This window comes from Sphingomonas sp. F9_3S_D5_B_2 (assembly GCF_054263715.1).
This window is the reverse complement of sequence record NZ_JBSZFB010000001.1, coordinates 1-229393: the sequence shown is the minus strand read 5'-3', so window position 1 is coordinate 229393 and position 229393 is coordinate 1. Positions and strand designations below refer to the sequence as shown.

Annotated in this window: 218 protein-coding genes and 4 tRNA genes (1 of these 222 cut by a window edge); 145 read left to right on the top strand and 77 right to left on the bottom strand. The window is 64.5% G+C overall.

Features of this window, described 5'->3' with window-relative positions; genetic code table 11:
- From ACUXST_RS01110 to ACUXST_RS01100, 3 genes are all read left to right on the top strand, one after another.
- Window positions 1-544: the 3' end of a GNAT family N-acetyltransferase gene (locus tag ACUXST_RS01110; protein ID WP_458388112.1), read on the top strand. The gene continues 605 nt to the left of window position 1, outside the view; the window shows 544 of its 1149 coding nt (coding positions 606-1149); its start codon lies beyond the left edge, outside the window; it ends in the stop codon at window positions 542-544.
- 70 nt (window positions 545-614) lie between these two features.
- The gene (locus ACUXST_RS01105; protein WP_458388111.1) at window positions 615-845 is read left to right on the top strand and encodes a hypothetical protein; all 231 of its coding nucleotides are present in this window, start codon (window positions 615-617) and stop codon (window positions 843-845) included.
- Window positions 846-881: 36 nt separating this feature from the next.
- On the top strand, window positions 882-1775 hold the full coding sequence (locus ACUXST_RS01100; RefSeq protein ID WP_458388110.1) for a PhzF family phenazine biosynthesis protein: 894 nt from the start codon (window positions 882-884) through the stop codon (window positions 1773-1775).
- 23 nt (window positions 1776-1798) lie between these two features.
- Here ACUXST_RS01100 and ACUXST_RS01095 read toward each other — a convergent pair.
- Window positions 1799-1872 (bottom strand) — tRNA-Cys (locus ACUXST_RS01095).
- A gap of 167 nt (window positions 1873-2039) precedes the next feature.
- Here ACUXST_RS01095 and ACUXST_RS01090 point away from each other — a divergent pair.
- The 3 genes from ACUXST_RS01090 to ACUXST_RS01080 are packed head-to-tail and all read left to right on the top strand — an operon-like array spanning window position 2040 to window position 4653.
- The gene (locus ACUXST_RS01090) at window positions 2040-2690 is read left to right on the top strand and encodes a protein-L-isoaspartate O-methyltransferase family protein (protein ID WP_458388109.1); all 651 of its coding nucleotides are present in this window, start codon (window positions 2040-2042) and stop codon (window positions 2688-2690) included.
- Window positions 2687-4210 carry a TolC family outer membrane protein gene (locus ACUXST_RS01085; RefSeq protein ID WP_458388108.1) on the top strand — a complete coding sequence of 508 codons (1524 nt, stop codon included), beginning with the start codon at window positions 2687-2689 and terminating at the stop codon, window positions 4208-4210. The genes ACUXST_RS01090 and ACUXST_RS01085 overlap by 4 nt, the downstream gene beginning before the upstream one ends.
- Before the next feature lie 14 nt (window positions 4211-4224).
- Entirely contained in the window at window positions 4225-4653 is a 429-nt protein-coding gene (locus tag ACUXST_RS01080; RefSeq protein ID WP_458388107.1) for a DUF2497 domain-containing protein, read from the top strand.
- A 119-nt stretch (window positions 4654-4772) separates the two neighbouring features.
- Here the strand turns inward: ACUXST_RS01080 and ACUXST_RS01075 are convergent, their stop codons facing one another.
- Entirely contained in the window at window positions 4773-6299 is a 1527-nt protein-coding gene (locus ACUXST_RS01075; RefSeq protein ID WP_458388106.1) for a replicative DNA helicase, read from the bottom strand.
- A gap of 184 nt (window positions 6300-6483) precedes the next feature.
- Between ACUXST_RS01075 and dcd the strand changes: the two genes are divergently transcribed.
- Window positions 6484-7038: a dCTP deaminase gene (gene dcd / locus ACUXST_RS01070; RefSeq protein WP_458388105.1), complete on the top strand. Its 555-nt coding sequence runs from the start codon at window positions 6484-6486 to the stop codon at window positions 7036-7038.
- Window positions 7035-8258, top strand: a complete 1224-nt coding sequence (gene kynU / locus ACUXST_RS01065; RefSeq protein ID WP_458388104.1) for a kynureninase — start codon at window positions 7035-7037, stop codon at window positions 8256-8258. Before dcd ends, kynU begins: the two co-directional genes overlap by 4 nt.
- On the opposite strand, the gene ACUXST_RS01060 is transcribed toward kynU, so the two are convergent.
- The 5 genes from ACUXST_RS01060 to ACUXST_RS01040 all read right to left on the bottom strand — a co-directional run bounded on the left by ACUXST_RS01060 (window position 8251) and on the right by ACUXST_RS01040 (window position 13588).
- Entirely contained in the window at window positions 8251-8655 is a 405-nt protein-coding gene (locus ACUXST_RS01060; protein ID WP_458388103.1) for a DoxX family protein, read from the bottom strand. The two genes, kynU and ACUXST_RS01060, sit on opposite strands and share 8 nt — an antisense overlap.
- A 57-nt stretch (window positions 8656-8712) precedes the next feature.
- Window positions 8713-9324, bottom strand: coding sequence for an NADPH-dependent FMN reductase (locus ACUXST_RS01055; RefSeq protein ID WP_458388102.1), 612 nt, complete (start codon window positions 9322-9324; stop codon window positions 8713-8715).
- 64 nt (window positions 9325-9388) lie between these two features.
- The gene (rnr, locus tag ACUXST_RS01050) at window positions 9389-11659 is read right to left on the bottom strand and encodes a ribonuclease R (RefSeq protein ID WP_458388101.1); all 2271 of its coding nucleotides are present in this window, start codon (window positions 11657-11659) and stop codon (window positions 9389-9391) included.
- Between the two features lie 174 nt (window positions 11660-11833).
- Window positions 11834-12097 (bottom strand): DksA/TraR family C4-type zinc finger protein, encoded by a 264-nt coding sequence (locus ACUXST_RS01045; protein ID WP_458388100.1) that lies wholly within the window; start codon window positions 12095-12097, stop codon window positions 11834-11836.
- Between the two features lie 36 nt (window positions 12098-12133).
- Complete coding sequence (locus ACUXST_RS01040; protein ID WP_458388099.1) at window positions 12134-13588, bottom strand: M20/M25/M40 family metallo-hydrolase; 1455 nt, start codon at window positions 13586-13588, stop codon at window positions 12134-12136.
- A gap of 114 nt (window positions 13589-13702) precedes the next feature.
- Here ACUXST_RS01040 and ACUXST_RS01035 point away from each other — a divergent pair, with 114 nt between their 5' ends.
- The 21 genes from ACUXST_RS01035 (at window position 13703) to ACUXST_RS00935 (ending at window position 31084) form a co-directional block, all read left to right on the top strand.
- On the top strand, window positions 13703-15700 hold the full coding sequence (locus ACUXST_RS01035) for a M3 family metallopeptidase (RefSeq protein WP_458388098.1): 1998 nt from the start codon (window positions 13703-13705) through the stop codon (window positions 15698-15700).
- A gap of 101 nt (window positions 15701-15801) precedes the next feature.
- On the top strand, window positions 15802-17301 hold the full coding sequence (locus tag ACUXST_RS01030; protein WP_458388097.1) for a CoA-acylating methylmalonate-semialdehyde dehydrogenase: 1500 nt from the start codon (window positions 15802-15804) through the stop codon (window positions 17299-17301).
- 117 nt (window positions 17302-17418) lie between these two features.
- Complete coding sequence (locus ACUXST_RS01025; protein WP_458388096.1) at window positions 17419-17856, top strand: hypothetical protein; 438 nt, start codon at window positions 17419-17421, stop codon at window positions 17854-17856.
- Complete coding sequence (locus tag ACUXST_RS01020; RefSeq protein WP_458388095.1) at window positions 17840-18082, top strand: hypothetical protein; 243 nt, start codon at window positions 17840-17842, stop codon at window positions 18080-18082. Before ACUXST_RS01025 ends, ACUXST_RS01020 begins: the two co-directional genes overlap by 17 nt.
- A 12-nt stretch (window positions 18083-18094) precedes the next feature.
- The gene (gstA, locus tag ACUXST_RS01015) at window positions 18095-18718 is read left to right on the top strand and encodes a glutathione transferase GstA (protein WP_458388094.1); all 624 of its coding nucleotides are present in this window, start codon (window positions 18095-18097) and stop codon (window positions 18716-18718) included.
- Between the two features lie 12 nt (window positions 18719-18730).
- Window positions 18731-19873 carry an acyl-CoA dehydrogenase family protein gene (locus ACUXST_RS01010; RefSeq protein ID WP_458388093.1) on the top strand — a complete coding sequence of 381 codons (1143 nt, stop codon included), beginning with the start codon at window positions 18731-18733 and terminating at the stop codon, window positions 19871-19873.
- Window positions 19870-20928, top strand: a complete 1059-nt coding sequence (locus tag ACUXST_RS01005) for an enoyl-CoA hydratase/isomerase family protein (RefSeq protein WP_458388092.1) — start codon at window positions 19870-19872, stop codon at window positions 20926-20928. The genes ACUXST_RS01010 and ACUXST_RS01005 overlap by 4 nt, the downstream gene beginning before the upstream one ends.
- The gene (locus tag ACUXST_RS01000; RefSeq protein WP_458388091.1) at window positions 20925-21701 is read left to right on the top strand and encodes an enoyl-CoA hydratase; all 777 of its coding nucleotides are present in this window, start codon (window positions 20925-20927) and stop codon (window positions 21699-21701) included. The genes ACUXST_RS01005 and ACUXST_RS01000 overlap by 4 nt, the downstream gene beginning before the upstream one ends.
- Window positions 21702-22601, top strand: a complete 900-nt coding sequence (gene mmsB, locus ACUXST_RS00995; protein ID WP_458388090.1) for a 3-hydroxyisobutyrate dehydrogenase — start codon at window positions 21702-21704, stop codon at window positions 22599-22601.
- Between the two features lie 9 nt (window positions 22602-22610).
- Entirely contained in the window at window positions 22611-23177 is a 567-nt protein-coding gene (locus ACUXST_RS00990) for a c-type cytochrome (RefSeq protein WP_458388089.1), read from the top strand.
- On the top strand, window positions 23141-23839 hold the full coding sequence (locus tag ACUXST_RS00985; protein WP_458388088.1) for a cytochrome b/b6 domain-containing protein: 699 nt from the start codon (window positions 23141-23143) through the stop codon (window positions 23837-23839). The genes ACUXST_RS00990 and ACUXST_RS00985 overlap by 37 nt, the downstream gene beginning before the upstream one ends.
- A gap of 32 nt (window positions 23840-23871) precedes the next feature.
- Window positions 23872-24444: a NifU family protein gene (locus tag ACUXST_RS00980; protein WP_458388087.1), complete on the top strand. Its 573-nt coding sequence runs from the start codon at window positions 23872-23874 to the stop codon at window positions 24442-24444.
- Window positions 24445-24490: 46 nt separating this feature from the next.
- Entirely contained in the window at window positions 24491-25099 is a 609-nt protein-coding gene (tsaB, locus tag ACUXST_RS00975) for a tRNA (adenosine(37)-N6)-threonylcarbamoyltransferase complex dimerization subunit type 1 TsaB (protein ID WP_458388086.1), read from the top strand.
- Window positions 25099-25581, top strand: coding sequence for a GNAT family N-acetyltransferase (locus ACUXST_RS00970; RefSeq protein ID WP_458388085.1), 483 nt, complete (start codon window positions 25099-25101; stop codon window positions 25579-25581). The genes tsaB and ACUXST_RS00970 overlap by 1 nt, the downstream gene beginning before the upstream one ends.
- A gap of 114 nt (window positions 25582-25695) precedes the next feature.
- Complete coding sequence (locus ACUXST_RS00965; protein WP_458388084.1) at window positions 25696-26124, top strand: MucR family transcriptional regulator; 429 nt, start codon at window positions 25696-25698, stop codon at window positions 26122-26124.
- A gap of 73 nt (window positions 26125-26197) precedes the next feature.
- Complete coding sequence (locus ACUXST_RS00960) at window positions 26198-26620, top strand: Fur family transcriptional regulator (RefSeq protein ID WP_458388083.1); 423 nt, start codon at window positions 26198-26200, stop codon at window positions 26618-26620.
- 10 nt (window positions 26621-26630) lie between these two features.
- Entirely contained in the window at window positions 26631-27377 is a 747-nt protein-coding gene (locus ACUXST_RS00955) for a lysophospholipid acyltransferase family protein (protein WP_458388082.1), read from the top strand.
- Window positions 27374-28705: a tRNA (N6-isopentenyl adenosine(37)-C2)-methylthiotransferase MiaB gene (gene miaB, locus ACUXST_RS00950; protein ID WP_458388081.1), complete on the top strand. Its 1332-nt coding sequence runs from the start codon at window positions 27374-27376 to the stop codon at window positions 28703-28705. Before ACUXST_RS00955 ends, miaB begins: the two co-directional genes overlap by 4 nt.
- On the top strand, window positions 28705-29700 hold the full coding sequence (locus ACUXST_RS00945) for a PhoH family protein (RefSeq protein WP_458388080.1): 996 nt from the start codon (window positions 28705-28707) through the stop codon (window positions 29698-29700). The genes miaB and ACUXST_RS00945 overlap by 1 nt, the downstream gene beginning before the upstream one ends.
- Window positions 29700-30203: an rRNA maturation RNase YbeY gene (ybeY, locus tag ACUXST_RS00940; protein WP_458388982.1), complete on the top strand. Its 504-nt coding sequence runs from the start codon at window positions 29700-29702 to the stop codon at window positions 30201-30203. The genes ACUXST_RS00945 and ybeY overlap by 1 nt, the downstream gene beginning before the upstream one ends.
- Complete coding sequence (locus ACUXST_RS00935) at window positions 30203-31084, top strand: hemolysin family protein (protein WP_458388079.1); 882 nt, start codon at window positions 30203-30205, stop codon at window positions 31082-31084. The genes ybeY and ACUXST_RS00935 overlap by 1 nt, the downstream gene beginning before the upstream one ends.
- Here the strand turns inward: ACUXST_RS00935 and ACUXST_RS00930 are convergent.
- Entirely contained in the window at window positions 31081-31503 is a 423-nt protein-coding gene (locus tag ACUXST_RS00930; protein ID WP_458388078.1) for a VOC family protein, read from the bottom strand. The two genes, ACUXST_RS00935 and ACUXST_RS00930, sit on opposite strands and share 4 nt — an antisense overlap.
- 175 nt (window positions 31504-31678) lie before the next feature.
- Here ACUXST_RS00930 and lnt point away from each other — a divergent pair, with 175 nt between their 5' ends.
- From lnt to ACUXST_RS00915, 3 genes are read left to right on the top strand one after another with little or no spacing between them, the layout of a single operon-like run.
- The gene (gene lnt / locus ACUXST_RS00925) at window positions 31679-33190 is read left to right on the top strand and encodes an apolipoprotein N-acyltransferase (protein ID WP_458388077.1); all 1512 of its coding nucleotides are present in this window, start codon (window positions 31679-31681) and stop codon (window positions 33188-33190) included.
- 55 nt (window positions 33191-33245) lie between these two features.
- On the top strand, window positions 33246-34460 hold the full coding sequence (gene metK, locus ACUXST_RS00920) for a methionine adenosyltransferase (protein WP_458388076.1): 1215 nt from the start codon (window positions 33246-33248) through the stop codon (window positions 34458-34460).
- Window positions 34461-34514: 54 nt separating this feature from the next.
- Window positions 34515-34943, top strand: a complete 429-nt coding sequence (locus ACUXST_RS00915) for a hypothetical protein (RefSeq protein WP_458388075.1) — start codon at window positions 34515-34517, stop codon at window positions 34941-34943.
- On the opposite strand, the gene ACUXST_RS00910 is transcribed toward ACUXST_RS00915, so the two are convergent.
- The 3 genes from ACUXST_RS00910 to ACUXST_RS00900 are packed head-to-tail and all read right to left on the bottom strand — an operon-like array spanning window position 34940 to window position 37199.
- Window positions 34940-35416 carry a DUF2231 domain-containing protein gene (locus ACUXST_RS00910; RefSeq protein WP_458388074.1) on the bottom strand — a complete coding sequence of 159 codons (477 nt, stop codon included), beginning with the start codon at window positions 35414-35416 and terminating at the stop codon, window positions 34940-34942. The genes ACUXST_RS00915 and ACUXST_RS00910 overlap by 4 nt on opposite strands.
- Entirely contained in the window at window positions 35416-36774 is a 1359-nt protein-coding gene (locus ACUXST_RS00905) for a PQQ-dependent sugar dehydrogenase (RefSeq protein ID WP_458388073.1), read from the bottom strand. The genes ACUXST_RS00910 and ACUXST_RS00905 overlap by 1 nt, the downstream gene beginning before the upstream one ends.
- Window positions 36771-37199 carry a DUF2231 domain-containing protein gene (locus tag ACUXST_RS00900; protein WP_458388072.1) on the bottom strand — a complete coding sequence of 143 codons (429 nt, stop codon included), beginning with the start codon at window positions 37197-37199 and terminating at the stop codon, window positions 36771-36773. The genes ACUXST_RS00905 and ACUXST_RS00900 overlap by 4 nt, the downstream gene beginning before the upstream one ends.
- Window positions 37200-37308: 109 nt before the next feature.
- Here ACUXST_RS00900 and trmB point away from each other — a divergent pair, with 109 nt between their 5' ends.
- Window positions 37309-38007, top strand: coding sequence for a tRNA (guanosine(46)-N7)-methyltransferase TrmB (gene trmB, locus ACUXST_RS00895; RefSeq protein WP_458388071.1), 699 nt, complete (start codon window positions 37309-37311; stop codon window positions 38005-38007).
- Here trmB and ACUXST_RS00890 read toward each other — a convergent pair.
- A complete protein-coding gene (locus tag ACUXST_RS00890; RefSeq protein WP_458388070.1) occupies window positions 37992-39113 on the bottom strand; it encodes a PQQ-dependent sugar dehydrogenase in 1122 nt (373 codons plus the stop codon). The genes trmB and ACUXST_RS00890 overlap by 16 nt on opposite strands.
- Window positions 39114-39284: 171 nt before the next feature.
- On the opposite strand from ACUXST_RS00890, the gene ACUXST_RS00885 reads away from it, so the two are divergent.
- From ACUXST_RS00885 to argH, 15 genes are all read left to right on the top strand, one after another.
- Window positions 39285-40331 carry a type III polyketide synthase gene (locus ACUXST_RS00885; protein ID WP_458388069.1) on the top strand — a complete coding sequence of 349 codons (1047 nt, stop codon included), beginning with the start codon at window positions 39285-39287 and terminating at the stop codon, window positions 40329-40331.
- Complete coding sequence (locus ACUXST_RS00880) at window positions 40328-40813, top strand: isoprenylcysteine carboxyl methyltransferase family protein (protein ID WP_458388068.1); 486 nt, start codon at window positions 40328-40330, stop codon at window positions 40811-40813. The genes ACUXST_RS00885 and ACUXST_RS00880 overlap by 4 nt, the downstream gene beginning before the upstream one ends.
- Before the next feature lie 127 nt (window positions 40814-40940).
- Window positions 40941-41468 (top strand): ribosome maturation protein RimP, encoded by a 528-nt coding sequence (gene rimP / locus ACUXST_RS00875; protein ID WP_458388067.1) that lies wholly within the window; start codon window positions 40941-40943, stop codon window positions 41466-41468.
- 5 nt (window positions 41469-41473) lie between these two features.
- Entirely contained in the window at window positions 41474-43114 is a 1641-nt protein-coding gene (gene nusA / locus ACUXST_RS00870; protein WP_458388066.1) for a transcription termination factor NusA, read from the top strand.
- Entirely contained in the window at window positions 43095-43850 is a 756-nt protein-coding gene (locus ACUXST_RS00865) for a DUF448 domain-containing protein (RefSeq protein WP_458388065.1), read from the top strand. Before nusA ends, ACUXST_RS00865 begins: the two co-directional genes overlap by 20 nt.
- Window position 43851: 1 nt before the next feature.
- Window positions 43852-46362: a translation initiation factor IF-2 gene (gene infB / locus ACUXST_RS00860; protein ID WP_458388064.1), complete on the top strand. Its 2511-nt coding sequence runs from the start codon at window positions 43852-43854 to the stop codon at window positions 46360-46362.
- 23 nt (window positions 46363-46385) lie between these two features.
- On the top strand, window positions 46386-46778 hold the full coding sequence (gene rbfA / locus ACUXST_RS00855) for a 30S ribosome-binding factor RbfA (RefSeq protein WP_458388063.1): 393 nt from the start codon (window positions 46386-46388) through the stop codon (window positions 46776-46778).
- Window positions 46775-47317 carry a GNAT family N-acetyltransferase gene (locus tag ACUXST_RS00850; RefSeq protein WP_458388062.1) on the top strand — a complete coding sequence of 181 codons (543 nt, stop codon included), beginning with the start codon at window positions 46775-46777 and terminating at the stop codon, window positions 47315-47317. Before rbfA ends, ACUXST_RS00850 begins: the two co-directional genes overlap by 4 nt.
- A gap of 23 nt (window positions 47318-47340) precedes the next feature.
- Entirely contained in the window at window positions 47341-48225 is an 885-nt protein-coding gene (locus tag ACUXST_RS00845; RefSeq protein WP_458388061.1) for an alpha/beta hydrolase family protein, read from the top strand.
- A gap of 1 nt (window position 48226) precedes the next feature.
- On the top strand, window positions 48227-49126 hold the full coding sequence (gene truB / locus ACUXST_RS00840) for a tRNA pseudouridine(55) synthase TruB (protein ID WP_458388060.1): 900 nt from the start codon (window positions 48227-48229) through the stop codon (window positions 49124-49126).
- A 7-nt stretch (window positions 49127-49133) separates the two neighbouring features.
- The gene (gene rpsO, locus ACUXST_RS00835) at window positions 49134-49403 is read left to right on the top strand and encodes a 30S ribosomal protein S15 (protein ID WP_458388059.1); all 270 of its coding nucleotides are present in this window, start codon (window positions 49134-49136) and stop codon (window positions 49401-49403) included.
- Window positions 49404-49561: 158 nt separating this feature from the next.
- Window positions 49562-51973, top strand: a complete 2412-nt coding sequence (pnp, locus tag ACUXST_RS00830) for a polyribonucleotide nucleotidyltransferase (protein WP_458388058.1) — start codon at window positions 49562-49564, stop codon at window positions 51971-51973.
- Window positions 51974-52082: 109 nt separating this feature from the next.
- Window positions 52083-53771: a DEAD/DEAH box helicase gene (locus ACUXST_RS00825; RefSeq protein ID WP_458388057.1), complete on the top strand. Its 1689-nt coding sequence runs from the start codon at window positions 52083-52085 to the stop codon at window positions 53769-53771.
- A 113-nt stretch (window positions 53772-53884) separates the two neighbouring features.
- Window positions 53885-54196 (top strand): hypothetical protein, encoded by a 312-nt coding sequence (locus ACUXST_RS00820; RefSeq protein ID WP_458388056.1) that lies wholly within the window; start codon window positions 53885-53887, stop codon window positions 54194-54196.
- A gap of 63 nt (window positions 54197-54259) precedes the next feature.
- Window positions 54260-55657 (top strand): argininosuccinate lyase, encoded by a 1398-nt coding sequence (gene argH, locus ACUXST_RS00815; RefSeq protein WP_458388055.1) that lies wholly within the window; start codon window positions 54260-54262, stop codon window positions 55655-55657.
- Here the strand turns inward: argH and ACUXST_RS00810 are convergent.
- The 5 genes from ACUXST_RS00810 to argC are packed head-to-tail and all read right to left on the bottom strand — an operon-like array spanning window position 55646 to window position 60768.
- The gene (locus ACUXST_RS00810; RefSeq protein ID WP_458388054.1) at window positions 55646-56875 is read right to left on the bottom strand and encodes an argininosuccinate synthase; all 1230 of its coding nucleotides are present in this window, start codon (window positions 56873-56875) and stop codon (window positions 55646-55648) included. The genes argH and ACUXST_RS00810 overlap by 12 nt on opposite strands.
- On the bottom strand, window positions 56872-57732 hold the full coding sequence (locus ACUXST_RS00805) for an ornithine carbamoyltransferase (protein ID WP_458388053.1): 861 nt from the start codon (window positions 57730-57732) through the stop codon (window positions 56872-56874). Before ACUXST_RS00805 ends, ACUXST_RS00810 begins: the two co-directional genes overlap by 4 nt.
- The gene (gene argB, locus ACUXST_RS00800; protein WP_458388052.1) at window positions 57729-58607 is read right to left on the bottom strand and encodes an acetylglutamate kinase; all 879 of its coding nucleotides are present in this window, start codon (window positions 58605-58607) and stop codon (window positions 57729-57731) included. The genes ACUXST_RS00805 and argB overlap by 4 nt, the downstream gene beginning before the upstream one ends.
- The gene (argJ, locus tag ACUXST_RS00795; RefSeq protein WP_458388051.1) at window positions 58604-59764 is read right to left on the bottom strand and encodes a bifunctional glutamate N-acetyltransferase/amino-acid acetyltransferase ArgJ; all 1161 of its coding nucleotides are present in this window, start codon (window positions 59762-59764) and stop codon (window positions 58604-58606) included. The genes argB and argJ overlap by 4 nt, the downstream gene beginning before the upstream one ends.
- The gene (gene argC / locus ACUXST_RS00790) at window positions 59761-60768 is read right to left on the bottom strand and encodes an N-acetyl-gamma-glutamyl-phosphate reductase (protein ID WP_458388050.1); all 1008 of its coding nucleotides are present in this window, start codon (window positions 60766-60768) and stop codon (window positions 59761-59763) included. The genes argJ and argC overlap by 4 nt, the downstream gene beginning before the upstream one ends.
- Before the next feature lie 58 nt (window positions 60769-60826).
- Here argC and ACUXST_RS00785 point away from each other — a divergent pair, with 58 nt between their 5' ends.
- From ACUXST_RS00785 to ACUXST_RS00775, 3 genes are all read left to right on the top strand, one after another.
- On the top strand, window positions 60827-61288 hold the full coding sequence (locus tag ACUXST_RS00785; protein WP_458388049.1) for an arginine repressor: 462 nt from the start codon (window positions 60827-60829) through the stop codon (window positions 61286-61288).
- Window positions 61289-61358: 70 nt separating this feature from the next.
- Complete coding sequence (locus tag ACUXST_RS00780; RefSeq protein WP_458388048.1) at window positions 61359-62357, top strand: PQQ-dependent catabolism-associated beta-propeller protein; 999 nt, start codon at window positions 61359-61361, stop codon at window positions 62355-62357.
- Window positions 62354-63148 carry a quinoprotein dehydrogenase-associated putative ABC transporter substrate-binding protein gene (locus ACUXST_RS00775; RefSeq protein WP_458388047.1) on the top strand — a complete coding sequence of 265 codons (795 nt, stop codon included), beginning with the start codon at window positions 62354-62356 and terminating at the stop codon, window positions 63146-63148. Before ACUXST_RS00780 ends, ACUXST_RS00775 begins: the two co-directional genes overlap by 4 nt.
- 9 nt (window positions 63149-63157) lie before the next feature.
- Here the strand turns inward: ACUXST_RS00775 and ACUXST_RS00770 are convergent, their stop codons facing one another.
- Window positions 63158-64885, bottom strand: a complete 1728-nt coding sequence (locus ACUXST_RS00770; RefSeq protein ID WP_458388046.1) for a cytochrome c biogenesis protein DipZ — start codon at window positions 64883-64885, stop codon at window positions 63158-63160.
- 286 nt (window positions 64886-65171) lie between these two features.
- Here ACUXST_RS00770 and ACUXST_RS00765 point away from each other — a divergent pair, with 286 nt between their 5' ends.
- From ACUXST_RS00765 to ACUXST_RS00740, 6 genes are all read left to right on the top strand, one after another.
- The gene (locus ACUXST_RS00765; RefSeq protein ID WP_458388045.1) at window positions 65172-66329 is read left to right on the top strand and encodes a tyrosine-type recombinase/integrase; all 1158 of its coding nucleotides are present in this window, start codon (window positions 65172-65174) and stop codon (window positions 66327-66329) included.
- An 814-nt stretch (window positions 66330-67143) separates the two neighbouring features.
- The gene (locus tag ACUXST_RS00760; protein ID WP_458388044.1) at window positions 67144-67347 is read left to right on the top strand and encodes a helix-turn-helix transcriptional regulator; all 204 of its coding nucleotides are present in this window, start codon (window positions 67144-67146) and stop codon (window positions 67345-67347) included.
- 66 nt (window positions 67348-67413) lie between these two features.
- Window positions 67414-67800 (top strand): hypothetical protein, encoded by a 387-nt coding sequence (locus tag ACUXST_RS00755; RefSeq protein WP_458388043.1) that lies wholly within the window; start codon window positions 67414-67416, stop codon window positions 67798-67800.
- Window positions 67800-68024 (top strand): hypothetical protein, encoded by a 225-nt coding sequence (locus ACUXST_RS00750; protein ID WP_458388042.1) that lies wholly within the window; start codon window positions 67800-67802, stop codon window positions 68022-68024. Before ACUXST_RS00755 ends, ACUXST_RS00750 begins: the two co-directional genes overlap by 1 nt.
- Complete coding sequence (locus ACUXST_RS00745; RefSeq protein WP_458388041.1) at window positions 68021-68239, top strand: hypothetical protein; 219 nt, start codon at window positions 68021-68023, stop codon at window positions 68237-68239. Before ACUXST_RS00750 ends, ACUXST_RS00745 begins: the two co-directional genes overlap by 4 nt.
- Window positions 68229-68906: a hypothetical protein gene (locus ACUXST_RS00740; protein WP_458388040.1), complete on the top strand. Its 678-nt coding sequence runs from the start codon at window positions 68229-68231 to the stop codon at window positions 68904-68906. The genes ACUXST_RS00745 and ACUXST_RS00740 overlap by 11 nt, the downstream gene beginning before the upstream one ends.
- 11 nt (window positions 68907-68917) lie before the next feature.
- On the opposite strand, the gene ACUXST_RS00735 is transcribed toward ACUXST_RS00740, so the two are convergent.
- The gene (locus tag ACUXST_RS00735; protein WP_458388039.1) at window positions 68918-69181 is read right to left on the bottom strand and encodes a hypothetical protein; all 264 of its coding nucleotides are present in this window, start codon (window positions 69179-69181) and stop codon (window positions 68918-68920) included.
- A 182-nt stretch (window positions 69182-69363) separates the two neighbouring features.
- Between ACUXST_RS00735 and ACUXST_RS00730 the strand changes: the two genes are divergently transcribed.
- From ACUXST_RS00730 to ACUXST_RS00690, 9 genes are all read left to right on the top strand, one after another.
- The gene (locus tag ACUXST_RS00730; RefSeq protein ID WP_458388038.1) at window positions 69364-69792 is read left to right on the top strand and encodes a P27 family phage terminase small subunit; all 429 of its coding nucleotides are present in this window, start codon (window positions 69364-69366) and stop codon (window positions 69790-69792) included.
- Window positions 69782-70111: a hypothetical protein gene (locus ACUXST_RS00725; RefSeq protein ID WP_458388037.1), complete on the top strand. Its 330-nt coding sequence runs from the start codon at window positions 69782-69784 to the stop codon at window positions 70109-70111. The genes ACUXST_RS00730 and ACUXST_RS00725 overlap by 11 nt, the downstream gene beginning before the upstream one ends.
- Window positions 70102-70374, top strand: coding sequence for a hypothetical protein (locus ACUXST_RS00720; RefSeq protein WP_458388036.1), 273 nt, complete (start codon window positions 70102-70104; stop codon window positions 70372-70374). The genes ACUXST_RS00725 and ACUXST_RS00720 overlap by 10 nt, the downstream gene beginning before the upstream one ends.
- Window positions 70371-70616, top strand: a complete 246-nt coding sequence (locus ACUXST_RS00715) for a hypothetical protein (protein ID WP_458388035.1) — start codon at window positions 70371-70373, stop codon at window positions 70614-70616. The genes ACUXST_RS00720 and ACUXST_RS00715 overlap by 4 nt, the downstream gene beginning before the upstream one ends.
- A gap of 130 nt (window positions 70617-70746) precedes the next feature.
- Entirely contained in the window at window positions 70747-71379 is a 633-nt protein-coding gene (locus ACUXST_RS00710; protein WP_458388034.1) for an HK97 family phage prohead protease, read from the top strand.
- The gene (locus tag ACUXST_RS00705) at window positions 71376-72518 is read left to right on the top strand and encodes a phage major capsid protein (RefSeq protein ID WP_458388033.1); all 1143 of its coding nucleotides are present in this window, start codon (window positions 71376-71378) and stop codon (window positions 72516-72518) included. Before ACUXST_RS00710 ends, ACUXST_RS00705 begins: the two co-directional genes overlap by 4 nt.
- Window positions 72511-72678 carry a hypothetical protein gene (locus tag ACUXST_RS00700; protein ID WP_458388032.1) on the top strand — a complete coding sequence of 56 codons (168 nt, stop codon included), beginning with the start codon at window positions 72511-72513 and terminating at the stop codon, window positions 72676-72678. Before ACUXST_RS00705 ends, ACUXST_RS00700 begins: the two co-directional genes overlap by 8 nt.
- Window positions 72679-73854: 1176 nt before the next feature.
- Entirely contained in the window at window positions 73855-74025 is a 171-nt protein-coding gene (locus ACUXST_RS00695; protein WP_458388031.1) for a hypothetical protein, read from the top strand.
- A gap of 5 nt (window positions 74026-74030) precedes the next feature.
- Entirely contained in the window at window positions 74031-74753 is a 723-nt protein-coding gene (locus ACUXST_RS00690) for a hypothetical protein (protein ID WP_458388030.1), read from the top strand.
- A 352-nt stretch (window positions 74754-75105) separates the two neighbouring features.
- Here the strand turns inward: ACUXST_RS00690 and ACUXST_RS00685 are convergent, their stop codons facing one another.
- Together ACUXST_RS00685 and ACUXST_RS00680 are read right to left on the bottom strand one after the other, a co-directional pair.
- Window positions 75106-75894, bottom strand: coding sequence for a DUF4145 domain-containing protein (locus ACUXST_RS00685; RefSeq protein WP_458388029.1), 789 nt, complete (start codon window positions 75892-75894; stop codon window positions 75106-75108).
- A 58-nt stretch (window positions 75895-75952) separates the two neighbouring features.
- A tRNA-Ala gene (locus ACUXST_RS00680) sits at window positions 75953-76028 on the bottom strand.
- Window positions 76029-76252: 224 nt separating this feature from the next.
- On the opposite strand from ACUXST_RS00680, the gene ACUXST_RS00675 reads away from it, so the two are divergent.
- Window positions 76253-77353 carry a DUF2171 domain-containing protein gene (locus ACUXST_RS00675; RefSeq protein ID WP_458388028.1) on the top strand — a complete coding sequence of 367 codons (1101 nt, stop codon included), beginning with the start codon at window positions 76253-76255 and terminating at the stop codon, window positions 77351-77353.
- A gap of 279 nt (window positions 77354-77632) precedes the next feature.
- Here the strand turns inward: ACUXST_RS00675 and ypfJ are convergent, their stop codons facing one another.
- A complete protein-coding gene (gene ypfJ, locus ACUXST_RS00670; protein WP_458388027.1) occupies window positions 77633-78541 on the bottom strand; it encodes a KPN_02809 family neutral zinc metallopeptidase in 909 nt (302 codons plus the stop codon).
- A gap of 98 nt (window positions 78542-78639) precedes the next feature.
- Between ypfJ and ACUXST_RS00665 the strand changes: the two genes are divergently transcribed.
- Genes ACUXST_RS00665 through ACUXST_RS00655 form a run of 3 tightly spaced genes read left to right on the top strand, consistent with a single transcriptional unit; the run spans window position 78640 to window position 81363 of the window.
- Window positions 78640-79407 (top strand): 3-hydroxybutyrate dehydrogenase, encoded by a 768-nt coding sequence (locus ACUXST_RS00665; protein WP_458388026.1) that lies wholly within the window; start codon window positions 78640-78642, stop codon window positions 79405-79407.
- Window positions 79408-79417: 10 nt separating this feature from the next.
- Window positions 79418-80053, top strand: a complete 636-nt coding sequence (locus ACUXST_RS00660; protein WP_458388025.1) for a DUF4893 domain-containing protein — start codon at window positions 79418-79420, stop codon at window positions 80051-80053.
- The gene (locus ACUXST_RS00655) at window positions 80053-81363 is read left to right on the top strand and encodes an amidohydrolase (RefSeq protein ID WP_458388981.1); all 1311 of its coding nucleotides are present in this window, start codon (window positions 80053-80055) and stop codon (window positions 81361-81363) included. The genes ACUXST_RS00660 and ACUXST_RS00655 overlap by 1 nt, the downstream gene beginning before the upstream one ends.
- Here ACUXST_RS00655 and ACUXST_RS00650 read toward each other — a convergent pair.
- Entirely contained in the window at window positions 81360-82313 is a 954-nt protein-coding gene (locus tag ACUXST_RS00650) for an aldo/keto reductase (protein ID WP_458388024.1), read from the bottom strand. The genes ACUXST_RS00655 and ACUXST_RS00650 overlap by 4 nt on opposite strands.
- Window positions 82314-82437: 124 nt before the next feature.
- On the opposite strand from ACUXST_RS00650, the gene prsK reads away from it, so the two are divergent.
- The 8 genes from prsK to ACUXST_RS00610 all read left to right on the top strand — a co-directional run bounded on the left by prsK (window position 82438) and on the right by ACUXST_RS00610 (window position 94765).
- A complete protein-coding gene (gene prsK, locus ACUXST_RS00645) occupies window positions 82438-84528 on the top strand; it encodes an XrtA/PEP-CTERM system histidine kinase PrsK (RefSeq protein ID WP_458388023.1) in 2091 nt (696 codons plus the stop codon).
- Window positions 84525-85889 (top strand): PEP-CTERM-box response regulator transcription factor, encoded by a 1365-nt coding sequence (gene prsR / locus ACUXST_RS00640; protein ID WP_458388022.1) that lies wholly within the window; start codon window positions 84525-84527, stop codon window positions 85887-85889. The genes prsK and prsR overlap by 4 nt, the downstream gene beginning before the upstream one ends.
- Before the next feature lie 70 nt (window positions 85890-85959).
- Window positions 85960-87048 carry an ABC transporter ATP-binding protein gene (locus ACUXST_RS00635; RefSeq protein ID WP_458388021.1) on the top strand — a complete coding sequence of 363 codons (1089 nt, stop codon included), beginning with the start codon at window positions 85960-85962 and terminating at the stop codon, window positions 87046-87048.
- Complete coding sequence (locus ACUXST_RS00630) at window positions 87045-87920, top strand: carbohydrate ABC transporter permease (protein WP_458388020.1); 876 nt, start codon at window positions 87045-87047, stop codon at window positions 87918-87920. The genes ACUXST_RS00635 and ACUXST_RS00630 overlap by 4 nt, the downstream gene beginning before the upstream one ends.
- The gene (locus tag ACUXST_RS00625) at window positions 87920-88744 is read left to right on the top strand and encodes a carbohydrate ABC transporter permease (protein WP_458388019.1); all 825 of its coding nucleotides are present in this window, start codon (window positions 87920-87922) and stop codon (window positions 88742-88744) included. The genes ACUXST_RS00630 and ACUXST_RS00625 overlap by 1 nt, the downstream gene beginning before the upstream one ends.
- Entirely contained in the window at window positions 88741-90048 is a 1308-nt protein-coding gene (locus tag ACUXST_RS00620) for an ABC transporter substrate-binding protein (RefSeq protein WP_458388018.1), read from the top strand. Before ACUXST_RS00625 ends, ACUXST_RS00620 begins: the two co-directional genes overlap by 4 nt.
- 127 nt (window positions 90049-90175) lie before the next feature.
- Window positions 90176-93127, top strand: coding sequence for a TonB-dependent receptor (locus tag ACUXST_RS00615; protein WP_458388017.1), 2952 nt, complete (start codon window positions 90176-90178; stop codon window positions 93125-93127).
- A gap of 129 nt (window positions 93128-93256) precedes the next feature.
- Window positions 93257-94765: a tryptophan halogenase family protein gene (locus ACUXST_RS00610; protein WP_458388016.1), complete on the top strand. Its 1509-nt coding sequence runs from the start codon at window positions 93257-93259 to the stop codon at window positions 94763-94765.
- Between the two features lie 2 nt (window positions 94766-94767).
- On the opposite strand, the gene ACUXST_RS00605 is transcribed toward ACUXST_RS00610, so the two are convergent.
- Window positions 94768-95718: a glycoside hydrolase family 43 protein gene (locus tag ACUXST_RS00605; protein WP_458388015.1), complete on the bottom strand. Its 951-nt coding sequence runs from the start codon at window positions 95716-95718 to the stop codon at window positions 94768-94770.
- A gap of 181 nt (window positions 95719-95899) precedes the next feature.
- Between ACUXST_RS00605 and ACUXST_RS00600 the strand changes: the two genes are divergently transcribed.
- Window positions 95900-96955, top strand: coding sequence for a glycoside hydrolase family 43 protein (locus ACUXST_RS00600; RefSeq protein ID WP_458388014.1), 1056 nt, complete (start codon window positions 95900-95902; stop codon window positions 96953-96955).
- 2 nt (window positions 96956-96957) lie between these two features.
- Here the strand turns inward: ACUXST_RS00600 and ACUXST_RS00595 are convergent, their stop codons facing one another.
- On the bottom strand, window positions 96958-98763 hold the full coding sequence (locus tag ACUXST_RS00595; protein WP_458388013.1) for an ABC-F family ATP-binding cassette domain-containing protein: 1806 nt from the start codon (window positions 98761-98763) through the stop codon (window positions 96958-96960).
- 157 nt (window positions 98764-98920) lie between these two features.
- On the opposite strand from ACUXST_RS00595, the gene ACUXST_RS00590 reads away from it, so the two are divergent.
- From ACUXST_RS00590 to ACUXST_RS00570, 5 genes are all read left to right on the top strand, one after another.
- On the top strand, window positions 98921-99238 hold the full coding sequence (locus ACUXST_RS00590; protein ID WP_458388012.1) for a hypothetical protein: 318 nt from the start codon (window positions 98921-98923) through the stop codon (window positions 99236-99238).
- Window positions 99239-99351: 113 nt separating this feature from the next.
- On the top strand, window positions 99352-100017 hold the full coding sequence (locus ACUXST_RS00585; protein WP_458388011.1) for a response regulator transcription factor: 666 nt from the start codon (window positions 99352-99354) through the stop codon (window positions 100015-100017).
- Between the two features lie 95 nt (window positions 100018-100112).
- Window positions 100113-101432 (top strand): sensor histidine kinase, encoded by a 1320-nt coding sequence (locus tag ACUXST_RS00580; RefSeq protein ID WP_458388980.1) that lies wholly within the window; start codon window positions 100113-100115, stop codon window positions 101430-101432.
- 107 nt (window positions 101433-101539) lie between these two features.
- Window positions 101540-103561 (top strand): M13 family metallopeptidase, encoded by a 2022-nt coding sequence (locus ACUXST_RS00575; protein WP_458388010.1) that lies wholly within the window; start codon window positions 101540-101542, stop codon window positions 103559-103561.
- A gap of 52 nt (window positions 103562-103613) precedes the next feature.
- Complete coding sequence (locus ACUXST_RS00570; RefSeq protein ID WP_458388009.1) at window positions 103614-104627, top strand: polyprenyl synthetase family protein; 1014 nt, start codon at window positions 103614-103616, stop codon at window positions 104625-104627.
- Window positions 104628-104648: 21 nt separating this feature from the next.
- On the opposite strand, the gene ACUXST_RS00565 is transcribed toward ACUXST_RS00570, so the two are convergent.
- The gene (locus tag ACUXST_RS00565) at window positions 104649-105239 is read right to left on the bottom strand and encodes a hypothetical protein (RefSeq protein ID WP_458388008.1); all 591 of its coding nucleotides are present in this window, start codon (window positions 105237-105239) and stop codon (window positions 104649-104651) included.
- Between the two features lie 136 nt (window positions 105240-105375).
- On the opposite strand from ACUXST_RS00565, the gene ACUXST_RS00560 reads away from it, so the two are divergent.
- The 3 genes from ACUXST_RS00560 (at window position 105376) to wecB (ending at window position 108793) form a co-directional block, all read left to right on the top strand.
- Complete coding sequence (locus ACUXST_RS00560) at window positions 105376-107310, top strand: S9 family peptidase (RefSeq protein ID WP_458388007.1); 1935 nt, start codon at window positions 105376-105378, stop codon at window positions 107308-107310.
- A gap of 31 nt (window positions 107311-107341) precedes the next feature.
- Entirely contained in the window at window positions 107342-107623 is a 282-nt protein-coding gene (locus ACUXST_RS00555; protein ID WP_458388006.1) for an ETC complex I subunit, read from the top strand.
- Window positions 107624-107797: 174 nt separating this feature from the next.
- Window positions 107798-108793 carry a non-hydrolyzing UDP-N-acetylglucosamine 2-epimerase gene (gene wecB, locus ACUXST_RS00550; protein ID WP_458388005.1) on the top strand — a complete coding sequence of 332 codons (996 nt, stop codon included), beginning with the start codon at window positions 107798-107800 and terminating at the stop codon, window positions 108791-108793.
- A gap of 319 nt (window positions 108794-109112) precedes the next feature.
- Here the strand turns inward: wecB and ACUXST_RS00545 are convergent, their stop codons facing one another.
- Complete coding sequence (locus tag ACUXST_RS00545; RefSeq protein WP_458388004.1) at window positions 109113-110516, bottom strand: helix-turn-helix domain-containing protein; 1404 nt, start codon at window positions 110514-110516, stop codon at window positions 109113-109115.
- 133 nt (window positions 110517-110649) lie between these two features.
- Here ACUXST_RS00545 and aceA point away from each other — a divergent pair, with 133 nt between their 5' ends.
- The 4 genes from aceA to ACUXST_RS00525 all read left to right on the top strand — a co-directional run bounded on the left by aceA (window position 110650) and on the right by ACUXST_RS00525 (window position 115127).
- Window positions 110650-111942, top strand: a complete 1293-nt coding sequence (gene aceA / locus ACUXST_RS00540; protein WP_458388003.1) for an isocitrate lyase — start codon at window positions 110650-110652, stop codon at window positions 111940-111942.
- 9 nt (window positions 111943-111951) lie between these two features.
- Complete coding sequence (locus ACUXST_RS00535; RefSeq protein WP_458388002.1) at window positions 111952-112149, top strand: DUF4170 domain-containing protein; 198 nt, start codon at window positions 111952-111954, stop codon at window positions 112147-112149.
- Complete coding sequence (gene aceB, locus ACUXST_RS00530; RefSeq protein WP_458388001.1) at window positions 112150-113766, top strand: malate synthase A; 1617 nt, start codon at window positions 112150-112152, stop codon at window positions 113764-113766. It abuts the gene before it with no gap.
- A 122-nt stretch (window positions 113767-113888) separates the two neighbouring features.
- Window positions 113889-115127, top strand: coding sequence for a hypothetical protein (locus tag ACUXST_RS00525; RefSeq protein WP_458388000.1), 1239 nt, complete (start codon window positions 113889-113891; stop codon window positions 115125-115127).
- Window positions 115128-115228: 101 nt separating this feature from the next.
- Here the strand turns inward: ACUXST_RS00525 and ACUXST_RS00520 are convergent.
- The 3 genes from ACUXST_RS00520 to ACUXST_RS00510 form a co-directional block, all read right to left on the bottom strand.
- Window positions 115229-115304 (bottom strand) — tRNA-Glu (locus ACUXST_RS00520).
- Between the two features lie 62 nt (window positions 115305-115366).
- Entirely contained in the window at window positions 115367-115678 is a 312-nt protein-coding gene (locus ACUXST_RS00515) for a hypothetical protein (RefSeq protein WP_458387999.1), read from the bottom strand.
- Window positions 115679-115712: 34 nt separating this feature from the next.
- Entirely contained in the window at window positions 115713-116213 is a 501-nt protein-coding gene (locus tag ACUXST_RS00510; RefSeq protein ID WP_458387998.1) for a DNA-deoxyinosine glycosylase, read from the bottom strand.
- A gap of 56 nt (window positions 116214-116269) precedes the next feature.
- On the opposite strand from ACUXST_RS00510, the gene ACUXST_RS00505 reads away from it, so the two are divergent.
- Window positions 116270-117439, top strand: coding sequence for a glycosyltransferase family 4 protein (locus ACUXST_RS00505; RefSeq protein WP_458387997.1), 1170 nt, complete (start codon window positions 116270-116272; stop codon window positions 117437-117439).
- Between the two features lie 3 nt (window positions 117440-117442).
- Here the strand turns inward: ACUXST_RS00505 and ACUXST_RS00500 are convergent, their stop codons facing one another.
- Window positions 117443-118060: a PadR family transcriptional regulator gene (locus ACUXST_RS00500; RefSeq protein ID WP_458387996.1), complete on the bottom strand. Its 618-nt coding sequence runs from the start codon at window positions 118058-118060 to the stop codon at window positions 117443-117445.
- Window positions 118061-118158: 98 nt separating this feature from the next.
- Here ACUXST_RS00500 and ACUXST_RS00495 point away from each other — a divergent pair, with 98 nt between their 5' ends.
- The 5 genes from ACUXST_RS00495 (at window position 118159) to ACUXST_RS00475 (ending at window position 122163) form a co-directional block, all read left to right on the top strand.
- The gene (locus tag ACUXST_RS00495; RefSeq protein ID WP_458387995.1) at window positions 118159-119508 is read left to right on the top strand and encodes a replication-associated recombination protein A; all 1350 of its coding nucleotides are present in this window, start codon (window positions 118159-118161) and stop codon (window positions 119506-119508) included.
- A 29-nt stretch (window positions 119509-119537) separates the two neighbouring features.
- A complete protein-coding gene (locus tag ACUXST_RS00490) occupies window positions 119538-120869 on the top strand; it encodes a mechanosensitive ion channel (protein WP_458387994.1) in 1332 nt (443 codons plus the stop codon).
- Window positions 120869-121213 carry an MmcQ/YjbR family DNA-binding protein gene (locus ACUXST_RS00485; RefSeq protein WP_458387993.1) on the top strand — a complete coding sequence of 115 codons (345 nt, stop codon included), beginning with the start codon at window positions 120869-120871 and terminating at the stop codon, window positions 121211-121213. The genes ACUXST_RS00490 and ACUXST_RS00485 overlap by 1 nt, the downstream gene beginning before the upstream one ends.
- Window positions 121171-122061, top strand: a complete 891-nt coding sequence (locus ACUXST_RS00480) for a hypothetical protein (RefSeq protein WP_458387992.1) — start codon at window positions 121171-121173, stop codon at window positions 122059-122061. The genes ACUXST_RS00485 and ACUXST_RS00480 overlap by 43 nt, the downstream gene beginning before the upstream one ends.
- Window positions 122062-122088: 27 nt before the next feature.
- Window positions 122089-122163, top strand: a tRNA-Thr gene (locus tag ACUXST_RS00475).
- 4 nt (window positions 122164-122167) lie between these two features.
- On the opposite strand, the gene ACUXST_RS00470 is transcribed toward ACUXST_RS00475, so the two are convergent.
- The 9 genes from ACUXST_RS00470 to ACUXST_RS00430 all read right to left on the bottom strand — a co-directional run bounded on the left by ACUXST_RS00470 (window position 122168) and on the right by ACUXST_RS00430 (window position 128289).
- Window positions 122168-122416: a hypothetical protein gene (locus ACUXST_RS00470; protein WP_458387991.1), complete on the bottom strand. Its 249-nt coding sequence runs from the start codon at window positions 122414-122416 to the stop codon at window positions 122168-122170.
- 162 nt (window positions 122417-122578) lie between these two features.
- Complete coding sequence (locus ACUXST_RS00465) at window positions 122579-123445, bottom strand: dienelactone hydrolase family protein (RefSeq protein WP_458387990.1); 867 nt, start codon at window positions 123443-123445, stop codon at window positions 122579-122581.
- A gap of 57 nt (window positions 123446-123502) precedes the next feature.
- Complete coding sequence (gene xth / locus ACUXST_RS00460) at window positions 123503-124294, bottom strand: exodeoxyribonuclease III (RefSeq protein ID WP_458387989.1); 792 nt, start codon at window positions 124292-124294, stop codon at window positions 123503-123505.
- Between the two features lie 208 nt (window positions 124295-124502).
- Window positions 124503-125693 carry a threonine synthase gene (locus ACUXST_RS00455; protein ID WP_458387988.1) on the bottom strand — a complete coding sequence of 397 codons (1191 nt, stop codon included), beginning with the start codon at window positions 125691-125693 and terminating at the stop codon, window positions 124503-124505.
- Window positions 125694-125697: 4 nt separating this feature from the next.
- A complete protein-coding gene (locus tag ACUXST_RS00450) occupies window positions 125698-126594 on the bottom strand; it encodes a cation diffusion facilitator family transporter (protein WP_458387987.1) in 897 nt (298 codons plus the stop codon).
- A 151-nt stretch (window positions 126595-126745) separates the two neighbouring features.
- Entirely contained in the window at window positions 126746-126979 is a 234-nt protein-coding gene (locus tag ACUXST_RS00445) for a hypothetical protein (protein WP_458387986.1), read from the bottom strand.
- The gene (locus ACUXST_RS00440) at window positions 126976-127374 is read right to left on the bottom strand and encodes a PspC domain-containing protein (RefSeq protein WP_458387985.1); all 399 of its coding nucleotides are present in this window, start codon (window positions 127372-127374) and stop codon (window positions 126976-126978) included. The genes ACUXST_RS00445 and ACUXST_RS00440 overlap by 4 nt, the downstream gene beginning before the upstream one ends.
- Before the next feature lie 14 nt (window positions 127375-127388).
- Window positions 127389-128159, bottom strand: a complete 771-nt coding sequence (locus ACUXST_RS00435) for a PspA/IM30 family protein (protein ID WP_458387984.1) — start codon at window positions 128157-128159, stop codon at window positions 127389-127391.
- On the bottom strand, window positions 128152-128289 hold the full coding sequence (locus ACUXST_RS00430) for a hypothetical protein (RefSeq protein WP_458387983.1): 138 nt from the start codon (window positions 128287-128289) through the stop codon (window positions 128152-128154). The genes ACUXST_RS00435 and ACUXST_RS00430 overlap by 8 nt, the downstream gene beginning before the upstream one ends.
- A 220-nt stretch (window positions 128290-128509) precedes the next feature.
- On the opposite strand from ACUXST_RS00430, the gene ACUXST_RS00425 reads away from it, so the two are divergent.
- Complete coding sequence (locus tag ACUXST_RS00425; protein ID WP_458387982.1) at window positions 128510-128740, top strand: hypothetical protein; 231 nt, start codon at window positions 128510-128512, stop codon at window positions 128738-128740.
- Here ACUXST_RS00425 and ACUXST_RS00420 read toward each other — a convergent pair.
- Complete coding sequence (locus tag ACUXST_RS00420; RefSeq protein ID WP_458387981.1) at window positions 128701-128991, bottom strand: DUF3297 family protein; 291 nt, start codon at window positions 128989-128991, stop codon at window positions 128701-128703. The two genes, ACUXST_RS00425 and ACUXST_RS00420, sit on opposite strands and share 40 nt — an antisense overlap.
- An 87-nt stretch (window positions 128992-129078) precedes the next feature.
- On the opposite strand from ACUXST_RS00420, the gene ACUXST_RS00415 reads away from it, so the two are divergent.
- Genes ACUXST_RS00415 through ACUXST_RS00405 form a run of 3 tightly spaced genes read left to right on the top strand, consistent with a single transcriptional unit; the run spans window position 129079 to window position 132661 of the window.
- Window positions 129079-130347 carry a thiamine pyrophosphate-dependent enzyme gene (locus tag ACUXST_RS00415; protein WP_458387980.1) on the top strand — a complete coding sequence of 423 codons (1269 nt, stop codon included), beginning with the start codon at window positions 129079-129081 and terminating at the stop codon, window positions 130345-130347.
- An 8-nt stretch (window positions 130348-130355) separates the two neighbouring features.
- Window positions 130356-131360 carry an alpha-ketoacid dehydrogenase subunit beta gene (locus ACUXST_RS00410; RefSeq protein ID WP_458388979.1) on the top strand — a complete coding sequence of 335 codons (1005 nt, stop codon included), beginning with the start codon at window positions 130356-130358 and terminating at the stop codon, window positions 131358-131360.
- Entirely contained in the window at window positions 131360-132661 is a 1302-nt protein-coding gene (locus ACUXST_RS00405; RefSeq protein WP_458387979.1) for a dihydrolipoamide acetyltransferase family protein, read from the top strand. Before ACUXST_RS00410 ends, ACUXST_RS00405 begins: the two co-directional genes overlap by 1 nt.
- Before the next feature lie 9 nt (window positions 132662-132670).
- Here the strand turns inward: ACUXST_RS00405 and ACUXST_RS00400 are convergent, their stop codons facing one another.
- Both ACUXST_RS00400 and ACUXST_RS00395 read right to left on the bottom strand, forming a co-directional pair.
- On the bottom strand, window positions 132671-132913 hold the full coding sequence (locus ACUXST_RS00400) for a DUF6582 domain-containing protein (RefSeq protein ID WP_458387978.1): 243 nt from the start codon (window positions 132911-132913) through the stop codon (window positions 132671-132673).
- Window positions 132914-133055: 142 nt separating this feature from the next.
- Window positions 133056-133607, bottom strand: a complete 552-nt coding sequence (locus ACUXST_RS00395; RefSeq protein ID WP_458387977.1) for an FMN-dependent NADH-azoreductase — start codon at window positions 133605-133607, stop codon at window positions 133056-133058.
- Between the two features lie 143 nt (window positions 133608-133750).
- On the opposite strand from ACUXST_RS00395, the gene ACUXST_RS00390 reads away from it, so the two are divergent.
- From ACUXST_RS00390 to ACUXST_RS00355, 8 genes are all read left to right on the top strand, one after another.
- A complete protein-coding gene (locus tag ACUXST_RS00390; protein WP_458387976.1) occupies window positions 133751-134125 on the top strand; it encodes a winged helix-turn-helix transcriptional regulator in 375 nt (124 codons plus the stop codon).
- A 37-nt stretch (window positions 134126-134162) separates the two neighbouring features.
- Window positions 134163-136475, top strand: a complete 2313-nt coding sequence (locus ACUXST_RS00385) for a transketolase (protein WP_458387975.1) — start codon at window positions 134163-134165, stop codon at window positions 136473-136475.
- Between the two features lie 9 nt (window positions 136476-136484).
- Window positions 136485-136937 carry a MaoC family dehydratase gene (locus ACUXST_RS00380; RefSeq protein WP_458387974.1) on the top strand — a complete coding sequence of 151 codons (453 nt, stop codon included), beginning with the start codon at window positions 136485-136487 and terminating at the stop codon, window positions 136935-136937.
- On the top strand, window positions 136934-137767 hold the full coding sequence (locus tag ACUXST_RS00375; protein WP_458387973.1) for an HpcH/HpaI aldolase/citrate lyase family protein: 834 nt from the start codon (window positions 136934-136936) through the stop codon (window positions 137765-137767). Before ACUXST_RS00380 ends, ACUXST_RS00375 begins: the two co-directional genes overlap by 4 nt.
- 10 nt (window positions 137768-137777) lie before the next feature.
- Window positions 137778-138827: an NAD(P)-dependent alcohol dehydrogenase gene (locus tag ACUXST_RS00370; RefSeq protein WP_458387972.1), complete on the top strand. Its 1050-nt coding sequence runs from the start codon at window positions 137778-137780 to the stop codon at window positions 138825-138827.
- A 7-nt stretch (window positions 138828-138834) separates the two neighbouring features.
- Entirely contained in the window at window positions 138835-140757 is a 1923-nt protein-coding gene (acs, locus tag ACUXST_RS00365) for an acetate--CoA ligase (RefSeq protein ID WP_458387971.1), read from the top strand.
- Window positions 140757-141146, top strand: coding sequence for a VHL beta domain-containing protein (locus ACUXST_RS00360; RefSeq protein WP_458387970.1), 390 nt, complete (start codon window positions 140757-140759; stop codon window positions 141144-141146). The genes acs and ACUXST_RS00360 overlap by 1 nt, the downstream gene beginning before the upstream one ends.
- 65 nt (window positions 141147-141211) lie before the next feature.
- The gene (locus ACUXST_RS00355; RefSeq protein WP_458387969.1) at window positions 141212-141379 is read left to right on the top strand and encodes a hypothetical protein; all 168 of its coding nucleotides are present in this window, start codon (window positions 141212-141214) and stop codon (window positions 141377-141379) included.
- Between the two features lie 35 nt (window positions 141380-141414).
- Here ACUXST_RS00355 and ACUXST_RS00350 read toward each other — a convergent pair whose 3' ends face one another.
- Window positions 141415-141636 carry a hypothetical protein gene (locus ACUXST_RS00350; protein ID WP_458387968.1) on the bottom strand — a complete coding sequence of 74 codons (222 nt, stop codon included), beginning with the start codon at window positions 141634-141636 and terminating at the stop codon, window positions 141415-141417.
- Window positions 141637-141789: 153 nt separating this feature from the next.
- Here ACUXST_RS00350 and ACUXST_RS00345 point away from each other — a divergent pair, with 153 nt between their 5' ends.
- Window positions 141790-143451 carry an MFS transporter gene (locus ACUXST_RS00345; RefSeq protein ID WP_458387967.1) on the top strand — a complete coding sequence of 554 codons (1662 nt, stop codon included), beginning with the start codon at window positions 141790-141792 and terminating at the stop codon, window positions 143449-143451.
- Here ACUXST_RS00345 and pgl read toward each other — a convergent pair whose 3' ends face one another.
- From pgl to ACUXST_RS00325, 4 genes are all read right to left on the bottom strand, one after another.
- The gene (gene pgl, locus ACUXST_RS00340) at window positions 143452-144156 is read right to left on the bottom strand and encodes a 6-phosphogluconolactonase (protein WP_458387966.1); all 705 of its coding nucleotides are present in this window, start codon (window positions 144154-144156) and stop codon (window positions 143452-143454) included.
- Window position 144157: 1 nt separating this feature from the next.
- Window positions 144158-144907, bottom strand: a complete 750-nt coding sequence (locus tag ACUXST_RS00335) for an energy transducer TonB (RefSeq protein ID WP_458387965.1) — start codon at window positions 144905-144907, stop codon at window positions 144158-144160.
- Between the two features lie 104 nt (window positions 144908-145011).
- Window positions 145012-145140 carry a KGG domain-containing protein gene (locus ACUXST_RS00330; protein WP_458387964.1) on the bottom strand — a complete coding sequence of 43 codons (129 nt, stop codon included), beginning with the start codon at window positions 145138-145140 and terminating at the stop codon, window positions 145012-145014.
- A 211-nt stretch (window positions 145141-145351) separates the two neighbouring features.
- Window positions 145352-145507, bottom strand: a complete 156-nt coding sequence (locus ACUXST_RS00325; protein WP_458387963.1) for a hypothetical protein — start codon at window positions 145505-145507, stop codon at window positions 145352-145354.
- Between ACUXST_RS00325 and ACUXST_RS00320 the strand changes: the two genes are divergently transcribed.
- The 8 genes from ACUXST_RS00320 to ACUXST_RS00285 are packed head-to-tail and all read left to right on the top strand — an operon-like array spanning window position 145491 to window position 152978.
- Complete coding sequence (locus tag ACUXST_RS00320; protein ID WP_458387962.1) at window positions 145491-147242, top strand: PQQ-dependent dehydrogenase, methanol/ethanol family; 1752 nt, start codon at window positions 145491-145493, stop codon at window positions 147240-147242. The genes ACUXST_RS00325 and ACUXST_RS00320 overlap by 17 nt on opposite strands.
- Entirely contained in the window at window positions 147220-147777 is a 558-nt protein-coding gene (locus tag ACUXST_RS00315; protein WP_458387961.1) for a c-type cytochrome, read from the top strand. The genes ACUXST_RS00320 and ACUXST_RS00315 overlap by 23 nt, the downstream gene beginning before the upstream one ends.
- Window positions 147774-148799, top strand: coding sequence for a cytochrome c oxidase subunit II (coxB, locus tag ACUXST_RS00310; protein WP_458387960.1), 1026 nt, complete (start codon window positions 147774-147776; stop codon window positions 148797-148799). The genes ACUXST_RS00315 and coxB overlap by 4 nt, the downstream gene beginning before the upstream one ends.
- On the top strand, window positions 148796-150760 hold the full coding sequence (ctaD, locus tag ACUXST_RS00305; RefSeq protein WP_458387959.1) for a cytochrome c oxidase subunit I: 1965 nt from the start codon (window positions 148796-148798) through the stop codon (window positions 150758-150760). Before coxB ends, ctaD begins: the two co-directional genes overlap by 4 nt.
- Window positions 150757-151368, top strand: coding sequence for a cytochrome c oxidase subunit 3 (locus ACUXST_RS00300; protein ID WP_458387958.1), 612 nt, complete (start codon window positions 150757-150759; stop codon window positions 151366-151368). The genes ctaD and ACUXST_RS00300 overlap by 4 nt, the downstream gene beginning before the upstream one ends.
- Window positions 151365-151697, top strand: coding sequence for a hypothetical protein (locus ACUXST_RS00295; RefSeq protein ID WP_458387957.1), 333 nt, complete (start codon window positions 151365-151367; stop codon window positions 151695-151697). The genes ACUXST_RS00300 and ACUXST_RS00295 overlap by 4 nt, the downstream gene beginning before the upstream one ends.
- A gap of 29 nt (window positions 151698-151726) precedes the next feature.
- A complete protein-coding gene (locus ACUXST_RS00290; RefSeq protein WP_458387956.1) occupies window positions 151727-152581 on the top strand; it encodes a cytochrome c oxidase assembly protein in 855 nt (284 codons plus the stop codon).
- On the top strand, window positions 152559-152978 hold the full coding sequence (locus tag ACUXST_RS00285; RefSeq protein WP_458387955.1) for a c-type cytochrome: 420 nt from the start codon (window positions 152559-152561) through the stop codon (window positions 152976-152978). Before ACUXST_RS00290 ends, ACUXST_RS00285 begins: the two co-directional genes overlap by 23 nt.
- On the opposite strand, the gene ACUXST_RS00280 is transcribed toward ACUXST_RS00285, so the two are convergent.
- From ACUXST_RS00280 to ACUXST_RS00270, 3 genes are all read right to left on the bottom strand, one after another.
- A complete protein-coding gene (locus tag ACUXST_RS00280) occupies window positions 152979-154982 on the bottom strand; it encodes a TonB-dependent receptor (protein WP_458387954.1) in 2004 nt (667 codons plus the stop codon).
- Between the two features lie 219 nt (window positions 154983-155201).
- Complete coding sequence (locus ACUXST_RS00275) at window positions 155202-156215, bottom strand: SDR family oxidoreductase (protein ID WP_458387953.1); 1014 nt, start codon at window positions 156213-156215, stop codon at window positions 155202-155204.
- A 122-nt stretch (window positions 156216-156337) separates the two neighbouring features.
- On the bottom strand, window positions 156338-157144 hold the full coding sequence (locus tag ACUXST_RS00270; protein WP_458387952.1) for an outer membrane protein: 807 nt from the start codon (window positions 157142-157144) through the stop codon (window positions 156338-156340).
- Between the two features lie 444 nt (window positions 157145-157588).
- On the opposite strand from ACUXST_RS00270, the gene ACUXST_RS00265 reads away from it, so the two are divergent.
- Window positions 157589-159211, top strand: coding sequence for a hypothetical protein (locus ACUXST_RS00265; RefSeq protein WP_458387951.1), 1623 nt, complete (start codon window positions 157589-157591; stop codon window positions 159209-159211).
- A 22-nt stretch (window positions 159212-159233) separates the two neighbouring features.
- Here the strand turns inward: ACUXST_RS00265 and ACUXST_RS00260 are convergent, their stop codons facing one another.
- The 13 genes from ACUXST_RS00260 to ACUXST_RS00200 all read right to left on the bottom strand — a co-directional run bounded on the left by ACUXST_RS00260 (window position 159234) and on the right by ACUXST_RS00200 (window position 178714).
- The gene (locus ACUXST_RS00260) at window positions 159234-160019 is read right to left on the bottom strand and encodes a hypothetical protein (RefSeq protein ID WP_458387950.1); all 786 of its coding nucleotides are present in this window, start codon (window positions 160017-160019) and stop codon (window positions 159234-159236) included.
- Complete coding sequence (locus ACUXST_RS00255) at window positions 160012-161145, bottom strand: glycosyltransferase family 4 protein (protein ID WP_458387949.1); 1134 nt, start codon at window positions 161143-161145, stop codon at window positions 160012-160014. Before ACUXST_RS00255 ends, ACUXST_RS00260 begins: the two co-directional genes overlap by 8 nt.
- A gap of 31 nt (window positions 161146-161176) precedes the next feature.
- Entirely contained in the window at window positions 161177-163126 is a 1950-nt protein-coding gene (locus tag ACUXST_RS00250; protein WP_458387948.1) for a tetratricopeptide repeat protein, read from the bottom strand.
- A complete protein-coding gene (locus ACUXST_RS00245) occupies window positions 163111-164472 on the bottom strand; it encodes a hypothetical protein (RefSeq protein ID WP_458387947.1) in 1362 nt (453 codons plus the stop codon). The genes ACUXST_RS00250 and ACUXST_RS00245 overlap by 16 nt, the downstream gene beginning before the upstream one ends.
- 39 nt (window positions 164473-164511) lie before the next feature.
- The gene (locus ACUXST_RS00240) at window positions 164512-165213 is read right to left on the bottom strand and encodes a hypothetical protein (RefSeq protein WP_458387946.1); all 702 of its coding nucleotides are present in this window, start codon (window positions 165211-165213) and stop codon (window positions 164512-164514) included.
- A gap of 2 nt (window positions 165214-165215) precedes the next feature.
- Window positions 165216-166019, bottom strand: a complete 804-nt coding sequence (locus tag ACUXST_RS00235; RefSeq protein WP_458387945.1) for an ABC transporter permease — start codon at window positions 166017-166019, stop codon at window positions 165216-165218.
- Window positions 166016-167095 carry a polysaccharide biosynthesis/export family protein gene (locus ACUXST_RS00230; protein WP_458387944.1) on the bottom strand — a complete coding sequence of 360 codons (1080 nt, stop codon included), beginning with the start codon at window positions 167093-167095 and terminating at the stop codon, window positions 166016-166018. The genes ACUXST_RS00235 and ACUXST_RS00230 overlap by 4 nt, the downstream gene beginning before the upstream one ends.
- A 32-nt stretch (window positions 167096-167127) precedes the next feature.
- Window positions 167128-168858, bottom strand: coding sequence for a glycosyltransferase (locus ACUXST_RS00225; RefSeq protein ID WP_458387943.1), 1731 nt, complete (start codon window positions 168856-168858; stop codon window positions 167128-167130).
- Between the two features lie 297 nt (window positions 168859-169155).
- Window positions 169156-171681: a hypothetical protein gene (locus ACUXST_RS00220; protein WP_458387942.1), complete on the bottom strand. Its 2526-nt coding sequence runs from the start codon at window positions 171679-171681 to the stop codon at window positions 169156-169158.
- 33 nt (window positions 171682-171714) lie between these two features.
- Window positions 171715-172995, bottom strand: coding sequence for a nucleotide sugar dehydrogenase (locus ACUXST_RS00215; RefSeq protein ID WP_458387941.1), 1281 nt, complete (start codon window positions 172993-172995; stop codon window positions 171715-171717).
- A 192-nt stretch (window positions 172996-173187) separates the two neighbouring features.
- A complete protein-coding gene (locus ACUXST_RS00210) occupies window positions 173188-174498 on the bottom strand; it encodes a peptide MFS transporter (protein ID WP_458387940.1) in 1311 nt (436 codons plus the stop codon).
- Window positions 174499-174504: 6 nt separating this feature from the next.
- Window positions 174505-176490 carry a serine hydrolase domain-containing protein gene (locus tag ACUXST_RS00205; RefSeq protein ID WP_458387939.1) on the bottom strand — a complete coding sequence of 662 codons (1986 nt, stop codon included), beginning with the start codon at window positions 176488-176490 and terminating at the stop codon, window positions 174505-174507.
- 13 nt (window positions 176491-176503) lie between these two features.
- Complete coding sequence (locus tag ACUXST_RS00200; RefSeq protein WP_458387938.1) at window positions 176504-178714, bottom strand: TonB-dependent receptor; 2211 nt, start codon at window positions 178712-178714, stop codon at window positions 176504-176506.
- A gap of 95 nt (window positions 178715-178809) precedes the next feature.
- Between ACUXST_RS00200 and ACUXST_RS00195 the strand changes: the two genes are divergently transcribed.
- Together ACUXST_RS00195 and ACUXST_RS00190 are read left to right on the top strand one after the other, a co-directional pair.
- The gene (locus ACUXST_RS00195) at window positions 178810-179499 is read left to right on the top strand and encodes a helix-turn-helix domain-containing protein (protein WP_458387937.1); all 690 of its coding nucleotides are present in this window, start codon (window positions 178810-178812) and stop codon (window positions 179497-179499) included.
- 45 nt (window positions 179500-179544) lie between these two features.
- Window positions 179545-180561: a dipeptide epimerase gene (locus tag ACUXST_RS00190; RefSeq protein WP_458387936.1), complete on the top strand. Its 1017-nt coding sequence runs from the start codon at window positions 179545-179547 to the stop codon at window positions 180559-180561.
- A 24-nt stretch (window positions 180562-180585) separates the two neighbouring features.
- On the opposite strand, the gene ACUXST_RS00185 is transcribed toward ACUXST_RS00190, so the two are convergent.
- Together ACUXST_RS00185 and ACUXST_RS00180 are read right to left on the bottom strand one after the other, a co-directional pair.
- Entirely contained in the window at window positions 180586-182679 is a 2094-nt protein-coding gene (locus ACUXST_RS00185; protein ID WP_458387935.1) for a response regulator, read from the bottom strand.
- Between the two features lie 29 nt (window positions 182680-182708).
- Window positions 182709-188075 carry a HAMP domain-containing protein gene (locus ACUXST_RS00180; protein WP_458387934.1) on the bottom strand — a complete coding sequence of 1789 codons (5367 nt, stop codon included), beginning with the start codon at window positions 188073-188075 and terminating at the stop codon, window positions 182709-182711.
- Window positions 188076-188260: 185 nt separating this feature from the next.
- On the opposite strand from ACUXST_RS00180, the gene ACUXST_RS00175 reads away from it, so the two are divergent.
- From ACUXST_RS00175 to ACUXST_RS00160, 4 genes are read left to right on the top strand one after another with little or no spacing between them, the layout of a single operon-like run.
- A complete protein-coding gene (locus tag ACUXST_RS00175; RefSeq protein WP_458387933.1) occupies window positions 188261-188626 on the top strand; it encodes a hypothetical protein in 366 nt (121 codons plus the stop codon).
- A gap of 1 nt (window position 188627) precedes the next feature.
- A complete protein-coding gene (locus ACUXST_RS00170) occupies window positions 188628-188903 on the top strand; it encodes a DUF5985 family protein (RefSeq protein WP_458387932.1) in 276 nt (91 codons plus the stop codon).
- Between the two features lie 4 nt (window positions 188904-188907).
- Entirely contained in the window at window positions 188908-189171 is a 264-nt protein-coding gene (locus ACUXST_RS00165; protein ID WP_458387931.1) for a DUF5985 family protein, read from the top strand.
- 53 nt (window positions 189172-189224) lie between these two features.
- Entirely contained in the window at window positions 189225-189497 is a 273-nt protein-coding gene (locus ACUXST_RS00160; protein ID WP_458388978.1) for a chorismate mutase, read from the top strand.
- On the opposite strand, the gene ACUXST_RS00155 is transcribed toward ACUXST_RS00160, so the two are convergent.
- From ACUXST_RS00155 to aroA, 4 genes are read right to left on the bottom strand one after another with little or no spacing between them, the layout of a single operon-like run.
- The gene (locus ACUXST_RS00155) at window positions 189461-190318 is read right to left on the bottom strand and encodes a shikimate dehydrogenase family protein (protein ID WP_458387930.1); all 858 of its coding nucleotides are present in this window, start codon (window positions 190316-190318) and stop codon (window positions 189461-189463) included. The two genes, ACUXST_RS00160 and ACUXST_RS00155, sit on opposite strands and share 37 nt — an antisense overlap.
- The gene (gene aroB / locus ACUXST_RS00150; protein WP_458387929.1) at window positions 190319-191413 is read right to left on the bottom strand and encodes a 3-dehydroquinate synthase; all 1095 of its coding nucleotides are present in this window, start codon (window positions 191411-191413) and stop codon (window positions 190319-190321) included.
- A gap of 4 nt (window positions 191414-191417) precedes the next feature.
- Window positions 191418-192476 (bottom strand): chorismate synthase, encoded by a 1059-nt coding sequence (aroC, locus tag ACUXST_RS00145; protein ID WP_458387928.1) that lies wholly within the window; start codon window positions 192474-192476, stop codon window positions 191418-191420.
- Entirely contained in the window at window positions 192473-193780 is a 1308-nt protein-coding gene (gene aroA, locus ACUXST_RS00140; RefSeq protein WP_458387927.1) for a 3-phosphoshikimate 1-carboxyvinyltransferase, read from the bottom strand. The genes aroC and aroA overlap by 4 nt, the downstream gene beginning before the upstream one ends.
- Window positions 193781-194081: 301 nt before the next feature.
- Here aroA and aroF point away from each other — a divergent pair, with 301 nt between their 5' ends.
- Genes aroF through ACUXST_RS00125 form a run of 3 tightly spaced genes read left to right on the top strand, consistent with a single transcriptional unit; the run spans window position 194082 to window position 197214 of the window.
- Complete coding sequence (gene aroF / locus ACUXST_RS00135; RefSeq protein ID WP_458387926.1) at window positions 194082-195098, top strand: 3-deoxy-7-phosphoheptulonate synthase; 1017 nt, start codon at window positions 194082-194084, stop codon at window positions 195096-195098.
- A complete protein-coding gene (locus ACUXST_RS00130) occupies window positions 195095-196642 on the top strand; it encodes an anthranilate synthase component 1 (protein WP_458387925.1) in 1548 nt (515 codons plus the stop codon). Before aroF ends, ACUXST_RS00130 begins: the two co-directional genes overlap by 4 nt.
- Window positions 196639-197214, top strand: a complete 576-nt coding sequence (locus tag ACUXST_RS00125; protein WP_458387924.1) for an anthranilate synthase component II — start codon at window positions 196639-196641, stop codon at window positions 197212-197214. Before ACUXST_RS00130 ends, ACUXST_RS00125 begins: the two co-directional genes overlap by 4 nt.
- Here the strand turns inward: ACUXST_RS00125 and ACUXST_RS00120 are convergent.
- The 5 genes from ACUXST_RS00120 to ACUXST_RS00100 all read right to left on the bottom strand — a co-directional run bounded on the left by ACUXST_RS00120 (window position 197211) and on the right by ACUXST_RS00100 (window position 203620).
- Window positions 197211-197747: a shikimate kinase gene (locus ACUXST_RS00120; RefSeq protein ID WP_458387923.1), complete on the bottom strand. Its 537-nt coding sequence runs from the start codon at window positions 197745-197747 to the stop codon at window positions 197211-197213. The two genes, ACUXST_RS00125 and ACUXST_RS00120, sit on opposite strands and share 4 nt — an antisense overlap.
- Window positions 197728-198222, bottom strand: a complete 495-nt coding sequence (locus tag ACUXST_RS00115) for a type II 3-dehydroquinate dehydratase (RefSeq protein ID WP_458387922.1) — start codon at window positions 198220-198222, stop codon at window positions 197728-197730. The genes ACUXST_RS00120 and ACUXST_RS00115 overlap by 20 nt, the downstream gene beginning before the upstream one ends.
- A gap of 55 nt (window positions 198223-198277) precedes the next feature.
- Window positions 198278-198853: a GNAT family N-acetyltransferase gene (locus ACUXST_RS00110; RefSeq protein ID WP_458387921.1), complete on the bottom strand. Its 576-nt coding sequence runs from the start codon at window positions 198851-198853 to the stop codon at window positions 198278-198280.
- Entirely contained in the window at window positions 198828-200558 is a 1731-nt protein-coding gene (ggt, locus tag ACUXST_RS00105) for a gamma-glutamyltransferase (protein WP_458387920.1), read from the bottom strand. The genes ACUXST_RS00110 and ggt overlap by 26 nt, the downstream gene beginning before the upstream one ends.
- 143 nt (window positions 200559-200701) lie before the next feature.
- Window positions 200702-203620, bottom strand: coding sequence for a TonB-dependent receptor plug domain-containing protein (locus ACUXST_RS00100; RefSeq protein WP_458387919.1), 2919 nt, complete (start codon window positions 203618-203620; stop codon window positions 200702-200704).
- Between the two features lie 195 nt (window positions 203621-203815).
- Here ACUXST_RS00100 and ACUXST_RS00095 point away from each other — a divergent pair, with 195 nt between their 5' ends.
- Window positions 203816-205111: a hypothetical protein gene (locus tag ACUXST_RS00095; RefSeq protein WP_458387918.1), complete on the top strand. Its 1296-nt coding sequence runs from the start codon at window positions 203816-203818 to the stop codon at window positions 205109-205111.
- Here the strand turns inward: ACUXST_RS00095 and ACUXST_RS00090 are convergent.
- On the bottom strand, window positions 204997-205449 hold the full coding sequence (locus ACUXST_RS00090) for an SET domain-containing protein (RefSeq protein WP_458387917.1): 453 nt from the start codon (window positions 205447-205449) through the stop codon (window positions 204997-204999). The genes ACUXST_RS00095 and ACUXST_RS00090 overlap by 115 nt on opposite strands.
- A 194-nt stretch (window positions 205450-205643) precedes the next feature.
- On the opposite strand from ACUXST_RS00090, the gene ACUXST_RS00085 reads away from it, so the two are divergent.
- The 16 genes from ACUXST_RS00085 to ACUXST_RS00010 all read left to right on the top strand — a co-directional run bounded on the left by ACUXST_RS00085 (window position 205644) and on the right by ACUXST_RS00010 (window position 225157).
- Window positions 205644-206150 carry a PilZ domain-containing protein gene (locus ACUXST_RS00085; RefSeq protein WP_458387916.1) on the top strand — a complete coding sequence of 169 codons (507 nt, stop codon included), beginning with the start codon at window positions 205644-205646 and terminating at the stop codon, window positions 206148-206150.
- Between the two features lie 214 nt (window positions 206151-206364).
- On the top strand, window positions 206365-206628 hold the full coding sequence (locus ACUXST_RS00080) for an acyl carrier protein (protein ID WP_458387915.1): 264 nt from the start codon (window positions 206365-206367) through the stop codon (window positions 206626-206628).
- Entirely contained in the window at window positions 206625-207824 is a 1200-nt protein-coding gene (locus ACUXST_RS00075) for an acyl-CoA dehydrogenase family protein (RefSeq protein ID WP_458387914.1), read from the top strand. Before ACUXST_RS00080 ends, ACUXST_RS00075 begins: the two co-directional genes overlap by 4 nt.
- Window positions 207825-207828: 4 nt before the next feature.
- Window positions 207829-208755 (top strand): amino acid--[acyl-carrier-protein] ligase, encoded by a 927-nt coding sequence (locus tag ACUXST_RS00070; RefSeq protein WP_458387913.1) that lies wholly within the window; start codon window positions 207829-207831, stop codon window positions 208753-208755.
- The gene (locus ACUXST_RS00065) at window positions 208752-209681 is read left to right on the top strand and encodes a DUF1839 family protein (protein ID WP_458387912.1); all 930 of its coding nucleotides are present in this window, start codon (window positions 208752-208754) and stop codon (window positions 209679-209681) included. Before ACUXST_RS00070 ends, ACUXST_RS00065 begins: the two co-directional genes overlap by 4 nt.
- Window positions 209681-211648: a hypothetical protein gene (locus ACUXST_RS00060; protein ID WP_458387911.1), complete on the top strand. Its 1968-nt coding sequence runs from the start codon at window positions 209681-209683 to the stop codon at window positions 211646-211648. The genes ACUXST_RS00065 and ACUXST_RS00060 overlap by 1 nt, the downstream gene beginning before the upstream one ends.
- On the top strand, window positions 211645-213378 hold the full coding sequence (locus ACUXST_RS00055) for a hypothetical protein (protein ID WP_458387910.1): 1734 nt from the start codon (window positions 211645-211647) through the stop codon (window positions 213376-213378). The genes ACUXST_RS00060 and ACUXST_RS00055 overlap by 4 nt, the downstream gene beginning before the upstream one ends.
- 75 nt (window positions 213379-213453) lie before the next feature.
- The gene (locus ACUXST_RS00050; RefSeq protein ID WP_458387909.1) at window positions 213454-214233 is read left to right on the top strand and encodes a class I SAM-dependent methyltransferase; all 780 of its coding nucleotides are present in this window, start codon (window positions 213454-213456) and stop codon (window positions 214231-214233) included.
- A gap of 87 nt (window positions 214234-214320) precedes the next feature.
- Window positions 214321-214812, top strand: coding sequence for a hypothetical protein (locus ACUXST_RS00045; RefSeq protein ID WP_458387908.1), 492 nt, complete (start codon window positions 214321-214323; stop codon window positions 214810-214812).
- 135 nt (window positions 214813-214947) lie between these two features.
- Window positions 214948-217959: a TonB-dependent receptor gene (locus ACUXST_RS00040; protein WP_458387907.1), complete on the top strand. Its 3012-nt coding sequence runs from the start codon at window positions 214948-214950 to the stop codon at window positions 217957-217959.
- A 104-nt stretch (window positions 217960-218063) separates the two neighbouring features.
- A complete protein-coding gene (locus ACUXST_RS00035) occupies window positions 218064-219608 on the top strand; it encodes a tryptophan halogenase family protein (protein WP_458387906.1) in 1545 nt (514 codons plus the stop codon).
- Window positions 219605-220321 (top strand): SapC family protein, encoded by a 717-nt coding sequence (locus ACUXST_RS00030; protein ID WP_458387905.1) that lies wholly within the window; start codon window positions 219605-219607, stop codon window positions 220319-220321. Before ACUXST_RS00035 ends, ACUXST_RS00030 begins: the two co-directional genes overlap by 4 nt.
- Window positions 220314-221345 carry a cupin-like domain-containing protein gene (locus ACUXST_RS00025; protein ID WP_458387904.1) on the top strand — a complete coding sequence of 344 codons (1032 nt, stop codon included), beginning with the start codon at window positions 220314-220316 and terminating at the stop codon, window positions 221343-221345. Before ACUXST_RS00030 ends, ACUXST_RS00025 begins: the two co-directional genes overlap by 8 nt.
- Window positions 221342-222856: a tryptophan halogenase family protein gene (locus ACUXST_RS00020; RefSeq protein ID WP_458387903.1), complete on the top strand. Its 1515-nt coding sequence runs from the start codon at window positions 221342-221344 to the stop codon at window positions 222854-222856. Before ACUXST_RS00025 ends, ACUXST_RS00020 begins: the two co-directional genes overlap by 4 nt.
- A 65-nt stretch (window positions 222857-222921) precedes the next feature.
- Window positions 222922-223941, top strand: coding sequence for a LacI family DNA-binding transcriptional regulator (locus tag ACUXST_RS00015; RefSeq protein ID WP_458387902.1), 1020 nt, complete (start codon window positions 222922-222924; stop codon window positions 223939-223941).
- A 19-nt stretch (window positions 223942-223960) separates the two neighbouring features.
- Entirely contained in the window at window positions 223961-225157 is a 1197-nt protein-coding gene (locus ACUXST_RS00010; RefSeq protein WP_458387901.1) for an MFS transporter, read from the top strand.
- A gap of 131 nt (window positions 225158-225288) precedes the next feature.
- Here ACUXST_RS00010 and ACUXST_RS00005 read toward each other — a convergent pair.
- On the bottom strand, window positions 225289-229393 hold a 4105-nt coding region (locus tag ACUXST_RS00005; RefSeq protein WP_458387900.1), incomplete at its 5' end, for a beta strand repeat-containing protein.

Below are 229393 nucleotides of genomic sequence, written 5' to 3'. Positions count from 1 at the left end.
CACCGGCGCCGAAGCCATCGCGAACCTCGATGTGGTTGCAGGTATCGAGGCCCGTTCCTGGAAGGGCCGTCAGCAGACGACGCGCCTGCAACCGGGAGCCGGACGTGACCTGTTCGAGCGCGCATTCGAGAGCTTAGGCCAGCGCGGCGAGTTGCAGCTGTGTCTCGCCTACGTCGGGGACGAGCCCGTCGCGTTCCAGATCGACTTCGTGCTGCCCGACCGCCTCTGGCACTATCAATGCGCCTACGTCGAAGACTTCCGCCGCTCGCGCGCGGGTTCCGTACTTGCCTATGAATCACTGGAGAAAGCCTGGAATGAAGGTCTCCGTGAGTTCGACTATCTGGCCGGCGACGAGCCCTACAAGCGAGAGCGGACAACCGCCTCGCGCGCCATCTACCACCTGGCCGGACACCGCCGAACGCCGCGTGGCTGGACCGCCTACGGCGTCCTGCTCGCACCCCGCTGGCGGTTGAGGCACGTCGGTGTGCTCAAGAGCGCGTACCAGGCCGCCAAGTCGCTGAAGCGGCGCGTGAGTTCAAATTGACGCGCGGCGACCTGTCGAAGAAGTCTTCGTGATAGGAGGCCCGATGCTGGTGGTCGTCAGGGAAAAGAAGATGAGAACCGTGCTACTTCTCGCCGGAATCGGTGCACTGCTGATGGGCTTGCTTTGGGTTGGCCAGGGCGCGGGGCTGATCCACTGGCCTGCATCCAGCTTCATGCTCGATCAGCGCCCGTGGGTAACGCGCGGTGGAATCCTCGCCGTTATTGGCTGCATCATAATCGGCATCTCGCGGGTGCGCCGTCGTGCTCCGGATCACAGTTCGGACAGGAGCGCCAAGTCCTGAGATCAGGGGCCGCTTCGGACCGCAGGGAGCAGACGCATGGCTGAGCGGACGTTCGAGTTTGTGACAGTCGACGTCTTTGCCAGTGAGCGGTTTGGCGGCAACCCGCTTGCGGTCTTCCCGGACGCGCACGGCCTCCAAACGACCGAGATGCAGGCGCTCGCCGCCGAGATGAACCTGAGCGAGACAACGTTCGTGCTGCCGCCGGAGAACCCCCGCAACACGGCACATGTTCGTATCTTCAACCGGACCGCGGAGATGCCATTCGCCGGTCATCCGAATGTCGGCACTGCCTTCGTCCTCGCCAGCCGGTCAGAGGATCGTTCCGATGTGCTCCGGTTCGAGGAGTTGTCCGGACTAGTCTCGGTCCAGATCGAGCGAGACGAGCGCGGGGACGTGAGCGGGGCAAAGATCGATGCACCGCAACCTCTTCAGGTCATAGGCGAGGTGGACGCGGCTGCGGTCGCTCGGTGCATCGGATTACCAGAGGGTGACATCGATCTGGACCTTCATCGCCCTGTTCGAGCGACGGTCGGTGTCGAGTTCCTCCTCGTTGCGGTGAGGCCCGAAGCGGTCACGCACGCAACGCCGGATCTCAACGCGTTTCGGAGCCTTGCGGCACGCTCCCCGGATCACGGAGCCCGGCTGTCCATCTTCCTGTACGCGCGCGAGGGGACGTCGGTGCACGCGCGCATGTTCGCACCGCTGGCAGGTACCTGGGAGGACCCGGCAACGGGCAGTGCAAGCGCAACGCTCGGCGCACTAATTCTGTCGCTTGAAGGCGGGCCGGAGCGCTTATTCGACGTATCGCAGGGCACGGAAATCGGACGCCCGAGCCGCCTGCGCGTTCACGCCAGGCGGACCGATGACGGGACTCGCGCAAGCGTCGCGGGATCGTGCGTTCCGGTGCTGAAGGGTCAGGTAACCCTGTAGCTTGGGCGGAGAAACGTGGGGAATGGAGGCCCGAGCCGGAATCGAACCGGCGTGCAAGGATTTGCAGTCCTCTGCGTAACCACTCCGCCATCGGGCCCGGAGAACCCGCGCCTTTTCGCGACCTTTGCCGTCGGGTCAAGTGCCAAGCCCGAGGGCGGCACGGAACTCCGTCCGTTGAACTTTCGACCAATGACTGTTGGCGGAGCAGCCGCAGACCGGTAAGAACCGCTTGAACAGCGGGTGTGTTAGCAGCATATTACAGCGATGACGGTGCAATCTCCAATTCCCGATTACGCGCAGGCGCGCATGGCGATGGTCGAAAGCCAGTTGCGGCCGCAGGGCGTCACCGATCCTGCCGTGGTGGCTGCGATGGGCGAAGTGCCGCGCGAGCAGTTCGTGCCCGACCAGGCTCGTCCGATCGCGTACATCGACCGTGCAGTGGCTCTCGGCGGCGGCCGGTTCCTGCCCGCTCCGGCGGTCCTGGGCGAACTGTTGACGCAGATGATGCCAGGACGCGGACAGCGCGCGCTCCTCGTCGGCGCCGGCACCGGGTATTCGGCTGCGGTTCTAACCAAGATGGGCCTCGAGGTCGTCGGCATCGAGTCCGCGCCGGAACTCGCCGCACGCGCCCGCGAGCTTGGCGTCAGTGTCGTCGAGGGGCCACTCGAGGCTGGCTACCGCAAAGGCGCGCCCTACGACCAGATCCTGATCGATGGCGCCGTCGAACACATCCCCGAGGCAATCGTCGCGCAGCTCGCCGACGGCGGCAGGCTCGGCACGGCGCTTGTCGACCGCGGCATCAGCCGCCTCGTCGTCGGCCGCAAAGCCGGAGGCGCGTTCGGATATCTCACGCTCAGTGATGCCGGCAGTCCAGCGCTGCCCGGTTTCGCGCGCCCGAAGGCATTTACATTTTGAGGACGATTGTGGTTCGAAAACTGATCAGCGGCACGATTGTCGCAGCGCTGCTTGCCGGCACAGCATCGGCGGACACTTTGCGCGAGGCGCTTGTCTCCGCCTACCAGAGCAATCCGACGCTCGCGGCCCAGCGCGAGGCGCTTCGTGCGACCGATGCGACGGTTGCGATCGCCCGGGCCGCCGGCCGGCCGCAGGTCAGCGGCACCGCAGGACTTAATCGCGACCTCAGCCGCAGCGGTGTTCTCGATACCGGCAGCAAGGGGCCGACGCTCTCGGTCGGGGTGGACGTAAGCTACCCTTTATTCGACGGCGGCCGCGTCCGTAACCAGGTTCGCGGTGCCCAGACGCGTGTTCAGGCTGGCCGGGCAACACTTCGCGCAGTCGAGGGCGACGTCTTCGCGAACGCTGTCGCGGCCTACATGGACGTCATCCGCGATCGCTCGATCGTTGAGCTGAACCAGAACAACGTCAAGGTTCTCGAGACCAACCTCGAAGCAACGCGCGACCGCTTCCAGATCGGCGACGTGACACGGACGGACGTCGCGCAGTCGGAAGCCCGCCTGCAGCTCGGTCGGTCACAGCTTGCGACGTCCATTGGACAGGAGACCGCCAGCGAAGCAACGTATCGCCAGGTGATCGGCCATGCTCCGGGGCAGCTTGCGCCGCCGCCCCCGCTGCCGCCGCTCCCAGCGACCGCCGACGAGGCGACCCGTATCGCGCTGACCAACAATCCGGATCTCGTCGCAGTAGTGCGCGAGGCAACGGCAGCAGGTTATGACGTGCGCGTAGCCCAGTCCGGCCGGCTTCCGACGCTCGGCGTCGGCCTGAGTGGCACTTACGTGAATGCACTGGGCGGGGCCGGCACCAACCAACTCGGACAGCGTAATCCGGCCACGGGCACGCAGACCACCGCTGGACTGAGCGCGCGCATTCCGATCTTCCAGGGCGGCCTTCCCGCGGCCCAGACTCGTCAGGCACAGGCCATTCAGGGCCAGCTGCTTGAGCAGGTCGTCGGCACCGAGCGCGCTGTCGTCGCAACCACGCGATCGGCGTTCGCCGGTTACGACGCCGCGCAGCGCGCCATTCAGGCCAGCACGGTGGCAGTGCAGGCCAACGAGCTGGCGCTCGAAGGCAGCCGTGCGGAGCAGTCGGTCGGTACCCGCACCGTGCTTGACGTTCTGAATGCCGAGCAGGAACTGCTGAACTCGCAGGTGGCGCTCGTCACTGCCAAGCGGGATGCGTACGTTGCGGGCTTCCAGCTGCTCAACGCCATGGGCATTGCCGACGCCAAGGACCTCGGTCTCGACGGCGGGCCGCTCTATGATCCGCTCGGCAATTATCGTCGGGTCGCAGGTAACTGGAACGACTGGTCGTCCGACCGGGCGCCGGTGCCGATTGCTACCCGCACCGTCAGCCCGGCCGAGCTGCCTGCAACGCCGATCGTGACGCCGCAGATGGCGCCCGGACGCGTGCTGACGGAGCCGGTGGTCACCTCGGGCGTGACTCAGCCGCGGCAATAAGTAATATCCGGCCCATGCAGTCGCCCGGCCGTGAACCCTCGATGGAAGACATCCTCGCGTCGATCAAAAAGGTGATCGCCGAGGAGAAGGGTCAGCGTGCGGGACCGGCAGCGGCTGCGTCGGTCTCCCCCGCGACCAACTACCTGCCCGAGAACGATAAATCGGACGAGGTACTCGAGCTGAACGAGCCGCTCGCAGCGCCGGTGGACCTGGGGCCGCCGCTGGTCGACGAAAGCGTGGCCGGCCGGAGCCGGGAGGCGCTCGAGCAGCTCTCGACTGTGGCTGCCACTGTCCCTGCCCCGCCGCCCGTCAACCCACTGGAAGAAATGGTGCGGGAAATGCTTCGGCCGATGCTCAAGCAGTGGCTCGAGGAGCATCTGTCGACGATTGTCCAGGACCACGTCCGGCGCGAAATCACGCGCATCACCGGCCGACCGCTCTAGCCGCCCGCTCATTTACCGGAGCCTGACAGCAGGAGGGCGCCGGACCAAGCCGGCGCCCTCTCCCCCACCCATGATCACGCAACGGGCTCGGGGGTCCCGTGCGCGATCACCCCGGAAACTCAACCGCCGCGCATCTCGGGCAAATAGGCGTCGTCGACCGCGTCGCTGAACTTGGTCGTGCGCCCGTCAAAGCGAACGCGGACGATGCCGGTGGAGCCGTGACGCTGCTTGGCAACGATGACCTCGGCGCGCCCGGCGACCTGGTCGTACTTGCTCTTCCAGTCGTTGTACTTGCCGACCTTGTCGAGGTTCGTTGAAACCTCCTCCGGCGTTGGCATCTCCACCTCGACCGCCTTCAGGTAATAGTCTTCGCGGTAGATGAAGAGGACGATGTCCGCGTCCTGCTCGATGGAGCCGGATTCGCGAAGGTCCGAGAGTTGCGGCCGCTTGTCCTCGCGTTGCTCGACGGCGCGGCTGAGCTGGGAGAGGCCGATCACCGGCACGTCCAGTTCCTTGGCGAGCTGCTTGAGGCCGCGACTGATCTCGGAGATTTCCTGGACGCGGTTCTCGGTGCCGTTGCGACCCGATCCCTGGAGCAGCTGAAGATAGTCGACGACGATGACGCCGATGCCCTTCTGCCGCTTGAGCCGCCGGGCGCGGGTACGAAGGGCGGCGATGGTGAGGCCTGGCGTATCGTCGATGTAGAGTGGCAGGCTCTGTAGTTCCGCAGCGGCGCGGGCCAGGTCGCGGAATTCCTGCTGGCTGATGCGGCCGGTGCGGAGGTTCTCCGACGTAATGCCCGACTGCTCGGAAAGAATACGCGTTGCCAGCTGATCGGCGGACATTTCGAGGCTGAACAGGACCGCCGGCGCCCCAGCGGACTGGCCCGGCTCAATTCCCTCTTCGGTATCGCGGAGAAACCGGCGTGCGGCCGCGAAGGCCATGTTGGTGCCAAGCGCGCTCTTGCCCATGCCCGGACGCCCGGCGACGATGATCAGGTCGGACTTGTGCAGCCCGCCGATTTTGGCGTTCAGGCTGTCGAGCCCGGTGGTGAAGCCCGACAGATGGCCACCGCTGTTTAGCGCGCGCTCGGCCATTTCCAGCGCGTCCTTGGTCGCTTCGGCGAACGACTTGGCCTTGCCGGCCGAGCCGCCCTCTTCCGCAACCTTGTAGAGCTCGGTCTCCGCCTTTTCGATCTGCTGGAGGGGCGCGATCTCGTCGCTGGTATCGAGCGCGCCTTCAACGAGGTCGCGGCCAACGCCGATCAGCGCCCGAAGCAGCGCCAGCTCGTAGATCTGCGCCGCGAAGTCGCGGGCGCCGATGACGGCAGCTCCGGACCCCGTGAGCTGGGCGAGGTAGGCCGGGCCGCCGACCTGCTTCATCGCCTCGTCGCTGTCGAACAGCGGACGCAACGTGACTGGGTTGGCGACCCGGTTCGCGTCCGTCATCCGGAGGATCGCCTCGTAGATGCGGCCGTGCAGCGGCTCGAAGAAATGATGCGGCTTGAGCTTGAGCTGGACGTCCTCGACCAGCCGGTTGTCGATCATCAGCGCGCCGATCAGCGCGGCTTCAGCCTCGACGTTCTGTGGAAGCGACTGCGGCGCAGTCTCGGCGGGGGGTTCGGCGATACGGATTACTTCTGCCATGGCGGTCCTCTACGCTCGGGAACGCGCCGTGCCCAAGCGGAACATATGTAGCACAGCTGTGGATAGCTTGTGCACGAATCGCCCGACGGTCCGCAGGAAGTGCCGGTTTCTCGCGGCAGCGCCCATCCACAGAAATAATGCCCGCCAAATTGAAGGTGTCGGGACGTCCCGTTAGGCACTCCGCATGGCGATTTTGTCCGACCGCTGGATTCGTGAGCAAGCTTTGGCCAGCGGCATGATCGAGCCGTTCGTGGAGAGCCAGCGGCGCGAGGGCTGCATCAGCTACGGCCTCTCGTCCTACGGCTACGATGCGCGGGTTTCCGACGACTTCAAGATCTTCACCAACGTCGACAACGCAATCGTCGACCCCAAGGACTTCGCCCACAACAGCTTCGTCGACCGCAAGACCGACGTCTGCATCATCCCGCCGAACAGCTTCGCACTGGCGCGAACGGTCGAATATTTCCGCGTGCCGCGCGACGTACTGGTTATCTGCCTTGGCAAATCGACCTACGCGCGCTGCGGGATCATCGTGAACGTCACGCCGCTGGAGCCGGGCTGGGAGGGCCACGTGACGCTGGAGTTCAGCAACACGACGCCGCTCCCCGCCAAGGTTTATGCGAATGAAGGCGCCTGTCAGTTCCTGTTCCTCCAGGGGAACGAGCCGTGCGAGGTCAGCTACGCGGACCGGGCAGGCAAATATATGGGCCAGAAGGGCGTGACCCTGCCCAAGCTGTGACGGCCGCGCACGCTGGCAGGCTCGACGCTTCCGATCCGCTCGCCTTCGCGCGCGAGCGGTTCGAGCTTCCGGAGGGCGTCATCTACCTCGACGGCAATTCTCTCGGCGCTCTGCCGCGCGCTGCCCCCGACGCTCTCGCCCGCACCGCCCGTGAGCAATGGGGCAAGGACCTCATCTCGAGCTGGACGAAGCACGACTGGATCGACTGGCCGAGGCAGGTTGCAGCGAAGCTGGTGCCGATCGTTGGTGCGCAGGCCAACGAGCTGCTGATTGCGGACTCGACCTCGGTTTGCCTGTTCAAGCTGATGGCTGCCGCAGTGCGGGCGCGCCCCGGCCGCAAGACGATCCTCACGCAGGCCGGCAACTTCCCCACCGACCTTTACGTCGCACAGGGTCTCGCCGACCTTCTTGGGCTGACGGTGGAGGCTGTGGCAGGTGCGGACGTCCTCGGCGCGATCGACGACGACACAGCGGTCGTGACCCTAACCCACGTCGATTATCGCAGCGGCGCCGTCCACGACATGGCTACGACGAACGGCGCCGCACACGACGCCGGGGCGCTGACACTCTGGGACCTGTCCCACAGTGCCGGCGCTCTCAACATCGACCTCACTGGCACGGGCACCGACCTCGCGGTCGGGTGCGGCTACAAATATCTGAACGGCGGACCGGGAGCGCCGGCATTCCTATATGTCGCCGAACGGCTGCAGTCCGAACTGCGCAGCCCACTACAGGGCTGGATGGGACACGCAGAGCCGTTCGCCTTCGATGACGGTTATCGACCAGCAGAGGGCATGGGCCGCTTCCTGACGGGAACGCCTTCGATCCTCGGCATGGCGGCACTCTCGGCAGGCGTCGACACGTTCGAGGGCATCGGCATGGACGCCATCGAGCAGAAGTCGCGAGCGCTATCCGCCCTGTTCGTAGATGAGGTGGAAGCGCGCTGCGGCTCGGAACTTCGCCTCGCCTCGCCGCGTGATCCTATCCGACGCGGGAGCCACGTCGTCTTCGCTCACCCGCATGGCTATGCCGTGATGCAGGCGCTCATCAGCCGCGGCGTGATCGGCGACTTCCGCGCTCCAGACCTGATGCGGTTCGGCTTTACGCCGCTCTACACGCGCTTCGCCGAGGTCGTACTGGCAGCCGAAATCCTCGGCGAAATCATCGGGTCAGGCGAATGGAATCAGCCGCGCTTCCACCAGCGGGCGAAAGTTACCTGACGGGGGCGCGCCGGCTCCGCGTTCCATCGATCGCCCAGGCGCCCGGGCCCGCCGCCGCAAGGTAGAGGAAGATGAAGCAGTAGAGGATTGCTCCCTCGCCCCCGTTGACTGCCGGCCAGAAGCCCTTCGAGGCATGGCCCATGAAGTAAGCCACAGCCATCTCGCCCGATGCGATGAACGCTACCGGCCGCGTGAACAGCCCAACCGTGACGAGCACGCCCGCGATCATCTCGATGACACCGGCCGCCATCAGCATCGGCGGCAGCGGCTGAACCGGGAATGGAATGGGGAACGCGAAGAACTTCTGCGTTGCATGCTCGAGAAACAGCAGCCCGGTGATGATGCGCAGCAGCCCCAGGAACTGGCGCTGCCAACCCGATAGCCAGGGTAGGTCCATCTGATCCTCCGACGGTCAGGCCCTAGTCTACAGTGACTGCCGGCCTTGCGCCAAGTGTCAGGCGTGTTCCCGTTGCGCAGCTGCGTGCGCCGCATCTTCCGCGATCAGGCGCCGCGAGCGGTGGATCATGTCCACCCAGTCGGCGAATGCATGGGCCAGCTTTTCGACAAGGTCGGCAAGCGGACCGGGCTTCAGGACCCCGCTCTCGTCGAAGCTGTCGTCGGTGATGTGGCCGAGATAGGCCTCCGGCTGCTGCATCATCGGCATGTTCAGGAAGACGCATGCCTGGCGAAGCTGGTGGTTCGCGCCGAAGCCGCCGATTGCTCCGGGCGACGCGCTGACGATGGCGGCAGGCTTCTTGTCCCAGACGCTCTGCCCATAGGGCCGGGAGCCGATGTCGATGGCGTTCTTGAGCACGCCGGGGACGCCGCGGTTATATTCGGGCGTGCAGAACAGGACGCCGTCGACCGGGGCGACCTCCTGCCGGAAGCGCGTCCACTGCTCCGGCGGGCTCTCGTCCAGGTCCTGGTTGTAGAGCGGCAGGTCGCCGAGCTCGATCATCGAACAATCGAGATTGTCACCCCGGATCGCGCAGATGGATCGGGCAATCCGCCGGTTGATGCTGCCCGCGCGCAGGCTGCCGGTGATAATCGCGATCTTGTAGGCCATGGCGCTTCTCCTCAGGTGGCGACGGGTGAATGACGCGCTGCCGCAAAGGTTGCGACGGCCGCGATCAGCGGCGGCGGCCCTGGTGGCGGATGTTCGCCGGCCGGCCGCGGCGTCCCGTGCTGCGGACGCGGTCACCCCGCGGAGCAGCCGAGGCGCCCCCATAGCTGCCCTCGGGCAGCTCGAAACGGAGCGATCCAGACACCGGATTGGCTTCGGCGAGCCGCAGCGTCAGCCGCTGTCCCATCCGATAGGTGTCGCCGCTGTCCTCGCCCACCAGCGCCTTTGCTGCCTCGTCGTAGCGGAAATATTCTCGCCCGAGGTCTTTCGCCAGCACCAGGCCGTCGCCGCCCAGATCCTCGACCGTCGCGAAGAAGCCGAACGGCTGGACGCCGCTGATCCGGCATTTGACGAGCTGGCCGACCTGGTCGGCAAGGAAAGCCGCGACGTAGCGGTCGACGGTATCGCGCTCGGCCTCCATGGCGCGGCGCTCGAGCATCGAGATCTGCTCGCCGATCTTCTCAAACCGCTCGTCCTCTCCCGGCGGCAGGCCGCCTTCGCCCAGGCGATAAGCGCTGACTAGCGATCGATGCACGAGAAGGTCGGCGTAGCGGCGGATCGGCGAGGTGAAATGGGCGTAGGTGGCGAGCGCAAGCCCGAAGTGCCCCAGCCGCTCCGGCCCGTAGCGCGCCTGCATCTGCGTGCGCAGAAGCTGCTCCATGATTTCCTCGCGACCCTCGGCATCGCCGACCCGTTGGATGACGCGATTGAAGGTGCCGGGCTTGATCACCTGCCCCAGCGTGAACTCCACACCGAACGTCTTGAGGTAGTCCTTGAGCGCGACCAGCTTCTCGCGGCTCGGTGCCTCGTGGACGCGGTACATGACGGGCGCCTTCTTCGCTTCGAGCGCGCGCGCCGCCGCAACGTTGGCGGCGATCATAAAATCTTCGACCAGGCGATGCGCGTCGAGCCGGTCGCGCGGTGCAATCGACGTGATCCTCCCCTTTTCGTCGAGCACTACCCGCCGCTCCGGCAAGTCCAGCTCGAGCGGATCACGCTTTTGCCGCGCCGCGAACAGCGCCCGCCAGCAGCCCCACAGCGGCTTCAGCGATTTCTCGACCAGCGCGTGCGGCACGCGTCCTTCGACCGGCGGCATCGAGCAGGTGGGCGAGGACACCTCGATCCGCTCCTCACCCGCGGCGTCGATCGCTGCCTGCGCATCCTCGTAGGCGATATTGGCAGCGATCCGCACCCGCGCCCGACTGAAGCGCCAGCTCTTGATCTCGCCATGCTTGTCGATCTTGAGGTGGCAGGCCATCGCCGCGCGGTCCTCGCCTTCCTTCAGCGAGCAGATGTCGGCGGACAGTTCCTCGGGTAGCATCGGGACCACCCGATCAGGGAAATAAACGCTATTGCCCCGCGCCCGCGCTTCGCGGTCGAGCTCGGACCCGGGCCGCACGTAGAAGCTGACGTCGGCGATGGCGACGATCGCGTTCCAGCCCCCCTCCCCGTCCGGCTCTGCCCAGATCGCGTCATCGTGATCGCGCGCATCCACCGGGTCGATTGCGACGATCGGCAGGTGGGTCAGATCCTCGCGATCATCGCCCAACGGCTGCTTCGAAACGCGATGCGCTTCGTCGATCGCCTCCTGTGCGAATTCGTGGCGAAGGCCGTGCTTGTGGATCGCGATCAGACTGAAGCTGCGCGGGGCGAACGGATCGCCGAGCACCGCATCGACGCGGGCACTGACCCGCGGCGGCCGGCCGGTGACCTCGCACAGCACCAGGTCGCCGGGTTCGGCATCCTTGAGGTCGGCAATGAACAGCTCGCGCCGCTCGCGCTTGTCGACCGGCGACAGCCAGGAGCGCTCGCCATCTTTGCGGACCACGCCAAGCACCAGTTCGGCGGATCGAGCCAGCTTCTTGAGCGGGTGAGCGACCCAACTATCGCCTTTCTGCTCGGTTCGCGCGAGCACCCGGTCGCCGATTCCGAGCACCGACTTCCTGCCGCGCTCCTGCAGGCGGACGCGCGGCGGCGGGGTCTCGGCGTGCCACTCCTCCGGTACCGCGAAGACGCTGCCATTGTCGTCGACGTGGGCGACCCTTAGCACCGTGACCTTCGGCACACCGCCCGACTGGTGGAATGCGCGGCCGGGCGAGCTGTCGATCAGCCCTTCGTCGGCCATGTCCTTGAGCAGGCGCTTCAGCTCGATCTTGTCCTGACCAGAAAGCCCGAACGCCCGCGCGATCTCGCGCTTGCCGGCCGGCTGGTCCGACGAGGCGATGAAATCGAGGATCTGCTTGCGGCTGGGGAGGCGGGCTGCGCGGGTACGGGGCATCAGAAGGTCACAAAGTTCACGTTAGATGAGGTCAGGCTGGCGGCCAGCCGCGCCCAGGTGAGACCGCCCCGAAATCCAATCGGGTGCTCAGCTTGTGACCTTTGCATGACCGAGGTGTCCGCGATGCTCATCGGCCCGCCTGTATTAGGTGCGGCGCTTGTAGGACAGGTACCATCAACGCAGCTGGCTATTCTTGCTGCCGCGCCGATTTATGGTCGAGTGGACCACGGCCTTGTCGCGCTCGGACTGGCAGGCGACGCAGGTGCGGACGCCGGGCAACGCCTCGCGCCGCTTGTTCGGGATCGGCTCGCCGCAGTCGTCGCATTCGTCGGCACTGTCGCCCTGAGGCGTCAGGGCACGGGCGCGGAGGACCGCGTCCTTCACCGTGTCGTCGATCTGGTCCTGCACCGCGCCGTCGCGCGTCCATCCGCCAGCCATTACTGCTCCTCTCGGACGCCTAACGCCCGAGGCGCATTATGGCTTCTTGGCCGGTGCAACGTAGGGCTTGAACGCGCCGCCCGGCACCGCCGAGGCGACCGGGCTCTCGAATCCGTCCTTGCTCACCGAGGAGACGCCGAACACCCAATCGTCGACTCTCACGTGGGGTAGGACGACTGCGCAGTCGAATGGATCGGGTTCGGCGTCTCGATCCCAATCATTGTAGCAAAACACACCCGCGCGAGGACCGTCATTGATTAGCCGACCAGTCGCCGGAACGACCTTGCTGTATTGCCAATTCGCCGCATCGGTCCTTCGCCACCTAACCACATAGCTTCCAATGTAACGAGCATCCAATTTTGGTGTCGACCATTTAACTGCCGTGTCCGTGCTGACCGCTCCCTCGACCCTCGGCGCCGGCGGTGGCGGGGCGCTGGCGATAGCGGCCAATGCAGCGACGTTGAGCTTGGTCATCTTGGCGAGGTACGGGAAGTCGACGTGGTCGATGGTGTCGCCGTAGCGGACGCCATTCTCGGTGCGCAGGTCCTGGTGCTGCCAATTGTAGTTCTCGACCGCGACGCTGATGCGGGCGGCGGGGTAGCCGAGTTCGAGGAACGGAATGTGGTCGCCGCCGCGGCCGAAGCGGTCGGTGCGCCAGATCTGGCGGACGTCGAGGCCAATGTTGAGCCGGTCGGCGAGGCTGTCGAGGAAGCGCGAGATGTTGCGCGACGGCGCGTCATTCTCGCCGCCCAGGCTGTGGGTTGCCGCTGCAAGAGCCTCCTGCCCTTGCGAGCGCGGACCCTCGGACAGGACGCGGGCGTGCGTGGAGTCGCAGACGCCGTCCGACGAGCAGCTGTTGCCGACGATGTCGTTGTTGAGGACGGTGACGACGTTCCAGCCCTGGGCTTTCGCATAGTCGGCGAGGACCTTGCCGCCGTAGAGCCCCTGCTCCTCTCCCGAGAGCGCCGCATAGACGATGGTGCCGGGGAACCTGTGCTTCGAGAGCACCCGCGCCGCTTCCAGCACTGCGGCGACGCCGGATCCGTCGTCGTTGGCGCCCGGAGCGTCGGAGGTGACGTTCATGACGTCCGTCACGCGGCTGTCGATGTGACCCTGGATGATGACGACGTCATTCGGCCGCTCGGTCCCGCGCTGGATCGCGACCATGTCGCGGACTCGGGTGGGCGTGGGGATGCGGGATCCGGTGAAGGTCTGGGCCGGATCGACGATCGTCAGGCAATTGCCGCATATCACCGAGTCCCGCTGAAATTCGCCGCGAGTCCATTCGAGCGCCGCGCCGATGCCGCGCTTGGGATCGGTCTGCGATGACAGCGTGTGCCGCGTGCCGAAGCTGACCAGGGTCGCGATCGTGTGCCGAAGTTGTGCCTGGCTGACCGCGGCGACGATCGAACGCAACTTGGCATCCGGCGAAGGGGGCGCTCCGGCGCCGATGAGGGCGACGCTCGACAAGACGAGTGCAAATGTACGCATCAGGGACTCCTATGCCGCCGCCGCTTAGCGCGGCTCGGCACGAGTGCCGAGAGCCATTTGCGTGCCGTCCAACAACCGCTACTTTCGCGATCATATTCGGAGGGGACTCGTCACATGCGTTACACTCAGGCTCTGCTGCTGCTCGGATCGAGCGCGTTCGCGTCGGCGACCTTGGCGGCCCCCGCAGTGCCGCCAATCCTGACCGGTGCGCCAAGCGCGGCGGCCATCAACCAGCGCTGCAACATGTTCGTCCGCCAGAGCACGGCGATGCGCACGGCCCTTGAGAAGTCCGCAAAAACCGGAACGGTTGAAACCACGCTTGCTGCATACGATCGCCTGAGCGAGTTGATCGGCGACGGCGCCGGGGAAGCCGGCTTCTACCGCGAGGTCTCGCCGACCGCGGCGAGCCGCACGGCGGGACAGAATTGCGAAGAACGGATGTCCAGCGAGTCGACGAAGCTGTCGCTCTCCCGCCCGATCTACGAGCGGCTGAAGGCGATCAAGGTCGCGGACAGCGACGCCGCGACCCAGCTTTATCTCACGCGCACCCTCGGCAGCTTCGAGCGCGCCGGCATCGGGCTCGACGCGGCAGGCCGCGCGAAGGCGCAGGCGCTCTCCGACCAGGCCGCGAAGCTCAGCAGCGCCTTCGAAGCCAACATCCCCAAGGGCCAGCGGACGATCACGGTGACGCCTGCCGAACTGGAAGGCCTGCCTGAAGATTTCATCGCTTCCCACAAAGCCGGGGCCGACGGGAAGATCACGCTGCGCACCGACAGCACGGACTACGTGCCGGTGATGACTTATGCGAAGAGCGGCGATCTGCGGCGCCGCTTCCAGAAGGAATATTCCCTTCGCGCCTACCCGGACAACGATCCGGTGCTTCGGGACATGATCAACACGCGCGGCGAGCTCGCGAGGCTGGTTGGCCGCCCCGACTACGCGACGCTCAACTTCGAAGACCGGATGCTGAATACGCCCAACAAGGTGCAGTCGCTGATGAACGACATGGCGGCGGCAGCGAAGCCCGCGGCCGACCGCGACTACGCCAAGAAGCTCGCGCTCCTGCGGCAGACGGATCCGTCCGCGACGAAGCTTGAAGTATGGGACAACAACTATGTTGGCCGCCTCGTCCAGAAGCAGTCCTACGGGTACGACCGGCAGGAAGCCCGCAAGTATTTCGCTTACGACAACGTGCGGGACGGCATCCTCAAGCTCACCGAGGACATGTTCGGCGTCGACATTCGGCCCTGGAACACGCCCAAGTGGGACAAGCTCGTCGAAGCCTACGAAATGTACGATCATGGCAAACTTATCGGCCGCTTCTACTTCGACTCGCATCCTCGGCCAGGCAAATACGAGCACGCCAACGCCGTTCCTCTACGCGCTGGCGTGCGCGGCCAGGTACCCGTCGCGGCCTTGGTGATGAACCTTCCGGCAGGCGGCCACGCGACCGGCCTGATGGAGCACCAGGACGTCGTCACCTTCCTCCACGAATACGGGCACCTGCTGCACAACATCTTCGGCGGCCAGAACCAGCGCTGGGCCGGCCAGAGCGGCGTCGCCACCGAATGGGACTTCGTCGAAGCGCCGTCGCAAATGCTGGAGAACTGGGTCTACGATTACGACGTGCTGAAGGGCTTCGCAGTGGACGCGTCGGGCAAGACGATCCCGCGGGACCTCGTCGATAAGATGAACCGGGCGCGCTACTTCAGCATCGGCATGGACGACATGCGCCAGCTCGGCCTGTCGAACATATCGCTGCAATACTATCTGCGCGCGGCACCTGCCGATCTCGGCGCCGCGGCCCGCGCCTATGACGCAAAGTACGACACGCTTCCGCAGCCGCCCTACTCACAGTTCCAGGACAGCTTCCCGCACCTCGCGGGCTACGGTGCGGCTTATTACACCTACCGCTGGTCGATCGTGATCGCCGACGACCTGTTCACGCAGTTCCAGTCCAAGGGACTGCTCGATCGCGCGACGGCCGATCGCTATCGGCGGGTCGTGCTTGCACCAGGCGGCACGAAGCCGGCGGCCGAGCTCGTATCCGAGTTCCTCGGCCGGCCAATCAGCCTGGATGCGTACAGGGCGAAGATGGAAAAGGACCAGTAGGCGAGCTGGCGCGGCGGACGGGGCTGCGCCAACTTGTTCTTTGCCTCGCTGCGGGTTTAGGGGAGCCGCAACCCCTGACAGCAGATTTGAGGACGCGTACCATGCTTCGCAGCATCGACCATTTCATCGGCGGCTCCAGCTTCGCTTCGGGCGAGCGGCAGGGTGAGGTGTTCGACCCCAACCAAGGGCAGGTCCAGGCGCAGGTGCGCCTCGGCACCGCTGACGATTTGCAGAAGGCTGTCGACGCAGCAAAGGCCGCGCAGCCCGCCTGGGCCGCGACCAATCCGCAGCGCCGCGCCCGCGTCATGTTCAAGTTCAAGGAACTGGTCGAAGCACACATGGACGAGCTCGCCGAGCTGCTCTCCTCAGAGCACGGCAAGGTGCTCGCCGACTCCCGCGGGGACGTGCAGCGCGGCCTCGAGGTGATCGAATATGCCTGCGGCATCCCGCAAGCGCTGAAGGGCGAATATACGATGGGCGCGGGGCCCGGCATCGACGTCTATTCCGCCCGCCAGCCGCTCGGCATCGGCGCCGGCATCACGCCGTTCAACTTCCCGGCGATGATCCCGATGTGGATGTTCGGCATGGCGATCGCCTGCGGCAACGCCTTCGTGCTGAAGCCCTCCGAGCGCGATCCAAGCGTTCCCATTCGCCTTGCCGAAATGATGACCGAAGCCGGGCTGCCCGACGGCATCCTCAACGTCATCCACGGCGACAAGGAGATGGTCGACGCCATCCTCGACCATCCGGAGATCGCAGCCGTCAGCTTCGTCGGCTCGTCGGACATCGCCCAGTATATCTACTCGCGCGGCACCGCGAACGGGAAGCGGGTGCAGGCGTTCGGGGGCGCCAAGAACCACGGCATCGTCATGCCCGATGCCGACCTCGACCAGGTGGTCAACGATCTCACCGGCGCCGCGTTTGGCTCTGCCGGCGAGCGCTGCATGGCCCTGCCGGTCGTCGTGCCGGTCGGTGACAAGACCGCCGATGCGCTCCGGCAGAAACTAATCCCCGCGATCGAAGCGCTGCGCGTGGGCGTCTCGACGGACCCGGAGGCGCACTATGGCCCGGTGGTCAGTTCGGCCCACCGCCAGCGCATCGAGCAGTACATCCAGATGTGCATCGACGAAGGCGGCGAGCTCGTCGTCGACGGCCGCGGCTTCAAGCTGCAGGGCCACGAAGAAGGCTTTTTCATCGGCCCCACCTTCTTCGACCACGTGAAGCCCAGCATGAAGAGCTACCAGGACGAGATCTTCGGTCCGGTCCTGCAGATGGTCCGCGCTGCCGACTTCGAGGAAGCGGTCCGCCTTCCCTCCGAGCATGAGTATGGCAATGGCGTCGCGATCTTCACGCGCAATGGCCACGCCGCCCGCGAGTTCACTGCCCGCGTCAACGTCGGCATGGTCGGCGTGAATGTGCCGATCCCCGTCCCCGTCTCCTACCACAGCTTCGGCGGCTGGAAGCGTTCGGGCTTCGGCGACATCGGCCAGTACGGGCAGGAGGGACTGCGTTTCTGGACCAAGTCGAAGGTGGTCACGCAGCGGTGGCCGGACGGCAGCGTCACCGGCGAGAACGCCTTCGTGATTCCCACGATGGGATGATCCGGGGACGTACAAAGGGATACGGCTGTGCGTTCAGCGCGTTAGACAGCCGTGAACCGCCTTCCCTATGCCCTGCTCGCCTGCGCTGCCGTCTCTGCCTGCAGTGCTCCCGGACCCGTGGCCAAAGACGCCAGGAACACCGTCGCCCTGAGCACGACGAACGCGCCTGCACCCTCGGCAAACGCCAGCGGCGGACCGCCGACGAACCAGGCCGACGTCCAGGCTGCTCCAGCCGGCACCACAGCGCAGGCCTCGTCGGCCCTGCCGGCGGCGATGCGCGGTCGCTGGGGCCTCACTCCCATGGACTGCACGTCCACGAACGGGGATGCCAAGGGGCGGCTGGAAATCGGTCCCAACGAGCTCCGGTTCTATGAATCGCGGGCCGTTCCGACGAGCGACGTGCACTTCGAACCGACGTCTGCGGCAGGCACCTTCAACTTCACGGGCGAAGGGCAGACCTGGACAAAATATGAGGCCCTCAAGCTTCAGCGCGACCTTCTCATTCGAACCGAGTCCAACCCAACGGCGAGTTTCACCTATGCGAAATGCTCCTAAGGCCCTGATTGCACTGCTCGGCGTCTGCGCCCTTGCTGCCTGCAGCAAGAGCGACCCGCAGCAGAATGCGGGTGACAACATGGCGATCGGCGGCAATGAAACGGCCGCCCCTGCCCAGATCGAGGCCCTGCCGTCCGACGAAAGCAGCGCGACGCCGTCCAACCAGCTCGTCAACGGCGACGACAACCCGGACGTGAACGACCTCGGGACCGGCAATTCCGAATAGGAGCGCAGCGCGATGAAGCTCTATTACGCACCCGGCGCCTGCTCACAGGCGCCGCACATCCTGCTCCATGAGATCGGGTTGAATCATGATGCGGAACGGGTCGACCTTCGCGCGAAGCAGCTTGAGGACGGCAGCGACTATCTCAAGGTGAACTCGAAAGGCGCAGTTCCCGCGCTCGAGCTCGACAGTGGCGAGGTGCTGACCGAGAACGCCGTTATCCTGCAATATCTTGGCGACCGCACGAATTGGCCCGAAGTGCTCCCGCCGCTTGGCGACTTCCGCCGCTATCGCGTGCTTGAGATGGTAAACTTTATCACCACCGAGCTGCACAAGCGCTTCGGCATCCTGTTCAACCCGAACGCGGGGGAAGATACCCGCAACCTCGTCATCGGCGAGCTCGAAAAGAAGCTTGCCTACATCGACGGCCAACTCGGGGAGGGCCCCTTCCTGTTCGGCGAGCAACTGACGCTGCCGGACCCTTACCTGTTCGTGATCTCCCGCTGGGCGGAAAAGATGCTTGGCGGCCTCGATCGCTGGCCCAACCTCAAGGCGTTCAACCAGCGGATGACCGCGCGCGACTCAGTGCGCAACGTCCTCCGCTTCGAGGGATTGCTTGAGGACGAAACGGCGGGCTAGAGCGCCCGCTCAATGACCCAGTTCGATCTCACCGACGACCAGCTCCAGATCCAGGAGATGGCACGCAAGTTCACCGCCGACGCCATCACGCCATTCGCGGCTGAATGGGACGAGAAGCACACCTTCCCGCGCGACACGATCCGCGAGGCAGCGGAGCTGGGCTTCGGCGCCATTTACGTCTCCGAAGAGAGCGGCGGCATCGGCCTCGGGCGCCTGGAGGCGGCGCTGATTATGGAGGCGATGGCCTACGGCTGCCCCTCGACCAGCGCGTTCATCTCGATCCACAACATGGCGAGCTGGATGATCGACCGCTTCGGGTCGAATGAAGTGAAGCAGAAGTACCTGCCGTCCATGATCACGATGGAGCGTATGGGCAGCTACTGCCTCACCGAGCCCTCCTCCGGATCGGACGCGGCGGCGCTGAAGACCAAGGCTGTGGTCGATGGCGATCATTACGTGGTCTCCGGCTCCAAGGCCTTCATCTCCGGCGGCGGCGAGAACGAGGTCTACGTGACGATGGTCCGGACCGGCGAGGAAGGGCCGAAGGGCATCAGCTGCCTGGTCATCGAAAAGGACATGCCGGGCGTCAGCTTCGGAGCCCAGGAAAAGAAGCTCGGCTGGCACTCGCAACCGACGGCCCAGGTCAATTTCGACGAGGTCCGCGTTCCCGTTGCGAACCGCGTCGGCGCGGAGGGCGAAGGCTTTCGCATTGCCATGATGGGCCTCGACGGCGGCCGCATCAACATCGGCGCCTGCTCGCTCGGCGGCGCCCAGCGGTGCCTCGACGAGGCGGTGAACTACACCAAGGAGCGCAAGCAGTTCGGAACGCCGATCGCCGACTTCCAGGCGACCCAGTTCACGCTCGCCGACATGGAAACCGAGCTGCAAGCCGCCCGCTATCTACTCTACGTCGCCGCGGCCAAGGTCACGGCGAACGCGCCTGACAAGACGCGGTTCGCGGCGATGGCCAAGCGCCTTGCGACGGACACCGGCTCGTCGGTGGTCGACCGCGCGCTGCAGCTCCATGGCGGCTACGGCTATCTCCAGGATTACCCGATCGAGCGGTTCTGGCGTGACCTCCGCGTCCACTCGATCCTGGAAGGCACCAACCAGATCATGCGCGTCATCGTCAGCCGCGACCTCCTCCGCCAGTGAGCGACGATGTTCTGATCAGTGTCGAGCGGCGTGTCGGGCGAATTCGCCTCAACCGACCGAAGGCGATCCATGCCCTGACCACGCAGATGTGCGAGATGATCAGCGAAGCGCTTCTGCGCTGGCGCGATGATCCCGGCGTGCAGGTCGTCGTCATCGATCACGCGGAGGGCCGCGGCTTCTGCGCCGGCGGCGACGTCGTCATGCTGGCGCGCAGCGGCAACGAGGACGGCGAGGAAGCCAAGCGGTTCTTCTTCGCCGAATACCGCCTCAATCACCTGCTCTTTGCTTACCCGAAGCCGACCATCGCCATCATGGACGGGATCACGATGGGCGGTGGCGTCGGCATCTCGCAGCCGTGCGATTTCCGCATCGCGACCGAGAACACGCGCCTGGCGATGCCGGAGACCGGCATCGGCCTGTTCCCCGACGTCGGCGGCGGCTGGTATCTTTCGCGGCTGCCCGGCCGTGTCGGGCAGTTCATGGCGCTGACCGGCGCCCGCCTCGACGGCGCCGAGTGCCGCTACCTCAACTTGGCGACCCACTATCTCGAGCAGGCGAGCCTGGGCGATCTCCTCGAGCGCATCGTCAAGGCGCCGTCCCGCGCCAAGGGTGCCGTCGGGGCCGCGTCCAGCACGGCGCCGGAACCCAAGATCGAGCAGAACCTGCCGCAGATCACCAGGCTGTTCGCCTCCGACCGGCTGGAGGACGTGCTTGCTGCTCTCGAGGCGGAGGAAAGCGACTGGGCGCAGAGCGAGCTTGCGACCTTGCGGTCGAAGAGCCCGCTGTCCTGCAAGGTCTCGCTCCGGCTGCTCGCCGAAGGCGCGGATCGCGCCAGCTTCGCGGACGAGATGCGAGCGGAATACGCTCTCGCCGGTCGGGTGGTGCGCACGCATGACTTCCGCGAGGGTGTCCGCGCGCTTCTGATCGACAAGGACAACCAGCCGCAGTGGGAGCCCGCAACGCCCGAGGAGGTCACGGCCGAGATGCTCGACGTGCTCTTTGCGCCGCTCCCCGACAGTGAAGCCTGGACGCCATTCCCGGAGGCGCAAGCATGAGCGAGTACAACACGATCCTGGTCGAGCAGCGCGGCGCCGTGACGCTCGTTACCTTGAACCGCCCGCAGGCGCTCAACGCCCTGAACAGTGAGGTCCTGAAGGACCTTATCGCTGCATTCTCCGCCTATGACGCCGATCCCGCCCAGCGTTGCCTCGTTCTGACCGGCTCCGAAAAGGCGTTCGCTGCCGGAGCCGACATCAAGGAAATGCAGCAGCAGCTTTTCGCCGACATGTACTCCTCGGACTTTTTTGCCGGCTGGGAAAAGGTCACTGCCACCCGCAAGCCGTGGATTGCGGCCGTGTCCGGGTACGCGCTTGGTGGTGGCTGCGAAGTGGCGATGATGGCCGACTTCATCATTGCGGCCGACACCGCCAAGTTCGGCCAGCCGGAGATTAAGCTCGGCGTCACGCCCGGCATGGGCGGCTCGCAGCGGATCGCCCACGCACTCGGCAAGGCGAAGGCAATGGAGATGTGCCTCACCGGCCGAATGATGGACGCTGCGGAAGCGGAGCGGTCCGGATTGGTCGCCAAGGTCGTTCCCGCCGATCAGTTGCTCGCCGAAGCGCTGAAGACCGCCGAGCAGATCGCCGCGATGCCGCCGCTCGCTGCAGTCGCGGTCAAGGAGATGGTGAATGCCGCGTTTGAAATTCCGCTCGGCCAGGGCATCCGTTTCGAGCGCCGGCTGTTTCATGGACTGTTTGGCACCGAGGACCAGAAGGAAGGTATGAGCGCCTTCGTCGAGAAGCGCCCGGGCAACTGGAAGGGTCGGTAAATGGCGCGTATCGCATTCATCGGTTTGGGCCACATGGGCGGCGGCATGGCGCCGAACCTCGCCAAGGCCGGCCACGAGGTCCGCGCCTTCGATCTCAGCGAGCAGGCGCTCAGCCGCGCCGTCGAACGCGGCTGTACTGCCGCTGGTTCTGCCGATGACGCCTGCAAGGACGCCGAAGCGGTCATCACCATGCTCCCGGCCGCGCAACACGTGCTGGACGTCTACCGCAAGCAGGTCTTCACGAATGCGCCAAAGTCGGCGCTGCTGATCGACTGTTCGACCATCGACGTAGCGTCTGCAAAGACCGTCGAGGACGAGGCCGCTTTCGCCGGTTTCACCATGCTGGATGCGCCGGTCTCCGGAGGCATTGCGGCCGCCGAGGGCGGAAAGCTCACCTTCATGGTAGGCGGGTCAGCCGAAGCGTTCGAACGTGGACGACCGATCCTCGAACCGATGGCTCAGGCCGTGATCCACGCCGGTGCGTCCGGCTCCGGCCAGGCCGCCAAGATCTGCAACAACATGATCCTCGGCGCGACGATGGCCGCCACCTGCGAAGCCTTCGTGCTGGCGCAAAAGCTCGGCCTCGATCTCCAGACCTTCTTCGAGATATCGTCGAAGGCCTCTGGGCAGAGCTGGTCGATGACGAGCTATTGCCCCGTCCCGGGCGTCGGGCCGGAAACCCCCGCGGACCGCGGCTACGAAGGCGGCTTCGCTGCAGCGTTGATGCTCAAGGACCTCAAGCTGGCGATGGAGGCAGCAACCCAGGCCGGCGCCTACACGCCCATGGGCGCCGAGGCTGAAGAGCTGTACCAGCGCTTCGTCGACCAGGGCGGCGGCGGCAAGGACTTTTCAGGCCTCATCAAGTTGATCGACAACAGCTGGGTTCCGCCCGCAAAGTAAGGAGTGAGCATGCGTACTGCACTGTTTGCGATGACGATCTTACCCGCGCTGCTGAGCGCATGCGGAGGCCCGCAGACGAGCCAGGCCAACAACACGCAGGCCAACATGGGAGCTTCGGCGTCACCGCCGGCCACCGCCGCTGCAAGCTCGGTCCAGGTCTCGACCACTCCGGTCGACAAGGACGCTGCCAGCCAGCTGATGCACCAGCGTCACGAGGCGATGGAACAGCTCGGCAAGGCCTCCAAGTCGATCAAGCGCTCGCTTGCGGCGACTCCGATCAACCTGACGGAGATCCAGCAGGCCGCCCCGCCGATCTTCGACACAACGGCCGCAAAAATCGTCACCTGGTTCCCCGCCGGGACGGGTCCTGACGTGGGCAAGACTGGAGCCAAGCCGGACATCTGGAAGAACCCGCAGGACTTCGCGCAGAAGGCGCAGGATTATGAGGCCGCCGCGAAGAAGTTCGGCGACTCCCTGCGGACGTTCAAACCGGACGAGATGAAGGCCAGCTTCGCCAGTCTCCAGAACAGCTGCAAGGCTTGCCACGACAAGTATCGCGCCGAGATGAAGCACTGAGTTCCGAAGGCGGCGCCGAGCAGCCGGTCTGGGACCTGCCGATCCGGCTCGTGCACTGGCTGCTCGGCGCGCTGATCGCGTTCAGCTGGTGGTCGGTCGAATACAACCATACCGCCTGGCACATATGGTCCGGCTGCGCGATCCTGACCTTGCTGATCTTCCGGCTGCTGTGGGGAATGTTCGGCAGTTCGACGGCGCGATTCACGGGCTTCGTTCGTGGGCCCGCAGCCATTCGCGAATATTTGCAGGGCCGCTGGACCGGCATTGGGCACAACCCGCTCGGCGCGCTCAGCGTTCTCGCACTGCTGGGTGATACGGCGCTGCAGGTCGCGCTGGGTCTCGTCGCGCAGGATGAAGACGGCATCTACGCCGGCCCATTGAGCGGGCTCGTAAGTTCCGACACGTCGGACACGGCGCGGGCCATCCACGAGGTCAACTTCTACATCCTTCTCGCGCTGATTGCCCTGCACGTGGCGGCGATCCTGTTCTACCGGCTTCGGGGCCACCACCTCTTGAAAGGAATGTTGACCGGCAAGTCGGCACTCGTGCCCGGCAGCGCACCGATGAAGCCGGGGAAATGGTGGGTTGCCCTGCTCTGCCTGGCCGCTGCTTTCGCTGTCACCCGCTGGATCATCGCCGAGGGCCCTCCGCTCGGTTCTTGATCGCAACCGGCGGGAGGGCCACATGCCACACCATGCTGATCCGCACCGAACAGACGCCCAACCCGGCAACACGCAAGTTCCTCCCCGGCCAACCCGTGATGGACTCCGGCACCCGCGACTTCGCCGACGAGGAATCCGCCCAGGCATCGCCACTTGCGTCGGCCCTCTTCTCCAGCGGGCTCGTCGAGGGCGTGTTCTTCGGCCGCGACTTCGTTTCCGTGACTGCCGCACCCGGCGTTTCGTGGAGCGACCTTGAGCCGCTCGTCCTCGAGACCTTGCTGGACCATTTCGTCAGCGGCGCGCCGCTGTTCGCGCCGGGGAGCGCCGGTGGCATCCATGTGGCAGATGACAATGCCGTTGAGGAAAGCGTCGAGGACGCAGACGTCATCGACCAGATCAAGGAGCTGATCGAGACGCGCGTCCGGCCGGCGGTCGCTCAGGACGGCGGCGACATCGTCTACAAGGGGTACCGCGACGGGCGGCTCTACCTGTCGATGCACGGCGCCTGTGCGGGCTGCCCATCCTCGACGGTCACGCTCAAGCGCGGGATCGAGGGCCTGATCCGCCACTATGTGCCCGAAGTGGAATCCGTCGAGGCGGTCTGAGCTCTCGGGGGTTGCGACCTCGCGCCGGTTGTGCCCACTATCGCCTATGCTCCTGGCGTTCGACACCTCGACCGCAGCCTGCACCGCCGCTTTGTTCGACGGCTCCGGCGCATGCCTGGACCGCAGGGATGAGCTAATCGGTCGCGGCCATGCCGAGCGGCTGGTCCCGATGATCGCCGAAATGCTCGCCGGCCGCACCGCTGACCGCGTGCTCGTTGGTGTGGGACCCGGCAGTTTCACCGGCATCCGCGTCGCCATCGCCGCAGCGCATGGCCTCTCGATCGGCTGGGATGCCGAGCTTGCCGGCATGTCATCTCTGGCGCTGATCGCCGCGGGGACCCGAACGCCAGGCGAGGTTGGAATCGCGCTAGCCGGCGGTCACGGCGAACTGTTCGTCCAGCAGTTTACCGCCGGAACTCGCGACCCCAGAGGCCCTGTCGCAAACCTCCGGCCAGCCGACGCTGCGTCGACGATCACCGCCGAACTCGTCGTCGGATCGGGAGCGCGGTTGCTCGTAGAAGCCCGCGGCTGGGGTGAGGCGCTGGAGACGTTGCCGTCGGCCTCCGAGGCTGTCGGCATTCCCGAACATCTGCGCACACTGCCGGCCAAGCCCATCTATGCGCGCCTTCCCGACGCCCGGGCCAAGGCCGCCTGATGGCAACCGCGATGGAGAGACAGGTGTCGATCGAGCGCGGAACCGCGGACGATCTCGATTCCGTGATGGTCGTCATGGAGCATGCCTTCGGAACAGCCTACGGCGAAGCCTGGACTCGCTCGCAATGCGCGGGGATCCTGCCGATGACCGGCGTGTCCCTCCGCCTCGCGCGCGACGAGCACTCCGGGCGGCCGCTCGGTTTCTCTCTCGCGCGAAGTGTCGCCGACGAAACGGAGCTCCTGCTCATTGCAGTCGACCCAGATCACCAGCGCCGCGGCATCGGCCGATTGCTGCTCCACGACTTCGTGGACCAGGCTCGGCTTCAGGGGAGCTGTAAAGCGCATCTGGAGGTTCGGGACGGAAACGATGCAATGACGATGTATCGCGATGCAGGTTTCGAACCGGTAGGAAGAAGGCGCAAATATTACCACGCCCCCGACGGCACTGCCTTCGACGCACTTACGTTCATGAGAAACGTTTAACTTCAAGCCAGCGCCGTCTAGCAGCAGTCGCTATTGCCGCCTGTCTTTGCCTATCCTATGCGATGGGGAGTGCAGTAATTCCTGCGCTCATCTTGCTCGGAACAGGATAGAAAAATGGTCGACCAAAATGGTGCCGAAGACACGTTGTTGACGCTCACTGCCGACATCGTCGCTGCGCACGTCAGCAACAATAGCGTCTCCGTCAACGACATCCCCAACCTCATCCAGAACGTGCACGCCGCCCTGAGTGGCATATCGGGGACTGTATCCGCTCCAGAAGCGAAGCCGGAGCCGAAGGTTGCGGTGCGCTCGTCGGTGAAACCCGATTACATCGTCTGTCTGGAAGATGGGAAGCGCCTCAAGATGCTCAAGCGGCACTTGATGACTCACTACAATCTCACGCCCGACCAGTATCGGCAGCGCTGGGGTCTTGCCGCCGATTACCCGATGGTCGCGCCCAACTACGCGGAGCAGCGCCGGACGCTCGCCAAGTCGATCGGCCTCGGCACCAAGCGCAAGCGGACTCGCGCTTCGTCGAAGTAAAAATCGTCTCTCGGGGGCCGCAGGTTGAAGGTTCGCCTTTGACCCCGCCCCCGACGATGCTTACCTTCTCGTCATGAGCCGCACGATCGACATCGAAGCGCTGTGCGCTGACAAGGGTTTGCGGATCACCGAGCAGCGCAAGATCATCGCGCGGGTGCTCGGCGACAGCGAAGATCATCCTGACGTCGAGACCCTGCACACGCGGGCTGCTGCGATCGACCCCAACATCTCCATCGCGACAGTCTACCGCACGGTTCGGCTGTTCGAAGACGCCGGCATTCTCGAGCGGCACGAGTTCGGCGACGGCCGCGCCCGCTACGAAGCCGTTTCGGACAACCACCATGACCACTTGATCGATGTCGAGACCGGCAAGGTCATCGAGTTCATCGACGATGAGCTTGAGGCACTGCAGAAGCGGATCGCGGAAAAGCTGGGCTTCCGCCTCGTCGACCATCGCATGGAGCTGTACGGCGTCGCCCTCAATCGCGACCGCTAGCGGCGCTGATGTGCGGCTTACCCCGCGCGCAGCCCTGCGCGTCGCCGCGCTCCTGCTGCTGTTCGCCGTCCTTGCCCCCATCCACATTGGCACGAAGCTTCTGTTCCGGCGATCGGGCTGGCCGCCGCGCTTCCTGGCCGCCGCAGCATGGATTGTCGGCGCACGGGTCAGGGTCATCGGGAGGCCAGCGCGGCCGCACAGCCTCATCGTCGCCAATCACATCAGCTGGCTCGACATCCTCGTCCTCGGCGGCGCGACAGGCTGCGCTTTCGTCTCCAAGGACCAGCTCGGCCATTCACTCGTGCACTGGCTGGCCGACCAGAACCACACGATCTACGTCAACCGCAGCGCCCGGCGACAGGTCGGCGAGCAGACAGCGGCGCTGACCTCCGCGCTCGAACGAGGCGAGATCGTCGCCTTCTTCCCGGAAGGAACCGTGGGACCTGGCGACCGGCTGCTCCCATTCCGGTCGCCACTGTTTGCCGCTGCAGTCGACGGTGACAGGCGGTTCGAAGTGCGCCCTGTGGCAATCGACTATGGCGCTGCCAAGACCGGAATCAGCTGGTTCGAGGAGCCGGGCAAGAACAACATCCTGCGCGTGCTCGGCCGGCGCGGGACGTTGCCGGTCATCGTTCGCCTGCTCGACCCGCTCCGGCCCGGAGACCGCAAGCAGCTTGCGGCGGCGGCAAGCGAGCGGATCGCCGAAGCACTCGGCTTCAAGTCGCCGGCGCACTCGCCTATAGGCGTGCACCAATGACTCCCAAGACCTTCAAGATCAAAAGCTTCGGCTGCCAGATGAACGTCTATGACGGCGAACGGATGGCCGAGCTTCTGCGCGCCAACGGCATGAGCACGGCCGCCGCGGCGGACGACGCCGACCTGGTCGTCCTCAACACCTGTCACATCCGGGAGAAAGCCGCGGAGAAGGCCTATTCGGACGTTGGCCGCGTGCGCCGCGAGGACGGCACCAAGCCGATGGTGGCGCTCGCCGGTTGCGTCGCCCAGGCCGAAGGGAGCGAAGCAAAGCGCCGCTCCTCGCTGATCGACATCGTCGTCGGACCGCAGGCTTATCACCGACTGCCCGAGATGATCGCTCAAGCCTCAGGCGGCGCCCGTCCGGTGGATACCGACATGCCGGCCACGGCCAAGTTCGATGCACTCCCCGCGCGTCGCCGGGCAGCGCCTAGCGCCTTCCTCACCGTCCAGGAAGGCTGCGACAAGTTCTGCACCTATTGTGTCGTGCCCTACACGCGCGGCGCCGAGATTTCCCGCCACTGGGAGCCCATCGTCGCCGAAGCGCACGAGCTGATCGAGGGAGGCGCGCGCGAGATCGTCCTTCTCGGCCAGAACGTGAATGCGTGGAGCGACGGGGACCGCACCCTTGCAGACCTGATCCGCACGCTGGGGCGCATCGAGGGCGTCGAGCGGATCCGCTATACGACGAGCCATCCGATGAACATGGGCGACGATCTGATCGCCGCTCACGCCGACGTTCCCGAGCTGATGCCGTATCTCCACCTGCCGGTGCAGTCTGGAAGCAACCGCGTTCTGAAGTTGATGAACCGCAGCCACACTGCCGAGACGTATCTCGCGATCCTCGAGAAGATGCGCGCTGCCCGGCCGGACATTGCCTTGTCCGGTGACTTCATCGTCGGCTTCCCGGGCGAGACCGAAAAAGATTTCGAAGCAACGCTGCGCCTCGTCGATCAAGTCGGCTACGCTGCCGCCTATTCGTTCAAGTACAGCCCGCGGCCGGGAACCCCCGCCGCAGCGATGGAGGATCAAATCCCGCGCGAAATCATGGAGGAGCGGCTGCAGCGACTGCAGGACCGGATCAATGACCACCAACTCGCGTTCAACCGCTCGACCGTGGGCATCGACACAAAAGTCCTGATCGAGCGCAAAGGCAGGCACGAGGGGCAGATGATCGGCCGCTCGCCCTGGCTCCAGTCCGTTCACGTGGAAACAACGGCGCGGCCCGGCGAGATCATAGACGTCAAACTCCTCTCCGCCGGACCCAACAGCATGGCCGGCAGCGTCGTCGACCAACGCGTCATGAGCTTCATCGAAGGGGTTGCCGCCTGATGCCTCCGCGCCGCGACCTCGCCGCCGTTCCGGACCGCGCTCGCCTCGAGCTGGAGTTCGACCAGCCGTACCTGCTCGGCCCGCTGTTCGGCGACTACGACCGCCATCTCATCACCATCGAGCAGCGGCTGGGCGTCCACATCGCCGCCCGCGGCAACCGTGTGCAGATCGAGGGAGAAGCCGACTCCGCCGCGCGCGCGCGCGACGTCCTGATCGGGCTCTACAACCGCCTGGACCAGGGTCACGACGTCGATGCTGGTGCGGTTGAAGCCGTGCTCGGCATGGCCGCGCAACCGAACCTCGAAGGGATCGTCCAAGAGGAAGTCACCTCCGCGCCGCGCGTCATGATCCGCACGCGCAAGAAGACGATCGTCCCGCGCACGGCCGTCCAGACGAGCTACATGGAAGCCCTCGCCCGCGACGAAATGATCTTCGCCCTCGGACCCGCGGGCACGGGCAAGACATACCTCGCCGTCGCCCAGGCCGTGTCGCAGCTGATCAGCGGCAGCGTCGACCGCCTCATCCTCTCCCGCCCGGCGGTCGAAGCGGGCGAGCGCCTCGGCTTCCTTCCCGGCGACATGAAGGAGAAGGTCGATCCCTATCTCCGCCCGCTCTACGACGCGCTGTACGACATGCTTCCGACGGAGCAGGTCGAGCGCCGCATCGCGTCCGGCGAGATCGAGATTGCGCCGATTGCCTTCATGCGCGGCCGAACGCTCAACGACGCCTTCATTATCCTCGACGAGGCGCAGAACACCACGCCGCTGCAGATGAAGATGTTCCTGACCCGGTTCGGGATGCGCAGCCGGATGGTGATCTGCGGCGACCCGTATCAGGTCGATCTGCCCGATCCATCGAAGTCCGGCTTGGCGGACGCGGTCAATCGGCTCACCGGCATCAAGAGCATCGCGACGGTCCGCTTCACCGCCGCCGATGTCGTCCGCCATCCGCTCGTCGGCCGGATCGTCGATGCCTATGAAGGTCCCAACGCGTGATGCTCGAGATCGCCATCGAAGCCGATGAGGAGTGGGACAGTAGCAGCGACTGGGACGCGCTCGTGCGCCGTGCCGCTGAAGCGGCCGTGGCCGAAAGCGCGTTCCCCCAGCTTGCGACCGCAGCACGGGACGTGGAACTTTCCGTCCGGCTAACCAGCGATACAGAGGTTCGGACGCTCAACGAGTTATGGCGCGGAAAGGATCGTCCGACGAACGTGCTTTCCTTCCCGATGCTCGAACCAGCTGAGTTTCAGAATGCAAGTGTTGCCGGACCAGAACTGTTGCTTGGTGATATCGTCCTGGCGCGCGACGTCTGCGTGTCGGAAGCCGAGGACAAGGGCATCCAGGTCGAGGAACATGCGGCGCATCTGATCGTCCACGGGACGCTCCATCTGCTCGGCTATGATCATCACGACGATGGTGAGGCCGCCGATATGGAGGCGCGCGAAGTGCGGGCGCTTCAGCGGATCGGCATCGGCAACCCCTACGAAGTCGCCGCCTGATGGCCACCCGCCACGACGAGGAAGGCGGCTCCCGCCTTTGGCGCGGAATGCGCCACCTGATTTTCGGCGACGACGCCGAACCGACACTCCGCGACCAGATCGAGGAAGCGATCGAGGAAGCCGAAGACGCGCGCCCCGTCGCTGGCGACCTGACGCCGTCGGAGCGGCAGATGCTGCGCAACTTGCTGCATTTCGGCGACCAGACGGCGGGTGATATCTGCGTCACCCGCGGCGACATCATGGCCGTGCCGTCCACGATCAGCTTCGAAGCGCTGGTGAACGCATTCGTCGATGCCGGTCACAGCCGCCTGCCGGTGTTCGGCGACAGCCTCGACGAAGTGATCGGCATGATTCACGTCAAGGACGTCTTCATGGCCAGCGTCGACACGGCGCGCGACCGCTCGATTGCAGCCCTGATGCGCGAGCCGCTGTTCGTGCCCGAATCGATGGGCGTCATCGAGTTGCTCGCCCGCATGCGCACGCAGCGCACCCACCTCGCGATCGTCGTCGACGAGTTCGGCGGCACGGAAGGCCTTGTTACGATCGAGGACGTTGTCGAGGAGATCGTGGGCGAAATCGAGGATGAGCATGACGAGGCGGAAGCCGGCCTGCTCACCGCTCTGGAGGACGGTGTCTGGGAAGCGGACGCCCGGCTGGAACTGGAGGATCTCCAGCAGGCAGTGGACCCGCGCCTGACGGCGGAGGACGACGAGATCGACACGCTAGGCGGCCTCGCCTTCGTACTCGCCGGCCGGATCCTCAATCCTGGCGAGTCCGTCTCCCACCCGTCCGGGTGGCGCCTGGAATGCGTCGACGCCGACGCCCGCCGCATCAAGCGCGTCCGTCTTCACGCCCCTGAAAGCGCGCCGGAGGCCGACTAGTTCTTCGCGAACAGCTTGGCGGGGTCGGCCATCGCCTTGAATTCGAGCGCATTGCCGGCAGGGTCGAGCAGGAACATCGTCGCCTGCTCGCCAGGCCCGCCGGCGAACCGCACGGTCGGCGCAATCACGAATTCCACGCCCGCGCCCTGCAGTCGTTCCGCAAGCGTCCGCCACTGCTCCATCGCAAGCACCAGGCCGAAGTGCGGCACAGGGACATCATCGCCGTCGACCGGGTTCGTCGCCTGCGACCGTACCGCGTGCGGTGCGAGGTGAGCGACGATCTGGTGGCCATACAGGTCGAAGTCGACCCAGTGGTCGGCACTGCGTCCCTCGGCACAGCCCAGGACCTCGCCGTAGAAGCGCCGCGCCGCCGCCAGATCATCGACCGGAAACGCAAGGTGGAAGGGCGGCATGTTCATGGCCCATCACTGATGCGAGCGAAGGCGACTGTCCAGCACCGGCACAGCAACAAAATCGCTGTCGCATCTGACGGGATTTGGGGCATGGGCGCCGCGATGACGCTTGTTTCGCTTTTGCCGGTGCGCTCCGCCCCGCTGGACGTCGCGCGTGGCCGCGCGGGCTCGTAGGCGTAATATGAGGTATCCGGCGTTTCTGGCACTGTTTATTGGCGCCGCCTCCGCCTTCGCCTTCGCGCCAACGGGCTTGTGGCCGCTGATGCCGCTGGCGCTTGCGCTCCTGTGCGAGCTGACCTGGCGATCAAACAACCTTCGCCAGGCGCTTGCGGTTGGCTGGGCGTTCGGAGTGGGCCAGTTTGCCGTCGGGCTGAACTGGATCCAGTTTGCCTTCACCTTTCAGGACAAGATGCCGCACTGGCTCGGCTACGTCGCCGTCGTCCTGCTGTCGCTATACCTCGCGGTGTATCCCGCCATCGCCACCGGCGTGGCCTGGCGCTTCAAGGGCGAGCGTCCGCTTGCGCTCGTGCTGGCAGTAGGCGGCGCCTGGCCGATCACCGAATGGCTGCGGGCGACGATGTTCACCGGCTTCGCCTGGAATCCACTTGGCGTGGTCCTCGACGACACGCATCTGCTGCACACCGCAGCCTTCATCGGCACCTATGGCCTGTCAGCACTGGTGGCGTTCGCAGGCGGGATGCTGTGGCTGTTCGCCCGCCGACAATGGAAGCAGGGCGGAGGAATTCTTGCCGTCATCGTCCTCCTCCATTTCCTTCCGCAGGTCACGCTTGCTCGTCCGACGGGCAGGCAGGTGCGCGTGGTGCAGCCGAACATCGGCCAGCAGGACAAATGGACGCCGGGCTTCGGCGATATCGCCGCGAGGCGTCTTGCCGGGCTCTCCTCTGCTCCAGGCGGTGAACACCCCCGCCTGCTGTTCTGGCCGGAAGCGGCGGTCACCGAGCCACTCGAAGACGGACGGACCGATCAGCACCAGGCATTCGCGAACTTTGAACGCACCCGCGCCGCGACCCTGGTGGGTCCCGGCGAATATCTCCTCACGGGCGGAATCGCTGTGTTCTCCCGCGACGGCATGTTCGTCGACGGGGCAGCGAACAGCGTTTTCGTTCTCGCATCCGGCGGTCGAGCCGTTGCCCGCTACGACAAGGCCCACCTCGTCCCCTACGGCGAGTACCTGCCGATGCGGCCGCTGCTATCGGCGATCGGGCTGTCCCGCCTGGCCCCCGGCGACGTCGACTTCACCGCCGGTCCGGGACCCCGGACCGTGGCAATTCCGGGCTGGGGCAAGGTTGGCTTCCAGCTCTGTTACGAGATCATCTTCTCGGGCGAAGTCGTCGACCGACGCGACCGGCCGGATTTCATCTTCAACCCGTCCAACGATGCCTGGTTCGGGCGCTGGGGTCCCCCGCAGCACCTCGCGCAGGCCCGGCTCCGCGCTGCCGAGGAAGGCATTCCGGTCATCCGCTCGACGCCGACCGGGATCAGCGCCGTTGTCGATGCACGTGGCGAAGTCGTGAAGTCCGTGCCGTGGCGCCAGGCAGGGCTCATCGACGCAGCGCTCCCGCCGCCGGCGGACAGCGCCACGCTGTTCGGCCGCTTCGGCAACATCATCCCGCACTTGATCGGCTTTGCGCTCCTTATCGGCGGCATTGTGCTTGGACGGAGCCGACGCTAGAGCAACATATAAAGACTTCTTTATATCCTTATAATCCGAGGGCCCGCTTTCGATCATGCGCAACTCTTATCTGTTCACATCCGAGTCCGTTTCCGAAGGCCACCCCGACAAGGTCGCCGATCAGATTTCCGACGCGATCGTCGATCTGTTCCTGGCCAAGGACCCGGAGGCTCGCGTCGCATGCGAGACGATGACGACGACCAACACCGTTGTCCTCGCGGGTGAAATCCGAGGCCAGGGCATCATGGACACCGACGGCAACTGGGCGCCTGGCGTGCTCGATGAAGTTGAAAGCACCGTCCGCCAGACGGTGAAGCGCATCGGCTACGAGCAGTCCGGCTTCCACTGGAACACCTTCCGCTTCGAGAACAACCTGCACCCGCAGTCCGCCCACATCGCGCAGGGCGTCGACGCCGGCGAGAACAAGGACGAGGGCGCCGGCGACCAGGGCATTATGTTCGGCTTCGCATGTGACGAGACCCCGGACCTAATGCCGGCCACGCTCGACTACAGCCACAAGATCCTCGCCGAGATGGCGGCGGACCGCCACGCCGGCCGCGCCCCGTTCCTGGAGCCGGACGCCAAGAGCCAGGTCACTCTTCGCTTCGAAGAGGGTAAACCTGCAAAGGCCACCGCCATCGTCGTGTCGACCCAGCACAAGCCGGGCTACGACCGCGGGGAGAAGCAGGCCGAGCTCCACGCGTACGTGAAGTCGGTGGTCGCGCGCGTTCTTCCGACCGAACTGCTCGGCAACGAGACCGTCTATCACATCAACCCGACCGGCAGCTTCGAGATCGGCGGGCCGGACGGCGATGCGGGCTTGACCGGCCGCAAGATCATCGTCGACACCTACGGCGGCGCAGCACCGCACGGCGGCGGCGCCTTCTCGGGCAAGGACCCGACCAAGGTCGACCGGTCCGCCGCTTATGCAGCGCGGTACCTAGCCAAGAACATCGTCGCAGCCGGTCTCGCCAAGCGCTGCACGATCCAGCTCGCCTATGCGATCGGCGTGCCCGAGCCGCTGTCACTGTATGTCGACACGCACGGCACCGGCACGGTCGAGGACGCGAAGCTCGAGGACGCGATCCGGAGTATCGGCAAGCTCGGGCGCCTGACTCCGCGCGGCATCCGCACGCACCTTGGCCTCAACAAGCCGATTTACCAGGCGACGGCCGCCTACGGCCACTTCGGCCGCAGCGCGGAAGGCGACCACTTCCCGTGGGAGCGGCTCGATCTCGTCGAGGATCTCAGGGCCGGGACTGTCGCCTAGCCGACTATTTCATGCTAATGGGCGGCCGTGATTCTGCTTGCCGCCTTAATCGCAGTGTCGGCGCCAGCCTCGGAGCAGGCCGCCATTCTGACTGCCGCCGGGTTCAAGAAGAGCCATGGCGAGTGGCGTTCGGAGTGCTACCAGCCCGATCAGGGCAGCTACGAACCGGGTACGATCGAGCGGTACGGCGACTTGAACGGCGACGGGCGCCCCGAAGCGGTGGTCACCGAGGGCGGCTCATTCTGCTACGGCAACACGGGCGCCGGCTTCTGGCTGATGAGCAAGGGCGCAAACGGACGCTGGTCGAAGCTTCACCAGTCACCGGGCATGGCCGAGTTCCTGCAGACGCGCGGCGTCAACAAGATGCCGGATATCTCCGTGGGCGGACTGGGCTTCTGCTTCCCGGTTCTGCGCTGGAACGGGAAGGCCTACGTCCGCAACCGCTTCGCATATGAAGGGAAGCCCTGCCGCCCGGCCAACTAGGCGTTCGGTCCGTCGTTCACGCCGATGCGGTGCCGGTAGACGAGGTCCCCGCCCTTCCAGCCGCTGTACAGCAAGATCAGAACCACGACGGCGGAGAGATACACGCCGGTCGAGTCGATAAAGTCGTTGTTCCTCAGCCGGAGAAAGAAGTTCACCAGCTCCAGGACGACGGCAGTGACGTTCGCCAGCATGTGCTTGAGCGCATCGCCCAGCTTCCGCACCCGCTCGTCGCCGAGGTAGTCGGTAAAGCCCGCGAGCGCCGCCGCTGCCGCGGTGAGGAGCCCGATGCCGAGGAGCCAGTGCGAGGCCGTCGCCCACCCGGCATCGTGATTGCGGCTGTAGACGATGTCCGTCACCAGCGTGCCGACGAAGCAGACGATCGGGAAGGGGATCAGCATCGGATGCAGCGGGTGACCCGCGATTTTGGCCGTGCTTTGCGGATTTCCGCCGAACCTTGGGTCGCTGTCGTTCATCATCTTCCTCCGCTTGCTGACGAAAGTCTCGCTTGCGGCGCGCCGTAGCTGACGCGCCAAACAGTATTGCCGACGTCGTCGGCGACGAGCAGCGCGCCGGTGCGGTCGATTGCGACGCCGACCGGCCTACCCCGGGCGTTGCCTTGGCCGTCGAGGAAGCCGGTCACGAAGTTCATCGGCTTGCCGACCGGCTTGCCACCCGCGAACCGGATGAAGACCACGCGGTAGCCATTGAACTGCGTGCGATTCCAGCTGCCGTGTTCACCGACGAAAGCGCCGCCGCCGAACATCGCCGGGAAGCTGTTGCCCGTGTAGAAGGTCAAGCCGAGCGCCGCGACGTGCGAACTTAGCGCGTAGTCCGCGGGGATCGCCTTCGCCACCATGTCGGGACGACGCGGCCGCACCCGCGGGTCCACATGCTGACCGTAATAGCTGTAAGGCCAGCCGTAGAACGCGCCGGGGCGTACGGAGGTCAGATAATCCGGCACGAGGTTCGGCCCGAGCTCGTCGCGCTCGTTGATGACCGCCCACAGCGTGTTGGTGCCGGGATAGAAGGTCAGCCCATTCGGGTTGCGAAGACCGCTCGCGAAGATGCGAAAAGCCCCGGTTTTCGGGTCGACTTCCCAGATCGCGGCGCGATTGGTCTCCGCTTCGGGCCCGCGCTCCTGCGCGTTGCTGTTCGAGCCGACCCCGGCATAGAGCTTCGACCCGTCCGGGCTCGCCGTGAGGCTCTTCGTCCAATGGTGGTCGATCAAGCCCGCCGGAAGGTCGACGATCTTCTGGGGAGGCCCGCCGACGCGGGTGTCGCCAGGCGTGAACGGGAAGCGGAGGATGGCATCCGTGTCGGCGACGTAAAGCGAGCCGTTCACGTACACCACGCCGAACGGCGAATTCAGGTGATCGATGAGGATCGTGCGAAGCTCGGGCTTTCCGTCGCCATCCGCGTCGCGAAGCAACGTAATCCGCTGCGGCGGCGGTTCCGGCGGCGTTGCTCCACCGCCTCCGTGCGCCATCGACATGATAAAGTCGCGGATTGGATCCTTGGGCCGCTGCACCGGCTCAGGAACGTTGCGCTGCGTCTCGACGACCAGAATGTCCCCGTTGGGCAGCGTGTAGACCGTCCGGGGGCTGGTGAAGCCGGTCGCGAGTGCCTGGATCCGGAAGCCCGCCGGAACGATCGGTGTCTGCCCCTGCTTCCAGCCAATGATGTTGGGAACGCCGACTGCCGCGATCAACTCCTCATGCGGGGCCGGCAGCACCGGGTTGGGACCCATCTGCTGCGAGGGATCGACCTGCTGCTCGCTTTCGCAAGCGGCAAGCGGAAGCAGTGCAACGGCGGCAATCCAGCGCAGTCTCATGCCCGTTCTCCGGAGCGCCCGTAACGGATCGACTGCCACAGCCACCCACTACCGAGGATCAGGAGCACGCTGATGATCGACAGCATGAGGCCAGTCGGCACGACCGCGGTCCAGCCGTCGCGGGCATGGATGAAGGAGTTGATCAGCTCGATGATCAACGCAGCCGCCAGGAGGCCAAACTGAGTCCAGATGATTGCTCCCCGGCCGCCGAGCCCGCGGATCACATCGATCAGCAGGATCAGTGCCGCAACCGCGCCGAACAGGAGCCCGGCAGCGATCAGCCAGCTCGAGAAGTCGAGCCAGAGCATGTTCCCGTCGCTTCCGCGGAACGTCAGATCGGTGATCAGCCCCCCGATGAAGCAAATGACGGGGATGGGAAGCAGCATCGCGTACAGCGGACGATCGGCGATCGCGATGGGCCTCACGGCATATTCTCCGGCGCATTGTGTTGGCTTGCCGACAGACAGCGCCAGAGGGTTCAAGAGGTTCCCAACGCCGTTGCGAGCACGCGATTCGGGTCCTAGTCGGCGCCGGATGAGCGCATTCAAACCCGGCGACCCGACCACTCTCAACCGGCTCTACGGCCGCTCGACCGGACACAAGTTGCGCAGAAGCCAGCAGGACCTGCTCGACGCGCTGTTGCCGCAGATCGAAGTGCCGGCGGAAGGGGAAGTAACTTCGCGGCTGCTGTTCAGCGAGGAGCGACCGCTTCACTTCGAGATCGGCTTCGGCTCGGGCGAGCACCTGGCGGACCGGGCCGACATGCTGCCCGATCACGGTTTCATCGGTGCGGAGCCATTCCTCAACGGCGTTGCGACGGCGCTCGGCCACATCCGCGAGAGTAACCTCGCCAATGTGCGGCTGTGGCGCGGCGACGCGCTGGAGGTGTTGCGGCGGGTTCCGGACGGTGCCTTGAGCTTCCTCTATCTGCTCCACCCCGATCCCTGGCCCAAGGCGCGGCACGCCAAGCGGCGGATGGTCAACGATGGCCCGCTCGAACTGTTCGCGGCCAAGCTGAAGGCGGGCGGCGAATTCCGGCTGGCAACCGATGACCCCACCTATCTCACCTGGTCGCTGATGGTGATGCAGCGCCAGTCGGGCCGGTTCGAATGGCTGGCGCAGCGGCCCCGCGACTTCCTGGAACCGTCCGGCGGTTGGATCGAGACGCGCTACGGCGCCAAGGCACGGCGCGAGGGCCGCCGCCCCTACTACCTCCGCTACCGCCGCGTCTGATCTGACGGAGTAAGGCGCAGCATGCGGGCACCGTCGCCGTCCTCAAGCAGGTAGATGGCGCCGTCCGGCCCCTGCCCGACGAAGCGGATGCGGGCGCCCAAGTCCCACTGCTCGGCCTTCTGCGCCCGATCGCCGTTGATGGTGACGCGGATCAGCGCCTGCCCAGACAGCGCGCCGATGAAGCCGTTGCCCTTCCACTGCGGGAACAGGTCGCCAGAGTAGAACATCAGGCTGCTCGGCGAGATTGACGGCACCCAATGGAGCTTGGGCGGCATGAGGTCCGGCCGCGTCGCCGATTTTGGAATCGGCACGCCATCGTAATTCTCGCCTTCCGACACCAGCGGCCAGCCGTAGTTACGGCCAGCGAGGATGAGGTTGAGCTCGTCGCCCCCCTTCGGCCCCATCTCTGTTTCCCAGAGCCTGCCGTCGGGAGCGAAGGCCAGGCCATAGGGATTGCGGTGGCCGCTGCTCCAAGTCTCGGCAGGAGTGAGGTTCGCGCCGGGCCAGGAGACCTGTGTACCGCTGGCTGTCCGGGCAGCTTCGGTGTTGTCGGGCGGATTGGTGACGGTGACGGTCGGAGCACCCGTTCGCCCTGCGCCAGGATTGCCCGGCGCAGGTTTGCCGTCGAGCGTCAGGTGCAGGATCTTGCCGATCGGCTGGTTGGGGTCCTGGGCGGGCGTAAAGCGCTGCCGCTCGCCTGAGCTGAGGAACAGCGACTGACCATCGGGCGCGAAGGCAATGATCGCGCCGAACTGGCCGCCCTCGCCTCCGGCCGGATCGTGCCAGATCACCTGCAAGTTGTTGAGGTTTCCCCCGTTCGCACCCCGGGTGAGCTCAGCCCTTGCAAGCGCGAGTTGGCTCCCGCCGCGCGCCGAGGGCTCGGAGTAAGTGAGATACACCTGGTGATCGCGAGCGAAGCCGGGCGAGACGACGATGTCCAGCAGCCCGCCCTGGCTGCTCTCGACAACCTTCGGTGCTCCGGCGACGGGCTGCTTGCGGCCACTCGTCGTGTCGACCAGCCAGATGTGCCCGGGCTTCTCGGTGACCAACGCATCATGGCTGCCCGGAACGAAGGCGATTGCCCAAGGCGCATCGAAGGTCGCCACCGGTGAAACCTTGAAAGGCGGATCTCCCGAAGGCTGCCCAGCGTCTGCGGAGTTCGAGGCCCCGCAAGCCGCGAGTACGAGAAAAAGGGCAGGTTGCAATAAACGTGGCGACATCCAGATAAGTCCTTCATTCCATTCGAGAGCCGGCTCGCTCTCGCTTTTAGGCGCCCCATGCCAGCCTGCAGCTTACGTTCCGTAACAACCGCGGTTCCGCGGCACATCCTCCCTCAGGAGGAGGCGAAGGAAATCGGCCGCCGCGCCTTTCGGGGGCGGGCGTCGCTTTTCGAGCGCCTGTCCGGCGTGTTCGACAATGCCGAGATTGCCACCCGCCACCTCGTCGCACCGCTCGACTGGTACGAACAGCCGCATGGCTGGGCGGAACGCAACGCGATCTACCTCGCCGCCGCCGAGCAACTGTTCGAAGATGCCGCGACACAGGCCATAGCCGAAGCAGGCCTGGTGCCCGGCGACATCGACGGCGTGGTCACCGTGTCGACGACGGGCATCGCAACGCCGAGCCTGGAGGCGCGAGTAGGGCCGCGGCTCGGGCTCCGCGAGAATGTCCGCCGGGTTCCCGTGTTCGGCCTTGGCTGCGCAGGCGGCGTGAGTGGTCTCGCCCTGACCGCCCGGCTTGCTGCATCCGATCCGGGCAGCAACTGGCTGTTCGTGACGGTCGAGACCTGCTCCATTTCCATTCGCCTCGACAGCGACGACCCGGCGGCGATCGTCGCCACCGCCTTGTTCGGCGATGGTGCCGCGGCCGCGGTGGTCAGCACCGGCGACGGCGGCCTCGCTCGAATCAGCAACTCCGCCGAAAAGCTATGGCCGGATACGCTGGGAATCATGGGCTGGCGTGTCGAGGATCCGGGCCTGGGCGTGGTCTTCGACCGGGCCATCCCACCGTTCATCGAAGCGAATCTGCGGCCGGCGATCGATGAAATGGCCGCACAAATGGGAGTTGCTCGCGAGGAAGTCGCGCGCTTCTGCTGCCACCCGGGCGGCACCAAGGTCATCGCCGCGATCGAGACCTCGCTCGAGCTCAATCAAGGCGAGCTCAACGTCGAACGCGAAGTGCTCCGCGACTTCGGCAACATGAGCGCGCCGACGGTGCTGTTCGTGCTGAAGAAGCTCCTTCGCACCGAACTGCCCGACCCGACGATGATGACCGCGTTCGGTCCAGGCTTCACCTGCGCCGGGCTGCTGCTCGAAGCGGCGTGATCGTCGCCATCGTCATTCTCGCGCTGGTGACGCTGCAGCGTCTCGGCGAATTGTGCTTGTCGAACCGCAACACGCGCCGCCTCCTCGCCAGCGGCGCGCGTGAGGTCGCCCCCGGCCACTACCCGCTGATCGCAGCTGTTCACGTGCTTTGGCTGGCGGCGCTTTGGTGGCTTGCGCCGGGCCGCCAGATCGAGGGTTTCTGGCTGGCGCTGTTCGTCCTGCTTCAACTCGCGCGCATCTGGGTCATCGCGACCCTGGGCGAGCGCTGGACCACGCGCATCATCGTCCTGCCGCAAGCACCGCTCGTCCGCCGCGGTCCGTATCGCTGGGTCAATCATCCCAACTATCTAATCGTCGTCGGCGAGATTGCAGCGCTGCCGCTCGCCTTCGGCTCGTGGGAAGTGGCTGCGCTTTTCACACTGCTCAACGCGGCCGTGCTGGCCATCCGCATCCGCGAAGAGAACCGGGCGCTCGGGCGCTAAGCATCGCTTGCGCCAGTTGGGGCATCGGCCTATATCGCCGCTCTCTCCTCGACATCGCTAGATGCCTGAGGCTGGGGCCCACCGGCTCCGGTCCGAGAGCTGTTGAACTTCCTAATACGGAGCGCGCGTGGCGGAGATCGCCGGTCTGGAACGACTGATCGAGCCTGAGGTGAAGAGCCTCGGCTACGACCTCGTGCGCGTTGCGATGATCGGCGGCGGTTCCGACCCGACGCTTCAGATCATGGCCGAACGGCCCGACACCCGACAGCTCGACCTCAGCGACTGCGAGACGATCTCGCGCCACCTGTCCGACTGGCTCGACGCCAATGACCCCATCGAAGGGAGCTTCCGCCTGGAAGTCAGCTCGCCGGGCATCGACCGCCCACTGACCCGCCTGAAGGACTATGCCGATTGGGCCGGTCACGAAGCGCGGGTGTCGCTCGTCGAACCGCGTGACAACCGGAAGCAATACTCCGGCACGCTCGAGGGTTATGAGGGCAACGAGGTCCAACTGCTCGACAAGAGCGGCAAGCTTCACACGCTGCCGTTCTCCGAAATCGCGTCGGCCAAGCTGCTCTTGACCGACAAGCTCATCAACGCCACCGCGCCGCTCAGCACCGAGGGCGCCGACTCCATCCAGACGATAGAGGAATAAACACCATGGCCACCGCACCCGCTGCCGTCAGCGCAAATCGCGCGGAGCTGATCGCGATTGCCGACAGCGTCGCCCGCGAGAAGCTGATCGACAAGGGCATCGTCATCGAGGCGATGGAAGATGCCATCCAGCGTGCTGCCCGCGCCCGCTACGGCGCCGAGAACGACATTCGCGCCAAGCTCGACGCCGAGACCGGCGACCTTCGCCTGTGGCGCGTTCTCGAAGTTGTCGAGGAGCCTGAGGATCACTTCAAGCAGATCGACGAAAAGGGCGCACAGAAACTCCAGAAGGGCGCTGCCGTCGGCGACTTCATCGTCGACCCGTTGCCGCCGATCGAGTTCGGCCGCATTGCCGCCCAGGCCGCCAAGCAGGTCATCTTCCAGAAAGTCCGCGACGCCGAGCGCGAGCGTCAATTCGAGGAGTTCAAGGACCGCGTCGGCGAGATCATCACGGGCGTCGTCAAGCGCGTCGAGTTCGGCCACGTCGTCGTCGACCTTGGCCGTGCCGAAGGCGTCATTCGCCGCGACCAGCAGATCCCGCGCGAAATGGTGCGGGTCGGCGACCGCATCCGGTCGCTGATCATGTCGGTGCGCCGCGAAGCGCGCGGCCCGCAGATCTTCCTTTCCCGCGCTCACCCGGACTTCATGAAGAAGCTGTTCGCGCAGGAAGTACCGGAAATCTACGACGGCATCATTGAGATCAAGGCCGCAGCCCGCGACCCGGGCAGCCGCGCGAAGATCGGCGTCATCAGCCACGACAGCTCCATCGACCCGGTCGGCGCCTGCGTCGGCATGAAGGGCAGCCGCGTTCAGGCCGTCGTCCAGGAACTCCAGGGCGAGAAGATCGACATCATCCCCTGGTCGCAGGATCTCGCGACCTTCGTGGTCAACGGCCTGCAGCCTGCAACGGTCAGCCGCGTCGTGATCGACGAGGAAGAGAGCCGCATCGAAGTCGTCGTTCCCGATGACCAGCTCAGCCTTGCGATCGGTCGCCGCGGCCAGAACGTCCGTCTCGCCAGCCAGCTGACCGCGTCGCAGATCGACATCCTGACCGAAGCCGATGCCAGCGAGAAGCGCCAGCGCGAGTTCATGGAGCGGACCGAGATGTTCCAGTCCGAGCTCGACGTCGACGAAACGCTGTCGCAATTGCTGGTCGCCGAAGGCTTCACAAGCCTCGAGGAAGTCGCTTACGTGCCGCCCGAGGAAATCGCCTCGATCGAAGGGCTCGACGAAGACATCGCGACCGAGTTGCAGAGCCGCGCGACCGAGGCGCTCGATCGCCGCGAAGCCGCTTCGCGCGAAGAGCGCCGTGCGCTCGGCGTGTCGGATGAACTCGCTGCCTTGCCGCACCTGACGGAAGCGATGCTGGTAACTCTCGGCAAGGCCAACATCCGCACCCTCGACGACCTCGCCGACCTGGCGACGGACGAGCTGGTACAGAAGAAGCGGCCCGAGCAGCGCCGCCAGCGCGAGCCGAGCAACCGTCCGGAGGACAAGGGCGGCGTTCTTGCCGAATTTGGCTTGAGCGAAGAGCAGGGCAACGAGATCATCATGGCTGCCCGGGCCCACTGGTTCGAGGACGAGGACACCGGCGCCGCCACTGACACCTCCGGACAGGAGGACGCTGTTGCGGAAACCGAGCAATGAGACTCTTCGGCTAAAGACTCCCGTCAGGGCCACGGTGGAAGCACCTGGGGCCAACGAGAATCGTGGAAAGTCGCAGGAGCCCGAGCGCACCTGCATCCTGACTCGCCGGAAGGGCACCAAGAACGAGCTGATCAGGCTCGCGCTTGGGCCTGACGGAACCGTTGGACCGGACGTCCGCGCGCGGGCGCCGGGGCGCGGTGCCTGGATCGGCGCCGACCGTGGCGAGCTCGACGCGGCCAACGCTCTCGGCAAGCTTCGGAGCGCGCTGCAACGTGCCTTCAAGACCAAGGACGTGACCGTTCCGGCGGATCTTGGGGAACGCACCGAGCACGCTTTGCGGCAGGGCACTCTGGACCGGCTGGGCATGGAGGCACGCTCCAGCAACCTCCTTACCGGCGCCGAGCGGATCGAAGCCGCGGCACGGTCCGGGAAGGTCCACATGCTGATTCACGCGGCGGATGCCGGAGAGGACGGGTGCAGGCGAATGGACCAGGCCTGGAGGGTCGGCGGCGGCGAGAGCCAAGGGGTGATATTCCCCGAGGGCCGCACTATCTTGTCCATGGCACTTGGGCGCGAAAATGTGGTACATGTCGCCCTGACCGATCCTGCTGCCGCTGCGCGTGTCCGCCACGCGCTTGAGCGTTGGCGGGTTTTCACTGGCCCCGATCGAGGTCTGGAAGGCGGAGAACCCGCCTTGAGGACCGGCTCGGCTGACGAAGATTTGACGAAGGAATAGAATGGCAGACCAGACCGAAAAGCCGAAGCTTGGAACCCGGCCGCCGCTGGGCCTCAAGCGCACGGTCGAGACCGGTAAAGTGAAGCAGAGCTTCAGCCACGGCCGCTCGAACACGGTCGTGGTCGAGGTCAAGAAGCGGCGCGTCATTGGCCGTCCGGGCGAAGCTCCGCCGGTCGAAGCGCCCAAGCCCGAGCCGGTCGCGGAAGCGCCCAAGCCGGCGCCGAAGCCCGCCGCGCCCGCTCCGGAGCCGCGCCGTTCGAGCCCGACAAACGACATTACCGCCCGCAAGGAGTTGCAGACCCGCCTGCTCCGCGAAGCGGAGGAAGCGCGCATGTCCGCGCTCGAGGAGGCCCGCCGCCGCGAGGAGCAGGCCAAGACTTCCGCCAACGAGGAAGAGCGCCGCCGCGCCGAAGAGAACCGCCGCGCCGAAGAAGCTGCCGCCGAGGAAGCCGCTCGCTTGGCTCAGGAGCAGGCGCTTGCAGCAACTGCCGAGCCCGCCGCCGAGCAAGCCCCAGCCGCTGCCCCGCAGCGTGAGGAAGCCGAAGAACGCGGCTTCCGTCGTCCGACGCCGACTCCCAAGCGCCCCGAGCCGGCTCGCCCGAGCCGTGGCCGTGGGGACGAGCAGCGCCATCGCGGCAAGCTCACCGTCACGCGCGCCCTCTCCGACGAGGACGAAAACCGCGCCCGCTCGCTGGCAGCACTCCGCCGAGCCCGTGAAAAGGAAAAGCGCCACCATCAGGAGTCCGGCCCCGCTCAGAAGCAGGTCCGCGACGTGGTGGTTCCGGAAGCGATCACCGTGCAGGAACTCGCCAACCGCATGGCGGAGCGCGGCGCCGACCTCGTGAAGGCGCTCTTCAAGATGGGCAGCCCGGTTACGCTGACTCAGACGATCGACCAGGACACGGCCGAGCTACTGGTGACCGAGTTTGGCCATCGCGTGAAGCGCGTCAGCGAGAGCGATGTCGACATCGACAGCGCCGCCGACGTCGATGCTCCCGAGAGCCTGAAGGCACGCCCGCCGGTCGTCACGATCATGGGCCACGTCGACCACGGCAAGACGTCGCTGCTGGATGCGATTCGCGGCGCCAACGTCCAGTCGGGCGAGGCGGGCGGCATCACCCAGCACATCGGCGCCTATCAGGTCGCAGTGCCGGACGGCTCGAAGATCACGTTCCTCGACACGCCGGGCCACGAGGCCTTCTCGGAAATGCGTGCCCGCGGTGCGAACGTCACCGATATCGTCGTGCTGGTCGTTGCCGCCGATGACGGCCTTCGTCCGCAGACGATCGAGGCAATCAACCATACCAAGGCCGCCGGCGTGCCGATGATTGTTGCGATCAACAAGATCGACAAGCCTGACGCCAAGCCGCAGAAAGTCCGGGAGGAACTCCTTCAGCACGAGATCATCGTCGAGGAGATGGGCGGCGACGTCCAGAACGTCGAAGTCTCGGCGCTCAAGAAGACCAACCTCGACAAGCTTCTCGACGCGATCCAGCTGCAGGCCGAACTCCTCGAACTCAAGGCCAATCCGGAGCGCGCCGCCGAAGGCACGGTCGTCGAAGCCAAGCTCGACAAGGGCCGTGGGCCTCTGGCCACCGTGCTCGTCGAGCGCGGCACGCTGCGCGTCGGCGACGTGTTCGTTGCCGGTGCATCGAGCGGCAAGGTCCGTGCGATGATCGATGACAAGGGGCGCCAGGTGAAGGAAGCCGGACCGTCGGTTCCGGTCGAAGTCCTCGGTCTTTCCGCGGTCCCTGCGGCGGGCGATCCGTTCACGGTCGTCGAGAACGAAGCGCGGGCCCGCGAGGTCGCGACCTACCGCCAGGGGGTGCTCGACCGGAAGCGGACGACCTCCGCTCCGATGAGCCTCGAGAACATGTTCGCGACCCATGCGTCCACCGTCATCGAGTTCCCGCTGGTCGTGAAGGCCGACGTGCAGGGCTCGGTCGAGGCGATCGTGCATGCGCTCAACCGCCTCTCGACGGACGAGATCAAGGTGCGCATCCTGCACTCCGGGGTTGGCGCGATCACCGAGAGTGACGTCACGCTGGCAAGCGCCAGCGGAGCGCCGATCATCGGCTTCAACGTGCGTCCGAACGCGAAGGCGCGCGAGGTTGCCGAGCGCAACAAGGTCGAGTTCCGCTACTACGACGTGATCTATCACCTCACCGATTGGGCCAAGGGCGCAATGGCGGGTGAGCTTGGTCCGGAGATCATCGAAACGGTCGTCGGCCGCGCCGAAGTCCGCGAGGTCTTTCCCGCCGGCAAGCGAGACAAGGCAGCCGGCCTGCTGGTCACCGAAGGTGTCATCCGCAAGGGCCTCAACGCCCGCCTCACGCGCGAAGACGTCATCGTCTCCAAGACGACGATCAGCTCGCTCCGGCGCTTCAAGGACGACGTTGCCGAAGTGCGCGCCGGGCTCGAGTGCGGCGTGCTGCTGGCCGACACCAACGACATCAAGGCCGGCGACAGTCTCGAAGTCTTCGAGGTCGAGGAGCGCGCGCGGACGCTCTAGGCGTCGGCAGACGGACGGAACGGATGCGTCGCACTGAAAGTCCTGAAGGCCGCTCGGTCCGCCTGCTCCGCGTCGGCGAGCAGGTGCGGCACGTGCTGAGCGAATTGCTCCAGCGCGGCGACGTGCATGACGAGACGCTTCAGAAGCATCTCGTCAGCATTACCGAGGTGCGCATGTCGCCCGACCTTCGGCACGCGACGGTGTTCGTGAAGCCGCTGCTCGGCCAGGACGAGGAAGCGGTGCTGAAGGCGCTTCGCCAGAACACCGCCTTCCTCCAGCGCGAAGTCGCGCAACGAGTCCGCACAAAATATGCGGCCAAGCTCAAGTTCCTGGCCGACGAAAGCTTCGACGAAGGCACGCATATCGAAAAGCTGCTGCGCTCCGAGAAGGTGATCCAGGACCTCGGCGACGAATGATCGATCTCGCCGCGCTCGCCGAGCCGATGACCGGCGAGAATTGCAGCGCCGCGCTATTCTCTGACGCGCACCGGGACGACCTGCGCGCCGCCTGCGCCGAAGACCCGGACATCTGGGCCATCTACGCCAACAACTTCGGTCCGCACGGCTTTGACGACAGTATCGACCGCTACATCGCCAATCCAGCCGCGCGCACGTTCGTCCTCTTCGACGGTGGCGATCTTGCCGGAATGTCCAGTTACCTCGGCATCGACGAAGGACGGCAAGTGCTGGAAATCGGCGGCACCTACTATCGGCCGAAGTTCCGCGGCAGCGGCTTCAACCGGCGCGCCAAGGACATGATGCTGGCCCGGGCGTTCGGCTGCGGCATCCGCCGCGTCGAGTTCCGCGTCGACATTCGCAACCTGCGGTCGCAGGCGGCGATGAAAAAGCTCGGCGCAGTCCGCGAAGGCGTGCTCCGCGCGGACCGGATCACCTGGACCGGGCACGTCCGTGACACGGTGCTGTTTGCAATCCTTGCGGATGAGTGGCCTGTCTGACGCTTGTCGACTCGAGGGGGAGCATGGACATGATCAAGACGCTGCTGATGGCTGCTTCGGTGTTCGCGGCCGCCGCGCCTGCGAGTGGGCAATCCAATCCCGTTCTTGCCGATCCGGCAGTCGACGTAGCGCACCCCGCGGCGATGGAAGCGTTCGTGCTCCCGTCGCACGGCTCCGGGATGAATGCGGTGATGTACAGGGCTTCGGGAGCAGGGCCGCACCCGACCCTTCTCCTGCTCCACGGCTTTCCGGGCAACGAGCAGAATCTCGACCTTGCCCAGGCAGCGCGGCGCGCGGGCTGGAACGTCCTGACCTTCCACTACCGCGGCTCGTGGGGCAGCCATGGCGACTTCTCGTTCGCCAACGCCGCTGCGGATGCGCGCACGGCTCTTGCCTTCCTTGAGGATCCGGCAAACGCCACGAAGTATCGCATCGACACGCACCGGATCGCCCTTGCCGGCCACAGCATGGGCGGCTTCATGGCTGCGGACGCTGCGGCCGACGATCCGAAGGTTGCTGGACTGTTCCTGATCGACCCGTGGGATCTCGGCGGTGACGCGCGGACACTCGGCGACCCGGCTGCCGCGAGCGCCTGGCATCAGGAGGTCGTCGGCGACCTTCCCCCACTCGCGACGACCGAAGAAAAGCTGACGGCCGAGCTGAAGGCCATCCCGGCAGGCTACGATCTGGCAACGCGCACGCGCGCGTTTGGAAGACGTCCCGTCGACATCATCGGCGCGGAGCGTGGTGGCGGCGCTGCCGAGACGGCGTTGCTAAATGCCGTCCGCGCGGGCGGCAATCCCGCAGCAACGGGCGAGATCTGGCCCACCGATCACAGCTTCTCGGACCACCGCATCGCGCTGTCCGAGCGGCTGGTGCACTGGCTCGCCGCCCTGCCCCGACGCTGACTTGCTCCACGGCTGGATCATTCTCGACAAGCCGCTGGGGCTCGGCTCGACCAGCGCCGTGAGCGCAGTGAAGCGCATCCTGCGGGAGGCCGGCGAGCCCAAGACCAAGGTCGGTCACGGCGGCACCCTCGACCCGCTCGCGAGCGGCGTCCTTCCAATCGCCTTGGGGGAGGCGACCAAGCTTGCCGGCCGCATGCTGGAGGCGAGCAAGGCCTACGACTTCACGATCCGCTTCGGCGAGGAAACCGACACGCTAGACGCCGAGGGGCAGGTCGTCGCGAGCAGCCAAGTGCGGCCAACACGCGACGAGGTCGACGCCGTGCTCCACCGCTTCACCGGCGAGATCGAGCAAACTCCTCCGGCTTTTTCGGCACTCAAGATCGATGGCAAGGCGGCCTACGCCCGGGCCAGAGCCGGGGAAGAGGTCGAGATGAAGCCGCGCCGCGTGACGGTGCACCACCTCCAGATCGCAGCCGAGGCGCCGGACGAGATCACGCTGTCCGCCAGCGTTTCGAAGGGCACGTACATCCGCTCGCTTGCCCGCGACGTTGCAAGGGCGCTTGGAACGGTCGGTCACGTCTCCTATCTCAGGCGTACCCGAGCCGGCCCGTTCCGTCTTCAAGAGGCCATTTCGCTGGACTTTCTAAGCGAAGCCGCTAAGGCGCGGCGCATCGATGGGGCGGTTGTTCCGCTTGAAACGGCGCTGGACGACATCCCGGCCCTCCCCGTCACCCCCGACCAGGCTCAGCTGCTCCGTTACGGGCAGAAGCTTGCCGGGTTCCCCGCGAGGTCGGGGCTCTGTCTGGCGACGCTGGAGAATACTCCGGTCGCGCTGGTCGAAGCCACGGTCGACGGCCTGAAGGTCGTCCGGGGGTTCAACTTACTCGATGTCGCGGAGTGAATTCTCAATGTCGATTACCGCCGAGCGCAAGCAGGAACTGATCAAGGAACATCGTCGTGGCTCTGACGACACGGGCTCGCCCGAAGTCCAGGTCGCGATCCTGACCAGCCGAATCCAGACGCTGACCGATCATTTCAAGACCCACGCGAAGGACAACCACTCGCGCCGCGGCCTGCTGATGATGGTCAACAAGCGCCGGTCGCTTCTCGACTACCTCCGCCGCGAGGACGAGACCCGCTACACCGATCTCATCGCGAAGCTCGGCCTTCGCAAGTAATAGAGGAGCGGCCCCGATGCGGGCCGCTTCGCATATGTCCAGTCCCGCAATTCGGCGGGGCGTTCATAGGGGCTGAAGAACGCCCCGAACCGCTCGCAGGCCGGATTGCCTGCCACTGCTGTCCCGCCGGCATCTGGCCCGCGGGTGAAGGAAAACACATGTTCAACACGAAAACTGTCGAAATCGAGCTGGGCGGAAAGACCCTCAAGCTCGAAACGGGCCGCATTGCCCGTCAGGCCGACGGCGCGGTCCTCGCGACGCTTGGCGAAACCGTAGTGCTTTGCGCGGTCACCGCCGCAAAGTCGGTCAAGCCGGGCCAGGACTTTTTCCCGCTGACCGTCCACTACCAGGAAAAGTTCTCCGCTGCCGGCCGTATCCCCGGCGGCTTCTTCAAGCGCGAGCGTGGAGCGACCGAAAAGGAAACGCTGACCAGCCGCCTTATCGACCGTCCGATCCGCCCGCTGTTCCCGGAAGGCTTCTACAATGAAGTCCTCGTGATCGCGCAGGTCCTGTCCTACGACGGCGAGAACGAGCCCGACATCCTGGCGATGATCGCTGCGTCGGCCGCGCTAACCATCTCCGGTGTTCCCTTCATGGGCCCGATCGGCGGCGCCCGCGTCGCCTTCAAGGACGGCGAGTACATCCTCAATCCGAGCTCCACACAGATCGCCGAGAGCGACCTCGAGCTCGTCATGGCGGGTACGCCGAACGCCGTGATGATGGTCGAATCCGAAGCCAAGGAACTGTCGGAAGAGCAGATGCTCGGCGCCGTCATGTTTGGCCATGAAGCATCGAAGAAAGTCTGCCAGGCAATCATCAGCCTCGCCGAAAAGGCCGCCAAGGACCCGTGGGAGCTCACCCGGAGCGACGACAAGGCCGCGGTCAAGGCGAAGCTCAAGGACCTCATCGGCGCCGACGTCGATGCCGCCTACAAGCTGACCAACAAGTCCGAGCGATCCGCCGCCCTGAACGCGGCGCGCGACAAGGCGAAGCTCGCCTTCGCCGACGCCGAACCGCAGGAGCAGCTGGTCGCTTCCAAGCTCGTCAAGAGCCTCGAGGCGGACATCGTCCGTGGCGCGATCCTTCGCGAAGGCCGCCGCATCGACGGCCGCGACACCAAGACGGTTCGCCCGATCGAGAGCATGGTCGGCTTCCTCCCGCGCACCCACGGCTCCGCGCTGTTCACCCGCGGCGAGACCCAGGCGATCGTCACCACGACACTCGGCACCAAGGAGTCGGAGCAGATGATCGACGGCCTGGAGGGTCTCTCCTACCAGCGCTTCATGCTTCACTATAACTTCCCGCCCTACTCGGTCGGCGAAGTCGGGCGCTTCGGCGCTCCGGGTCGCCGCGAGGTCGGCCACGGCAAGCTCGCCTGGCGCGCGCTTCACCCGATGCTGCCGACGATGGAGGAATTCCCCTACACGATCCGCGTCCTGTCCGACATCACGGAGAGCAACGGCTCATCGTCGATGGCGACGGTCTGCGGCGGAAGCCTCGCGATGATGGACGCTGGCGTTCCCCTGAAGGCGCCGGTTGCCGGCATCGCCATGGGCCTGATCCTGGAAGGCAATGACTTCGCGGTGATCAGCGACATCCTCGGCGACGAGGATCACCTCGGCGACATGGACTTCAAGGTCGCGGGCACGTCGAACGGCGTCACCTCGCTGCAGATGGACATCAAGGTCGCCGGAATCACCGAGGAGATCATGCGCGTCGCTCTCGCCCAGGCGAAGGACGGCCGCGCCCACATCCTCGGCGAGATGGCCAAGGCCCTCGGCGAAGTCCGCGGTGAGCTCAGCGCCCACGCGCCGCGCATCGAGACGATGCAGATCCCCAAGGACAAGATCCGCGAAGTCATCGGCACGGGCGGCAAGGTCATCCGCGAGATCGTCGCGGAGACGGGCGCCAAGGTCGACATCGACGACGACGGCACGATCAAGATCGCCTCGTCCGACCCGAGCCAGATCGAGGCCGCCCGCAACTGGATCCGCGGCATCGTCGCCGAGCCTGAGCCGGGCACCATCTACACCGGCAAGGTGGCGAGCATCGTCGATTTCGGCGCGTTCGTGACTTTCATGCCCGGCAAGGATGGCCTGGTGCACGTGTCGGAGATCAAGAACGATCGTGTCGAGAACGTCCGCGACGTCCTGACCGAAGGCCAGGAAGTCAAGGTCAAGCTGGTCGAGGTCGATCAGCGCGGCAAGGTCCGCCTGTCGATGCGTCTCGTCGACCAGGAAACTGGCGAAGAGCTGCCGGACACCCGTCCTCCGCGCGAGCCGCGTGAGGGTGGCGACCGTGGCCCGCGTGGTGATCGCGGCGACCGTGGCGACCGCCATCGTGGCGGCGGCGGGCGCGGCGGCGATCGCGACCGTGGACCCCGTCGTGAGGGCGGTGGCGGCGGACGCGGCGGCGACCGTGATCGTGGGCCCCGCGGTGAAGGCCGTGGCGACCGTGGCGATCGCGGACCCCGTCCCGAGCGCGAAGGCGGCGACCGCCAGGGCGGCAACGACGACGGCCCGGCGCCCGAGTTCGCCCCGGCGTTCCTGACCGGCGGCAACGAAGACTAAGCTTCAAGCTTACAGCCAACGAAACGAAAAAGGCCCCGCAGCGATGCGGGGCCTTTTCTCGTTCGTGCAAACCTATCCCTCGCGACCAATCCCGAGTAGGCGCTCCACCATGCAACATCCCAGCATTCACCCGGCGCTCGCTGAAGCGCTGGCGGCGCGCGGCTATGACACGCTGACTTCGGTCCAGTCCGCCGTGATCGAGGAGCAGGCCAACGGCCGCGACCTCATCGTTTCCGCCAAGACCGGCTCAGGCAAGACCGTCGCATTCGGTCTCGCGATGGCCGACCAGCTCATCGACGGCGACCGCGCGCCGTGGACGCAGGCGCCGCTCGCCCTCGTGGTGGCTCCGACCCGCGAGCTTGCCCTGCAGGTCAGCAAGGAACTGCAGTGGCTCTACGCGTTGGCCGGCGCCCGGGTCGTCACCTGCGTAGGTGGCATGGACCCGATGAAGGAACGGCGCGCCCTTCAGGGCGGCGCGCACATCGTCGTCGGCACGCCGGGCCGACTCCGCGACCACCTCGAGCGGGGCGCACTCGACCTCTCCGCCTTGCGCGTCGTCGTTCTCGACGAAGCCGACGAGATGCTCGACATGGGCTTCCGCGAGGAGCTCGAGGAGATCCTGGACGCGACGCGCGACGAGCGCCGCACCCTGCTGTTCTCGGCGACCATGCCGCGCTCCATCGTCGCGATGGCGCGCCGCTACCAGAAGGACGCGCTGCGCATCGAGACCACCGGCGACCGCGAGGCGCATGCCGACATCGCTTACCAGGCCGTCGCTGTGTCCCCGACCGACATCGAGCATGTCGTCGTCAACCTGCTCCGCCTTCACGAGGCCGAGACCGCGATCCTGTTCTGCGCCACGCGCGACGCCGTCCGGCGCCTCCACGCGAGCCTCAGCGAGCGCGGCTTCCATGCCGTCGCCCTCTCCGGCGAGCACAGCCAGAACGAGCGCAACAACGCGCTCCAGAGCCTGCGCGACCGGCGCGCTCGAGTCCTCGTCGCTACCGATGTCGCCGCCCGCGGAATCGATCTCCCCTCCGTCTCCCTGGTCATTCACGTCGAGCTTCCCCGCGACGCCGAGGCCCTCCAGCACCGTTCCGGCCGCACCGGCCGCGCCGGTCGCAAGGGCGTCGCAATACTGATCGTGCCCTTCCGCCGCCGCCGGAACGTCGAGATCATGCTTCGCAACGCCCGTATCGACGCGCAGTGGGTCGATCCGCCGACGCCCGACCAGATCCGCGCCAAGGATCGCGAGCGCCTGCTGGAGATGCTGAGCGCGCCCGTCGAAGCGGAGGATGACGACCGCCAGCTTGCCGAGCAGATCATGGAGCGCCTCGCCCCAGAAGCCATCGCTGCCGCCCTCGTCCGCTCCCTGCGTACAGACCTGCCTTCACCGGAGGACGTGCTCGCCCCCGGCAGCACCCGCGAAGAGCGCGGGGAGCCCGGCCGGCGCGCCGGGTTCGAAGGCTCGGAATGGTTCAGGATCAACGCCGGGCGCCGCCACAATGCCGACCCGCGTTGGCTGCTGCCGCTGATCTGCCGCTACGGTCATGTTAGCCGCAACGAGATCGGCGCGATCCGCGTCGCCGCCAATGAAAGCTATTTCGAGGTCACGCCACGCGCTGCTCCGGGCTTCATCAAGGCGCTGCGCCGGGCGACGATCGCTCCCGAGGACGATGGGCTGGTCATCGAGAAAGCCGAGCCTCGCGCCGCCGACGCAGGTCCGCCGCGCCGGCAGCCGGCCAAAGGTCCACCGCATGGCAAGCGTGAGCGTCCACAGAAGTCGGCACGGCGGTAGCGCTCGTCCGCACGCAACGCTTCGCCGTTAACCACGAAACGCGTTCAGCCCCGCATTCGTTGATCCGACGTCACGTCGGCAAGTACGCTACGTGCGCGTAAAAGAGGTCTGTTATGTTCAAGGCAGCGTTGCTCCTCGCCGCCGCGTCGGTGGTCCTGACCGCTTCACCAGCTGAGGCCCGTCACCGGCACCACCATCGGCATCATCATCACCGCGTGTATGCCTATACATCCTACGGCTACTCGCCTTACCGCTACTCGCCGTACGGTTATGCGAGGTATTCGTACCCGGCATATTACGCGTATCCGGCCTACACCTACCCGGTTTACTACGGATATCCGTCATACGGCTATTCGACGGTCTCGATCCGTCTCGGCGGCGGCGGCGGCGGGCACCATCACCGGTACAGGCGCCACCACTGGTAACTGCGACGGCCGAGTAGCTCCGGCGGTTTGACCCTCCGTCGGTGCCGTGGCAACGCACCGTCGATGTCCGACAAGCTGCCATCGCAGCCGACCTGGGGCGGCCGCTTCGGGACCGCCCCGGCCGAGCTCATGAGCGAGATCAACGCGTCGATCCGCTTCGACAAGCGGCTGTGGCGCGAGGATGTTGCGGCATCGGAGGCGCATGCCGCCATGCTCCGCGACAGGGGCATCATCGGCGAAGACGACGCTAAGGCCATCCTCGGCGGGTTGGGGCGAATCCGCGCCGAGTTCGAGCGCGACGGGGTGCCGGAGAACATAGATTTCGAAGACATCCACATGACCGTCGAGCACCGGCTCGGCGAGCTCATCGGCCCCGCCGCGGGCCGCCTTCACACCGCCCGATCGCGCAACGACCAGGTCGCAACTGACTTCCGGCTGTGGGTCCGGGCGGCATGCGATGAGACTGCAGGAGCCATCCGCAACTTGCAGCGCGTGCTCGTTGCCCGGGCCGAGGAGCATGCCGACAGCGTCCTGCCCGGCTTCACTCACCTGCAGGTCGCGCAGCCGGTGACTCTCGGTCACCACCTGCTCGCTTATTACGAGATGCTGCGGCGAGACCTCTCCCGCTTCGTCGACGCGCAGCAGCGGATGAACCAGTCGCCGCTTGGCAGCGCCGCGCTGGCAGGAACCAGCTTCCCGATCGACCGCCATGCCACTGCCCACGCGCTCGGCTTCGGAGCGCCGACCGCCAACAGCCTGGACAGCGTTTCGGACCGCGATTTCGCACTCGATTACCTGAGTGCCGCAGCACAGTGCAGCCTGCACCTCTCGCGCCTCGCCGAGGAGCTGATCCTGTGGGCAAGCGCGCCGTTCGGTTTCGTTAAGCTGTCCGATGCCTATTCGACGGGATCGTCGATCATGCCGCAAAAGCGCAATCCCGACGCCGCCGAGCTGGTTCGCGGGCACAGCGGGCGCATCGTTGGCGCGCTAACTTCGCTGATGGTCACCATGAAGGGCCTGCCGCTCGCTTATTCGAAGGACATGCAGAACGACAAGGAGCCGGTTTTCGAGGCTCACGACCTGCTGTCGATCTCGCTTCGCGCGCTGACCGGTATGGTCGAGACCGTGGAGTTCGTTCCGGAGCGGATGCGGGAAGTCGCGGCGCAGGGTTATTCGACGGCGACCGATCTCGCCGACTGGCTGGTCCGCGAGGCCGACGTGCCGTTTCGGGAGGCACATCACATCACCGGCCGAGCGGTTAAGCTCGCCGAAGAACGCGGGTGCGATCTCGCCAACCTACCGCTCGACGAACTGCAATCGATCGATCGGCGGATCGACGAGCGCGTGTTCGGCGTGCTTGGCCTCGAGGCTTCGGTGCGAAGCCGCGACAGCTTCGGCGGCACGGCCCCCGAGCGTGTCCGCGAGCAGATCGTCGCTGCGAAACAGGCGCTAGGGTTGTAGCCGCCGCTTCCGTTGCCCAAGCGTCCGTAGTCTCAGCGCGTTGAGCCGGATGAAGCCGGCAGCGTCGCGGTGATCGTAGCTGCCGCTGCCTTCCTCAAAGGTGACGAGATCCTGGTCGTAGAGAGAGTGCTTGCTTTCGCGGCCGATAACGGTCGCATTGCCCTTGTATAGCTTCAGCGTAACCCGGCCTGTGACGTGCTCCTGGCTCTTGTCGATCGCTGCCTGCAGCATCTCGCGTTCGGGCGCGAACCAGAAGCCGTTGTAGATGAGGCTCGCATAGCGCGGCATCAGCTCGTCCTTCAGGTGCATCGCGCCGCCATCGAGCGTGATGCTCTCGATCCCGCGATGCGCCGCCAGCAGGATCGTTCCGCCGGGCGTCTCGTAAACGCCGCGCGACTTCATGCCGACGAAGCGGTTCTCCACCAGATCTAGCCTGCCGATGCCATTGTCGTGCCCAAGCTGGTTGAGCTTCCCGAGCAGGCTGGCCGGTGACAGTGCCTCGCCGTCGATGGCAACGGGATCGCCGCGCTCGAAATCCATAGTGACAGTGGTCGCCTCGTCCGGCGCGTCCTCGGCCGACATAGTGCGCTGGTGCACATACTCCGGAGCGTCTGCCGCGGGGTCTTCCAGCACCTTCCCCTCGGACGAGCTGTGCAGCAGATTGGCGTCGATTGAGAACGGCGCATCCCCGCGTTTGTCCTTGGCGATCGGGATCTGGTGCTTCTCGGCGAAGTCGAGCAGCGCCTCGCGGCTCTGAAACTCCCATTCCCGCCAGGGAGCAATCACCTTGATGTCCGGCTCCAGCGCATAATAACCGAGCTCGAAGCGGACCTGGTCGTTACCCTTCCCGGTGGCTCCATGACACACGGCATCAGCGCCGACGGCGCGCGCAATCTCGATCTGCCGCTTGGCAATCAGCGGCCGGGCAATCGACGTGCCGAGCAGGTACTGGCCCTCGTAGACGGTGTTGGCGCGGAACATCGGGAAGACGAAGTCGCGAACGAACTCCTCGCGGAGATCTTCCACGAAGATGTTTTCGGGGTTCACGCCGAGCATCTCCGCCTTGCGGCGCGCCTGTTGGACCTCCTCGCCCTGGCCGAGATCTGCGGTGAAGGTGACGACCTCGGCGTCATATTCCGTCTGAAGCCACTTGAGGATGATCGAGGTGTCCAGCCCGCCCGAGTAGGCGAGGACAACCTTCAGCTTCTTGTTGGTCATCGAGCCTGTTCCATCATCCACAGCATGGCGCCGCGCGCAGTGTGCATCCTGTTCGTCGCCTGGCGCCAGACCGCGGACCGTGGCCCGTCTATCACTGCCGCCGTCACTTCCTCGCCGCGTCGAGCGGGAAGGCAGTGCATGAACCATGCCTCGGGCGCGCCCTCCATCAGCGCTTCGTTGACCTGGTATGGCGCGAAGGCATCACGCCGGCCCGTGCTTTCCTCCTCGCCCATCGAGACCCATACGTCGGTGTAGACGATGTCGGCGCCCTCGACCGCTTCAGCGGGACTGGAGCAGGGATTCACGCGCGGCAGCGGTCCGCCGAAGCCGAAGCCGAGCGGACTGGCGACTTTGAGTTCCGCGCCGAGCAAGGCACAGCCCTCCGCCAGCGAGCGGGCCACGTTGTTCGCCTCGCCAATGAAGGCGATGCGGGTACCTTCCACACGGCCGAGCAGCTGCTTGATCGTCAGCAGATCGGCGAGCGCCTGAAGCGGGTGGTCCGTCGCCGAGAGCATGTTCAGCACCGGCAGGACATCGACGGCGGCCATCTGCTCGAGAACCGCATGGTCGAAGACCCTCGCGCCGAGGATTGCATGATAGCAGGCGAGCGTTCGGGTGACGTCCTCGACGCTTTCCCTGGTACCAATACCCAACTCGGCAGCCTGCAGGTAAACGGGGTGACCGCCAAGCTGTGCTGCCGCCATCTCCATCGAGTTGCGAGTTCGTGCGCTCGGCTTTTCGAAATAGAGGGCGACACCCTTGTCCTCGAGAGCACGCACGGGCGGCTGCTCCGATAACGCCAAGATTCTGCCGAGATCCTCGTGTGAGAGGTCGCGGATTGCGAGCAGGTGCCTCACCAGCTCTTCTCGCGCTTCACCATGGTGCCGACGCCATGGTCGGTCAGCAGCTCGATCAACAAGGAATGCTGCACGCGCCCGTCGATGATGTGTGCACAGCCGACGCCCTGGTCCACGGCGTCTGCGCAAGCCTTCAGCTTGGGGATCATGCCGGCGCTGACCGACGCCGATCCGAGGCGCTTGCGAAGCTCGGCCGAGGTGAGGCGTTCGATCAGGCTGTGCTCGTCGTCGACGTCTTCGAGCAGCCCGGGCGCAGCCGTCAGGTAGACGATCTTCTCGGCGTTCATCGCCACGGCTATCGCCCGCGCCGCTTCGTCGGCGTTGACGTTGTACGGGTGCCCTTCAGCGTTGGCGCCGATGGTGGCGATGACAGGCGTCAGTCCGTCGTCGAGCAGGCGGTGGATGAGCTCGGCGCGGACCTGGCTGACGTTCCCGACGTAGCCCAGCTCTGCGTCAGCGGGCGTTACCGTCAGGAGCCCGGCGTCCTCGCCCGAGATACCCACCGCAACGGGATCATCGCCGGCCTGGCCGTTGATGGTTGCAACGAGGTCGCGGTTGATCTTGCCGACGAGCACCATCCGTACGATCTCGAGCGTCTCAAGGTCCGTGACGCGCAGGCCGTCCTTGAACTCCGGCTTTTTGCCCACGCGGCGGAGCATCGTATCGACCTGCGGTCCACCGCCGTGGACGAGGACGCAGCGCACCCCGACGCTGCGCAAAAGCAGCACGTCCTGGGCGAGCGCCAGGTCGGACTTAGCGTCGATCGCGGCGCCGCCCAGCTTCACGACGACCGCCTTGCCCGCGAACGCGCGGATGTAGGGCAGCGCCTCGACGAGGACGGTGGCGATCTCGGAGGGGAGGAGGACGATCTTCATGACGTCTTGCTGTTCTCTTTGATGTAGCCGGGGCCCAGATCGATCCCAATCATCCGAGCCGAGCCCGATCCAGCACCGAGGTCGACCTCGATTGCAATCTCTTCGCTCATCATGTGCTCGGCAAGGGCCTGCCCGTCGTGCGGAACGGGAGCGCCGCCCTTCGCTACCTTGATGCTTCCATAGCTCACACTGGACTCGGCAACGTCCATGGCCACTCCGGCAGAACCGGCGGCAGCCATCAGGCGGCCCCAATAGGGATCGCCGCCATACCAGCTGCACTTCACAAGATTGTTCTCGACGATGACCTTGGCCGCAGCTTTGGCCTCCTCATGGGATGCGGCGCCGGTGACGGTCAGGCGCGCGATGCGCGTCATCCCTTCGGCGTCGCGCGCCATCTGCATGGTCAGGTCTTCGCATGCGGCGAGCACCGCCCGCGCGAACTCGTCTGGATCAGCAGCGCCGCGGCGGCCCGACGCCAGCAGCATGGCCGTGTCATTGGTGGACGTCGCGCCGTCGACATTCAGCGTGTTGAAGGTCGCATCGGACGCGGCCCGCAGGGAGCGCTGCATGATCTCGAGCGGCACATCCGCGTCCGTCGTCAGGAACGCCAGCATAGTCGCCATGTTCGGCGCGATCATTCCGCAGCCTTTGGCCATGCCGCCGACGGTGAAGGTCGAACCCGTGATGGCGACCTGCTTCGGCTTGTGATCCGTCGTCAGGATTCCCCGCGCCGCGTCATCCGCGCCGGCCGGCGAGAGCCTATTCGCCAGCTTCGGCGTCGCGTTCAGGATCGCCTCGATGGGGAGCGGAGTGCCGATGATCCCCGTCGAGCAAACCAGGACGTGCGAGTTCGCGACCTGGAGCGCGTCGCCAGTCGCTGCCGCCATCAGCTGCGCGTCCGTGTAGCCCCGGGACCCCGTACCCGCGTTGGCATTGCCGGAATTGACGACGACCGCCGCTGCCTGGCCCCCGTTCGCCTTCAGCGTCTCCCGATCGAGCTGCACCGGGGGCGCGGCGAACTTGTTCTGCGTGAAGACGGCGGCACAAGGGACTGGCTGGCCGTCGTCGGTCGCAAGTAGCGCCATGTCATATCGCCGCCGCTTGATGCCGGCATGGCAGCCTGCCGCTACGAAGCCCTGGGCGGCTGTGACGCTCATGGATACACTCCGATGGAAGTGAGGCCGGCGGTCTCTTCAAGGCCGAGCATGAGGTTGGCACACTGGATCATCTGCCCCGCGGCGCCCTTCCCGAGATTGTCGATAGCGCAGAGAGCAAGCACGCGGCCCGACCGCTCGTCGTAGCGGGCGGTGACCCGCGCTCCGTTCGATCCGCTGACCCACTTGGTCGCGGGCGGATCGGACGTGACGTGCACGAACGGCTCGGCATCGTACGCGGCGTGGAGCGCCTCGAGCGGGTCGCCCTTACCCGTCGCCGTGCCGTAGCAGGTGGCAAGAATGCCGCGGGTCATCGGCGCGAGGTGCGGAGTGAAGAGGATGGTGGCGTCGAGCGCCATTTCCATTTCAGCGGTGTGCCGGTGGTTGAGCAGACCATAGGCGCCGAAGCTGCCGTCGACAGTGTTGAATGCCGTTGCTTCCTTGAGCTCGCGTCCGGCGCCGCTGACGCCGGAGGAAGCATCGACGATCAGGCTCTGCCGCTCGACGAACCCCTCGTCGACGAGCGGCTTCAACGCAAGAATTGCCGCTGTCGCGTAGCATCCTGCGGCGGCGACGGCGTTGGCGCCGCGAATGGCCTCACGTTGGAGCTCGGGGACCCCGTAGACGAAGCGGTCGAGCAGCTGCGGCGCTTCGTGGGCGAGGCCGTACCACCGCTGATAGGTTTGTGCATCCGCAAGCCGGAAGTCGGCCCCGAGATCGACGAGCGGGATCTCGCGCTCCAGAATACCGGACGCGATGCGCTGACTATGTCCATGGGGAAGCGCGGCGAAGACGAGATCAACGTCGTCGAGCGCCGACACTTCGAAGCGCTCTAAAGCGTGGCCCGCACAGGCAGACGCCAGATGCGGGTGGACGGCACCGACGCCCTGCCCTGCCCGGCTGTCCCCAAACAACTTGACCGGAAGCAGCTGCGGATGCGCGGCGATAAGCCGTAGCAGCTCACCGCCGACATAGCCCGATGCTCCAAGGATGGCGGTTCGAATCATGGAGGCGGGCGTATCGGCGTGTTTGCATATTCATGCAAGATGTTGCATAACAATTAAGATGAAGGACGTGAGAGATCTCAGGCGGGGGGCGATCGCAGAGCTGATCCGCTCGCGGGCGCCAGGCAGCCAGGAAGAGCTGGCCGAGCAGCTTGCGGGCCTTGGATTCGCCGTGACGCAGGCGACGATCTCGCGCGACCTCGAACAGCTCGGCGCCGTGAAGGTCCGCCGCGAAGGGCGTCTAAGCTACACGCTCCCCGACTCGCCACGCTCCGGCGGGTCGCAGCTGTCGTCGGTACTCCGCGACTGGGTGCGCTCGATCGCTACGGCGGGCAATCTGGTCGTCATCAAGACTCCGCCGGGTTCGGCCCACCTCGTCGGAGTTGCCCTCGACGAGTCCGCGCTTCCGGAAGTCGTGGGGACAATCTGCGGGGACGACACGGTCTTCGTCGCAGTGACTGCCGCCGCCGAAGGAGTCGTCCTGAGGGAGCGGCTGGAGGCGATGCAGTCCGGCGCCAACTGAATTCTGAACTCCTCGACCGGGTCGGCGGCACTCGCTAAGGAGCCGCCTCCCGGGAGAGAGCGTCGGCTCAATGCCATTGCCGAAGTCAGTGCGAGCGACGTTCCTGGCCGCATTCGTGTCGCTGGCCGTAACCTCCTGCACGTTCCGATCAGCGCCTTCGAACGACCGGGTGTTCGTGTCGAACGAGGGAACGAACGTCGTTTCGGTCGTGGATGGCGCAACCGGCAAGATCGAAGGCCAGCTTGCGACCGGGCCGCGGCCGCGCGGCATGGAATTGTCCGCCGACGGCAAGACTCTCTACGTCGCCGCAAGCAATGCCAACCGCATCGAAGCGTGGGACGTGGGCTCCCGCAAGCTGCGCCGCTTCTATGCATCGGGGTCGGACCCCGAACGATTTGTATTAAGCCCGGACGGCAGAACCATCTACATCGCCAGCGAAGACCATAGCGCGGTCACGTTCCTCGACGTCCCGACTGGCCGCGTTACGCGCGAGGTGAAAGTCGGGCCGGAGCCGGAGGGCGTGGGCGTTAGCCCGGACGGCAAGCTCGTCGTCGCGACCTCCGAGACAGCCAATCTAGCCCACTTCCTCGACACGGCCTCCGGTAAGCTGCTCGACAGCGTGCCAGTTGGCAGCCGGCCGCGCTTCGTTCTGTTCCTCAACGGGGGGCGCAGCGTCTGGGTCTCGTCGGAGCAACGCGGCACCATCAGCGTCTTCGACGCCGCGACGCGCCGGATCGTGCGCACGATCGACCTCAACGAAAGCTTCGACATCGACGAGCCGGTACAGGCCGTAGAAATGCGCGCCACGCACGACGAGGAGCGAGTCTTCGTGGCGATGGGGCGTTCCAACCGCGTCGCCGAGCTCGACCCGAAGACTTACACCGTCGTCCGCTGGTTCCCGACGGGCGAGCGGACGTGGGGCATCGGCCTCTCACCCGACGAGAAGCGGCTCTACGCCGCCAGCGGTCTCGGCGGCACGCTCACCATCGTCGATCTCGACCGCAACAAGGTTGAGAACACGGTGAAGCTTGGCGGCAAGCCGTGGGGCGCGATCGCGGCTCCGCGATGAGGAAGGCCATCCTGCTCGCCGCTGCCCTGTTGCTGGGCTCGTGCAGCCTGGTTCAACCCAAAGTGCTGACGGTGTGCGCCGACCCGAACAACCTGCCCTTCTCGAACAAGGCAGGCCAGGGCTTCGAGAACAAGCTCGCCGAGATGATTGCCGCCGACCTCCACGCCAGGCTCGACTACATCTGGTGGGCGCAGCGGCGCGGCTACGTGCGCAACACATTGAACGAGCGCAAGTGCGACTTCTGGCCGGGCGTCGGCAGCAATGTCGAGATGCTCGCTACCAGCCAGCCCTACTACCGATCGACCTACATGTTCGTGACGCGGGCAACCGCGCCACTGACCGGACTGACGCTCGACGACCCGCGGCTCAAACACTTGAAGATCGGCGTGCAGATGGTCGGCAATGACGGCATCAACACGCCGCCTGCGCATGCCCTCGCCCGGCGCGGCATGGCCGACAACATCCGCGGGTACATGCTTTACGGCGATTACGCGAAGCCCAACCCGCCCGCCGAGATCGTCCAGGCCGTGGAGCGGGACGACGTGGACGTTGCGCTCGTCTGGGGACCGCTCGCCGGCTATTTCGCCGCCCAGTCCAGGGTGCCGCTACGTTTGGAGCCGGTCACCCCGTGGCTCGACGACATGCAGTGGCCGATGCAGTTCGATATCTCCGTCGGAGTGCAGAAGACCAATCAGCCGCTTCTAAAGGACGTCGATCGCGTGCTGAGGCGGCGGCGTGGCGACATCCAGCGACTGCTTGCCAGTTACCACGTGCCGTTGGTTCAGCAGTGACTGGAGCCCTTAGCCGAAGGTGAAGGAAAAGGCGTCGACGCCCGGGTCGAGAAACGCGATGGTGAACGTCCGGTCGGCAACAGAGCCCTTCTGCCGCACGAGCTGATAGAGCCTTTGGCCGGTCACCTGGCCGCTACCGTCAGCCCGCACGTCCATCCCTGCATCCGCGCCTGGAGCCTTCCCGTCGATCAGGATCCTGAAGCGGATCGGCTTGCCCGTTGAGGAGCCGAGCACGACGTGGAGGTCGCGAGAATGGAAGCGGAAATCGATCTTCGCTCCGGCTGCGAGCGAACGGGCGCTTTGCCGCTGATCGGTCCACCGTCCCTGCAGGTCCCACTGGTTCAGCGACAGCGGCGCCGGCCCGTAATCTTTTGGTTTGTCGTGGACGAGCCCGCCCGGAGATACGAACCGCTCCGCGCGATAATAGCCGATGTAGGTTTCAGGTGAGCGGATCTCTCCGGAAGCCGCCGCTTCCGTCCCGCCTGCTCTCACGGAGGTTGTGGAGCCGCCAGGCGCGTGGCCCGCTTCGGCAAGCAGTTGCCGGATCACCCGCTCAGAGAGCTCGTACTCGCCCTCGCCATGATGCTGGTAGCGGATGCGACCTTGAGCATCGACGAAGTAGTGCGCGGGCCAATAGTGGTTCTTGAGGGCGTTCCAAAGGATGTAGCGATTATCCAGCGCGACAGGGTAGCGGATGCCCAGATCGGCCACGGCCCTTTTCACATTCGCGGGGTCGCGCTCGAAGGCGAACTCCGGCGCGTGCACGCCGATGATGACCAGCCCGTCCTTGCGATACCGCTCGTCCCAGGCTTTCAGATAGGGCAGCGTACGCAGGCAGTTGATGCAGCTGTAGGTCCAGAAGTCGATCAACACGACCTTGCCGCGCAGCTGTTCTCGACTGAGCGGGGGGCTGTTGATCCAGGGGCCCAGCCCTTCAAGCGACGCCAGCTCTCCCCGCGCGGGAAGCACCAGGCGGCCGTTGCGGTCGGTGGTGGGCCCGGTCTCGGCCATGTCGTTGCCAAGGCCGAGCCTGCTGGCGAGTCCCCTCTCGAGCCCGGCAGTCTGAGCCGTCGAAAACTGGGCTAGCACCCGAGTGTCGAGACCGAGAGCGATGACGGCGACACCAATGAGCACCAGCAGCCCCAGCCCCTGGCGGATGCGCTCGCTGGTCCCGAGCGACCGCTTCATGCGCGCGAACAGCTTGCCGCCGACGAGAAGCGCCAAGGCGAGCGACGTTGCGGCCCCGAGGGCGTAGGCGAGCAGCAGCAGCGTCGTGTTGAAGCTGGCTCCCTTGATGGCGGCCGTCGTGAAGATGATACCGAGGATCGGGCCCGCGCACGGCGCCCACAGCAAACCGGTGGCAACGCCGAGAACTGCGGACGACCAGATGCTCTCCTGCTCGCTTTGGGAGCGTTCGGACAAGCGCGAGCCAAGGGCCACCAGCGGGCGGGTCAGCCGATCGGAAAGGGCCGGGAACAGCAAGGCCAACCCGAACAGCGCCAGTAGCACCAGCGCCGCAGTGCGGCCCACTCCGTTCACCCGCACCGCCCAGCCGCCACCAACGGCGGCAAGCGTCGCAACAATTGCGAACGTCAGCGCCATCCCGATCAGCATCGGCAGGGTGCTCCGCGCGAAGCTGCGTCCCGCGCGTGCAAACACAAAGGGCAGCACGGGCAGAATGCACGGACTGAGAATGGTAAGAACGCCGCCGAGATAGGCGAGAAGGATGATCAGCATAGGCGCGTGTACATCCGTTCCGCGAATGTAACCAATGCTGAACGGGCCGCGTGGCTCAGCGCAAGAGAACCCGGGTTACGACATCAATGAGGCTGGTGGAGCTGAGGGGAATCGAACCCCTGACCTCTGCAGTGCGATTGCCGAGGATTGACGTTCCGCGACGTGCCGTAACGGAGGAGATCGGCACTTTTCCGCGCCCAGAACATGCCCCAAAATCCCACTATGCTTTCCGTACAAATTACGTACAATGCGTTTCTGCAGTCGAACTGCAGAGGCGGAGGCGGGCATGACGGACCTGAGCAGAGTGAAGGATCGCGAGGCACTGAAACTTCAGCGCGAGCCTCACTGGCAGCGGCTGCGGCCCGGTGCGTTCCTGGGCTATCGCCCGTCCGCTAGAGGCGGCGCCGGAACCTGGATCGCCCGCGCCTATGACGAAGCGGAGCGCGCCTATCGCATGAAGGCGCTCGGCAGCTTCGGGGACACTCCAGCCAACGGCCGCTTCGCCCTTGCGAAGTCAGAGGCCGAAGCGTTCGCTCTTGAAGTTGAGCGCGGCAGCATCGCGGAAGAGAAGATCGAGACGGTGGGGGATGCTTGCCGGCGCTTCGCTGAGTCGAGCAAGGAAGCTGCAGCGCGCTTCAGGCGGTATGTTTATGCAGACCCTATCGCCAAGGTGAAGCTGGCGAAGCTCCGACGTACCCAAGTAAAAGCTTGGCGGGATCGGCTGGAGGCTACCCCTGCCCTCGTCACCCGCAGGAAGGAAGGCGAGCAAGTAACCCGCGCCCGCTCCCCTGCCACCCTCAATCGGGACATGGCGGTGTTCAGGACGGCGCTGGGCAAGGTTCTGGCACTTGGAGCACCGAACACCGAGGCGGCGTGGCAGGAGCCTCTCAGACCCGTTAAGAACGCCGTGAAGCGCCGCACCCTCTACCTCGACCGCGACCAGCGCCGCCTGCTGCTCCAGCACGTCTCTGAGGATGCCAGGCCGCTAGTTCGGGCGCTTTGCCTGCTCCCGCTTCGTCCTGGGGCTGTTGCCGCCCTGAACGCTGGTGACTTCGACAAACGGACGCGCGAGTTGACCATCGGCACGGACAAGGCGGGAAATGGCCGACGCATCCTGTTACCGGTGGACGCTGCGGAACTGTTCACGGTGCAGGCGAAAGACAAGTTGCCTGCCGCGCCATTGTTTGCGCGTGCGAACGGCAAGCGGTGGGACAAAGAAACTTGGAAGCACCCGATCGCAGCCGCTGCCAAGGATGCGGAACTGCCCCAAGGCACGACCGCGTACACGTTGCGGCACAGCACGATCACGGATCTTGTGACGGCAGGATTGCCGTTGCTCACAGTCGCTCAAATCAGCGGGACTAGCGCCGAGATGATCGAGCGACATTACGGGCACTTAGGACGTCATGCGGCGACTGACGCGCTTGCAGGGCTGGCGCTGTGACAGCTGAGGATTGGGGCCTACCAGACTGGACTGAGTCAAGCGCCTATCCACCATCCGTGAGCCTCACAAAGCGCCAATGGTGGTGGCAGTTTACTCGTCGCAATCCCGACTATCGCAAGCTCTGGCTTGAGGCGTGCGCCTTACGTGAACCACATCAGACGATGGGGACAGACGGGCGCTGGTATGGCCCTCGAATGCAGTACGCGGGCGACGCCAAGGCCATCGAAACGCTGCGAGTGCAATTCCGCCTACCGAAGCTCCTCGATCCAGCGTGTGATTTCTCCGACAGCATCTTGATGACCTTGATGGAGCCGACGGGCGGCATTCATCATCTACCTAGGTCCGGCGCTGTGGACCGCGCGAGACGCAGGATCGAGAGAGGCGAAGACATTAACCGACTGAGAGACGAATACGCGGATTGCGAGGAAATACGGATGTCTGCCGGACTCGTGAATTATGAATTTGATTTGAGAAAGCCGCTTCCCGCACAGATGAAGAAAGCCGAGGAGCATCTGCGGAACGTGCAAGCGGCCACGCGCGGTCGACAGAAATGGAAGCCTGAGCCGGGGAATTGGTCTTCCTATCTGCGCGTTTTAGACGCCCGTGATGCAAAGGCTTCGTGGTCCACGATCGGGCGGACCTTGTGGCCCAACGAGGTTGGGGATCTAGTGGGGCGGGCACGGATGCACCACGCGGGAGCATGCCGCGTGCGAGATCGCTTTCCCTTGTAGCGACAACCCACCGTCAATTGTTCAATCCCGTCCCGTAGAGCCCCCGCATATCCCTAGCCATTCCAGAATATGGAGTGGCCGAGATGAAGCTAATCCGACTTCCTGAAGCGCTAGCGAAGACCGGTCTCACCCGAACACGCGCTTACGTACTCATTGCCAAAAATGACTTTCCCCAACCGGTGAAAATCGGCGGCGTTGGAGGTCGCGCAATCGCCTTCCCGGAAGCCGAAGTGGACGCCTGGATCGAAGCTCGCATGTCCGAGCGCGAAACCGCGGCCGCAGCCTGAAAACGAAAACGGCCGAGCAGAGGAGTGGAAGTCCCCTGCCCGGCCTTGCACTTGATTGGAACCAAGATGCTCGACGAATTTACCGTGTTAGACGGTGATCTCGCAACTGTTCTCTCGCGCCTGAATCGCCGCAAGCTCGAAACCTTCGCGGCTGTCGCCGTCGACCTGTTGGATTTCTTTGACGGGCCGGCAGACCCCGATGTGCCGGACTTCTCGACAGCATGTGACGGGCTCGCTGGCTGCCCCGTAGACGCGGAGCCGGACGACGACGCGCTCGACGGCGCTTGGGTAGAACGCCTCGATCAATCGACAGCGCCGCTGCCGCGCGCGGTGAATGCAGGTTGGCTGACCGGCATTCCTGAGGATGTCGAGGACGACAACCCGGCTGAAGACGACGATCCAGACCATGGCATCGAAGACCTACCGCAAGACCCCGATGAGGACGGCTACTGATGGCCGACATTCTTGCCTTCACCGGCGGCAGACCGGAAGTCCGCCTGAACCGCGACGGCAATCATTGGGAGCTGACCGTCTGCCCGCCCCAGCGCAACGCACCAACGCTTGTTCGCTTCCTCGAGCAGCATGAGGCGGTCGCCCGGGGACTGACGCTAGCGACCGAGCACGGCTGGCGCTTCAGATGCTGGGAATGGCTTCGCGACGGCGGGAGTGCGGCATGATGCAGGCTCCCAAGTTCCTGATCGGCAAGCACCCGAACCGCGGGCTGCTCTGGGCCGCCGTTGACCCAAACGCACGGTTCACAGGCTCCGAACTCGGCGAGACACGCTTCGCAGGCTACCTCCGGCCATACTGCGACGAGCAGAGCGCCAGAGACGCCCTCACCGCCGCTGGAGCCACCAACATCGAAGCCGAGCAGCGGCGCCGTGGCCGGTAAGCGCAAGCAAGCCGACCATCGAGCGGACACTCGCGGACAGGCCTGGAGCGGCCTGCCACATGTCGTTGCGGACTCGCCGGCGTATCTGTCGCTCTCGCCGTTCGAGCGGGCCGTGCTCGGCGAAATCTTGCGGGAGTTCAAAGGCTACAACAACGGCGAGATCGTCATAAGCTACGAGCGCATCGGCGAGCGCTTGAAAGGCTCGAACAGCTGTCGGCCCAACAACTCACGCATCGCGCGCGCAGTCGCCGCACTGCACGAACGGGGACTGATTGACGAGCCGACGCCGCACTCGTGGCTGCAGCGTAAGGCGCGGGAATACCGACTGACGTTCATCAGTTCGGGGAAGGCACCGCCCTTCAAGTCCCCGACGAATGAGTATTTGAAATGGTCGCGCCGAGTAAAAAACAACGGTGACGCAGGATCACCAGAGAGCCCCCCATCTGGTGACGCACAATCACCAGAGGCAATCGACGCTGGTGACGCAGGATCACCAGCCAATCTGAAAAATGGCGGTTTTGCGTCGTCAGGTTCTCAGGTTCCTGGTGACGCAGGATCACTGCTTATATGTAAGCCATACCCCCACCCGTTTCAGGGAGGGTGCGAACCGCTCCAATCTACCCCTTATTCTGCGGGCGGCACACTCGCGGCGGACAGAGCCGCATGACGTTGGTGTCGTTACAAATCGCTCCCGCGGATCGTCACGGTGTCGGCTGCTCGATCGCTTGGATCGATCTTCCGATTGGCGGCAGCAATGACGAGCGCGAGATTGTCGCGCACGAATGCACAGCGCTGCTCGGCCGTGACTGCCGCGGACTGGTCCGGAGTGAGCGAAAGATACGTGTCGATCGCCTGTCTGGTGACTGCGATCTTGCGGCTTTCGCCGGCAATCCACGCTTCAAACTCGGTGTACTCGCCGTGGGTCCAGACTCCCTCACGCATCGCTCGGCTCCGTCAGTGGCGCGGCCCCCTAGCAGTCGCGGCGGCCTGACGCGACGGCAGATTGAGCGCCCTCGGGGGCGGCCCAGTGGAAGTCTACAACAATTTCAACGGACACCGGCACCATCCCACAATTCGCATACGCGCTGCCCCCGTTCATCCCGCGCGCACGAAGGAACATCAGAATGACCAAACCCGGACGCCCATCGGCGGCTTCGCTGGCTGTTGTCGCGCCTAAGCCGGTCGCACAGTTCGCGGAATCCCAACATTTGCGAGAGGCGCCGGCCCATCTGAGCGCCGATGCCGCCGCCTGGTGGCGATCGGTCGTGCAGGACTATGATTTGGAGCCGCACCACCTGCATCTGCTGCAAGCGGCAGCGGAAGCATGGGACCGGATGCAGCAGGCGCGGCGATCGCTAGCCGATCACGGTTCGCTCACCTTCACCGACAGCAGCGGCAACTTGAAGGCGCACCCTGCCGAAGCGATCGAGCGCAACGCGCGGACTGCATTCGCCCGCCTGGTCCGCGAGCTCGACTTGGACGCTGGCGCACCCGCCGAGCGCAGCCGCCCGCCAGCACTGCAGAGCAACAGGAGATCAAGTCATGCCGGTTAAGCGGAGGCTCGCGAAGGCGCGCCGGGAACTCGATAGTGCGTCCGACCTTCAGGACCTGTTCTACGGCCCTGGAACCTGCCTGTTCAATGGCGAGGGCTATCTAGGCCCCCACGGCGACGGGCGGTGGCGTGGCAAGCCGGACCACGTGAAGGCGCAAGTTCTCGCGGCGATGCGCTGCGATTGGGAGCGCCACAACGCGACGGTCATGCAGGCATGGCACGATCGCACGGAGCACGAGCTCTACATCGCTCGGCAGTATCACGGCGATCCAGCGCAGCCGTGGGCGCTCAGGCAGTTCGGAGATCCGTCATGCCAGTGAAGCGCCGCCTGCCGAAGACCAAGGTTCAGACCTTGCCGCTGCACCTCGTCTCAACCGCCGAGCGGCTGATTCAGCTTCTCGATGATCATTGCGCCGCGGCCGCTGGCGACGACCAGTCATTCTACTCGGACGGCCGCCACGAGGAGCTGTGCGGCCTCTTGCCCACCATCAACGCGGCACTGGGGATCAAGCCTTGGGACGATGATCCTGATGCAGTCATTCGCAATGCCGTCGACGCCGCAAAGGAAAGGAGCGCCCGATGACCGAGAAGTGGCACGAACACGAGCCGACCGACGAACAAGTTGCGCAGACCAAGCGGGTCGAAACCGCGCTCTGCAACGAGATCAACTTGCTCGCGCGCGAAGGCATTCCCGTCGCCTGCATCCTGAGTGGGCTAGGCGTCACCGTCGCCGACCTGTTGACGTGCCGTGCCGGCCCTGAGTCCGTGGCGCCCTGGTTCGCAGCTCAAGCCGAGATGCTGGCGCGCATAATCAAACCCTCTTGAGCCAATCGCGGTATTATGCTACCAACGTCCCGTTGACCGCGCATCTAATGCGCCAAGTCGCCCGATCTTCCCGCATCTAATGCGCCGATCGGCTGAATGGGACGAAGCTCCCGACAGTCGAGGTGTGTGCATGGAATACGCGGGCTCCGCATTCGAGATTAAGCAACTGGACGACGCCGGCCGCATCGAGGGCCTGGCGGCGGCTTTCGGCAACATCGATCACGGCGGCGACAAGATGCTGTTCGGTAGCGTCACGAAGACGCTTGCCGAGCGCGGCAACCGTCCCCTCCCGATGCTCCTCCACCACGACATTCGGCGCCCGATCGGTGCGTGGAAAGAGTGGAATGAGACCGCAGACGGGCTCTACGTCAAAGGCTCGATCACGCTTCAGTCGCGCGACGGGCAAGAGGCCCACGCGCTCGCCAAGGATGAGGCGCTTACCGGCATCAGCATCGGCTACGTTCCGCAGCGCAAGAGCTTCGCAGGGGGCGCACGAGTGCTCGAAGCCGTCGATTTGCACGAAGCTTCGCTAGTGGCGGTCCCGATGAACGAGCGGACGCGAATCAGCGCCGTGAAAAGCATTACCCGCGCTCAGGACATCCGCGAGCTTTTGCAGGAGGCCGGCGTCCCCCGTGACCGCGCCAACGAAGCGGCTGGCCTGGCCTGGAAAGCAATCAACGAGACTGACGAGCTCGACGCAGAAACCGTCGCCCTACTCAAATCATCTGCCGCGCGAATTGCGGCCATTGGAGAACGCAAATGAACGCAATCACGAAGGACTTCACCGACGCCGTAGAGCGACAGTTCGCAGAACTCAGCAAGGACGTTCAAGCGGCATTGCTTGAGGCGAAGACCGCTCAAGCCATCATTGGCGAGGTTGAGCAGAAAATGGCCAGCGCGCGCGTCTATGGCGGCGGCGGTGAGATGGAAGCGAAGAGCTGGGGCGAGCAGTTCGTTGAGTCCCCCGCACTCAAGGAGTTTGCCGAGCACACTTCCCGCCCGGCTCGCTTCCGCATGGACGTGAAGACGACCGTGACGACCGGCAGCACGTCTGGCGGCCCGATCGGCGGACAGGCGTACCGCGACGGCGTTGTCATCACGCCGCAGCGCCGTCTGCGCATCCGTGACCTGCTGCCCACGGTCGGCATCAGCACGGGCAGCATCGAATACCCTAAGCAGACGACCCGCACGAACAGCGCCAACACGGTCGCAGAAGGCGCCGCCAAGCCTGAGAGCGCTTACGGCTTCACCATGCAGACGGCCTCGCCCAAGGTCATCGCGCACTGGGTTCCTGCCTCGCGTCAGATCCTTGACGATGCTCCGCAGCTGAAAGGCATCATCGACAGCGAGCTTCTGTTCGGCATGGCGCTGAAGGAAGACGCGCAGTTGCTTGCTGGCGACGGCACTGGCGAGAACCTGTCAGGCCTCATCACCAACGCCACGGCATTCTCGGCACCGATCACGATCACCAGCCCCACGATGATCGACAACATCGGGCTGGCCATGCTGCAGACCACGCTGGCCGATTACACGCCGACCGGCATTGTCATGCACCCGAGCGACTGGATGCGGATCACGCTGCTGAAGGACAGCGCCGGGATGTATCTGGTTGGCGACCCGGTGAAGGGCGGCGTCGTGACCTATAACGGCGCCCCGAGCGCTCCCATGCTGTTCGGCGTCCCCGTTGTGACGACTACCAGCATCACGATCGACAAGTTCGTGGTTGGTGACTTCCAAGCAGCGGCCACGCTCTATGACCGCTGGGCGCCGCGCGTCGAAGTGTCGACCGAGCATGATGACTTCTTCACCCGCAACCTCGTCGCGATCCTCTGCGAAGAGCGGATTGCGCTCGCGGTGAAGCAAGCCGGCGCGCTCACCTATGGGGATTTTGGCAATGTCTAAGCTCGCCGTTCGCACCATCCGCCCGCACGACACGACTGATGGCATGAAGCACCCCGGCGACGTTTACGATCGCACGCAAGCGGACGCTGACAAGCTCTCAAGCGCCGGGATCGTCGAGATTGCCAGCGCTCCTGCCAAGCGAGTGGCCAAGCGCAAGTGAACGGGATTGGGGAGCAATCATCGCCCTGGGAGGGGCCGAATGACCCCATAGGGGCGGCGGAGGGTCCATCCTGCCTTTCGTCGCCCCGCACCGGCCGCAATGAGGCACAGGGAGCGGCGGCAAGGGACAGGACCTCACCGCCGCTTCACCCGACGCCACACACGCAGGTTCCCCCGCGTCACCAGCGCGGCCCTACAAACAACACTTCCACGCTTCCCGTCGAGACCGCGCTGGCGGCGTGTGCCGAGCTGACACAGGCGACGTCGTCCGGTTCCGGCCGCAACGGGCGCCCCATCCTTAAGCTCAAGCTGAAGGAATACCCTGGTCAGAACGCGGTGGACGACTGTGCAGCCTGAGCGCGTCGCGGACCTTAGGCACCCGCCTGTCGTAGGCAGAACGTACCTCGTCCCCGTGGTGAACTATCGACTGGTGCAAGCCCCATACTTTCACGATCGAGACTGGCCCGTTATCCGACCGCGGCACAACGACGCCGCGCTCGGCTTCGATGTCTATCACCTTCATATCGACGCCCGCTTTCTCTCGCCCGATCAAGACTTGCTCGCGCGCCAGTTGGGCTCAGCAGCATTACGCTGCCGTCCCGAGCTATATCTGGCGGATGCGGATTGGCTGGGAGGCTTCGCGGGCGACGTTCAGTTTGTGGAGGCACCCTGGTTTCCTCCTCTACCGAAGCCTGAAGTGCGCGAGCGAGTTTGCATCCGTAGCGACTTCGCACCCGCGGTCGATCTGACGCCCAGCAGGTTTGCACCCATCCAAAAACACGAGACGATTAGCCGCGTGAACGGCAAGCTCATTTGCCCGCACATGAAGGCGGACATTAGCTCTTACCCCGTGCGCGACGGCTCCGTTCGGTGTCCTCTCCATGGGCTTCGGTTAAGAGTTGCTGGTGAGGAGGGGCACGCTTGAACACCTTCAAGGCCTTTATGCGCCCTCGCACCAACCGCGGGCCTGCTGCGGCTGTTTCGGCTGAATTAGGCCGCGGATGGATCAAACGCCTGCTATTCGAGCGGCACGTGCTTCGATCCTGAACTTGGCAAATTTGCTAAGTGGCAGTTGGCGCAATCACCAACTTGGACGCTTGAAATCCCCATTGGCTCGGCGCAAATACCTTTTGTCAACGTTATCACTTGTAGCGTTGGCAATGCCACGGAGGGCAAGATGCGAGTAACCTCAGACGAGAAGCTAGCGAAAGCCTCCGAACTCCGCCGTGGAGGCAAGAGCTGGCTAGAACTCTCTAAGTCACAGAACGGAAAGAGCGCCGGTCTGGAGTTCTTCCGCAGCAGCAAGCAGCAGTCGAAGGACGGCACGAAGAAGGCGATGGTCGGCTGAGCTAGGTGCTCACGCCGGGGATATTTCTCTTCTTTCTTGTTCCGGGCTTACTGGCCTACTGCGCCCTTTACGGGCTGTTCCATAGCGGCAAGGCAATCGCGCCGGAGCCCCCCGCGGCCCATTCGGTGGAAGCGGTCACTGTCATCCTACTCGCAGCCGTGGCGGTGCACGTCGCCAGTGCTGTGTTGATCGCCATCAACAGCGCCATCTGCTACCGCATCGGTTCACTCGTATCGGTGCCCATGGAGCCAGACATCTATGTCACGGCGTCCAAAGCCATGTCGGCCAAACAGATCTCCGCGGACGAGCTTGTCGAGCTTCTCGGGGCTTCGCTCGCTCAAGGCATCTTGGCCGTCGCAGGTATCAGAGCTTGGCTCTCCAATCGTGCTCGGAAGGACAAGCTGCCAGCCTGGATATATGGCTGGGCCACATCGCTCGCAAATAGCGTCGATAACGATGACACCCTGGTGCTAGCGTATGTGCTCACAGCCCTCGAAGCGGATGGTAAGCCGGTCCTCTACGTTGGAACACTCTATGACATGGCTCTCAAGCCTGACGGAGCCGTGAGCCGGATTACATTGTATGACTGCGAGCGGTACGTCGCTGACCTCAGCGCGCCGTTATCATCTCCGACGTTGCCGGTCCCACTTTCAAGCTTTCCGTTCATGATCGTTGAGGCGGAGAACATACGGAACATCGCTTTCGATGTTGTCTCCCTCGCTCCTTAGGCTTCGCTGTTCACGAATCGTTCTCACCCGCCTAAGCGCCGGCGATGTCCACAAAGCACGTCCGCACGACTGGCGATCTGGTGCGCTTCGGCTGCAGCCTCAGGGTCGATTGTGGCAACTGCGCAGCGGCGAGGACTATCACCGGCCCTGAAGCCGTGGTGGCGTTCGGCTTAATCCCACTAAGGCAGTCTCAGGAGCGGCTGAGGTGCTCCCGTTGCGGTCACAAACAGGCGCGGGTTGTGGTGCTGGATCCTGTTTAGTTTCAGCACTCTGTCTTCTGACACATGGCTCGTTCTGCTGTTACGCTCTATCGAGCCAACCAAGAGAAGAAGGTTGAACGCCAACCCGTCCTTCAGCCTTGCGGTTGAGCGGCATCCGGTCGCGCAGCCCTAAGGGCCGCGCGCCTTTCGTCTCGACGACGCTCTGCCAATTGAAGCCGTTCCGGCTCAGTGTACTGCCGCTCGAACAACGCCGTAGCGAAATCCAGCAGGTCGGCGGCGTCAACCTCAGCCAGCGACCCATCGTGCGCTCCGTCGTTCCCATCCTGACGCACGTTATGCGCCAAGCTCGCAAGCGAGGATGCAATTGCGCCTTGCTCAATTAACCAATCGAGGCGGTCGGCCAGATTATATCGCTGTCGCTTATTCGGCTGGGCAATGTTGCTGACGGCGGGGTCAGGGAGGAGCGGCTTAGTTGCGAGATCTAGCGAGAGCCTGAACATCGCCGCTGCCGCGTTGTGGCACCCGATTGTCATGCACCTAGCGCCTTCGCGGAAAGCAGCTTCCACATCCGCGGGGAGGAACTCGGGAGGTTCCGCAGCGCCCATTAGGTCAGCTACAGCTAAGAACCTAATAACTGAGAACGTCGGCTGGATATCTCCGTCAATCTGAACGACCGTCTGATGTGACGTGAAGGCCCCCTTCCGGCCCACGTCCCGCAAGCTGACGAGAAGAACGGAGAGCCGTATGCATCGCCGGCATCTGACCGCCAGCTCATGATGCGACTGCCACTCGTAAGAAGTACCGGTGAAAACATCGGCGAGTACTTCGAAGGTCATCTGATTTGCCCCGCAGCGGGGACAATCCGCCACGACCGTGGGCGGCGCCTTGTCGTTCACATCTGTTAAGGCGTACCTAGTCACCTTTTCGTATCTTCTCCGTACGACCGCTGCCCAGCAACAGCTAAGTCTTTGATTTGGCTGGTGGAGCTGAGGGGAATCGAACCCCTGACCTCTGCAGTGCGATTGCAGCGCTCTCCCATCTGAGCTACAGCCCCGCGCCTCCAGCGTGTCCCTTGCGCCGATAGGAGCGGGCGCCGGGAGAGCGGCTCACTAGCCGCGAAATCGCACCCTTGCAATCGCCTGTCCTGCAAGCGTTTCGCCCTGTCGCTTTGACTCGCTCAAAGCGGCTGCCTGGCGGAACGGCCGTTAGCCGCCGTTCGTTTTTACTCCAGCATCGACCCCCTGCTGCGGGGGCAGCTTCAACACACTGGAGGACCATATGGCATACGACCGCTACGACACGCGCGACGAGCATCCGCGCTGGCGCGAAAGCCGGGACCGCCCGCATCAGTCTGGCCGCGGGGAAGACAAGGGCTTCTTCGAGCGCGCCGGTGAGGAAATTGCTTCCTGGTTCGGCGACGACCACTCTGACCGTGGCCGCGGGCGCCATCCCCGCATGGGCGGCGACGACCGTCATGACCATGACCGCGACCAGCGCGGCTGGGGCGAGCGCAGGCCGACCGAAGGCCGCGAGTACGACCGCGGCTACGGACGTGACGCCGGCCGCGACCGCGGACCGGGCTTCGGCGAGCGAACCGGCCGTTCGGATTACAACGAGCGCTACCAGGGGACGGGCTGGCCTTCGAGCGAGCGCGACTACAACTCCTCGTGGCGAGACGAGCTCAGCAGCTCGCGTGATGAGCAGCGCCATCGCAGCGGCGGCGGCCATCGCGACCACGGCTATCGTCCGATGACCGGCGACTACGGCCGTTCAGAGCGGATGTTCGGCGGAGGCAGCAGCCAGGGCCCTGGCAATCGGGACCGTGGCGATGACCGTCACGACGACCGCAGCAACTGGGGCCGCGACGACTATCGCAGCACCAGCCGGGCCGGCACTCGTGACCAGTCGGACCGTTCGCGCGACTTCGACCCGCATTACAATTCATGGCGCGACCAGCACATGAGCGAGCTCGACCGCGACTATCATGACTACCGGCGGGAGAATCAGTCACGGTTCGAGAACGACTTCTCGAACTGGCGTGAACGCCGGACCCAGAAGCGCGGCCTGCTCGGCCAGATCCGCGAGCACATGGAAGTGGTCGGCAGCGACGACGAGCATGTCGGGACAGTCGACAAGATCGCCGGTGACCGCATCATCCTGACCAAGTCGGATCCGGAGAGCGGCGGCGCTCACCACTCCATCAGCTGCTCGCACGTCGAGCGCATCGACGGTGATCGCGTTGTCCTGGAATGCTCGGCCGACAAGGCGCGCCATCACTGGCGCGACGAGACCCGCAGCCGCGCGCTGTTCGAGCGCGAGGACCAGGGCGAGATGGGCAACCATGTGCTGAATCGCAGCTTCGAGGGCACCTACCGATAAGCCCTCGGACGGATTGCCTCTCCTGGTGAGAGGCAGCCGGCCCGGTTGCTACCAGACCGGGCCAAGACCAGGCCCGGCCGTGTCCTCCCCTGCACGGCCGGGCCTTTCGCGTGGAGTTTGGACCTGCCCTGCCCTGCAGGCCTGTCTTGTCGTCCAGGGTCGCCGATCAGCGGGGCGCAATTCTATCCTTCACGATGCACGTGGGGCGCAGATCTTTGTTATCTGCTGTCTCCGGCTTGAGCGCATCGCGTAGTCACCGTCTCCGGTGCGACGCTGCGATCAGAAGGTGCAGACGTCCATGTTCCCGCTCTGGAACCCGCGCTGCAGCGCCGCCATGCGCTGAGCCGACGTGCCGTGCGTGAAGCTGTCGGGAACGACGCGGCCCTGCGCCTGCCGCTGAAGTGTGTCGTCGCCGATTGCTTCCGCAGCCCGCATACCTTCTTCGAAGTCGCCGGGCTCCATCACCGGCCGACCCTGCGGGTCGCGAGCGTTGGCCGCCCAGACGCCCGCGTAGCAATCGGCCTGAAGCTCAACCTTGACCTGCGTCGCGTTGCCGGCCGTCTCGCTTTCGCGCGCCTGAAGATCGTGGGCCTTGCCCAGCGTTCCGGTTAGATCCTGAACGTGGTGCCCGACCTCGTGGGCGACGACGTAAGCCATGGCGAAGTCGCCGGGCGCCTGAAAGCGCTGCGACAGCTCCGAGAAAAACTCCGAGTCCAGGTAGATGCCGTTGTCATTCGGACAGTAGAACGGACCCATGGCCGACTGGGCGGCGCCGCAGCCCGATTGATCCGCTTCCGAGAAGAAGTGAAGCTTGGGCGCGGTCTGCAGATAGCTGATGCCCTTGGGCTGAAGCAGCTTGGACCAGGTGTCCTCCGTCGACGCGAGAACCTGCAACGTGAAGTGACGAGTCGTCGGGTCGACGCTTCCCTGCCCTTGGCTTGAACTGACTTGCGACTGTGGCGTGAGGCTCCCTGTGCCAGTGCCGCCGCCCCCGAGGCCCCCAAGCGAGCTCAACAGGAAGTAGCCAATAACGAGGACAACGACGCCGCCAAGCCCGAACCGGCTGGCAATCAGCGGGAGCAGGCAGCCCAGGCCGCCGCCGCCGAAGCCGCCGCCACCGAAGCCGCCGCCGCTACCGCGGCCGTCATCGACCCAATTGCTGCTTTCCCGTCCATCACCGAACCGCATGGCGCCCTCCTGTCGTCAGGCCCAATGCTTGAACTTCTCCGACGGTTGCAAACGCGTCCCCGCCGGCGCTAGCGCCACGCAAGGATCAGGAGAGAAGAATGAAGCTTGAAGGCAAAGTCGCGCTGGTCACGGGATCAACGTCGGGGATCGGCCTGGCGATCGCCAGGGCGCTCGCGGCGCAAGGCGCCAAGCTGATGATCAACGGTTTCGGCGAGCCTGCCGAGATCGAACGCGAGTGCAGCGAACTTGGTGCGATCCACGACGGCGCCGACATGTCGGATGTTCAGGCCATCGAACGGATGATGGGCCGCTGCGCCAACGAACTCGGTGGACCCGACATCCTCGTCAACAATGCCGGCATCCAGCATGTCTCACCTATTGAAAACTTCCCGATCGACAAGTGGAACGCGATCATTGCAATCAATCTTTCGGCGGTGTTCCACACGACCCGGATCGCGCTTCCGGCGATGAAGCAGAAGGGCTGGGGCCGGATCATCAACACGGCTTCGGCGCACAGCTTGGTCGCGTCGCCGAACAAGTCCGCGTACGTTGCAGCCAAGCACGGCGTGGCTGGCTTCACCAAGACTGCGGCGCTCGAGGCGGCGCGCGACGGGGTTACGGTCAATTGCATCTCGCCCGGTTACGTCTGGACGCCGCTGGTCGAGAGGCAGATCCCGGACACGATGAAGACGCGCGGCCTCACCCGCGAGCAGGTCATGAACGATGTCCTGCTCGCAGCGCAGCCTACCAAGCGCTTCGTCACGCCGGAGGAGGTCGGGGAACTCGCAGTCTTCTTGTGCAGCGAGGGGGCTCGCTCAATCACGGGCGCGAACCTCAGCATGGACGGAGGATGGACCGCGGCTTAGGCTCGCCGCCATGCGCGTCGTCCCCCTCCTCCTTGGTCTTGTCGCACTCACCGGATGCAGTGCGATCCGGCAATCCACGAGCATGTTCCCGAACCGCAGCCGCGACTGGCACCGCGTCGCCACCGACGACGACCAGAAGCGCTTGCGTGACTGGCGGGCGACATTCGTTTCTGCCGTAACGGCAGCGCGAAAGGCCGGTGACGGTCCGCAGATCGATCGCGAAGGGCCGCTCCTGCAAGCCGACGCGGCGCTTGCCGACGGCACCCTGCCAGATGGGCTGTACAGGTGCCGGACCATCCGGGTCGGCGCAAAGGCGTCAGGCGCATCTGCCTACATCGGATCAGCGACCTCAACCTGCCGTGTGACGCATCAAAGCAGGCTCCAGGGACTTGTGACGGGCGGTGGGCCGCAGCGCGAGATGGGGCTGATCTTCCCCGGAGATCCCATTCGACAGGTCTTTCTCGGAACCCTCATGCTCCCGGGAGAGAACCGCGCCATGCAATATGGGGCTGACGAGAACCGTGATGTCGCCGGGTACGTCGAGCGGATCGGTCCCGCGCGATGGCGGCTCGTCATGCCGGCCCCGCATTTCGGATCGATGCTTGAGGTCGTGGAACTGGTACCGTTGTCCGGGGGGATACGTTGATCAAGAACCTGCTGCTTGCCGCCACTATCGTGAGCCTGCCCATGCCCGCAAATGCCGCCGCCCTGTCAGACGCGATCCGCAGCGACATGCCGGAGCTGATGGCGCTTTACCGCGATCTCCACGCCAACCCCGAGCTGTCGATGCAGGAGTCGCGCACGCCGGCCAAGCTCGCTCCGGAGATGCGGAAGCTCGGATTCGACGTGACCGAGCACGTCGGCCAGACGGGCCTCGTCGCCGTTCTCAAGAATGGGGCCGGGCCAGTGCTGCTCATCCGGGCCGACATGGACGCCCTGCCGGTCAGCGAACAGACCGGGCTTCCGTTCGCGTCGAAGGTGCGGACCAAGACGCAGACCGGCGTCCAGACCGGAGTCATGCACGCGTGCGGCCACGACACGCACATCACGACGTGGCTTGGGACGGCCCGGCGGCTCGTCGCGATGAAAGGTCAATGGTCAGGAACGCTCGTCATGGTCCTTCAACCGGGTGAGGAGACCGGCGCCGGGGCAAAGGCCATGCTGGACGACGGTCTGTTCAGCCGCTTCCCGAAGCCCGACACGATGATCGCCTTCCACGACTCCGCTTCGCTGCCGGCCGGCGTCATCGGTGTGACGCGCGGCTATGCGCTGGCGAACGTCGACAGCGTCGATGTCGATGTCCACGGCGTTGGCGGCCATGGAGCTTACCCGCAGTCGACCAAGGATCCGATCGTTCTTGGCGCCAAGATCGTCATGGCACTCCAGACGCTGGTCAGCCGCGAAAACGATCCGGCTCAACCGGCGGTCGTAACTGTCGGCAGTTTCCACGCCGGCACCAAGCACAACATCATCTCGGACGAGGCCAAGCTGCAACTGACCGTGCGCAGCTACACGCCAGAGGTTCGCAAGGTGCTGCTCGACGGCATCGCGCGCATCGCCAGGGGTGAGGCGATTGCCTCGGGGATCCCGGACGATCGGATGCCGAAGGTCATCGTCGAGGAGCCTTCGACTCCGGCAACGTTCAACACGCAGCAGCTCTCGACGCGGCTGCTCGACCTGTTCAACTCGCATTTTGGGGCAGACCGGGTGGTCGAGACTAAGCCGATCATGGGAGGCGAGGATTTCAGCCGCTTCTGGCTTGCCGACCAGTCGAAGCAGAGCACCATCTTCTGGGTCGGCGGCGTGCCGAAGGCCAAGTGGGATGCGGCCAAGGGCGACACGTCAAAGCTGCCCTCCCTCCATAGCCCCTTCTGGGCGCCTGATGCCGAAGCGGTGATTTCCACCGCGACTGAGGCAATGACCGTCGCCGCCCTCGACGTTCTGAAGAAAAGCTAGGCGGGCACCGCTTCCGCGCTGGCTGCATTCAGCCGCGCGATCTGGTCGACATTGAGCCGCAAGTGCATCGCCGCGGTGAGGTCCTTGAGCTGGTCGACGCTCGTCGCGCTTGCGATCGGCGCGGTGACCGCCGGCTGAGCCATCAGCCACGCGAGGGCGATGGTGCCCAGCGCAGCGCCGGTCTCGGAGACAATCTCGTCCAAAGCTTCCAGGACTCGCATGCCCTTGCCTTCGAGGTAGGCGACGTTGCGCATGCCGCGAGGGCTTTTGTCCAGGTCCTCGTTGCGCCGGTACTTGCCGGTCAGGAAGCCATTGGCGATGCTGTAGAAAGGAAAGACGCCCAGGCCATTTCGCAATGCCGCGCTCTGCAGGTCGGCCTCGAAGCGCTCGCGTTCGACGAGATTGTACCACGGTTGCAAGGCGACCGCCGGCATGAAGCCCAGCCGTCTGGAGGTCTCGACCGCCTCATCCACCCGGTCTGCAGTGAAGTTGGAGATGCCGACGGCCCGGATCTTGCCCTGCTCCCGCAGCCGCTCGAACGCACCCAGGCTCTCGGCCAGCGGCACTGCGGGGTCGTCCTGGTGCTGGTAGTAAAGGTCGATGGTTTCGATGCCGAGCCGCTGCAGCGACGCCTCGCACGCCTGCTCAACGACGTTTGGAGCGAGTCCGGCAACCATGCCGACCTTGGTCGCGATCACCACCTTGTCACGCTTGCCGGGGTCGCGCTTCAACCACCGGCCGATCACCGCCTCGCTCTCGCCACCGCTGTGACCCGGAACCCAGGCGGAATAGACGTCCGCGGTGTCGATCATCGTTCCGCCCGCTTCGACGAACGCGTCGAGGACGTCGAAGCTCGTCTGCTCGTCCGCTGTCCAGCCGAACACATTGCCGCCGAGGGCGAGGGGCGCAACCGCGATCCCGCTGTCGCCGATGACGCGCTGTTCGACCATTTCCCTGCTCCTGCTGGCTGTCTGTCCGCTGCGACCAATGTCTCAATTGCGCAAGCGTTCACCACTTCTTTGTAAAGTTTAGCGACACCTCCGGCCATGTCGGAAGAATTGACAGGCTAGAGGCGTGCAGGACCCTGTCGGCTTCTGGAGCTATGCGCTCGCAGCGTGCGCCTTCGCCTGCGTCACGCTGTGGCGCCTGCGCTCACGGCTGGACCGGTCCGATCAGTTGCTTCTCGCCGCCTGTCTCGCCACGGCGGTCTGGGCGGTGGTTGCCGGGGTGTGCGGCCGCGACGCAGCGATCACGATGATCTTCGGCAACCTGCGCTGCCTCGCCTGGATCATCCTTCTCTACGAGATGTCGGAGGGCGTGCGCAGTCAGTCCGTCAGTGGGCTTCGCCTGGTCTTCGGCGCGGTGACGCTGGTTATCGGGCTCGGCCTCATCCTCAGCCTCCTCGGCATCGCGCCCGGCCTGTCGACAAGCGAGCTCAGCAGGGTGCAGGTTACCGGCCGACTGTTGCACATTACCATGTCAGCGGGCGCACTCGTCCTAGTGCACAATATCTACGGTCAGGCTGCGCCGGAAAGCCGCCATCGCATTCGCGGCCCGATGCTCGGCCTTACCTTAATGTTCGGGTACGACCTCAACCTCGCGACGGTTGCGTACCTGGACAGCCACGGAGCTTCCGATCTCTACCGCCTGCGCGGCGTGTTCCTGGCACTCACGGCACCCTTCTTCGCTTCTACAGGCGGCGCGAAGGAGTCGCTGAAGATCAAGCTCTCGCGCGCAGCGACGTTCCAGTCGCTCTCACTGTTCGCGATCTGCTGCTATCTTGCGTCGATGGCCGTGCTGGCCGGCGCACTCCGCAACCCGAAATGGAATTGGGGAAGCGCCGCGACGGCCGTGCTGTTCCTGGTCCTGCTCGCCGCCGCATCGACGCTGGTCATGTCCGAGCGGACCCGTGGCTGGATGAAGGTCAAGCTCAACAAGCATCTGTTCGAACACCGCTATGATTATCGCAGCGAGTGGCTTCGCTTCACCGACACCTTGGGCCGCTCCGGCGCCCAGGCGCCGGCGCTCGGCGATCGGATCGTCAAGGCGTTCTCGGCCATCGTGGATTCACCGGGCGGACTCCTGCTGGTCAACGACGCAGGCGGGAGCATCGCGGCGGCGGCTTCCTGGAGCTGGCCGAGCGCAAATCCGCCCGCCGGTCATCCGGAAGCGGACGCGACCTTCTGGGGAGAGGTCGAGAGCCGCGGCCGGATCATTGAGTTCGAGGCGCTTCGGCAAGGCTGGGGTGATCCCGCTGACCGTACGCTGCCGGTCCCCATGTGGATGCTCGAGGACCGCTGCGTCTGGGCCGGGATCCCGCTCGTCCACCACGAACGCCTAGTCGGCATTGTCCTTCTCGCGGCGCCCGAATACCGGCGTGCACTCGACTGGGAAGACTTCGACCTATTGCGGACGGCGGGGCACCAGGCAGCTAGCTCGCTTGCCGAGGCGCACGGGCAAGAGGCGCTTTCGAACGCCCAGCGGTTCGAGGAATTCAACCGGCGCTTCGCGTTCATCCTCCACGACGTGAAAAACCTGGTCAGCCAGCTTTCGCTGCTCGCGCGCAACGCCGAGCGCCACGCCGACAATCCGGAATTCCGGGCCGACATGATTGCGACGCTGCAGTCCTCCGTCGGCAAGATGAACGACCTGCTGGCCAGGCTGTCGCCGCATACCGGCGCCCGCGTCGACACTACCGACACGCAGCCGTTGCGCCCGCTCCTGGAAGCAGCGATTGCGGCGAAGCGCCGGAGCCTCGACGTCCGCCTGGTCGGCGACACCAATCTTCACGCCGAGGTCGATGCGGCGGCATTCGAACAGGCAATTGGCCACCTGCTCCAGAATGCGCTCGAAGCGAGCGAGTCCGGCGAGCCGGTGACCGTCCGCGTCGGCGACCGCGGTGACGGCGTCGCAATCAGCATCATCGACAAGGGCTGCGGCATGGACGTCGACTTCGTCCGCAACCGGCTGTTCCAGCCATTCTCCTCGACCAAAACGGGCGGGTTCGGAATCGGCGCCTTCGAGGCGCGGTCACTGCTCGTTGCCATGGGTGCGCGCGTCACGGTCGACAGCCGGCCCGGCAAGGGCACAACGTTTACCATCCTGCTTCCCGCCTCCGAGCCTCGGATGGCGGTTGGGCAGGACAAACTACGGATCAGCGCATGACTGAATCGAGTGACCTCCCCGTCCTGCTCGTCGTCGAGGACGACGAGGGCCTGCAGCGGCAGCTGAAATGGGCTTACGACGGCTATCGCGTCGTCTGCGCCGGGGACCGGGCGAGCGCCATAGAGGCATTGCGGGCGCACGAGCCCGCCGTGGTGACTCTGGACCTCGGATTGCCGCCCGACCCGGATGGAACGGATGAAGGGTTCGCGACGCTGCAGGAGATCCTGCGCCTGAAGCCCGACACCAAGGTGATCGTCGCAACCGGTCACGGCGCTCGCGAGAGCGCGCTCAAGGCGATCGCTCTGGGCGCGTATGATTTCTACCGCAAACCGGTCGACATCGACGACCTCGGCCTGATCGTCGCGCGTGCATTTCACCTCGCCGACATCGAGGATGAAAACCGCAAGCTGGAGTCCGGTGCTGCCGGGACTGCAGTGCTCGGGTCGATCATTTCCGCCGCGCCCGAGATGCTCAAGGTTGCCAAGACGATCGAGCGAGTGGCTACTGCGGACGTGTCGGTCATGCTGCTCGGCGCCAGCGGCACTGGCAAGGAACTGCTGGCCCGCGCGGTGCACGAGAAGAGCGGACGCAAGGGCGGCTTCGTCGCCATCAACTGCGCGGCCATTCCGGAGAACCTGCTGGAGGCCGAACTCTTCGGTTACGAACGCGGCGCCTTCACTGGAGCGGTCAAGTCGAACGTCGGCAAGATCGAGCTTGCCGAAGGAGGTACCTTGTTCCTCGACGAGGTCGGAGACATCCCCCTGCCCTTGCAGGTCAAGCTGCTGCGCTTCCTTCAGGAACGCGTCATCGAGCGGATCGGCGGACGCCAGCCGATCGCGGTGAACACCCGTATCGTCTGTGCGACGCACCAGAACCTCGAGACGATGATTGCCGACGGGCGATTCCGCGAAGATCTCTATTATCGGCTTGCCGAGATCGTCGTGAAAATCCCCAGCCTTTCGGAGCGTTCCGGAGACGCGGTCCTGCTGGCACGGCACTTCGTCAATCGCTTTGCGCGCGAGTTGAACCCCAAGGTGCAGTCGCTTGCGCCCGATGCGGTTGCGGCGGTCGATGCTTACGCCTGGCCGGGGAACGTTCGGGAGCTCGAGAATCGCATCAAGCGCGCCGTGATCATGGCTGACGGCCGCGCGGTCGGTGCAGCCGATCTCGACCTGCCGGGGACTGCCGCTGCCGAGCCGGATGCGATCAATCTCCGCGCCGCGCGCGAGATCGCCGACCGCCGCGCGATCCGCCACGCGATGACCCGCACGGAGAATAACATCTCGGGTGCTGCGAAGCTGCTGGGGATCAGCCGGCCAACTCTGTACGACCTGCTAAAGCAGTACCAATTGAGCAGCTAACGCAAGTAATCACTCGCCCGTTGCCGAGTCCCGCGCATCCTGTAGATTGCTCCCGAAGGGGAGATTGCGTTTGACCTTGCAGCTGAACGGCGTCCGCAAGTCCTATGGCGGAACGCCGGTCCTCGACGATGTCTCGCTGACGCTTGCCGCGCGCGAGTTCATTGCGTTTCTGGGGCCGTCGGGCTCGGGAAAGTCCACGCTGCTGCGCATCATCGCCGGACTGGAGCGCGCGGACGCCGGCGAGGTTCTCCTCGATGGGGAGCGCATCGACCAATTGCCGCCCGGCGACCGCGGGGTGGCAATGGTCTTCCAGCACTACGCGCTCTATCCGCACATGACGGTCCGCGAGAACATGGCGTTCGGGCTGCGAAATGCGCGCGTGGCCAAGGACGAGATCGAGCGGCGGATCAACGACGCTGCCGCCGTTCTCCAGATCGACGAGCTTCTCGACCGCAAGCCCGCGCAAATGTCCGGCGGGCAGCGGCAGCGGGTCGCAATCGGCCGTGCGCTGGTCAAGGAACCGAAGCTGTTCCTGCTCGATGAGCCCCTGTCCAACCTGGATGCCGCGTTGCGCCTGCGGACGCGGGTGGAATTGGCCCAACTCAAGCAACGCGTCGATGCGGCGGTGATCATGGTCACACACGATCAGGCCGAGGCGATGACGCTTGCGGACCGGATCGTCGTCATGAGCGACCGCCGCATCCAGCAGGTCGGTGCGCCGATGGAGATCTACAATCGGCCGGCGAACACGTTCGTTGCGCAGTTTGTCGGCTCGCCGGCGATGACGCTGGCGCCTGCGCAGTTGCTCGACGGCGGCGAGAGCGCGACATTGCGGCTCGGCGACGGGTCCCAGGTGCAAACGCCGCTCACACGCGACGTCCTGCCCGCGACTGCCGAGCTGCGCCTCGGCCTGCGCCCGGAAGCGGTTCACGTAGGTGGTGGCGGAGCAGCCACGACCAAGGCCAAAGTCGAACTTGTCGAGCGCCTTGGCGAGCGCACACTCGTGTACGGCCGGCTCTCTGACGGGCAGGCGATCACCGCGGAGGCAGAGGGCGACAGCGCTGTGAAGATCGGCGACGAGGTTCCGCTGACCATCGACGGCGAGGCCGCGCACGTCTTCGGCCCTGACGGAACCGGCTATCACAGGGCGGCCGCGTGAGGGCTGAACGCGACTGGCGCGGACTGTTGTTCGTCGCGCCCTTCCTGCTGCTCTATGCGATCATCCTGATCTACCCGCTGTTCCGCGGTTTGTGGCTCAGCCTCAACCAGGTCGACCTGTTCGGCGACGGCCACTTTGTCGGCTTCGGCAACTACGCGCTGCTGGCGCAGGACGGGATTTTCGTCGCGTCGATGCTGAACACGTTCAAGGTCGCCGTGATGATCGTCCCGGTGTTGACGGTCATTGCCCTGCTGCTCGCCCTGGCGCTGAACAGTGCGGGCAAGGGAGCGGCGTTGCTTCGGGGGATATTCTTCTCGTCAGCGGTCCTGTCAGTGACCATCGTCACGCTGATCTGGCGTTTCGTTCTCGCCCCCGACGCTGGGCTCCTGGGCGATCTGTGGACGTGGCTCGGCTGGACGCCACTGCCGTTCCTCAGCAGCGAGCGTCTTGCCCTGCCGGCGATTGCCCTGACCACGATCTGGTGGTCGGTCGGTTTGCCGATGCTGCTGTTCCTCGCCGGACTGCAGCAGATTCCACAGGACATGTACGAGGCAGCCGCACTCGACAATGCGAACCGCTGGACGACGTTCTGGCGGATAACCTTGCCCTCACTTCGCCGAACACTGGTCCTCGTCATCATGTTGCAGACAGCGGCCCAGCTGCAGCTGTTCGGACAATCGCAATTGCTGACCGCCGGCGGCCCGAGCGGCGCATCCCGCACCGCCGTCCTGTTCCTGTTCGAGATGGCCTTCGCGCAATGGCGCCTCGGTTACGCGAGCGCCGCGGCCGAAGTCCTGTTCCTCATCATCCTGGCAGTGACGATCACCCAATATTGGGCGACCGGCCGCAGCACCGCGCAGGAAGGTCGCTGATGGAGCGCGGACGCCTCGGGCCGGTCGGCTGGTTCCTGTTGATCGTCGGCGCCCTGATCATGATCGCGCCGCTTGCCTGGACCCTGCTACTCTCACTCAAAAACAATGCCGAGCTAGTGGGCAACAGCGGCGCTGCGCTACACGGCCCGTACACGCTCGAGAATTACGGCGCCATTTTCGGCAATAGCGGCACGATGCGTTGGCTCCTCAACAGCGCCATCGTCGCGCTCGGCACCACAGCGGGCGTGCTCATCCTCGCGAGCCTCGCCGGTTATGGTTTCGCGAGACTCGATTTTCCCTTCCGCCGCACATTGTTCGTGATCGTGCTTCTCGGCCTCGCCGTACCCAGCCAGGCCATCATCCTTCCGCAGCATCAGCTGTTCGCCTGGGCACATCTGCACAACAGCTACCCGGGACTGATCCTCCCTGGCCTCATCGCGCCGTTCAGCGTCTTCTTCATGACGACCTACATGCGCGGCATCCCGCGCGAGCTGGACGAAGCGGCGATGCTCGACGGGGCTTCGCGCTGGACGACATTCTGGAAAGTGATCCTGCCGCTGACCGTGCCGGCGCAATCGACGCTCGCCGTTTTCACCTTCCTGGGCAGCTGGAACGATTATTGGTGGCCGCTGATCTCCGCGACGCACAGTGAGATGTACACGCTGACCGTCGGGCTCGCCGCCGCGCAGATGAATTATGCGCAGACCAGCGGTTTGGGTTACCTCATGGCCCAAGCGGTGTTCGCGTCGATCCCGATCTTCATTGTCTACATCGTCTTCCAGAAACAGATCGTTCGCGCGATGGCCGGCACGGCGGTCCGATGAAGCGCGCTATCTCCGCAGTGCTCGCCGCCCTGGTTCTCGGTAGCTGCTCCGCGGGGGACAACCGCACGCATCTCTATCTCCAGCGCTTCTTCGGCGAGTGCGGCGCCGAATACGGCAACAGCATCGATGTTTCCAAGGCCGAGGGAGAGTGCGGGATCATCACGACGATGATTGCCCGCTTCAATGCCGAGAACCCGGACGTCCACGTCGACGTGAACGTCATCGCTTGGCCCGGCTATCCCCAACTGACCGCGCAGATGGCCGCGCGCGATCCGCCCGACCTCGTGACGATGCATGAAGGCGTGATCACCGATTACGCGGCGAAGGGCTTGCTGGAGCCCGTCGACGGTTACCTGCGCCAAGCCGGAATTTCGCCGGCCGACTTCACCGACGCGAGCCGCGCGGGTGTGGCGATCGGCGGCCAGTTCTTCGGCCTGCCATGGGACACGCACGGCGGCCTATTCCACGTCAACACGGCGCTTTTTGCCAAGGCCGGACTGATGCGGAACGGCAAGCCCGTGCTTCCGAACTCCGCCGACGAATTGCTCGCGCAAGCGCGCCAGTTCGAACAGCGCACCGGCAAGCCCTACCTGATCCAGAGCCTTGTCGGAGACACCGCGTTCGCTGCGCGTAACCAGTATACCTACATGATAGCGCAGGGCGCGGTGCTGTTCCCGGACCCGCATCACATCAAACTGAACACGCCCGTCGGCCAACAGGTTGCGGCCTACTTCAAGCGCATCAACGAAGAGCGCCTTGGAACGCTCAACATGGACACGCCCGCCGCGATTGCTGCGTTCATCAGTGGCGCGGGCGGCATCTATCCGACCGGCACCTGGATGATCGGATCGTTCCAGAAGGAAGCGGAAACTCCCGGCCGGCCGCTGTACAAAAGCTACGCTGTCTTCCCCTATCCGCGCTTGTGGGGGGAACGGGTCGAGTTCGTCAGCGGGCATTCCTGGGTGGTCCCAGCCCGGAAGCGGTCACCAGCGCAACGCGACGCGATAGCGCGGTTCTTCCGGTTCATGGCCGCGCACAATTACGACTGGGCGCGGACGGGCCATATCCCCGCGTTCAAGTCAGTGCTTGCGGACCCGCGCTTCCGTGCGCTGCCGCACCGCGCCGACATCGCTCCGCTTGCGACCATCGGGCGGCCGCTCCCCAGCTACGTACAGCGGCAGAACGCAATCGAGGGTATCGTGGGCGAAGAAACCGACGCGGCAATCACAGGACAAAAGCCAATCACCCGCGCGCTGACCGACGCTCAGCGGCGCGTCGACACGCTTCTCGGCCAGCTGGATTAGCGGCAGAAATCTCCTTCTTAACGTGCATTAGTGTTGCGCGATTGCTGCTTGTAACTTCGCGTAAACGGGGCATACCAAGCACTCCAAATAACGGCATTTCGCCGGTTGTCGCTGGAGGGGGCTCATCATGCGGCGTGCTCGGAATATTCTGTTGTCGACGAGTGCACTTGCGGCATTCGGTTTCGTCGGTTCTCCTGCCGTTGCGCAGGACCAAACGGTCACTCCAACCAACCCTGCAGCAACTGCGCAGCAAAGCCCTGCGGATCCGCAGCCCAATGCGGACGCTCCGCAGAGTCCGGCCGCAGCGGCCGGCAATGGCACGGACCAAGGGTCGATCGTGGTCACAGGTCTGCGCCGGTCCTTGCAGTCGGCACGCAACATCAAGCGTAACAGCGATCAGATCGTCGATGCGATCGTCGCCGAGGACATCGGCAAACTCCCGGATATCACCGTATCCGACACTGCCGCCCGGATCCCCGGCATCCAGGTCGAGCGCGCCGGCGGCGAAGCCAACCGCGTCCTTCTGCGTGGTCTCGACAACGTGTACTATACGACCACGTACAACAGCCGCGAACTGTTCACAGCTGAAACGCGCTCTGTCGCACTTCAGGACTTCCCCGCTGGCGCAATCGCGTCAGTCGAAGCATTCAAGACATCGACTGCGAATCTTATCGAGCCCGGCATTGCTGGCCTCGTAAACGTTCGGTCCAGACGTCCGTTCGACTTCAAGGGGCTGGAAGTCGCAGGATCGGTCTGGGGTGTCTTCCCCAACCAGTCACGCGATAATTCCGTGAATGGGCAGCTGTTGCTGAGTGATCGGTGGCGCGCCGGCGAGGGCGAATTCGGTGCGCTGATCAATTTCTCTTACACGCGCATGCACTATCAGGATTCGGTCCGGCGGCACGGCTTCTTCATCGCAGATCTCGCCGGAGGCCGCTCACCCGACTACCCGGAAATTCACTACAACGAGGGCAACCGCTGGCGGCCTTCGATCAATGGCGCTCTCCAGTACCGCATCGGCGGCCTGCAACTCTATGCGGAAGGTCTCTGGCAGGGCTACCGCGAGCGGCAGCTCGACAGCATGTGGGCGCAGCCGCTGTGGGGCGGCGCAAGCTATGACAATCTCGCATTCCGCGACGGCACCAATGAAATAATCAGCGGCACCGTCCACACGCCCGGCGCGTGCTGCGGCACTGACAGCGATGCATGGGGCTTCAAGGGCTCCACGCACCGCGAAACCAACACCTACCAATTTGCCGCTGGCGGAAGCTACGATGCAGGACCGCTCCGCATCAGCGCCGACCTGGCGCACACATCCAGCCACTTCAAATTGCGCACTGAAAGCATCGATTATCAGATCGGTACGCACGATTACGACGTAAACTGGTATACGGGCGAGCCCGGCGGTTCCGGGCCGACGTTCGAAGTCGTCGGGCTCGATCCGACCGATCCCTCCAATTACCAGTATCGCGGCTTCTTCGAAGACTATTCGGACCCCAAGGGGAAGGACTGGCAGGGGCGTGTCGACTTTGAATACGACCCGCACCTGAACTTCATTCCCAAGATCCAGTGGGGCGTCCGATATGTGGACCGGAAGGCTTCCGATCGCGGCGGCTCGTTCTACTGGAACTTGCGGAACGCCAACATTCCCATTTCGGACGTTCCTCTCGACTACGAACTGCTGCACCCCGCATTCCGGGGCGACAATCATCGGCCATTCCCGTTTACCTGGCTGGCACCGACGTACAGCAGCCTCTGGGACGATCTTCAGGGTTTCCGGCAGTGGAACATCGATCAATCGGGGGTCGGCTCCGTTGACGGACCGCCGATCGATCCGGCGCGATCCTACAACATCAATGAAAGATCCTACGCCGCCTATGGGCAGGTGAACTTCAAGTTCGACGCGGGTCCTGCAGCCATTGACGGAATTATCGGTCTTCGCGCGGTCAAGACCAAGCAGAACATCCAGGGCACGCTGGTCCAGACGGCCGTAACGACGCCGCTCGATTACTCCAACACATTCACGGACTGGCTCCCCAACGCGAACTTGAACGTACGCTTCAGTCGGGCTTGGCAGGTTCGGCTCGCCGCCACCAAGACCCGCACGCGTCCAAGGTTCCAGGACCTCAACCCGGCTCTGGTCTTAGACCAGGCGAACACCGGTTGCGATCCGACCCAAACGAATTGCGTTCGGACCGGCAGGGGCGGCAACCCGTTCTTGAAGCCCTTCAAGTCGAGCAATTATGACGCGAGCCTGGAATATTACTTCTCGCCGACCGGCTTCGCTTCGGCCGGTGTTTTCCACCGCGACATCAAGGGCTTCATCGCCAACCAGACAATCCTTTATCCCGATCTAGATCCGGAAACCGGGTTTCCGCTGGAGATCCGCGGCCCCGTGAACACCGATAAGGGGAAGATTGACGGTTTCGAAGCGCAGGTCCGGACCTTCTTCGACTTCGGCTTCGTGCCGAGCTGGGCGCGGTCGTTCGGCGTCGAGGCAAACGTCACCCACATCAAGGCCAAGGCAGTGTTCAGGGTCCTCGGTAACCCCGAGACGTTCCTGAGTGAGCCGCTGCCCGACGTCTCGAAGTGGAGCTACAACCTCACCGGCATGTACGAGCGAGGGCCGCTGTCGATCCGGCTTTCGTACAACTGGCGCGGGCGTTATCCGGAGGGCGGGCTCGCCGACAACGGCCTCTACACCCTTCAGGGTCTTGCAAAGCCCTCGCCCAGGCTGGACCTGTCGACGAGCTACACGCTCAGCGACAGCCTGACGTTCTTTGCGGATTGGACGAACATCCTCAATCATCCGTTCAGGTCGGACATCGTCCGCACCAACTACGATCTCAGCGGGTCTGTCACGTCGACGGAGCGTTTCCCGATGGTCGTCCGCTATGAGGAGAGGGTGATCTCCGCCGGCGTACGCTTCCGCTTCGGTGGCAGCAGCCCAGCACCGGTTGCGTCGGCTCCTATGATGCTTCCGCCGCCGCCGGCGCGTGAGCCAGCACCGGCTGTGGAGCAGCCCGCTCCGCCGCCGCCGCCACCCCCGCCCGCCTCCTCGGGAGAACGCGGCCAGTAAGGACTTACCAATCGCAAAGATCGCGGCGGCCGGACTTCGAAAGTCCGGCCGCCGTTTCTTCGACTGCCGAGCACGGCATCCCACTTTAGCCTTCTTGCGTGCAGCGCCCGTCCATGCTCGACAACGGCCATGACTGAGTACGCCATCCGCAAAGTGGTAATCGTTGGCGGAGGCACGGCTGGATGGATGGCGGCAGCGGCATTCTCGGTGCTGCTCGACAAGGGTCAGATCGAAACAGTCCTAGTCGAGTCGGACGAGATTGGAACGATTGGCGTCGGCGAGGCCACCATCCCGCCGCTTCAGGCCTTCAATCATATGGTCGGGATCAATGAGGACGAGTTCCTTGCCGCCAGCCAGGGCACCTTCAAGCTCGGGATAGAATTCGTCGATTGGGGAACAGTCGGAGAGCGATATTTCCACCCGTTCGGACCGCACGGCCAGGACCGGCGCGGAGTCCAGTTCCACCAGATGTACCTGAGCCAGGCCCAACAACAGCAAATGCCGAGTATCGACGAATGGTCGATGAGCGGCGTTGCCGCCCAGCTCGGCCGCTTTACGCGGCCTGGAGCGGAAGCGCCGATGCCGCTGGCGCAGCTCGGCTACGCCTTCCACTTCGACGCAAGTCTGTACGCCCGCTTCCTGCGCACCCATGCCGAGCGCAACGGAGTTCGCCGCATGGAAGGCAAGATTGTCGAGGTTTCAATGGACGGGGAGACCGGGCACGTCCGGTCAGTGACGCTCGCTAGCGGCACGGTGCTCGAGGGCGACCTGTTCATCGACTGCTCTGGGTTTCGCGGCCTGCTCATCGAGGAGAACCTCAACACGGGCTACGAAGACTGGAGTCATTGGCTGATTTGCGACCGCGCCGTGGCCGTCCAGAGCAAACTGGTGGGCGCTCCCGACCCGTTTACTCGGTCAACCGCCCGGCCGAGCGGCTGGCAGTGGCGAATTCCACTGCAGGCGAGGATGGGCAACGGGCTTGTTTATTCAAGCGCACACCTGAGTTCCGCAGCTGCCGAGCAACTGCTTCTGACGAAGCTCGAGGATGAACCACTCGCACCGCCGCGCCACCTTTCGTTCAAAGCCGGTCGCCGGCGGCTGGCGTGGAACGCGAACGTCGTCTCTCTCGGTCTATCGAGCGGCTTCGTCGAACCGCTGGAATCTACAAGCATCCAACTCGTCCAGAGCGGCATTGCGAAGCTCATCTCCCTCTTCCCGGACCGCCGCTTCAATCCCGTCGAACGCGACGAATACAACCGTCAGATGCAGGAGCTGTTTGAAGATGTGCGCGACTTCGTCATCCTGCACTATAAGGCCACACGCCGGAACGATTCCGACTTCTGGAATTACTGCCGCACAATGGAGGTGCCCGACAGTCTCGGCTCCATGCTCGACTTGTGGCGCTCAAAGGGCCGCGTGTTCCGCCAGGGGCGTGAACTGTTCGGAACGGCAAGCTGGGTGGCTGTCCTGCTCGGCCAAGGCTTTATCCCTGAGGAACCGGAACCTGCGGTCGGCGCGATCGACCCTGCATTCCTGGCTGACGTGCTCGACAAGATGCGCCTGAGCTATCGCCGCATGGCGGAGCAGATGCCGACCCACGCCGACTTCATCCAGCAGGCATGCCGCGCGCCGATTTAACCTTAGTTTGCCGGTCGCTCGCGCAAGCTTTGGCCGAGCTGAGGCTTGCCGTCGTTCCAGATCAATGGGGCCACGTAGAGGTAGCGCCGGTCGTCCACCTTGCGGCAGCCGCTGCTCGCTTGCCAAGCGTGGAAGCTGATGAAGGTGCGTGCGCCCACGCTGAAGATGCTCTGGTGCCCGGGGCCACTAAGACAACCCGCCTCGCGTTCGTTGAAGCTGTGAAGAACGGGGTTCTCGGCGGCGGGCTTGCAGGGGCCGAGCGGCCCGGTGCAGCTCGCATAGCCCATCGCATATGGGGAAAGTCCACCCTCCTCCGGGTTCCAGCCGAAGAAGCCGCCCGAGAAGAACAGCTGGTAGCCCGCCGGTGACCGCACCATCGATGGCGCCTCCACCACGCGATCTTCCCAGCGCTGATCGTCCTTGACGAGCTCGGTTGCTTGCCCGGTCACCGACAGCCCGTCAGCAGCAAGCGGCTGTCCCCACAAGGACGTCCGGGCGTGCACGCGATTTCCGTCGTTCTTGAAGTAGAGGTAGAGCTTGCCGTCTGCGTCGCGGAACGCGTCGGCATCGATGCTTCCACCTAGCGCCGTCTGGCAGACGATCGGGTCCGCACGTGTATCCACGAATGGACCGAGTGGATCTGCAGCTTCGGCGACGCCGATGCATTGTGCGTTCTTCCGGCGGTCGCTCGCGGTATAATAGAGGAGGTAGCGGCTGCCGAGCCGAAGCACTTCGGGGGCCCAGGTGAAACCTTCCTTGGCCCAGCTGCCAAGCGTCGGCATCGCGTCACGCTTGTGACCTGGACGAGCCGCATCGGCGACAAAGCTCCAGTGGACGAGGTCGGTCGATGTCGCCATCGGAACATTCGCGCCGTCGTTCGTGGAGTAAGCAATGAACCCGCTGCCGTGCTGAAGCACGAATGGATCCGGGAAGTTCTCCTTCAGCACGGGCACGAAGGACGGCTCCGGCGCAGACGCAGCAGCGCCGCACAACAACCAAGCGGAGGCAGCGAGCGTCGCCTTGGACACGCCTGAAACCACCGGCCCCTCCTCTATTCCGCGACCCAGCCTACCACGTGACGCAGGGCGACCAAGCACGCTTTCGCCAGACCGCGAATAGACATAAGCTGAACCCATGCATCTCGCGAAGCTGATCTGCACTTTCGCACTTCTCGCAGTGGGCAGCTGCGCAGCGCCAGCCACGCGTGTTGCCGTCCAGCCCGAATTCACGAACCCGGTCATCGACGCGGACTTTCCCGATCCGGCGATCATTCGGGCGCCGGACGGCTATTACTATGCGTACGGGACGCAGACGCAGCGTGACGGCCGCTGGATCAACATTCAGACGGCGCGTTCAGCGGACCTCGTCCACTGGCAATATGTGGGTGACGCGCTCCCAACGAAGCCGAGCTGGGCGTCGACGACGCAGGATTTCTGGGCACCACACGTTCAGCGCAACGGCGGGCGGTACGTCATGTATCTGTCGGTCAAACCCGACAACGCCGACGAGACTCACGGCATGTGCATGGGCGTCGCGACGGCCTCGTCACCAGCAGGACCGTTCGTCAGCACCGGCCAGCCGCTCAAATGCGGCGCAAGCTTCATCAACATCGACCCGATGGCTTTCGACGATCCGGCCACTGGCAAGCGCCTGCTCTACTGGGGCTCAGGCTTCGAGCCGATCAAGGTTCAGGAGCTTAGCGCCGACGGACTTACCTTCGCGACCGGAAGCACACCGGCCCAACTGGTACGGCCCAATCCAGTGAAGGACACATTCCCGGTGCTGATCGAGGGGCCCTGGGTGATCCGTCACGGGGAATATTACTACCTGTTCTATTCGGGCGACAATTGCTGCGGGCCCAAGGCGAACTACGCCGTGATGGTAGCGCGGTCTCGATCCGCGACGGGTCCGTTCGAAACGTTGGAACAAGCGACCGGAGCGCCACACAGTATAATCTTGCAGAAGAGCAGCCGCTGGTTCGCTCCAGGCCACAACGCCGTTATCAGCGACGGCGCTGGGCACGACTGGATTGTCTACCACGCGGTGGACGTCGGGCGTCCGCGAGAGAAAGCGTCAGATGACGTGAACACGCGTCGCATCATGCTGATCGACCGGATTGATTGGAACAACGGATGGCCGGTGATCGCCGGACCCAGCGAGCAGCCGCAGGCTGCGCCAAGCGCTCGCTAGCTTCAGCCTCCCACGGCTTCAGCCATTTCCGCAACGTGCAGCCACCGCTCCTCGGCGGCGTCGATGTCCGCTCGATGCCGGGCAATGCGTTCCGTCAGCTGCGTGAATCGGTCAGGATCTTTGAGGAACAGGTCGGGATCGGCGAGCGCCGCTTCGTCGGCGGCAACTTCCGCCTGTAGTCTCTCGATCTCGCCAGGCAGTCGGTCATAGTCGCGCTGATCCTTGTAGCTCAGCTTCACCGCCACGGGAGAACGGGCGGTTTGCGATTTCGTCGTCGCTGCTTTGGCGTCACCCTGTGACGCGGTTTTCCCCGACGAGCGCTGGTCCTGGTAGCGCTTGCTGATCCAGTCCTCGTAGCCGCCGGCTACAACGTCCACCTTCCCGGATCCGTCGAGCCCAAGCGTGATGGTCACGGTGCGATCCAGGAAGTCACGGTCGTGGCTGACGATTAGAACCGTGCCTTCGTAGTCGGCGATGACCTCCTGCAGCAGGTCCAGCGTCTCCAGGTCCAGATCGTTGGTCGGCTCGTCGAGCACCAGCAGGTTCGCTTCCCGCGCGAACTCGCGCGCAAGCAGAAGTCGCGACCGCTCGCCTCCCGATAGCGAGCCGATCGGCGCATCCGTCAGCGAGGGATCGAACAGGAACTCCTTGAGATAGCCTTTGATGTGCTTCTTGGAGCCGCGGACCTCGATCCAGTCGCCGCCATTGGCGAGCACGTCCTTCACCCGCTTCTGCGGCTCCATGAGTTTTCGCTGCTGGTCGATGACGATGCCGCTTAGCGTCTTGGCTAGCGTGACCTTACCGCTGTCCGGCGGGAGCTCGCCCGTGAGTAGCTTGAGGAGTGTCGTTTTTCCGGCGCCGTTCGGGCCGACGACGCCGATCCGATCGCCGCGCTGCACGCGCAGCGAGAAATCACGGACGATGCTGCGCTCGCCGAAGCTCTTCGCAACTTGCTCGGCATCGATGACGGTTTTCGAGCGCACCTCGTCCTTGGCAAGGGCAAGCTTTGCCGACCCGGCCGGCCCCAGCATTGCCGCGCGCTGGGCGCGCATCTCGTGCAGCTTGGTGAGCCGCCCTTGATTCCGGCGCCGCCGGGCGGTGACGCCTCGCTGGAGCCAATGAAGCTCGAGCTTCAGCTTGGCGTCGAGCTTCTCCGCGACACGCGCCTCTTCATCATAGACCCGCTCGGTCCACGCCTCGAACCCGCCGAAGCCGATTTCCGCCCGCCGCAGCTGTCTTCGGTCCAGCCAGATGCACGATCGTGTAAGCCGCGTGAGGAAGGTTCGATCGTGGCTGATGACGATGAACGCGCCGGTGAAGCGCTTCAGCCAGTCCTCGAGCCATTCGATAGCGCCGAGATCGAGATGGTTGGTTGGCTCGTCGAGCAGCAGGAGATCCGGAGCCTGGGCAAGCGCCCGCGTGATTGCCGCCCGGCGCCGTTCGCCGCCGCTGGCCGTTGCTACTGTCCGTGCAAGGTCGATGCCGAGCTGATCGGCAATCGCGGCTGCCTCGTGCGCGGCAGGAGCATCGGCGCCATTGAGAACCCAGTCCTCCAGTGTCTCGAAGCCGCTCATGGCGGGGTCCTGCTCCAGCAGAACGACGTGAGTTCCCGGAACGATCGTGCGCTTGCCCCGATCGGGATCGATCAACCCGGCGAGGCACTTGAGCAGCGTCGTCTTGCCCGCGCCATTGCGTCCGATCAGGGCCAGTCGGTCACGTGCGCCGACATACAGGTCCAGCTCCTGGAACAGCCATCCTTCACCCTGAATGAGGCCAAGGTTCTCATACGACAGGATCGGGGCAGCCATGGCGGCGCCCATATCCCGAACCCGCTGTGAACTGGAAGCTGGCTCCAGCAACTTGTTGCAAATGCGCCACGCTGTGACCCTGAACGCGCTCGTTCAAGCATATTCATAACGCGTTCAACGCGCTGTGTTAGAAGGCACTCGCATCGAGAGTCGCGTTATGACCCTGTACCGAACCCTTCTTGCCGGCGTCCTGGCCGCCGTGCTGACCAACGCCCCCGCTGTTGCGGGGCCGCATGGTGGACCGCGCGGAGGGCCGCAGCGAGATGCCGAACGTGCGTTCCGCGATACGCAGCAGGGCCGCGCAATGCCTCTCCCGCAGCTGGAGCGGCGCGTGATGCCGTTCATGGGCGGCGCCGATTATCTGGGCCCTGAACTGAACGGTGGCACCTACCGCCTGAAGTTCATGCAGGACGGGCGCGTCATCTGGGTCGATATCGACAGCCAGACCGGCCGCATCATTCGCCGCTCCCGCTAACGCCCATCGCCATCGTTTAGCATTTGCGCCTGCCATTCAGGTTTCGTTCCGGCTAAGCAACCGATCGTCCGGAGACGGGTTGAGGCCAAGATGAACAGAATCAGGAAAAACCGATGCGGGTGCTGATCGTCGAAGACGAACCAAATCTCGGCCGCCAGCTGCGCTCGACGCTGGAAGGGGCAGGCTATGCCGTAGACCTCGCGACCGACGGAGAAGACGGCCACTATCTCGGAGCGACCGAGAGCTACGACGCGATCATCCTCGACCTCGGCTTGCCTGAAGTTGACGGCCTGACGGTCCTTGACCGCTGGCGCAAGGAAGGGCGCAAGATGCCCGTCCTTGTGCTCACCGCTCGCGACAGCTGGTCGGACAAGGTCGCCGGCCTGGACGCCGGTGCCGACGACTACCTAGCCAAGCCGTTCCAGACCGAAGAGCTGATCGCACGCTTGCGGGCACTGATCCGTCGCTCGTCGGGGAACGCATCTTCCGAGCTCGTCGCCGGTGACATTCGCCTCGACACCCGGTCGGGCAAGGTCACCAAGGGCGGCGAACCGGTCAAGCTGACGGCGCAGGAATACAAGCTGCTGTCCTACCTGATGCACCACAAGGGCAAGGTGGTCAGCCGGACCGAGCTGATCGAGCATATCTACGACCAGGACTTCGATCGCGACTCGAATACCATCGAGGTGTTCGTCACGCGCATTCGCAAGAAGCTGGGCCCCGATGTGATCACGACGATCCGCGGTCTCGGCTACAGCCTGGAGGAACCCGCCAGTTGAACGAGCTTGCCGCCCCGGTGACCGCGGCGGCCGAGGAGCAGCGGGCTCCCCGAACGAGAGCGCATCGCCGGCGTAGCGGGTCCCTGTCCCGCCGCATGATCGTCGTTGCCGCGCTGTGGATCGCTGCGCTTCTGCTGATCGGCGGGTTCGCTCTCGACCGGGTACTGACCCGCTCGATCGTCGACTCAGTCGACAATCAGCTTGTGTTCGTTCTCAACGCTATGATCGGGGCGTCGGAGATCGACCCGAACGGCGAGGTCCGGTTCAGCCGCCCTCCCGCCGACCAGCGCTTCGTCGAGGCCTACTCCGGCCTTTATTTCCAGATCAGCGGCGCCGGAGCCGACACGTTCCCGTCGCGATCATTGTGGGATCGGCGACTGCGAGTGGTTGACGGGCACAATGACGTCAGGCCCCATCTCTATAACAGCGACGAATTCTCGACGAAGGATCATGCCGAGCCGCTGCGTATTGCGGAGCGTGACGCAATCCTGCCTGGTTCGCCAATCCGATGGCGCTTTCAGGTCGCCGAATCGCGCGAGAGCATCGACAATCAGATCCGGCGCCTTCGTTCGATTCTCATCTGGAGCTTCACCGCACTTGGGGCGGGACTGCTCGTCCTCGCCGCGTTGCAGACCTTTTACGGCTTATGGCCGTTGCGGCGTGTTCGGCTCGAAGTCGCGGCAATTCGCAGCGGGACGAAAACCCGCATCGGCCAGGATTTTCCGGCCGAGATTCGGCCGCTGACGGAAGAGATCAATGAACTCTTCGCCCACAGCGAAGCGCAGGCGGAAGAGGCGCGGCGGCACGCCGGCAATCTCGCCCATGCGCTCAAGACGCCGCTGACGGTGATTACCAACTCGGCGACGGCGCGCAGCCCCGATCTCGCCGACGTCGTCTGTCGAGAAGCGCAGGTGATGCGGCGCCAGGTCGATCACCACCTCGCCCGCGCCCGCGCTATCGGCCGGCGCGCCTCGGCCCAGGCACGCGCGACCGTATGGGAAAGTCTGGAAGCAGTGCAGCGCGCCGTTGACCGCCTCTATGAGGACGTGACCGTCGATATCGCCGGCGACAACAAGGCGCAGGCGCGCGTCGAACGGCAGGATCTGGACGAGATGCTCGGCAACCTGGTCGAAAATGCCGCCAAATATGGCGGCGGGCGCGTGTTCGTCACTGTCGAGCGCAACCACTCGACCGTCGACATACTCGTGGAAGACGATGGCCCCGGCATCCCGGAAGCTGACCGCGATTCGCTTTTCGCGAGGGGAGCGCGGCTGGACACTACGGGCAAGCCTGGCACCGGCCTTGGCCTCGCGATCGTTCGCGATGTCGCCGAGATCTACGGCGGCACCATCAAGCTCGAGGAGAGCGAAGACCTGGGCGGGCTGCTCGCGCGGCTCAGTCTGCCAATAGGTTGATTGCTCGCCGCGGCGCCGCGGTTCGTCGAAAAGCATTGCCGAACTCGCCGGCCTTGCTGCAAACGTGACCCAATTCGCTCACGGGTGGGAAAATCATGAGAAACAAGATGTTTATGCTCGCATCCGCGTGCCTGCTGGCGCTCGCTCCCATGGCTGCCAATGGCGCCAAGCCGGCGTTCGGAAGCTGGGGCTACGACCCAAGCGCCATGGACACCTCGGTCAAGCCGGGTGACGACTTCTTCAGATACGTGAACGGAAGCTGGTTCAATCGCACCCAGATCGCGCCGGATCGCACGTTCGTGGGCATCGATTCCGTGCTCAACGACCAGATCGATCGCGACGTCCGCGCGGTGGTCGAAGACTCTGCGAAGAACCCGAGCGCATCCGGGCGCATCGGGCAGCAAATCGGCGATCTCTACGCCAGCTGGATGGACGAGCCGACGATCGAAGCGCGTGGCCTGACGCCGGCTCGGCCCTATCTCGACCGTATCGCCGCCCTGCAGAACCGGACGCAGCTTGCGGAGCTGTTCGGGACCGTCGGCTACGCGACCCCCGTGCCGCTGTTCATGGAGGCCGACCCGAAGGTCCCGTCGCGATACGCCGTTTTCCTGACGCAGGGCGGCCTCGGCATGCCGAACCGCGATTACTACCTGCTGCAGGGCGCCAAGTACGACGCGTTTCGGGCAGCATACCGGAACTATGTCACGAAGATGCTGACCTTGGGCGGCGAGAGCGACGCCAGCGCCAAAGCAGACCGCATCGTGGCTCTTGAGACCGCGATTGCGAAAGCGCACTGGACGCCGGAGCGGCGCCGAGACGTCAAGGCAACCTATAATCCCAAGTCGCTGACCCAGCTCAAGGCGCTTGTGCCGCAAGTTCCGTGGCAGCCGATGCTTGCGAAGCAGGGCCTCGGAAAAGTGCACACGGTCATCGTTCGCGAGCCGAGCGCCATCCAGGGCGAGGCAAAGCTGATTGCCGGGACTCCGCTAACCACCTGGAAGGACTATCTGACCTTCCACTTCCTCAGTGATCACGCGCAGGCGCTGCCGAAGGCTTTCGACGAGGCTCGTTTCCAGTTCTACGGCAAGACCCTTGCCGACGTCCCCGTGCAGCGCGACCGCTGGAAGCGAGGCGTGGCCCTCGTCAACGATGCGCTCGGAGAAGGTGTCGGGCAGATCTACGTCCAGCGCCACTATCCGCCTGAAAGTGATCGGCAGATGGGCGAGCTGATCGACGACATTCGCGCTGCCCTGAAGGAGAAGATCGAGGGCAACACTTGGATGGATGCGGCCACCCGCACCGCCGCGCTGGCGAAGCTTGCAAGCTTCGATCCCCGCATCGGCCATCCCAAGAAGTACATCGACTATTCGACCCTGCAGATCGACCGCGGCGACCTGTTCGGCAATGCCATGCGAGCCGAGGAGTTCGGGTGGAACCTGCAGCTCAGCCGCTTCCCGAAGCCGGTGGATCGCGCGCTCTGGGACATGCTGCCGCAGACCAACAACGCCTATTACGATCCGTCCAAGAACCAGATCACGTTCCCAGCGGCGATCCTGCAGCCGCCCTATTTCGACCCGAATGCCGACCCGGCGTCGAACTACGGCAGCATCGGCGCGACGATCGGGCACGAGATCGGCCATGGCTTCGACGATCAGGGCCGGCTTTACGATCCGGCAGGCAAGCTCCGCGACTGGTGGACCGCCGCCGCGGCGAAGGCATACACTGCCCGCACTGCCGAGCTCGTGAAGCAATATGACGCGTACGAGCCGATTCCCGGCGTTCACATCAAGGGCCAGCTGACACTTGGTGAGAACCTTGGCGATCTCGGCGGCCTCGAAGTCGCCTATGCAGCGTACCGCCGCTACGTCGCGAAGCATGGCGAGCCGCCGGTGATCGACGGCCTGACCGGAGACCAGCGCTTCTTCATCGCCTATGGCTACAGCTGGGAAACGAAGCAGCGCGAAGGCTCCATGCGCTCGCAGCTGCTGGCGGATCCGCACTCGCCGGCCGCGTTCCGGGTCAATGGCGTCGTGCGGAACGTGGACGCCTGGTACAAGGCGTTCAATGTCCAGCCGGGCGACAAGCTCTATCTGGCGCCCGAACAGCGCGTTCACATCTGGGGAAGCTGACGAGCAAGGCCTGCAGCTAGGAAAAGCGGAGGCAGGCCGCTACGGGGGCCGGGTGACTGCCTCCATTCACAGCCTCGATTCCAAGCACGAGCCCTCCCTCGACGCTTTGTTCACGCTCGTCGGGCCGGGAATGAACGGCGTCAACGCCGTCATCCTCAAGCGAATGCAGAGCAAGGTCGCTCTCATCCCGGAGCTCGCCGGGCACCTGATCGCCGGTGGCGGCAAGCGGATGCGGCCGATGCTGACGCTCGCCTGCGCCAGCCTGCTCGGCTACCCCGGCACCCGTCACCACAAGCTCGCCGCCTCGGTCGAGTTCATTCACACGGCGACGCTACTGCATGACGACGTCGTCGATGGCTCGGGAATGCGCCGGGGCCGCCGCACGGCGAACCTCATCTGGGGCAACCCGGCCAGCGTTCTCGTCGGGGACTTCCTCTTCAGCCGCGCTTTCGAGCTGATGGTCGAAGACGGCAGCCTGAAAGTGCTGCGAATCCTGAGCCACGCGTCCGCCGTGATTGCGGAGGGGGAGGTCGAGCAGCTTACCGCGCAGCGCCGGATCGAGACTGACGAAGAGCAGTATCTGACCATAATCACTGCCAAGACGGCAGCGCTGTTCGCCGCCGCTTGCCGCGTTGCTCCCGTTGTGGCGGAGGCCAGCGAAGAGGCAGAGCTCGCCCTGGAAAGCTACGGCAAGAACCTCGGGATCGCCTTCCAGCTGATCGACGACATAATCGACTATGCGTCCGATTCCGTGACGATGGGCAAGGGCGTTGGCGACGACTTCCGCGATGGCAAGATGACCCTCCCCGTCATCCTCGCTTACGGGCGCGGCGATGACGCTGACCGCGCCTTCTGGCGCTCGGCCATGAGCGGCGATCTCGTGTCCGATGAGGATCTCGGACGCGCAATCAGCCTGTTGAAGAGCACAGGCGCGCTAGACGACACCCTGGAACGGGCGCGGCAGTACGGACGCCGCGCCATCGACGCGATCGCCATGTTCCCGGCCAGCAAGGCAAAGGCCGCGCTCACCGAGGCCGTCGAGTTCGCAATCGCCCGCGCCTACTGAGGAGCGCTGCAGGGCACTCCCCTAGCCTTGCTTCACCGGCACCATCAGGTGCGCGTAGGGCGTGCCTGCCCACATAACGTATGGACCGCTGGTGTCGGGCTTGGCTCCTGCGGGATATCCCGACAGGATATCCTTCGAGCCGACGATCATGATGTGTGGACCGGTGTTCACCCAGTTGTTCTGGCCACTCGGCTTGTCTGCGAACGGATCGGTGTTGCTGGCGTCCGTACCCCCTTCGAGCATGTACATGACGCCCACCGCACCTGCGGGCGGCGGCCGATGATGGACCCAGGCAACGACCCACTTGCCGGCATTGCTGTCGAAGCACATCGGGTCCGGACCCGGCGTGTCCGGTGCATCCGGCATGCAGGTCCAGCCGTTGCTTCCTTCGCGCACGATGGCCATCCGGCCGCCGGGACCAACCGTGACGATCGACGCCTTGCGCGCAACAGAGGCGGGCGCCGCGGACTCCGCGCTATTGACCGGATCGGACGCAACGCCGTTCGATCGCGTGAAAGTCGCATCGTAAGTGATCTTGCGCTTGTCGCAGCCGGTGAGCGCGAGCGCTGCGAAGCCGGTAAACATCAGGACGCACGCCTTCTGATTCGTCATGGTGCCCCTCCATCTTCCCCCCGGAAGGATCGATGGTTTACCATAATTTAACGACAATGGCACGCGCCCGATGGAACTGGAAATTGGGCGTGAGGCTGCTACCCGATTGAAGACTGCCAGCCGCTCGAGGGCCCACATGCGCTTCCTGATTCCCGCCGCTTCGCTGATCGCCATCGCAATGCCCGCGCACGGCGCGACGCTGCGCCAGTATTCGGGTCTTGCGCTCTCACCAGCGGGGGACCGGCTTGCCTCGGTGGAGATGGACCAGGAGCCGGACTCGTCGAAAACGCCGCACGGCCGCATCGTCGTTCGGTCCGCGGCAAGCGGAGGCGTAGTTTCGACGATCGATCCGTGCGCGACCTGCAGCTATTCCGGGCTGACGTTCGCACCGGACGGCCGCCTGATCTTCCTGGCCCGCGAGCACGGGAAGACCCGCTTGATGGCCGTGACGAAGGGCAAGGCCGCTACGGTGGCGACCCTGGACGGGATTGCTCAGCAGCCGAGCGTTTCTCCGGATGGCTCGCAGGTCGCACTGCTTGCGACCTTCAACGCTCAGAAGGAATCGGGCGCCACACAGGCCGGCGTCCGGCAGATCGGTGAGATCGGCGAGCAGAACGACGAGCAGCGGCTCGCCATCGTGCCGCTCGCGGGAGGCTCCCTGCGGGCCGTCTCGCCGGCGGATCGCTACGTCTACGAATACGACTGGACACCGGACGGCCGCGGCTTCGTCGTTACCGACGCTCCGGGTAACGGCGACAACAATTGGTGGGTCGCGACGCTCGATCGCGTCGACATCGCAACCGGTGCCTTGACGCGAATTGCAGCGCCCAAGACCCAGCTCAACTTCCCGCGAGTCTCGCCTGACGGGCGGACCGTTGCATTCATCGGCGGACTGATGAGTGACTTCGGCTCGGTGGGCGGCGACCTCTACTCGGTGCCGATCAGCGGCGGCGTTCCGCGCAATGTGACGCCGGATTACCGCGGCACGCTCACGTCCCTCACCTGGGACGCCGCAGGACTGACCGGAGCGGCGCTGATTGGCGACCGCATGGCTATCGTTCCCCTTGACCCGCAGCGCGGCGCGGCGGCACCGCTGTGGACCGCACCGGCAAGCATTGCAGCAGGGTCGGGGCGGTTCGCGCGATCTGCCAACGGCGCGAGTTATGCCGCCGTCGTCCAGGATTTCGAGCACGGACCTGCGATCTACGCAGGCAGCATCACAGGACTGCGGCCGATCACGCACGAAAACGATTCCTGGTCGCCGCTGGTGCGGGCGCAAAGCGTGTCCTGGAAGAACGACGGCCTCAACGTGCAGGGCTGGCTCCTCGCGCCATTGAAGCCCTCCGTCAGCGGCAAGGCGCCGATGGTCGTGGAAGTGCATGGCGGGCCCGCAGCGGCGAATGTCCCCAACTTCGTCTGGCAAGGCGCTCGCGCGGACCTCGCCCGGGCCGGCTATTACCAGTTCCTCCCGAATCCGCGCGGCAGCTACGGCCAGGGCGAGCGCTTCACGAGGGCCAATATCCGCGACTTCGGTGGCGGCGACCTTCGCGACATCCTTGCCGGGGTCGACGCAGTGGAGAAGGTTGCGCCCGTGGACGACGCGCGGCTGGGCCTCATGGGCGGCAGCTACGGTGGCTTCATGGCGATGTGGTCGAACACCCAGACGAACCGCTTCAGGGCGATCGTCAGCGGGGCGGGCCTGTCCGACTGGATCAGCTATTACGGCACCAATGGGATCGACCAGTGGATGATCCCGTTCTTCGGCGCATCCCTCTATGACGATCCCGCCCCGTACTGGGCGGTATCGGCAATCCGCACGATCAAGAACGCCCGCACTCCAACCCTGCTTTACGTCGGCGAGCGCGACATCGAGGTGCCGCCCACCCAGTCAGTCGAATACTGGCACGCCTTGAGGGCGCAGAACGTGCCGTCGACCCTGGTGATCTATCCGGACGAGGGGCACCATGTTCAGGCGCCGGAGCATACGTTGGACATCCGGCGGCGCACGATCGACTGGTTCAACCGCTATCTTGGCGCGCCCAAGGCGGCCTCCAGGCCCGTCCGGCCTTGATTTGCCGCGGCGCTTTTGCCAACCGGTCGAGGTGACGATCGCCCGCATCTCAGAGCTCGAGCGCAAGACCACCCAGTCGGGAAAGGCAAATGCTGGCCTGTGGCTTTTGGAGTTCGAGCGCGACGAGCCGATGCGTCCTGATCCCCTGACCGGCTGGAACGGTTCGGGCGACACCAACACGCAGGTGCGGATGACCTTCGGGTCCAAAGAGGCCGCGATCGCCTATTGCGACAAGCATGGGCTGGAACATCACGTGCTCCCGGCGCCTCCGGTCCGCCTCAAGCTCCAGGCCTACGCCGACAACTTCCGCTAGGCGGCGTCCCCGCAGCGCTTGACTTCCACCGAACTGGAGGCAGTTTGCTCCCGCCGAGGTAGGGGGAAGGCTGCACCGCAAGAAAGTTTGCCTGGTCATTGGCACCAGGCCCGAAGCCATCAAGTTGGCGCCCCTCGCCCACGCACTTGCCACTCGCGGGTTCCGAACCTCATCGTGACCGGCCAGCACCCGTCAGTGGACGTCGGCCAGTTCGGTCTCGGACAGTACCCCAGGGTAGATCTGGGCTGCGCCGGTGAAACTAATCCGCACGCCCACGTACGGAAGGTCGCGCGTGCCATGGCGCCGCTGCTGGTCGGCGACAGCGGCCTCGTCGTCGTACAAGGCGACACCTCCACGGCGCTTGGGGGAGCCCTGGCGAGCGTCCGGGCTTCCGTCCCGCTCGCTCATGTCGAAGCCGGACTGAGGACCGGTGATCGGCTGCGGCCCTGGCCGGAGGAAGCCTATCGCGTCCGGATCGATCGCCATGCTCAACTGCTCTTCGCAGCAACTCCCCTGTCGGCGTCGAATTTGGCAAGGGAAGGCGTCGCCGGCGAGGTGCACATCACCGGCAACACTGGCGTGGACGCCCTGCTGTCCGTCGCGCCAAAACTGCCAGACTCTTCGGTGCGCGAACGAGCAGGCCACCGGCTGCTGGTAACCTGTCACCGGCGTGAGAGCTGGCGCGACGGTCTCCATCGCATCGGCGAGGCCTTGCTTCACCTGGCGCGCGACGGGTCTACGCACATTGACTTCGTCGTCCACCCGAACCCGCACGTCGCGACGCAGATGCGCTCGCTGCTCCAGGATCAGCCGGGCATCACGCTGCTCGAGCCGTGCAGCCATCCCGAACTGGTGCAGCGGATGAGCGGCGCGGACATCATCCTCAGCGATTCCGGAGGGATGCAGGAAGAAGCGCCGACCCTCGGAATCCCCCTCCTCGTCTTGCGCGACAAGTCGGAACGGCCCGAAGGAATCTCGAGCGGCAACATGCGCCTCGTGGGAACATCGGCCGAGCGCATCATCTCGGAAGTGCGCCGCCTTCTCGATGATCCGGTTGCCTACGCCACCATGTCGCGCAAAGCCTACCCGTACGGCGACGGCCGAGCCGCTCCGCGCATCGCCGCTATCATAGAGAACTGGCTGAAGGAGCGCGGGAAAGTCGCAGCGTGAATCAGCCTGCGCGCGGTGCCGGAGCAACCGCTGGTGACCCCTACGGGAGGGACTGGACAACCGGCTTACGCTCTTACGTCAGCCGTCGTCGCCTGCATGTGCACCGTCTGCGGTGCTCGGCTGCTCCATGGTTGGACCAGCGCCTGCCGCTGCCCTTGTGGTTTGTTGGTTCTTTCACTTGCCACCCCGCTGGTGTGGCTCGTGCTTCAGGCAGTGGTAGTGACGGTCTTCCTTTGTGATCCGGCGCTGCACACTGCTTTGGTCCGCAAGGCGCCGTCTACTTGCGAGACGACCCGGGCGCTTTTGAATCGACGGCCGTTCATGGCGAGATGAAGGGGTAGGGCGAAATCGACTTCTGGGTGCGATCGACTGCGAGCATCCGTCCCGCCGGTGGTGTCGCACGGTATGCGCAGTCTACTCGCGGGCAAATGGCGCATGCTGGACCGACCGGAGTGACAGGGGGTTTCGTCAGGTCATAAACTTCCGCGCAAGAGAGCTTGTGAGCGTGGCGGAGGTCGCAGCCTAGACCGATTGCCAGTAGTCCGCTCGACAGCTCAGTGCGGATCGGCCGCTCGATCGTCCGTGCCACTGTGAAATACCGATGGCCGTCGGGCGTTTCGATGATCTGCGTTACGACCTGCCCGGCCGCCTGAAAGGCCGCATGCAGGTTCCAACGCGGGCACGTCCCGCCGAAGCGCGAAAACGGAAAGTTCTCGCCAGCGTAGCGCTTCGATATGTTGCCGGCGGGGTCGACCCGCAACATGAAAAAGGGGACGCCAGTCTCTCCGCGGCGGCTGAGCGTGGTCAGCCGATGCGCCACCTGCTCGACATTAGCCCCGAATTCCCCAGACAGCCGGTCGATCGAGTAGCGGTAGCGCTCCGCGCTCGTCAGAAAACGCCGATAAGGCATCATGATCGCCCCGGCGGCGTAGTTGGCGAGGCTCATGTGAAGAAGCTGGCGCACGCCTTCATCAGGCGGCCTCGCATCCGCGACCATGCGATCGATAACATGTGCGAACTCGACTAAAGCGAGCTGGTAGGCCAACGCAAACAGGCGGTTCTCCGAACGAAGCTGAGAAGAGATCAGGAACAGCCTGCGGTCGGCATCGTAGAACTGGCTTACACTTCCGAGCTCTGACTGCGGAACTACCGACGCCGTGATGCCCCATGCATCCTTCAGTCGTTGCCGCATGGGCCCGGCCATCGAAAGAGGGTCGCTCAGAGCCGTGCCCAAGGTCTCCGCGGCCTCTTCCAGAGCGGGGTAATGATTGCGGTGCTGCTGGATATAGTCGCGGACCCAATTCTCCGGCGTGACGAGGACTCGGGCATCGCCGGCGCTCGCGATACTCGGGTTCCGCTCGGCCTCCTTCACCGTCGTATAAAGACGCGCGATCGCATCGGCGATGGTCGGCGCATTGTTCGCTAGCTCGGCGAGTTCGTACCGCGGCACGCCCAGGTCGCTGAGAATTGCGTCCGAGAAGATTTCAGCAAGTGCTTCGGGGCCCGTGTGCACTCCGGTTCCCGCGGCAAACGCGCGAACGTCGACATCGTAAAGGTCGGCAAGCTTGAGCAGGAGGCCCGCCGTTACCGGCCGCTGGTTCCGTTCGAGATGATTTAGATAGCTTGGACTTATTGCGAGGCTCTGCGCCATTTCGGTCTGTGACAGCTGGCGATCGCGTCGAAGCCGCCGCAGGCGGTGCCCCAGGAAAAGCTTGGCTGGCATTCAGAGAACCTGTCAATTCTTGCCAACGACTGCAAGTCACGTTGTGACAGTCAGACTCTTTTTGCCGTACCCCGTTGCCGGTCTCGTGTTTTCAATCCTTCCGAGCCGAAGTTCGAAAAGGTGGAGACTGAGTATGGCAAGTTTTGACGAGCTGGTTGGCGCTCCTCCCGGACGCTTCGACAACATCGAGCGGCCCTACACGCCTGACGATGTGATCAGACTGCGTGGATCGATGGCGATCGAGCATACGATTGCCCGTCGCGGCGCGTTCAAGCTCTGGGAGATCTTACAGCGGCAAGAGCCGGTGCGTGCCCTGGGAGCAGTCACGGGCAACCAGGCGATGCAGATGGTCCGTGCCGGGCTGCAAGCGATCTATCTTTCCGGCTGGCAGGTTGCCGCAGACTCGAACGTCGCGGGCGCCATGTATCCTGATCAGTCGCTCTATCCTGCGAACTCTGGCCCGGAGCTGGCGCGGAAGATCAACCGGACGCTGCAACGTGCAGATCAAATCGAGCACTTGGAAGGCGGCGCGCAGCGCGACTGGTTCGCACCAATCATCGCCGATGCGGAGGCGGGCTTCGGCGGGCCACTGAACTGTTTCGAGATCATGAAGGCGTATATCGAAGCGGGCGCTGCCGGCGTTCACTTCGAGGATCAGCTCGCATCCGAGAAGAAGTGCGGCCACCTTGGTGGCAAGGTCCTGATCCCCACGGAAGCAGCGATTCGCAACCTCGATGCCGCGCGGCTTGCCGCCGATGTCTGCGGCGTTCCAACAATCCTCGTGGCGCGTACTGACGCTGAGAGCGCAAAGCTGATCACCAGCGACGTTGACGAACGTGATAAGGCGTTCATCACCGGAGAACGTACCCGGGAAGGCTTCTTCCGTTTGAAGGACGGGAGCGGACTCGATCACTGCATCGCGCGGGGTCTGGCCTTCGCGCCCCATGCGGACCTGCTGTGGTTCGAAACCAGTCACCCGAACATCGATGAAGCGCGGAGCTTCGCTCAGGGAATCCACGACCGGTATCCAGGCAAGCTGCTGGCCTATAACTGCTCACCGAGCTTCAACTGGCAGGCCAAGCTCCACGAAGCGACCATTGCGACCTTCCAGCAAGAGTTGGGCCGCATGGGGTACAAGTTCCAGTTCGTCACGCTCGCGGGGTTCCACAGTCTGAATCACGCAATGTTCGAATTGGCGTCCGACTACCGCGATCGCGGCATGACAGCGTACTCGCAGCTGCAGCAAGCCGAGTTCGCGAGCGAGAGAGGGGGCTACACCGCCACGCGTCATCAACGTGAGGTCGGAACCGGCTACTTCGACGCAGTCGCGACTGCCGTTTCGGGCGGCCACGCATCCACGGTGGCCCTGACCGAATCGACCGAAGCCGCGCAATTTCAATCGAGCCACGCCATCGCGGCGGAATAGGAGGAAGCTATGGGACAGCGTTACTGGGTCATTGGCGGTGATTATTCCGACTGCGCCTTCAAGCAGCTGCAGCCTGGCACCGAGATCGTCCATGGGCCGTACAACGAACAATTCAGGGCGCAGACGGAATGGCAGCGCCTTACCTTTCGCGACCATTGCGGAGCGACGACCCGCTACAGCATCTGTGTTGAGCCAGAGAGCGCTTAAGTGAGTGAATTGATGCAGCGCGAGCGAATCGCCGCTCGACCGTCGTCAGTCTCGGGCGCGGGAGAGGTGCTAACGCCGTCCGCGCTGGACTTCCTCGCCGAGCTCCATGACCGGTTCAACGGCCGACGGCTCGAACTTCTCGAGAAGAGAGTTGACCGGCAGGTGCGCCTCGATGCCGGCGAACTCCCGGACTTCCGCGAAGACACGCGGGAAATCCGAGAATCCAAGTGGACAGTAGGCACCATCCCGCCGGACCTTCTGGATCGCCGGGTCGAAATCACCGGTCCCACGAATGCGAAGATGCTGATCAACGCGCTGAATTCGGGTGCGCAGGTCTTCATGGCCGACTTCGAGGACGCGACTTCCCCGACATGGGACGAGCTGGTCCAGGGTCAGGTGAACTTGCGCCAGCATTGGCTTGGCCGCCTGGAATTCACCGATCCCGCAACCGGCAAATACTATGCAGTCAGCGAGCGGCCGGCAGTGCTGATGGTGCGCCCCCGTGGGTGGCATCTCATGGAAGCGCACGTGACCGTCGCCGATGTGCCGATGGCTGGGGCCCTGTTCGATTTCGGACTGTACTTCTGGCACAATGCGTGCGCCGCAAATGCCAGAGGCTCGGGCGCGTATTTCTATCTGCCCAAGCTCGAGAGTCGCGAGGAAGCGGCGTTGTGGAGCGACGTCTTCGCTTTCGCTGAGGCCAAGCTGCGGCTGGAGCGCGGCACCACCAAGGCGACGGTGCTCATCGAAACATTGCCTGCCGCGTTCGAGATGGACGAGATCCTCCACGCTCTGCGCGAGAATATCGTCGGGCTGAACTGCGGACGCTGGGACTACATATTCAGCTACATCAAGCGGCTCGGGCGGACGCCTGAGCGCCTGACCCCCGATCGGGCGCTAATGACCATGGATAAGGCATTCCTCGCCGCCTATTCGCTGCGGCTGATCGGCACTTGTCATCGCCGCGGCGCCTTCGCGATGGGCGGAATGTCAGCCTTCATCCCGGTGAAGGACGACGAGGCCGCCAACCAGCGGGCGTTGGACAAGGTGCGCGCCGATAAGCTGCGCGAAGTGCGGAACGGCCACGACGGCACCTGGGTTGCGCACCCGGCGCTGATCCCGGTCGCGGGGGAGGTTTTTGATGCGATCGACGGGCCCAACCAGTTGTCCGTCATCCCGGATGAAGTGCCCGGTCGGGAGGACATGCTTCAGCTTCACGCCGGTGTGCGCACGGAAGCCGGCGCGCGTGAGAACATTCGCATCGGAGTTCAATATGTCGCGGCCTGGCTCGGCGGCCGCGGCGCCGTTCCGCTCTACAACCTCATGGAGGACGCGGCGACAGCGGAGATTTGCCGCACTCAGCTGTGGCAATGGCTCAAGTTCCAGGCGCCGCTCGCGGACAGAAGGCTGTTCACTACGGGCGTGTTTGAACAGTGGTTCCAGGAGGAGGTCGGGCTGCTCGCCGAAGTACCAAATATCCTTGAAGCCGCGCGCCTGATGCACAGCATGATCATCGCGCCAGAGCCTGTCGAATTCCTTACGCTATCTGCTTACGGCCATTTGCACCGCGACGCTCCGCGGTCGACTTCCGAAGAGTGGCAATCCACGCACCGCTAACGACAAGCTCTCTCGCAGCGCCGCGAGCAGTCTACCAACCTTGTTAACCCTTCTTTGCCAGAAGCTAGGCGGTCGAAGCAGCTGATTGCTGGCTTGCGACGTGTCTCGGGGGAGAGAAGGCAATGAAAGTCCCGTTCCGCGCTCTTTCTGCACCCCTGGCCTGTTTCTTCACGCTTGCCGCCCCGGCGGCCGCGCAGATCAAGGTCCTGAACCCTTTTGCCAACACGCTCACCGCGTCGGCGACTGGCGCTTTGCACGTCGCTGGACCGGCGGCGATCAGCATCGAATACAACGCCGATGGGACGCCGGTGAAGCCGCTCCCGGCTACCTACGACTACCAGTTCCTCAATAGCGCAGGAAACGAAGTCACTCAGGCCGTTTACTGGACGTTCGCCTACGCGAAGACTGGCACAGCCAACTACACGCTGCTTCACCCGGATGCGCATCGACCAGGGTACGTGCAGGTCAGGGTAGACGGCTTGTCTACGCCCGCTGCGACGTTCACGCTTGACGCGAAAGTGCACCTTGGCAGCTACATCCAGCTGCCGGTCACGCTCACTAAGGTTGCGAAGGGAACGCCGCCCACGCCCACGTCCACTCCCACTTCTGCCCCGGACCCTATAACGGCTTCGGCTTCGCCATCGACGGATGGCTATGCGTCAACGCTGGTAGGCGGCTTCACTCCGAAATACGCCACGTGGCTGCGCCAGACGTGGACTGTGGACATGGGTTCCACGTGGACGCCCAACATGGATTATTCATGGCGCAGTGCCCCGACCAAGAGCCGGTTCGAATTGCACGACACGGTCTACGACCGCGGCAGCGGAGAGGCGACAACCAAGCGCCGCGCCGAGCTCCACGACAAGCAGCACTTTCTCAAAAATGACGTGCCGTACTGGGGAGCGATAACCCTGAATGCTCTACCGTGGAGCGATCCGGCCGGCATGGCAGCGCGCGATCTTGGGGTCGTCTACTTCCAGATGCACATGCCGAAGAGCGGCTCACCGGTATTCGCATTCCGTCGCGGCCACACTGGCCTATTCACGGTCACAACCAACCCCGGCGGCAATGTGAAACGCTATAGTGGCACGCTTTCCTTCGGCCAACCTCACGACATAGTCTATCGGACGAAGTTCGACCTGATCAATGGCGAGCTGGACGTCTGGGTGGACGGCCGACAGGTGGTCTCGTACCGCGGAAATCTCGCCGCTGATGATGGGAACACCACCGGTTATTATCCCTGCTACGGCTTGTACGCAGCCGGCGGTGTGGCCGGTACAATCACCAGCGAAGTTGGCAACGTCGCGCATCCAACCACAACGAGCCTGCTGAACCGGGTGCGGTTTAAACCCTCATGGTAGACCACGACTCGCCCGTCCCTGGCCATTGTGTCACCTGCATGTGTTTACCGGACACATGTTTGTGACTGAATAGCTAAAGGAAACGGCGGTTTAGCCGGATCTGGTGACCCCTACGGGACTCGAACCCGTGTTTTCGCCGTGAGAGGGCGACGTCCTAGACCGCTAGACGAAGGGGCCTCGCTCGAAGCGAGGCGGCCATATGTGGGCAGACGGTCCGCTAGTCAATTAGCGGCGGCGGTTCACTCGTCGCGGCCCCGCTCGACGAGGTAGTGCATCAGCTCGGCAAGCGTCGATTCCATCTGGTCCTGCATCTGAGTGACGAGCTCGTTTTCCCGCATGCCGACGTGATCGAGCGGCTTGGAATAGCTGTCGGAAAAGGCCTGGAGGTCTTCGGCGTCGAACACGCCCTTGGCGACCAGCTTGGCGAGGATCACGAGCAGACCATTGGTGTTGGCGATCGTTCCGGCAACCAGCGCCTCGTCCACCATCGACAGCCGCTTGTCGCTGTCGGTTTCTGTCTCGTCGTCGTCGGGAATCACCACTCCGATCATGACGCGCTCTACGCGCGGCACAAGGGAAAGGCTCCTACGGCTCCACGAAAGGCGCGAGGCTGGCCCAGACGGCAGCCTTGGCCGCGAAGCCCCCCGTATTCGCGGCGCTCGACGACGGCAGATCGACGAGAGCCACGCCGACGGGAACGTCCCCGATCAGCTTGCGCCCTGCCTTGGCCGCCGTCGCCCCGTTGAACCCGATTGCCTGGAGATCCGGGAAATCGCGGAGCAGCTGCTCGATCCGGTTATGATCCGCGATTCGGATCGCCTGATCCAGGCTGCCGCGCCGCTCGGCCGATGCGATCACGTCCCACAATCCGACCCGCCGCTTAGCCAATCGCTCGAGCCTGTGTTCGTAGGAGAGTTCGGACAGCTGCTCACCTAGCACGCCGCCGAGCAGCCGCCAGAACTGGTTGGTGGGATGCGCATAATATTGCCGCGCGGCGAGCGAAGCGTCGCCTGGCAGGCTGCCGAGAATGAACAGCCGTGCGTCGGAGGCTGCGATCGGGGCTAGTCCGACCTTGATCGAGGCCATTTAGAACCCCCGTCTCCACTTTGCGTTTGTTGCCCAGAACACTACAGCCATCCGCCGTGCAGCCGAGCGACCTCAGGATCGCCCTCTTCTCGGGCAATTACAATTACGTGCGGGACGGCGCCAATCAGGCGCTGAATCGCCTCGTCGGCTATCTTCTGCGTCAGGGCGCGGACGTTCGGATCTACTCGCCGACCATTGCGGAGCCCGCCTTCGAGCCGACGGGTGATCTTGTCGGCTTGCCGTCAGTCGCAATCCCCGGACGCCCGGAATACCGGCTCGGCCTTGGCATTAGTGCCGCGGCTCGTCGTGACCTCGCGCAGTTCAATCCGAACGTGGTGCATATCGCCTCTCCCGACATCATTGGCCATCGCGCGGTGAGCTGGGCACGCGCGCGGCAGGTCCCCGCCGTCGCATCGGTGCACACGCGCTTCGAGACCTACCTGGCCTATTATCGGTTACAGTGGCTGGAGCCTGTCGTCCGCATGCTGCTGCGCCGTCTCTACAGCCGCTGCGAGGCGATCATGGTGCCCGCCGAGTCGACCGCGGCCGTTCTGCGGGCCCAGCGGATGAACCGCGAAATTGCCATCTGGACCCGCGGCATCGACCGCAACCAATTCAACCCGGACCGGCGGGACATGCAGTGGCGCCGCGCCTTGGGCATATCTGATGACGAGATGGTCATCTGCTTTCTGGGCCGGATCGTCATGGAGAAGGGGCTAGATGTCTTCTCCGACGCCATTCACACCTTTGCCGAACGCGGGATCAAGCATCGGGTCGTGATCATCGGGGAGGGACCTGCCCGTCCCTGGTTCGAACAGCAGCTGCCGGACGCCATCTTCCTTGGCCAGCTCACCGGCATCGACCTCGCCCGCGGCCTCGCAAGTGCAGATCTGTTCCTCAACCCGTCGGTCACCGAGGCCTTCGGCAATGTCACGCTCGAAGCGATGGCTTGCGCTCTTCCAGTCGTGGCTGCCGTCGCCACCGGCGCCACGAACCTTGTCCGGGACGGTCAAACCGGCACGCTCGTCGATCCGTCCGACGTCGAGAGCTTTGCCGTCGCGCTCGAAGCTTATGCACGCGATCCGGACCTTCGCCGCCGCCACGGCGAGGCCGGTCTTGCGATCGCCCGCACCATGGATTGGGACACCATCAATTCTGTCGCCTTGCGGGTATACGAGCGCGCCATCGTCAAGCGCGAGCGCCTATCGCGCATGACGGGGCGCTAAGCGCTACTTCAGCCGCTCGATCTTCTGCGCCAACTCGTCGATAAGCGCGGCAAGCTCGAACTTCGTCTCGTCGCTCACTTCACCGTGCTGAACGCGGTGACGGATTGCGACGCCGAGGTTCCGCATTGCCCTCCAGATTGGTGACGCGCCTTCTGCATGTCTGGAGGGCGCGAGGTCCTTTAGACGCGCAAGAAGTCCCTCCACTTCTTCGGCCCGCTCCTCAAGGTGCTGGCGGCCGTCGGCTGTCGCCTGGAAGTTCTTTCGCGGCCCTTCGCCGGCTGCTTCCTGGATCAAACCCATGTCCTGCAGCAACGTAAGCGTCGGATAGATCACGCCGGGGCTTGGCGCATATTCGCCGCCAGTCAGGTCCTCGATGGCGCGAATGAGGTCGTAGCCATGCCGCGGCTCCTCGGCGATCAACTTGAGCAGGACGAGCCGGAGTTCACCCCCTTCGAACATCCGCCGGCGGCCGCGGTGCCCCTGCCCTCGCTCGCCGAAGTCCCAGTCGAATCCGCCCCATCCGCCGCGTGCTCCACGGACCATGGCCAACAATCCTTCCGGCATGCCGTAGCCCTCGGTGCCACGGCGGCGCTGCCCGCACCCATGTTTCCCATCTCTCATCGCATTCTCCTCTCTATGCATCTTAGATATATCTTAGATAGGTCGCGTGCAAGGAGCTAATGCAATTGGCTGTGGGAAAATCTATAAGCTGCGGGGAGATGGCTGACCTGTTCACTGACGACGTAGATGCCGCGCCAATGACAATGGGCGCAGCGTCCGCAACCGCGGCAGCGCCACTCGCCGACCGCCTCCGGCCAAGCAATCTGGACGAAGTGGTCGGGCAGGAGCACCTGACCGGCGCGGACGGTGCAATCGGCAGGATGGTGAGCGCGGGGAAGCTCGCCTCGATGATCCTCTGGGGACCGCCCGGGACGGGGAAGACCAGCATCGCGCGGCTGCTTGCGGACGCGGTGGGCCTGCGCTTCGTCGCAATTTCGGCGGTCTTCTCTGGTGTCGCCGACCTCAAGAAGCTGTTCGCAGAAGCCCGCACCGCCGCTCGCACCGGTCAGCAGACGTTGTTGTTCGTTGACGAGATCCACCGCTTCAACCGCGCACAACAGGACGGCTTCCTGCCCTACGTGGAGGACGGCACCGTCACTCTGGTCGGCGCGACGACGGAAAACCCCAGCTTCGAGCTGAATGCCGCGCTCCTCTCCCGTTGCCAGGTACTGATCCTCCGCCGCCTGGATCATCAGGCGCTTGAGGAATTGATCCGCCGTGCCGAGGCAATCCTCGACCGGCCGTTGCCACTGACCAGCGAAGCGCGCGACGCACTGATAGCGAGCGCCGACGGTGACGGGCGCTTCCTGCTCAACCAGGTCGAAACCTTGTTTTCCGTTGGCATTGAACAAGCGCTTGGACCGGCTGAGTTGTCAGACCTGCTGCACCGCCGTGTCCCCGTCTATGACAAGGACCGCGAGGGTCACTACAACCTCATTTCCGCGCTTCATAAGAGCCTTCGCGGCTCGGACCCGCAGGCTGCGCTCTACTATCTCGCGCGGATGCTCGTGGCCGGAGAGGAGCCGCTGTACCTTTTGCGCCGCCTCACCAGGGCCGCGGTGGAGGATATCGGGCTCGCCGATCCCAACGCCCTTGTTCAATGCCTGGCCGCGAAGGACTGCTACGACTTCCTCGGCTCGCCCGAGGGCGAGTTGGCCATCGTTCAGGCGTGCCTCTACCTCGCAACCGCGCCGAAATCGAATGCCATGTACACCGCGCAGAAGAAGGCCTGGCGGAGCGCCAAGGAGACTGGCTCGCTGATGCCCCCGATGCGCATCCTGAACGCCCCGACGAAGTTCATGAAAAGTGTGGGGTACGGCAAGGGCTACGCCTACGACCATGACGCAGACGAGGCGTTCTCCGGGCAAGACTATTGGCCCGACGACATGGAGCGGCAGAACTTTTACGAGCCGTCCGACCGGGGCTTCGAAGCCCGGGTGAAAGACCGGCTCGCCTTTTGGGAGCAGCGGCGCAACGAACTGCAACAAACGCCGCCGAACGACAGTTAACGCGACGAGGGCAGACAGGGAGCCAGTTCATGTACCAGGTCGATCAAGGCGCCTATTGGCAGAGCCAGTTGATGTTCTGGGGACCCAAGGTCCTCATCGCGATCCTGATCCTGATCGCAACCTGGGCTGTCGCTCGAGCAGTCAAATGGGTGCTCGAGAAAGCGATCGACAAGACTCCCGCTCTCAAGAAGCACATCACCGGCACGCCCGATGAAACCATCGGCCACCAGCTCGGCACCATTGCCAAGCTGATCATCTGGTTGGTCGGCATCATGGCAGCGCTGCAGTTCCTCGGCATCGGTCAAATCCTCGCCCCGATAAACGAGCTGGTGACCGAGATCTTCGCATTCCTACCGCGGCTGATCGGCGCCGGGCTGCTGTTCTTCGTCGGGCTGGTTCTTGCCCGCATTGCGAAGAAGCTGGTCGAGACGCTCCTCGTCGCGGCAAACGTCGACGGGATGCTGGCCCGCATCGGCATCGGCGACACGGAAGGGACTGTCCGCACCGACCCCACAGCCGTTCCGCCGGGTGCCGCTGCCGGTGCAACCCGCGCCAGCCTCGCTCGCGCAGCCGGCGTGCTCGTATTCGCCCTGATCATCATCCCTGTCGCTATCGCCGCTCTCCAGATCCTCGGCATCGAGGCTATTTCCGGGCCGGCGATCGACATGCTGAACCAGATTCTGGCGGCAATCCCGCGGGTGCTGGCGGCCGGCCTGTGGATCGGCATCGCCTTCATCGCGGCGCGCTTCCTCAAGACGATCATCGAGGCGATCCTGCCGCCCACCGGCTTCGACCAGGCGATCCTCTCGACCGGAGTGGTCCCGGCCAGCACTCGGCCGTCCCGAATTGTCGCTAACATCGCGATGATAGCAATCATCCTCGCCGCCTCCATCGAAGCCGCCAAGCAGTTGGGCGGTGGCACGATCGCCATCTTCCTGGCCCAAGTTACCGAGCTTGGCGGCAAGGTGATCTTCGGCACGCTGATCATCGTCGCGGGCATCTTCCTGGCGCGAATCATTGCGAATCTGGTCGGCAGCGGAACGGGCGAAGGCGGCTACGCGCAGACGATTGTGCGCTACGCCATCATCGCGCTGTTCACCGCCATCGGCCTGACGTTCATGGGCCTCGCCGACCAGATCGTGATGCTTGCGTTCGGACTGATCCTCGGCTCTGCAGCAATCGCCACGGCGCTCGCCTTCGGGCTGGGCGGCCGCGACGCCGCGGCTCGAATCCTCGAGCGGTGGGCCGATCAAGCGCCGCCCCCTCGTGCGCCGCCGGCACCGCGTCGTATCCGCAGCGCGCCGAGCAGCACGCCGAGCAGCAGCAGCACCGACGAGGGCAGCCAGCCGCCGCTTGTGTGATGAACTGGGACCAGGCGGTCGCTTTCGCCCTCTCGCTGCCCAACACCGAGCTTTCGACGAGCTACGGCAACCCGGCAGTGAAGGTGGCGTCGAATGGCCGCGCCTTCCTCGTTACCAGCCATGAGTCGGAGACTTCGTTCGGTCTGTCTATCGATCTGGACACCGTCGATCTGCTGATGGCGACAGAGCCGGAGACCTATTGGCGAACGCCCCACTACGAAGGCTATCCGATGGTGCTGGTTCGCTACGCCGCTGCGGATGAGGAGCGGGTTGCCGAGACCATTCGGCGATCGCGGGATTATTGCGCGGCCCTGCCGAAGGCACGTTCACGCAAGCGCAAGTGACCGGCTTCACCCGCTTCGTCGCGATCGACTGGTCCGGAGCCAAGGGCCGTCGTCACAGGGGCATCGCCATCGCGGAAGCGGCTACGGACGGTCCTCCGCGCCTCGTGCAACCGGATCATGTCTGGTCGCGTGAAGAGGTGTTGCAATGGCTCGTTGAACAAGCCGCGGCCCGGCCGACACTGTTCGGCTTCGACTTCAGTTTCGCCCCGCCCCTGATCGAAAAGGGCGAGTATCTGCTCGGCGAGCCGGACGTACCGAAGACGGCTCGGGAGTTCTGGGCCTATGTGGACGCGCACTGCGATGACGAAGACCTCGGCGCGGCAAGCTTCCTCGAAATTGCGCATCGGCGGCACTTCTATTTCGGCATCGCTGACGGCGTGAAGGCCGACTTCGTCCGCTTCCGCCAGTGCGACGCTCGGTTGAATGCGCAGGGCGGACGCAAGACCGCGTCCGCCTATGATGCGATTGGCGCCGCGCAGGTTGCCAAGGCGAGCTTTGCCGGAATGCGCCTGCTCCACCAACTCGACGGCAAGGTGGCGATCTGGCCGATGGACCCGCTACCGGACAGCGGCAGTGCCGTTGTCGAGATCTACACCCGCATTTACCTCCGCCGGGCCGGAATGAGCGGCGTGAAACTGCGCAGCCGGTCCGACCTCAACCGAGCGCTCGAGGGACTAAGCAGCCCATTGGCGCGGCTTCGTTTCGAGCCGAACGACCATCAGACCGATGCGCTGGTCACGGCGGCGGGAATGCGCCTGCTCGCGACGATGGAGCCCCGCGCGTTCGAGCCGGAAGGCCTCACACCCCTGATTGCGAAAACCGAAGGCTGGACGTTCGGCGTGCTTTGACCCAAATGCGGCGGGACAGTGCCGAGGGCCGGATTAGCACAGGGGTAGTGCAGCGGTTTTGTAAACCGAAGGTCGCGGGTTCGAATCCTGCATCCGGCACCACTGATTACTCGGTCGAGGAGTGCTCCGGCTCCTCGTCCTGGTCGGATCCGCTGCTCTTCCGCCGACCGAATACAGCGTGGAGCCCGAACGCCACTGCTCCGAGCGTCACCACCTTGGTCGCAAGACCTTTCTTGTTGTGCTCCCACTCCGCTCGGATTCGCATCTCGCCCGGGATGTTGGCAAGCTTGCCCTTGGCGACGTCCTCCACCAGGCCTTCGATCATGTTGATGCTTCCAACCGGCGCCGACGCCATCTTCCTTGGATCAATCGCCGGCTCCTTGGCCGCAAGCCAGCAGTGCTACTGAAGCACCGCCTGCAAAGGCCTCGGCGATGGTTCAGCGCCGACCGCGCGTCATGGCGGGTGTGAAATGCGGCCGTCCGCCTTTGTGACGAGCGAACTCCTCGCCGGTAGTCTTCAGACGAGCTTCGCCCGGTAGAGCCGGAGAAGCTCTGCCCACGCATGCTCTGCCGCGGCATGGTCGTATGGCTCGCTCCCGGGCACGCACCAGCCGTGATCGGCCGAATAGACTTCCACAATTGCCGGTCGCCCGGCAGCTTTGAACGCTGCCTTGAGCGTGTCCTTCGCCTCCGGCTGCTTCCGATCATCGTTACGCGCAATCGCCACGAGGAAGCTGGCCTTGGTCTTCGGAATCAACAGATGTGGGCTGTCGGGTTCCTTGGTGACGAGGCCGCCGCCGTGGAATGTCGCAACAGCTTTCACGCGGTCGGGGCGCACGGCAGCTGTTCGGAAGGCCAAGGGGCCGGCGAAGCAATATCCCTGCACGCCGACCGCCTTGCGCTTGTCGGTGTGCTTCTGGCGATCGAGGAATGCAATGTACGCTTCGGCATCGCGGTCCACGCCAACGCTAGTGAGCGCCTCCCGCAACTTCATCAGCTTGGCGCGGTCGTCCGGCTTGTTGAAGTCGAATGCGCCTGTGACCACCGGCGCGCGCTTGCTCCGGTAGAACGGATTCGGGACCAGGACGGTGTAACCGGCGGACGCGAGGCGACGGCCCATCTCGCGGAATACTGGACGCAAGCCCAGGATGTCCGGCCACATCAGTACAGCGGGCCAAGGCCCCGGGCCTGCAGGGTGGAAGAGGACTGCATCGGCGGAGCCGTCAGGGGTGGACACCATCACGTCTGTCTCGACCACGGTGGCCGCAAATGCAGCCGTCGGCACGCCGGCGGCGGCCGCAACGGACGAGAGCGTGAGGACGACGGAGCGTCGCGTGACGTTGGTGTCGGCAATGAAGCCCTGATGATTGTCGCTATCGCACATGGGAAAGATCCCCTCGATCGATGGAAGTGGCTCGCGGCTGACTTCAGTCTGTCGCGATCAAACCTCCACTTCAATCCACATCGGCCCGTGGTCGCTGGTCTTTTCCCAGCCGCGAGGCGTGCGGTCGACACCGGCGGCCTTAAGCGATTTCGCGAGGGAAGGGCTGAGCAGCGCGTGGTCGATGCGGATGCCGGCGTCGCGTTGGAACGCGTTCCGCCAATAGTGCCAGAAGGTGTAGATGCGCTCATCGGGATGAAGCGTGCGCAGCGCATCCGTCCAGCCTTGCGCGACAAGCTCGCGGAACTTCTCCCGCGCTTCGGGTGAAAACAGCGCGTCCTTCGCCCAGCGCTCCGGCTTGTGGACGTCCTCGTCCGTCGGAATGACGTTGTAATCGCCGATCAGCACCACGGGCGCACCGCTGTCGAGCAGGTCGCGGGCGTGATCATTCAAGCGATCCATCCAGGCCAGCTTGTAGTCGAACTTCGGCCCGGGCCGGGGATTGCCGTTGGGTGCGTACATGTTGCCGACGAGGAGGCCGCAGACCGCCGCTTCGATGTAGCGGCTCTGGCCTTTGTCCGGGTCCCTGGGAAGGCTCCGGCGAGTTTCCACTGGTTCCCCGACACGGCTGAGCAGCGCAACTCCGTTCCAGCTCTTCTGACCATGCCAAATGGCGGAATAGCCGAGCGCTTCAAGCGCCTCTTCGGGGAACGCCTCGTCTGTGCACTTGAGCTCCTGAAGTCCGAGGATATCGGGCCGGAAATCCTCCAGCCAACGAGTCAGCACCTGCAGCCGCGAGTTGATGCCGTTGATGTTGTAGCTCGCAATCCGGAGCCGCTGCTTCTTCGCCATGGACGTTTAACCCGTGGACGGCCGTTCCGTTCGCAAGGATCGGAGTCGCTAACAGTTTTACCCACTGCTCGGCCCACAGTTTTGTTGGAGCAGTTGACGCTATTTGCTGGCGCGGTCGGCGAATCGGGTTATGGTTGTTTTGTGCTTCGGAGCTCGAAAGAGAAACGAAGTATGGAACCCCGGCAGCTTCGGTTGCCGGGGTTTACTTTTATGTGCGCAATGACGCCGGATCGGCGGTGGCGAGCTGCAGACGCTGCGAGCGATCGCGCAGCGGATATTTGTTGCCGCTCGCGCAATTGAACAGCAGCACGCGCTCATCCCTGCCGACCAGACCGCGTCCAAGCGCGATCCGCCATGCGGCCATCACGGCGCCTCCTTCAGGACAGAGCAGGAAGCCGTCCGACCGGGCCACCTCCTCGACCGCGTCGAGGATGGAGTCTTCCGGCACAGCCAGTGCGGCGCCACGGCTGTCCCGAATCGCCCGGAGGATCAGGAAGTCGCCGATGGCTTTCGGCACTCGGATGCCGGTCGCGGCAGTCGCTGCATGCTCCCAGCGCTCGGCGAACTCCTCCCCGTTCTCGAACGCACGCACGATCGGCGCGCAGCCCTCTGCCTGGACGGCGTACATGCGCGGTCGCCCGGAACCGATCAGGCCAACAGCCTCGAGCTCGTCGAACGCCTTCCACATGCCGATCAGGCCCGTGCCGCCGCCGGTCGGATAGAAGATCGCGTCCGGCAGCTCCCAGCCGAGCTGCTTGGCGAGCTCGAACCCCATGACCTTCTTGCCTTCGAGGCGGTACGGCTCCTTGAGCGTCGAGCAATCAAACCAGAGGCCCTGGGCCGCGCCTTTGCCGACCAGCGCACCGCATTCGTCGATCTGCCCGTCGGCGACGTAGACCCGCGCCCCGTAGGCGGCGGTTTCGGTGACGTTGATTTCCGGCGTTTCCGCCGGACAGATGACGATCGTCTCGATCCCTGCCCGTGCGCCGTAAGCGGCAAGCGCTGCTCCCGCGTTGCCGTTGGTCGGCATGGCGACCCGCCTTATCCCGAGCTGCTTCGCCATCGTGACGGCCATGGCGAGGCCACGCGCCTTGAAGGAACCGGTTGGCAGCCGGCCTTCGTCCTTCACGAGGAGGTTGGGCCCGCCGCTGTTGGTCAGAGCAATCAACGGCGTTTCGATCTCGCCGAGGGTCACCGGATCGACGCCGTTGGGCAGAAGCTCACGCCACTGCCACATGCCCGGCGGACGACTCGCGAGGCTTTCACGAGTCAGGGTCTGCTTCGCTGCTTCCATGTCGTACCGGACGAGCAACGGCTTGCCGGCGCGGGACAGGTTGTGCACTTGACCGGCCGGATAGCGCTCGCCGGTGAGCGAGCATTCGAGATGCGTTACGTTCACGCGCTCAGCAATCCTTGTGGTGAGCAGGATGGTGCCTCTCGACCTGCAGCGTGCAATGTTCAATGTGAAAGCGGTCGTGCAGCAGGCGCTGCGCGGTCGAGAGAAGATCGTCGACCGAGCCATCGGGAAGAACCAGATGGGCTGTCAGCGCGGTCTCCGTCGTGCTGAGCGGCCAGACGTGCAAGTCGTGGATCTCGGCAACGCCGTCGAGCGAGCCCAGTGCCGCCTCGACTTCATCCACCTCTATTCCAAGCGGCACGCCCGCGAGCGACATCCAGACCGACTCCTTCAGCAGCCCGAAGCTGCTCCACAGGATGACGACGGCGACCGCGAGGCTCATTGCCGGATCCACCCACTGCTGCCCGGTCCACAGGATCATCAGTCCCGCGAAGATGACGGCCAGCGACACCGCGGCGTCCGCAGCCATGTGAAGGAAGGCGCCGCGGACGTTAATGTCGCTCTTGGCACCGCGCGCGAACAGCCACGCAGTCGCGCCATTCACGAGTAGCCCGACTGCAGCGACGGTGGTGACGGTCACTCCGTCGGCCGCACCGGGATGGAAGAAGCGGCGGCTGGCTTCCGCCGCGATCGCCCCGACCGCAATCATGAGGAACAGGGAGTTGAACAGAGCGGCGAGGATCGGCGCCTTCTTGAGCCCGTAAGTGAAGCGAGGCGACGGCGCTCGCCTCGCCATCGACGCCGCACCCCAGGCGACGAGCAGCCCGAGCACGTCGGAGAGGTTGTGACCGGCGTCGGCAACCAGAGCCATTGAATTCGCCACGAATCCGAAGCCCGTCTCGATCACGACGAAACCCAGGTTCAGTGCGACGCCGAGCGCGAACGCTCGGGTCAGCGCCTCCTGTCCATGAGCATGCTGATGGGAATGGTCGTGACCGGACATCCGACTCTGCCTAGCCGACGGTTCCAGCGGCGACAAAGCACAGCTTCTCTCGTGACCAACAATCGGAGATACGAAGAGGCGCTCCGGTGAAGGGGGCCGGAGCGCCTCTGGTTGATGCGCACCCTGCAAGGATGCGCATCCGCGGGACTGATCAGATGTCGATTCCGGCAGCAATCGCTTCGAGCTTCCGGATGCGCTCCTTGAGGTCCGCCATTTCAATCCGCCCTGACGCCTGGGGAACCGTCCGGTCCGCGCAGTCATGGGTCAGTTCGAACCGCTTGAGTTCAAGCCAGCCGTTCCAGGCTTTCAGCCCCGCGACGCTCGCCGCTCCAAGACCGCCGAGAACGCTTGCTGCGAGTACGCCCATCGTCACCGGGTCCATCATTTTCCCTCCTGCCGGAGCGCCTCGATCTCGCGCGCCAGCTCATCATTTTGGCTGTTGAGGTGCTGGTCGATCGCCATCATGCGCCGGTCGTTGACGTCCAGTTCGGTCCGCATGGCGCGGACAGAAGGCTTCCGCTTCACGACCTCGTCCATGCGGTCGTAATCGCTCATGTGACTGCCGCTCTGGACCTCGCGCTTGCGCTCGATGGTGAGCCACACGCCAAGGGCGGCGTAGGCGACGAGCGTCCAGGTCGCGCTGGTGAAGATCGCGGCTGCAACGAAGCCGATGCGGATGAAAGTCGGGTCGATGCCGAAGCGCTTGCCAAGGCTCGAGCAGACGCCGGCAACCTTCGCGTCCTTGCGGTCGAGCGAATACGGATAAATCTTGCGGGTCATTGTCCTGCTTCCCCTTACTGGACGCGCGCTTTGAGCGCGGCCTTCATGGCTTCCAGCTCGCGGTCGACCGACTGGGACGCCCTGAGCTCTTCGATCTCGTCTTCCAGGCTGCCAATGCCGAGCGCCTCGGCCCGCCCTTCGGCGAAGTCGGCGTGCCGCTCGAGCACTTCGAACTTGGAGAAAGCCTCCGCCGTGCGGCTGCCGTTCATCAGTTCGCGTGCCCTGGCGCGGGTGACGGCGCTCTCGAGCCGCGCGGAAATCGCGTTCTGGCGAGCCCGGGCTTCCCGGAGCTTGCCCTGCAGCTTGGCGATGTCCGCTTCGTAGCCGCGCAGCACCTGCTCCAACTGGCCAAGCTCGCCGCGCAGCCCGGCTGCCATGTCGGCAGCGCTCTGGCGTTCGACCAGCGCAGCCTTGGCGAGATCCTCGCGGCCCTTCGAGAGCGCCAATTCGGCCTTCTCGGTCCAGGTCGCCTGGAGAGCATCGAGCCGGACGACGGCACCGCGGATCTCCTTGATATCGGCGATCGACCGGGCCGCCGTGGCGCGGACATCAACCAGAGTCTCCTCCATCTCGAGGATGATCATCCGGATCATCCGCGCCGGGTCTTCCGCCCGGTCGAGGAGGTCCGCCATGTTCGCCGCGAAGATGTCACGGGCGCGGCTGAACACCGGACCGCTGAGCCAGGCCCCGACCGGAGCGAGCCGCGAGGCCGGCGCTTCCGGGGTCTTCACCAGCCGCGGAGTGCGGACCGGGACTTTGGCTTCGAGGATTTCAAGATCAGGCATTGAGTGTCACCTGCGGGTTGAGGGCATTCGCTTCGAGCGGGGCGACGGCGGCACTGACGGCAACCGTGCTCATGACGAGCGCGCCGGCGATTGCCACCAGGGTGCGGGTCAGCTGCGACTTCGCGTACATTTCTCAAACTCCCTTTTTCGATCGCCGGTTGATCCCGTGCTGATCGATGCATTGGTATAATCAAGGAGCGTGCCATTCCTGCAAAACTGCGAAAAATTGTGCCAAGCGAGGTCGGCTGGGAGATTTTACCAACTAAGAGTTGGCGTCGATTGCCAAGCCATGGCCGGGAACAATCGCATTGGCCGGGGCGTCAAAGCTCAGGCACTTAAAAGGAGTTCGAGTGATGTTCGGTAAGCTTGCAGGCGCGTGGCTCGGCAACAGGATGGCGGGCCGGAACAGCGGCGCCAAGGGCGCACTCATCGGCTATGGGGCGGCAGCGCTTGCGCGGCGCAGTGTGCCGACGCTTGCCGCCGCGGCGGCCATCGGCTGGGGCTATCGTAAGTGGCGCGACCGGCGTCGCTCGCAGCCCGCCTATCCTTCGGAAGCGTCGCCCTCGTCGCCCTCGATCTGAGCGGAGCGTTCGAAATAGGGCTCGACCTGGCCCTGAAGCTTGAGCGTCATCGGCTGTCCGAAGCGGTCACGGCTGCGGCCTGCGGCAACGCGGATCCAGCCTTCCGACACGGAATATTCGATAACGTTCGTCTTCTCCCGGCCGTTGAACTTGATCCCGACGCCGCGGCTAAGCAGCGACTCATCGAAATATTCGCTGCGCGCATCGAGCGACAAACGGTCGGGCGGAGTATCTGCGTTGTTCCCTGACATGGGCGCGCCCTACCCTGCCCGGCCTTTTAGCGTCAACGCGCCGCAGTTGCCGCTCGGCGGACTCCCGATTAAGCGCTCGCTCCAGTCATGAGCGACAAAGACCCAGAACTGCGCCGGAACGCGCCGAAGCTCGCGCTCCACGTGCCCGAGCCGCCCTTCCGTCCTGGCGACACCCCGGACTTCTCGTCCTTGAACGTCCCGGAGGCCGGCACCGCCCCGCGCCCCGACGTCGCCGTGCCTGCGACGGAGACTCACTCACTCACCACTGCGCTCGTGCGGGTGCTCGGTGATGACAATCGCGCCGTCGGTCCCTGGGACCCAAAGCTGGATCCCGACACGCTGCGGAAAATCCTTCGCGACATGGTCACCGTCCGCATCTTCGATGACCGCATGTATCGCGCTCAGCGCCAGGGCAAGACCAGCTTCTACATGAAGTGCACGGGCGAGGAGGCCATCGCCACTGCCGCCGCCGCAGCGCTCGACCGCGACGACATGCACTTCCCGACCTATCGGCAGCAGGGGCTGCTCGTCGCCCGCGGCTACCCGCTGACGGAGATGATGAACCAGATCTACTCCAACCGCGGCGACAAGCTACGCGGGCGGCAGCTGCCAATCATGTATTCGGACAAGGCGCACGGCTTCTTCTCTATTTCCGGCAACTTGGGGACGCAGTTCCCGCAGGCGGTTGGCTGGGCAATGGCCTCGGCGATCAAGGGCGATAGTCGCATCGCCATCGGGTGGATTGGTGACGGCGCGACTGCCGAAGGCGACTTCCATTCGGCGATGACTTTCGCTGCGGTCTACAATGTCCCGGTCGTGCTCGCGACGGTGAACAACCAGTGGGCGATCTCGAGCTTCTCGGGCATCGCTGGCGGCGAGCGCGCGACGTTCGCCCAGCGCGCGGTCGGCTACGGCATAGCTGGCCTGCGGGTCGACGGTAATGACGCGCTGGCCGTCTACGCTGCAGTGAAGTGGGCCTCGGAGCGGGCGCGAACGAACGCCGGGCCGACGCTGGTCGAGTTCTTCACGTACCGAGCCGAGGGCCATTCCACGTCGGACGATCCTTCCGGCTACCGCCCAACGAACGAAGCAAAGTCCTGGCCGCTCGGCGATCCGATCGAGCGCCTTAGGACGCACCTGATCACGATCGGGGAGTGGGACGATGAGCGTCAGGCTGCCTTGACGGCGGAAGCCGATGCGGCTGTCCGCTCCGCGCAGAAGGAGTCGGAAAAGCTTGGCATCCTGCCGGAGCAGGGCAAAGACGACGTCGGGTCGATGTTCGAGGACGTCTATGCCGACGTGCCATGGCATCTCGCCGAGCAGCGCGAGCAGGCGTTGAGCGAAGGCACCGACTGATGGCGACGATGAACATGATCCAGGCGCTCAACGACGCGCACAAGATCGCGATGCGGAGTGACGAGGATGTCGTCGTCTTCGGCGAAGACGCCGGCTATTTTGGCGGCGTCTTCCGCGTCACCGAGGGTCTTCAGAACGAGTTCGGCAAGACCCGCGTGTTCGACGCGCCGATCAGCGAGGGCGGCATCGTCGCGGCGGCGGTCGGAATGGCTGCATACGGCCTCAAGCCCGTCATCGAGATCCAGTTCGCCGACTACATCTACCCGGGCTACGACCAGATCGTCAGCGAAGTGGCCAAGATGCGCTATCGCACGGCCGGGGAGTGGACCATGCCGATGGTCATCCGCACGCCGTACGGCGGCGGTATCTTCGGCGGCCAGACGCACAGCCAGTCGCCGGAAAGTCTCTTCACCCACATTGCCGGCTTGAAGGTGGTCGTCCCATCGACACCGCACGACGCCAAGGGCCTGCTGCTCGCCGCAATAGAGGACCCGGACCCCGTCATCTTCTTCGAGCCCAAGCGCATCTACAACGGCCCATTCGACGGTCACCACGACCGGCCGGTGAAGCCCTGGGCCAAACATTCCGCAAGCGAGGTGCCCGAGGGTCATTACACAGTCCCGCTCGGCAAGGCCGCCGTGGTTCGCGAAGGCGCGGAGCTGACCGTGCTTACCTACGGTACGATGGTCCACGTCTCGCTCGCCGCGGTCGAGGAACAGGGCTTGGACGCGGAGGTGATCGACCTGCGCACGCTCGTGCCGCTGGACATGGAGACCATCGCGCGCTCGGTCGAGAAGACCGGCCGGTGTTTGGTCGTCATGGAAGCGCCGCGCACCTCGGGCTTCGCGTCCGAACTGGTGACGCTGGTTCAGGAGCGGTGCTTCTATCACCTCGAAGCGCCGGTTGAGCGAGTCACCGGCTGGGACACGCCCTACCCGCACGCCTACGAATGGGCCTATTTCCCCGGCCCGAAGCGCATGAAGCGCGCCCTTGAAAAGGTCATGGCTGACTGATGGCGAGATACGAGTTCAAGCTGCCGGACATCGGCGAAGGCATTGCCGAGGCCGAAATTGTCGCCTGGCACGTCAAGATCGGCGACGTGATCGGTGAGGACCAGCAGATCGCCGACATGATGACCGACAAGGCGACTGTCGAGATGGAAAGCCCCGTCGCCGGCAAGGTGATCGAACTCGCCGGCGAAGTCGGGGATCAGGTGCCGATCGGGTCGGTGCTTGCGGTCATTGAGACGGAAGGCGCGGATCGCGCTGCCGAGCCGGTTGCGGATAGCCAGGACGAGCGGCCGCTTGCTGACGGTGCGGTTCAGGCGACGCCCGCGATGGCCGAGGAACTTCCGGTCACGAAGGCGGAAGAACCCCGCCCGACCGCCAGCAAGACGCCAACCGAAGCGGCTCCTGCTCCACCTCCTCCGGCGGAGGCTGTTCCGACTGCGAAGGAGGGCGGAAAGGCACTTGCGTCACCGGCGGTGCGGCAGCGCGCCCGTGACCTCGGAATCGACCTGTCGCAGGTCCGCACCTCGTCAGACCGCATCCGCCACTCGGACCTCGACGCCTACCTCCTTTACAACGGCGGCAGCGTCTCCGGCCGCGGCTCGGCGCGGCGTGCCGACGAGACCATCAAGGTCGTCGGCCTGCGCCGCAAGATCGCCGAGAACATGGCCGAGGCGAACCGCCGCATTCAGCACTTCACGCTGGTCGAGGAATATGACGTCACCGCGCTCGAAGAGACGCGGCAGATGATGAACCGGGACCGCGGCTCCAATCCGAAGCTGACGTTGCTGCCATTCCTGATCACAGCATTGTCGCGAGGCCTTGCCAAATGGCCGATGCTCAATGCGACGTTCGACGACGAGGCGATGATCGTGACTCGCCATGGCTCGGTTCAGATGGGTGTTGCCACGCAGACTCCGAACGGCCTGATGGTCGCGACGGTCCGCGATGCCCAATCGCGCTCTGTCTGGGAGCTCGCGTCCGAGATCCTTCGCCTCTCCGAAGCCGCCCGTTCCGGCAAGGCAACGCGCGACGAGCTGATGGGCGCGACTTTCACCGTCTCCAGCCTCGGGCCGATGGGCGGCATCACGTCGACGCCGGTGGTCAATCCGCCCCAGGTCGCGATCGTCGCCGTCAACAAGATCGAGGAAAAGCTGGTCCCGATCGATGACGAGATCGAGGTCCGCAAACGCATGAACCTGTCGCTGTCCTGCGACCATCGCGTGGTAGACGGCTGGGATGCGGCCAGCTTCATGCAGACGCTGAAAGGCTACATCGAAAACCCGATCCGGCTTCTCAGCGCCTAGGCGCCGCCGTCAATTTTTCCCGAGCTCGCGCCAGCTCTTCTCGTTGACCTCAACGCCGAACTTGTCGGCGGCTTTCTTGATGCGCTTCCAGGCTTCATCGCGCTCGTGATCGCTGACACCTTCGACCTGGTCGAAGCGGGCGATGGCATTGCGCACGTGCGCCGCGTCTTCGATCGGCTCCTTGCGCACCTTGGGAAACGCGAACTTGTCCTCGTCGAGGTTGTCGCGCTGCTTGTCGCTGAGTTCGGACATGCTTGGCTCCTTTGCATGCGCTAAACGCACGAACTGCCGTAGTGTGTCGCGCAAGGGTAGAGCCCCGGTGCGGGAGGGGAACACCGGGGCTCTGAATGGCGGCGCGCTGGCGGGGAGCGATATGGCGCCGCCTTGGTCGTGATCAGGCGGCCAGTCGAACGGTTTCGCCGAGCGCCTGGCTGATCGACTGCTGGCGCTGCACGGCACCGAGATTGAGCCCGTCGGCGGCGACAAACTCCGGCTTGATGCCGATGAAGCCGAACACGCCCGCCAGATAAGTCTCCAGATGCTCTAGCGCGAAAGCCGGCGAGCCTTGTCCGTAGATTCCGCCGCGAGCGAGCGCGACGATGACGCGCTTCCCGCCGGCGAGGCCCTCAGGCCCGTTTTCGGTGTAGCGGAACGTCTTCCCGGCAACGAGAATGCGGTCGAGCCAAGCCTTGAGCTGTGTTGGAAGCGTGAAATTGTACATGGGCGCACCGATCACGACGGTGTCGGCTGACAGGAATTCGTCGAGGATGCTGCTGTCAGCGAAAGCGTCGAGCGTCAGGTGCGGCAATGGCTCGCTGACGAGGTCGCGGGTGACCACCTGCGCATCGCTGTCAGCTGAACGGAGTTGGCCGACGATTGAACGGCTGATGGCGCGGCTGGCGCTCTGGTCGCCGGTGATGCTGCTGTCGATATGCAGGATGGTCACTATTGCCTCCTAAGTATTCATTCGTTACCGAGGCACCCTAAATAACCACAGGCCAATGGCCCGCAAGAACGCACTTTTTTGTGGTGGACGAACAAATTTGTGGCGCGGGAACATGGAAGTGACCGCCCCGACGGAGGAAGACGATGAAGGACCCGACGAGCCCCGTGTGCCGCACCATCAGCACCCTCCTCTCCCGCATCGGCGACAAGTGGACGGTACTGGTCGTGCAGACGCTCGGTGACGGATCGAAGCGCTTCAATGAATTGAGGCGCGAGATCCCGAGCGTTTCGCAGCGCATGCTGACCCTGACGCTCCGCAACCTGGAGCGGGACGGCCTTGTGAGCCGGACAGTGACTCCGACGATCCCGCCGCGCGTGGACTATGAGCTGACCGCACTTGGCAAGTCGCTCCAGAAGCCGATTTCGGGCCTCGCGAACTGGGCCCTCGAAAACGTCGGGACGATCCACGCAGCACAGGCGCAGTTCGACGCCCAGTACGACAAGGCACAGGCAGCCTAGCATTTCCGGTTCGCGCGCAAGACGCTAGGGCGCCCCAATGCTGAAGCCAGTCGCGACCGACATCGAGTCCCTCAAGATCCTGGACGAGCGGCTGCGCTGGCTGTCCGCCTGGACCATCCATCACGCCAATCACGTCCGGGCAAGCGACGACGGACTGAAGGTCGGCGGTCACCAGGCATCCAGCGCGTCGATGACGGCGATCATGGCCGCTCTCTATTTCCATGCGCTTGGGCCCAACGACCGCGTGGCGGTGAAGCCGCATGCCGGGCCGGTGCTGCATGCGATCCATTACCTGCTCGGCAGCCAGAGCCGCGAATCGCTGGAAAATTTCCGCGGCTTCGGGGGCGCGCAATCCTATCCGAGCCGCACAAAAGATCAGATCCCCGTCGATTTCTCGACGGGCTCGGTGGGCCTCGGGGTTGCAGTCACGCTCTTCGCTAGTCTGGTTCAGGACTATCTGACGGCTCACGGCCGGTTGGAAGAGGCTGACCGCGGGCGCTTCGTTGCGCTGATGGGGGATGCCGAACTCGACGAAGGCAACATCTACGAAGCCTTGATCGAGGGCCACAAGCACGACGTCCGCAACCTCTGGTGGATCGTCGACTACAACCGCCAGAGCCTGGACGCGGCGAGCGCGGACCGCATGTTCGAGCGCTTCGACGAGATTTTCCGGAGCTTCGGCTGGCGGGTGGTCGAGCTTCGCTACGGCGAGCGGTTGAAGGCCGCACTCGACAAGAACCGAAGCGTGAGAGGCTGGTTCGAGAAGCTGTCGAACGCCGAGCTGTCGGCCCTCCACTATCAGGGCGGAGCGGCGTGGCGGTCGAGGATCGAGAACGACCTCGGCAAAACCGCCTCGCCATTCCTCGCGGCGTATGATGACGCAGAGCTCGGAACACTTTTCACCGATCTCGGCGGGCACTGCATGCAGACGCTGGTCGACGCGTTCGACGGTGCTCAGGACGATGTCCCGACCCTGTTCATTGCCTGGACCATCAAGGGCTTCGGGCTGCCGTTTGCGGGGCACAAGGACAATCACTCCGGGCTGATGAACCCGACGCAGACTGCCGCCATGCGAGACTCGATGGGCGTTATCGAAGGACAGGAGTGGGAGCCGCTTGCGGGCGTCGGCGACGACGTCAGACCGGGCGTCGAAGCCCTCCTCGACCGCGCCCGCGTGGTCCGGGAGAAGCCCGAGCGCAGTTTCGGCTCGGTCAGCATCCCCGCCCTTCCAGCCCCGACCGGAGACGAGCAGTCAACGCAGGCAGCGTTCGGCCGTATCTTGCTGGAGCTCTCGAAACAGGGCGGCGCGCTTACCGAGCGGATCGTGACCACGTCGCCGGACGTCACCGTTTCCACCAACCTCGGCGCCTGGGTGAATCAGCGCGGGCTCTTCCGTCGCAGCGAAGTGGCCGATGTATTTGCACAGGCAAAGATTGCTTCTGCGCAAAAATGGTCAGCGCACAACAGCGGTCAGCACGTCGAACTCGGCATTGCCGAGAACAACCTCTTCCTCATGCTTGCCGCGGCCGGTCTCTCGGGCGACTTGTTTGGCGCGCGGCTGTTCCCGATCGGAACGCTCTACGATCCGTTCATTGCCCGTGGCCTCGATGCGCTGAACTACGCCTGTTACCAGGACGCGCGTTTCCTGCTGGTGGCGACGCCGAGCGGGATTACGCTGGGCCCGGAAGGCGGCGCGCACCAGTCGATCAATCCGCCGCTCATCGCCCTCGGTCAGCCCGGCCTGCGCCACTACGAACCGGCCTTCGCCGACGAGCTGGCCGCGATGATGGAGCACGCTTTTCGCCTGATTGACGACCCCGCGGGCGAGAGCACCTACCTGCGCCTCTCCACGCGCAACGTCCGGCAGGTGGAACGAACGGACGACATCTGGCGCGAGGGCGCGCTCAATGGCGGCTACTGGCTGCGTTCTCCCGGCCCGAACGCGGAAGCCGCAATCGTGTCGATGGGCGCAGTGATGCCTGAGGCGCTCGCTGCCTGGGAAGAACTGAGCGAGGACGTGCCTGGCCTCGGCCTTCTCGCCGTCACGTCGCCGGACCTGCTCCACCGCGGCTGGACTGCAGCGCAGGCGGGACGCTGGGCCAGACAGCGGCAGCCCAGCCATGTCGAACAACTGCTGTCCCAGCTGCCCCGCTCGGCGGGCCTCGTCACCATTGCCGATGCAGCCCCCGCCTCCCTGTCGTGGCTTGGCGGAGTCCTGGGGCAGCGCGTCGCCCCACTTGGCGTCGAGAAGTTCGGTCAGACCGGCAGCCTCGCCGACCTTTACGCGGCATACCGACTCGACGGCTCCGCAATCACCGAAGCCGTTGCCGAACTCCTGCTGCCTGCCTAGGGAACAGCCATGGCCGGGCGCTATTTCGATGAGTGGCAGGTTGGTGACCGCGTGGCGCATGAAATCACGCGCACCGTCACCGAGACGGACAACCTGCTGATCACCACGCTCACCCACAATCCGCAGCCGCTTCACCTCGACTACGAAGCCGCCGCCAAGACCGAGTTCGGCAAGCCGCTGGTCAACTCCTGCTTCACCTTCAGCCTGCTGGTCGGCGTCAGCGTGCATGACACGACGCTCGGCACGCTTGTTGCCAACCTCGGCTACGAAAAGATCACCTTCCCGAAACCCGTATTCGCCGGCGACACGCTGCGCTGCGAGAGCGAGTGCGTCGCACTCCGCGAAAGCAAGTCTCGGCCGAACGCGGGCATCGTCACCTGGGCCTCGCGCGCCTTCAATCAGCGTCAGGAACTGGTTTGCGAGCTCACCCGCACCGCTCTCATCTTAAGAAAGCCGCAGTGACCGAGCCCCGCTCCTGGCTGTTCGTCCCGGCCGACAGCGAGCGGAAGATTGCCAAGGCGCTCGACAGCCAAGCGGACGCGATCATCTTCGACCTCGAGGATAGCGTTGCGCCTGCACAGAAGGGGGCTGCACGCGAGATTGTGCAAGCCCTGCCGAAGCGTGACGGCGGGCCCGAGTGGTGGGTTCGCATCAATCCGATCGGCAGCGAATTCCACAAGGACGACCTGCACCTGATTGGCCTGGCCGATGTCCACGGCATTGTCCTCCCCAAGGCAGAGAGCGGCGCCGACGTCACCCGGCTCGCGCACCGCACCGGCAATATCCCCATCCACGCGATTGTCACCGAGACTGCGGCAAGCCTGTTCAACCTCTTGTCTTACCGCGACCCGAAGTCTCCGCTCGCCGCGATGAGTTGGGGCGCCGAAGACCTTTCGGCGGCGCTTGGGGCATCATCCAAGTATGATGCCGACGGCGGCCTCAGCTTCACGTACAAGCTCGCCCGCTCGCTGTGCCTGGCGGGAGCGGTTGCTTCCGGCGTCCAGCCGGTCGACGGCGTGTTCGCCGATTTCCGTGACGAGGACGGTCTGCGCGCAGAAACCGACGCGGCTCGGCGCGAAGGCTTCACGGGCAAACTGGCGATCCACCCGGCCCAGGTTCCTGTTATCAATGCGGCCTTCACCCCTTCGGACGACGACGTTCGCCACGCCACGGCGATCGTCGCCGCGTTCGAAGCACAGCCGGACGCCGGGGTTCTTTCGGTGGACGGCCGAATGGTCGATCGCCCCCATCTGCTGCAGGCTCGGCGCCTGCTCGAACGCGCCGGTAATTAGGAGACGGACAATGCCGACGCGCGCAACCGGATGGGGTACCGAAGCAGCGGACCAGCCGCTCAAGCAAATGACGTTCGAGCGCCGCGACCTGCGGCCCGACGACGTCGCCATCAAGATCAGCCATGCCGGTATTTGCCATTCGGACCTGCACACAGCGCGCAACGACTGGGGCGGCACGGTCTACCCGAACATCCCGGGGCACGAGATCGTGGGCACCGTCACCGCTGTTGGCAACGAAGTCACCCGCCACCGGGTCGGCGACACGGTCGCGGTCGGCTGCATGGTCGACAGCTGCATGTCCTGCGACCAGTGCCTCGCCGGCTGGGAAGTGTTCTGTCGCGAAGGCTCCGTGCAAACCTACAACAGCGAGGACCGGCACGACCATTCGATCACCAAGGGCGGCTACACCGACCACATCGTGGTGCGTGACCATTTCGTCCTGAAGGTGCCGGACGGCATGGACGTCACGCGCGTGGCGCCCCTGCTGTGCGCCGGCATCACGACCTACTCGCCGCTTCGCCAATACAACGTCGGCCCCGGTACGAAGATGGCCGTGATCGGGCTAGGCGGCCTCGGCCACATGGGCGTCAAGCTCGGCGCAGCACTGGGCGCGCACGTCACCATGATCACGACCACGCCGAGCAAGGGTCAGGATGCCCGGGAACTCGGCGCTCACGACGTGATCGTCTCGACCGATCCGGCGCAAATGGAAGCTGCGGCGACGCGCTTCGACTTCATCCTCAACACGATCCCCGTGAGCCACGAGATCGACGGCTATCTGAACCTGCTTGGCCGGTCGGGTAGAATGGTGATCGTCGGTGCGCTGCTGCAGATGCCGGGCTTCGTCGGCGCGAACCTCATCTGGTGGAACCGCGCCGTCGGCGGATCCGCGATCGGGGGCATTCCGGAGACTCAGGAAATGCTCGACCTGTGCGCGACGGAAGGCATTTATCCGGAGTGCGAGTTCATCGCCATGAATCAGGTCAACGAGGCCTATGAGCGGCTGCTTCGCAACGACGTCCGCTACCGGTTCGTTATCGACATGAGCCGCGGTATTTGAGGGTAGAATGAGCGAAGCGGTCCACGCCGTACCGGAAGGTTTCAACGCCCGCATCGGCAAGCGCGAGCTCGCCGATCTTCACGAACTGGCAATGGCGGACCCGGACCGCTTCTGGCTCGCCCAGGCACGCCGGCTGACCTGGAACAAGCTGCCCACGATAGCCGGCGACTGGTCGTTCCACGAAGACGACTTTCACATCGATTGGTACGCCGACGGCGAGCTCAACCTCTCGGTCAGTTGCCTGGACCGGCACCTGGCCACTCACGGCGATCGCACGGCGCTGATCTTCGAAGCCGACGAGCCGGGCGAAGGCCGGACGGTCACGTACCGCGAGCTCTACGAAGAGACCTGCCGCTTCGCCAACCTGCTGAAGGAGCGCGGCGTCGGGCGCGGCGACCGCGTGATGATCTACATGCCGATGATCCCTGAAGCGGCCGCAGCGATGCTCGCCTGCGCACGCATCGGCGCGATCCACTCCGTGGTATTCGGCGGCTTTTCGCCCGAGAGCCTCGCCGGCCGCATCGCCGATTGCGACGCCAAGGCCGTGATCACCGCCGACGAGGGTGTCCGCGGCGGCAAGCCGATCCCGCTAAAGCGAAACGTCGATGCAGCGCTGGAGCAGCGGGACGTTGCCACCGTCATCGTCGTCACTCGAACCGGGGCCCACGTCTCGATGAAGGACGGCCGCGACGTCCGCTATTCCGATCAGCGGGAGCGGCTCGCAACGGACTGCAATCCGGAGATCATGAACGCGGAAGACCCGCTGTTCATCCTCTACACGTCGGGCTCGACCGGTAAGCCAAAGGGGGTCGTCCATACGACCGGCGGCTATGGTGTGTGGGTAGCGACGACGTTCGACTGGATCTTCGACTATCGCGACAGCGACGTCTTCTGGTGCACGGCCGATGTCGGGTGGATCACGGGCCACAGCTACGTGGTCTACGGACCGCTGATGAACCGCGCGACGAGCATCATGTTCGACGGTGTGCCGAATTATCCGGACTTCGGTCGCTTCTGGGAGACGATCGACCGCCTGGGCGTCACGATCTTCTACACCGCGCCGACCGCCATCCGTGCTCTGATGCGCGAGGGCGACCGGCCGGTAAAGAGCCACTCCCGCAAGTCGCTGCGCCTGCTCGGGACGGTCGGCGAGCCGATCAATCCGGAAGCGTGGGAATGGTACTGGCGCGTGGTCGGGGACGGCCGCTGCCCGGTAGTCGACACCTGGTGGCAGACGGAGACGGGCGGCATCCTGATCTCACCCTTCCCCGGCGCGACGCCGATGAAACCGGGATCCGCCACGCGGCCACTGCCCGGCATCGCGCCGCTGCTGGTGGATGCCGAGCACAACCTGCTCCAGGGTCCAGCCAGCGGAAACCTGTGCCTTGGCAACTCGTGGCCCGGCCAGATGCGCACCGTCTGGAACGACCACGGCCGCTTTTTTGAAACCTATTTCAAAGCGTATCCAGGCCTCTACTTCACCGGGGACGGCTGCCGGCGGGACGAGGACGAATATTACTGGATCACGGGCCGCGTCGACGACGTCATCAACGTTTCCGGGCACCGCATCGGCACTGCTGAAGTCGAAAGCGCGCTGGTCGCCCACCCGAAGGTCGCGGAAGCGGCGGTGGTCGCCTATCCGCACGACATCAAGGGCCAGGCGATCTATGCGTTCGTAACCCTCGTGGCCGGTGAGGAGGGCGACGACGCCCTGCGCAAGGATCTGAACGGAGAAGTCCGCAAGGACATCGGCGCACTAGCCGCTCCGCACAAGATCCACTTCACCCCGGCGCTTCCCAAGACGCGCTCCGGCAAGATCATGCGGCGCATCCTGCGCAAGATTGCCGAAGGGGCAACAGACGGCTTCGGTGACACCTCAACTCTCGCCGATCCCAGTGTCGTGGATGCTCTGCTTGCCGGGAGGCAATGATGGTGACGAGATTACGCAAGATGGTGCCGCTGGTGCTGCTCGCAGTAGTGTGGCTGTGGTCAGCACCCGCGCTCGCCGGCTGTGAGGCAACCGACCCGCTACCGGCCCGCGCGGTCATCGGCCATCCATACATCGGCAGCGACACGCCTTCCGAGATGCGGTTCATCAACGTGCGTAGCCGGCCGATTACCGTCCTGTGGGTCTCCTTCGACGGCGGCGAGCGGCGGTACGCACAGCTCGGCGAAGGCGAGGAAATGATACAGCCTACCTACGTCGCTCACCGGTGGCTGATCAGGGATGCGCTCGACGGCCGGCCGCTGACTGCATTCATTTCCACCGAAGCGGCCGCGCGAAGCCCCGGCAATCCGCAGATCGCCCTGGTCCGCTGAGCAGTTCACCTTCTGGAACCACCACGCAGTTCCGTTGATTCATGAATGCGGAAGGAGAAATCCAGATGCCTCGTGAACTAATCGACACCGGTACCGACAAGCGCTTCGTGCGCCGCGACGAACAGGGCCGTTTCAAGGAATCTGTCGATGTCGGCCGCAGCCTCGCCGCGGATCGCCGGCAGCATGCGCAGGCCAAAGCCAAGAAGGGCGAAGGCGATCGCGGCGACCACTAGCCTCGACTCGCCGGCTAGCAGCTAGCAACTAAGCGTTACGAGCTGCTGCTGAGTGCCGTGAGGGCGTGCCACACCGCGCCTGTGCCAAGGATGATGAACGCGGCGGCCGTCAAACCGGCCGCTGCCTGGATCGCCCTGACCGAGAAGGTACTGCGCCCGTTGGCGCGATCGCGCCGCTTCGCTACGCGAAGCCAGCAGATCGCGGCGGCAATCAGCAGCAAGCCGCCGAGGCCGAAGAGTAGGTTCTGAATCGCCATGTGATTGTCGGCCTAACTAACACCGCCCCGCATAGCTCCGTTCCGAATGCCGAATGGATTCCAGTCAACCTGGTCTGTGGGTGGAAGGACACCCCGGCCGTAGCCGGTTGCACGAAGCGTCACTGGCGTTATCCCGTCCATCGGGAGGACGGCATGGCAGCGAACGCAATAGACGGAGGGCACGGCAAACCGTCGGGGTCCATGGCGCGCATCATCATTGCGTCGTCCGCCGGTACAGCGTTCGAATGGTACGACTTCTTCATCTTCGGCAGCCTGGCGCCGGTGATCTCGAAAGTCTTCTTTTCCGGGCTCGACCCGACCCCCGCCTTGATTGCGGCTCTAGCCCTGTTCGCCGCCGGGTTCGCCTTCCGGCCACTCGGCGCCGTCATCTTTGGCGTTGTCGGCGACCGGCTGGGCCGGAAAGGCGCGTTCCTGATCACAGTGAGCCTGATGGGCGGCGCCACCTTCCTCATCGGCCTGCTGCCGACCTACGCACAATGCGGTGCGCTCGGCCCGTCGTTGCTGATCCTGCTCCGAATCCTCCAGGGCGTCGCATTAGGCGGGGAGTACGGCGGCGCAGCGATCTATGTTGCCGAACATGCGCCCGCCGATCGGCGCGGCACGTCGACGGGGTGGATCCAGTCATCGGCTTCCTTCGGGTTGCTTGCTGCCCTTCTCGTCATTTTGGTGACGCGCCGTACAGTGGGCGAGGACGCGTTCGCTTCATGGGCGTGGCGCATTCCGTTCCTGCTCTCGGCGGTGCTGCTTGCCGTGTCCGTCTGGATGAGGGCCAAGCTCGCCGAAAGCCCGGCCTTCGCCCAGCTTCGCGACGCCGGCGAGATCACCAAGGCACCGCTGCGCGAAGCCTTCGGACGCGCCGACAACCTCAAGCGCGTCTTCATCGCCTTCTTCGGCATCATGTGCGCTCAAGGGGCCGTCTGGTACTTCACCTTCTTCTACCTCCAGGTGTTCCTCGAGAAGTCGCTGGGACTGCCCGGATCGACCAAGGACCTGCTCCTGACGATCATGACTGCTGCCAGCGCCCCACTCTACGTGTTCTTCGGCTGGCTGTCCGATCGCGTCGGCCGCAAGCCGGTGATGATTGGCGGCATGCTGTTGGCGCTCGTCCTCTATTTCCCTGCCTCGCACTGGATTGCCGAGGCGGCAAATCCCGCGCTGGTCGCAGCGCAGCGGTCGACTCCCGTCGTGGTAGAGACGGACCCCAGCACCTGCTCCGCACAGTTCGACCCGGTCGGCACCGCGAAGTTCACCAGCGCCTGTGATCTCGCCAAGGGAGCTCTCGTCACCAAAGGCATATCCTACGCGACCAGGTCTTCGCCCGACCACTCGACGCGCGTGACCGTCGGCCCACGGTCCCTGTCGATCGCGGGCGGCGAAGGCTTGCCCGGCGCCAAACTGAAAGCGCTCAAGACGAAGACGGCAGATGCGATTGGAGGAACGCTCGAATCCGCGGGCTATCCAACAAGCGCAGACCCAAGGCGGTCGAACATGCCGATGCTGATTGCGACTCTGCTGCTGTTCGTTATTGCCGCTACGGCGGTGTACGGCCCGCAGGCCGCTGCGCTGGTTGAGATGTTCCCGACCCGAGTGCGCTACACCGCCATGTCCGTGCCCTATCACGTCGGCACTGGCTGGGTCGGCGGCTTCCTGCCCGTGACCACGTTCGCGCTCGTCGCCGCGAGCGGCAACATCTACCAGGGGCTTTGGTACTCGGTCGTATTCACCGCAATCTCGGTGATCGTTTCCCTGCTGTTCGTGACGGAAACGCGGGGGCAGCCGCTGGCGCAGGTCTGATCAGGGGCACCAGTGAATGTCGATCGGCTGATCGAGCTCAGCAAGGACGCGGCCGATCGGCACCTGCGAGCTCTGGCCATCCGCAATGGCCTGCTCGAGGACCTCGCGCTTCTTCGCACCCGTGATCGTAATCAGCACCGTTCTCGCCGAGAGGATTGCGGCACGCGTAAGAGTCACACGAGCGACCGGCGCTTCCGGCGGCAGCGGGTCCGGCATGACGCCGATCGCCCGCCGCGCCTTCGGCGCATCGAGCGCCGCCTGCATGTCCGAGCCCGGGAAGATGGATGCAGTATGCCCGTCCTCGCCCATGCCCAGCCACACCAGGTCAGGGGGCCAGGGGAGGTCCTGCAGAAGCGCGTCGGCGGCGTTGCCGGCGAGGCGGTAATCCTCGACCGTGCCGCTGACGATCGGAATGACCCGCGCACCCGTCGGCAGGAACGCCCGCGCGATTTCGCGAACGTTCGAAAGCTCATTAGCTACCGGAACCAGACGATCGTCGCCTGGGATGATCGTCACCCGCTTCCACGGCAGGTTCTGAGCCGCGAGCTTCGGGAAAACGGCAGGGGCAGTCTTGCCGCCAGGGATCGCGATCAAGGAGGCGTTGCGCGCTTCTACGGCGCTCTCGACGATGAAGCCGACGTCGCCGGCGACTGCATCCGCCAGCTCATCCAGCGTGTCATATTCCCACCATTCCGCTTCGATCATGTTAGCGCGCCTGCCGATAAGCCATCTGAGAGGGCACGGGCTCGCCGCGCCGATTGAATGCCGGGCGATACACGAATTTGCTCGTCACCAAAGCGCAAGTTGCGTTGTCCAGCCCGAGATCGCCACTGGATTGGTAGATCCGGCAGTTGGTTACTCGGCCGTCGGGCAGAACGGTGAACATGATGAACGGAGCCGCGCCCCGGGAGAGTTGGCGGCGCATCTCGGGCGGGAAGTCGCGGGTGCGCAACGGTCCTGTCAGCAGATGGGCTCGTTCGGCGATGCCCCCGTCACCGCCACCACCCGGGCCGCTACCTCCAGCACCGCTGCCGTTGCCGTTTCCGGCCCCCCCTGCTCCGGTGCCCGGACCTTGTACGGTTGTCGCGCCCTGCGTCGCCTCCGTCCCTTCGCGCGGCGTTTCCGTGACGGCAATCTGCTGAATCGGCGGTGTTTCCACCCTGGGAATCAGGGCGACGACCGGCGTTGCTTGGCTTTTGACGTTCGCGGGCGCCGAGCCACCTTCGGCTTGCTTCCGGCGCGGCGTTGGCTGCTGCCTTGCCGGAGGCGGTGGCGGTGGCGGAGGGGGTGGCGGCTCCGCCTGCTTCAGGTCGAACACGCGAAGCACTGTCTGGGGGTTTACGACGTCGATCTTGCCGGCGAGATTCAGCAGCATCAACAGCAACGCCGCGTGGATCGCCACCACGGCCAATATCGCGCCGCTCTTGTCTTTGGTGTCGAGGCTCGACCTGTACATTCCGTCGGTGAACGCAGGTCCGGCGGGCTAGGTTGCGGCGGCTTATGAAACAGGAGCACCGCGCGGATATTGTCCGCGCGATGCCCGTATTCCGTAGGTTGCGGTTAGCGCGCGCTGCTGCTCTTGCGCCCGCCGCCGTGGCTGGCTTTTCCGCCCTTGCTCGCGATCTCACGCTGCTTGGCCGGGTCCATTGCTGCGAAGCCGCGCTTCGACGCGGTCTTGGTCATCGGCATTATGCTCTCCTCTTTGGCTACGAGTTGGTAGCAATCGGAAAACGCGATGTTCGGACGGCAGTTCACGACTCTGATTCAGGTTAACGACATTTATCTCCCCATGCCTTCAAAGGCCTCCAACAGCTTGGCTGCACATGAATTCTGGTACGCATGTGGAACTCTGCAGGACGACATGTATTCACTCCAAGGGTGAGCATTCCTGAACGGCTGTTCAGGTTCCCGCCTGCAGGACGGGGGTGTGAATGAGACGACGAGGACCGGCAATCATGATCGCTTTTGCAGCGATTTTGGTGGCGCTCGCCGTCATTTTTCTAGGTTCGCGCAAAACGCCCACATCGTCCGGACAGCTGGTGACCGCGTCGCCCATGCCGGGCGGTCCGTATGCAGCGGCACCCGGCGCCGCGTCCCCGGCCGACAACGGCAATTGGGAAATGCCCGGCAAGGACTTCGCGTCGACGCGCTTTTCGGCGCTCCGCGAGATCACGCCGGCGAACGTGTCGAAGCTGGGGCTGGCGTTCACCTTCTCGACGGCGACCACCCATGGCTACGAAGCGCCGCCGCTCGTCGTGGGCTCGACGATGTACCTGATCACGCCGTTCCCGAACTATCTCTACGCGCTCGACCTGACCAAGGGCGGCGCGCTCAAGTGGGTGTTCAAGCCCAAGCCGCTCGCCGCCTCGCAGGGCGTCGCCTGCTGCGACACGGTCAACCGCGGCGCGGTCTATGACAACGGCCGGATCTTCTTCAACACGCTCGACGGACAGACCATCGCCGTCGACGCGAACAGCGGCCAGCAGGTCTGGCGCACCCGCCTCGGCAACATCGAGAAGGGCGAGACCATCACGATGGCCCCGCTCGTCGCCAACGGCAAAGTGCTGGTCGGCAATTCCGGGGGCGAAATGGGCGTTCGCGGCTGGATCGCCGCGCTCGACGAAGGCAGCGGCAAGCTGGCCTGGAAGGCCTTCAACAACGGTCCGGACAAGGACGTCCTGATCGGCTCCCGCTTCAAGCCTTTCTATGCCTCGGACAAGGGCAAGGACCTCGGCGTGAAGAGCTGGCCGCCGGAGGCCTGGAAGATCGGCGGCGGCACCGTCTGGGGCTGGCTGAGCTACGACCCAGAAACGAAGATGATCTTCTACGGCACCGGCAATCCGGGACCCTGGAATCCCGATCAGCGGCCCGGCGACAACAAGTTCACGACCGGCATCTTCGCGCGTGACGTAAACACCGGCGAGGCGGTCTGGTACTACCAGAGCTCGCCGCACGACCTGTTCGACCACGACGACATCAACGAGATCATTCTCGCGGACATCCCGTGGGGGAACGGACGTCGCCCCGCGCTCCTTCACCCGGGCCGCAACGGCTTCTTCTACGTGATGGACCGCCGGACCGGGCAAGTGTTGAGCGCCACGCCGTACGGCTACATCAACACGGCCAAGGGCGTCGACCTCAAGAGCGGACGCATGATCCCCGTCGCCGAGAAAGAGCCGAAGCAGGGCCGCGTTACCCGCAACATCTGTCCGGCAGCGCCTGGCGCCAAGGACTGGAATCCCGCGGCGTTCAGCCCGGTGACGGGCCTCGTCTACATCCCGCACCTCAACATCTGCATGGATGAGGGGCCGATGCAGGCCAACTACATCTCCGGAACGCCGTACGTCGGCGCCGACGTGAAGATGTATGGCGGCCCCGGCGGCAACCGCGGCGTCTTCACCGCCTGGGACCCGGTCCACAACCGCAAGGTGTGGGAGATCAAGGAAGACCTGCCACTGTGGAGCCCGGCGCTCGCGACCGGCGGCAACGTCGTCTTCTACGGCACAATGGACGGCTTCTTCAAAGCGATCGATGGTCGCACCGGCAAGCTGCTGTGGCAGTTCAAGGCAGGCAGCGGGATCATCGGCCAACCGATCAGCTACCGAGGGCCCGACGGACACCAGTATATCGCGGTCGTCGCGGGTGTCGGCGGCTGGTCTGGGGCCGTCGTCTCCAACAACCTCGACCCGCGGGACCCATCCGGTGCGCTAGGCTGGGTTAACGCCGTCAAGGATCTTCCCCAGCGTACCACTGCAGGAGGCATGCTCTATGTCTTCCGGCTTCCGGGCTAGCGTCCTCGCAGCCGCCGTGCTGTCGCTGGCGCTCGTCGCCTGCGACCGCGAAGAGCGTCACGGCCGGTCGAAGCCGCTCGGCGAGAACGTTCCCGCCGGACCGAGCCCGGGCGTGCTCTATGCCGGCGGCGTGCCGACCAGCAACGCCAACGACCCCCGCGCGAAGCTGTACGAAAACAATTCTCCGGCGCTCGCCGAGGGGCAGCAGCTGTTCATGTGGATGAACTGCGTCGGCTGCCACGCCCATGGCGGCGGCGGCATGGGTCCGCCGCTGATGGACGACGAGTGGCGCTACGGCGGAAGCATGCAGCAGATCGCCGCGACAATCGTCGAAGGACGACCTAACGGCATGCCGTCGTTCCGCGGCAAGCTGACCGACGACCAGGTCTGGAAGCTTGCCGCTTACGTCCGTTCACTGTCTGGCCAGCAGTCCAAGGACGTGGTTTCAAGCCGCTCGGATGAAATGAGCACGAGCACGCCGCAGACGCTCGCTCCCCGCCAGCCGGTGCGCTCCGCGGACACCGCCCAGCAATGACCCTGAGCCCGGGCAAGCAGACGGCCGCGCTCGCGCTGCTTCTCGGCGGCTGTTCATACCAGAACTACCAGAGCACTTTTGCGAACGCGGGCGTCGAGACCCGCGAGTTCAACACGCTGTTCATCATCTTCCTGGTCGTTTGCGGCATCATGTACGCCGCCGTGATCGCCTTTCTGATCGCCGGGATCGTTCGGCGGCGCCGCGCCGGCGAAGCGAACATCGTCGAGCAGGGGCGGCACCATGAATCCCATCCGCTGATGCGGACCGGATTGCTGAGCTGGGGAGCGGTGATCGCGGTCGGGCTCGCCGGTCTGAGCATCGCCAGCTTCATCGGCGACCGGTCCATGGCCAAGGCGGCGGCCAACGAGAAGCTTTCGATCACCGTCACTGGCGAGCAGTGGTGGTGGGACATCACCTACAATTCCGCCGACGCATCGAAGACGCTGCGCACCGCGAACGAGCTTCACATTCCGGTCGGTGTCCCGGTCAGGCTGATCCTCCGTTCGAACGACGTGATCCACAGCTTCTGGGTGCCGAGCCTCACCGGCAAGCAGGACCTTATCCCAGGGCGCGAGAACGACATCACCATCGTTCCGACGAAGGTCGGCATCTATCGCGGCCAGTGCGCCGAGTTCTGCGGGACGCAGCACGCGCACATGGCCTTCGTCGTCAACGTCGACAGCTACGCCGACTTCCAGAAGTGGTGGACGCATCAACTGCAGCCAGCCGCCATGCCGACCACGCCGCTCGCACTTGCCGGCTATAATTACGTGACCACCCGCCAGTGCAGCGTCTGTCACAACATTTCGGGAACCAAGGCGTCCAGCATGGTCGCCCCCGACCTGACACACCTCGCCAGCCGGCGCACCATTGCCGCAGGCACGCTGCCGATGAGCAAGGGCAACCTATACGGCTGGGTCCAGGACCCGCAGTCGGTCAAGCCTGGCAACCACATGCCGACGATCGGGCTCGAGCCGAACGAGCTGCATGCCGTCGTTGCGTATCTCGAGACCCTGAAATGACCGAACAAGAGCGCGTCGAAGAAGAAGACAAGAGGCTCGCCGCAGAGCGCGAGAAGATCGTGCGCGACGGACCAGACCTGAAGGGCGCGAAGCTCGAGGCACGGCTGCACGCGACCTGGCACCGGCAGCCGGGCATCATCGGCTGGCTCGCCACCGTCGATCACAAGGAGATCGGCCGCCGCTACATCATCACGGCGCTCATATTCCTGGTCCTTGCCGGCGTGCTCGCGCTGCTGATGCGCATGCAGCTGGCCCAGCCCGACAGCAACCTGATCAGCGCGTCACGCTACAACGAGCTGTTCACGATGCACGGCTCGACGATGATGTTCCTCTTCGCGGTGCCGGTGATGGAGGGCGTCGCCGTCTACATCATCCCGCTGATGCTGGGGACGCGATCAACCGCCTTCCCCCGGCTGAATGCCTTCAGCTACTACATGTACCTGTTCGGCGGGCTGATGCTGTGGGGCGCGTTCGTCCTCAACATCGCGCCGGACATGGGGTGGTTCGCCTACACGCCATTGTCGGGGCCGCAATTCTCGCCGGGCAAGCGCGCAGATGTCTGGGCGCAGATGATCACCTTCACCGAGGTGTCGGCACTTGCCGCGGCAGTCGTCCTCATTGCCACCATCCTGAAGGCTCGCGCTCCGGGGATGACGCTTGCGCGGATGCCACTGTTCGCCTGGGCCATGCTCGTGCAGGCGATCATGATCGTCTTCGCGATGCCGTCAGTGGCTCTCGCGTCCAGCTTCCTGATCTCCGATCGCTTGGTCGGAACGCAATTCTACAATCATTTCGAGCATGGCGACGCGCTGCTGTGGCAGCACCTCTTCTGGTTCTTCGGCCACCCCGAAGTGTACATCATCTTCATCCCGGCGACCGGCTTCGTCAGCACGATCACCGAGACCTTCTGCCGCCGTCCCGTCTTCGCCTACCCGGTCATCATCCTGGCGCTGATTGCGACCGGCATCCTCGCCTTCGGCCTGTGGGTCCACCACATGTTCGCCACGGGCCTGCCGCGGGTCGGCTACAGCTTCTACACCGCGGCGAGCATGACCGTGTCCATACCGACCGGCCTGCAGATCTTCTGCTGGCTCGCGACGATGTGGGACGGGCGGCCGCGCTTCCAGGTGCCGATGCTCTATGTGGTGGGTTTCATCGTCACGTTCGTCATCGGCGGACTGACAGGCGTCATCATCGCTGCAGTGCCGCTCGATCTGCAGCTGCACGACACATACTTCATCGTCGCGCACTTCCATTACGTGCTGATCGGCGGCGCGGTGTTCCCGCTGCTTGGCATCCTGACCTACTGGTATCCGAAGATTACCGGGCGGATGATGTCGGAGAAGCTCGGCAAAATCAGCTTCTGGATGGTCTTCCTTGGCTTCCAGCTGGCGTTCTTCCCGATGCACTTCTCGGGCCTGCTGGGAATGCCGCGCCGGGTTTACACCTACCCGGCGGGCATGGGCCTGGAGCTCCCGAACCTGCTGTCTACAATCGGCGCCTTCGTGGTTGCCACTGCACTGGCGATCTACGTGATCAACGGCATCGTCTCGCTTTACCGGGGCGCCATCGCGTCGGATAATCCGTGGGACGCGGCAAATCTTGAATGGGCGACGAGCTCGCCGCCGCCGGTCTACAATTTCGAGCACATCCCGGTCGTCGAAAGCCGTACGCCGCTGTGGGACACGGAAGGCGAGCTGCCGGTCATCACCGGTCTTCGGGTCGATGAGAAGGAGATGCTGCTGACGACGGTGGTGGCCGCGGTACCGGACCTGCGCGAGCCAATCCCCCACGCCAGCCTGTGGCCGTTCGTGGCGTCCTGCGCGGTGGGCGTGTTCTTCGTCGCCTCGATCTTCTCGCCCTGGGCGATCGCCTTCGGCATCATCCCGTCCACCATCGCGCTGACAGCCTGGTTCTGGCCCAAGAGCCTCGAGCGAACGCCGGAGCCGGTGATCACATGATCCGTACGCCGCGCTTCACCCAGGACGTCGCCGACCTGCCGACCTCCAAGTTCGGGCCGAGCAGCCTCACCTGGTGGGGGATCATCGGATTCATGGTGGTCGAGGGCGCTGCGTTCGGGCTCGCCTTCGCCGCTTATTTCTTCCTGATGGGCCATGAACAGGGCTGGCCGCCGGAAGGCCGTGCCGCTCCGGACGTCCTGGCCGGCACATTGTTCACGATCCTGATCATCGCCAGCGAAGTCCCCAACACGATGATCAAGAAGGCCGCGGAGGCGCGCGACGTGCCCACCATTCGCAGGCTGTTGCCGGTCATGGTGGCGATCGGCGTCGTCCTGCTGATCATCCGCGGGTTCGAGTTCAACAGCCTCAACGTGCGCTGGAGCGACAACGCCTACGGCTCGATCGTCTGGGCGCTGCTGCTGCTGCACACGACCCACATCCTGACCGACTGGTTCGACACGCTGGTGCTGATGTTCCTGATGCGGACGCCGCTCGGGTACGAAGGCCGGCGGCTCGTCGATACCGACGAGAATTCGCTCTACTGGCGATACGTCTGGCTGCTCTGGATCCCAATCTACTTTATGATCTACTGGGTGCCGCGGCTGTGAAGACGCATGCCATCCGCGATCGCTTCATGCCCTGGGCCGGCCTCGCGCTCGGCACCACCGGCTATTTCATCTTCCACCAATTGGGGTCGGATGCGACGTTCCAGGATTGCCGCGTCGGCAGCCCGCTGGTCGTCATCATCGCCATGATCATCGGCCTGGCGATGGCCGGGCTGGGTGCATTCGGGTCGTTCGGGGTTTTTCGCAACGAGAACGAGGCGCCGTCGCGCCGGCTCATTTCCGTCGTCTCGTTGCTGGCCTGTGCGCTGTTCGCCATGGCGACCATTCTCCCCTTTCTCGCATCCATGATCATCCCGCGATGCTGGGCTTGAGGCGCCTCTTTCCATTGGCGCTGGCGTGCGTGGCTTCGCCGGCGTTCGCCCATAGCGGACATGAAGCGCATGAGCATGGACTCGGCTGGACGCTCGACCCTCTGCTGACGGTGCCTCTGGCCCTTGCGTTGATCGTCTATGCGGTGGGCTGGTGGCGGCTGAGCCGGCGAGCGTCGCAATCGCCACGGGGCTGGCCGTTGTTCGTCGGGGGGTGGCTGGTGCTGGCGCTGTCGCTGGTTTCGCCGGTGCATGAGGCCGGCGAGCGCAGCTTCACCATGCATATGATCGAGCACGAGATGATCATGCTGGTCGCGACTTTGTTGCTCGCGGCGTCCGGATCGGGCGGGGTGCTGGCCTGGGGCCTGCCGCGGCCGTTTCGGACGGCACTCGGGGGCAGCTGGAAGTCGCCAATTTCCGCATCGTGGAAGCGTCTCACAGAGCCCGTCACGGCAACGGCCGTGCAGGCGGTCGTGATGTGGGTGTGGCATGCGCCGCCCTTGTTCGACCGGGCCCTGGACAGCTTCGGCTGGCATATCGCGCAGCATGCCTGCTTCTTCGTGAGCTCGCTGCTGTTCTGGTGGGCGATGCTCCATCCGCGCGGCCGTGAGAGCGGCTATGGTGTGTCGGCAGCCTGCCTGTTCGCAACCTCACTGATCGGCGGAGCGCTGGGCGCGCTGATGGCCCTCTCCTCCAGCCCCTGGTACGCGGACTATGCCGCAATGGGCATGACGGGTGTCGGACTGGACCCGACCGATGACCAGCGGCTCGCCGGACTCATCATGTGGATCCCCGGGGGGCTGGTGCACGGCGCTGCGGCGGTCCTGCTCTTCTATCGGTGGCTCAAGTCTGCGGAGGATAGCCATGCGGCCTTCTCCGTCCACTAAGGCCAGCTTCGGAGCGCTCGCCGGCCTCGTGGTGGTGCTCGGGCTGATCGGTGTCACGCGCGAGTATGTTCACGAACGGACGCAGCTGCGCACGCATGCGGCGGCAATCACCCACGGCGATCCGTGGCGCGGCGAGGCGATGTTCATTCAATATGGCTGCGGGAGCTGCCATGCGCTGAAGAACGTCCGCAATGCGACCGGGACAGTCGGCCCGCCGCTCGACGGAGTTGCGCTGCGCGTGATCATCGGCGGGCACCTGACCAACACGCCGACCAACATGCAGAAGTGGATCAGGGATCCGCAGCAGGTGTCGCCAGGCACCGCGATGCCGGACCTCAACGTTGGCGAGCAGGACGCGCGCGACATCACTGCGTTTCTGTATACGCGCGCGAAGTAGCTAGCGCAGGCGGACGCCGACCCAGAGAGTGCGGGGCGTGGCGCGCTCGATCGAGCCGTCACCGTTGATGCCGGCTTCGACGAGCGCGTTGGTGAGGTTCTCGCCGCGGGCGACAAGCTGGAACCTGCGTCCGAGGGGCCAGGCCGCCGAGGCGTCCAGGGTAGTCGCGGCCTTGAGCAGGTGCGTGTTGAGGTCGTCGTCGAACTGGGCACCAACCCTCCGGACGACGATGTCGAGCGAGCGGCCGCGGTCCTGCCATCCGGCGGATAGCGTGGCGGCGAAGCGCGGCGTCTGGGCGGGACGGAGGCCATCGAGCTGGGCTGCGAGGCCTTGGTCGTGGACCCGCGCGTGCATGAGGCTCAGCCCCGCCCCGAGGGTCCAGGGGCCGCTCGACCAGTCGGCTGCCGCCTCGATGCCGCGGACGTTCACCGCGCCGATGTTGCGGCGCTGACCATATGTGCCCCCTGCTCCGACGAAACCGACGCCTGGGAACGTGCCCGGTCCCTCGCCGAGCGTGACGTTGGCGATCGCGTTGCGGAGCCGGTTCACGAAGCCGGTAGCGGACAGCCGAAGGTCGCCACGCACGAACTCGGCACCCGCCTCGACACCGGCGAGCCGCTCCGGCTTCAGATCCGGGTTGGCCGCGGTTGCATCGGCACCGGCGCGGAACGGCCGGAACAGCTCGTTCAGCGTCGGCAGACGCCAGCCAAGGTAAGCGGCCGATCGCAGGCTTAAGCCGCTGCCGAGCGCAAACACGGCTCCTCCGCGCGCGGTCGGAAGCCAACCGTCCCGGTCCGGATCCCGTTCATCTCGGACCACCGCGCCGGTTGCGAGCTGGCGCTCGAGCAGGTGACCCTTCGAGACCTGCCAATGATCCAGTCGGGCACCGCTCGTCAGAGTCAGCCGGCCAAGGTCGGCCGTGATTTCGCCGAACATGCCGGCAGTGAACGTCTCGCCTCCAGCCCTGCGACGGCGCGTCGGTTCGCCTGCAACGAAACTGTAGAGCTCGCGCGACTCCCCGTCGGTGCGCCTGGTGTCCGCGCCGAGCCGCAATTCGATGCCGTGCGGCATAGGCGGGCGGACCTCCAGACTGCCCCCGATCCCGTGGGAGGGCACCGAATCCTGGAGCGAGACCTGGGTGGCCGTGGCGCGGCCGGCACTCACGCTCGCGAAGCTGCTCATCACATTGCGCGCTTGCCAATAGCCGAGCGCAGTCCACTGCCAGGCGCCGCGTCCCACCAGCCGCACGGATGCGTCGGTGCCATTCGTGCGGTTCTGTGTGAAATCGGTCCCGCGCGTGCGCCAGTCATGGAAGGCATCGAGGCTCGCCAGAAGGTCGATCGAACTTGCGTGCGGCGTGGACCAGCGGCCGCGAACGCTCCAGTCGCGATACGGCGCCGGCTGGTCAGCGGGGCCCCGCGTTGCGGCGGTTACAGGAACGAATCCCCTGCCCCGCTCCGCCCGCGCGGAGAGCGAGACGATCCCATCGCCAGACTCAACGGCCAGGCGGCCCCGTGTCCTAAGTGCGTCAGGGCTGCCCGCGTCGACTTCCCCGCTTGCACCCGCGTCACTGCGGCTGAACATCTCGATGGTGCCCGCAAGCGAGCCGGGCCCATTGGCGACGCTGCCGCCGCCGCGGACGACGCGGATTTGCTGCAGCTCGAGCGGATCGTAGGCCGGCCAATTGACCCACCCGCCGAACGGGTCCGTCTGCGGAACGCCATCAAGCACCAGCAGCGCCCGGCTGGACGCATTGCCGCCGAGCGCACGCAACGTGACGCCCTGGCTCGTCGGATGGCCGCTCCGCGCGTCCGAGCGCCGGAAGAGTTGCACGCCGGGCACGCTTTTCAGAAGCTGCCCCAGCTCCTCGGTGGGGAATGTTTCGATCCGGCGGCGGTCGATGTGCTCGACGGCGTAAGCGCGGTCAGCCTTGGCCTCGGCAAGCGCCTGAGCGGTGACAATGATCGCCGGCTGCGCCAGCTCAGCAGGCGGCGCCAGCGGCACGTTCGATCAGCGAATGTCGTAGAGCGTCGCGGCGATCGTCAGAATGGAGGTCGCGACCACAGCCAGCAGCGCCCAGGGAGACCACCAGGGCCAGGAGAGCCGGTGCGCGTCATCCTTCTTTGCCATGGCGAGTCTCTGCCTGAGGGGGAAACCTTCGTCCAGTGAATCCGGCGCCGCGAACATCGACTTCGGCCAGAAAAACTGCAGCAGCCGCAAAGGCTAAGCTGCAGAACTCTTGAAGAAGCCGAGATACCACGGCAGCGCGGCCCGAAGCCCCCGTTCGACGGTATGCGTGGGTGCATAACCGATCATCCGCTGAGCCTTGCCGATATCGGCCTGCGAGTGCCGGACGTCGCCCGGCCGGAACGGCTCCATGGCCGGCTCACGGTCGTAATGGACCTGGTGATCGCGCAGGCCGTCGCGGATCATGCCGAACAATTCCAGCAGGGACGTGCGCTCGCCGACGGCCACGTTGAAAACTTCGCCCTGGATTTCGTCAGGGGCAAGGGCCGCACGGATATTCGCCTGGACGGCGTTGGCGACGAAACAGAAGTCGCGGCTGGTCTGGCCGTCGCCGTTGATGACGACCTCTTCCTTGCCGATCATTGCCGCGGTCCATTTCGGGATGACCGCGGCATAGGCGCCGTTCGGGTCCTGACGCGGTCCGAAGACATTGAAGTAGCGCAGGCCAGTGGCCTTAAAGCCATAAGCGCGCGCGTAGATGCTGGCGTAGATCTCATCGAACAGCTTGGTCGCCGCATAGGGAGAGAGCGGCGAACCGATCTTCTCTTCGCGCTTGGGTAGGTCCGGGCTGTCGCCGTAGGTTGAGCTGGAGGCCGCGTAGACAAAGCGACCGACGCCGGCCTGTCGGGCTGCGTCGAGCAGGTTCAGGAAACCGGTGACGTTGACGTCGTGCGACGTCAGCGGATCTACCATCGAGCGCGGAACCGATCCGAGCGCTGCCTGGTGCAAGACGACGTCGATACCCTGGACAGCCTCAGTGCAGGCGGTCCGATCGCGGATGTCGGCTTCGACGAAACGGAAATTGGAGCTGTATGCCTCGGGTACGAGGCGCTCGAGCTCTTCGAGATTACGCCGATGACCGGTCGCGAAATTATCGAAGCCGACGACTTGCTGGCCTGAGCGGAGCAGCGCCTCGACGAGATTGGAACCGATGAAACCGGCGGCGCCGGTTACGAGCCAGGTGCGGGGGCGTTCGGCGAGCGCCGCCACAACGTCTTCGCTGAGAATTGCTCTACTCCGTTCTTACGCGGCATCATGAAACGAAAGGGGACGGACCGAAGTCCGTCCCCCAGGTTTGCTGCCCGTCGCCAGGCAGCTTGTAGAGTGAAGCCTTACTGGCCGCGCTCTGGCGCCGGCGGCGGCGGAGGCGGCGGCGGCGGCGGTGCTGGGCACACGTCGGTCGCCAGGATCACCGAGCCGTCCGGGCACGTCTGCGTAGCAGGCGGAGGCGGAGGTGGCGGCGGCGGCGGCGGCGGCGGCGGCGGAGCCTCAACCACACCACCGAAGTTGTAGGTCAGGCTGGCGAGCAGCGAGTGCGACTTCCAGCGACCCATAACTTCTTCAGTCGGCGTCTCTTCAAGATCGTACTTCGTGTTGAAGTAACGATACTTCAGACCGGCTGACATGTTCGGGCTGACGGGGAAGTTCACGCCAGCGATGATCTGCCACGCGAGGTTCGAGTCAGTCGCACCGAACGAGATCGACCGGATCTTGTAGCTCGTACGAGCAACACCGACACCACCGCCGATATAGCCGCTGACGCCCACGTCCGAACCGAAGTCTGCGAGGAGGTTTCCCATCGCCGAAACGGTACGGGCCTTGCCGCCATCGCTGCCGAGCGTTCCGGAGTTCGGAATGTCGACGTTCGTGTGGTCGATGCCAGCACGCTTCCAGCCGAGTTCGGCTTCTGCACGCAGGAAGCCGAAATCATATCCGGCAATCGCGTCGACATCGATGCCGAGCTTGTGATGAGTGCGAAGGCGCCCATCGTTCGATCCGACATATCCTTGATAATCTTGATGCGCGGTGAGGACGTCGAGAACGCCCCCTTCGATCCCCACGTAGGGAGATCCGTCGCGTGCTACAGCGGGTGTAGCAATCGCGAACGCCGCAACTGCTGCCAGCAGAAGGTTACGCATTTAGTTGGCCCCTTTTCTATATCAGACGACAGCCGCAACTGACGTCTGCCCAGATTGTTTCAGGTCTCGCAGCTATTCGCAAGAATCTTTCTCGCAACTGTTGCTGTAAAGCGACACCCTTGGTGGATTCGAAGCAACGCAACTTCCGTTAACTTCGCACTTAATTCCCACACTAGTCAGAAATGACTGACCGGCAGGCTCTAACCATTAAATGATGGCCGTGCCCAGCCCTCATTCTACCCGAACCAATTTTTAATCGACTAACCGCCAGAAACGAGAGGCTAAGCTCACGCGCACCCATAGGCGTCTTGCCATCGGACCGGCACTGCGCCACGCCACGGCCGGGCGCGAGCCGGCGCGGCCGTGGCGGTCCTTTCCGCCATGCGAAGCCGGAGGCGTTCCCTCCGCATTAGAACAACGAGCCAGGCTCCAGGAGCTACAGTAATGCGCATTTGTTTGTACGTCGGCAAAGCCGCTCCGCCCGAGGCGCAGGAGGAGTGGCTCGCCAACGCCAAGTCCACATGCGACGTCTATGCCAGTAACCTGTACCGGGAGTTCACGAAGCGCGGGCACGAAGTCGTCTTCGCAAGCTCCCTCTCGGCGCGGCCAAGCAATTGTTCCGACGAGGAGACCGCGAAGCGGGTCGCTCGCTACGAGAAGATGACCTTCCCGGAAGCGGACCACGCCATCTGCCTTGAGCAGAACGGCTGGCGATACCGTGACCGGATCTTCTTCGAGAAAGCGCGGGCCGTCACGAAGGGGCTGATCTGCTCCATTTGCGACCATGATGCCGTCGTCGACGGGCCCCAGGATTTCGTCTTCACTGCTCGCAGGCCGCTGCACCCCTCCCGCGCGCGTTACGTCGGGTGGGCTGCCGACGCGGATATGTTCAGGCCGCAGAAGGACCCGGAGTGGCTGACCATCTTCGTCGATCACAAATATCACTCCGTCCCGAAGGCCGACGAGACCGAGGCCCTGCTGAAGAGTGCGACCGCCTATGCGGCCCGCCTTGCGGCCGAGGAGCGCCGGGTTGGCGACCCGCCGCGGCGCGTTCAGGTGGTATTCTTCTCTCCGAATGGTCTGGAGCGGATCGAACCTGGCGAGGTTCGCGATGTCGATCTCGGCACCGACCGGCGCTCGTTCTACAAGCGCGTCCCGGGACCGGAACTCGCCCAGTGGACGCGCAAGACGGACATCTTCGTCGTCACCCATGGTGAAAGCATGGGGCTGCCGATCCTCGAGAATGCCCTTGCTGGAGCGCTGATCCTCAACCGCGAGGGTTTCGTGAAACCCGATCTCCTCCGCTCGCTCGCTCATCAGGAATATACGGCGATCGAGCAGATCAATTGGGACGCCCTCGTGGCGAGGCTGAATCCCGAGCGGTTCCGGCGCCGCGCTTCGCACTTTACGTGGTCGCGCGTCGCCGAGCGGATGCTCGACACCTTCGCCGGGCGCAGCGAAGAGGTGAAGCCCGAGCCTCGCCAGCAAGGAACGCTCCTGATTGCGCCGCCAGCTAAGGTTTCAGCGCCTCGCTTCTCGGAGCTGGCGACCTGGCAGTGCAAGAACGTGGCGGTAACCCCGCGAGCGGAAGCGGAGGCCTTGGTGCCGCTGCAGGGTCAGAACCACTTCCTTCGCAGCGAACTCAACAAGAATCCTTGGCCGGAAACCTTCACCCTTACGTTCAACGTGCGCCCGAATGGCCGCGACAACCTGGGCGTGTGGCTTTGCGGCGAGTTCGAGGAAGAAAGGGCGGAGGCTCGCTTCGACCTGCAGTCACTGGATGTCAGCACGGGCCGCATTGCCAATGGCTGGGGGCTGCTGCAGGCCAATGCTATCCGCCGCGGCGATGAAGTCGTTTGCCAGATGGTCGTCCACAGCGACTGGGCGCCTGTCCTTCGCTGTTACATGCTGCTCGCTCGCGGGGAGAGCCTCGACTTTGAGCCGGATGCCAACGAGCCAGGCCTCGAGATCCGGCGCATCATGGTCGAAAAGGGCTTGGGATTGATGATTGACGTCGGCGAGCCGGAGACGAGCCAAACCGAACTGCGAACTGCTGCAGCCCACTGAACCGGTTAGGAAGCCTTGGGCCTCAGGCGTAGCCGAACACTGCCTGGTAGCCCGCACATCGGCGCCCGATTTCCGCCGCGCGCTCCATCAATCCGCTCTCGAGTCCGCGCTCTTGGGGCGCTCGACGGTCGGGCGAAATATCGCTGCCGTGCCTCTCGACCTCGAAGCCGCGATCGAAACGCTCCATGTGGGCATCGACCCGTGCGCCCGGCGTCCAGCCGACGAACTCGGTGACTTGCTGCTGGACCGTCACGGATGAAGTGAAATCTTCATAGCGTACGACCTCGAAGGGCAGGTCGAGCTCCCTCAACATGTCGCGCAAGGCGACCAGCCCCTGCGCTTCCCGCACGCAATATTGCGCCACCCAGTCGTCGTCGAACCGCTCCAGATTGCCCTGGAGCCGGTGCTTTTCGAAGAAGCTGAGCGCCACGTCTGCGATATTGCGGACGGTAATGAGGACCCGCTGCGGGCGGAATGCGTCAATGACGCGGAAATGTTCTTCGCAGAGCACCTCCTTGAATGCCCAGCGGCGGCCGCGGAGCCTCGGTGCCATCAGTTCCCGGAAGCGCTCTTTCGCGTTGCCCGCCGGGGCAAGCCACTCTTGTTCGCTGGCGCCCATGCCGAAGTCCTCGAGCTGGATTCGAAGCAGGCGCGGATTGGCGGTGCGCGTGAAGAACGGCTCCACGAACACCAGTTGTTCCGGCGGGCGGCTGAGCCAGTTACACAGCATTGTGCTGCCGGAACGACCCATCGCCGCGATGTAGAAGTCGGGGGGCGCTACACCCGGCGGAAGCAGACGGTCAGGCACACGCCGCGTCCCGCAGCAGCTGAAGTTCGGCGGGAATCACCCGCTCCTGTGCGGTCTGGCGCCGCACCCTTCCAGCGGCAGCGGCGGACCGGTCGAGAAACAGCTGCGGATCGTCGAGCATCGTGCGGAGCCCCACAACGAGCCCTTGCACGTCGTCCGGCGCCGCCAGCGCGGCACAACTCTCGTCCACGAACTCGTTGACGGCCGGAATTGCGTTGGTGACCGGGACGAGCCCGGACGACATCGCCTCGTCCCTCGAGACACCCTGGGTGTCGAGGCGGGTCGGGACCAGGAAGATGCCGTGCCGGCGATGTTCGGCGGCGATTTCCGATTGCGCGAGGAAACGTCGCTCGACGCGCACTCCCTCCAGGCTGTGAAGCGGAGCCGTGGTTTCGTCGAACAGCGGTCCGTCGCCAATCATCGTGAACCGCGCCCGTCCCTGCGTTTCGCGCGCGAGTTGCTCGATCACCGCGACGGTCATGTCGTTCCCGTAGGTCGGAGAGTCGAACGGCCGGATCGTCAGGACATCCCAGCGATCGTCCGCCGCCTTCGGAGCATAAGCGAAAAGCTCCGTGTCGATCGGGTTCGGGATGACGGCAAACGGAACATGGTCGATTCGGTCGCCCCAGTCCTCCCGCGCCATGTCGACGGCGCTGTCGGAGACAAAGACCAGACCGAAGTGCTTGGGCGCGCGCTCGAGGAACGCACTCCAGAAGCGGCAACGCTCTTGCACGGCGAGCAGGGCTCGCGACCGTTCGGCCGGTTCACGGATGCAGGTAGCCTTGGCACGGAAGAAGGCCGGAATCTCGGACCCGTGAAGCCAAGCCCGGACCGGCACGGTTCCGGCAAGGGGCTCAAGCACCGTCCACATCTGCTCGGCAAAGCCGTGAGCGGCGATGACGTCTGGTCGCCAGCTTAGTGCGAAGTCCTGGAGCACCGCGGCGTTGCCGCTGTGGCAGCGCACGTCTTCGAACTCGTGGGTGCTGAGGCCGGCCTGTTCCGTGGGCCGGAATACGGCGACCTCATGGCCTGCCCTGCGGTAGGCGAGAACGCGACGATGGACGAATGGATATTGGTAGAAATCGCCCGGCGCGGGGTATGATCGAACGACGACGAGAATTCGCATCAAAGGACCGGTCGAGGGCTACGGATGCGCCCTATCGGATGTGCCGCCAGAGCCCGCCGCTCAGACGCAGGTTCTCCGGGCTACCGCCAAGATAATCGCGCAGCGCGGACAGGAAAGCGTCCCGCCAGCGATCGGCGTGCGCATCGGGGCTCTCCTCGGGGAACGGGTCCGGCATCTGCGTCAGGACGAAACCGATCCGATCGCCTTCCCATTTGGGCGCGCAGAAGAATGACGGCGCACCGACCCGATGCGCAGTCCGCGACGCGAAGCTCGAATAGGTCATTTCCTGTCCCTCAAACGGGACGCGCGGAGCCGCGAGGTTGATGGCGCCGTCGACCGCAATCACTACGGAATAGCCAGCACGCAGGGACGTCATGAATGAACGGGCGACCTGCATGTCGTCCTGGTCGCTGGTCGATATGAGCGATTGCGCATAGGCGGTTCGCGCCACGCTGGGAGTGGATGCGAGCCAGCGGGAGCGCACGCCCATCAACTCCAGGGCAAGCGGTCCCGCATACATCGGGCCGATGTGTGCGGAGGCGAGAATGATTCCGTTGCTGCCGTCGACGCTTGCCAAGGCCCGCTCTGGCTCGCTCAGGTCGGCAAGCTGCGACATCGCCTCGTGGACGCGATCGTCCCGGCACTCGAGCCAGTCGAGCAGGTAATGGTCCGCCAGATGACCCCAACGGGCCTTGCGCTCCCACTCTTCGCGGTCGTTGGGGCGAGTGGTGCTGAGTTCCCAAGCCCAGTCCAGGCGCGCCTGCGGGATCTTGACGGTGTCGACCCGGTCCCAAAGCGCCTCCAGGCCTTGCTCGAAGCGCTTTGGCAAACCTCGACGGCGCTCGGTGACGAACGAGTGGAAGAGCTTCTCTGCTTCCTTGCGGTGCCCGGCCTGGCTGAGCGCACCGGCGGCATAGCGGCGCCAGCGCGATGAGGTCGGCTGCATTTCCAGCAGGTGCCGGAATTCAGCAGCGGCTTCATCGTAGCGGCCCGCTTGCTTCAGTGCCCTGGCGTAGAGCGCGCGCGCCTGCGGGACGTTCGGCTGCAGCCTGGAAGCCTTTTCCAGGTAGGGAATTGCCGCCTCGTAGCTGCGGATGCGGAGCAGGGCCTCGCCCATCGATGTGTTCATCCTCACATCGTCGGGAGTCTGCTCAAGCGCGATCCTGAACTGGCTGATCGCCTTGTCGTACCGGTCGGGGTCCTGGGATGCCATGTAGCCATAGCCGACGAACGATCGGACCATCGGCCCGTCCCAGCCCTCCGCAACAAAGCGCTCGCCGACTTCGATCACCTTCTCCGGCCGCTCGGCATCGAGGAGGGTGCGCAGCACTCCGATCGCAAGTTGCTCGTCTTCAATTTCCGCTTCCGCGAGTTCGGCGGCAGCGTCGGCGGCAATTGCGGCCCGCCCGCTCCGGTAGAGCGCAAGCAGTGCCATGTAGGCGAGGCGGGGCGATTCCTCGAAACGATCGATGAGTGTTTCCGCGTGTGCGCCCGCCCGCTCGACTTCGCCCGACTGCAGCAGGGACTGGACGTAGGAGGCCTGGGCCGAAAGGTCGTCCGGTCGAGCGCGGGCCAGCTTCTCCGTGTCCTTCAGCGCCTCGGGCCAACGCCTCAAGCGGCCAAGCAAACTCGCGCGAAGACGGAGGTCTTCGACGCCGTCGGGATCGATCGACAGCAAGATGTCGAGCAGCTTCGCGCCGAGTTCGAACTGGCGCTGTTCGACGAGCCACCCGGCCACAAAGCGACGCAGGTCCGCGCGGGCATTGGGTAGATCGAGCACGTCGCCGCGCAGGAGATCGAACCCGGCACGATCGCGGCCGCACCGGATCAGTGCAATGGCGTAGCCGAGGCGGAACGAAGCTTCGGTCCGTTCAGCCTTGGTGAGTTCCCGCTCGTAGAAGGCGCGGGCTTCCGACCATTGGCCGCTGCGCAGCAGCCCATCGAGCTGCTGGTGATGGCTGAGTTCTACCGTCTGTTCCATCGCCGCACTACTTGATCCCAACGGAAGTTGGGAACGCTGCCGAAGCGCCCGCCGGACCGGCGGGCAGCGAACACCAGGGCATAGATGAAGGCCAGGAACAGCAGGATCGGCACGATGATCGGGAACCCGTCCCGCACCTTGGGCAGACCGGCCACGGACATGCCGACGATCAGCACGAAATAGCGGCGCTCCTCTAGGACGCGGAGATACGCCTGCTGCAGCGTGTTCATCGTCGACTGCCACCGGGCCTGCGCGATTTCCTTTCGGGACGACGCGCTTTCAAACTCGTCAGCAGTCTTCTGCAGAGACGAGCCACCCGGATTGACGAGACGGCGATGCTGCTCGGCGATTTGACCGGTGAGATCCTGCACCTTGGCGGTGAGGCCTGGCAGAAGCGGGCTGTCCGTAAGACCCTGGCTCAGCAATGCGTTGCGCTCACGTTGCGCGTCGGCAAGCTGAGACTCAAGGCTGCTGATCAGAGTGTAGATCGCGGTTGCAGTCTGCTCCGGACTGAGGTCGCCACGACGCGCCTGCACGGCGGCCAGCGATCGCCGTGATTCCGCAACTTGCCGCTCGGCGCCCTGAACGTCGCGCGTCAAAGCCGCGATCTGGTCACGGCTTATCTTGTCCGAGAACTGGTTCACGTGCGTTTCGGCGGCGGCCAAGATGGCGTTGCCGTACCGCACGGACTCTTCCGGCGTGCGAGCCTGAACGAACAGCCGGAGGAGGCCCTCCTGCAAATCCACGGCAACCCGGACGCGCTTCTGGTAGTAGGTGTAAGGATCACCATTCAGGCCAAGCGGGCTCTTGAGCCGGGTCAGCGGGTCGATGTGAGCGGATTCGAAACTGCTCATCATCCCGTAATGCTGTTCCATGTAATCCATCATCGGTCGGGAGAGGATGAACTCACGCGCCTTGAAGGCGTCACCGATGCTGGCGCCCGCGCCGCCGAAGCCGAACAGTCCGGCCGCCGGCGACTGCGGCGTGTCGGCACTGGTTTGAACAGTGAAGATCGCCTGCCCCTCGTAGAGTGGCGTTGCGACCCACCAGATGTACGACATGATAGCCAGAGCGGGAACAAGCACGAAGAGCGCGATCCGCTGGGCGATCTTGCGCCACTGAGCGCGGCGCCGCTCGAGAATGGCAAGGCGGGCGTCCTCGACGCTAATCGCGTCAGGAAGCGGACGGCCTTGAATGCCGTCGCCCGGACCAGGACGGCCGACGCGAGCCGAGACATCGTCGACGTCCGGGAAAAGCTCGTCCATCGGGTCGTCAACCACGGCCGACCGCGCAGGCGGCTGACCCCGTTCCTGGCGCCATTTGCGAATTCGTTCGTCGTTATTCATCGCTCACCGCCTTCAGGGGTCGGGATGTGGATTGGATCATCATGCGAGGTCAAAGGACGCAAGCTCCTCGTCTGCCACGTTGGCTGCCACCTCTTCGGTGATCGACGAAAACAGCTCGTCCGCTTCCTCGTGGGTTCCGCACTCGATCAGCTTACCATGAACCAGCACCGCGTGTCGGTCACAAACTTCCTTGGTGAGCCGAGGCGCGCTCGTGATGAAGATCAGTCCCGCCGATTCAAGGCGCTGGTGCAGTGCGACCATGCACTTCTGCGCGAAGGCGCGATCACCACCGGCGAGGCGGCTGTCCGCGATGTAGGTCGAGGCGGGGAGCCCGTAGGTCATCGCAAAGGCAAGCTGCGCGCGCATCGCGCCCGTCCACATCTTGATCGGGTGGAAGTAAGGCTCTCCTAGCTCCGAGAACTCCGCGCAGAAAGCAGAGAAAACGTACGGGTCGAGACCGAACAGCAACGCCACGTTGCGGGCGTTCTGGTCGCCGCTCAACTGCGGCTGGATGGCGCCGCCGTAGCCCAGGGGGATCCCGCCCTTGTCGCGTACGACCCGGCCGCCGTTCGGCTGGTCGACCCCAGCGAGTAACCGCATGATCGTCGATTTGCCTCCGCCGGGCGCGACGAGGAGCCCAAGCTTCTCGCGTGTGCCGACGATCAGAGACGCTTCGTTGAGCACGACCTTCGGCATGTCGAACGACATGTAATAGCGCGTGCACTCGATGAAGCCCCACACGGTCAGATCCTCCGCAGGAACTTGATCGTGAACGCGACGGCGAAGATGCCGAAGATCCACAGGATCACGTAGAGCGGATCGGCTATGCGGGACTGATAGTGGAAGAGCATTCCGTCGCGGGCGAACTCCACGGCGTGGAGCACCGGATTGTACTGGAACGCACCGAGCATCTTCTGCGGAAGCTCGTTCGCAACGAAGAAAATGCCCGACAGGAAGATTGCGGGACGAAGCAAGGGGCCTGCGATGTACTGGAACGTCACGTTGATGACCGCCAGCGTCGAGAACAGATACCCATAGGCGGCACCGAGACCCCAGCAGAGCACCACTCCGGCGATGAACTGTAGCGGGTTCTCAAGCTCCCAATTGCCGAAGATCACGTAATTCAGCCCGGCGATGAAGCCGAAGATTACGAATGAATTCCCGAGTTCGACCAGACCCATCGCGATGGCGGCATGTTCGCGCGTGACGGTCGGGAAGATGACCAGACCACGCACCGACCCGTTCACACGGCCCATCGCGCCGATGACCAGCCGGAAGGCGAGGAATGGGATCAGACCGGAGATGATGAAGGTGATGACGTCGGTGTAAACCGGCGCGCGGCGCCCGAGGATGCTGAAGCCGAAATAGGCGCTGCCGATCCACACTAGGGGCGCAACGTAGGTCCACGTATATCCGAAGGCGCTCTCACCGAAGCGGGAGGCGACCTCCCGCCGCGCAAGCGACAGGATGATGTAGAGGTGATCGAGCAGGCGGTCGGCGAGCCTGCGTTCCGGAGGCAAGTATCCGGCAGTGCCGGCGGCGATCACGGCAGCGGGATCGTCGCGGCGGAGCGGAGGGAAGCCATACCCTGCGAGAATGCAGCGATGACCTGGCGGCTCTGTGCCCACGGCGCGCTCGAGATCAGCACGGCGTCGCCGTCACGGAGATCGAACCGGCCGGCAAGTGCGATCGCCTCGGGCTGGCGGAAGTTCACCTGGTAGACGAGCGGCGGGCCCGAACTGCCGGGCTGCTGCCGCATCACGAAGACGGCGCGCGGATCGGCCGCTTCCGGACTCAAGCCGCGAGCCTGACCGATGGCATCAAGAAGGGTGAAGTCGCGCTTGGGAATACGGACCTGCCCCTGAAGCCCTGCCGCGCCAAGCACTGTAACGTTCTCGACCAGCTCGTGCAGGAGGACCGAGTCACCCGGCCGAAGCGAGATGTCGAGCGCCGGGTACTGGTAAATGTCAGCGAGACGAACCGTCCCGGACGCGCCGTTTCGCCGGACCGTGACGGCGAGCATGTCGGGGTTGTCCGCTTTCGGAGCGATCTCGGCGAGCAGCTCAGTCAGGCTGGAGCGGCCACGATCGATCGGGAATGCGCCGGTCTTCGCCGCATCGCCCTGCACCGTGATCATCCGGCTCCGCGCGTCAACTTCGCGGATGTCGACCTGCGGCTTCAGGACGACCGTGCGCAAACGGTTGAGGATCGTCGACCGGAGCTGCGGCATGGTCATGCCCGCCGCGTGCACCGCGCCGACGAACGGCAGGTAGAGCTGGCCTGACTCATCGACGGTGAGCTGGCCGAAGTCCGACGAGCCCGCGGTCGTGAACACCGTCGGCGTTCCGCTTTCGAAGATTCGCACCTGGAGGCGATCGCCAACGCCGATTTTGTCGTAATCGTACTCGGGCGTCTTCCCGAAAGCGGCCGGCCACGATGGCTTCGCATTGCCATCCTGCGGAAGGTTGGTTGCCGTCAGCGGCACCAGATTGATGCTGCCCTGCTCGGACGACGCCTCGATCTCCTTCAAGGAAGAGACCGGACGCGGCAGGTTGCTGCACCCGCTCGCCAACAAGGCAACGACCAGCGTCGCCCACAACCGCATTTGAACCGGAGATTTCATAATTCGCCCACGCTGTACTCGAACGTCGAGGCTCACGCTACTCGGCGGCGCTCGCTCAACCCGAGCTCTTCATCCGCCAGGCGGAGCCCATTCACGGTACAGGTCACATATTCCTTGAGCATGTGACCAACCGAGAAGTTCCGGTCCAGGAATTTGCGGCCTACCCCGTCTTCGCTGAACAGTTGCTGATCTCCCGCGCGTCCGACGAGCTCGCGCACCTTGGCAACGAGACCTTCGAGGTCGGGCTTCTCGGCGCACTCCAGAACGTATCCCGTCGTGCCGTCGATCAGACATTCGGCGGCTCCGCCGGCCGGGGTCGTGACCACCCGCACGCCCATGTACTGGGCTTCGATGAGCACGTTCGGCAGACCCTCGAACCGCGAGAGCAGTACGAGCGTGTCCATCTTCGACATCCAGTAGCCGACGCGGGTCGACCGGCCGACGAACAGGATCCGGTGCGCAATGCCGAGTTCGGCCGCAAGCTCTTCGGCGTTCGGCTGCAGCCGGCCACCGCCAACCAGGACGAAGCGGGCGGTCGGATGACGCTTGAGGTAGCGCGCCGCGAAACGGATCCACAGCAACGGCTGCTTGTCGGTGTCGAAGCGGAAGACTCCGCCGATCGTCTGGTCGGCATCCGGGGTGGAAGCGACGAATTCGTCCCAGCGCCGCGCGCAGTCGTGCGACGGCTCCGGCTTCATCGGCTCGACGCCATTGTAGACGATGTCGAAACGGTCCAGCGGCAGGTGCAGCCATTCGGCATAGGCCCGGGCCGCCGAGATGCTGTTGCTGACGAAGCGGACGCCCGGGACTTGCGCCATGGCGCGGTAGAGGACCTCGTATTCCGGCCGGTACATGTGCCGCCGCATGCTTGGCGGAAGGCCGCGGATCGCGAGCTGCACGTGCGGCACTCCGGCCATCAGCGCAGCGAAGCCGGCAAAGAGGCAAGCTCCGTCCTGCCAGATCGAAGCGGTATCGGTACCGGACTCTTCGAAGTGCCTGGTAAGCCGGCGGACGCCGTAGTTCACCGGCGACGGCAGATAGTCGAGCAGCTCGACGAGGACCGGCTCGTCAATGCCGAGCGTACGGTTCGAGAGCGGCTTGAACTGATTGATTTGCCCAAGCTCGCAGCCTGCCGCCTGAACGTCGTCCAGGTAGAAGTCGTTCTGCTTCTCGGGGCCATGCGACCGGACCAGGATCTCGACCGGGCGGTTGAGACGCACTCCGGCGATCGAGCCGGTCGACTTGCGAGCGCGTTCCAGCTCGATCGCGAGCCGCGTCAGTTGGCGCTCGGCGCCGCCGGGGCCGAGGCTGCCGGTGATCAGTGTCAGACGGCCAAGCGCAGAGCCGCTGCTTGCAGGCAGCTTGCGATTACGGAAGTACAGAATGGCATGCTTCATCGCGATGATGCGCGCGTCGACACCCTCGGGGATCGGAGAACCCTCGAGCCGGCTGAGCAAGTCATATTTGCCGAGCGCCCGGCGGATGACGCCGTGGCGCCAATTCTCTTCGGGATATTTCCCGTCCATCGGCAGCAGCAAATTGCGGGCCCGCGTCAGTTCGCCAGTCGGCAGGAGCCGCTTGGCGTAGGCGAAGCGTACGGCGTCGGATTCGGGCTGGATGACCAGCAGCTTCTCGAACAACTCGCGGGCGCGGTCGTGGTCACGCGCGTCATACAGGAATTCGGCCTTCTCGAGCAGACGGGAGTCGTCGCCGGCTTCGCCGAAGTCATGGACTTCGATCAGCGCGAGCGCCTCGGTGAACAACTTCCGCCTGAGCAAACGCCGCACACGGGTCCGCCAAATGGCCGGATCGCCCGGATGAACATCTGCAAGCGCGAGTAGTTCTGTCTCGAACTCCGCATCGTCGTCGATAGACTCGAGACGCTGCAGGACTTCAGGATCAATCCGCTCAGCGTGATGATCTACAATGATGCGGGAAGAAGTTGTTAAATTCGGATTAAGTTCACTGGAAACTTCCGAGCCGCATTCATTTCGTAACGGCATCAATTCCATTGCGGTCCCCGCTCTGCATGGTTTGCATTGCGAGAAATAGCTTTAAGGTCAACCCGCTGACTCCATTACAAAGCCCGATGCGGATGCACGTCGCTGGGCAAGTGTGGCACATCGGTCACGGTTTCTTTCCGCATAATCGTTGGTCGGATCGACTTGCGCGAGCCGCTGCCACAGTTCCGCAGCCTCCGCGAACCGGTATTGCCGCATCAATTCAAGGGCAAGCCGCCGGATCGTCGAAGGGTCCCGCGGTTTGAGCGCCATCATCTGCCGGAGCAGCGGTTCGCGCTCGTCGACATCACCATCGCCCTCCTCAATCGCCTTGAGACGGACGCGGACGCCGCTGAACATCTTCGCCACCTGGCGGTCCGTACGCTCGCGAGGACCGAGATGCTTGTTAAGCGCGGCTGCGAGCCGCAGTCCTTCCTCGTAATCTTCCGCCGCTGCGAACAGGCTGAGCTTCTTCAGCGCCCTGGGCTCCACGCGCTGGAAGAAGCGGTCCATTTCGGCCTGAACTTTCGGAAGGTCCGGGTCTCCGGAAGCTCGCAGTGCTCCGTAGGTCTCCAACGCCGTTGCGTAATCCTCCGCGGCGACTGCCAGCCGCCCCATCCAGCGCCTGACGAGGAAAGTCTCGCCTGCACGCCCTCGAACGCGTTGGAGCAACTCCAGCGCTTCATGGATCTGGCCCGCAGATTGAAGCGCACGCGCAATGTACACAGCGCTTCTGGCGTCTTCCTCGAGGATGGCGCCAGCCTGCTCGCCAGCCTGGATGACCGCAGCCATGTCGCCGCTGTCGAATGCAATCCGGATATTCTCGCGCGCCTGCGACGTCATGTCGCGCAGGAGCTCGCGCGCCTCCCCGGCCAGGCGCCCTGTCGGCACCTGCTTGCTTTGCACGCCGTGGAGATCGGCAAGCGATCGGGCGAGCGCGTGAGCTTCTGCGATCAGCCCCTCGGCATAGAGCAGCCGAGCGGATTGCAGCGCCGCGTCGAGCAGCGTGTTCCTGCGCGTGGCAAACTCCGGCCCAACGCGACCCAAGCCGACAGCGATCGGGATCGACGCAGCCATCGCGCGCTGCATCCCCTCGTTGAAGGCGTCCTCCATCAGGTCGATGGTGCCCGCCTTGTCCGCCGCCGCAACGAGTTCCAGGCCCGCCGCGAACAATTCCTCGTCGCGATGGCGAAGTGCCCAGAAGCAAAGGCCCAATGCGCCGGTGGACGACGCCCGGATGTTTTCGAGTATCTCGGCGCGCCACTCCTGCACTTCGGACTCGTCGGCATGCGTGGAAATCATCTCGAGCGCATGCAGAGCGGACGAAAGGTCGCTTCGGTCGCGGCGGTACAGCTGCTTGGCGTAGTTGATCGCAAGGTCGATCTTGCCAGCCTTCTCGGCGGACTCTGCGGCACGCTGGTAGAGAGATGAACTCTCGACATCGTCGGCGACGAGATCCTGCGCGATCTTGAGGGCACGCTCGTGGTCGCCGACAGCCGTCGCGACTTCAAGCAGGGCGACCCGCACAGCCTCCGAAGGTGCGCGTCCTGGAACCGCATGCGACAAGTCCGCCATCGCGCCACGATAGTCACCAATGCGCGAGCGGATGACTCCGCGAATGCGCAACAGCTCGGCCGCATCGGGATATTCGTCGATCGCCGCGTGCAATTCACGCGAGCCCGCGAAGAAGTCGCCCAGCTCGATCGTATTTTCTACGCGAGCGGCGATTTCCAGGATTTTTCGTGACCGTGGGTCACCAGCAGTTTGCGATTGGGCTCCAAGCCGGGGCACGACATAGGTCTGGTGGATCGAGCTGTAGACGCGGTCGGAGAACGCCGGGCTGTAGTGCGTGAGATCAAGGCCGCCCTTCTCGAGCGCAGCCTCCTGTCCCACCTCCAGCATCAAACCCGTAGGATCGAAGACCTCCGCCTCGATCTGTTCCGAAGCGACCTTCACCCAGCGGATGAGCCGATCACGCGTCGGCAGCTGCTCTCCATCAGGCGTGACCGCGTTGATGTGCGTGACGAACAGCACCTTGTCGCGGCCAAGCCGCTCGACGATCTCCGCCATGTCCTTCTTCACGGCCTTGAACGTCTGCTGTTCGACGGAAAGACTTAGCAGCAGGTCGCGATCTTCTTGCGACATCAAATGATAGGAACGATGCTGCTCGAGGAAATTCACCAGGTCCTGGCGATGACCTTCGCGAAGCTTGTTCCAGAAATGGCGCGACCGCTCCGTGCTGGCGAAGAAGTCGGCGAAGTGGCGATAGACGAAGTTGATCTGGACCGTGTCTTCGCCGCTCGTGATGCGTTTCGCCGAGCTGATCTCCACGATGTAGAGGTCGGCCGGCTGCCAATCTTCGGTCAGTGCCGTGCGGTCTTCGCTGCGAAACACCAGCGGCAGGACCTCCGGGCGAAACTGCTTCTCCCCCTGCATGAAGCGAAGCTGCTGGAGCGCCTCGTCACTTGTGTGGACGAAGCCGTAATTGCGCCTGAGATCGACGTCGATCGGGTAGCGACCGACGGCACGGCTCAGTGGCGTGTGGATGCGGCACGTCCCGAGCGGCGCGATCCTGAAGTTGCTCAATTCAACACCTGAACTGGTTCGTCCCCGTGGAGATCACAGGCTCCAATATTTCACGTCCGAGCGCAACGTCGCTGGATTCGCACGGGATTTGATGTCGATCAAAATCCCGTTGTGGCCAAGCATGTTGCTGATCGCACCGCCGTCCAGGCCGTTGTAGGCGTCGTGGGGGACGGCGAACACAAGCGCGGTCAGGTCAGTGAACTCGCTCATGTCGCAAAGCTCGACACCGTACGCGCGGCGCACCGTCTCGGGGTCCGCCATCGGATCGTGGACGAGCGGCTCAACGCCGAACTCACGCAGCTCCCGGTAGATGTCGACCACCTTGGAGTTGCGGATGTCTGGGACGTTCTCCTTGAAGGTAAAACCGAGAATACCGACTCGCTGGCCAACGATCGGGTGCCCGCGCTCGGCAAGCATCTTCACGACGCGCTGGGCGACGTAGGCGCCCATGCTGTCGTTGACCCTGCGCCCGGACAGAATGACTTCCGGGTGATAGCCGAGCTGTTCCGCCTTCGCGGTGAGATAATAGGGGTCCACGCCGATACAGTGACCGCCGACCAGCCCCGGATAGAATTTCAGGAAGTTCCACTTGGTGCCGGCTGCCGCAAGGACATCGGCGGTGCGGATCCCGAGACGGTCGCAGATCATCGACAACTCGTTCATAAGCGCGATGTTGAGGTCGCGCTGCGTGTTCTCGATCACCTTGGCAGCTTCGGCGACCTTGATCGACGATGCCTCGTGAATTCCCGCTTCGATGACCGAGCCATAGACTTCGACCAGTCGTGCGGCCGTCGGCTCATCCTGGCCCGCGACGACCTTTGTGATCTTCTCGATCGGGTGCTCGCGATCGCCGGGATTGATGCGCTCGGGGCTATAGCCGAGCTTGAAATCCTCGCCGCACTTGAGGCCAGATGCGGCCTCCAGCGCGGGGGCGCAAATCTCTTCCGTGACCCCCGGGTAGACTGTGCTTTCGAAGACTACGATCGCACCCTGCGAAAGCACCGGCCCGATCAGCTCACAAGCCGTCAGAAGAGCAGTGAAGTCCGGGCGGTTGGCCTGGTCGATCGGCGTCGGAACCGTCACCACGAAGATGTTGCTGCCCTTCAGGTCCGCAGCCTGGTCGGTCAGCTCGAGCTTCCCGCCGAGCAGTTCTTCGGGTGGGATCTCGCCGGTCGCGTCGACGCCCTCGCGGAGTGCGTTCACCCGCTTGCTGCTGATATCGAACCCGATGACCGAGTACTTACGGGAAAATGCAACGAGCAGCGGAAGGCCCACGTACCCGAGCCCAACGACTGCAATTCGAACGTCATTCATAACGCGGGCAACTCACCGACTGGGAATCGAATCAAACCACGACGATCACCTGGAGGTGGGACGAACGAATTTGGATCGTGCCTGGAACGTCGAGGTCGGACGTGGCGCAAGCAGATCGCTGCGCTGGTCCGCGGCGGCGTCCTAAAGAATTCTTGCGGAATGACAAGCGCCGTAAGCGACGGAAAGGGGCGCTCAGAGGCTGGTGCCCTTCACTCGCGCCATGCCGAAGAATGCCGCCCCGGCGAGCAGCATGGACAGCGTGCCGAGGGCGAAGAAGGTGGTTGCCGGGATCTTGCCCCAATAGGCTCCCATCAACCCCGCAAGCAGGCTCCCGAGGAATTTCGCGATGTACCAGCCACCCATGGCCGTCGACGCGATACGGGTGGGCGCAAGAGTCTCGATCAGCGTCAATCCCACCGGAATGACCAGCAGCTCGCCGACAGTCAGCAGCAGGAAGTATCCAATCGTCCACCACGGACTTACCCGCGCGGCTTCGGCGCCGCTGGCGTAAGCCGCGGCGACCAAGACCACCATGCCGGCCGCGCCGATCACGCATCCAAGGCTCATCCGGCGAACCAACGATACGGTTGTTTCGCGCGCCTTGATCGCCCGCCAGAACCGGATCAGCACAGGCGTGAGCAGGATGATCAGCAGCGGGTTGATCGCCTGGAACCAGGTCGCGGGGATGGCCAGGCGCGATCCGAAGAGGAAGATGGTCCGGTCGGTCCGGTCCGAGATCCACAGTGCGATGACGTTCCCGCTCTGCTCGTAGCCGACGCGGAACAGCACCACGAGACCGACGATGACCAGCAGCGTGACAAGATTGCGCCGCTCCTGGGGGCTGATCCCCGCACGTTGCGCCGCCTGAGCAGTACGCTGTCCGCGCTCCGGCTCGGGCGGGAGGCGCTTCAGATTGGTGCAGTAGACCACGAGGCCGACGGCCATGCCTACGCCGGCTGCCGCGAAGCCCCAATGCCAGCCGTAAAGTTCGCCAAGGGTGCCGCAGACGAACGGCGCGAGCAGGCCGCCCAGGTTGATGCCCATATAATAGGCACTGTAGGCGTAAGCCTTTCGGGGATCGTTGTCGCGATAGAGGGCGCCAACCTGAATCGCGAGCGGTGGGATGAAGAGCCCGTTGCCGAGCGCGACGAGGGCAAGCGCGGGGAAGAGCAGCGACTCGAAAGCCATTCCGAAGTGGCCAAGCATCATCATGGCACCGCCGATGATCACGCTTGCCGTCCGGCCGAGCCAGCGGTCGGCGATAATCCCGCCGAAGAAGGGGCTGAAGAATGCCGCCGCCCCGTACGCGCCATAGATCAGCGACGAATTGGTCTGGTCGATGCCCAGGTGCTTCGTCATGTAGTAGACGAGGAGCGCCTGCAGGCCGAAGAACGAGAACTCTGCCCACATTTGCGTCGCGAAGAGGACCGTCAGCCCCGCGGGGTGACCGAACAAGGTCCGGGCCGGCCTTTCCTCGTTCGAGATCTGGCCGGCCCCGGTCACGTATCCTCAGTAGTTGAGCGAGGCCGTCAGCAGCCCGGCATTAACGCACATCCAAGCCATGATCGACGCCGCAAGCGCAATCACGATCGCCCAGATCGTCGCGAACCGGTGCCGTCCCGGCGCGGTTGCGACCACATAGGCGTTCCAGATCGCCACGATCGTCCCGATGATGGCGACGATCAGGACGAGTTGGAGGAGCCGCATCCACATGTCCATTCCGCCGTTGAGGGCGGTCAGGTCGTTGTTGACGGCGGTGAGGACCAGCACCCAGCCGATGACCACGATGAGGTAGAGCCAAGCGGTTGCACGGGTCGCGCGGTGCAGCTGCAATGAGCGCCCGCTGACGTCCGACTGATACTTGTAGCGGCGCCGGGTCAAGGCGACGATCGGCCAGCCAAGAGCGGCGATCAGGAGGACCAGCAGGGCCAGTCCCCCCAGCGGCAGTATCCAGCCGGCGTTGAGCGCCGTCGGCGCGGGAAGGAATTCAATGATCGGCGCGTAAGGCGTGATCGAGAACATCTTCACATGCCCATTGCCGTCCACGACCGCCTGCAGCTTGTCACTGCCGTTCACTTCCTGCCAGATCCACGGCCCGACTTCGCGCCACTGGCGCGGGGCACCGGACGCATCGGTGACGCTCGAGGCAGTGATGATGCCGTTCTGGTCGACGGACACGCTGGTCTGGCCGAGCAGCGAGAGCAGGCGCGTGAAGTTGAAGCCGCCTGCCCGACTGCTAACGTAATGGCCGGAGATCGCTTGGCCATGAGCCTTGGCGGTGCTTGCCGTGGGAAGGTTCCGCTCGGGCGCCGGAAAGTAGCGGTCCGTGAAGTCCTCGAAGAGCTGCTCGCGCAGCGGGTGCACGGCGGTGTTCTTCCCGGCACTGTTCATCGAGACGTAGAGACCGACGTTCTTGTCGAGGAACAGGTGCAGGTCGGAGTGCATGAAGATCGTGTCGCCGCCATGGCCTACGATGTTCAGACCGTTGCGGTCCTCATGGTAGAATCCGAGCGCCATCGACGGCAGCGCCGAGTAGAAGTGGTTCGCCGGCGCGTGCATCAGCTGCGCGGTCGCCGGGTTTAGCAGCGGCCCGCCATTCGCGAGGTGGGCGATCATGAACTTGCCCATGTCGTCGCCCGACGACGCGAGCGCGCCCGCCGGAGCCATCGGGATAACCTCGTAAGGCTGAGCCTTGTCGGACGGATACTGATAGCTTTTGGACATCAGCGGCGCGAGGTTGGCCGGAAGCGGTTGCTCGAACGTCGAATGGGTCATCCCGAGCGGATTGAAGATGTGCCGCTGGATATAGGCGTTGAACTCCTCGCCGGAGACGCGCTGAACGATGTAGCCGGCAAGCGAGGCGCCATAGTTGGAATAGGCCGGCATCGTCCCCGGCGCGTAGATCCGGTGGGGCACCCAACGCGACAGCACCTTGCCGAGCGGATCGGGCTTGGTGTCGTACTTGATCAGATACTTCGCCGTCTCCTCGAACCCACCCGTGTGGGTCATCAGGTTCCGTAAGGTGATCGGCTTGCCCTGGTAGGGCGGAATCTTGAAGTCGATGTAGGTGTTCACGTCCTTGTCGAGGTCGAGCTTTCCGGCCTGGACCTGCTGCATGACCGCCGTCCAGGTGAACAGCTTCGAGACGGAGCCCGGCCGGAACAGCGTGAGGTTCGGGTCAACCGGCTTGCCGGCCATGAGGTCGGAATAGCCGAAGCCCCGCTCCGTCAGTGGCTGGCCATCCTTGACGACAACCACGACGGCACCGGGAATCCCCCCGGCTTTGAGTGCATAGGGCATGAAGCCGTCGAGCCATGCGTCGATGTCGGCTTTCGTCAGCGCGGCGGTGGCAGTCGAGTTCGCATCAGTCGTCGGAGCCTGCGACGGAAGGACAGCAGCATTCGTTCGCGTCGGCTGCAACTGCGCCGGGGACTGGCCCATCGCTGGAATCGCAAGGGCCGCCAGGGCCGCAATCGCCCACCTCAGTCGCTTCATGCGCTAGTCCCCTCTAGTAACGATAGCCGAGTGACAATCCGATCGTGCGCGGCTGGATTACCGCAGCGGCGACGTCACCATTTGTAGACCCGAAGAAACCGAGGTTCACGATCCCCCGTGCGTCCGTGATGTTGCGCGCAAACGCATCGATCCGGAAGCGGCCAAGATCGGCGCCCGCGTGAGCATCGATTTGGCTGAACGGACGAAGCTTGCGCTGGCCGCTCGCGTCGAAGTCGGAGTAGCGCGTGCCCGTGTAGTGCCAGCTGATGCCGGCGTGCCCGGTCACACTCGTGCTCAGTGGTGACTCATATTCCGCTCCGACCGTAGTCTGGAATTTCGGATTGTAGGGCAGCGGATCGCCGTCGAGCCCGCCCACGGCGGCCGGGGCATCGCTGGTCAGGCGCGCGTTAACGTATGAGCCGTTCGCATAAAGCGAGAGGGCCGGCGTCGGATTATAGCCGGCGGTGAATTCGACACCCTTGCTGCGTGCCTTGCCGCCATTGGTGTTCACGCCCAACCCGGCGACCTGCGCGAGGAGCTGAATGTCCTTCCAGTCGATCAGAAACGCTGCGAGTTCGAGCGAGAGCTTATGGTCGGCTGACTCGGTCTTCACGCCGACCTCGTAGTTAGTCGTCGTATCGGGCCCGAACTGCCGCGGAACGGCCGTCGGCGCCAGCGGCGAGACCGCGTTCGGGCCGCCAGGGCGATAGCCCTTTGCTACGCGAGCGTAGATTCTCGTGTTGGCGTTGGGCTTGAACGTGGGCGCCAGCGAGTAGGTGAACACGCTGTCGGAGGAATGGCCCGAGAAGGTGCTTCCACCGCCCACGAGGGCTCCGTTCGTTTCCTGCACTTCGGACTGCTTGTTGTGGCTCCAGCGGCCGCCGCCAGTCAGATCGAACTGCGGCCCAAGATGCAGCGTGGCGTTCGCGAAAGCCGCATACTCCTTATAGCGCGACGGAAGCGAGACAAGGACGAGGCCGTCGAGCGCATCGACTCGCGCACCGTTATTGCCGTCGACGCCGTAGAGGTTCTGGCTGAGCCGGTTCCTCTCGTGAGTGTAGAAGCCGCCGGCGGTCCATTCCACCATGGACTTACCCGACGAGGAAAGACGCACCTCCTGCGTAAACCGCCGCTGCGTCATACCCTGGTCGAGGCCGGAGCCTAGCGGCGTGCCGAAAGCTGCAGTCAGGAGCCCGCCGTAGATGGCGCTCGCATCCTGGACCTGCTTCTGGTCGAGAGTTCCGTAGCTCGTCGCCGAGACCAGGGCGACGGAGCCGAAGTCGTAATCGATCGTGCCGTTGTAGATGCGGTAGTCGATGTTGTTCGGCTCACGCAGCACGCGCTGGTGCTCAAGCGCGCCGAGGCTTGGGCGTAGGGTCACCGGATCGAGGTCGACCAAGTTGGTGCCGTTGCTCCGGATGTTCTCGAGGAGCGCGGAAGCACGCACCCGAAGTCGCTCGGATGGCCTAATCAGGAATGAGAAGCGACCGCCGTAGGTCTTGCCGTCGTTGACGTCCGAGCCGTGGCTCGGATCATCGATGTAGCCGGGATCGCTGCGGTAGAACCCGGTCAGCCGGAATGCTGCGTTGTCGGACAGCGGAACGTTGCCGGCGGCCCGCGCCCAATAGCCCGTGTCACCGTGCGAGACATGTTCCACCCCAGCTTCGGCCGCGGCGCCGAACATGTGCGGGTCAGGCGCGACTGTGACGTATTTCACGAGGCCGCCCAGGGAATTGGCGCCGTACAGCGTTCCCTGCGGTCCGCGCAGAACCTCGACGCGGGCGAGGTCGAACGGATCGAGGTCCGGTGCGAGGACGCCGCCGTTGGCAAGGCTGGTCGCCGACCCGAACGGGGTTTCGTCGATGTAGGTCGCAACCGTTGCTCCGACACCGCCGGCGTTGACCCCGCGCAGGACGATCCGCGAATTGCCGGGCTGGCTTTCGACAACGTTCGCGCTGGGGATCCGGGTCAGATAGTCGGACAGTCGCTGCGCATGCTGATTCTCGAGGCTTTCACCCGAGATGACTGAGACGGACTGCGGTACGTCCAGCAGCCGCTGAGTGCGCTTTTGCGCAGTGACGATGATGGCGTTCTGGTCGCCTTGCGTTTGGAGGGCGGACGGTTGTCCCGCCGGTGCCGTGGCATCGCTGTTCTGCGCCGAAGCCCCCGACGCGACCGCTGAAGCACACGCACTCGCCAGTGCAAGCGCAACTGAGCGTTTCATCATCGGACTAGCCTCCCCAAGCTGGATGGTGCAATTATCATCGCGTGATGTTTCAGGATTGGCAACTGGTTTCTAGTTAAGCGAGGCTGGCGACGATGGCGAAGCTCAGCGGAGGGGTCCCCGCCCACCGGGCCGAAGACCAGGACGCGGTGCCCGCACCAAGCCGCGCTCTTCGCGACGTGCGGCTTGCGCAGGGTCTCAGCCTTCGCGCGCTCTCCGCCCGTGCGGGACTGCCCTACTCGACCGTCTCGAAGCTCGAGAACGGCAAGATGGCGCTGACCTATGACAAGATGATCCGGCTCGCCCAGGGCCTGAACGTCGACCTCAAGGATATTCTGTCCACTGCGGACGACCGGGCTGCGCCGGTCGCTGTGGGGCGCCGAAGCGTTACTCGGGCCGGGGAAGCGGTGGACGCCGAATCCGACCAGCACATGCACCGCTATCCGGCCAGCGACCTGCTCGGGAAGATGATGACGCCGATCATCATCGACGTTCAGGCGAGAAGCGTCGATGAAGTCGGAGGTCTCGTTCGGCACTCGGGCGAGGAGTATATTTACGTGCTCGCTGGCTCCATGGAGCTCCACTCCGACCTCTATGCGCCGCTGCCGCTCGCGGAAGGAGACTCCGTCTACTTCGACAGTGGGATGGCGCATGCCTACGTTCGAACGAGCGAGGGTCAGTGCACTGTTCTTGCAGTCTGCGCCGGCCAGGGCATTCGGCAGCTTGCGGAGACTGCAAGGAAGCGGTGGCGCCTGTCACGGGATGGCGTCGAACAACTCACTTGAGTGTTTCTATATTTGAAACTTCTGTTTCGCTTGCTAAGCAGGCGCATGGCAACGACTACCAGGCACACGCTCCAGGTCGAGCGAGCAAGCTGCGCCTTCGCGGCACCGTTCCGGATCTCGGGCTACGTCTTCGAGGCCATGCCTGCGGTCGTGGCGACGATCTCCGCGGCGGGGGCAAGCGGGCGCGGAGAAGCAGAGGGCGTCTATTACCTTCATGACGATCAAGACCATATGGTCACCGAGGTCGAAAAAGTCCGTGACGCCGTGGAAGGCGGCGCCACCCGCAATGAGTTGAAGTCGCTGCTGCCCGCCGGCGGCGCCCGCAACGCGCTCGATTGCGCGCTCTGGGAGTTGGAAGCGCGCACTTCCGGTACACCGGCGTGGCAACTTGCCGGAGTCTCCAAGCCTGTTGCGAAGGTGAGCACCTTCACGCTTCCGGCCGACGACCCCGCCCGAGTCGAGGAGCGACTGCTCGACTTCCATTTCGCCAGCGCGATCAAGCTGAAGCTCGACGGCGACATCGATGCCGACCGCGAGCGCCTTGCCGTCGTTCGGCGCAGGCGTCCGGACTGCTGGCTGATGGTCGACGCTAACCAGGGCTTCTCAAGCGACAAGCTCGACGCGCTCGAGCAGATATTGGTGGAGTATGATGTTTCGGTGCTCGAGCAGCCGGTGCCCCGAGGCGAGGAAGCGAGCCTCGCCGGATGGCGGCCGCCGTTTGCCGTAGCCGCGGACGAGAGCATCCTCGATCTTGCCGAGCTGCATGAACGGTCGTCGCACTTCGACATGATCAACATCAAACTCGACAAGTGCGGCGGGCTTACCGAAGCGCTTGCCATCGCTCGCGAAACCATCGCCATGGGCAAGCGCCTGATGGTCGGAAACATGGGCGGATCCACGATCGCGATGGCGCCGGCCTTCATCGTCGCTCAATATTGCGAGGTCGTCGACCTGGATGGCCCGTTCGGGCTCGCCGAGGACCCTCTGGCGGACCGCATCTATTCCGACGGCAAGATCTTCGTTGACGAGAGCATCTGGGGCTGCGGCGAGGCGGGGGTCTAGCCGGTCCGAGTAGGCGGGGCTGCCCTAGACGAGGGCGTCCGGTGAAGGCTTTTGCTGCGTCGGCCGTTTCGCTGCTCCGCTACCCGCGACGCGACGGATCGCTTCTTCGAGCTTGGCGGGCGTAAACGGCTTCAGCAGGATTTCGACGTCGTCCGGTCGATCGCTGATCGCTTCCGCCTCGGCATAGCCGGTGATGATCAGCCCCGGGACGCCAGGACAGATCGCCCGCGCCGCCCTCAGGAACTCCGTCCCGGAAAGATGCGGCATCGCGTAATCGCTGATCATCAGGTCATAGCAGGTGGCGCCGCCCTCGAGCGCTTCCAACGCCTCGCTGCCGCTGCATTGCTCCGTGACATTATGGCCCATGTCGTCGAGCAGCGCTGCCGTCGTGCTTCGAACCTCTTCATGATCGTCGACGAGGAGAACCCGCAACTTGCGAACGGGCTTGGAACGCCGGCTGCTCGGTTGAGCGATCTCGACCACTGATGCGGCTGCCTGGTCCGACGGCGCACGCGGGAGCCAGATCTCCGCGGTCGTGCCTTCCCCCAGGCTGCTTTGCACTCGGAACGCGCCATTGGACTGCTTGGCGAAGCCGTAGACCATACTCAGCCCGAGCCCGCTGCCCTTGCCGACCTCCTTGGTGGTGAAGAAGGGCTCCATCACTTTCTGCAGGTCGTCGGGAGCGATCCCGGTGCCAGTGTCCGACACGCACAGGCAGATGTAATCGCCTTTGGGAACGTCGGCCCAATTGGACGCGCCGAGCTTCTGATTGCGTGCGGCGACGGTGACCGTGCCGCCCGCAGGCATCGCGTCGCGCGCGTTGATGATGAGGTTGACGAGGGCAAGCTCAAGCTGTGCCTGATCGGCGAACGCGAGCCATGGCTCCTCGCTCGGCTGCCATTCGATGTTCACCAGGCCGCCCAGGGTGTGCGTGAGCAGGTCCCAGACCGCCTCCTGGAGCGCGGCCAGGTCGATCGGCTGCGGCTCCAGCTTTTGCCGCCGCGCAAACGCGAGCAACCGCCGCACCAGTTCGCTGCCCTGCTCCGCCGCGCGCCGGGTCATCGTCAGGATCTTGCGCTGATCGTCGTCGAGCGCCGCTCGCTTGTCGATCAGCCCGAGGCCGCCGATGACCGCTGCCAGCAGGTTGTTGAAGTCGTGCGCGATGCCGCCGGTCAGCTTGCCGATCGCGTCCATCTTCTGCGCCTGCATCAGCTGGCTTTCGAGCGACCGCTGGTCGGTGATGTCGGTCAGCGTTCCGGCGAACTCGACGGGCCGTCCATCCTGATCCTTGAGGAGCACTGCCTGATCGAGGAAGTGGCGGTAGTCGCCATTGGCGTGACGCCAGCGATATTCGATCGAGAGGCGCCCCTGCTTGCGTCGGCTGTCGAGAGACTCGACGACGCGATCGTGGTCGTCCGGGTGCAGGCGGTCGGCCCACAAAGTCGGCTGGCTGGCGATGTCGTCGAACTTGAACCCTGTGATCGCCTCGAAGTCACCGCTTAGGTAGGAAGGTACGCTCGGCCGCCGCCCCTCATAAGGTTCGAGGTACAGCAGCATCGGCAGCGATTGGATGATGGCGGCCTGGCGCTGCTCGGCGCGGCGGAGTTCCTGCTCGGCGCGAAGGCGCTTGGCGTTGGCGCGCAGGTTTGCATCGAGCAGCGCCTGCTCCTGCCGCGCCTTGCGTTCGATCTCCTTGGTCTTTGCGAACAGGTCGACAAACACCGCGACCTTGGAACGCAGGACCACTGCATCCACGGGTTTGAAAACATAGTCGACCGCGCCCATGGCATAGCCGCGCAGCAGGTGTTCTGTTTCCTTGTTGACTGCCGACAGGAAGACGATCGGAATGCCCTTCGTTTGCTCACGGCTGCGGATGATCTGGGCGGTTTCATAGCCGTCCAGGCCGGGCATGTAGACGTCGAGCAGGATGACCGCGAACTCGCCCTTCAGGAGATGGCGAAGCGCCTCTTCGCCGGATCGCGCGCTGACGACTTCACCTAGGTCTTCGAGCACGCTCTCGACGGCGAGCAGGTTTCGCTCGTCGTCATCGACCAGCAGCACCCGCGGCCGCTCGGCGACGGGTTCGTCCACGTTGTCGGGCTCGGCGCTACTCGGCACCGGCACTTCCTTCCGAAATGCCTTCGTCCTCACTCGGCAGCCACCGAGACCGCAGCACTGACACCGCTTTCGCGCGACCGTGCGACCCAGACCCGCAGCAGCGCGAGAAGCAACTCGATGTCGACTGGCTTGGCGATGTAGTCCGATGCGCCGGCATCAAGGCACTTCTGGCGATCACCCTTCATCGCCTTGGCGGTGACCGCAATTAGCGGCAGGTCGGCGAGTGCTGGCCGGTGCCGGATCTGCTGCATGGTCTCGTAGCCATCCATGTCGGGCATCATGATGTCGATCAGGGCAACGTCGACGCCAGGCGTCTGCTCGAGGATCAGGATGCCGTCCTTTCCGCTTTCGGCGTGGAGGACCTCGACATCGTGACTTTCGAGGACGCTGGTCAGCGAGAAGATGTTGCGGATGTCGTCGTCGACAATGAGGACCTTGGCTCCGGCGAGCTCCGGCAGCGAGCCGGTGGTCGTCGCAGGCGCGGCTTTCTTCTTCGACGGCTTGTGAGTCTTGGCATGCTCCCGAAGCGACGAGAACACGCGCACGAGTTCGTCCCGGTCGGCTGGCTTGTCGGTCACCCCGAAGGCACCCATCCCGATCACTGCCTTGTTGCGGTCTGCGCCGGAAATGACGTGGATCGGCACGTGGCCGGTTTCCGGATGATGCTTGAGGAGGTCGAGGAGAACGAAGCCGTCGATATCTGACAGGCCGAGGTCGAGCGTGATTGCGCTCGGCTGCAGCTTGCGCGCCATTCCGAGCGTGCCTGCACCGGCCGTCGATACGACGCCCTTCAGGCCGGCCTCGTGGGCGGCATCAAGGACGATCGAGGCGAACGTCGGATCATCCTCGACTATCAGCACGAACGGATCCTTGCCGAGATCGTCGCGGTCGTCGCTGACCTCGAAGCCCGTCGGCAATGCGCTGGGCACCATCGCGCCGCTATTGTCGTAGCGGGCCGGCGCGCTGTCGGTCGCAGCGGCCGTCGAGGCAGCGGCTTCGACCGGCACGTAAAGCGTGAATGTCGAGCCCTCACCCGGCTTTGAACGCACCTGCAGTTCACCGCCGAGCAGACGCGCGATTTCCCGGCTGATGGAGAGACCCAGGCCGGTGCCGCCGTACTTGCGGCTCGTCGTTCCGTCGGCCTGCTGGAACGCCTCGAAGATCAGCTTCTGCTTATTGTCGGGAATGCCGATGCCGGTGTCGGTCACGGCAATCTCGATCGCCTGCTTGGAATCGCGGAGTACCGGATGGCTCGGACTCCAGCCGCCGCTGGCGCAGCGAACGGCGAGCGTCACGCCGCCTTTCGATGTGAACTTGAACGCGTTCGACAGCAGGTTGAGGACGATCTGCTGCAGGCGCTTCTCGTCGGTGCGGATGTTCTCCGGCAGCCGGCTCTCGAAGTCGACGTTGAAGGCCAGGCCCTTGTCGGCGGCGAGTTGGCGGAAGGTTCGCTCCATGTGCTGCTTGAGGTTCTGCATCGGCATCTCGCCGACCTCGATCGTCACCGTGCCGGATTCGATCTTCGACAGGTCGAGGATGTCGTTGATGAGGTTGAGGAGGTCGGAACCGGCCGAGTTGATCGTCCGGGCGAACTCGACCTGCTTCTCGTTGAGGTTGCCCTGATTGTTGTCGGACAGCAGCTTCGAGAGGATCAGCAGCGAGTTGAGCGGAGTCCGCAGCTCATGGCTCATGTTGGCCAGGAACTCGGACTTGTACTTGGATGTCAGCGCGAGCTGCTCCGCTTTCTCCTCGAGCGCGCGGCGGGCCATTTCGATTTCGAGGTTCTTGGCCTCGACCTGCTTCTTCTCATTCTCGAGCGCGACGGCCTTGTCCTGAAGCTCCTCGTTGGTGGTGTGAAGCTCCTCCTGCTTCGTGGTGAGCTCGGTCTGACGCGCCTGAAGCTCCTGCGTTAGCAGCTGCGATTGCTCGAGCAGGCCTTCGGTGCGCATCGTTGCGGCGATCGTGTTCAACACGATGCCGACCGATTCCATGAGCTGGTCGAGGAACGTCTGGTGGGTCTCGTTGAACTCGCTGAACGACGCGAGTTCGATGACCGCTTTCACCTCGTCCTCGAACAGCGCCGGCAGGATGTTCACGTTGGCCGGCTTGGCGTGACCTAGGCCGGAGCCGATGCGGATGAAGTCGCTGGGCACGTCTTTGAGAAGCATCGGCCTCCGATCCGCGGCGGCCTGGCCGATCAGGCCTTCGCGCAGCCGGAACTCCTGCTTCAGTTCCTCGGTCCGGTCCGCCCCGTAGCTGGCGACGAGTTCGAGCTTGGTTTCGTCCTCCTCGCGCTTGGTTACGTAGAACACGCCGTATTGGGCGTTCACCAGCGGGGCGAGCTCGGACATGATCAGGTTCGAGACGGTCGCAAGGTCGCGTTCCCCCTGGAGCATCCGGCTGAACCGCGCGAGGTTGGTCTTGAGCCAATCCTGCTCGGCGTTCTTGAGCGTCTGATCCTTCAGGTTGCCGATCATCTCGTTGATCGTGTCCTTGAGGGCCGCCATTTCACCGGCCGCCTGCACGGCGATGGAGCGGGTAAGGTCACCCTTCGTCACGGCGGTTGCCACTTCGGCGATCGAGCGGACCTGGTTCGTCAGGTTGGCGGCCAGCTGGTTCACGTTGTCGGTCAGGTCGCGCCACAGACCGGCGGCGCCCGGCACGCGAGCCTGACCGCCGAGCTTGCCCTCAATGCCGACCTCGCGGGCCATGTTCGTGACCTGGTCGCCGAAGGTCGAAAGCGTGTCGATCATGAAGTTGATCGTGTCGGCAAGCGCGGCGATCTCGCCCTTGGCATCCACCGTCAGCTTCCGCTTGAGGTTGCCCTGCGCAACCGCGGTCACGACCTCGGCGATGCCGCGCACCTGGTTGGTGAGGTTGTTGCCCATCAGGTTGACGTTGTCGGTGAGGTCCTTCCAGGTACCGCCGACGCCCGGCACCTGCGCCTGGCCACCGAGCTTGCCTTCGGTGCCCACTTCGCGGGCAACACGGGTGACCTCGCTCGCGAAGGCGTTGAGCTGATCGACCATGGTGTTGATGGTGTTCTTGAGCGCGAGGATTTCGCCCTTCACGTCGACGGTGATCTTCTTCGACAAGTCGCCGCGAGCCACGGCGGTGGTCACGTCGGCGATGTTGCGGACCTGGCCGGTCAGGTTCTCGGCCATGAGGTTCACGTTGTCGGTGAGGTCCTTCCAGGTTCCGGCGACGCCGCGCACCTGGGCCTGACCCCCGAGCTTGCCCTCGGTACCCACTTCGCGGGCGACGCGGGTCACTTCCGAAGCGAACGAGTTGAGCTGGTCCACCATGGTGTTGATGGTGTTCTTGAGCTCAAGAATCTCGCCCTTCACGTCGACGGTGATCTTCTTCGACAGGTCGCCCAGAGCGACCGCGGTGGTCACTTCGGCGATGTTGCGGACCTGACCGGTGAGGTTCGCCGCCATGGCGTTGACGTTGTCGGTGAGGTCCTTCCAGGTACCGCCGACGCCCGGCACCTGGGCCTGGCCGCCGAGCTTGCCTTCGGTGCCGACTTCGCGGGCGACGCGGGTCACTTCCGACGCGAAGCCGTTGAGCTGGTCCACCATGACGTTGATGGTGTTCTTGAGCTCGAGGATTTCACCCTTCACGTCGACGGTGATCTTCTTCGACAAGTCGCCCTTCGCGACGGCGGTGGTCACTTCGGCGATGTTGCGGACCTGACCGGTCAGATTGCCGGCCATCAGGTTCACGCTATCGGTCAAGTCGGCCCAGGTGCCCGCGACGCCCTCGACCTGCGCCTGCCCGCCGAGCTTGCCTTCGGTACCGACTTCGCGAGCCACGCGAGTGACTTCCGACGCGAAGCCGTTGAGCTGATCCACCATCACGTTGATAGTGTTCTTGAGCTCCAGAATCTCACCCTTCACGTCGACGGTGATCTTTTTCGACAAGTCGCCTTTCGCAACTGCCGTCGTCACGTCGGCGATGTTGCGGACCTGGCCTGTGAGATTCTCGGCCATCAGGTTCACGTTGTCGGTGAGGTCGGCCCACGTGCCGGCGACGCCTTCGACCTGGGCTTGGCCGCCGAGCTTCCCTTCGGAGCCGACTTCGCGGGCCACGCGAGTCACTTCCGAAGCGAACGAGTTGAGCTGGTCCACCATCGTGTTGATGGTGTCCTTGAGTTCGAGAATCTCGCCCTTCACGTCCACGGTGATCTTCTTGGAGAGGTCGCCGCGCGCCACCGCGGTGGTGACTTCGGCGATATTACGGACCTGGCCCGTCAGGTTCGCCGCCATGAGGTTCACGTTGTCGGTGAGGTCGGCCCAGGTACCCGCGACGCCCGGCACCTGCGCCTGCCCGCCGAGCTTGCCTTCGGTGCCTACTTCGCGAGCCACGCGCGTGACTTCCGATGCGAAGCCGTTGAGCTGATCCACCATCACGTTGATGGTGTTCTTGAGCTCCAGAATCTCGCCCTTCACGTCGACGGTGATCTTCTTCGACAGATCGCCCTTGGCCACGGCAGTCGTCACGTCGGCGATGTTGCGGACCTGGCCGGTGAGATTGTCGGCCATCAAGTTGACGTTGTCCGTGAGGTCTTTCCAGGTGCCGGCGACCCCTTCCACGCGCGCCTGTCCGCCGAGCTTGCCTTCGGTACCCACTTCGCGGGCCACGCGGGTGACCTCGCCCGCGAACGCGTTCAGCTGGTCGACCATCGTGTTGATGGTGTTCTTCAGCTCGAGGATCTCGCCCTTCACCTCGACGGTGATCTTCTTGGAGAGGTCGCCGCGCGCGACGGCGGTCGTCACTTCGGCGATGTTGCGGACCTGGCCCGTCAGGTTGGTCGCCATTGCGTTCACGTTGTCGGTGAGGTCCTTCCAGGTGCCGGCGACGCCTTTCACCTTGGCCTGGCCGCCCAGCTTGCCCTCCGTGCCGACTTCCCTGGCGACGCGGGTGACTTCAGAGGCGAAGGAGGCGAGCTGCTCCACCATGGTGTTCACAACCTTGCCGATGCGCAGGAACTCACCGCGAAGGGGACGTCCGTCGATCTCGACGGACATGGACTGGGAAAGGTCACCCTTGGCCACCGCGCCGATCACGCGCGACACTTCAGCCGTCGGCTGGACCATGTCGTCGATGAGCTCGTTGACCGAGCGGATTGCGGTCTCCCAGCCGCCGCGGGCGTTCTTCACGCGGCCCCGCTGGGTGATCTTGCCTTCCTTGCCGACGACCTTGGACAGTCGTTCGAATTCTTGAGTCATCTCCTCGTTCATGGAGACGACTTCGTTGAAGAGACTGGCGATCTCGCCGTCGACGCCGTCGGCATCTTCGGGCAGGCGCGTGCTGAAGTCGCCGCGGCGAAGTGCCCTCAAGGCGCTCACCAGCTGGCGACGGTCAATGAAATCCCGCGGGGTCTGGATATTCACTTGCAGCTCCGTCCTGTACGTCTCTCCCCCGCCCTTGAGCAGCCCCCCGGCTGCGAAGCTCCCTTGTATCAGAGCATTTGCTTTACGCTTGCTGAAAATTGCAAGCCGCTGGCGGGTTGTCACCTGCCGGAGCGGGCCGCTAGGACGCCCCGCATGCGGCAAGAGCAGGCAGCAACCGGGCAATAGTGGCCCCCGACGAGGATCTCCTCCGTTTCGTTACCTCCAGCTTCCCCTCAATCTGGACGCTGGAGCTGTTGCTGGTCCTGAAGCGGGACCGGCGTTCGTGGTCGCATCAGGAGCTCGTGGCCGCTCTGAGGGCAAGCGACCTGGTGGTCAGCAATGCTTTGGCCTCGCTGGTCGCAGGGGGATTGGCGTCGTTGGGATCAGAGGGGGCGATCTACATGCCGGCGAACGACGACGTTGCGTCCTATGTCGAACGCACCGAAGCCCTGTACGGCGTGCGCCCGGACGCGGTGCGGCGCGCGATCGTGCGCGGCGCCAGCCGCAGTGCAAGCGTGTTCTCCGATGCTTTCCGGCTCAGGAGGGACTGACGTGAGCGCCCTCTTCCCGACGGTAGTTTACATCCTGTGCTTCCTGACGAGCACGGCCTGCGCCTGGCTTCTCGGCCGGAGTTACCTCCGCGCCCGAGCCCAACTACTTCTGTGGAGCAGCATCTGCTTCGTTTTGCTCGCGCTGAACAACCTGGTGCTCGTCATCGACCTGGTCGTCCTCCCGACCGTCGACCTGCGCCTCCTTCGACTGCTCCTCGCGCTTGCGGCGGTCTGCGCATTGCTGTTCGCGTTCATCTGGGACCTTGAGGAGGAATGAGCGCGTGATCCTCTATAATTTCCTGTCGGGAGCAGTGTCCCTCGGCTTCTTCGCCTCGGCGCTATTCTTCCTCCGATTCTGGCGGAACAGCAGGGACGAGCTGTTCGTCAGCTTCGCCGTTGCCTTCGCACTATTGGGCGTTGGTCAGGCGGTCCTTGCGCTGGCCAATATCCCCGAAGAGGAGCGTAGCTCGCTCTACCTGATCCGCCTCCTGGCTTTTTCCGTCATCCTCTTCGCAATCATCCGGAAGAACCGGTCAGCCGCGTGACCTCAGAAGCGAACAGCGAGCAGCCCGTCGTGCGGCCGGAAGACTGCCGCAACATGGCGGAGGTGCGCGCCGGAGTGGACGCGGTCGACCAGTCAATGGTGCGGCTTCTACGAGAGCGCTTCGGCTACATGGACGCTGCAGCCAGGATCAAGCCCGTGCGTGGGGACGTTCGGGACGAGGCGCGCAAGGCGCAGGTGCTCGAGAATGTCCGCAGGGCTGCGGTCGAGGCCGGCATCCCGTCAGACCTCGTCGTCCAGCTCTATGAGCAACTCGTCGAAGGCTCGATAGCCTACGAGTTCGACAAGTTCGATGCGCGGACCGGGTGATTGCCGCGAGGCGCGAGGCGCTCCAGTAAGGCGTCATCGGCCGCTGGCGCCGGGCTGCCGAAGAATAACTCGAACGCTCGCGCAGCCTGGCCGAGCAGCATCGTCAGGCCGTTCACCGCCCGTCCTCGCGCGCTCGCCAGGAACTCCGTCTCGACAGGCTGGTAGACCATGTCGAACAGGGTTGCGCCCGCAAGAGCGGCCGATGCGGCGATCACCTCTTGGGGGACAGGCGGAAAGCCCTCCATTCCGAGCGGGCTGGCGTTGATGACTGCAACGCAGCGTGGAAGCAGCGCCGGAGCTGCTCCCAACGCACCGATCTCGACGACGCCGGGGGCCAGGGATCGCAATGGCTCCGCTTTGTCCAAGTCACGCACCAGAATAGCAATTTCTGCAACCTTTCGGCTGGAGAGATAGGCCATCGCAGCACGGGCAGCACCGCCGGCTCCGATCAGAGCGGCCCTACGGCCCTCGAGTACGGTCGAATCAAGGGCCGCGGCGATACCGTCGACGTCTGTATTGTGACCGGCGAATCCCTGGATGCCTGACACGACGCAATTGACGGCCCCCACTAACGCAGCGCGGTCGTCGAGGTAATCCAGGTGCCGAATGACCCTCTCCTTCAGCGGGATCGTCACATTGCAGCCGCGCCAGTCCGGATCGTTGCGCCGCTGGCGCAGGTAATCTTGAAGCTGTTCGGGCCGGACCTGGGTCGAGCGGTATTCGCCGGTCAGTCCAACGCGGTTCAGCCAGTCGTTGTGGATCAGCGGCGATTTGGATTGCTCAACCGGATCGCCGATCACCTCGGCATAGGGGACGCCCACCTATAATGCCTGGTCGAGGAACGCAGCGACTTCGGCGAGGTCGACGTCACGGTCGATCATTGCCTCGCCGATACCCTTGGCGAGGATGAACGCCGTCCGGCCCCCCTGCCGCTTCTTGTCGTGCTGCATGTGATCGGCGAGCCGACGCCCCTTGCCGCTCAGGCCCAGCGAAGAGAGCTTCGTCGGAAGATCGACTGCGTCGAAGTGGGCGCGCACCCGCGCTGCGTCCGCGGACGTGCAAAGGCCCCGCTCGACGGAGAAGTCGAACGCAAGCACGCAGCCGAGCGCCACGGCCTCGCCGTGCAGAAACGCGTCGGAGTATCCGCTCTCCGCCTCGAGCGCGTGCCCGAAGGTGTGGCCGAGGTTGAGGAGTGCCCGCCGTCCGCTGGTCTCGCGCTCGTCCTGTTCGACAATGTGGGCCTTGCCTTTCACAGCCCTGGCGATCGCGCTCGACCGAACCTCCGCATCACCCGCGAGCAGCTTGGGTCCATCCCGCTCGAGCAAGTCAAAGAAGGCGCGATCTTCAATGAGGGCATATTTGACGATCTCGGCGTAGCCGGCGCGCACTTGCCGATGATCCAACGTGTCCAGAAGAGACGGGTCGATCAGCACCAGCGAAGGCTGGTGAAAGGCGCCGGCAAGGTTCTTGCCCGCCGCGACGTTGATCCCCGTCTTGCCCCCAACGGAGCTATCCACCTGGGCAAGCAGGGTCGTCGGAAGCTGGACGAACGGGCAGCCGCGATTGACGATGGCGGCCGCGAAACCGGCGAGATCGCCCACAACGCCGCCGCCGAACGCAATGATGTGATCGGTTCGCTCGACTCCAGCCGCAAGCAGAGCATCGACGACCTGCTGAAGGCCGGACCAGCTCTTGCTCTCCTCGCCGGCCTTGACGACGATTGGAACCGCCTCGTTCGGACCCAGCCCGGCGCGGAGCCGCGGACCGAGGGTGGACCAGACTAGCTCGTCACTCACGACCAGGATGCGGCCGTCACGTGCAAGCGGCGCCAGATAGTGCCCGGCACGATAGAGCAGGCCGTCGCCAATCAGGATTTCGTAGCTGCGCGCGCCGAGGGGGACGCTGATCTTCTCCATCAGCTCAGCCGCACTGCGCGCGGTGGAGCAGCTTCTGGTCGGCAAGCACCAGCGCCATCATCGCTTCAACGACGGGAACCGCGCGGATGCCGACACATGGGTCATGCCGGCCGGTCGTCGCGACCTCCGTTTCGTTACCGGCGCGATCGATCGTCTCGACGGGCGTGCGGATCGAGGAGGTGGGCTTGAACGCCACTCTAGTCACGATCGGCTCCCCAGTCGAAATGCCGCCGAGAATGCCCCCGGCGTGGTTCGACAGGAACGTGGGCCCCGCGCGCATGGCATCAGCATTCTCTTCGCCCCGCAGCCGTGCGGCAGCGAAGCCGTCGCCGATCTCCACGCCTTTGGCCGCGTTGATCGACATCATCGCTCCTGCAAGTTCGCCGTCGAGCTTGGCGTAAACGGGCGCGCCCCACCCGGCAGGCACCCCTTCCGCGACGCACTCGACCAAGGCTCCCAGCGACGAGCCCGCCTTGCGTGCCTCGTCGATCATCCGCTCCCAGCGGAGTGCAGCCTGTGCGTCAGGGCAGTGGAGCGGGTTGTTCTCGATGGCATCTCGATCGGAAGCCGAAGGATCGATCCGGTCGCCGCCGATCTCGACCAGGTACGCGCGGATACGCACTTCTGGGATGATCAGTCGCGCGACTGCGCCTGCGGCTACTCGTGACGCTGTTTCACGGGCCGAGCTGCGACCGCCGCCGCGCCAGTCGGCGAGACCGTACTTGGCTTCATAGGAGTAGTCGGCGTGGCCCGGGCGGTAGGCTCTCGCTACTTCCGAATAGTCCTTCGATCGCTGATCTTCGTTCTCGATCATCAAACTTATCGGCGTGCCGGTTGTCCGGCCCTCGAAAGTGCCGGACAGGACACGGACCTGGTCGCTTTCGCGCCGTTGCGTGGTGTGGCGGCTTGCCCCCGGGCGGCGCTTGTCGAGCCAAGGCTGAATGTCGCCTTCCGACAGGCTCAGCCCGGGCGGACAGCCATCTACGACGACGCCAATCGCCGGCCCATGGCTTTCGCCCCATGTCGTCATTCGCAACATGCGGCCGAACGTGTTGAAGCTCATTCGGTGCCTGCTCCGAGAGAACGCATCAGCGGCACGAAGCCGGGGAAGCTCGTTGCGATCATCTCGGCGCTGTCCACCGTGACCGGATTGTCGGCGGCAAGACCGACAACGAGGAAGCTCATGGCGATGCGGTGATCGTCGTGAGCTTCGACCTCTGCTCCGCCGGCGGGTGGACCGGCAAGCCCTTCGACGACGAGACTGTCTCCCTCTTCACGGGCCTCGACGCCGCAGGCACGCAGCCCAGCCACGATCGCAGCGAGGCGGTCGCTTTCCTTTACCCGCAATTCGGAGAGCCCGTGCATGACGGTGCGGCCTTCAGCGAACGCGGCGGCGACCGCAAGTACGGGATATTCATCGATCATCGACGGCGCACGCCCGGCGGGCACCTCGACACCGCGCAGCTTCGAAGCTGCAACCATCAGGTCGGCGATCTCTTCCCCACCTGCGGTTCGCTTTTTCTGGACCCGTATGTCGGCGCCCATCTCCTGCAAGGTCGCCACCAAGCCGGTGCGGAGCGGATTCACCATCACGTTGCGGACTGTCAATTGCGAGCCAGGGACGATCAGCCCAGCGACTATCGGGAACGCTGCCGAGGACGGGTCGCCAGGCACGCGAACCTCCGCGCCCTTGAGGTTCCGCCGCGCACCGAGGCGGATCACGCCATCGCGGCATTCCACCTCGCATCCGAAGTTTCGAAGCAGATTCTCGGTGTGGTCCCGGCTTGGCGAGGGCTCGAACACTTCGACATCGCCCGAAGCCCGAAGCCCGGCCAGGAGGATGGCTGACTTCACCTGCGCGGACGCCTTCTCATTGACGAAACGGATGCCCTGAAGATCCCCCCCTTGGATCGTGATCGGCAGGGCGCTCCCATCCGTTCGCGCGCCCATCGTGCGCAATGGAGCAAGCACCCGCTCCATCGGCCTGCTGCTGAGCGATGCGTCGCCCGTGAAGGTGGCGCGCATCGGAAAGCCCGCCGCTGCGCCCATCAGCAGGCGAACGCTGGTGCCGCTGTTACCGCATTCGATTGGTGACGCCGGACTGCGCCACACGCAGCCGCGGACCCGCCATTCTCCCGGGCCGAGCCGCTCGACCTCCACCCCAAACGAGCGCACAGCGTCGGCCGTGTGCAGAACGTCGGCGCCTTCGAGGAGGCCACTGATCCGCGTCTCGCCGTACGCCAGCCCGCCCAGGATGAGCGCACGGTGAGATATCGACTTGTCTCCCGGAACCTCGACATCGCCGACCAGCGGGCCGGCACGAGTCCCAACCAGCCGTGAGGCAGAGATTTCGAGCAACTCATTCATTTGGCCGGTCCTTCAGGGGCTACCATGTCGAGGGAGCGGGGATTTGGGTCAATGTACCGCAGCGTCGTGCGTGACTTTTCTCTCAGCGGGGAGCTTGACCAGTGCGTGGACGGATAGCATTGTAATTCAGATGCTTCAGGTTCGCTCCGCACAGACTTGGTGGCGCTGGTCCCCAGCCAATCTCGCGGCGCGCCCAATGAACGGATAGACGGAAGAGCCACTCTTCCAAGCCTAGCCTTCCCAGGACCCGCCGCGACCCGGCGGGTTTTTTCATGCCCTCGACAAACGGACACCCAAGACAATGATCATCGTTCTCAAGCGCGAAGCGACAGAAGAAACGGCCCAGGAAATCCTCGGCCGGATAGAGGAGAAAGGCCTCAAGCCGCTCTACATGCCGGGCACGGAGCGGATCGTGCTGGGCGCTCTCGGCGACGAGCGCGTGCTTGGTCAGCTCGGCCTGGACGGGCACCCGATGGTCGAGTCGCTCAAGCCGATCCTGTCGCCTTACAAGCTGGTCAGCCGCGAAATGCACCCGCACGACACGATCGTGCGCTTCGGGCGGGCGACGATCGGCGGGACTGGCTTCGCCGTGATTGCCGGACCGTGCGCGGTCGAGACCGAAGACCGCCTCCGCGCAACGGCCAGCGCGGTAAGGGCAGCGGGCGCCGTCGGCATCCGCGCCGGTGCCTACAAGCCGAGGTCCAGCCCCTACTCGTTCCAGGGTCACGGCCCCGAAGGCCTGACGACGCTCCGCACGATCGGGGACGAGCTTGAGCTGCCGGTCGTTACCGAGATCATGGATACGGCTGATGTCGAGGCCGTCGCTGAGAAGGCCGACATGCTCCAGGTCGGCGCTCGCAACATGCAGAACTTCTCGCTGCTCAAGGCGCTCGGAAAGATCGACAAACCGGTGCTCCTGAAGCGGGGGCTCTCTGCTAAAGTCGAAGAGCTTCTGCTCGCGGCGGAGTATCTGCTGGCGGCGGGCAACGAGCAGGTGATCCTCTGCGAACGGGGCATTCGCACGTTCGAGACCGTCACCCGGAACACGCTGGACCTGAATGCCGTCGCTTACATGAAGCAGAAGACTCACCTGCCCGTCCTGGTCGACCCGTCGCACGGGACCGGGGTTCGTGACCTTGTGATCCCGATGTCCTTGGCGGCGGCGGCATGCGGCGCGGATGGCATCCTCGTCGAAGTTCATGAGAACCCGGTCGACGCCTGGTCGGACGGGGCCCAGTCGCTCTACCCGCACCAGTTTGAATGCCTGATGGCCACGCTCGCGCCGATCCTCTCGGCAGTCGGCAGGGAGCTCGCATGAATGCTGCTGCGGACGTGACGGTGGGGACCGCCCGCGCGATTAGCCGGCGCTTGGCTGCGCCTGTCGACCTGCTGGCGTTGTACGCCACGCTGAGCGACAACGGCCGCCGCGCCGACACGGCACTGATCGAAACGACGGCGGGCAGGAGCATCATCGTCGACCAGGCTGCGGTGCGGATCGAGTGTCGCGACGGTGACGTGCTCCTGACGGCGCTGACACCCAACGGTCGGACTGTCCTGGAGATAGTCGGGCTTAAGCTTGCAGATCACGTGACCGCCCGCGAAGCCGATAGGCTGACGTTGACCTACGAATGCTCAACGGCGGTTGATACGGAGGTAAGGCTACGCGCGCCGTCGCCGTTCGACGTGCTCCGGACGATCACGAGCGGCTTGCGGGGCGAGACGGCGGAAGAGGCGATGACCGTCTGCCTCGCGGGCGTGATCGCCTTCGATCACGTTGATCTATTCGAAGAGCTCCCTGCCAATGCTGAGGATCCGACGGGCTTCCCTGACTTCATCTTTTGGCTCGCGGAATCGGCGGTAATTGCGGAGTCAGGGCTCACACCACGCCTCGTTTGCACGGCATTCGGGTCAGGCGATGCAGAGAACGACCGCCGTGCGCACTTCTCGGCCGTCGAGCGGCTTGGCTACCTGGCATTCCGCGCGTCTGACGTGAGAGCGCTGAAGCCGGCCCCGGGTACACCGGTCAGCGTCACGGTGGATCTTAGCGACGAGGAATTCGCCGGCGCCGTCTCGAAGTTGAAGGAGCATATCCTCGCCGGCGACGTCTACCAGATCGTCGCTTCGCGGACGTTCCGCGCTCCCTGCCCGGATCCGCTGTCGGCATTCGCGCGCGTTCGCTCGATCGACCGCAGCCCCTACATGTTCTTTGTCTCGATGACCGACGCTGTCCTGTTCGGCGCCTCGCCCGAAACCTCGGTCCGCGTGACGCGCGAGGCCGGCACGCGCGTCCTCGAAGTGAAGCCCATTGCGGGCACCCGCCCGCGCGGCGTGGACGAGGACGAGGATAACCGCATGGAAGCGGACCTGCGCCTCGACGAGAAGGAGGCTGCCGAGCATATGATGCTCGTGGATCTCGCGCGGAACGACGTGGCGCGGGTGTGCGAGCCGGGCACTCGCCACGTTTCCCACCTGATGAGCCTCGAGAAATACGCGCGCGTCATGCACCTGGTCAGCTCGGTGAAGGGGCTGCTCGCCCAGGGCTATGATGCCCTCCACGCGCTGCAGACCTGCCTCAACGTCGGTACTCTTTCGGGAGCGCCCAAGCTCAAGGCAATCGAGTTGCTTCGCCGCTACGAACGCACACGCCGCGGCGCCTATGGCGGAGCGATCGGCTGGCTGAATGGTCAAGGGCTACTCGACACCGGCGTCGTCATTCGCTCGGCGCTGGTGAAGAACGGGACGGCTTACGTCCGCGCGGGGGCGGGTGTGGTCTACGACTCCGATCCCGTCGCGGAGGCCGAAGAAACCCGCCGCAAGGCTTCGGCCGTCCTGTCTGCAATCGCCGGGGAGCAGGTGCGATGAGCCGCAACGTCCTGATGATCGATAATCACGACAGCTTCACCTTCAACATCGTTGAGGCACTCGAGCGGCTAGGCGGGTCCGTTCGGACGGTCCGCAACGAGATCGCCGCGGTGGATGCTTTCAAGCAAGCCGTGGAGTCCGACGCGATGATCCTGATCTCACCCGGCCCCGGGCGGCCTGAGGACGCCGGCTGCTGCCTGGAGCTGATAGCCGCCGCGAAAGGCAAGGTGCCGCTGTTCGGCATTTGCCTGGGTCAGCAGGCGATGGTGCTCGAGGCCGGCGGCCAGGTGGTCCGTGCGCAGCGACCGGTGCACGGCAAATCGTCACTTCTTGACCATGACGGAGAAGGGCCTTTCGTGGGGGTCCCTAATCCAGCGAAGATCGGGCGGTACCATTCACTAGGCACGCCGAACCCGCCTGCCCGCTTTCGGGTCCACGCGCAGATCGAGGGCATGGCGATGGCGATCAGCGACGCTGAAGCCAAACAGGTCGGCGTTCAGTTTCACCCGGAATCGGTGCTGACGCCGGTCGGGCAGCAGATCCTCGGCAACGTGCTGCGAGACCTGGTTTAGGCCCGCTCCAGCTCGCGCACGATTTTTTCCACGAACTGTTGGGCCGGGTCGTCTGACGTCCTGATGCGGAGATGGGCTTCGATGTAGCTCGCCTGCCGCTGGTGCCAGAGGTCGTGCAACTCGCTTTCGCTCCTGCCGCTCGCGAGAGGGCGCGCGGCCGACCGCTGGAGCCGCGCGAGGAGAATGTCGAAGGGCGGATCAAGCCAGACGGTCACCGCCGCCGCGTTTAAGCGCGTCCTGTTTTCAGGATCAACGAAGGCGCCGCCACCAATCGCGATAACCCGAGGTCCATCTTCGAGCAGGCGTGAGATCACGTCGCGCTCCGCGGCCCTGAACTCAGATTCGCCGGTCGTTTCGAAGATGTCGCTGATGGACATGCCGAAGCGCTCTTCGACCTCCCTGTCCGTATCCACGAACGCTAAGCCGAGCCGCTGGGCGAGCGCGCGCCCGATCTTCGACTTCCCGGCAGCCATGAATCCGACGAGAACGATCGGACGGTCAGTCGCCTTTCCGCTACCCTGTGCCACGGCCATCGAGAATGAATTGAAGTGCAAGGGCGTAGCCTTGGATACCGAGTCCGGAGATCACGCCGAGCGCCGCGCTCGTCGTCATCGTCTCGGCGCGCCAGGCTTCTGCGCGGGCGTGGATGTTGCTGATGTGGACTTCGACCACAGGCGCGCTGCACGCCAGCAAGGCATCGAGCACCGGCACCGAATATGAACAGCCGGCCGGGTTGATGACGATCCCGGCCGAAGCGCGCGCAGCCTGAATCTGATCGATCAAGGTCGCCTCGCTGTTGGTCTGGCTGAACTGCAGCTCGACGCCGGCAGCGTCGCACAGGCGGCGGCAGGATCGCTCGACGTCGGCAAGGGTCGAGGTCCCGTAGATCTCCGGCTCGCGCTCGCCGAGCAGATTGAGGTTCGGCCCATTGAGAACATGAACCTGTCGAGTGGCGGATTGCGCAGTCACGAAGCCCTCATCAGCACTGGTGCGGGCACTGTCGAGCATGTCCCAAGCCTTGGCAATGCTGGCACGCGGTCAAGATCCCCACCGAGCTCGCAGTTCACGGCAGGTCGAGCGTCTTCTCCATCCGCAGGAGCGGCACCGCCACCCCGTCCACCAGTGCCTCAGTCATCGGATCGGCTTCGACGTAGCCGCAAGCGGCATAGAGCGGCACACCCGCCATGGTCGCCATCATCGTCGCTCGCCGGAAGCCGGCCTCCTTTGCCGCAGCTTCGCACAGGTCGAGGACCAGCCGGCCTACCCCGCGCCTCGCAAAGTCCGGATGCGTATACATCGCCCTGATCCGTGCAGGTTCCGTCCGAGGATCCAGAGGCCGGAGCTCTCTCGAGACGACGCTCGCGTCACCTCCGTATAACGTCGACCGCCAACTCCAACCTCCGCATCCTGCAATCCGGCCGCCCTGCTCGACGACGAAGTATGTGCCGTCCCTGACAAGCTGGGTGTCGAGGCCCATGACCTTGTGACTGACCCGAACCTGCTCGGGACGGAGGAAGCTGTCCTGCAGCGTCTCGATCGATAGCCGCATCACCTCCTGCAGCGCGTCGAGATCGTTGAGCGTTGCGAGGCGCGAGGTGAATGCGCCCACCCTATCAATATCCTTCGACGTCACCGACATTGAGCCGCGGATCGAGGGCCCCGTAGAGCCGCTGCTTGCCAATCGGCTTGCCGCCTAGTGCCGGTGCGCCGACGACAATGACAGCAAGCTGGTTGCCGTAGTCAATCGGCACCACCTTGTGGCCCATCGCTTCCAGCCGGGAGATCGTATCGGCGCTCAGCCCGTAGCGTTCGTACCCGACTTCGTCGGGCAGCCATTGATGGTGAATGCGGGGAGCCTCGACGGCCTCCGTCACCGTCATCCCGAAGTCGATCATGTTGCTGATCGTCTCGATGACCGCAGAGGGGATGCGGCTGCCGCCCGGCGTCCCCACCACCATCACCAGCTTGCCGTCCTTGCTGACGATTGTCGGCGTCATCGAGGAGAGCGGGCGTTTGCCCGGAGCGACAGCGTTGTTCGGGCCTTCGATCAGGCCGTACATATTCGGCGAGCCGGGCTTCGCGGAGAAGTCGTCCATCTCGTCGTTCAGGAGAACGCCTGTGCCGGCCGCCGTCACACGGGCACCGAACCAGTCGTTGAGAGTGTAGGTCAGTGAGACCGCATTGCCGTCCTTGTCGACGATCGAAAAGTGAGTGGTGCTTCGGCCTTCCTTGCCGAGCCCCGGAGCGGGCAAACTGGACGACGGTGTGGCGTGCGCGGGGTCGATGCCCTGGCGGAGCGCGGCAGCATACCCCTTGTCGATGAAATGGGCGGTGTCGATCGTCACGAAGCTCGGATCGCCAAGGCTGAGGTTACGATCATGGTAGGAGCGGCGCATCGCCTCGACGAGATAATGTGTCGCAGCCGACGACTGAAAGCCGAGCTTGTCGAGCGGGTAGCCTTCGACGATGTTCAACGTCTCGCACAGCACCACACCGCCGGAGCTTGGCGGCGGTGCCGAGACGATATGGTAGCCGCGGTAATCGCATTCGAGCGACTTGAGTTCACGGGCGTGATAGGTTGCCAGGTCCTGGAGGCTGAAGATCCCGCCGCCGGCTCTGCTTGCGGCGACGATGCGGGCGGCGACTTTGCCCTTGTAAAAGGCGTCCGGTCCCTGTGCGGAGATCGCTGCGAGCGTCCGCCCGAGATCGGACTGGACGAGGCGGTGGCCGGCCTGCCACGGGCGCCCATGGTCGAGGAAGATGGCCGCGCTTGGAGCATCCTTGCGGAAGTCCTCGGCAGCATCGGCGAGCATGCCGGCATCGCCCTGGTCCAGCACGAAGCCGTCCCGCGCGAGATGGATTGCGCTGGCCATCAGTGCGGCGCGCGGCTTGGTTCCGAAGCGCGTCCTCGCGAGCTCGAGGCCCGAGACCGTGCCAGGCACCCCGGCGGCGAGATATCCGCGCCGGCTCCGCTCCGGAACGGGGTTGCCGTTCGCGTCCAGGTACATGGTCGCCGTCGCCGCGGCCGGCGCCGTCTCCCGGAAGTCGATGAACGCGGTCCGCCCGTCGTGAAAGCGGATAGTCATGAAGCCGCCGCCGCCAAGATTGCCTGCTTCCGGAAAGGTCACCGCGAGCGCGTAGGCGACTGCAACGGCCGCATCGACGGCGTTGCCGCCGGACTTGAGGGCTTCGATGCCTGCTTTTGACGCGAGGCGGTTGGCGCTGACCACCATTCCGTGCTCGGATCCGACCGGAGTTGGCGCCGCCGTTTTCGCCGCTGGCGCCCACGCCGAAGTTAGGGTGGCTAGCGCGGCTGCGATCCAGCCCGAACGCCTAGCTTTCATCGGCACTTCTCCATCTTCGGCGAAATCGCTGTTGGAAGCTCACTCCGGCTAAGGGCGTCGGTCAAGCGGGTGAGCTCAAGAAATGGGCCACCCGTTTCCGAGCGGCCCATCATCGTTCGAACCAATCCCTGGAGCTTGCGCGGTTACCGGCCCCGCTCCCCCGTGGCTGCAGGAGGTGGCGGGGGAGGAGGTGGTGGTGGCGCGACTGGCTGAACCATCGGGCATGGAGCCCCCATCTGGACCATGCTGCCATCCGCGCAGGTCTGCATGGCTGGCGGCGGCGGTGGCAGTTCGGCGGGAGGCGGCGCGACATGCGCGACGGACTCGCCGATCTTGGCCCGCAGCCGGACGTACCAGAAGCCTCCGTTGATGCCGAACGGACCACCCGGTCGCGGATAGACCTGACCATCGGCCGTGCTGTGCGTCAGCTCGTAGATCGGGTTGTATGCTGCGGTGTGCCTTATCTTGTCCGGGTGGGTGTTGAACACGTTGCTGGCACCCAGCGTCAGCGTGAACATCCTCGCGAACGTGTAGCTGACGTCGACGTCGGTCGTGAACTTCGACCCGAATTTCTGGGCGGCAGTGATGTTGCCGTTGGCATCTTCGGCCGTCGGATAGTCGACCGCGTCTTCCCACCAGCTGTAGTAATTCTCGCGAACGTTGAAGCCGAACGCACCGCCCGACCAACTGCCCGACAGGGTCGCGCGGTGGTTCGGAGCGAGGTGCGCAACGTCGATGATCTGCGCGGCGCTGATCACACCCGGATCGTACTTGGTGACCTTCGACTTGTTGTAATTGTAGGCAAGTGTGCCGGTGAAATAGCCGCCCATCAGTGAGTGGCGGTACGTAGCGACAGCATCGATGCCCTTGGTGCGGGTGTCGAACCCGTTCGTGAAGTAGTTGACGTTGCCGCCATCACCCACTGCTGCCAGTGCCGGCTCGAGGGCAATGTCCGCCGCTGTCACGTCGAAGTTCTGCGAGATGCCGATGCGGTCTCTCACGTCGATGATGTAGCCGTCGACTGTGACCGTGAACGCCGGGATCGGCCGGAAGACGACGCCCGCCCCGTAGTTCTTAGACTTCTCGGGCTTCAGCGTCGTTGCGCCGTAATATTGCGCAATCAGGCTTTCGACGGGGTAGGTGCCGGTCTGGATCTGGTTACCGGCGACGAAGTTCGTGGTCAGGATCTCGTCGTTGGACTGGCCCGGCGACGGCGCGTGGAAGCCCGTGCCGATCGTGCCGCGCACCGAGAGTTGCGGCGAGATCTTGTACAGGGCATTCGCCTTGTAGACGAAGCTTCCGCCGAACGTGCTGTAATGCTCGTAACGGCCGGCCAGGCCGACGCTTAGCTGCTGCGTGATGTCGGTTTCGAGGTCGCCGTAAACGCCCCAGCTGGTCTGGCTCCACTTGCCCGCCGCTTCAGGGCTGGTGCCGCCGTAGCCGCTTGCACCGGGCGACTTGGCCGCGGTGCAAACTGCACCTGTGGCAGTACAATCAGTCGACGTGCCGGCTAGCGCGTACACGCCAGGCGCGGTCTGGACGTAGAGCGGATACTGAACAGCGTAGGGCCCGCCACTGTATGACTGCACGTCACCGGCCGACTGCCCGTAAGTTTCTTTCCGCGATTCCGCGCCCCAGGCGATCGTCAGCGGGCTGTAGAAGCCGACGTTGATCGGGTAGGTGAAGTCAGCGTTGAGGTTACGCTCTTTCTGGCTGAGCTGACCGAACTGGAAGCTGGTCTGCGATTCCGGCCCGTAGCTCGCGTTGAGCGAGTTATACATGGAGAGCGTCAGCGTGTTCTTGGCAAGCGTCCCGGACAGATCCCAAGTGAGGCCATTGGCGAGGCTGCCCTTGTACCCAGCAGTCCCCCAACGCTCCTTGGTGATGCCAACAAAGCGCGGCGTGAAGCCGGCCGGATAGATGTCGGTGAAGTTGAAGATGTTGGCGTCCTGGACGAAGCCGCCTGCGGGGCAGGTCGCGTTCCCGGCCGGGCACGGCGTCAGGTAGAACGGTGTCGTGAACGCGCCGTTCGCCCCGAGATGACGGGTGACGCCCTCAATGTCGACCGCATCTCCACTGATCGGTGAGCGATAGTTAAAGCTCTCGTTCGCCTTGTTTCTGGCGGCGACGACCGTCAGGTAGACTTGGCTGTTCGGCGTGAGGTCGAAGCCGCTGTTGAGCGCCGCCTTCCACCCATGCTGCGGTGACAGACCCCAGATTTGCGCCGGCAGCGGATAATGCGGCAGCTGGTCGGCAAGCGCCGGATTGTTCTGGGCGAAGATGACGGCGAGCGGACGCGTCTTGCCGCGGCTCGTGCCGTCGTCCTTGTACCACTCGCCGGCGAGATCGATGAAACCAGTGGCGCCGATGCCGATGCCGACGTTACCGGCGATCTGGCGACTCTTGCCGCTGTCGAGCTTGGTGTGACCATGATCGTAGAACTGGCCGTAGCGGGCCTGAAGTTCGACGCCGTTGCGGTCGTTTCGGAGCCCGAAGTTCATGACCCCTGCGATAGCATCGGAGCCGTATTGCGCCGTGGCGCCTTCGCGGAGGACCTGGAGGTTCTTGATGGCAATGGACGGAATTGCCGAGATGTCGGCGCCTTGCGAGCCGAACGACAGCCCGGTGTCGCCACCGGTGTAGACCTGGACGAGCGCCGAGCGGTTGAAACGCTTGCCGTTAACCTGGACGAGGACCTCGTCCCCCGGCAGGCCGCGCAGGGAAGGAGCGCGCACGAAGCTCGAAGCGTCCGAGATCGTGTTCTGCGGGACGAAGAACGACGGGACAACATTCTTGATGGTGTCCAGCAAGTTGGCGGTGGGCTGCTGCGTCAGTTCCGCCGAACTTATGACGTCCACGGGCGAGGCCGAGTTCGTGGAGGTCCGGTCGGTACGGCGCGTGCCGGTGACGACGATCTGGTCCTGTGGAACCGCATCCGCAGTTCCAGCCAGTGGCTCCGGAGCGACCTGCGCGTGAGCAGTGCCAGGAAGGCCGGCGCAAGTCAGAGCCGCGGCTGAAGAGAAAAGCAGATGCCTTAGGTGACGCGTGCGAGTGCCCGTCATGTTAACCCCCCGGTTAGCGCCGCAGTCTTGTTGCAGTGCAACGAGAGAATGCGCCCGCTCCGGGCCAAGTCAATCAGCAGTGGACCTATGCTGCCATCGATTTGGAGGTTCTGTGGTAATCTTATTACAGAACCGTTTCAATTTTAAACCGTGCAGCGTTTCGCCCGTCGAGCTAGCCCTACGGCGATGCGGATATTGGGGATCGCCGAAACCTGTGACCTGGGGTCGATGTACCTTCGGCTGCTTGCCGAAGGTCACGAAGTCCGGGTGACCGTCAGCGAATCACTGGCTGAGGGGACCATGAGGGGTCTCGTTCCCCGTGCGGACAACTGGCGAGACGAGCTCGCGTGGGTCGAGGCGGCTGGAGCCGAAGGTCTGATCCTTTTCGAGGCGATCGGCTTTGGCGCCCTCCAGGACGAGCTTCGGGCCCGCGGCTTCAACGTGGTCGGTGGCAGCGCCTTCGGAGACCGGCTCGAGACCGACCGCGGCTTCGCGCTGGACCTGCTCGGGTCGGCCGGGCTGTGCATCGCGCCAGTGAAGGAGTTCGCGAACTCGCTCGCAGCGCTTGCGGACCTCCAGGCGCGGCCGCGTCGCTGCGTCTACAAGCTCAGCGCATCCGCAGGCGACACCTTCGTTGGGAAGCTGGCGGACGGCAGCGACGTCGCGGCCCTGCTCCGCGCGCGCCCACCAGGCGCAGGCGAGCGCTTTATCCTGATGGATTTCATTAGCGGCATCGAGACCGGTGTTGGCGCCTACTTCAACGGCACGTCGTTCCTCCGGCCCGGCTGCCTGGACTGGGAACACAAGCGGTTCTTCGCCGGCGACATGGGCGAGCTGACGGGGGAAATGGGAACAGTCGCCACCTTCGCGAACTCCGATGCGCTGTTTGAAGCAACTCTGAAGCCACTGGAGGCGCTGCTTCGGCAAGCCGGCCACGTCGGCTACGTAAACCTAAACACGATCGTCAACGAGCAGGGCATCTGGCCGCTCGAGTTCACCTGCCGCTTCGGATATCCGGGCTTCGCCGTGCTCGAGCCTTTGCAGGCTTGTGGATGGGGCGAGCTGTTCGCCGCAATGAGGGATGGTGCCGACCACTTCGAGACCGCCGCCGGTTTTTCCGTCTGCGTAGTCCTGACCACCCCGCCCTTCCCGCTGTCGCGCAAGGAATTCGATAGCCCCGTCGGCTTGCCGGTTCTCACCGGCCACGTAGCCGACGAGCACTTCCATCCAGGCGAGGTGGGCCTGTCCGGAACTCAGTTGGTAACCAGCGGTCTGTATGGTTGGACCGCTGTCGTCACGGGGACCGGTGAGTCGGTCACTGCTGCCAAGGCGGCGGCCTACGCGAACGCCGCAAGGGTTTACGCGCCGAACGTCCGCTATCGGCTCGACATTGGTGATAAGCTGATTGCCGGCGAACTCGCGTTGCTCGAGTCCTGGGGATGGCTGAAGCCGACGCCCTGCAGCCGCACGGCGTCGCAGATCGTCCGGTAGTCGCTGGTCAGCTCCGTTCCCGCGGGGAGGTCGAACGCAGCGACGTCGTCACCGAAAGCAATCCCCAGCGAACGGGTGTTGGGCGACTCCGAGTGATTGAAGTGCCGCCCGTTGTCGCCGCACAGGACCCACAACTTCAAACCGTCGTGCAACGTCGAATAGGTCCGCAGAAACTGCTGGAGCGAGGCGGGCATCTCGTGCAGCTCGGCGTCCGAGAACACCCGGTCGATCCGGCTGTCGAAGCGCCAGATCAGCTGTCCCGCAGCCGCCGGTTCGGTCAGGAATACGCCGATGCCATGGATGGAGCTTGGCCTAAGCTCGGTGTCGACCATCAGCATCGCAGGCGTACCTCGTGAACAAGTCCGGCAGCCGCAACGAACGTAAAAGGACATGGATGCCGCACTGCTCGGTAAATCCTCGGAAGTCTGGATGACGGACGTCAGAGGGCGCCGCGACACAAAATGACCCGTGCCTGCCGAGCGGAAACAAAAAGTTAACCAGTGGCGAAGCAATCCTCGTTGCGGAGGATCCCATGACCGCAGTTCGCGCCCTACTCGATGCAAAGCCGCTAGCCGTCACGGGGCGGGCTGCACCTCGCCGCAAGCTGCATCTGCAGGCGCAGGGCGTCGTCGGCCGCGGTACGACCGACGTGCTCATCATGGACGTTTCAACCACCGGCATTCTTCTGAGAACAACCGGGGACCTGACGAACGGTGAAACGATCGAGCTCGACATGGGCGATCAGGCTGGGATTCCGGCAGTCGTCAGGTGGTCGAGCGGGGATCTCTTCGGATGTCAGTTCAAACGACCGCTTTCGACCGCTGCTGTCAGTGCCGCTTTGCTGCGAGCGCCGCCTGCGGTCTCCTGGCCAGCGCCTGCTCCGGTCGAGCTTGCCGAGCCGGAGAGCAGCCCTGTCGAGCAGCTTTCCCCTGAGACGGAGATCTCGTTTCCACGCAAGATGAGGGCGATCTTCGCCCTTGCGCTTGCGTCATGGGGCCTGGTCGCAGCAGCAATTTGGGTGGTGTGGCAGTTCGTCTAAGCTGAGGCGACCGACCTGTCCCCGCGTTCGCCTGCTGCGGAGCGCAGGTCGTCCGCAGTGTTGCCAAACAAGGTAAACAGTTCGTCAGCCATTCGCGTTGAACACATTTTATCGCCCTACGCGCAACAATGGTCGTCGAAGTCAGAGGTGAGAGTCGTGGGCGCGAAATCCACGCGGCGCCGAAGCTTCTAGCGAAACTTCAGAGGGACCTCGCATGTCGACGCCAGCCACCAACCAGCTGATCCGCGATATTCTCGGCGCGCATGCGCGGCTGCCGGTCGAGGTATCGACGTTGGCGGACAGCGACGATCTATACGAAGCCGGCATGACGTCGCACGCATCGGTCGAGGTTATGTTGGCGCTTGAGGACGGCTTCGACGTCGAGTTTCCCGACGCGATGTTGAAGCGCAGCATTTTCGCTTCGGTGATCAACATCGCGGCCGCGATTGGGCAACTCGACCGCGCGGCTGCCGCATGACAGCGCCGGTCGCTCGGAAGGCTTTCGCTGCCGGTGCGCAGGAGGCTGCCGACGCCGCGTTTTTAGCCGAGGTCGCCAGCATCGCCGATGACGTCGCCGCGAAGCACGCAGGCGACGTCGACGTTCACGCGCGCTTCCCTCAAGAGTGCATGGATGCGCTAAAAGAAGCGCGCGCCTTGTCAGCATTTCTGTCGCCGGAACTTGGCGGCCGCGGCGTCTCGTTTGCTGCGATCGCGGAGGCCTCTTTCACCCTCGGCAAGCGATGCGGCGCCAGCGCAATGGTTTTCGCTATGCACCAGATTCAGGTCGTGACGCTGGCCCGCCACGCCGCCGGCCAGCCATTCTTTGATGATTATCTGCGCCGGGTTGCAGCGGAGCAGCGGCTGATCGCGTCGGTGACCTCGGAAGTCGGCACGGGCGGCGACATGGGAAGCTCGATCGCCGCGATCACTCCAGCCAATGGAGCTGTTTCCTTCGTCAAGCGTGCGCCGACCGTGTCTTATGGCGCCTACGCCGACGATCTGCTGACGACGGTGCGCCGCACGCCGAACGCGCATGCCGGCGATCAGGTGGTTGCCCTTACGATGGCGCGCCAGAATGCGCTGGAGCCGCAAGGCACCTGGGACCCGTTCGGCATGCGCGGCACGTGCTCGCCGGGCTTCATTGTCTCCGCCACCTTTGCCGCCGAGCAGGTGGTCGACCAGCCGTTCTCGGAAGTCGCAGCCCAGTCGATGGTGCCCGTGTCGCACGTGCTCTGGTCGCACCTGTGGCTTGGCATCGCAACGGACGCGTTCGACCGCTCGCGTGCGTTCGTTCGCGCCGTCGCGAAGCGCGAGCCCGGCGTCACGCCACCCGCGGCGACGAAGCTCTCGCACCTCATGGCTGACCTGCAGTTGCTCCGCGCTGAAGTGAAGGCGGGTCTTGCCGACTACGTCGAGCATTTCAACGACCCCGAGTGGCTGATGACGATGGTTGCGGCCTTGCGGTTCAACAACTTGAAGATCGCTGCGTCGGAACAGGTGTCGCACATCTGCCAGGGTGCGATGTCCGTGTCCGGAATTGTCGGCTTCAAAAACGATACGCCGTTTGCCGTCGGGCGCCACGTACGTGACTCCATGTCGGCCTGCCTGATGATCGCGAACGATCGCATTCACGCGACCAACGCAGGCCTGCTTCTGATCGCCAAGGACGTCTAGTCCGATGGCGCATTTCCGTGAGGGAACGCCCGGCGAGTCGGCATTCCTCGCCGATCTTGTTGACGCCGGTCTGGTCATCGAGAGCGGCGTGCCCGGCGTCTACGGCTTCAACCACGTTTACGTGGACATCCGGGAAAGACTCGAACAGCTGATCAGTCGCGCTGCGGCCGACGACAACCCGGAGAAGCTGCACTTTCCACCAGTGCTCCCCAAAAAGACGCTGGAGGACACCGGATACCTGAATTCCTTTCCGCACCTTGGCGCCAGCGTGTTCGGGTTCGACGGCTGCGAGAAAGACGCGAGCGAGCTTGCGGCAGTGTCTGCGCAGCATGGCACCTGGCCGCATCAGGCACAGACGGATCTCGTTCTCACGCCGGCCGCTTGTTACCCGGTCTACCCGGCGGTTGCTAAACGGGGTCCGCTCGCGCCCGGCGGCGTTTGCATCGATGCCGGCTCCGCGCTCGTGTTCCGCAACGAACCATCTGGCGATCCCGCGCGACTTCAGATGTTCCGCCAGCGCGAGCTGGTGCGCATCGCCGAGCCGCAGACGGTCGCCGCCTGGCGCGACAAGTGGCGCGATCGCGCGATCCATCTCCTGACCGCCCTCGAACTCGACGCCCGCTTCGACATTGCAACGGACCCGTTCTTCGGCCGGGCTGGTCGGATGATGACCATGTCGCAGCGCGAACAGGAGCTGAAGTTCGAAGTGCTGGTGCCGATCGCCTCTCCCGAGCCGACGGCGGTTGCAAGCTTCAACTACCACCGCGAGCATTTTACGCAGGTGCATCGCATCGCGATGAAGGATGGGGGGGAGGCGCATACCGCTTGCCTCGGGTTTGGCATGGAGCGATGCACACTGGCGCTCCTCCATAAGCACGGTCTGGAGCCGGAATCCTGGCCTCCGCAGGTCCGCGAGGTGCTGTGGGGATGAGGGCGGACCCCGCAACTTATGCTCCGCACCCGCTGCACGCTCCTGGTCGCGCCTATCGCGAGACGAACTGCTATACGGACGTGCTGATCGAGTTGCTGCACTCGCGGGGGCTGGAGCCCGTTGCGGGCATGGGTCATCTCGTCCGCACGGACTTCGAAGGCGACCAGTTCACCTTCTTCAAAATGCCGCAGGCGGATATCGAGACTTTTTACGGCGTCGATATCCACGAGATGCAGCCAGTCGGCGCGCTGCCCGACCAGATCGAACGGCAGCTTCAGCGCGGACGCACGATGCTCGTCGAACTTGACTCGTTCTACCTGCCCGACACGGCTGGCACGGACTACCGCCGCAGCCACATCAAATCGACGGTCGCAGTGGAGGCGATCGACCAGGACGCCGAGAGGCTGCGCTACTTCCACAACATTGGATTGCACGAGTTGTCCGGCCACGATTATCGCGGGATCTTCGGACTGGACGGGCGGCCCGATACTGCATTGCCGCCGTATCTTGAGCTCGCGCGCTTCGACTTGGCGCATCCACTAACCGGACCGGAGCTAAGCCGCGCCGCGCGTGAATGCCTGGCCTTCCATCTGGCACGGCGACCAGCCGAGAACCCGTTCGAGCGATTCGGGGAGCAACTGTCCGCAGATCTGCCTGGCTTGCTCGCAGGGGATGCCGAGGCGTTCCATGCCTACGCATTTGCAACGGTTCGCATGGCCGGTTCGGCTTTTGACCTCCTGCGGGCACATGTGAGCTGGCTGATTGGTGATGATGAGGCACGCTCGCTCGAACCGATCGTGGAGGGTTGCCAGGTGATGTCGTTCCGGCTGGCACGGCGGCGGCCCTTCGATCCGGCACCCACGATATCCGCAATGGCGGAGGCTTGGACGGCAGCCATGCTGAGTCTCGAACACGCGGTAAACTGATGCGGATCGCCGTCGAGGACTGGACGCCGGGCACCGTCTCCTACGGCGACGATGCGGACGCGACTTTTGCCACCGCGTTTGAGGCGCCGGCGGACGGGGTCTTGCGGTTCGACGGGATCGCGACCCTCGCGACTATCAGCATCGACGGCAGCATCGTCGCGGAGTCCTCGTCAATGTGGATTCCCGTCGAGGTGCCGGTCACCGCCGGGCCGCTCAGCATCGAGGTGAAGTGCCGCGCTCTTGCGCCCGAGCTGGCGATCTCCCGCAAGCCAAGGGCGCGCTGGCGGCAGAAGGTCGCTTCGGAAGGCAACCTCCGCTGGTTTCGTACTACACTGAACGGCCGCGCCCCCGGCTTCGCGCCCGGTCCTCCCGTCGTGGGATTGTGGCGGCCCGTGTGGTTCCTCTCGAGCGAGCCAAAACTCAGCGTTCGAACACGGGTCGAAACCGAGGAAGGGATCGTCGCTGTTTCCACTGACCTCCCGGACGGCACCGTTGTTCGCGTCGGCGACGTGACGGCGGTAGTGGCAGGCGGCAGGGCGGAGTTGCGCGTTCACTCACCGATCCGCTGGTGGCCGCACACGCACGGCGAGCCGTACCTCTACGAACTGACGGTGGAGGGCTACGACGTCGTTCGGCGGATGGGTTTTCGAACGCTCAGTTCGCCGGGAGATATCCTCCGCGACGGCCTCAAGCCGCAGGTCAACACCATCGACGTTTTCGTGCGCGGTGCGGTCTGGACTCCGGTACCGGATGGAGAACTCCGGCCCACGCTCGAACTCGCACGCGACCACGGCCTGAACGCGGTGCGGATACCCGGAACCATGGCGTACGAAACGCCGGAATTTCACGACCTCTGTGACGAGCTGGGGATCCTAGTCTGGCAAGACCTGATGTTCGCCAACTTCGACTACCCGTTCACCGACGCCGACTTTCGGGGGCTGGTCGACAAGGAGGTCGAAGCTCTCATTGATGTTATCGGCGGCCGCCCGAGCACGTTCTGCGTCTGCGGCGGATCGGAAGTGGAGCAGCAGGCGGCAATGTTCGGGCTGGACCCGGCGATCGCTCGAGTGCCCTTCTTCGCCGAGGAAGTTCCGGCCGCGCTTGCGGCCGCCGAGGTCGACGCGCTGTACGTGCCATCCGCTCCGTGCGGTGCGGACCGGCCGCTATTGGCCGCGCAAGGCGTATCGAACTGGTTCGGCGTCGGCGGCTACCTCCGCCCGTTCAGCGCCATCCGATCCGCCGGCGTGCGCTTCGCTTCCGAGTGCCTCGCGATCGGCAACGTCGGCGATAACGTTGTCGCTCCGGACAATCCAGCGTGGAAAAACGGCGTGCCGCGGGACATCGGTGCGGACTGGGACTTCGACGACGTGCGCGATTACTATCTCGCCCAACTCTACGACATCGACCCCAAGCGCCTTCGCGCCAGCGCTCCCGAGCGATGGCTGGAGCTATCACGCCGGGTCTCGGGCGACGTCATGGCGGAGGTCTTTGGTGAGTGGCGCCGACCCGCATCAGGCTGCGGCGGCGCCTTCGTACTCTGGCTGCGCGACCTGGTGCCTGGCGCCGGGTGGGGACTGATCGACAGCGCGGGAGCGCCAAAGCCCGTCCTGCGCGCTCTGCGCGATGTGCTTGCGCCGATTGCCATCTGGATGACCGATGAGGCCATGAGCGGTTACGCTATCCATGTTGCAAATGATGGCACTGAGCACTTGGACGCCAGCGTGGCGGTGACCGTCAGCTGCAAAGACCGCGTAGTCGCTAGCGCAAACTGCGCCATCAGCTTGGCGCCGCACGGCACCTGGACAGGCGACGTGGAGACAGTGCTGGGGCGTTGGCTGGACGTCGGCTACACGTACCGCTTCGGCCCGCCGGCTCACGATCTGGTCACCGCTGAACTGCGCGCGACGGACGGCACTGCGCTGGGAAGCGCCCGACGCTATCCGCTCGGCCGAGGGGCAGTCGCGTGAAGCCGTTGTACCTTCAATGCCAGGGCGGCCACACCGTGGCGGCTATCTATCAGCCCGCAACGGCGGCGCCGAACGGCACCGGCGTGCTTATCGTTCCGCCGTTCGGCTGGGATGAGCAGACCTCGTATCGTCCACGGCGCGACTGGAGCCTCGCGCTTGCCCAATGCGGATTCGCGAACCTGCGAATCGACTTGCCCGGGACGGGCGACTCTTCAGGTAGCGCCGACGACGACGGCTTGGTCGATGCGTGGACCGCGGCTGTGGCGCGCAGCCTCGACAGTCTCCGGGAGGCGGGCGCTGAGCGCGTGGCGGTGGTTGCACTCGGCGCTGGCGGCCTGGTGACGCTGCAGGCGATTGCCCGCGGCGCCGACGTAGACGACCTCGTGCTCTGGGGTGTTCCGGCAACTGGCCGCTCTCTCGTTCGTGAAGTGAAGGCCTTCTGTCGTCTCGAGCAGTCCCAGACCGGCGAGCTGGACGATGCGAGGCCCGAAGGCGAGCTGCGGGCCGGTGGTCACGTGCTGGCGCCCGCGACTATTGCAGCGCTCTCGAGTCTCGATTGCCGGCAGCTTCTGGAGTCGGAGGGTCCGGCCCGGGCTTTAGTCCTCGGCCGCGATGGCATGGGGCCCGATCCGACGCTGGTGGAGGCGCTCCGTGCCAGCGGCGCAGACGTCCGAACTGACCCGGGTCGCGGCTGGGGCGCAGCACTCGCCCGTCCGCAATCGGCGTCTCCGTTCGCCATGTTCGAGGTTGTGAACGCCTGGCTCGCCGAGACTGCGCAGACCGGAGCAGGACTGACAGATCCCGCCGGAAGCGACACTGCCGATTTCGGACGCGACGGCGCTCGTTTCCGGGAGACACAGATCATCTTCAACGGCGCCGGCCAGCAGCTCTACGGCGTTCTTTCAGTGCCCGTCGCTGCGCCAACTGCCGAACACACGATGATCCTCTTCAACGCGGGTGCAATCCGACGCATTGGGCCGAACCGGATGTGGACCGAGGCGGCGCGGCGCTGGGCGGCAATGGGCGTGCCGGTGCTCAGGGTGGACGTCGAGGGCATCGGCGACGCAAGCGGCGACGGCGGCAAATATCTCGACACCGACGACACCTTCTACACCGAGGACCTGGTGGCTCAGGCTCACGCAGCGCTCGATTTGGCAGCCGAGCGCGGGCTGCCCGAGCGCTTCGTTCTTGGCGGGCTGTGTTCGGGCGCATTCTGGGCCTTCCAGATCGCTGTCGAGGACCCGCGCGTCTCGGACGTGATTGCCCTCAATCCCCGCCTGCTCGTCTTCCAGGAGAATGCCGAGGGCGGACGGGACCTGCGCAAGCTGGGCCGCATGGCGACGCCGCGCGGCTTCCGCAATCTGCTTCGCGAAAAGCAGAAGTTAAGGCGCTTCTCACGGTTAGCGGCCTTTGCGCTGCAAACCCCGCTGCGCGCGACGAACGGCGCCGGAAGAAGCGCCAAGGACGAGCTTGCCCAGGCACTCCGCACTCTCCAATCGCGAGGACAGCGGCTCCACGTCGCTTTTTCGGACGATGAACCGCTAGCCTCGGAATTGGGCGGCGGTCCCAGTGCGGCGGCGGTCGGGCAATTCGGCGTCATCTTCCACGGCCTTCCGTACCGGAGCCACACGCTGAAGCCGCTCGGGGCACAGCAGGCAGCACATGCCCTGATCGACGAGGTGGTCGGGGAGGCCTGCCTGCCGCGCTCGCAAAAGCGTTGTGCCGGTTAGAGACACGCGTTCTCGCCGCGCTTGCGGTCAGCCGGCCCGGGTGCTCCCCTGCACTGCTCAAGTCAGGCGGAGCGATTGGAAGAGAACCGGCAATTCTACCAGAAGCGATTCCTTGGCGCGCACTATGCGCGGCAATCGGGGCTTCGTGTCGACGAGGCTGCGATCCTCCAGCGTCACGGAAAGAATGTCCTCAGCACAAGAATACTCGACCTCGGCGTCGGCGGCGGACGAACGACACCTTTCCTTCTGGGGCTGAGCCCCGACTATATTGGCGTCGACTATTCTCCTGAGATGGTCGTTCGCTGTCGCGAGCGTTTCCCCGCCACCCGCTTCGAGATCCACGACGCGCGCGACCTTTCCGCCTTTCCCGATGCGCACTTCGGTTTTGTACTGTTCAGCAACAACGGGATCGATTCGGTCGGTCATCAGGACCGGCTGCTTGTCTTGAGCGAAATCCGGCGCGTGCTGAGCGCGAAGGGGCTGTTCGTGTTCTCGAGCCACAACCGGATGTTTGAAATCCCGAAGCCGTGGGACCCGCGGCATCTCGCCATCAATCCCGTGCGCAGCCCGGTCCGTTTCGCAAAGCGGGCAGCCTCGTACCCGGCTGGCATTTTCAACTATCTGCGGCGCGCGCACCGCAGTGAATCACGCCGCGAATATTCCATCTCGATCGACTCTGCATATCGGTACTCGCTCGTTCACTACCGCATCGGTCCCAGCGCGCAGACCGAGCAACTCACGCGCGCAGGCTTTCGTGACATTGAAGTCGTTGGCGCTGACGGCAGACTGGTGTCGTCGCAAGAGCCGCCGACATCGGAAGACCCTTGGTTCCATTACGTCTGCCGCAAAGCTTGAACCGCGCTCGGGATTGAAGCCGGCGAACTTGTCGATATGCTTAGCGCCGCGGCAAAGTTTCTTGCGGCCGGTGGAGGAGATGCAGCAATGCGCATGGTGGCGATCATCGGTGTAATCGGATTTGCGACACTTCCGTCCGCGCTGTCGGCACAATCGAATCCGGGATCGTCATCCGGACCGCTGGGCGGCTGGCAATCACCGTCCAGCAACCCGGGAAGCGGGTCGGGCGACATGCCGGGATCATCGCTGGGCATTCCAACGACCCGCCCTGCGGAGGGTCAGGTGAAAGGCGCTTACGGTGTCGACCTTTCGCAGCGGCTCACGAACGCACAGAAGCTCGTCGACGAAGTCGCGCGCGGACGCGTGCTGACGGATCGCGACACGCGCAGCATCCGAGGCCTCATGCGCGAAGACTTCATCGCGTGGAACAAGCGATACGATCTGCTGCCGTCGACATATCGAACGGAACGCGACCGTTGGCTCGTCGATGCCGGCGCATTGAGCCCCAACGCATGGGCCGAGCAGCGGCTGAAATGGCTCAAGGCGCAACGCGATTGGATCCTCGCCCACGGCGGCTGACTGCGCGCGTCGGATCCTCGCAAACCGCCGGGTACTAGTGATGAACAACTGCAGTGTGATGACTATCAGTTGACAAAGTGAACGTTCACAATCATTCCTGCCGCTGGTCGGTGAGTCATCGATTCAGGGGGGAAAATGTCAGTTCATCAAAAGCAAGCCTCGTTTGGGCTCTTGCTGGGTGCGTCAATCTACGGGTTATTGGCGCCGCAGGCGGCACTGGCGCAAACACAGCCGACCCCGCAGGACGACACTGCGGCGGCGAAATCTCTCCCGACGGTCGCCGCCACACCTGACGAGGCCAGTTCGATCGTGGTGACGGGTATTCGCGGATCCCTCCGTCAGTCGATGGACATCAAACGCAATGCCGTCGGCGTCGTCGACGCGATCTCCGCGGAAGAGATGGGCAAGTTCCCCGACACCAACCTCGCCGAGTCGCTGCAACGCATCACCGGCGTGTCCATCGACCGCCAGAATGGCGAAGGATCGAAGGTCACGGTTCGCGGCTTCGGTCCCGAGTTCAACCTGGTGCTCCTCAATGGGCGCCAAATGCCCGCCAGCAGCTTCGGCGATTGCTGCAGTGCGCCGGCATCCCGCAGCTTCGACTTCGCCAACCTGGCGTCCGAAGGCATTGCCGCGGTCGAAGTCTACAAGTCGGGGCGGGCCACGCTCCCGACCGGCGGCATCGGCGCAACGATCAACATTCTGACGCCGCGTCCGCTGGATCGGCCCGGCATGCGCGGCAGCATCTCTGCCAAAGCGGTGATCGATCACACGTTCAGCGGACACAAGATCGCGCCGGAAGTCTCGGGCATTTTCAGTGACACTTTCGCCGACAACCGGATCGGTATCTTGCTGAGCGGCGCGTACCAGCGGCGCAAGGCAAGCCTTGCCCAGTTCAATGCGGGCTGGCGCGAAGGTTATCTCGGTTCGGAGAGCAACTGGGGCTCGCTCGCGATGCCGGGCGACCCACGCTACGACAACATCACGAACCGTCCGGGCGATACCGACGTCTATCAAGTGACGCAGAACGCCGGTTACGACTTCACGACGATCGACCGCGAACGGATCAATGGTCAATTGGTTCTGCAGGCGCGTCCAGTCGAGAACCTGACGGCGACCGTCGACTACACGTATTCACAGAATACGGTGGATGCGCGGACCAACAGCATCGGCGTTTGGTTCAACCATGCAAACACGAGCAGCGCCTGGACCGACGGTCCGGCAGCCGGTCCGCTCTTTTATTCCGAGACGTTCGGAGCTGGCGAGAACAAGGACCTCGCAATCACCGGCGCGATCGCCAAGAACCGCTCCATCAACCGCTCGATCGGCGGCAACCTTGCGTGGCACGGACTTGGCGGAGTGCGGCTTGAGCTCGACGCCCACCATTCAACGGCAACCAGCAAGCCGACGTCCCCTTATGGCAGCAACATCGCCGTCGGCAGCGCCATCTATGGCGTGGACACGCAGTCGATCGACTTCACACACGACATGCCGGTCATCTCGGTATCGATGTATCCGGGCTCGGAAATCGATCCGAGCCACATCCGCCCTGCAGGTAATGCGTTCCGCAACGCCTACATGCGTGACCGCATCAATGAAGTGTCTGCCAAGGCCGGATATGACTTCGACTCATCGTTCATTCAGAGCATCGACTTCGGCGCGACGCTGACCGACAACAAGGTTCGATCGGCCTACGGGTTCATCCAGAACGATACCTGGGGTGGCACGCTTTCGGCGGCTGATACGCCGGACGATCTGTTCCAGCTCGTGTCACTGCCACACGCATTGTCGGGCATGTCGGGATCGCACGATTCGAACCTGCTGCAGGACTACTTTCACGTCGATACCGAGGGTGAGATCGCGCTGCTCGAGGACCGGCTTGGAATCTGCAGCACGCCTGCCTCGGGACATTCCATCAGCGGGTGCCTTGCAAAGTATCAGGTGGACCGGCGCATCCGCGAAAAGACGTTTGCGCCGTACATCCAGTCGCTGCATACGTTCAACTTCTTCAACAACCCTTCGCATCTTCGGCTCGGCCTGCGCTACGAAAAGACGAAGATCGACTCCTCGGCGTTGGTCCCCGTTCCGGTCTCGACCACGTGGCGCATCGGCGGCAATGAAGTCGCCATTGGCTACGGCGACGACTCGACGTTCACGACGCTGAAGGGCAAATATCATAACTGGCTGCCGGCTATAGACTTCGACGTGTCGCCGATGCGGCGCCTGAAGCTCCGCGCGTCGTACAGCCACACGATTACGCGGCCGGACTATGCAAGCCTGCAGGGAGGGCTCACCGTAAACTCGCCGGCGCGGCCTGACGGTGGTGGCACCGGCAGCAGCGGCAACCCGGGCCTGCTTCCGTACAAGTCCAAGAACGTCGATCTGTCGGCGGAGTGGTACTACGGTCAGTCCAGCTTCCTATCGGTGGGCTACTTCCACAAGACGGTCAGCAACTTCATCGGGACCACTACGTCACAAATCCCGCTGTTCGGGCTGACCAACCCGGCTCATGGCGCTGCTTACGAGGAAGCGATTTCGGCCCTTGGATCCGGCGCAACTTCCGCTCAGGTCGGCGCCTACATTCAGGCACATCATCCGGAGCTCTACACGACCGTTGGAAGCGATCCGGCGATCATTGGCGCAGCAGGCGATCCGGAGCTGATCTTTACCGTCGGCCAGCCGAGCAACAGTGACCAGGTCGCCCACCTCTCCGGCTGGGAGTTCGGCATCCAGCACAGCTTCTGGAACACCGGCTTCGGTGCGATCCTGAACTACACGAAGGTCGACAGCGACACGCACTACGACAACGCACAGCGCTACACCGTCACGCAGTTCGCGGTGACTGGCGTTAGCGATAGCGCCAATGCGGTCGTCTATTATGAGAAGAACGGCATCCAGGCGCGCCTCGCCTACAACTGGCGCGGCGGGTTCCTTTCGGGATACGGCCTGGATCCGTTCTACGTCGAATCCTACGGCCAGTTCGACGCGAGTGCGAGCTACGAACTTCGCAAGGGTGTTACGCTGTTCGCCGAGGGCATCAACATCACCAATGCCGACCGCCGTGGCCACATGCGCAACAAGAACACAGTGTTCTTCGCAGCGCCTGGCTACGCGCGCTACGCGCTGGGCGTCCGGCTGGGCTTCTAGAGCGTTTCAGCTGCTCGTTCCGAATGGCTGTCGCGCCGGAGCAAGCTCGCCGCTAGGGTGAGCGCTCCGGCACGGCAGTATTCGAGGATCAGAGTGCGATCGTCATGGTGAGGCCGATTGAGCGCGTCGTAATTGCCGGCGGCGGCACCGCCGGATGGCTCAGCGCCTGCCGCCTGGCGGCGTGGTCGAAGGCCGAGGGCCGGCATCTGCAGATCACGCTGATCGAAGCGCCGGACATTCCAACGGTCGGCGTCGGCGAAGGCACCTGGCCAACCATGCGCCAGACGCTCGCCGAGATCGGCATCGATGAGACGGACTTCCTCAGTCAGGCCGACGGGGCATTCAAGCAAGGCTCTCGCTTTGCAGGTTGGCGAAACGGTGCCGCCAACGACATTTACACCCATCCATTTACGCCGCCGCCCGCTGCACGCGACCCGCGCCAGCTCGTCGCGGCGTGGAGGGCGTTGCCCGATCGCTCGTTCGCATCAGTCATGACGGCCCAGGAGACCGTCACGGAAGCGAGTCTTGCACCGCGCCAGCGAGGAATGCCGCCTTACGCGGGGGCGCTGAACTACGCCTATCACCTCGACGCCGGTAAATTCGTGGACTTGCTCCGGCGGCACGCCATGCAGCGTCTCGGCGTCACGCACATGAGCGACCGCATTGCATCGATCGAAGACCGTTCCGACGGCGACATCGCTGCAATCGTGACTGCGTCGGGAGAGCGCCTTGACGGCGATCTGTTCATCGATTGCACCGGCCACGCCGCAGTGCTGATCCAGACGCACTGCAAATCTGAGTGGGTGGACCGTTCCGATTGCCTGTTCAATGATCGCGCACTTGCGGCACAGGTGCCTGTCGCTGCCGACAGTCCGGTGCCCTCGCAGACGATCGCCACCGCCCATCGCGCCGGCTGGCTGTGGGACATCGGCCTGCCTGCCCGTCGCGGCATTGGCTGCGTTTATTCGTCGAAGTTCCTGGACGACAGTCATGCGGAGCAGATCCTCGCAGACTACATCGCGAGGGCAGTGCCGAAGGCTGAAGCGGTGCAGCCGCGGCGCCTGATTTTCCCGACCGGGCATCGCGCCCGTTTCTGGGACAGGAACTGCGTGGCAATGGGATTGTCGGCCGGTTTCGCGGAGCCGCTGGAGGCTTCGGCGATTGTCCTCATCGAGTTGTCGCTGCAGGCGCTGATCGACAATTTCCCAAGCTCGAGCGCGGCGATGTGCGTCATTGCCAAGCGCTTCAACGAACTGTTCCTGAAGCGATGGGAGCGAATCATCGAGTTCCTCAAGCTCCACTATGTGCTCAGCGAGCGGCCGGAGCCCTACTGGCAGGCTCATCGGGATCCGGCGACGTTTCCCGAGCGGCTGGCCGATTTGCTATCGCTGTGGCAGCAGCAGTCTCCTTCGGCCTACGACCTGCCCCTAGCGGAGGAAATCTTCCCGGCGGCAAGCTACCAATATGTCTATTACGGAATGGGCGGCGCTATCCCGCGGGACTTGCCTGAGCCCTCAGGAGCATTGATGAGTCAGCTCGACCAACTCTCCAAGCGCGGGCGCGCGCTGGTCGCTTCATTGCCCACCAACCGCGCATATCTCGACAGCCTGAAGACCGATCCGCAGCGCGGTGCGGAGGGCCGGGCATGAGCCGCCACGCAATCCTTACGAGTGACGAGCATCGCGAGCTGCGCGTGCGCACTGACAGTTCGGCCGAGCTGGGCGACGCCGTCATGGCATGCTTCACAGTTCCGTCCGAGTTCCGGCGGCTCCAGCACAACTTCCCGATCCTGTTCCGCCGCGACGACGCGACCGGCAAGCTCGCGGCGCTGGCGCTGATGGGCTTCGAGACGGGAGAGAACCTGTTCCTTGAGCGTGACCACTGGGACGCGAGCTACAAGCCCTTTTCCCTTTCGATCCAGCCGTTCCTGGTCGGGCGCTCGGCAGACGACGGGCCTGGCCAGGTCCACATCAACCTCGACCACCCCCGCATCGCGACCGGCGAAGATGGCGTGCTGCTGTTCGACTCCTCGGGCCGGCCGACACCTTACCTCGAGCGCGTCACGGACATCCTGGCCGAGCTGGACGAAGGATACCGTGCGAGTGACACGTTCTTCGCGGCTCTCGAACGCTACGAGTTGCTCGAATCCTTCTTTCTGGACGTCGAGCTCAACAACGGCAGCAAGCATCGCATGGTCGGCTACCAGCTCATCAATGAGGAAAGGCTGCACGCACTGGAACCCGGCGCAATCGCGGAGCTCCACGGTGGCGGGCATCTGCTGCCAATCTTCATGGCGGTGGCGTCACTCTCTTCGCTGGGCGACCTGATCGAGCGGAAAAACCGCAAGAACCGGCATGGGTGAAGCGGCACGGATCGACGTGCCATCTGGCGCCGTTCCGGAGGTCGGCAGGCTTGGGCCTTCGGAACTCGATGCGCGGCTCAAATCGTCCTCCGCACCCTTCGTCATTCGTGGCGCGGCGAGTGATTGGCCGCTCGTGAAGGCAGGCGTCGATGGTGGAGGGGCCGGCGCACGAGCGTACCTGCTTGCCCATGCCCGGGATCGCGGCTTCGAGGTCAATGTCGGTCGGCCCGGCAAGGGTGGCCGCCTGTTCTACGACGAACAAATGGACATGAACTTCCGGATGGGCCGCGCGGCCCTGTCCGACATCTTCGGCGGGATCGACGCCAACGAGGCGAAACCTGACGCGCCCGCGATCTACCTCTCCTCGCTAGAAATGCGGCACTACTTCGAAGGTCTCGCCGAAGAGAACTCCATCGACCTAGGCGGCCGCCGCACACGTGACAGCATCTGGATCGGAACGCGCACTCAGATTGCTGCGCACAACGACCTGCCAAACAATCTCGCCGTGTGCGCAGTTGGACGCCGCCGCTTCACCCTCTTCCCGCCCGAAAGCTTCGGCGATCTCTATTTGGGGCCGCTCGAAAATACCCCGGCCGGCCGAGCAGTCAGCATGGTCGATCTCGCGGCTCCCGATCTGGCACGCTACCCGCGTTTTGGAGCGGCGATGGATGCTGCACTAGTCGTCGAACTTGAGCCCGGCGACGCGCTATTCATCCCATCGATGTGGTACCACCACGTCGAAGCGCTTGCCCCGTTCAACGTGCTCGTGAACTATTGGTGGCGTGACACTCCGGCCTTCCTGGGAGATCCAGAGCAGGCGCTTCTCCATGCGATCCTCGCCATCCGCGACTTGCCGGACGATGCCAGGCAGCGCTGGAAAGTGCTCTTCGACCATTATGTCTTCTCCGGTGGCGCAGCCGCTGCTGCACATCTCCCAGAAGGCAAGGCAGGCGTTCTCGACCCGCTGAGCCCTGAGAATGCCGCGCGGCTGCGGGCCTTCCTGCTCCGGAGCTTGTCGCAGTGAGCGACTGGCCGCTGCGAAGGATCGTGATCGCCGGCGGAGGGACTGCCGGATGGATGGCCGCCGCGGCTCTCGGCAAGACCTTGGGCAAGTTCGCCGAGATTACACTGGTCGAGTCCGACGCCATCGGCACCATCGGGGTAGGCGAAAGCACGATTCCCCCGATCAGGACATTCAACAACCTGCTTCAGATCGACGAAGCCGAGTTCATGCGGGCGACCAACGCGACCTTCAAACTCGGCATCGAGTTCGACAATTGGGGGCAGGTCGGCGACCGCTATTTCCATAGCTTTGGGACCACCGGCAAGGATCACTGGTCCGCCGGATTCCAGCACTTCTGGCTCAACGGCCGCACGCGGGGCCACGACCAGCCCTACGACGATTATTGCCTCGAACTAGTCGCCGCTTACGGGCGCAAGTTCGCTCATTTGCCCGGCGACGCTCTGAACTACGCCTACCAGCTCGACTCTACCCTGTACGCGGCCTTCCTGCGAAAGCTTGCCGAGCGCGAAGGCGTCACTCGGCAGGAGGGCGAGATCGCCTCCGTTGAAACCGGCACGGAGCGCAGCCGCATCCTCTCGCTGACGCTGAAGAGCGGGCAGCTGATCGAGGGCGACCTGTTCCTCGACTGCACCGGGTTTCGCGCTCTGCTCATCAGGGATGCACTCGGCGCCGACTTCGACGACTGGACACACTGGCTCCCGTGCGACCGCGCGATCGCCGTGCAGACCGAGGCCGTCGAACCCGCGGTTCCCTACACCCGCGCGATCGCGCACGATGCGGGCTGGCGGTGGCGCATCCCTCTGCAGAACCGAATGGGGAACGGCATCGTCTACTGCAGCAGCTATCTCGACGACGACCAAGCGCGTGAGCGTCTGCTCGGCGACATCGAAGGACAGACGACCACCGAGCCAAGGTTGCTCCGCTTCAAGGCTGGCGTGCGGCCGAAGCAGTGGATTGGTAATTGCCTCGCGGTTGGCTTGTCCGGCGGCTTCATGGAGCCGCTCGAGTCCACCAGCATCCACCTGATCCAGCGCGCGGTCCTGCGGCTCCTGCGCATGCTGCCGATGTCCGAAATCAGCGAGCGGGACATCGACGAGTTCAATGATCAGCACATGCAGGACATGTTGCAGATCCGCGATTTCCTGGTCCTTCACTACAAGGCGACGGAACGGCGAGACAGCGCCTTCTGGCGCTACGTCAGCGAGATGCCGGTGCCCGATACCCTTACGCAAAAGATGGAGCTGTTCCGCGAAACGGGCCGCGTATTCCGGCGCAACGAAGAACTGTTCCAGGAGAATAGCTGGGTGCAGGTGATGATGGGCCAGCGCATCATGCCGCGAACTCATCATCCGATCGCGGCGAAGCTGACGGACGACGAACTCGCCCGATTCCTCGAAACGTTGCGCAAGGGTGTCGCGGGAACGGTCGCATCCCTGCCCGCTCATCACGACTATGTGGCGCGCTATTGCGGATCGCAGCAGCGGGCCGCCGTGGCCCATTCGTCGGCTTAGGCGGCGTGGGGGGACCAGCAAACTCGCACAGGACACACCGGCCGCGGCGGGTGACGATCCGCCACGTGGCCGCCGACGCGGATGTCAGCTTGCAGACGGTCAGCCGGGTCATCAACAACGCGCCCAACGTCCGTCCCAAAATCAAGCAGCGCGTCCAGGCTTCGATCGAGAAGCTTGGGTACGTCCCGTCGATAGCGGCGCAGCGGCTGGGCGGGTCGCGCTCCTACCTCATTCTTGCGCTGAACGATCGCGACCGGACTATTGCCGACTGGCGCGAGCGGCAGGGTACGGACTGGGTCGACCAGATGCTTCTCGGCGGCATGCTCAAGGCCGCTGAATACGGCTACCGCCTCATCTTCGAGCTAGTCGACACGCATGACGACCACATGGACCGGGAACTTCGCGCGACGCTTGCAGCGCTTCAGCCCGACGGGGTCATCCTCACGCCGCCGCACTCGGAGAATCCGCAGATCGTCAAGCTCCTCGAACAGGTTGGGACTGCATTCGCCAGGATCGGCTCGCTTCAGCCCGGGGCGGGCATTCCATTGTCCATGGACGAAGAAGGTGCGGCCGCGACGGCAACGCGTCACCTTGCCGACATCGGCCACAAAAGGATCGCCTTTGTGTCCGGATCGTCCGAATATTCGCTCAGCGAGCGGCGCGTTGCCGGTTGGCGAAGCGAGATGAAGCGCCGGCGGCTCCCCACGAAGGACCTCCTCGTCCGGGGGGACTTCAGCTTTGAGTCCGGAGTGCAGGCCGCACGGACCCTGCTCGCGCTCAGCGATCCTCCGACCGCCATCATCGCCAGCAACGACCGCATGTCGCTTGCCGCCCTTGCAGTTGCGCAGGAGCGCGGCGTGAAGGTGCCGGCCGACCTGTCGCTTCTTAGCTTCGATAACACCCCTGTCGTGCGCTACACGCAACCAGCCCTGACCGCCGTCGATCAGCCGGTGGCGGAGATCACTGCAGCCGCCGTCGACATGATCATCCGGTCGCTGCGCGGAGACGAACTTGCCGAGCAGCCGGTGATCGTCCCTGCCGGTCTGGTCGAACGGCAGTCCACGGCGCCTGTCCATGAGCGCTGAGGCGCCGCCGAGGGGTCGCATGCGCGCGTTCCGGTGGCTCTACGCACTGGCGTGGGCCGGCGGCGCGGTGGCCTATGTGCCCTTCCTGACAATCCTGCTGCCGATCCGCGTGGCGGCGATGGTCGGCGAGCAGCGCGTCGAGTGGCTGGCTTACATGACCTTCTTCGGAGCGATCGCGGCCAGTCTCGGCGGAGTCGGCTTCGGCTGGCTGAGCGATCGTACCGGTGCGCGCCGACCCTGGATCATCGCCGGGCTGATCGGGACGCTGATCCTGATGCTCTGCGTGCCGCTCGCGCGTGGGCCGGCCCAGCTGCTGGTGCTCATCATCGTCTGGCAGCTCGCGCTTAACATGATGCTCGGGCCCCTTTCGGCCTGGGCAGCGGATCATGTTCCGGAAGATCAGCTCGGTGTCTTCGGCGGCCTCCTCGCGCTTTCGCCAGCGTTGGGCTCCGCGGCAGGCGCTCTGGTAACGATTCCCGGCCTCGCCGATCCCGACCAGAGCCTCGCGCTCGTCGGCTTGCTGGTAGCCGCGTGTGTCATTCCTGCGCTGGTTTTCGCACGTCCCGCGGACAGGGCTTCGGCGTCGACTGGGACGCGGCCGGCGGACGCGTTCGCGGCGAGGCTGGGTCCGGCAGCGCGCGCGATGTGGTTCGCCCGGCTCCTGGTTCAGATTTGCGAGGCAACGCTGTTCGCCTACCTTTATTACTTCTTCCGTTCGATCGATCCCTCACGCGACGCGAGCTGGATCGCGCGGCTGTTCAGCATCGTCGTCTGCACGGCAGTACCCGCCGCACTCCTGATCGGACGCTGGTCCGACCGTCGGTCCCGACCGATTAGCCCCTTGATCGTCGCGGCGCTCGCCCTTTCGCTCGCGCTAGTCACCCTGGCCGTCGCGCGATCGCCAACTCAGGCGACTGCCGCCTACGTGGTGTTCGGCTTTGCGACAACGATCTTCCTGTCGCTCCACTCCGCCCAGACGCTGCGCGTGCTCGTGCGGCCAGACCATCGCGGCCGCGACCTCGGCGTGTTCAACCTGACGAACACGGCCCCGTCGCTGATCATGCCGTGGCTGACGATCGCGATCGTCCCGGAGTTCGGCTTTTCCTCCATGTTCCTCCTGCTCGCGGCCCTGGCGCTCGCGGCAGCCGTCATCCTCTTCGCAGCCGCAAGACGACTGTCAGTTACCGCGAGGACCGCGCTTCCCGCTCACGGGTGAGTGAGAGGATCATTCTGAATCCGTGCGGCGACGATACGCCGAAGCGATGAAGGCCTACCGAGCATTGCCCGGGAGGCCTCCGATTTGAGTACCGAAGTGTGGATGCGGCCAGCCCGCCGGCGCCTTCGCTTCTATGCAAGCAGCCCGTTCGTGACGAACGTTCCGCCAAGCCCGTCCGAGCCGAGGTGGAAGTCGCTCGGCTGGTACTCACCGACGAGATGCAGTTGGGCCGAGTGCACGCCGTCCGAAACGGTCAGCACCCCGCCGCCGGCTCCGTCAGCGACGTAGTTGAGCGACGTCGTCTCACCGAACTGCACATCCCGAAGGTCGAGCCGATCGTCGGAGTTCAGCCCGGAGATCGATCCGGTGAAGTCTGACGCGTGATCGAATACGACCACTCCCGTAGCGGCCCCGTCCAGCAAAACTGCGTTGGTTGAATGCCCGCCAAACTCGACGAGTGCGGTACCGTCGATCTCGAACTGCCCCAAACCAGTGACGTCGCCCCCGATGGTGACGCTACCCGCGCCTGCAAGGACCAACCCATCGTTCTGGAGGTCGCCGACCACCTGCAACCCGCCAGACGCGGTGGACTCCAACGTGCCGCTGTTGACCACACAATTATCTCCCGTGTCGATCACGAGCGCGTTGGTGCCGGTGGCGTTGATGATGCCCTCGTTCACCAGCGTCAGCGAACCGCCGCCGATACTGCCCGCGCCGGAGATCGTGTTGTCGACATTGGTGAAGGAGACGCTCGGCAGTGAAGCGGTGATTACGTTCCCCGCGTTATCGGACAGCAACACCTCGCCGCCCCCTTGGAGCGTGATTCCGTTCTGGATCAGCTCGAGAACCGTGGCCGCGCCAGTGCTGACCAGATTGATGATACCGCTGTTTTCGATGTTTCCGGAGAGCGGCAGGAGTGCACCGTTGCCGATGGTGATCGTGCCCGCGTTCCTGACCGTGGGTGTCGCATCGAACTCGAAGTTCGATGAGGTCAGCGACGATCCCGACACGCCCTCCAATGTGATGGACTGGCCATTCGCGAGCGTGATCACTGCGCTTCCGTCCGGGTTTTCCGAGAGGTGCGCCTGCACCTCCGCGAAGCTGCTGAGCCCGTAGCCGATCAGGTCGATCTTATCCGCGGATACGTCGAAGCTGTGGACGACGTCGATGCCGATCGGTTGCGCGAATACGAACTCGTCGGTGCCGGAAGATCCAGTGAGCGTGTCGTCGCCCGACCAGGCGAAGATCGGACTGCCGGGTAAGTAAGCTTCGACGTTGTTAGCTACCACCACGGTCGACGAAGTCCCGTCCGCGTTAGTCCACGTCATCGTCATGTCGAGCAGTTCAGCGCCAACGTAGTCTGAAGGCGTGGTGACCGTCAGACTGCCCACATCTGAAGTTCCGACGATCCAGCTATGGTCAGGCAGTTGAACTGCGCCATCCACGCTCCATCCGTCGGGGAGCTCGGCGATGTGGACCGTTACAAGCGCACCCTCCGGAGCATGGAGCGCCATATTCATTGGCTCGCCTGCCGCGCCCGCTGGTGCGTCTCGCCGTATCTCCAAGGATCCCCCGCTGCCCGCGTTCAGGGCGAGGTCCGTATACGCCCCGCTGAGCGTCACGGTCATCGGATTGTTTCCGTTGGCCGTACGCGTGTACTGCACGGTGTAAGTGTCCGCATCAACCTGATGGAAGCTGTTCGGCACCACAGTCCCTGCGGTCACTGCAAGATCACTCAGAGTGAATCCCGTGACTGCCTCGCTGAATTGCAGAGTGACGGTGACCACCGAACCAGTAGGCGCATTCGCCGGCGTTGCGGTCAACGTGACCGTCGGCGGCGTCGTGTCCCCGCCAACAACATCAACAGTCGCAGTGTCAGCGGCACTTGCGGCACCGCCGGTGTCCGTTGCCTGGAAACTTACCGTCCGCTGTGCAGTCGATGTGCTCGTTGAGCTGAAGGTGATTGATTGAAGCGCCGCCTGGTAGTTCGCTAGTGTCGCATTGCCCGATAGCGTCAGTAGGCCCGTGGCGCCGTTGTAGGTGCCGGTGATTCCGCTTTGATTGGTGAAGTTCAGGACGTCACCGCTTTGCCGCCCGCCGGTGATCTGGACTGTCGCCCCCTGGAGCTGTGTATTGTCCAAGTCGCTGATCGGGATCGAAGAGTCGATCGCGACTGCCGAACCGCCCGTCGTGTACGTGTTCGCTCCGTTGACATCGACGACCGGAGCGTCATCGGTGCCGTTGATCGTGACGGTGACCACCTGCGCCGTCCCGTCCGTCGTGTGCACCGTGAACGTGTCGGTCAACGTGCCGCCGGCGTTCAGCGCCTGCACGGTCGCATTGCTGTTGTTGACGCTGTAGGTCCACACTCCGCCAGAGGTCATCGCGAACGTGCCGTAGCCGCCCGTGCTCGCCGTTCCTGCCGCCACCGCAGTGAAGCTGTTGGACGCATTGTCGACGTCTGTATCGGTCAGCGTCCCGGTGGCAGTTGGCGTTCCCGGTGAACCGTTGCTCACCCCACCTGCTTCGACCACAGATCCTGTCGTCGTGCCGGAGATCACAGCCGCATCATTCGTGCCGTTGATGGTCACCGTGATCGTCTGCGCAGTGCCGTCTGCACTCGTCACAGTGAAGCCGTCGGTCAGTGTCTGCCCAACGTTCAATCCCTGGACGGAGCTGTTGCCGTTGTTCAGCGTGTAGGTCCACACGCCGCCCGCAGTCATCGTGAACGATCCGTAAGTTGCCGTTCCCGCCGCCACGGCGTTGAAGCTGTTGGCTGCGTTATCAACATCCGTGTCGGTCAGCGTACCCGTCGCGGTCGGCGTGCCAGGCGTGCCGTTGGCAACCCCGCCAGCCTCAATGACTGACCCAGACTTCGTGCCCGTGATCACCGCCGCGTCGTTGGTGCCGTTGATGGTCACCGAGATAGTCTGCTGGGTCCCGTCGATCGTGGTAACGGTGAACGTGTCGGTCAGCGTCTGACCGGCGTTCAGCCCCTGAACACTGCTGTTGCCGTTGTTGAGCGTGTAGGTCCACACTCCACCCGCGGTCATCGTGAACGATCCGTAAATTGCCGTTCCCGCCGCCACGGCGTTGAAGCTGTTGGCTGTGTTATCAACATCCGTGTCGGTCAGCGTACCCGTCGCGGTCGGCGTGCCAGGCGTGCCGTTGGCAACCCCGCCAGCTTCCACGACCGTGCCGGCAGTCGTGCCGCTGATCACTGCCGCGTCGTTGGTGCCGGCAATGTTGACCGTGACCGTGGTCGTGGTGCCATCGGCCGAGGTGACCGTGAACGTATCGGTGTAGGTGGTGCCGGCAGCAAACTCGTTGTGGGCGCTGTCGGCCGTGTAGGTCCAGGCGCCGTTGGTGCCGACCGAGAAGTGGCCGTAGGTCCCCGCCGTGCCCGACTGGGCAACGAACGTCGCCGCACTGTCGACGTCGCTGATGGTCAGCGTGCCGCTCGTGCTGATCGCCGCCGCCGTGTTGCCCTCGGTCAGGTTGGCAACACCCGCCGACAGAACCGCCGCATCGTTGGTGCCGGCGATGTTGACCGTCACCGAGGTCGTCGTGCCGTCGGCCGCGGTGACCGTGAACGTGTCGGTGTAGGTGGTCCCGGCAGCAAACTCGTTGTGCGCGGTGTCAGCAGTGTAGGTCCAGGCGCCGTTGGCGCCGACCGAGAAGTGGCCGTAGGCTCCTGCCGTGCCGGACTGGGCAACGAACGTCGCTGGACTGTCGACGTCGCTGATGGTCAGCGTGCCGCTCGTGCTGATCGCTGCCGCCGTGTTGCCCTCGGTCAGGTTGGCAACACCCGCCGACAGAACCGCCGCATCGTTGGTGCCGTTGATCGTCACCGTCACGTCCTGGGTCGCGGTCGCGCCCTGGTCGTCGGTCACCGTCACCGTGAACGTCTCGGTCTGGGTCTCGCCCGCCGCCAGGTCCTGGTGGTTGGCGTTGTCCAGCGTGTAGGTCCAAGCGCCGCTCGACGGATCAACCGCGAAGCTGCCGTAGGTCCCGGTCGTATTGCCCGAGTAAGCCGCGGTCGCATTGTGGTCGACGTCGCTCGAGGTCACCTGACCGCTCGCGGTCAGCGCCGTGTCCTCGGTCACCGACCCCGACTGCGCCGAGCTGGTGATCACCGGACCATCGTTGGTGCCGTTGATCGTCACCGTCACGTCCTGGGTCGCGGTCGCGCCCTGGTCGTCGGTCACCGTCACCGTGAACGTCTCGGTCTGGGTC

Coding starts and splice junctions, on each gene's coding strand:
- ACUXST_RS00405 (WP_458387979.1), top strand. CDS start 131,360: ATGGCGAGATACGAGTTCAAGCTGCCGGACATCGGCGAAGGCATTGCC.
- ACUXST_RS00845 (WP_458388061.1), top strand. CDS start 47,341: ATGGACATGATCAAGACGCTGCTGATGGCTGCTTCGGTGTTCGCGGCC.
- aroA (WP_458387927.1), bottom strand. CDS start 193,780: ATGAATGAGTTGCTCGAAATCTCTGCCTCACGGCTGGTTGGGACTCGT.
- ACUXST_RS00525 (WP_458388000.1), top strand. CDS start 113,889: ATGAAAGTCCCGTTCCGCGCTCTTTCTGCACCCCTGGCCTGTTTCTTC.
- ACUXST_RS00615 (WP_458388017.1), top strand. CDS start 90,176: ATGCGGCGTGCTCGGAATATTCTGTTGTCGACGAGTGCACTTGCGGCA.
- ACUXST_RS00625 (WP_458388019.1), top strand. CDS start 87,920: ATGGAGCGCGGACGCCTCGGGCCGGTCGGCTGGTTCCTGTTGATCGTC.
- ACUXST_RS00035 (WP_458387906.1), top strand. CDS start 218,064: ATGGTGAGGCCGATTGAGCGCGTCGTAATTGCCGGCGGCGGCACCGCC.
- ACUXST_RS00335 (WP_458387965.1), bottom strand. CDS start 144,907: ATGTACAGGTCGAGCCTCGACACCAAAGACAAGAGCGGCGCGATATTG.
- ACUXST_RS00390 (WP_458387976.1), top strand. CDS start 133,751: ATGAAGGACCCGACGAGCCCCGTGTGCCGCACCATCAGCACCCTCCTC.
- ACUXST_RS00435 (WP_458387984.1), bottom strand. CDS start 128,159: ATGCCTGATCTTGAAATCCTCGAAGCCAAAGTCCCGGTCCGCACTCCG.
- ACUXST_RS00420 (WP_458387981.1), bottom strand. CDS start 128,991: ATGTCAGGGAACAACGCAGATACTCCGCCCGACCGTTTGTCGCTCGAT.
- ACUXST_RS00010 (WP_458387901.1), top strand. CDS start 223,961: ATGCGCGCGTTCCGGTGGCTCTACGCACTGGCGTGGGCCGGCGGCGCG.
- ACUXST_RS00415 (WP_458387980.1), top strand. CDS start 129,079: ATGAGCGACAAAGACCCAGAACTGCGCCGGAACGCGCCGAAGCTCGCG.
- ACUXST_RS00400 (WP_458387978.1), bottom strand. CDS start 132,913: ATGTCCGAACTCAGCGACAAGCAGCGCGACAACCTCGACGAGGACAAG.
- ACUXST_RS01030 (WP_458388097.1), top strand. CDS start 15,802: ATGCTTCGCAGCATCGACCATTTCATCGGCGGCTCCAGCTTCGCTTCG.
- ACUXST_RS01040 (WP_458388099.1), bottom strand. CDS start 13,588: ATGCGTACATTTGCACTCGTCTTGTCGAGCGTCGCCCTCATCGGCGCC.
- metK (WP_458388076.1), top strand. CDS start 33,246: ATGCGCAACTCTTATCTGTTCACATCCGAGTCCGTTTCCGAAGGCCAC.
- ACUXST_RS00930 (WP_458388078.1), bottom strand. CDS start 31,503: ATGAACATGCCGCCCTTCCACCTTGCGTTTCCGGTCGATGATCTGGCG.
- ACUXST_RS00030 (WP_458387905.1), top strand. CDS start 219,605: ATGAGCCGCCACGCAATCCTTACGAGTGACGAGCATCGCGAGCTGCGC.
- ACUXST_RS00575 (WP_458388010.1), top strand. CDS start 101,540: ATGTTTATGCTCGCATCCGCGTGCCTGCTGGCGCTCGCTCCCATGGCT.
- ACUXST_RS00385 (WP_458387975.1), top strand. CDS start 134,163: ATGCTGAAGCCAGTCGCGACCGACATCGAGTCCCTCAAGATCCTGGAC.
- ACUXST_RS01000 (WP_458388091.1), top strand. CDS start 20,925: ATGAGCGAGTACAACACGATCCTGGTCGAGCAGCGCGGCGCCGTGACG.
- ACUXST_RS00470 (WP_458387991.1), bottom strand. CDS start 122,416: ATGGCGTCGGCGCCGGTTGGAAGCATCAACATGATCGAAGGCCTGGTG.
- argH (WP_458388055.1), top strand. CDS start 54,260: ATGTCCGACAAGCTGCCATCGCAGCCGACCTGGGGCGGCCGCTTCGGG.
- ACUXST_RS00300 (WP_458387958.1), top strand. CDS start 150,757: ATGATCCGTACGCCGCGCTTCACCCAGGACGTCGCCGACCTGCCGACC.
- ACUXST_RS00905 (WP_458388073.1), bottom strand. CDS start 36,774: ATGAGACTGCGCTGGATTGCCGCCGTTGCACTGCTTCCGCTTGCCGCT.
- ACUXST_RS00850 (WP_458388062.1), top strand. CDS start 46,775: ATGATCGATCTCGCCGCGCTCGCCGAGCCGATGACCGGCGAGAATTGC.
- ACUXST_RS00665 (WP_458388026.1), top strand. CDS start 78,640: ATGAAGCTTGAAGGCAAAGTCGCGCTGGTCACGGGATCAACGTCGGGG.
- rbfA (WP_458388063.1), top strand. CDS start 46,386: ATGCGTCGCACTGAAAGTCCTGAAGGCCGCTCGGTCCGCCTGCTCCGC.
- ACUXST_RS00725 (WP_458388037.1), top strand. CDS start 69,782: ATGCCGGTTAAGCGGAGGCTCGCGAAGGCGCGCCGGGAACTCGATAGT.
- ACUXST_RS00440 (WP_458387985.1), bottom strand. CDS start 127,374: ATGACCCGCAAGATTTATCCGTATTCGCTCGACCGCAAGGACGCGAAG.
- ACUXST_RS00500 (WP_458387996.1), bottom strand. CDS start 118,060: ATGAGAGATGGGAAACATGGGTGCGGGCAGCGCCGCCGTGGCACCGAG.
- ggt (WP_458387920.1), bottom strand. CDS start 200,558: ATGAAAGCTAGGCGTTCGGGCTGGATCGCAGCCGCGCTAGCCACCCTA.
- ACUXST_RS00075 (WP_458387914.1), top strand. CDS start 206,625: ATGACAGCGCCGGTCGCTCGGAAGGCTTTCGCTGCCGGTGCGCAGGAG.
- ACUXST_RS00080 (WP_458387915.1), top strand. CDS start 206,365: ATGTCGACGCCAGCCACCAACCAGCTGATCCGCGATATTCTCGGCGCG.
- ACUXST_RS00825 (WP_458388057.1), top strand. CDS start 52,083: ATGCAACATCCCAGCATTCACCCGGCGCTCGCTGAAGCGCTGGCGGCG.
- ACUXST_RS00960 (WP_458388083.1), top strand. CDS start 26,198: ATGAGCCGCACGATCGACATCGAAGCGCTGTGCGCTGACAAGGGTTTG.
- ACUXST_RS00595 (WP_458388013.1), bottom strand. CDS start 98,763: ATGGCTGCCCCGATCCTGTCGTATGAGAACCTTGGCCTCATTCAGGGT.
- ACUXST_RS00355 (WP_458387969.1), top strand. CDS start 141,212: ATGCCTCGTGAACTAATCGACACCGGTACCGACAAGCGCTTCGTGCGC.
- ACUXST_RS00770 (WP_458388046.1), bottom strand. CDS start 64,885: ATGCTGATCATCCTTCTCGCCTATCTCGGCGGCGTTCTTACCATTCTC.
- ACUXST_RS00360 (WP_458387970.1), top strand. CDS start 140,757: ATGGTGACGAGATTACGCAAGATGGTGCCGCTGGTGCTGCTCGCAGTA.
- argB (WP_458388052.1), bottom strand. CDS start 58,607: ATGAAGATCGTCCTCCTCCCCTCCGAGATCGCCACCGTCCTCGTCGAG.
- ACUXST_RS00315 (WP_458387961.1), top strand. CDS start 147,220: ATGTCTTCCGGCTTCCGGGCTAGCGTCCTCGCAGCCGCCGTGCTGTCG.
- ACUXST_RS00935 (WP_458388079.1), top strand. CDS start 30,203: ATGGCCACCCGCCACGACGAGGAAGGCGGCTCCCGCCTTTGGCGCGGA.
- tsaB (WP_458388086.1), top strand. CDS start 24,491: ATGCTCCTGGCGTTCGACACCTCGACCGCAGCCTGCACCGCCGCTTTG.
- rpsO (WP_458388059.1), top strand. CDS start 49,134: ATGTCGATTACCGCCGAGCGCAAGCAGGAACTGATCAAGGAACATCGT.
- ACUXST_RS00785 (WP_458388049.1), top strand. CDS start 60,827: ATGAAGGACGTGAGAGATCTCAGGCGGGGGGCGATCGCAGAGCTGATC.
- ACUXST_RS01090 (WP_458388109.1), top strand. CDS start 2,040: ATGACGGTGCAATCTCCAATTCCCGATTACGCGCAGGCGCGCATGGCG.
- ACUXST_RS00065 (WP_458387912.1), top strand. CDS start 208,752: ATGAGGGCGGACCCCGCAACTTATGCTCCGCACCCGCTGCACGCTCCT.
- ACUXST_RS00045 (WP_458387908.1), top strand. CDS start 214,321: ATGCGCATGGTGGCGATCATCGGTGTAATCGGATTTGCGACACTTCCG.
- ACUXST_RS00450 (WP_458387987.1), bottom strand. CDS start 126,594: ATGTCCGGTCACGACCATTCCCATCAGCATGCTCATGGACAGGAGGCG.
- ACUXST_RS00495 (WP_458387995.1), top strand. CDS start 118,159: ATGGCTGACCTGTTCACTGACGACGTAGATGCCGCGCCAATGACAATG.
- ACUXST_RS01080 (WP_458388107.1), top strand. CDS start 4,225: ATGCAGTCGCCCGGCCGTGAACCCTCGATGGAAGACATCCTCGCGTCG.
- ACUXST_RS00430 (WP_458387983.1), bottom strand. CDS start 128,289: ATGTACGCGAAGTCGCAGCTGACCCGCACCCTGGTGGCAATCGCCGGC.
- ACUXST_RS00490 (WP_458387994.1), top strand. CDS start 119,538: ATGTACCAGGTCGATCAAGGCGCCTATTGGCAGAGCCAGTTGATGTTC.
- ACUXST_RS00600 (WP_458388014.1), top strand. CDS start 95,900: ATGCATCTCGCGAAGCTGATCTGCACTTTCGCACTTCTCGCAGTGGGC.
- ACUXST_RS01035 (WP_458388098.1), top strand. CDS start 13,703: ATGCGTTACACTCAGGCTCTGCTGCTGCTCGGATCGAGCGCGTTCGCG.
- ACUXST_RS01100 (WP_458388110.1), top strand. CDS start 882: ATGGCTGAGCGGACGTTCGAGTTTGTGACAGTCGACGTCTTTGCCAGT.
- ACUXST_RS00510 (WP_458387998.1), bottom strand. CDS start 116,213: ATGGCCTCGATCAAGGTCGGACTAGCCCCGATCGCAGCCTCCGACGCA.
- ACUXST_RS00270 (WP_458387952.1), bottom strand. CDS start 157,144: ATGCGTAACCTTCTGCTGGCAGCAGTTGCGGCGTTCGCGATTGCTACA.
- rnr (WP_458388101.1), bottom strand. CDS start 11,659: ATGCCCCGTACCCGCGCAGCCCGCCTCCCCAGCCGCAAGCAGATCCTC.
- ctaD (WP_458387959.1), top strand. CDS start 148,796: ATGACCGAACAAGAGCGCGTCGAAGAAGAAGACAAGAGGCTCGCCGCA.
- argJ (WP_458388051.1), bottom strand. CDS start 59,764: ATGAGCGTCACAGCCGCCCAGGGCTTCGTAGCGGCAGGCTGCCATGCC.
- ACUXST_RS00250 (WP_458387948.1), bottom strand. CDS start 163,126: ATGGAACAGACGGTAGAACTCAGCCATCACCAGCAGCTCGATGGGCTG.
- ACUXST_RS00695 (WP_458388031.1), top strand. CDS start 73,855: ATGCGAGTAACCTCAGACGAGAAGCTAGCGAAAGCCTCCGAACTCCGC.
- ACUXST_RS00190 (WP_458387936.1), top strand. CDS start 179,545: ATGGCAACGACTACCAGGCACACGCTCCAGGTCGAGCGAGCAAGCTGC.
- ACUXST_RS00710 (WP_458388034.1), top strand. CDS start 70,747: ATGGAATACGCGGGCTCCGCATTCGAGATTAAGCAACTGGACGACGCC.
- ACUXST_RS00465 (WP_458387990.1), bottom strand. CDS start 123,445: ATGTGCGATAGCGACAATCATCAGGGCTTCATTGCCGACACCAACGTC.
- aroB (WP_458387929.1), bottom strand. CDS start 191,413: ATGGAGAAGATCAGCGTCCCCCTCGGCGCGCGCAGCTACGAAATCCTG.
- ACUXST_RS00945 (WP_458388080.1), top strand. CDS start 28,705: ATGCCTCCGCGCCGCGACCTCGCCGCCGTTCCGGACCGCGCTCGCCTC.
- ACUXST_RS00255 (WP_458387949.1), bottom strand. CDS start 161,145: ATGCGAATTCTCGTCGTCGTTCGATCATACCCCGCGCCGGGCGATTTC.
- ACUXST_RS00580 (WP_458388980.1), top strand. CDS start 100,113: ATGATCGTCGTTGCCGCGCTGTGGATCGCTGCGCTTCTGCTGATCGGC.
- ACUXST_RS00535 (WP_458388002.1), top strand. CDS start 111,952: ATGGGACAGCGTTACTGGGTCATTGGCGGTGATTATTCCGACTGCGCC.
- ACUXST_RS00705 (WP_458388033.1), top strand. CDS start 71,376: ATGAACGCAATCACGAAGGACTTCACCGACGCCGTAGAGCGACAGTTC.
- trmB (WP_458388071.1), top strand. CDS start 37,309: ATGAGCGCATTCAAACCCGGCGACCCGACCACTCTCAACCGGCTCTAC.
- ACUXST_RS00620 (WP_458388018.1), top strand. CDS start 88,741: ATGAAGCGCGCTATCTCCGCAGTGCTCGCCGCCCTGGTTCTCGGTAGC.
- ACUXST_RS00115 (WP_458387922.1), bottom strand. CDS start 198,222: ATGCTCGACAGTGCCCGCACCAGTGCTGATGAGGGCTTCGTGACTGCG.
- ACUXST_RS00775 (WP_458388047.1), top strand. CDS start 62,354: ATGAGGAAGGCCATCCTGCTCGCCGCTGCCCTGTTGCTGGGCTCGTGC.
- ACUXST_RS00245 (WP_458387947.1), bottom strand. CDS start 164,472: ATGAATAACGACGAACGAATTCGCAAATGGCGCCAGGAACGGGGTCAG.
- ACUXST_RS00025 (WP_458387904.1), top strand. CDS start 220,314: ATGGGTGAAGCGGCACGGATCGACGTGCCATCTGGCGCCGTTCCGGAG.
- ACUXST_RS00070 (WP_458387913.1), top strand. CDS start 207,829: ATGGCGCATTTCCGTGAGGGAACGCCCGGCGAGTCGGCATTCCTCGCC.
- ACUXST_RS00545 (WP_458388004.1), bottom strand. CDS start 110,516: ATGCCAGCCAAGCTTTTCCTGGGGCACCGCCTGCGGCGGCTTCGACGC.
- ACUXST_RS00750 (WP_458388042.1), top strand. CDS start 67,800: ATGGCCGACATTCTTGCCTTCACCGGCGGCAGACCGGAAGTCCGCCTG.
- ACUXST_RS01045 (WP_458388100.1), bottom strand. CDS start 12,097: ATGGCTGGCGGATGGACGCGCGACGGCGCGGTGCAGGACCAGATCGAC.
- ACUXST_RS00060 (WP_458387911.1), top strand. CDS start 209,681: ATGCGGATCGCCGTCGAGGACTGGACGCCGGGCACCGTCTCCTACGGC.
- ACUXST_RS00660 (WP_458388025.1), top strand. CDS start 79,418: ATGCGCGTCGTCCCCCTCCTCCTTGGTCTTGTCGCACTCACCGGATGC.
- ACUXST_RS00130 (WP_458387925.1), top strand. CDS start 195,095: ATGAATGCTGCTGCGGACGTGACGGTGGGGACCGCCCGCGCGATTAGC.
- argC (WP_458388050.1), bottom strand. CDS start 60,768: ATGATTCGAACCGCCATCCTTGGAGCATCGGGCTATGTCGGCGGTGAG.
- ACUXST_RS00820 (WP_458388056.1), top strand. CDS start 53,885: ATGTTCAAGGCAGCGTTGCTCCTCGCCGCCGCGTCGGTGGTCCTGACC.
- miaB (WP_458388081.1), top strand. CDS start 27,374: ATGACTCCCAAGACCTTCAAGATCAAAAGCTTCGGCTGCCAGATGAAC.
- infB (WP_458388064.1), top strand. CDS start 43,852: ATGGCAGACCAGACCGAAAAGCCGAAGCTTGGAACCCGGCCGCCGCTG.
- ACUXST_RS00980 (WP_458388087.1), top strand. CDS start 23,872: ATGCTGATCCGCACCGAACAGACGCCCAACCCGGCAACACGCAAGTTC.
- ACUXST_RS00110 (WP_458387921.1), bottom strand. CDS start 198,853: ATGTCGGTGACGTCGAAGGATATTGATAGGGTGGGCGCATTCACCTCG.
- ACUXST_RS00410 (WP_458388979.1), top strand. CDS start 130,356: ATGAACATGATCCAGGCGCTCAACGACGCGCACAAGATCGCGATGCGG.
- ACUXST_RS01075 (WP_458388106.1), bottom strand. CDS start 6,299: ATGGCAGAAGTAATCCGTATCGCCGAACCCCCCGCCGAGACTGCGCCG.
- ACUXST_RS00720 (WP_458388036.1), top strand. CDS start 70,102: ATGCCAGTGAAGCGCCGCCTGCCGAAGACCAAGGTTCAGACCTTGCCG.
- ACUXST_RS00380 (WP_458387974.1), top strand. CDS start 136,485: ATGGCCGGGCGCTATTTCGATGAGTGGCAGGTTGGTGACCGCGTGGCG.
- ACUXST_RS00585 (WP_458388011.1), top strand. CDS start 99,352: ATGCGGGTGCTGATCGTCGAAGACGAACCAAATCTCGGCCGCCAGCTG.
- ACUXST_RS00970 (WP_458388085.1), top strand. CDS start 25,099: ATGGCAACCGCGATGGAGAGACAGGTGTCGATCGAGCGCGGAACCGCG.
- ACUXST_RS00205 (WP_458387939.1), bottom strand. CDS start 176,490: ATGAAGCGACTGAGGTGGGCGATTGCGGCCCTGGCGGCCCTTGCGATT.
- ACUXST_RS00125 (WP_458387924.1), top strand. CDS start 196,639: ATGAGCCGCAACGTCCTGATGATCGATAATCACGACAGCTTCACCTTC.
- aceA (WP_458388003.1), top strand. CDS start 110,650: ATGGCAAGTTTTGACGAGCTGGTTGGCGCTCCTCCCGGACGCTTCGAC.
- ACUXST_RS00990 (WP_458388089.1), top strand. CDS start 22,611: ATGCGTACTGCACTGTTTGCGATGACGATCTTACCCGCGCTGCTGAGC.
- ACUXST_RS00780 (WP_458388048.1), top strand. CDS start 61,359: ATGCCATTGCCGAAGTCAGTGCGAGCGACGTTCCTGGCCGCATTCGTG.
- ACUXST_RS00445 (WP_458387986.1), bottom strand. CDS start 126,979: ATGATGGACCCGGTGACGATGGGCGTACTCGCAGCAAGCGTTCTCGGC.
- ACUXST_RS00345 (WP_458387967.1), top strand. CDS start 141,790: ATGGCAGCGAACGCAATAGACGGAGGGCACGGCAAACCGTCGGGGTCC.
- ACUXST_RS00730 (WP_458388038.1), top strand. CDS start 69,364: ATGACCAAACCCGGACGCCCATCGGCGGCTTCGCTGGCTGTTGTCGCG.
- ACUXST_RS00745 (WP_458388041.1), top strand. CDS start 68,021: ATGATGCAGGCTCCCAAGTTCCTGATCGGCAAGCACCCGAACCGCGGG.
- dcd (WP_458388105.1), top strand. CDS start 6,484: ATGGCGATTTTGTCCGACCGCTGGATTCGTGAGCAAGCTTTGGCCAGC.
- ACUXST_RS00230 (WP_458387944.1), bottom strand. CDS start 167,095: ATGAAATCTCCGGTTCAAATGCGGTTGTGGGCGACGCTGGTCGTTGCC.
- ACUXST_RS00700 (WP_458388032.1), top strand. CDS start 72,511: ATGTCTAAGCTCGCCGTTCGCACCATCCGCCCGCACGACACGACTGAT.
- ACUXST_RS01105 (WP_458388111.1), top strand. CDS start 615: ATGAGAACCGTGCTACTTCTCGCCGGAATCGGTGCACTGCTGATGGGC.
- ACUXST_RS00885 (WP_458388069.1), top strand. CDS start 39,285: ATGCCAGCCTGCAGCTTACGTTCCGTAACAACCGCGGTTCCGCGGCAC.
- ACUXST_RS00370 (WP_458387972.1), top strand. CDS start 137,778: ATGCCGACGCGCGCAACCGGATGGGGTACCGAAGCAGCGGACCAGCCG.
- ACUXST_RS00195 (WP_458387937.1), top strand. CDS start 178,810: ATGGCGAAGCTCAGCGGAGGGGTCCCCGCCCACCGGGCCGAAGACCAG.
- ACUXST_RS00100 (WP_458387919.1), bottom strand. CDS start 203,620: ATGACGGGCACTCGCACGCGTCACCTAAGGCATCTGCTTTTCTCTTCA.
- ACUXST_RS00160 (WP_458388978.1), top strand. CDS start 189,225: ATGGCGGAGGTGCGCGCCGGAGTGGACGCGGTCGACCAGTCAATGGTG.
- lnt (WP_458388077.1), top strand. CDS start 31,679: ATGAGGTATCCGGCGTTTCTGGCACTGTTTATTGGCGCCGCCTCCGCC.
- ACUXST_RS00325 (WP_458387963.1), bottom strand. CDS start 145,507: ATGGGCGACGCGGTCACCAGCTGTCCGGACGATGTGGGCGTTTTGCGC.
- ybeY (WP_458388982.1), top strand. CDS start 29,700: ATGCTCGAGATCGCCATCGAAGCCGATGAGGAGTGGGACAGTAGCAGC.
- ACUXST_RS00755 (WP_458388043.1), top strand. CDS start 67,414: ATGCTCGACGAATTTACCGTGTTAGACGGTGATCTCGCAACTGTTCTC.
- ACUXST_RS00565 (WP_458388008.1), bottom strand. CDS start 105,239: ATGACGAATCAGAAGGCGTGCGTCCTGATGTTTACCGGCTTCGCAGCG.
- ACUXST_RS00285 (WP_458387955.1), top strand. CDS start 152,559: ATGCGGCCTTCTCCGTCCACTAAGGCCAGCTTCGGAGCGCTCGCCGGC.
- coxB (WP_458387960.1), top strand. CDS start 147,774: ATGACCCTGAGCCCGGGCAAGCAGACGGCCGCGCTCGCGCTGCTTCTC.
- ACUXST_RS00735 (WP_458388039.1), bottom strand. CDS start 69,181: ATGCGTGAGGGAGTCTGGACCCACGGCGAGTACACCGAGTTTGAAGCG.
- aroC (WP_458387928.1), bottom strand. CDS start 192,476: ATGAGCTTCAACACGTTCGGCCGCATGTTGCGAATGACGACATGGGGC.
- ACUXST_RS00120 (WP_458387923.1), bottom strand. CDS start 197,747: ATGGCCGTGGCACAGGGTAGCGGAAAGGCGACTGACCGTCCGATCGTT.
- ACUXST_RS00610 (WP_458388016.1), top strand. CDS start 93,257: ATGACTGAGTACGCCATCCGCAAAGTGGTAATCGTTGGCGGAGGCACG.
- ACUXST_RS00650 (WP_458388024.1), bottom strand. CDS start 82,313: ATGGTCGAACAGCGCGTCATCGGCGACAGCGGGATCGCGGTTGCGCCC.
- ACUXST_RS00350 (WP_458387968.1), bottom strand. CDS start 141,636: ATGGCGATTCAGAACCTACTCTTCGGCCTCGGCGGCTTGCTGCTGATT.
- xth (WP_458387989.1), bottom strand. CDS start 124,294: ATGGCGAAGAAGCAGCGGCTCCGGATTGCGAGCTACAACATCAACGGC.
- nusA (WP_458388066.1), top strand. CDS start 41,474: ATGGCCACCGCACCCGCTGCCGTCAGCGCAAATCGCGCGGAGCTGATC.
- acs (WP_458387971.1), top strand. CDS start 138,835: ATGAGCGAAGCGGTCCACGCCGTACCGGAAGGTTTCAACGCCCGCATC.
- prsR (WP_458388022.1), top strand. CDS start 84,525: ATGACTGAATCGAGTGACCTCCCCGTCCTGCTCGTCGTCGAGGACGAC.
- ACUXST_RS00515 (WP_458387999.1), bottom strand. CDS start 115,678: ATGATCGGAGTGGTGATTCCCGACGACGACGAGACAGAAACCGACAGC.
- ACUXST_RS00090 (WP_458387917.1), bottom strand. CDS start 205,449: ATGCTGATGGTCGACACCGAGCTTAGGCCAAGCTCCATCCATGGCATC.
- ACUXST_RS00040 (WP_458387907.1), top strand. CDS start 214,948: ATGTCAGTTCATCAAAAGCAAGCCTCGTTTGGGCTCTTGCTGGGTGCG.
- ACUXST_RS00485 (WP_458387993.1), top strand. CDS start 120,869: ATGAACTGGGACCAGGCGGTCGCTTTCGCCCTCTCGCTGCCCAACACC.
- ACUXST_RS00910 (WP_458388074.1), bottom strand. CDS start 35,416: ATGAACGACAGCGACCCAAGGTTCGGCGGAAATCCGCAAAGCACGGCC.
- ACUXST_RS00765 (WP_458388045.1), top strand. CDS start 65,172: ATGACGGACCTGAGCAGAGTGAAGGATCGCGAGGCACTGAAACTTCAG.
- gstA (WP_458388094.1), top strand. CDS start 18,095: ATGAAGCTCTATTACGCACCCGGCGCCTGCTCACAGGCGCCGCACATC.
- ACUXST_RS01010 (WP_458388093.1), top strand. CDS start 18,731: ATGACCCAGTTCGATCTCACCGACGACCAGCTCCAGATCCAGGAGATG.
- ACUXST_RS00675 (WP_458388028.1), top strand. CDS start 76,253: ATGGCATACGACCGCTACGACACGCGCGACGAGCATCCGCGCTGGCGC.
- ACUXST_RS00560 (WP_458388007.1), top strand. CDS start 105,376: ATGCGCTTCCTGATTCCCGCCGCTTCGCTGATCGCCATCGCAATGCCC.
- mmsB (WP_458388090.1), top strand. CDS start 21,702: ATGGCGCGTATCGCATTCATCGGTTTGGGCCACATGGGCGGCGGCATG.
- ypfJ (WP_458388027.1), bottom strand. CDS start 78,541: ATGCGGTTCGGTGATGGACGGGAAAGCAGCAATTGGGTCGATGACGGC.
- ACUXST_RS00810 (WP_458388054.1), bottom strand. CDS start 56,875: ATGACCAACAAGAAGCTGAAGGTTGTCCTCGCCTACTCGGGCGGGCTG.
- ACUXST_RS00715 (WP_458388035.1), top strand. CDS start 70,371: ATGACCGAGAAGTGGCACGAACACGAGCCGACCGACGAACAAGTTGCG.
- ACUXST_RS00265 (WP_458387951.1), top strand. CDS start 157,589: ATGCGCATTTGTTTGTACGTCGGCAAAGCCGCTCCGCCCGAGGCGCAG.
- ACUXST_RS00590 (WP_458388012.1), top strand. CDS start 98,921: ATGACCCTGTACCGAACCCTTCTTGCCGGCGTCCTGGCCGCCGTGCTG.
- aroF (WP_458387926.1), top strand. CDS start 194,082: ATGATCATCGTTCTCAAGCGCGAAGCGACAGAAGAAACGGCCCAGGAA.
- ACUXST_RS01055 (WP_458388102.1), bottom strand. CDS start 9,324: ATGGCCTACAAGATCGCGATTATCACCGGCAGCCTGCGCGCGGGCAGC.
- pnp (WP_458388058.1), top strand. CDS start 49,562: ATGTTCAACACGAAAACTGTCGAAATCGAGCTGGGCGGAAAGACCCTC.
- pgl (WP_458387966.1), bottom strand. CDS start 144,156: ATGATCGAAGCGGAATGGTGGGAATATGACACGCTGGATGAGCTGGCG.
- ACUXST_RS00330 (WP_458387964.1), bottom strand. CDS start 145,140: ATGCCGATGACCAAGACCGCGTCGAAGCGCGGCTTCGCAGCAATGGAC.
- ACUXST_RS00085 (WP_458387916.1), top strand. CDS start 205,644: ATGACCGCAGTTCGCGCCCTACTCGATGCAAAGCCGCTAGCCGTCACG.
- ACUXST_RS00760 (WP_458388044.1), top strand. CDS start 67,144: ATGAAGCTAATCCGACTTCCTGAAGCGCTAGCGAAGACCGGTCTCACC.
- ACUXST_RS00215 (WP_458387941.1), bottom strand. CDS start 172,995: ATGAATGACGTTCGAATTGCAGTCGTTGGGCTCGGGTACGTGGGCCTT.
- ACUXST_RS01060 (WP_458388103.1), bottom strand. CDS start 8,655: ATGGACCTACCCTGGCTATCGGGTTGGCAGCGCCAGTTCCTGGGGCTG.
- ACUXST_RS00200 (WP_458387938.1), bottom strand. CDS start 178,714: ATGAAACGCTCAGTTGCGCTTGCACTGGCGAGTGCGTGTGCTTCAGCG.
- ACUXST_RS00965 (WP_458388084.1), top strand. CDS start 25,696: ATGGTCGACCAAAATGGTGCCGAAGACACGTTGTTGACGCTCACTGCC.
- ACUXST_RS01020 (WP_458388095.1), top strand. CDS start 17,840: ATGCGAAATGCTCCTAAGGCCCTGATTGCACTGCTCGGCGTCTGCGCC.